Source organism: Hydrogenophaga taeniospiralis (genome assembly GCF_020510445.1).
Lineage (GTDB): Bacteria > Pseudomonadota > Gammaproteobacteria > Burkholderiales > Burkholderiaceae_C > Hydrogenophaga.
In genome coordinates, this window is the sequence record NZ_JAHBAG010000001.1 from 4,645,074 (window position 1) to 4,871,429 (window position 226,356).

209 protein-coding genes, 4 tRNA genes and 1 riboswitch (2 of these 214 running past the window's edge) are annotated in these 226,356 nt (G+C 66.9%); of the genes, 100 read left to right on the forward strand and 113 right to left on the reverse strand.

The features are described from left to right. Together KIH07_RS22280 and KIH07_RS22285 are read right to left on the reverse strand one after the other, a co-directional pair. Positions 1-33, reverse strand: the start of a protein-coding gene (locus tag KIH07_RS22280) for an HpcH/HpaI aldolase/citrate lyase family protein (protein ID WP_226494053.1). 972 nt of this gene lie to the left of the window's left edge; 33 of the gene's 1,005 nt are visible here — the first part of the coding sequence; its start codon is at positions 31-33; its stop codon lies beyond the left edge, outside the window. Positions 34-51: 18 nt separating this feature from the next. Beyond that, positions 52-1,038, reverse strand: a complete 987-nt coding sequence (locus tag KIH07_RS22285; protein ID WP_226494054.1) for a malate dehydrogenase — start codon at positions 1,036-1,038, stop codon at positions 52-54. Between the two features lie 215 nt (positions 1,039-1,253). On the opposite strand from KIH07_RS22285, the gene KIH07_RS22290 reads away from it, so the two are divergent. The 12 genes from KIH07_RS22290 to leuB all read left to right on the forward strand — a co-directional run bounded on the left by KIH07_RS22290 (position 1,254) and on the right by leuB (position 12,071). Next, complete coding sequence (locus KIH07_RS22290) at positions 1,254-2,084, forward strand: GntR family transcriptional regulator (RefSeq protein WP_226494055.1); 831 nt, start codon at positions 1,254-1,256, stop codon at positions 2,082-2,084. 160 nt (positions 2,085-2,244) lie between these two features. Then, entirely contained in the window at positions 2,245-2,676 is a 432-nt protein-coding gene (sdhC, locus tag KIH07_RS22295; protein ID WP_068173979.1) for a succinate dehydrogenase, cytochrome b556 subunit, read from the forward strand. A gap of 22 nt (positions 2,677-2,698) precedes the next feature. Next, positions 2,699-3,064 (forward strand): succinate dehydrogenase, hydrophobic membrane anchor protein, encoded by a 366-nt coding sequence (sdhD, locus tag KIH07_RS22300; protein ID WP_068173978.1) that lies wholly within the window; start codon positions 2,699-2,701, stop codon positions 3,062-3,064. A 4-nt stretch (positions 3,065-3,068) separates the two neighbouring features. Further along, positions 3,069-4,874, forward strand: a complete 1,806-nt coding sequence (gene sdhA, locus KIH07_RS22305) for a succinate dehydrogenase flavoprotein subunit (RefSeq protein WP_226494056.1) — start codon at positions 3,069-3,071, stop codon at positions 4,872-4,874. Positions 4,875-4,902: 28 nt separating this feature from the next. Then, the gene (locus KIH07_RS22310) at positions 4,903-5,607 is read left to right on the forward strand and encodes a succinate dehydrogenase iron-sulfur subunit (RefSeq protein ID WP_068173976.1); all 705 of its coding nucleotides are present in this window, start codon (positions 4,903-4,905) and stop codon (positions 5,605-5,607) included. Between the two features lie 19 nt (positions 5,608-5,626). Continuing rightward, positions 5,627-5,917, forward strand: coding sequence for a succinate dehydrogenase assembly factor 2 (locus KIH07_RS22315; protein WP_226494057.1), 291 nt, complete (start codon positions 5,627-5,629; stop codon positions 5,915-5,917). A 21-nt stretch (positions 5,918-5,938) separates the two neighbouring features. Further along, positions 5,939-7,249, forward strand: coding sequence for a citrate synthase (locus KIH07_RS22320; protein ID WP_226494058.1), 1,311 nt, complete (start codon positions 5,939-5,941; stop codon positions 7,247-7,249). A gap of 250 nt (positions 7,250-7,499) precedes the next feature. Further along, entirely contained in the window at positions 7,500-8,450 is a 951-nt protein-coding gene (locus tag KIH07_RS22325) for a LysR substrate-binding domain-containing protein (protein WP_226494059.1), read from the forward strand. 28 nt (positions 8,451-8,478) lie between these two features. Further along, entirely contained in the window at positions 8,479-9,900 is a 1,422-nt protein-coding gene (gene leuC, locus KIH07_RS22330) for a 3-isopropylmalate dehydratase large subunit (RefSeq protein WP_226494060.1), read from the forward strand. A gap of 35 nt (positions 9,901-9,935) precedes the next feature. After that, the gene (locus KIH07_RS22335; protein ID WP_226494061.1) at positions 9,936-10,190 is read left to right on the forward strand and encodes a hypothetical protein; all 255 of its coding nucleotides are present in this window, start codon (positions 9,936-9,938) and stop codon (positions 10,188-10,190) included. Positions 10,191-10,220: 30 nt separating this feature from the next. Continuing rightward, the gene (gene leuD, locus KIH07_RS22340) at positions 10,221-10,865 is read left to right on the forward strand and encodes a 3-isopropylmalate dehydratase small subunit (protein WP_226494062.1); all 645 of its coding nucleotides are present in this window, start codon (positions 10,221-10,223) and stop codon (positions 10,863-10,865) included. A 135-nt stretch (positions 10,866-11,000) separates the two neighbouring features. Next, positions 11,001-12,071: a 3-isopropylmalate dehydrogenase gene (gene leuB, locus KIH07_RS22345; protein ID WP_226494063.1), complete on the forward strand. Its 1,071-nt coding sequence runs from the start codon at positions 11,001-11,003 to the stop codon at positions 12,069-12,071. 70 nt (positions 12,072-12,141) lie between these two features. Here the strand turns inward: leuB and KIH07_RS22350 are convergent, their stop codons facing one another. Then, a complete protein-coding gene (locus tag KIH07_RS22350) occupies positions 12,142-12,690 on the reverse strand; it encodes a DUF6623 family protein (protein WP_226494064.1) in 549 nt (182 codons plus the stop codon). A gap of 302 nt (positions 12,691-12,992) precedes the next feature. Between KIH07_RS22350 and asd the strand changes: the two genes are divergently transcribed. The 8 genes from asd to KIH07_RS22390 all read left to right on the forward strand — a co-directional run bounded on the left by asd (position 12,993) and on the right by KIH07_RS22390 (position 22,355). Continuing rightward, positions 12,993-14,123, forward strand: a complete 1,131-nt coding sequence (asd, locus tag KIH07_RS22355; protein ID WP_226494065.1) for an aspartate-semialdehyde dehydrogenase — start codon at positions 12,993-12,995, stop codon at positions 14,121-14,123. A gap of 288 nt (positions 14,124-14,411) precedes the next feature. Beyond that, entirely contained in the window at positions 14,412-17,039 is a 2,628-nt protein-coding gene (locus tag KIH07_RS22360) for a FimV/HubP family polar landmark protein (protein WP_226494066.1), read from the forward strand. Positions 17,040-17,131: 92 nt separating this feature from the next. Then, positions 17,132-17,911 carry a tRNA pseudouridine(38-40) synthase TruA gene (gene truA, locus KIH07_RS22365; RefSeq protein ID WP_413465811.1) on the forward strand — a complete coding sequence of 260 codons (780 nt, stop codon included), beginning with the start codon at positions 17,132-17,134 and terminating at the stop codon, positions 17,909-17,911. 21 nt (positions 17,912-17,932) lie between these two features. Further along, positions 17,933-18,610 carry a phosphoribosylanthranilate isomerase gene (locus KIH07_RS22370; RefSeq protein WP_226494068.1) on the forward strand — a complete coding sequence of 226 codons (678 nt, stop codon included), beginning with the start codon at positions 17,933-17,935 and terminating at the stop codon, positions 18,608-18,610. A gap of 46 nt (positions 18,611-18,656) precedes the next feature. Then, positions 18,657-19,946 (forward strand): tryptophan synthase subunit beta, encoded by a 1,290-nt coding sequence (trpB, locus tag KIH07_RS22375; RefSeq protein ID WP_226494069.1) that lies wholly within the window; start codon positions 18,657-18,659, stop codon positions 19,944-19,946. Then, positions 19,943-20,752, forward strand: coding sequence for a tryptophan synthase subunit alpha (gene trpA / locus KIH07_RS22380; RefSeq protein ID WP_226494070.1), 810 nt, complete (start codon positions 19,943-19,945; stop codon positions 20,750-20,752). Before trpB ends, trpA begins: the two co-directional genes overlap by 4 nt. A gap of 53 nt (positions 20,753-20,805) precedes the next feature. Further along, on the forward strand, positions 20,806-21,684 hold the full coding sequence (accD, locus tag KIH07_RS22385; RefSeq protein WP_068173964.1) for an acetyl-CoA carboxylase, carboxyltransferase subunit beta: 879 nt from the start codon (positions 20,806-20,808) through the stop codon (positions 21,682-21,684). Continuing rightward, positions 21,681-22,355 carry an LON peptidase substrate-binding domain-containing protein gene (locus KIH07_RS22390; RefSeq protein WP_226494071.1) on the forward strand — a complete coding sequence of 225 codons (675 nt, stop codon included), beginning with the start codon at positions 21,681-21,683 and terminating at the stop codon, positions 22,353-22,355. The genes accD and KIH07_RS22390 overlap by 4 nt, the downstream gene beginning before the upstream one ends. Before the next feature lie 16 nt (positions 22,356-22,371). Here KIH07_RS22390 and nagZ read toward each other — a convergent pair whose 3' ends face one another. From nagZ to KIH07_RS22500, 22 genes are all read right to left on the reverse strand, one after another. Continuing rightward, positions 22,372-23,463 carry a beta-N-acetylhexosaminidase gene (gene nagZ / locus KIH07_RS22395; RefSeq protein WP_226494072.1) on the reverse strand — a complete coding sequence of 364 codons (1,092 nt, stop codon included), beginning with the start codon at positions 23,461-23,463 and terminating at the stop codon, positions 22,372-22,374. Further along, positions 23,442-23,885 (reverse strand): holo-ACP synthase, encoded by a 444-nt coding sequence (acpS, locus tag KIH07_RS22400; RefSeq protein WP_226494073.1) that lies wholly within the window; start codon positions 23,883-23,885, stop codon positions 23,442-23,444. Before acpS ends, nagZ begins: the two co-directional genes overlap by 22 nt. After that, complete coding sequence (locus tag KIH07_RS22405) at positions 23,882-24,727, reverse strand: pyridoxine 5'-phosphate synthase (RefSeq protein WP_226494074.1); 846 nt, start codon at positions 24,725-24,727, stop codon at positions 23,882-23,884. The genes acpS and KIH07_RS22405 overlap by 4 nt, the downstream gene beginning before the upstream one ends. A 45-nt stretch (positions 24,728-24,772) precedes the next feature. Beyond that, the gene (gene recO / locus KIH07_RS22410; RefSeq protein WP_226494075.1) at positions 24,773-25,573 is read right to left on the reverse strand and encodes a DNA repair protein RecO; all 801 of its coding nucleotides are present in this window, start codon (positions 25,571-25,573) and stop codon (positions 24,773-24,775) included. Positions 25,574-25,688: 115 nt separating this feature from the next. Continuing rightward, positions 25,689-26,756 carry a GTPase Era gene (gene era / locus KIH07_RS22415; RefSeq protein WP_226494076.1) on the reverse strand — a complete coding sequence of 356 codons (1,068 nt, stop codon included), beginning with the start codon at positions 26,754-26,756 and terminating at the stop codon, positions 25,689-25,691. A gap of 58 nt (positions 26,757-26,814) precedes the next feature. Then, positions 26,815-27,510: a ribonuclease III gene (rnc, locus tag KIH07_RS22420; protein WP_226494077.1), complete on the reverse strand. Its 696-nt coding sequence runs from the start codon at positions 27,508-27,510 to the stop codon at positions 26,815-26,817. Positions 27,511-27,553: 43 nt separating this feature from the next. Continuing rightward, positions 27,554-27,901: a DUF4845 domain-containing protein gene (locus KIH07_RS22425; protein ID WP_413465785.1), complete on the reverse strand. Its 348-nt coding sequence runs from the start codon at positions 27,899-27,901 to the stop codon at positions 27,554-27,556. Positions 27,902-27,935: 34 nt separating this feature from the next. Further along, positions 27,936-28,904, reverse strand: coding sequence for a signal peptidase I (lepB, locus tag KIH07_RS22430; protein ID WP_226494078.1), 969 nt, complete (start codon positions 28,902-28,904; stop codon positions 27,936-27,938). An 11-nt stretch (positions 28,905-28,915) separates the two neighbouring features. Continuing rightward, the gene (gene lepA, locus KIH07_RS22435) at positions 28,916-30,724 is read right to left on the reverse strand and encodes a translation elongation factor 4 (RefSeq protein ID WP_226494079.1); all 1,809 of its coding nucleotides are present in this window, start codon (positions 30,722-30,724) and stop codon (positions 28,916-28,918) included. A 529-nt stretch (positions 30,725-31,253) separates the two neighbouring features. Beyond that, on the reverse strand, positions 31,254-32,747 hold the full coding sequence (locus KIH07_RS22440; protein ID WP_226494080.1) for a DegQ family serine endoprotease: 1,494 nt from the start codon (positions 32,745-32,747) through the stop codon (positions 31,254-31,256). A gap of 83 nt (positions 32,748-32,830) precedes the next feature. Then, positions 32,831-33,865: a MucB/RseB C-terminal domain-containing protein gene (locus KIH07_RS22445; protein WP_226494081.1), complete on the reverse strand. Its 1,035-nt coding sequence runs from the start codon at positions 33,863-33,865 to the stop codon at positions 32,831-32,833. 6 nt (positions 33,866-33,871) lie between these two features. Further along, positions 33,872-34,624 (reverse strand): sigma-E factor negative regulatory protein, encoded by a 753-nt coding sequence (locus KIH07_RS22450; protein ID WP_226494082.1) that lies wholly within the window; start codon positions 34,622-34,624, stop codon positions 33,872-33,874. A gap of 59 nt (positions 34,625-34,683) precedes the next feature. Then, a complete protein-coding gene (gene rpoE / locus KIH07_RS22455) occupies positions 34,684-35,325 on the reverse strand; it encodes an RNA polymerase sigma factor RpoE (RefSeq protein WP_226494083.1) in 642 nt (213 codons plus the stop codon). A gap of 55 nt (positions 35,326-35,380) precedes the next feature. After that, on the reverse strand, positions 35,381-35,866 hold the full coding sequence (locus KIH07_RS22460) for a hypothetical protein (RefSeq protein WP_226494084.1): 486 nt from the start codon (positions 35,864-35,866) through the stop codon (positions 35,381-35,383). Between the two features lie 28 nt (positions 35,867-35,894). After that, positions 35,895-37,139 carry a beta-ketoacyl-ACP synthase II gene (fabF, locus tag KIH07_RS22465; protein WP_226494085.1) on the reverse strand — a complete coding sequence of 415 codons (1,245 nt, stop codon included), beginning with the start codon at positions 37,137-37,139 and terminating at the stop codon, positions 35,895-35,897. A gap of 93 nt (positions 37,140-37,232) precedes the next feature. Then, complete coding sequence (acpP, locus tag KIH07_RS22470; RefSeq protein WP_068173947.1) at positions 37,233-37,472, reverse strand: acyl carrier protein; 240 nt, start codon at positions 37,470-37,472, stop codon at positions 37,233-37,235. 125 nt (positions 37,473-37,597) lie between these two features. After that, entirely contained in the window at positions 37,598-38,359 is a 762-nt protein-coding gene (fabG, locus tag KIH07_RS22475) for a 3-oxoacyl-ACP reductase FabG (RefSeq protein WP_226494086.1), read from the reverse strand. Positions 38,360-38,375: 16 nt separating this feature from the next. Further along, on the reverse strand, positions 38,376-39,326 hold the full coding sequence (fabD, locus tag KIH07_RS22480; protein ID WP_226494087.1) for an ACP S-malonyltransferase: 951 nt from the start codon (positions 39,324-39,326) through the stop codon (positions 38,376-38,378). 38 nt (positions 39,327-39,364) lie between these two features. Next, on the reverse strand, positions 39,365-40,342 hold the full coding sequence (locus KIH07_RS22485) for a beta-ketoacyl-ACP synthase III (protein ID WP_226494088.1): 978 nt from the start codon (positions 40,340-40,342) through the stop codon (positions 39,365-39,367). 18 nt (positions 40,343-40,360) lie between these two features. Beyond that, positions 40,361-41,422, reverse strand: a complete 1,062-nt coding sequence (gene plsX, locus KIH07_RS22490) for a phosphate acyltransferase PlsX (RefSeq protein WP_226494089.1) — start codon at positions 41,420-41,422, stop codon at positions 40,361-40,363. Positions 41,423-41,557: 135 nt separating this feature from the next. Then, positions 41,558-41,740 carry a 50S ribosomal protein L32 gene (gene rpmF / locus KIH07_RS22495; RefSeq protein WP_066086119.1) on the reverse strand — a complete coding sequence of 61 codons (183 nt, stop codon included), beginning with the start codon at positions 41,738-41,740 and terminating at the stop codon, positions 41,558-41,560. A 232-nt stretch (positions 41,741-41,972) separates the two neighbouring features. Next, positions 41,973-42,539, reverse strand: coding sequence for a YceD family protein (locus KIH07_RS22500; protein WP_226494090.1), 567 nt, complete (start codon positions 42,537-42,539; stop codon positions 41,973-41,975). Positions 42,540-42,575: 36 nt separating this feature from the next. On the opposite strand from KIH07_RS22500, the gene KIH07_RS22505 reads away from it, so the two are divergent. Both KIH07_RS22505 and KIH07_RS22510 read left to right on the forward strand, forming a co-directional pair. Beyond that, on the forward strand, positions 42,576-43,190 hold the full coding sequence (locus KIH07_RS22505; RefSeq protein ID WP_226494091.1) for a Maf family protein: 615 nt from the start codon (positions 42,576-42,578) through the stop codon (positions 43,188-43,190). Beyond that, positions 43,187-43,999, forward strand: coding sequence for an SAM-dependent methyltransferase (locus tag KIH07_RS22510; protein WP_413465786.1), 813 nt, complete (start codon positions 43,187-43,189; stop codon positions 43,997-43,999). Before KIH07_RS22505 ends, KIH07_RS22510 begins: the two co-directional genes overlap by 4 nt. 36 nt (positions 44,000-44,035) lie before the next feature. Here KIH07_RS22510 and galU read toward each other — a convergent pair whose 3' ends face one another. From galU to KIH07_RS22540, 6 genes are all read right to left on the reverse strand, one after another. Further along, positions 44,036-44,920, reverse strand: a complete 885-nt coding sequence (gene galU / locus KIH07_RS22515) for a UTP--glucose-1-phosphate uridylyltransferase GalU (RefSeq protein WP_226494092.1) — start codon at positions 44,918-44,920, stop codon at positions 44,036-44,038. A 186-nt stretch (positions 44,921-45,106) separates the two neighbouring features. Then, on the reverse strand, positions 45,107-46,090 hold the full coding sequence (locus KIH07_RS22520; protein WP_413465787.1) for a S49 family peptidase: 984 nt from the start codon (positions 46,088-46,090) through the stop codon (positions 45,107-45,109). Positions 46,091-46,103: 13 nt separating this feature from the next. Next, positions 46,104-46,484, reverse strand: coding sequence for a Rieske (2Fe-2S) protein (locus KIH07_RS22525; RefSeq protein ID WP_226494093.1), 381 nt, complete (start codon positions 46,482-46,484; stop codon positions 46,104-46,106). 13 nt (positions 46,485-46,497) lie between these two features. Then, a complete protein-coding gene (locus KIH07_RS22530) occupies positions 46,498-47,157 on the reverse strand; it encodes an HAD family hydrolase (protein WP_226494094.1) in 660 nt (219 codons plus the stop codon). A gap of 128 nt (positions 47,158-47,285) precedes the next feature. Next, a complete protein-coding gene (locus KIH07_RS22535; RefSeq protein ID WP_226494095.1) occupies positions 47,286-47,591 on the reverse strand; it encodes an H-NS family nucleoid-associated regulatory protein in 306 nt (101 codons plus the stop codon). Positions 47,592-47,663: 72 nt separating this feature from the next. Beyond that, positions 47,664-48,659 (reverse strand): RluA family pseudouridine synthase, encoded by a 996-nt coding sequence (locus KIH07_RS22540; protein ID WP_226494096.1) that lies wholly within the window; start codon positions 48,657-48,659, stop codon positions 47,664-47,666. Positions 48,660-49,304: 645 nt separating this feature from the next. Here KIH07_RS22540 and KIH07_RS22545 point away from each other — a divergent pair. Continuing rightward, entirely contained in the window at positions 49,305-52,280 is a 2,976-nt protein-coding gene (locus KIH07_RS22545) for an Rne/Rng family ribonuclease (protein ID WP_226494097.1), read from the forward strand. 143 nt (positions 52,281-52,423) lie between these two features. Here KIH07_RS22545 and KIH07_RS22550 read toward each other — a convergent pair whose 3' ends face one another. From KIH07_RS22550 to hemC, 4 genes are read right to left on the reverse strand one after another with little or no spacing between them, the layout of a single operon-like run. Continuing rightward, positions 52,424-53,707 (reverse strand): heme biosynthesis HemY N-terminal domain-containing protein, encoded by a 1,284-nt coding sequence (locus KIH07_RS22550; RefSeq protein WP_226494796.1) that lies wholly within the window; start codon positions 53,705-53,707, stop codon positions 52,424-52,426. A gap of 26 nt (positions 53,708-53,733) precedes the next feature. Next, positions 53,734-54,939, reverse strand: coding sequence for a uroporphyrinogen-III C-methyltransferase (locus tag KIH07_RS22555; RefSeq protein ID WP_226494098.1), 1,206 nt, complete (start codon positions 54,937-54,939; stop codon positions 53,734-53,736). Further along, positions 54,936-55,805: a uroporphyrinogen-III synthase gene (locus KIH07_RS22560; protein WP_226494099.1), complete on the reverse strand. Its 870-nt coding sequence runs from the start codon at positions 55,803-55,805 to the stop codon at positions 54,936-54,938. The genes KIH07_RS22555 and KIH07_RS22560 overlap by 4 nt, the downstream gene beginning before the upstream one ends. A 4-nt stretch (positions 55,806-55,809) precedes the next feature. Beyond that, positions 55,810-56,772: a hydroxymethylbilane synthase gene (hemC, locus tag KIH07_RS22565; protein ID WP_226494797.1), complete on the reverse strand. Its 963-nt coding sequence runs from the start codon at positions 56,770-56,772 to the stop codon at positions 55,810-55,812. Positions 56,773-56,908: 136 nt separating this feature from the next. Between hemC and ppc the strand changes: the two genes are divergently transcribed. The 7 genes from ppc (at position 56,909) to KIH07_RS22600 (ending at position 65,204) form a co-directional block, all read left to right on the forward strand. Further along, complete coding sequence (gene ppc / locus KIH07_RS22570) at positions 56,909-59,752, forward strand: phosphoenolpyruvate carboxylase (protein WP_226494100.1); 2,844 nt, start codon at positions 56,909-56,911, stop codon at positions 59,750-59,752. 156 nt (positions 59,753-59,908) lie between these two features. Continuing rightward, complete coding sequence (locus tag KIH07_RS22575) at positions 59,909-60,754, forward strand: 3',5'-nucleoside bisphosphate phosphatase (RefSeq protein WP_226494101.1); 846 nt, start codon at positions 59,909-59,911, stop codon at positions 60,752-60,754. A 38-nt stretch (positions 60,755-60,792) separates the two neighbouring features. Next, the gene (locus KIH07_RS22580; RefSeq protein WP_226494102.1) at positions 60,793-61,665 is read left to right on the forward strand and encodes a DMT family transporter; all 873 of its coding nucleotides are present in this window, start codon (positions 60,793-60,795) and stop codon (positions 61,663-61,665) included. 62 nt (positions 61,666-61,727) lie between these two features. After that, positions 61,728-62,363: an L-threonylcarbamoyladenylate synthase gene (locus tag KIH07_RS22585; RefSeq protein ID WP_226494103.1), complete on the forward strand. Its 636-nt coding sequence runs from the start codon at positions 61,728-61,730 to the stop codon at positions 62,361-62,363. Positions 62,364-62,448: 85 nt separating this feature from the next. Then, entirely contained in the window at positions 62,449-63,117 is a 669-nt protein-coding gene (locus KIH07_RS22590; RefSeq protein ID WP_226494104.1) for a site-2 protease family protein, read from the forward strand. 16 nt (positions 63,118-63,133) lie between these two features. Further along, the gene (locus KIH07_RS22595) at positions 63,134-64,429 is read left to right on the forward strand and encodes a tryptophan--tRNA ligase (protein WP_226494105.1); all 1,296 of its coding nucleotides are present in this window, start codon (positions 63,134-63,136) and stop codon (positions 64,427-64,429) included. Positions 64,430-64,610: 181 nt separating this feature from the next. Next, positions 64,611-65,204 carry a LuxR C-terminal-related transcriptional regulator gene (locus tag KIH07_RS22600; RefSeq protein WP_226494106.1) on the forward strand — a complete coding sequence of 198 codons (594 nt, stop codon included), beginning with the start codon at positions 64,611-64,613 and terminating at the stop codon, positions 65,202-65,204. 45 nt (positions 65,205-65,249) lie between these two features. Here KIH07_RS22600 and KIH07_RS22605 read toward each other — a convergent pair whose 3' ends face one another. Then, complete coding sequence (locus KIH07_RS22605) at positions 65,250-66,695, reverse strand: sensor histidine kinase (RefSeq protein ID WP_226494107.1); 1,446 nt, start codon at positions 66,693-66,695, stop codon at positions 65,250-65,252. A gap of 105 nt (positions 66,696-66,800) precedes the next feature. Between KIH07_RS22605 and KIH07_RS22610 the strand changes: the two genes are divergently transcribed. Next, positions 66,801-66,892: transfer RNA gene (locus KIH07_RS22610), tRNA-Ser, on the forward strand. A 59-nt stretch (positions 66,893-66,951) separates the two neighbouring features. On the opposite strand, the gene serS is transcribed toward KIH07_RS22610, so the two are convergent. Genes serS through KIH07_RS22625 form a run of 3 tightly spaced genes read right to left on the reverse strand, consistent with a single transcriptional unit; the run spans position 66,952 to position 69,711 of the window. Next, entirely contained in the window at positions 66,952-68,271 is a 1,320-nt protein-coding gene (serS, locus tag KIH07_RS22615; RefSeq protein WP_226494108.1) for a serine--tRNA ligase, read from the reverse strand. A 22-nt stretch (positions 68,272-68,293) separates the two neighbouring features. Next, positions 68,294-69,265, reverse strand: coding sequence for a 4-hydroxy-3-methylbut-2-enyl diphosphate reductase (gene ispH, locus KIH07_RS22620; RefSeq protein ID WP_226494109.1), 972 nt, complete (start codon positions 69,263-69,265; stop codon positions 68,294-68,296). Then, positions 69,265-69,711 (reverse strand): FKBP-type peptidyl-prolyl cis-trans isomerase, encoded by a 447-nt coding sequence (locus tag KIH07_RS22625; protein WP_226494110.1) that lies wholly within the window; start codon positions 69,709-69,711, stop codon positions 69,265-69,267. Before KIH07_RS22625 ends, ispH begins: the two co-directional genes overlap by 1 nt. Before the next feature lie 121 nt (positions 69,712-69,832). Between KIH07_RS22625 and radC the strand changes: the two genes are divergently transcribed. Beyond that, positions 69,833-70,525: a RadC family protein gene (gene radC, locus KIH07_RS22630; protein WP_226494111.1), complete on the forward strand. Its 693-nt coding sequence runs from the start codon at positions 69,833-69,835 to the stop codon at positions 70,523-70,525. Between the two features lie 181 nt (positions 70,526-70,706). Beyond that, entirely contained in the window at positions 70,707-71,342 is a 636-nt protein-coding gene (locus KIH07_RS22635) for a Smr/MutS family protein (RefSeq protein WP_226494112.1), read from the forward strand. A gap of 27 nt (positions 71,343-71,369) precedes the next feature. Here KIH07_RS22635 and KIH07_RS22640 read toward each other — a convergent pair whose 3' ends face one another. The 10 genes from KIH07_RS22640 to KIH07_RS22685 all read right to left on the reverse strand — a co-directional run bounded on the left by KIH07_RS22640 (position 71,370) and on the right by KIH07_RS22685 (position 82,276). Then, the gene (locus KIH07_RS22640) at positions 71,370-71,783 is read right to left on the reverse strand and encodes a group II truncated hemoglobin (RefSeq protein ID WP_226494113.1); all 414 of its coding nucleotides are present in this window, start codon (positions 71,781-71,783) and stop codon (positions 71,370-71,372) included. A 46-nt stretch (positions 71,784-71,829) separates the two neighbouring features. After that, a complete protein-coding gene (locus KIH07_RS22645) occupies positions 71,830-74,376 on the reverse strand; it encodes an ABC transporter permease (RefSeq protein WP_226494114.1) in 2,547 nt (848 codons plus the stop codon). Positions 74,377-74,700: 324 nt separating this feature from the next. Further along, positions 74,701-75,333, reverse strand: coding sequence for a uracil phosphoribosyltransferase (upp, locus tag KIH07_RS22650; protein ID WP_068173916.1), 633 nt, complete (start codon positions 75,331-75,333; stop codon positions 74,701-74,703). 121 nt (positions 75,334-75,454) lie between these two features. After that, positions 75,455-76,369, reverse strand: a complete 915-nt coding sequence (locus tag KIH07_RS22655; RefSeq protein ID WP_226494798.1) for a formate dehydrogenase accessory sulfurtransferase FdhD — start codon at positions 76,367-76,369, stop codon at positions 75,455-75,457. A 155-nt stretch (positions 76,370-76,524) separates the two neighbouring features. Beyond that, a complete protein-coding gene (locus KIH07_RS22660) occupies positions 76,525-76,854 on the reverse strand; it encodes a hypothetical protein (protein ID WP_226494115.1) in 330 nt (109 codons plus the stop codon). A 22-nt stretch (positions 76,855-76,876) separates the two neighbouring features. Then, positions 76,877-78,103, reverse strand: coding sequence for a formate dehydrogenase subunit gamma (locus KIH07_RS22665; protein ID WP_226494116.1), 1,227 nt, complete (start codon positions 78,101-78,103; stop codon positions 76,877-76,879). 10 nt (positions 78,104-78,113) lie between these two features. After that, entirely contained in the window at positions 78,114-78,368 is a 255-nt protein-coding gene (locus KIH07_RS22670) for a hypothetical protein (protein ID WP_413465788.1), read from the reverse strand. Then, the gene (gene fdh3B / locus KIH07_RS22675; RefSeq protein ID WP_068173913.1) at positions 78,365-78,967 is read right to left on the reverse strand and encodes a formate dehydrogenase FDH3 subunit beta; all 603 of its coding nucleotides are present in this window, start codon (positions 78,965-78,967) and stop codon (positions 78,365-78,367) included. The genes KIH07_RS22670 and fdh3B overlap by 4 nt, the downstream gene beginning before the upstream one ends. A 97-nt stretch (positions 78,968-79,064) precedes the next feature. After that, complete coding sequence (locus KIH07_RS22680; RefSeq protein ID WP_226494117.1) at positions 79,065-82,031, reverse strand: formate dehydrogenase subunit alpha; 2,967 nt, start codon at positions 82,029-82,031, stop codon at positions 79,065-79,067. A gap of 17 nt (positions 82,032-82,048) precedes the next feature. Next, entirely contained in the window at positions 82,049-82,276 is a 228-nt protein-coding gene (locus KIH07_RS22685; RefSeq protein ID WP_226494118.1) for a formate dehydrogenase, read from the reverse strand. A gap of 471 nt (positions 82,277-82,747) precedes the next feature. On the opposite strand from KIH07_RS22685, the gene KIH07_RS22690 reads away from it, so the two are divergent. Next, entirely contained in the window at positions 82,748-84,133 is a 1,386-nt protein-coding gene (locus KIH07_RS22690) for a sigma-54-dependent transcriptional regulator (protein WP_226494119.1), read from the forward strand. A gap of 142 nt (positions 84,134-84,275) precedes the next feature. Beyond that, positions 84,276-86,381: a cache domain-containing protein gene (locus KIH07_RS22695; protein WP_226494120.1), complete on the forward strand. Its 2,106-nt coding sequence runs from the start codon at positions 84,276-84,278 to the stop codon at positions 86,379-86,381. 118 nt (positions 86,382-86,499) lie between these two features. Here KIH07_RS22695 and soxR read toward each other — a convergent pair whose 3' ends face one another. After that, complete coding sequence (soxR, locus tag KIH07_RS22700) at positions 86,500-87,012, reverse strand: redox-sensitive transcriptional activator SoxR (RefSeq protein ID WP_226494121.1); 513 nt, start codon at positions 87,010-87,012, stop codon at positions 86,500-86,502. Positions 87,013-87,107: 95 nt separating this feature from the next. On the opposite strand from soxR, the gene KIH07_RS22705 reads away from it, so the two are divergent. Next, on the forward strand, positions 87,108-87,440 hold the full coding sequence (locus tag KIH07_RS22705) for an antibiotic biosynthesis monooxygenase (RefSeq protein ID WP_226494122.1): 333 nt from the start codon (positions 87,108-87,110) through the stop codon (positions 87,438-87,440). A 29-nt stretch (positions 87,441-87,469) separates the two neighbouring features. On the opposite strand, the gene KIH07_RS22710 is transcribed toward KIH07_RS22705, so the two are convergent. The 8 genes from KIH07_RS22710 to KIH07_RS22745 form a co-directional block, all read right to left on the reverse strand. Next, entirely contained in the window at positions 87,470-88,087 is a 618-nt protein-coding gene (locus tag KIH07_RS22710; protein WP_226494123.1) for a molecular chaperone, read from the reverse strand. A gap of 28 nt (positions 88,088-88,115) precedes the next feature. Further along, on the reverse strand, positions 88,116-90,191 hold the full coding sequence (locus KIH07_RS22715; protein ID WP_226494800.1) for a 4Fe-4S binding protein: 2,076 nt from the start codon (positions 90,189-90,191) through the stop codon (positions 88,116-88,118). Then, positions 90,151-90,789, reverse strand: a complete 639-nt coding sequence (locus KIH07_RS22720) for a DUF3306 domain-containing protein (protein ID WP_226494124.1) — start codon at positions 90,787-90,789, stop codon at positions 90,151-90,153. The genes KIH07_RS22715 and KIH07_RS22720 overlap by 41 nt, the downstream gene beginning before the upstream one ends. Before the next feature lie 2 nt (positions 90,790-90,791). Next, positions 90,792-91,421 carry a DUF3305 domain-containing protein gene (locus KIH07_RS22725; RefSeq protein WP_226494125.1) on the reverse strand — a complete coding sequence of 210 codons (630 nt, stop codon included), beginning with the start codon at positions 91,419-91,421 and terminating at the stop codon, positions 90,792-90,794. A gap of 118 nt (positions 91,422-91,539) precedes the next feature. Beyond that, entirely contained in the window at positions 91,540-92,865 is a 1,326-nt protein-coding gene (boxA, locus tag KIH07_RS22730; protein WP_226493423.1) for a benzoyl-CoA 2,3-epoxidase subunit BoxA, read from the reverse strand. Between the two features lie 491 nt (positions 92,866-93,356). Continuing rightward, positions 93,357-94,784, reverse strand: a complete 1,428-nt coding sequence (gene boxB / locus KIH07_RS22735; protein WP_226493424.1) for a benzoyl-CoA 2,3-epoxidase subunit BoxB — start codon at positions 94,782-94,784, stop codon at positions 93,357-93,359. Positions 94,785-94,928: 144 nt separating this feature from the next. Continuing rightward, positions 94,929-96,584, reverse strand: a complete 1,656-nt coding sequence (gene boxC, locus KIH07_RS22740) for a 2,3-epoxybenzoyl-CoA dihydrolase (RefSeq protein WP_226494126.1) — start codon at positions 96,582-96,584, stop codon at positions 94,929-94,931. 132 nt (positions 96,585-96,716) lie between these two features. Continuing rightward, a complete protein-coding gene (locus KIH07_RS22745; RefSeq protein WP_226494127.1) occupies positions 96,717-97,661 on the reverse strand; it encodes a helix-turn-helix transcriptional regulator in 945 nt (314 codons plus the stop codon). 150 nt (positions 97,662-97,811) lie between these two features. Between KIH07_RS22745 and KIH07_RS22750 the strand changes: the two genes are divergently transcribed. The 3 genes from KIH07_RS22750 (at position 97,812) to KIH07_RS22760 (ending at position 102,352) form a co-directional block, all read left to right on the forward strand. Further along, a complete protein-coding gene (locus KIH07_RS22750; RefSeq protein WP_226494128.1) occupies positions 97,812-99,395 on the forward strand; it encodes a 3,4-dehydroadipyl-CoA semialdehyde dehydrogenase in 1,584 nt (527 codons plus the stop codon). A gap of 115 nt (positions 99,396-99,510) precedes the next feature. Next, complete coding sequence (locus KIH07_RS22755) at positions 99,511-101,091, forward strand: benzoate-CoA ligase family protein (RefSeq protein ID WP_226494129.1); 1,581 nt, start codon at positions 99,511-99,513, stop codon at positions 101,089-101,091. A gap of 130 nt (positions 101,092-101,221) precedes the next feature. Continuing rightward, complete coding sequence (locus KIH07_RS22760) at positions 101,222-102,352, forward strand: ABC transporter substrate-binding protein (protein ID WP_226494130.1); 1,131 nt, start codon at positions 101,222-101,224, stop codon at positions 102,350-102,352. Here KIH07_RS22760 and KIH07_RS22765 read toward each other — a convergent pair. The 6 genes from KIH07_RS22765 to apbC all read right to left on the reverse strand — a co-directional run bounded on the left by KIH07_RS22765 (position 102,346) and on the right by apbC (position 112,414). Then, positions 102,346-105,915 (reverse strand): response regulator, encoded by a 3,570-nt coding sequence (locus KIH07_RS22765; RefSeq protein WP_226494131.1) that lies wholly within the window; start codon positions 105,913-105,915, stop codon positions 102,346-102,348. The two genes, KIH07_RS22760 and KIH07_RS22765, sit on opposite strands and share 7 nt — an antisense overlap. Next, positions 105,908-106,294: a response regulator gene (locus KIH07_RS22770; protein WP_226494132.1), complete on the reverse strand. Its 387-nt coding sequence runs from the start codon at positions 106,292-106,294 to the stop codon at positions 105,908-105,910. Before KIH07_RS22770 ends, KIH07_RS22765 begins: the two co-directional genes overlap by 8 nt. After that, positions 106,291-108,552, reverse strand: a complete 2,262-nt coding sequence (locus KIH07_RS22775) for an ATP-binding protein (RefSeq protein WP_226494133.1) — start codon at positions 108,550-108,552, stop codon at positions 106,291-106,293. The genes KIH07_RS22770 and KIH07_RS22775 overlap by 4 nt, the downstream gene beginning before the upstream one ends. Continuing rightward, positions 108,549-109,118, reverse strand: a complete 570-nt coding sequence (locus KIH07_RS22780; RefSeq protein ID WP_226494134.1) for a YfiR family protein — start codon at positions 109,116-109,118, stop codon at positions 108,549-108,551. The genes KIH07_RS22775 and KIH07_RS22780 overlap by 4 nt, the downstream gene beginning before the upstream one ends. Continuing rightward, complete coding sequence (locus tag KIH07_RS22785) at positions 109,118-111,070, reverse strand: TonB-dependent receptor plug domain-containing protein (protein WP_226494135.1); 1,953 nt, start codon at positions 111,068-111,070, stop codon at positions 109,118-109,120. Before KIH07_RS22785 ends, KIH07_RS22780 begins: the two co-directional genes overlap by 1 nt. A 252-nt stretch (positions 111,071-111,322) precedes the next feature. Next, entirely contained in the window at positions 111,323-112,414 is a 1,092-nt protein-coding gene (gene apbC / locus KIH07_RS22790; RefSeq protein WP_226494136.1) for an iron-sulfur cluster carrier protein ApbC, read from the reverse strand. A 202-nt stretch (positions 112,415-112,616) separates the two neighbouring features. On the opposite strand from apbC, the gene metG reads away from it, so the two are divergent. The 7 genes from metG to KIH07_RS22825 all read left to right on the forward strand — a co-directional run bounded on the left by metG (position 112,617) and on the right by KIH07_RS22825 (position 122,376). Continuing rightward, positions 112,617-114,671 (forward strand): methionine--tRNA ligase, encoded by a 2,055-nt coding sequence (gene metG / locus KIH07_RS22795; RefSeq protein ID WP_226494137.1) that lies wholly within the window; start codon positions 112,617-112,619, stop codon positions 114,669-114,671. Between the two features lie 406 nt (positions 114,672-115,077). After that, a complete protein-coding gene (locus tag KIH07_RS22800; RefSeq protein WP_226494138.1) occupies positions 115,078-117,084 on the forward strand; it encodes a proton-conducting transporter membrane subunit in 2,007 nt (668 codons plus the stop codon). Further along, on the forward strand, positions 117,081-118,010 hold the full coding sequence (locus KIH07_RS22805) for a respiratory chain complex I subunit 1 family protein (RefSeq protein WP_226494139.1): 930 nt from the start codon (positions 117,081-117,083) through the stop codon (positions 118,008-118,010). Before KIH07_RS22800 ends, KIH07_RS22805 begins: the two co-directional genes overlap by 4 nt. Then, complete coding sequence (locus KIH07_RS22810) at positions 118,007-118,615, forward strand: hypothetical protein (protein ID WP_226494140.1); 609 nt, start codon at positions 118,007-118,009, stop codon at positions 118,613-118,615. The genes KIH07_RS22805 and KIH07_RS22810 overlap by 4 nt, the downstream gene beginning before the upstream one ends. A gap of 50 nt (positions 118,616-118,665) precedes the next feature. After that, the gene (locus KIH07_RS22815; RefSeq protein ID WP_226494141.1) at positions 118,666-120,102 is read left to right on the forward strand and encodes a complex I subunit 5 family protein; all 1,437 of its coding nucleotides are present in this window, start codon (positions 118,666-118,668) and stop codon (positions 120,100-120,102) included. A gap of 4 nt (positions 120,103-120,106) precedes the next feature. Continuing rightward, entirely contained in the window at positions 120,107-121,618 is a 1,512-nt protein-coding gene (locus tag KIH07_RS22820) for an NADH-quinone oxidoreductase subunit C (RefSeq protein ID WP_226494142.1), read from the forward strand. 8 nt (positions 121,619-121,626) lie between these two features. Beyond that, positions 121,627-122,376, forward strand: a complete 750-nt coding sequence (locus tag KIH07_RS22825; RefSeq protein ID WP_226494143.1) for a 4Fe-4S dicluster domain-containing protein — start codon at positions 121,627-121,629, stop codon at positions 122,374-122,376. Between the two features lie 393 nt (positions 122,377-122,769). Here KIH07_RS22825 and KIH07_RS22830 read toward each other — a convergent pair whose 3' ends face one another. The 10 genes from KIH07_RS22830 to hyfB all read right to left on the reverse strand — a co-directional run bounded on the left by KIH07_RS22830 (position 122,770) and on the right by hyfB (position 134,585). After that, a complete protein-coding gene (locus tag KIH07_RS22830) occupies positions 122,770-123,234 on the reverse strand; it encodes a nucleoside 2-deoxyribosyltransferase (RefSeq protein ID WP_226494144.1) in 465 nt (154 codons plus the stop codon). Beyond that, positions 123,221-124,882: an SIR2 family protein gene (locus tag KIH07_RS22835; RefSeq protein WP_226494145.1), complete on the reverse strand. Its 1,662-nt coding sequence runs from the start codon at positions 124,880-124,882 to the stop codon at positions 123,221-123,223. Before KIH07_RS22835 ends, KIH07_RS22830 begins: the two co-directional genes overlap by 14 nt. 8 nt (positions 124,883-124,890) lie before the next feature. Then, positions 124,891-126,117 (reverse strand): DUF6884 domain-containing protein, encoded by a 1,227-nt coding sequence (locus KIH07_RS22840; protein WP_226494146.1) that lies wholly within the window; start codon positions 126,115-126,117, stop codon positions 124,891-124,893. A gap of 8 nt (positions 126,118-126,125) precedes the next feature. Beyond that, positions 126,126-126,764 (reverse strand): 7-cyano-7-deazaguanine synthase QueC, encoded by a 639-nt coding sequence (gene queC, locus KIH07_RS22845; RefSeq protein ID WP_226494147.1) that lies wholly within the window; start codon positions 126,762-126,764, stop codon positions 126,126-126,128. A 573-nt stretch (positions 126,765-127,337) separates the two neighbouring features. After that, positions 127,338-127,856, reverse strand: coding sequence for a formate hydrogenlyase (locus KIH07_RS22850; RefSeq protein ID WP_264181871.1), 519 nt, complete (start codon positions 127,854-127,856; stop codon positions 127,338-127,340). Continuing rightward, entirely contained in the window at positions 127,853-129,430 is a 1,578-nt protein-coding gene (locus KIH07_RS22855) for an NADH-quinone oxidoreductase subunit C (RefSeq protein WP_226494148.1), read from the reverse strand. The genes KIH07_RS22850 and KIH07_RS22855 overlap by 4 nt, the downstream gene beginning before the upstream one ends. Positions 129,431-129,434: 4 nt before the next feature. Then, complete coding sequence (locus tag KIH07_RS22860) at positions 129,435-130,889, reverse strand: hydrogenase 4 subunit F (protein WP_226494149.1); 1,455 nt, start codon at positions 130,887-130,889, stop codon at positions 129,435-129,437. Positions 130,890-130,957: 68 nt separating this feature from the next. After that, positions 130,958-131,617 (reverse strand): formate hydrogenlyase, encoded by a 660-nt coding sequence (locus KIH07_RS22865; RefSeq protein WP_226494150.1) that lies wholly within the window; start codon positions 131,615-131,617, stop codon positions 130,958-130,960. Further along, positions 131,614-132,564, reverse strand: a complete 951-nt coding sequence (locus KIH07_RS22870; RefSeq protein ID WP_226494151.1) for a respiratory chain complex I subunit 1 family protein — start codon at positions 132,562-132,564, stop codon at positions 131,614-131,616. Before KIH07_RS22870 ends, KIH07_RS22865 begins: the two co-directional genes overlap by 4 nt. Then, a complete protein-coding gene (gene hyfB, locus KIH07_RS22875; protein WP_226494152.1) occupies positions 132,561-134,585 on the reverse strand; it encodes a hydrogenase 4 subunit B in 2,025 nt (674 codons plus the stop codon). Before hyfB ends, KIH07_RS22870 begins: the two co-directional genes overlap by 4 nt. 197 nt (positions 134,586-134,782) lie before the next feature. On the opposite strand from hyfB, the gene KIH07_RS22880 reads away from it, so the two are divergent. The 4 genes from KIH07_RS22880 (at position 134,783) to KIH07_RS22895 (ending at position 139,880) form a co-directional block, all read left to right on the forward strand. Beyond that, the gene (locus tag KIH07_RS22880) at positions 134,783-134,995 is read left to right on the forward strand and encodes a DUF3460 family protein (protein ID WP_226494153.1); all 213 of its coding nucleotides are present in this window, start codon (positions 134,783-134,785) and stop codon (positions 134,993-134,995) included. Positions 134,996-135,020: 25 nt separating this feature from the next. Next, positions 135,021-135,872 carry a segregation and condensation protein A gene (locus KIH07_RS22885; protein ID WP_226494154.1) on the forward strand — a complete coding sequence of 284 codons (852 nt, stop codon included), beginning with the start codon at positions 135,021-135,023 and terminating at the stop codon, positions 135,870-135,872. 70 nt (positions 135,873-135,942) lie between these two features. Further along, positions 135,943-137,547 (forward strand): L-aspartate oxidase, encoded by a 1,605-nt coding sequence (gene nadB / locus KIH07_RS22890; protein WP_226494155.1) that lies wholly within the window; start codon positions 135,943-135,945, stop codon positions 137,545-137,547. Positions 137,548-137,630: 83 nt separating this feature from the next. Beyond that, positions 137,631-139,880 carry a RelA/SpoT family protein gene (locus KIH07_RS22895; protein WP_226494156.1) on the forward strand — a complete coding sequence of 750 codons (2,250 nt, stop codon included), beginning with the start codon at positions 137,631-137,633 and terminating at the stop codon, positions 139,878-139,880. Here the strand turns inward: KIH07_RS22895 and greB are convergent, their stop codons facing one another. The 4 genes from greB to hrcA form a co-directional block, all read right to left on the reverse strand. Continuing rightward, on the reverse strand, positions 139,881-140,444 hold the full coding sequence (gene greB, locus KIH07_RS22900; protein WP_226494802.1) for a transcription elongation factor GreB: 564 nt from the start codon (positions 140,442-140,444) through the stop codon (positions 139,881-139,883). 59 nt (positions 140,445-140,503) lie between these two features. Beyond that, a tRNA-Arg gene (locus KIH07_RS22905) sits at positions 140,504-140,580 on the reverse strand. Between the two features lie 29 nt (positions 140,581-140,609). After that, positions 140,610-140,686 (reverse strand) — tRNA-Ile (locus KIH07_RS22910). A 49-nt stretch (positions 140,687-140,735) separates the two neighbouring features. After that, positions 140,736-141,755 (reverse strand): heat-inducible transcriptional repressor HrcA, encoded by a 1,020-nt coding sequence (hrcA, locus tag KIH07_RS22915; RefSeq protein WP_226494157.1) that lies wholly within the window; start codon positions 141,753-141,755, stop codon positions 140,736-140,738. 136 nt (positions 141,756-141,891) lie between these two features. Here hrcA and KIH07_RS22920 point away from each other — a divergent pair, with 136 nt between their 5' ends. The 3 genes from KIH07_RS22920 to rapZ are packed head-to-tail and all read left to right on the forward strand — an operon-like array spanning position 141,892 to position 145,411. Then, a complete protein-coding gene (locus KIH07_RS22920) occupies positions 141,892-142,770 on the forward strand; it encodes an NAD kinase (RefSeq protein WP_226494803.1) in 879 nt (292 codons plus the stop codon). Between the two features lie 58 nt (positions 142,771-142,828). Beyond that, positions 142,829-144,472 (forward strand): DNA repair protein RecN, encoded by a 1,644-nt coding sequence (gene recN / locus KIH07_RS22925; RefSeq protein ID WP_226494158.1) that lies wholly within the window; start codon positions 142,829-142,831, stop codon positions 144,470-144,472. 12 nt (positions 144,473-144,484) lie between these two features. After that, positions 144,485-145,411 carry an RNase adapter RapZ gene (gene rapZ, locus KIH07_RS22930; protein ID WP_226494159.1) on the forward strand — a complete coding sequence of 309 codons (927 nt, stop codon included), beginning with the start codon at positions 144,485-144,487 and terminating at the stop codon, positions 145,409-145,411. A 44-nt stretch (positions 145,412-145,455) separates the two neighbouring features. Here the strand turns inward: rapZ and mutY are convergent, their stop codons facing one another. The 3 genes from mutY to mutM form a co-directional block, all read right to left on the reverse strand. Then, positions 145,456-146,625, reverse strand: a complete 1,170-nt coding sequence (mutY, locus tag KIH07_RS22935; RefSeq protein ID WP_226494160.1) for an A/G-specific adenine glycosylase — start codon at positions 146,623-146,625, stop codon at positions 145,456-145,458. Between the two features lie 61 nt (positions 146,626-146,686). Continuing rightward, positions 146,687-148,630, reverse strand: coding sequence for a dynamin family protein (locus tag KIH07_RS22940; RefSeq protein ID WP_226494161.1), 1,944 nt, complete (start codon positions 148,628-148,630; stop codon positions 146,687-146,689). Between the two features lie 46 nt (positions 148,631-148,676). After that, positions 148,677-149,492 carry a bifunctional DNA-formamidopyrimidine glycosylase/DNA-(apurinic or apyrimidinic site) lyase gene (mutM, locus tag KIH07_RS22945; protein ID WP_226494162.1) on the reverse strand — a complete coding sequence of 272 codons (816 nt, stop codon included), beginning with the start codon at positions 149,490-149,492 and terminating at the stop codon, positions 148,677-148,679. 172 nt (positions 149,493-149,664) lie between these two features. On the opposite strand from mutM, the gene KIH07_RS22950 reads away from it, so the two are divergent. From KIH07_RS22950 to pth, 7 genes are all read left to right on the forward strand, one after another. Then, positions 149,665-151,425: a tetratricopeptide repeat protein gene (locus KIH07_RS22950; protein WP_226494163.1), complete on the forward strand. Its 1,761-nt coding sequence runs from the start codon at positions 149,665-149,667 to the stop codon at positions 151,423-151,425. A 41-nt stretch (positions 151,426-151,466) separates the two neighbouring features. Next, positions 151,467-151,925 carry a lipoprotein insertase outer membrane protein LolB gene (locus KIH07_RS22955; protein ID WP_226494164.1) on the forward strand — a complete coding sequence of 153 codons (459 nt, stop codon included), beginning with the start codon at positions 151,467-151,469 and terminating at the stop codon, positions 151,923-151,925. Positions 151,926-151,948: 23 nt separating this feature from the next. After that, positions 151,949-152,830 (forward strand): 4-(cytidine 5'-diphospho)-2-C-methyl-D-erythritol kinase, encoded by an 882-nt coding sequence (ispE, locus tag KIH07_RS22960; RefSeq protein WP_226494804.1) that lies wholly within the window; start codon positions 151,949-151,951, stop codon positions 152,828-152,830. Between the two features lie 91 nt (positions 152,831-152,921). Continuing rightward, a tRNA-Gln gene (locus KIH07_RS22965) sits at positions 152,922-152,998 on the forward strand. 103 nt (positions 152,999-153,101) lie between these two features. Further along, a complete protein-coding gene (locus KIH07_RS22970; RefSeq protein WP_226494165.1) occupies positions 153,102-154,076 on the forward strand; it encodes a ribose-phosphate pyrophosphokinase in 975 nt (324 codons plus the stop codon). A 101-nt stretch (positions 154,077-154,177) separates the two neighbouring features. Beyond that, positions 154,178-154,801: a 50S ribosomal protein L25/general stress protein Ctc gene (locus tag KIH07_RS22975; RefSeq protein WP_226494166.1), complete on the forward strand. Its 624-nt coding sequence runs from the start codon at positions 154,178-154,180 to the stop codon at positions 154,799-154,801. 95 nt (positions 154,802-154,896) lie between these two features. Beyond that, on the forward strand, positions 154,897-155,562 hold the full coding sequence (gene pth / locus KIH07_RS22980; RefSeq protein WP_226494167.1) for an aminoacyl-tRNA hydrolase: 666 nt from the start codon (positions 154,897-154,899) through the stop codon (positions 155,560-155,562). Here pth and KIH07_RS22985 read toward each other — a convergent pair. The 5 genes from KIH07_RS22985 to KIH07_RS23005 are packed head-to-tail and all read right to left on the reverse strand — an operon-like array spanning position 155,517 to position 159,904. Continuing rightward, positions 155,517-155,810, reverse strand: a complete 294-nt coding sequence (locus KIH07_RS22985; RefSeq protein ID WP_068173604.1) for a YfhL family 4Fe-4S dicluster ferredoxin — start codon at positions 155,808-155,810, stop codon at positions 155,517-155,519. The genes pth and KIH07_RS22985 overlap by 46 nt on opposite strands. Before the next feature lie 22 nt (positions 155,811-155,832). Further along, complete coding sequence (gene coaD / locus KIH07_RS22990) at positions 155,833-156,351, reverse strand: pantetheine-phosphate adenylyltransferase (RefSeq protein ID WP_226494168.1); 519 nt, start codon at positions 156,349-156,351, stop codon at positions 155,833-155,835. A 33-nt stretch (positions 156,352-156,384) separates the two neighbouring features. Beyond that, positions 156,385-156,999, reverse strand: a complete 615-nt coding sequence (gene rsmD / locus KIH07_RS22995) for a 16S rRNA (guanine(966)-N(2))-methyltransferase RsmD (RefSeq protein WP_226494169.1) — start codon at positions 156,997-156,999, stop codon at positions 156,385-156,387. A 53-nt stretch (positions 157,000-157,052) separates the two neighbouring features. Further along, positions 157,053-158,402, reverse strand: coding sequence for a M16 family metallopeptidase (locus KIH07_RS23000; RefSeq protein WP_226494170.1), 1,350 nt, complete (start codon positions 158,400-158,402; stop codon positions 157,053-157,055). Positions 158,403-158,422: 20 nt separating this feature from the next. Next, positions 158,423-159,904 carry a M16 family metallopeptidase gene (locus tag KIH07_RS23005; RefSeq protein WP_413465789.1) on the reverse strand — a complete coding sequence of 494 codons (1,482 nt, stop codon included), beginning with the start codon at positions 159,902-159,904 and terminating at the stop codon, positions 158,423-158,425. 29 nt (positions 159,905-159,933) lie between these two features. On the opposite strand from KIH07_RS23005, the gene ftsY reads away from it, so the two are divergent. From ftsY to KIH07_RS23055, 10 genes are all read left to right on the forward strand, one after another. Next, complete coding sequence (gene ftsY, locus KIH07_RS23010; protein ID WP_226494171.1) at positions 159,934-160,977, forward strand: signal recognition particle-docking protein FtsY; 1,044 nt, start codon at positions 159,934-159,936, stop codon at positions 160,975-160,977. A 98-nt stretch (positions 160,978-161,075) separates the two neighbouring features. Then, the gene (locus tag KIH07_RS23015; RefSeq protein ID WP_226494172.1) at positions 161,076-161,363 is read left to right on the forward strand and encodes a hypothetical protein; all 288 of its coding nucleotides are present in this window, start codon (positions 161,076-161,078) and stop codon (positions 161,361-161,363) included. Positions 161,364-161,566: 203 nt separating this feature from the next. Continuing rightward, a complete protein-coding gene (locus KIH07_RS23020; RefSeq protein WP_226494173.1) occupies positions 161,567-162,172 on the forward strand; it encodes a CDP-alcohol phosphatidyltransferase family protein in 606 nt (201 codons plus the stop codon). 152 nt (positions 162,173-162,324) lie between these two features. Then, entirely contained in the window at positions 162,325-163,005 is a 681-nt protein-coding gene (locus KIH07_RS23025; RefSeq protein ID WP_226494174.1) for a methyl-accepting chemotaxis protein, read from the forward strand. A 4-nt stretch (positions 163,006-163,009) separates the two neighbouring features. After that, positions 163,010-163,507 carry a hypothetical protein gene (locus tag KIH07_RS23030; RefSeq protein WP_226494175.1) on the forward strand — a complete coding sequence of 166 codons (498 nt, stop codon included), beginning with the start codon at positions 163,010-163,012 and terminating at the stop codon, positions 163,505-163,507. A 32-nt stretch (positions 163,508-163,539) separates the two neighbouring features. Next, complete coding sequence (locus KIH07_RS23035; protein ID WP_226494176.1) at positions 163,540-165,111, forward strand: extracellular solute-binding protein; 1,572 nt, start codon at positions 163,540-163,542, stop codon at positions 165,109-165,111. A 16-nt stretch (positions 165,112-165,127) separates the two neighbouring features. Further along, positions 165,128-165,994: a hypothetical protein gene (locus KIH07_RS23040; protein WP_226494177.1), complete on the forward strand. Its 867-nt coding sequence runs from the start codon at positions 165,128-165,130 to the stop codon at positions 165,992-165,994. 47 nt (positions 165,995-166,041) lie between these two features. Next, positions 166,042-166,752 (forward strand): PspA/IM30 family protein, encoded by a 711-nt coding sequence (locus KIH07_RS23045; RefSeq protein WP_226494178.1) that lies wholly within the window; start codon positions 166,042-166,044, stop codon positions 166,750-166,752. A 12-nt stretch (positions 166,753-166,764) separates the two neighbouring features. Continuing rightward, complete coding sequence (locus KIH07_RS23050) at positions 166,765-168,609, forward strand: ATP-binding protein (protein WP_226494179.1); 1,845 nt, start codon at positions 166,765-166,767, stop codon at positions 168,607-168,609. A 26-nt stretch (positions 168,610-168,635) separates the two neighbouring features. Continuing rightward, positions 168,636-169,088 (forward strand): TerB family tellurite resistance protein, encoded by a 453-nt coding sequence (locus KIH07_RS23055; protein ID WP_226494180.1) that lies wholly within the window; start codon positions 168,636-168,638, stop codon positions 169,086-169,088. A gap of 12 nt (positions 169,089-169,100) precedes the next feature. On the opposite strand, the gene KIH07_RS23060 is transcribed toward KIH07_RS23055, so the two are convergent. Further along, on the reverse strand, positions 169,101-171,803 hold the full coding sequence (locus tag KIH07_RS23060; protein ID WP_226494181.1) for a cation-translocating P-type ATPase: 2,703 nt from the start codon (positions 171,801-171,803) through the stop codon (positions 169,101-169,103). Positions 171,804-171,879: 76 nt separating this feature from the next. Then, positions 171,880-172,617 carry a YiiX/YebB-like N1pC/P60 family cysteine hydrolase gene (locus tag KIH07_RS23065; RefSeq protein WP_226494182.1) on the reverse strand — a complete coding sequence of 246 codons (738 nt, stop codon included), beginning with the start codon at positions 172,615-172,617 and terminating at the stop codon, positions 171,880-171,882. 72 nt (positions 172,618-172,689) lie between these two features. Between KIH07_RS23065 and KIH07_RS23070 the strand changes: the two genes are divergently transcribed. Genes KIH07_RS23070 through KIH07_RS23080 form a run of 3 tightly spaced genes read left to right on the forward strand, consistent with a single transcriptional unit; the run spans position 172,690 to position 176,511 of the window. Then, positions 172,690-174,852, forward strand: a complete 2,163-nt coding sequence (locus KIH07_RS23070; RefSeq protein WP_226494183.1) for an FAD-dependent oxidoreductase — start codon at positions 172,690-172,692, stop codon at positions 174,850-174,852. 43 nt (positions 174,853-174,895) lie between these two features. Beyond that, positions 174,896-175,708 carry a DUF547 domain-containing protein gene (locus KIH07_RS23075; protein ID WP_226494184.1) on the forward strand — a complete coding sequence of 271 codons (813 nt, stop codon included), beginning with the start codon at positions 174,896-174,898 and terminating at the stop codon, positions 175,706-175,708. Positions 175,709-175,710: 2 nt separating this feature from the next. Continuing rightward, complete coding sequence (locus KIH07_RS23080) at positions 175,711-176,511, forward strand: DUF3047 domain-containing protein (protein WP_226494185.1); 801 nt, start codon at positions 175,711-175,713, stop codon at positions 176,509-176,511. 53 nt (positions 176,512-176,564) lie between these two features. Here KIH07_RS23080 and KIH07_RS23085 read toward each other — a convergent pair whose 3' ends face one another. From KIH07_RS23085 to senB, 12 genes are all read right to left on the reverse strand, one after another. Next, entirely contained in the window at positions 176,565-176,786 is a 222-nt protein-coding gene (locus KIH07_RS23085) for a hypothetical protein (RefSeq protein ID WP_068173642.1), read from the reverse strand. A gap of 201 nt (positions 176,787-176,987) precedes the next feature. Continuing rightward, complete coding sequence (locus KIH07_RS23090; RefSeq protein ID WP_226494186.1) at positions 176,988-177,710, reverse strand: hypothetical protein; 723 nt, start codon at positions 177,708-177,710, stop codon at positions 176,988-176,990. 314 nt (positions 177,711-178,024) lie between these two features. Next, the gene (locus tag KIH07_RS23095) at positions 178,025-178,786 is read right to left on the reverse strand and encodes an alpha/beta hydrolase (protein ID WP_226494187.1); all 762 of its coding nucleotides are present in this window, start codon (positions 178,784-178,786) and stop codon (positions 178,025-178,027) included. 44 nt (positions 178,787-178,830) lie between these two features. Continuing rightward, complete coding sequence (locus KIH07_RS23100) at positions 178,831-179,241, reverse strand: VOC family protein (protein ID WP_226494188.1); 411 nt, start codon at positions 179,239-179,241, stop codon at positions 178,831-178,833. A 19-nt stretch (positions 179,242-179,260) separates the two neighbouring features. Further along, the gene (locus KIH07_RS23105) at positions 179,261-179,713 is read right to left on the reverse strand and encodes a YiiD C-terminal domain-containing protein (protein ID WP_226494189.1); all 453 of its coding nucleotides are present in this window, start codon (positions 179,711-179,713) and stop codon (positions 179,261-179,263) included. After that, positions 179,710-180,312: a GrpB family protein gene (locus KIH07_RS23110; protein WP_226494190.1), complete on the reverse strand. Its 603-nt coding sequence runs from the start codon at positions 180,310-180,312 to the stop codon at positions 179,710-179,712. Before KIH07_RS23110 ends, KIH07_RS23105 begins: the two co-directional genes overlap by 4 nt. A 4-nt stretch (positions 180,313-180,316) precedes the next feature. Next, positions 180,317-180,874, reverse strand: a complete 558-nt coding sequence (locus KIH07_RS23115) for an NADPH-dependent FMN reductase (RefSeq protein ID WP_226494191.1) — start codon at positions 180,872-180,874, stop codon at positions 180,317-180,319. A 55-nt stretch (positions 180,875-180,929) separates the two neighbouring features. Continuing rightward, positions 180,930-181,472 carry an MOSC domain-containing protein gene (locus tag KIH07_RS23120; protein WP_226494192.1) on the reverse strand — a complete coding sequence of 181 codons (543 nt, stop codon included), beginning with the start codon at positions 181,470-181,472 and terminating at the stop codon, positions 180,930-180,932. A gap of 31 nt (positions 181,473-181,503) precedes the next feature. Then, on the reverse strand, positions 181,504-181,917 hold the full coding sequence (locus KIH07_RS23125; protein ID WP_226494193.1) for a DUF1801 domain-containing protein: 414 nt from the start codon (positions 181,915-181,917) through the stop codon (positions 181,504-181,506). A 130-nt stretch (positions 181,918-182,047) separates the two neighbouring features. After that, positions 182,048-182,338: a hypothetical protein gene (locus tag KIH07_RS23130; RefSeq protein WP_226494194.1), complete on the reverse strand. Its 291-nt coding sequence runs from the start codon at positions 182,336-182,338 to the stop codon at positions 182,048-182,050. 27 nt (positions 182,339-182,365) lie between these two features. Continuing rightward, a complete protein-coding gene (selD, locus tag KIH07_RS23135) occupies positions 182,366-183,445 on the reverse strand; it encodes a selenide, water dikinase SelD (protein ID WP_226494195.1) in 1,080 nt (359 codons plus the stop codon). A gap of 50 nt (positions 183,446-183,495) precedes the next feature. Beyond that, a complete protein-coding gene (gene senB / locus KIH07_RS23140; RefSeq protein ID WP_226494196.1) occupies positions 183,496-184,503 on the reverse strand; it encodes a selenoneine biosynthesis selenosugar synthase SenB in 1,008 nt (335 codons plus the stop codon). Between the two features lie 24 nt (positions 184,504-184,527). On the opposite strand from senB, the gene senA reads away from it, so the two are divergent. Next, a complete protein-coding gene (senA, locus tag KIH07_RS23145; protein WP_226494197.1) occupies positions 184,528-185,793 on the forward strand; it encodes a selenoneine synthase SenA in 1,266 nt (421 codons plus the stop codon). Positions 185,794-185,889: 96 nt separating this feature from the next. On the opposite strand, the gene egtD is transcribed toward senA, so the two are convergent. The 7 genes from egtD to KIH07_RS23180 all read right to left on the reverse strand — a co-directional run bounded on the left by egtD (position 185,890) and on the right by KIH07_RS23180 (position 192,353). Next, positions 185,890-186,891 carry an L-histidine N(alpha)-methyltransferase gene (gene egtD / locus KIH07_RS23150; RefSeq protein WP_226494198.1) on the reverse strand — a complete coding sequence of 334 codons (1,002 nt, stop codon included), beginning with the start codon at positions 186,889-186,891 and terminating at the stop codon, positions 185,890-185,892. An 82-nt stretch (positions 186,892-186,973) separates the two neighbouring features. After that, positions 186,974-188,323, reverse strand: a complete 1,350-nt coding sequence (gene egtB / locus KIH07_RS23155) for an ergothioneine biosynthesis protein EgtB (RefSeq protein WP_226494199.1) — start codon at positions 188,321-188,323, stop codon at positions 186,974-186,976. A gap of 10 nt (positions 188,324-188,333) precedes the next feature. After that, entirely contained in the window at positions 188,334-189,482 is a 1,149-nt protein-coding gene (locus KIH07_RS23160; RefSeq protein ID WP_226494200.1) for a PQQ-dependent sugar dehydrogenase, read from the reverse strand. Between the two features lie 71 nt (positions 189,483-189,553). Then, positions 189,554-190,150: an NnrU family protein gene (locus KIH07_RS23165; RefSeq protein ID WP_226494201.1), complete on the reverse strand. Its 597-nt coding sequence runs from the start codon at positions 190,148-190,150 to the stop codon at positions 189,554-189,556. A gap of 254 nt (positions 190,151-190,404) precedes the next feature. Beyond that, positions 190,405-190,944, reverse strand: coding sequence for a ferritin-like domain-containing protein (locus tag KIH07_RS23170; protein ID WP_226494202.1), 540 nt, complete (start codon positions 190,942-190,944; stop codon positions 190,405-190,407). 43 nt (positions 190,945-190,987) lie between these two features. After that, positions 190,988-191,566, reverse strand: coding sequence for a BON domain-containing protein (locus KIH07_RS23175; protein ID WP_226494203.1), 579 nt, complete (start codon positions 191,564-191,566; stop codon positions 190,988-190,990). 37 nt (positions 191,567-191,603) lie between these two features. Then, entirely contained in the window at positions 191,604-192,353 is a 750-nt protein-coding gene (locus KIH07_RS23180) for an SDR family NAD(P)-dependent oxidoreductase (RefSeq protein ID WP_226494204.1), read from the reverse strand. A gap of 355 nt (positions 192,354-192,708) precedes the next feature. Here KIH07_RS23180 and KIH07_RS23185 point away from each other — a divergent pair, with 355 nt between their 5' ends. After that, positions 192,709-192,921, forward strand: coding sequence for a hypothetical protein (locus tag KIH07_RS23185; protein WP_226494205.1), 213 nt, complete (start codon positions 192,709-192,711; stop codon positions 192,919-192,921). An 89-nt stretch (positions 192,922-193,010) separates the two neighbouring features. Here KIH07_RS23185 and KIH07_RS23190 read toward each other — a convergent pair whose 3' ends face one another. Then, positions 193,011-194,486 carry an aldehyde dehydrogenase (NADP(+)) gene (locus KIH07_RS23190; RefSeq protein ID WP_226494806.1) on the reverse strand — a complete coding sequence of 492 codons (1,476 nt, stop codon included), beginning with the start codon at positions 194,484-194,486 and terminating at the stop codon, positions 193,011-193,013. Positions 194,487-194,598: 112 nt separating this feature from the next. Further along, positions 194,599-195,375 (reverse strand): FadR/GntR family transcriptional regulator, encoded by a 777-nt coding sequence (locus KIH07_RS23195; RefSeq protein ID WP_413465790.1) that lies wholly within the window; start codon positions 195,373-195,375, stop codon positions 194,599-194,601. Between the two features lie 155 nt (positions 195,376-195,530). Here KIH07_RS23195 and KIH07_RS23200 point away from each other — a divergent pair, with 155 nt between their 5' ends. The 16 genes from KIH07_RS23200 (at position 195,531) to KIH07_RS23275 (ending at position 213,194) form a co-directional block, all read left to right on the forward strand. Next, entirely contained in the window at positions 195,531-196,319 is a 789-nt protein-coding gene (locus KIH07_RS23200; protein WP_226494206.1) for an NAD-dependent epimerase/dehydratase family protein, read from the forward strand. Positions 196,320-196,440: 121 nt separating this feature from the next. Next, positions 196,441-197,349 carry an SMP-30/gluconolactonase/LRE family protein gene (locus KIH07_RS23205; RefSeq protein WP_226494207.1) on the forward strand — a complete coding sequence of 303 codons (909 nt, stop codon included), beginning with the start codon at positions 196,441-196,443 and terminating at the stop codon, positions 197,347-197,349. 50 nt (positions 197,350-197,399) lie between these two features. Further along, the gene (locus tag KIH07_RS23210) at positions 197,400-198,374 is read left to right on the forward strand and encodes a TRAP transporter substrate-binding protein (protein WP_226494208.1); all 975 of its coding nucleotides are present in this window, start codon (positions 197,400-197,402) and stop codon (positions 198,372-198,374) included. A 145-nt stretch (positions 198,375-198,519) separates the two neighbouring features. Then, a complete protein-coding gene (locus KIH07_RS23215) occupies positions 198,520-199,074 on the forward strand; it encodes a TRAP transporter small permease (protein ID WP_226494209.1) in 555 nt (184 codons plus the stop codon). Then, positions 199,074-200,360, forward strand: a complete 1,287-nt coding sequence (locus tag KIH07_RS23220; RefSeq protein WP_226494210.1) for a TRAP transporter large permease — start codon at positions 199,074-199,076, stop codon at positions 200,358-200,360. Before KIH07_RS23215 ends, KIH07_RS23220 begins: the two co-directional genes overlap by 1 nt. Then, positions 200,357-201,652 carry a glucarate dehydratase family protein gene (locus KIH07_RS23225; RefSeq protein ID WP_226494211.1) on the forward strand — a complete coding sequence of 432 codons (1,296 nt, stop codon included), beginning with the start codon at positions 200,357-200,359 and terminating at the stop codon, positions 201,650-201,652. The genes KIH07_RS23220 and KIH07_RS23225 overlap by 4 nt, the downstream gene beginning before the upstream one ends. Before the next feature lie 31 nt (positions 201,653-201,683). Continuing rightward, positions 201,684-202,601, forward strand: coding sequence for a 5-dehydro-4-deoxyglucarate dehydratase (kdgD, locus tag KIH07_RS23230; RefSeq protein WP_226494212.1), 918 nt, complete (start codon positions 201,684-201,686; stop codon positions 202,599-202,601). A gap of 104 nt (positions 202,602-202,705) precedes the next feature. After that, a complete protein-coding gene (locus tag KIH07_RS23235; RefSeq protein ID WP_226494213.1) occupies positions 202,706-203,683 on the forward strand; it encodes a Bug family tripartite tricarboxylate transporter substrate binding protein in 978 nt (325 codons plus the stop codon). A gap of 58 nt (positions 203,684-203,741) precedes the next feature. Next, positions 203,742-204,698 carry a Bug family tripartite tricarboxylate transporter substrate binding protein gene (locus KIH07_RS23240; RefSeq protein WP_226494214.1) on the forward strand — a complete coding sequence of 319 codons (957 nt, stop codon included), beginning with the start codon at positions 203,742-203,744 and terminating at the stop codon, positions 204,696-204,698. Positions 204,699-204,705: 7 nt separating this feature from the next. Beyond that, positions 204,706-206,031 carry a glucarate dehydratase gene (gene gudD / locus KIH07_RS23245; protein ID WP_226494215.1) on the forward strand — a complete coding sequence of 442 codons (1,326 nt, stop codon included), beginning with the start codon at positions 204,706-204,708 and terminating at the stop codon, positions 206,029-206,031. Positions 206,032-206,206: 175 nt separating this feature from the next. Continuing rightward, positions 206,207-207,319, forward strand: a complete 1,113-nt coding sequence (locus KIH07_RS23250) for an SMP-30/gluconolactonase/LRE family protein (RefSeq protein WP_226494216.1) — start codon at positions 206,207-206,209, stop codon at positions 207,317-207,319. 30 nt (positions 207,320-207,349) lie between these two features. Next, complete coding sequence (locus tag KIH07_RS23255) at positions 207,350-208,309, forward strand: 2-hydroxyacid dehydrogenase (protein ID WP_226494217.1); 960 nt, start codon at positions 207,350-207,352, stop codon at positions 208,307-208,309. Positions 208,310-208,340: 31 nt separating this feature from the next. Further along, positions 208,341-209,888 (forward strand): galactarate dehydratase, encoded by a 1,548-nt coding sequence (gene garD / locus KIH07_RS23260; protein WP_226494218.1) that lies wholly within the window; start codon positions 208,341-208,343, stop codon positions 209,886-209,888. A gap of 148 nt (positions 209,889-210,036) precedes the next feature. Then, on the forward strand, positions 210,037-211,005 hold the full coding sequence (locus tag KIH07_RS23265; protein WP_226494219.1) for a Bug family tripartite tricarboxylate transporter substrate binding protein: 969 nt from the start codon (positions 210,037-210,039) through the stop codon (positions 211,003-211,005). 19 nt (positions 211,006-211,024) lie between these two features. Further along, a complete protein-coding gene (locus KIH07_RS23270; protein WP_226494220.1) occupies positions 211,025-212,158 on the forward strand; it encodes an L-talarate/galactarate dehydratase in 1,134 nt (377 codons plus the stop codon). Positions 212,159-212,162: 4 nt separating this feature from the next. Further along, entirely contained in the window at positions 212,163-213,194 is a 1,032-nt protein-coding gene (locus KIH07_RS23275; protein ID WP_226494221.1) for an aldose epimerase family protein, read from the forward strand. A 28-nt stretch (positions 213,195-213,222) separates the two neighbouring features. Here the strand turns inward: KIH07_RS23275 and KIH07_RS23280 are convergent, their stop codons facing one another. Genes KIH07_RS23280 through KIH07_RS23290 form a run of 3 tightly spaced genes read right to left on the reverse strand, consistent with a single transcriptional unit; the run spans position 213,223 to position 215,593 of the window. After that, positions 213,223-214,119 carry an NUDIX hydrolase gene (locus KIH07_RS23280; RefSeq protein WP_226494222.1) on the reverse strand — a complete coding sequence of 299 codons (897 nt, stop codon included), beginning with the start codon at positions 214,117-214,119 and terminating at the stop codon, positions 213,223-213,225. Positions 214,120-214,158: 39 nt separating this feature from the next. Next, positions 214,159-215,322, reverse strand: a complete 1,164-nt coding sequence (locus KIH07_RS23285; RefSeq protein WP_226494223.1) for a mechanosensitive ion channel family protein — start codon at positions 215,320-215,322, stop codon at positions 214,159-214,161. 28 nt (positions 215,323-215,350) lie between these two features. Continuing rightward, a complete protein-coding gene (locus KIH07_RS23290; protein WP_226494224.1) occupies positions 215,351-215,593 on the reverse strand; it encodes a hypothetical protein in 243 nt (80 codons plus the stop codon). Positions 215,594-215,912: 319 nt separating this feature from the next. Between KIH07_RS23290 and KIH07_RS23295 the strand changes: the two genes are divergently transcribed. The 8 genes from KIH07_RS23295 (at position 215,913) to KIH07_RS23330 (ending at position 223,774) form a co-directional block, all read left to right on the forward strand. Beyond that, positions 215,913-217,211, forward strand: a complete 1,299-nt coding sequence (locus tag KIH07_RS23295) for an NAD(P)/FAD-dependent oxidoreductase (RefSeq protein ID WP_226494225.1) — start codon at positions 215,913-215,915, stop codon at positions 217,209-217,211. 203 nt (positions 217,212-217,414) lie between these two features. Continuing rightward, positions 217,415-217,516: riboswitch (guanidine-I (ykkC/yxkD leader) on the forward strand. 52 nt (positions 217,517-217,568) lie between these two features. Next, positions 217,569-218,597, forward strand: a complete 1,029-nt coding sequence (locus KIH07_RS23300; protein ID WP_226494226.1) for an ABC transporter substrate-binding protein — start codon at positions 217,569-217,571, stop codon at positions 218,595-218,597. 89 nt (positions 218,598-218,686) lie between these two features. Next, positions 218,687-219,700 carry a fatty acid desaturase family protein gene (locus tag KIH07_RS23305; protein ID WP_226494227.1) on the forward strand — a complete coding sequence of 338 codons (1,014 nt, stop codon included), beginning with the start codon at positions 218,687-218,689 and terminating at the stop codon, positions 219,698-219,700. Then, a complete protein-coding gene (locus KIH07_RS23310) occupies positions 219,700-220,464 on the forward strand; it encodes an SDR family NAD(P)-dependent oxidoreductase (protein WP_226494228.1) in 765 nt (254 codons plus the stop codon). Before KIH07_RS23305 ends, KIH07_RS23310 begins: the two co-directional genes overlap by 1 nt. 121 nt (positions 220,465-220,585) lie before the next feature. Continuing rightward, entirely contained in the window at positions 220,586-221,524 is a 939-nt protein-coding gene (locus KIH07_RS23315; protein WP_226494229.1) for a DMT family transporter, read from the forward strand. Between the two features lie 14 nt (positions 221,525-221,538). Beyond that, positions 221,539-222,330 carry a creatininase gene (locus KIH07_RS23320; protein ID WP_226494230.1) on the forward strand — a complete coding sequence of 264 codons (792 nt, stop codon included), beginning with the start codon at positions 221,539-221,541 and terminating at the stop codon, positions 222,328-222,330. Beyond that, the gene (locus tag KIH07_RS23325) at positions 222,327-222,998 is read left to right on the forward strand and encodes a cysteine hydrolase family protein (protein WP_226494231.1); all 672 of its coding nucleotides are present in this window, start codon (positions 222,327-222,329) and stop codon (positions 222,996-222,998) included. The genes KIH07_RS23320 and KIH07_RS23325 overlap by 4 nt, the downstream gene beginning before the upstream one ends. Further along, entirely contained in the window at positions 222,995-223,774 is a 780-nt protein-coding gene (locus tag KIH07_RS23330) for a hypothetical protein (protein ID WP_226494232.1), read from the forward strand. The genes KIH07_RS23325 and KIH07_RS23330 overlap by 4 nt, the downstream gene beginning before the upstream one ends. A 39-nt stretch (positions 223,775-223,813) precedes the next feature. On the opposite strand, the gene KIH07_RS23335 is transcribed toward KIH07_RS23330, so the two are convergent. After that, entirely contained in the window at positions 223,814-226,102 is a 2,289-nt protein-coding gene (locus KIH07_RS23335) for a hypothetical protein (protein WP_226494233.1), read from the reverse strand. A gap of 247 nt (positions 226,103-226,349) precedes the next feature. Between KIH07_RS23335 and KIH07_RS23340 the strand changes: the two genes are divergently transcribed. Further along, positions 226,350-226,356 carry the beginning of an MBL fold metallo-hydrolase gene (locus KIH07_RS23340; RefSeq protein WP_226494234.1) on the forward strand. Its footprint extends 806 nt past the window's final position, so 7 of the gene's 813 nt are visible here — the first part of the coding sequence; it begins with the start codon at positions 226,350-226,352; its stop codon lies beyond the right edge, outside the window.

The window sequence follows — 226,356 nt, forward strand, 5'->3', positions numbered from 1 at the left end:
GGCACCCAGAAGAATGTCGCGCGGATGGATCACGCCGTGGTTACCAACGGGTTACAGCAGGTGCTTGACGCCGTCCTGCTCGCCCTGCAGTTCGGCCAGGGTCTTGTTGATGCATTCCTGCGAGAAGGCGTCGATCTCCAGGCCTTCAACCACCTTGTATTCGCCGTTGGCGCAGGTGACGGGGAAGCCGAACATCACGTCCTTGGGAATGCCGTACCAGCCTTGCGACGGGATGCCCATCGTGACCCATTCGCCGTTGGTGCCCAGGGCCCAGTCGCGCATGTGGTCGATGGCGGCATTGGCGGCCGAAGCGGCGGAAGACAGGCCACGCGCTTCAATGATGGCGGCGCCGCGCTTGCCCACGGTGGGCAGGAACACGTCCTTGTTCCAGGCCTGGTCGTTGATCATGTCCTTGACCGAAGCGCCGTCGATGGTGGCGAAGCGGTAGTCGGCGTACATGGTGGGCGAGTGGTTGCCCCACACGGCCAGCTTCTTGATGCTGGACACAGCCTTGCCGGTCTTGGCGGCCAGCTGGCTGGCGGCGCGGTTGTGGTCCAGGCGCAGCATGGCGGTGAAGTTGCCCGGCTTCAGATCGGGGGCTGCCTTCATCGCGATGTAGGCATTGGTGTTGGCCGGGTTGCCGACCACCAGCACCTTGACGTCGCGGCTGGCCACGGCGTTCAGGGCCTTGCCCTGGGCGGTGAAGATGGCGCCGTTGATGCTCAGCAGCTCGGCGCGCTCCATGCCGGGGCCGCGCGGACGCGAGCCCACCAGCAGCGCGTAGTCGGTGTCCTTGAAGGCGGTCATCGGGTCGCTGTGGGCTTCCATGCCGGCCAGCAGCGGGAAGGCGCAGTCTTCCAGTTCCATCATCACGCCCTTGAGCGCCTTCTGGGCCTTCTCGTCGGGGATTTCCAGCAGTTGCAGGATCACGGGCTGGTCCTTGCCCAGCATTTCGCCCGAAGCGATGCGGAACAGCAGGGCGTAACCGATTTGACCAGCGGCGCCGGTGACGGCAACACGAACGGGCTTCTTGCTCATGGTGAAAACTCCAGAAAAGGACGGTGGATAGGTGAAAGAAATCGGCGGGGAGAACCCCGGGGCACAAGCCACAGAGACGCGGGCAAACCCGTGAGAGATGGTTCAGACGCAGCCCGTGAGTGTACCCGTGCAAACCCTGTGAAGTCAATTTGTCTTATGTCTTATATAAGATATGATTGGACCAACCGGGCGGCACCGCCGGGTCCCGAGAAACCATGGCCATCAATCCCGCATTCCCGCCCGAACCGTCGCCCGCCGACGGGCCGGACACCGCTGCCCAGGGCTCTGGCGACGCGAGTGGGAGTGGCTTGGCGCCAACCGCCCCCGCGTTCAGCCCGCTCTACCAGCAGATCAAGACACTGATCCTGCGCAGCCTGCAGGCGGGCGAATGGAAACCGGGCGACATGATCCCCAGCGAGTTCGATCTGGCCGCGCGCTTTCGCGTGAGCCAGGGAACGGTGCGCAAGGCCATTGACGAGCTCGCCACCGACAACCTGCTGGTGCGCCGCCAGGGCAAGGGCACTTTCGTCGCCACCCATGCCGAGCAGCACATCCAGTACCGCTTCCTGCGGCTGCTGCCCGACACCGGTGATCTGGCGCAACAGGGTCCGGCCGAGCGCCGCATCATCGAATGCCGCCGCCTGCGGGCCAGCGCCGATGTCGCGCGCCAGCTCGCACTGCGCACCGGCGACCCCATCCTGCAGGTCAAGCGCGTGCTGGCCTTCGCGGGCAGCCCCGCCATCCTGGAAGACCTGTGGCTGCCCGGCGGCCCGTTCAAAGGCCTGACGGTGGAAACCCTGTCCGACGACAAGGGACCGATGTACGCCCTGTTTGAAACCCAGTTCGGGGTGCGCATGGTGCGGGCGGTGGAGAAGATCAAGGCGGTCGCGGCCGATGCCGACGCGGCCCGGCTGCTCGGCGTGCCCGAAGGCCACCCGCTGCTCAGCGTGGAGCGTCTGGCCTACACGTACAACGACGTGCCCATGGAGTTGCGCCGCGGCCTGTACCGCACCGAGTCGCGCCACTACCGCAACGAACTGAGTTGAAAGCGGGACCCCATGCCGCCATGAAAGTCCGAGCGATCCGTGCCGCGTCAGCGACCCGTATGCTGCGTTGCAATAGAATTTACGGGCCCGTGGTCCGAGTTACCAACGAGTTACATCCCCCTTCCAATCCCCTGTCCGCCCCCCGGAAGAAAGCCCCACCATGACCGAGTTGACCAAGAAGCGGCCCGAGTTCCGCAACATCAACGCCTTCAAGGATCTGACCACCTACCGCCTGCCCCTGGCCGGCTGGGTCTCGATCCTGCACCGCGCCAGCGGTGGCCTGATGTTTGTGCTGCTGCCGCTGATCGTCTGGCTGTTCGACACCTCGGTGTCGTCCGAAATTTCCTTCGATCGTTTCAGCTCGGCCTTCTCGGCCGGCCTGGGCTTTGTGCCGGGCTGGTTCTTCAAGCTGGTGGTGCTGGCCCTCATCTGGGCCTACCTGCACCACCTGATCGCGGGTGTGCGCCACCTGTACATGGACGTGGCCCATGCGGTCAGCAAAGAGTTCGGCAAATCGTCGGCCATCGTCACCCTGGCCCTGAGCATCGGCCTGACGCTGGTGCTCGGCGCCAAACTGTTCGGCCTGTACTGAGCGCCATCGAGAGGAATACAACATGTCTGTCAACTACGGTTCCAAGCGCGTCGTCACCGGCGCCCACTATGGCCTGCGCGACTGGCTCGCCCAGCGCGTCTCCGCCGCCCTCATGGCGCTGTTCACCCTGATCGTGTTGCTGCAGGTGCTGTTCACCAGCGGCCCCATCGGCTACGAGTCCTGGGCCGGCATCTTCGCTGCCCAGTGGATGAAGGCGCTGACCTTCGTCGTGTTCGTGGCCCTGGCCTACCACGCATGGATCGGCATGCGCGACATCTGGATGGACTACGTCAAGCCCGCCGGCATCCGCCTCGTGCTGCACATCGTCACCATCGTCTGGCTCGTGGCCTGCCTGGGCTGGGCTGTTCAAGTTCTCTGGAGTCTCTGAAGCCATGACCGCAACTGCAAATCTCCCCAAGCGCCAATTTGACGTCGTGATCGTCGGCGCTGGCGGCTCCGGCATGCGTGCCTCGCTGCAACTCGCCCGCGCCGGCCTGAAGGTGGCCGTGCTCTCCAAGGTGTTCCCGACCCGCTCGCACACCGTGGCCGCTCAAGGCGGCGTGTCCGCCTCGCTCGGCAACATGAGCGAAGACAACTGGCACTACCACTTCTACGACACCATCAAGGGCTCCGACTGGCTGGGTGACCAGGACGCCATTGAGTTCATGTGCCGTGAAGCACCCAAGGTCGTCTACGAGCTCGAACACTTCGGCATGCCGTTCGACCGCAACCCCGACGGCACGATCTACCAGCGCCCGTTTGGCGGCCACACCGCCAACTACGGCGAGAAGCCGGTGCAGCGCGCCTGCGCCGCGGCCGACCGCACCGGCCACGCCATGCTGCACACGCTGTACCAGCAGAACGTGCAGGCCCGCACCACGTTCTTCGTCGAATGGATGGCGCTGGACCTGATCCGCGACGCCGACGGCGACGTGGTGGGTGTGACCGCGCTGGAAATGGAAACCGGCGAAACCTACATCCTCGAAGCCAAGCAGACCCTGCTGGCCACGGGTGGCGCGGGCCGCATCTTTGCCGCCTCCACCAACGCCTTCATCAACACCGGCGACGGCCTGGGCATGGCGGCGCGCGCTGGCATCCCGCTGCAGGACATGGAGTTCTGGCAGTTCCACCCCACCGGCGTGGCCGGCGCGGGCGTGCTGCTGACCGAAGGCTGCCGCGGTGAAGGCGCGATCCTGCTCAACAGCAACGGCGAGCGCTTCATGGAGCGCTACGCGCCCACGCTGAAGGACCTGGCGCCGCGCGACTTCGTCTCCCGCTGCATGGACCAGGAGATCAAGGAAGGCCGAGGATGCGGTCCCAACAAGGACTACGTGCTGCTCAAGCTCGACCACCTGGGCGCCGAGACCATCCACAAGCGCCTGCCCTCGGTGTACGAGATCGGCGTGAACTTCGCCAACGTGGACATTACGCGCGAGCCGATTCCGGTGGTGCCCACCATCCACTACCAGATGGGCGGCATCCCGACCAACATCAACGGCCAGGTCGTCACGCCCGACGGCAACGGCGCGCAGAAGGTCGTCAATGGCCTGTACGCGGTGGGCGAATGCGCCTGCGTCAGTGTGCACGGCGCCAACCGCCTGGGCACCAACTCGCTGCTCGACCTGCTGGTATTCGGCCGCGCGGCCGGCAACCACATCGTCGAGACCAACGACAAGAACCAGAACCACAAACCCCTGCCGGCCGACGCCGCCGACAAGACCCTGGCCCGCCTGGCCCGCCTGGACAACTCCACCAGCGGCGAATACGCGCAGGACGTGGCCGGCGACATGCGCGCCATCATGCAGCAGCACGCTGGCGTGTTCCGCACCCAGGCCAGCATGGACGAAGGCGTCACCAAGATCAACGCACTGCGCGAGCGCGTGGCCAACATCACGCTGAAAGACAAGTCCAAGGTGTTCAACACCGCGCGCATCGAAGCGCTGGAGGTCGACAACCTGATGGAAGTCGCCCAGGCCACCATGACCTCGGCCGCCGCGCGCCACGAATGCCGCGGCGCCCATACGGTCAACGACTACGAGCGCCCGGCCGACGACGCCCAGTTCCCGCTGGGCCGCAACGACGCCGAGTGGATGAAGCACACGCTGTGGGACAGCGCCACCAACACCCTGTCGTACAAGCCCGTCAACTTGAAGCCGCTGACCGTGGAATCCGTTCCGCCCAAAGTCAGAACGTTCTGAGTACCCACGTCGCACGGAGAAAAACACCATGGCACTTCGCACATTCAAGATCTACCGCTACGACCCGGAAAAGGACGCCAAGCCTTACATGCAGACCATCGAGGTCGAACTCGACGGCCACGAGCGCATGCTGCTCGACGCCCTGATGAAGCTCAAGGCGGTGGACCCCTCGATTTCCTTCCGCCGCTCCTGCCGCGAAGGCGTCTGCGGTTCGGACGCGATGAACATCAACGGGAAGAACGGTCTGGCCTGCCTGACCAACATGAACACCCTGCCCGGCGTGATCACCTTGAAGCCCCTGCCCGGCCTTCCGGTGGTGCGCGACCTGATCGTGGACATGACGCTGTTCTTCAAGCAGTACAACAGCATCAAGCCCTACCTGATCAACGACACGCCGCCGCCCCAGACCGAGCGCCTGCAAAGCCCGGAAGAGCGCGAAGAGCTCAACGGCCTGTACGAATGCATCCTGTGCGCGAGCTGTTCGACCAGCTGCCCCAGCTTCTGGTGGAACCCGGACAAGTTCGTCGGCCCAGCCGGCCTGCTGCAGGCCTACCGCTTCATCGCCGACAGCCGCGACGAAGCCACCAGCGAGCGCTTGGACAACCTGGAAGACCCGTACCGCCTGTTCCGCTGCCACACCATCATGAACTGCGTGGACGTGTGCCCGAAGAACCTGAACCCGACCAAAGCGATCGGCAAGATCAAGGAAATGATGGTGATGCGCTCGATCTGAGCACGCCATCCGACCCATCATGGAAGCCAGCACCACCGACGCCCTGCTCGATCCACGCGCCTTGAGCAAGCTGCGCTGGCGCTGCCGCCGTGGACTGCTCGAGAACGACCTGTTCATCGACAGTTTTTTTGCCAGACACGCGTCTGGCCTGACCGTCAGCCAGGCTCAAGCCCTGGGGGTTCTAATGGAACTGTCTGACAACGATCTGCTCGATCTGTTGCTTGGAAGAAAACCTCCCCAGGGCGAGCTGGCCCGTGATGACGTCGCGCACGTACTGGGCCTGCTGCGTGCAGCCCGGCAACCCATTTAAGCCCCCTTAAAAGGAACCCGCATGAAACTCGTAGACAACAAAGCCACCCTGTCGTTCTCCAACGGCAGCCCCAGCGTCGACCTGCCGGTGTACGCCGGCAGCATCGGCCCGGACGTGATCGACATCCGCAAGCTGTACGCGCAGACCGGTATGTTCACCTACGACCCCGGCTTCCTGTCCACCGCCTCCTGCCAGTCGGCCATCACCTACATCGATGGCGACAAGGGTGAGTTGCTGTACCGCGGCTACCCCATCGAGCAGCTCGCCACCAACTGCGACTACCTCGACACCTGTTACCTGCTTCTCAATGGCGAGCTGCCCGATGAGAAAGAGCGCGGCGACTTCCACAAGCTCGTGATCAACCACACCATGGTCAACGAGCAGATGCAGTTCTTCCTGCGTGGCTTCCGTCGTGACGCCCACCCCATGGCCGTGCTGACCGGTCTGGTGGGCGCGCTGTCGGCCTTCTATCACGACAGCACCGACATCAACAATCCGGAGCACCGCAAGGTCGCGGCCATCCGCCTGATCGCCAAGATGCCCACACTGGTCGCCATGGCCTACAAGTACGGCATCGGCCAGCCCTACATGTATCCGCGCAACGACCTGAGCTATTCGGGCAACTTCCTGCGCATGATGTTCGGCACCCCTTGCGAAGAGTACAAAGTCAACCCCGTGCTGGAGAAGGCGCTCGATCGCATCTTCATCCTGCACGCCGACCACGAGCAGAACGCCTCCACCTCCACCGTGCGCCTGTGCGGTTCGTCGGGCACCAACCCGTTCGCCGCCATCGCGGCCGGCGTGGCCTGCCTCTGGGGTCCGGCCCACGGCGGCGCCAACGAGGCCTGCCTGAACATGCTGGAAGACATCCAGCGCCAGGGCGGCGTGTCCAAGGTCGGCGAGTTCATGGAGAAGGTCAAGGACAAGAACTCCGGCGTCAAACTCATGGGCTTCGGCCACCGGGTCTACAAGAACTACGACCCGCGCGCCAAGCTGATGCAGGAAACCTGCAACGAAGTCCTGCAGGAACTTGGCCTGGAAAACGATCCGCTGTTCAAGCTCGCCAAGGAACTGGAAAAGATCGCCCTGGAAGACGAGTACTTCGTGTCGCGCAAGCTGTACCCGAACGTGGACTTCTACTCCGGCATCGTGCAGCGCGCCATCGGCATTCCGGTCAACCTGTTCACCGGCATCTTCGCGCTGGCCCGCACGGTCGGCTGGATCGCTCAGCTGAACGAAATGATCAGCGATCCCGAGTACAAGATCGGCCGCCCGCGCCAGTTGTTCACCGGTGCCGACCGCCGCGACGTCAAGCCCCTGGCATCGAGGTAAAAGGATCACCCCCCGCGCCGCCTGCGGCGTCACCCCTCAAGGGGGCGGCACTGGCGGCCCGGCGGAGCCGGTTCCGCGGTGCCCTGCGTGGACTGCCCCCTCAAAAGACCCGAGCCGGCTTCCCCACGCCCACAAAACCCGCCCTCGGCGGGTTTTGTTTTGGCGGGGACACCCATCGTCAAATGCGACGACAAAATACCACCCAAGGTGAGAAAATAAATGACTCATCGTCATTCACGACGAGTCACCCATGAACACCCCGGACCGCAGCTTCACCCGCCGCCTCGACCTCACCTCGCTCCAGCTCTTTGTGGCGGTGTGTGAGCGCGGCAGCATCGGCAAGGCGGCCGAGCAGGAATTCATGGCCCCCTCGGCCGTGAGCAAGCGCCTCTCCGATCTTGAAAGCGCCGTGGGCACCACGCTGCTCTACCGCCATGCCCGAGGTGCCAGCCCCACGCCCGCCGGCCAGAGCCTGCTCCACCATGCGCGCTCGGTGCTGTTCAGTCTGGACAAGATGCAGGGCGAGTTGTCCGAATACGCCGACGGTGTGCGTGGCCACGTGCGGGTGCATGCCAACATCTCGGCCATCGTTCAATTCCTGCCCGAGGACCTGGGCAGCTTCATCCGCCTGCACGATCAGGTCAAGATCGATCTGGAAGAGCACCTGTCCACCGAGGTGGTGCGGGCCGTGCAGGAAGGTGCGGCCGATCTGGGCATCTGCCACACGGGGGTGAGCGGCCCCCCGCCCGACCTGCAGACCCGCCCCTACCGGCAAGACCAGCTGGTGCTGATCGTTCCGCGTGACCACCCCTTGGCGGACCGCGAACAGCTGGCTTTTGCCGACAGCCTCGACTGGGACCACGTGGGGCTGCACGCCAACAGCTCCATCTATCTCGCCATGCACCAGGCCGCCACCAGCGCCGGCCGCGGCATCCGGCTGCGCATCCGTGTGACCGGGCTGGACGCCATGTGCCGCATGATCCACAACGGCCTGGGCGTCGGCCTGATGCCCAGGCGAGCCTTCGAGCTGATGCACGGCGTGGGCGAGCTCACCTGTGTGGCGCTCACCGATGACTGGGCCACCCGGCAGATCGACCTGGTGGCCCGCGATTTTTCGACCCTGCCGGTCACGGCCCGGCTGCTGGTCGCGCACCTGGGCGAGCAGTCCGGACAACACACCGTTACAGACCCCGAAGCATAAAATTCCAACAGCAAAGGAACCCCACCCCATGGCACGCACGCTCTACGACAAGATCTGGGACGAACACGTCGTCCATACCGAGGAGGATGGCACCTCCGTCCTCTACATCGACCGCCACCTCGTGCACGAAGTGACCAGCCCACAGGCGTTTGAAGGGCTGCGTCAGGCGGGCCGCAAGGTCTGGCGTGTGAGCTCGATCGTGGCCACCGCCGACCACAACACCCCCACCACCGGCTGGGAACAGGGTTACGACGGCATCACCGACCCGATCAGCAAGGAACAGATCACCACGCTGAACGACAACATCGCCGAATTCGGCGCGGCGGCCTTCTTCCCCTTCATGTCCCAGCGCCAGGGCATCGTGCACGTGATCGGTCCGGAAAACGGCGCCACCCTGCCCGGCATGACGGTGGTCTGTGGCGACAGCCACACCAGCACCCACGGCGCGTTTGGCGCACTCGCGCACGGCATCGGCACCAGCGAGGTCGAGCACGTCATGGCCACGCAGACCCTGCTGGCCAAGAAGGCCAAGAACATGCTGGTGCGCGTGGACGGGCAGTGCCCCAAGGGCGTGACCGCCAAGGACATCGTGCTGGCCATCATCGGCAAGATCGGCACGGCCGGCGGCACCGGCTACACCATCGAGTTCGGTGGCAGTGCGATCCGCGCGCTGTCCATGGAAGGCCGCATGACGGTCTGCAACATGGCCATCGAAGGCGGCGCGCGCGCCGGCCTGGTGGCGGTGGATGAAAAAACCATCGAATACATCAAGGGTCGTCCGCTCTCCCCCACCGGCGTGGAATGGGACCAGGCCGTGGCCTACTGGAAGACCCTGCACTCGGACGCCGACGCGGTGTTCGACACCGTGGTGACGCTGGACGCCAGCACCATCGTGCCGCAGGTCACCTGGGGCACCTCGCCCGAGATGGTACTGGGCGTGGACGCCCGCGTGCCCGACCCCGAGAAGGAAAAGGACCCGAACAAGCGCGGCGCCATTGAGCGTGCGCTCACCTACATGGCGCTGGAGCCGGGCAAGGCCCTGAACGACATCTTCGTGGACAAGGTGTTCATCGGCTCCTGCACCAACAGCCGCATCGAAGACATGCGAGAAGCCGCTGCGGTGGTGAAGAAGCTGGGCCAGAAGGTGGCCAGAAACATCAAGCTGGCGATGGTCGTTCCCGGCTCGGGCCTGGTCAAGGAACAGGCCGAGCGCGAAGGCCTGCACGAGATCTTCAAGGCCGCTGGCTTCGAGTGGCGCGAACCGGGCTGCTCGATGTGTCTGGCCATGAACGCCGACCGCCTGGAACCCGGCGAACGCTGCGCCTCCACCAGCAACCGCAACTTCGAAGGCCGCCAGGGCGCCGGTGGCCGTACCCACCTGGTGTCCCCCGCCATGGCCGCCGCCGCCGCGATCCACGGCCATTTCATTGACGTGCGCACCATCGCCTGACCTGCCGTCCCGAACCCTCTTCAAGGAGTCCCATCATGTCCTCTATCAAACCCCTGTTCATCCTGCTGGCCGCCGCAGCCCTGATGCCTCTGGCCGCCTGCAACACCGTGCAAGGCGTCAAACAGGACGCGTCCGTGGTCAAAGACAAGGCCATCGAAGTCAAGGACGCGGTCGTGGACAAGGCCATCGAAGTCAAGGACAAGACCGTCGAAGGCGGCAAGGCCGTCGGCCAGTCGGTCGGTTCCGGGCTGGAGAAGGCTGGCGACGCCGTCAAGGACGCGGCCCACTGAGGCCAGCTCCGCAATACCCCTCACACCATCATGCAGAAATTCACCATTCACCAGGGCCTCGTGGCCCCCATGGACCGTGAGAACGTCGACACCGACGCCATCATCCCCAAGCAGTTCCTCAAGTCAATTCGCAAGACCGGCTTTGGCCCCAACCTGTTCGACGAGTGGCGCTACCTGGACAAGGGCGAGCCCGGCCAGGACCCCGCCACGCGCAAACCCAACCCGGACTTCGTTCTCAACCAGGCGCGCTACGCGGGCGCCTCGGTGCTGCTGACACGCAAGAATTTCGGCTGCGGCTCCAGCCGTGAACACGCGCCCTGGGCCATCGACCAGTACGGCTTTCGCGCCATCATCGCGCCCAGCTACGCCGACATCTTCTTCAACAACTGCTTCAAGAACGGTCTGCTGCCCATCGTGCTGCCCGAGGCCACGGTGGCCCAGCTGTTCGACGAGGTATACGCCTTCCCGGGCTACCCGCTGACGATCGACCTGGAACGCCAGGTGATCGTGAAACCGCAAGGTGAAGAAATACCGTTCGAGGTGCAGGCTTTCCGCAAGTACTGCCTGCTCAATGGCCTCGATGACATCGGCCTGACCCTGCGCCACAAGGACAAGATCGAGGCGTTTGAGAAAGAGCGTCTGGCCACCAAACCGTGGCTCGCGCACACGATGTAAGTGACCACCCCCGCGCCGCCTGCGGCGTCACCCCCTTCCAGGGGGCGTTGCCAGTGGCCCGGCAGAGCCGGTTCCACGGCAACCTGACCACAGACACTTCGCGCCGAAACCTTATCCTTTAACTTCTCCCAAATCATGAAAATCGCAGTTCTCCCGGGTGACGGCATCGGCACCGAAATCGTGGCCGAGGCGGTCAAGGTCCTCAACGCCCTCGACCTCAGCTTCGAAATGGAATCCGCCCTGGTGGGCGGCGCCGCCTACGAGGCGCACGGCCACCCGTTGCCCGAGTCCACGCTCAACCTGGCCAAGTCGGCCGACGCCGTGCTGTTCGGTGCCGTCGGTGATTGGAAATACGACAAGCTGGACCGTCCGCTGCGCCCCGAGCAGGCCATCCTGGGCCTGCGCAAGAACCTGGGCCTGTTCGCCAACTTCCGCCCGGCCATCTGCTACGAACAGCTGGTGGGGGCATCCAGCCTCAAACCCGAGCTGATCGCGGGTCTGGACATTCTCATCATCCGCGAGCTCACCGGCGACATCTACTTCGGCCAGCCGCGCGGCCGCCGCGTGGCCACCGACGGCCACTTCCCCGGCGCCGAAGAAGCGTTCGACACCATGCGCTACAGCAAGCCCGAGATCGAGCGCATCGCCCACGTCGCCTTCCAGGCCGCGCGCAAGCGCAACAAGAAGGTCACCAGCGTGGACAAGGCCAACGTGCTGGAAACCTTCCAGTTCTGGAAAGACGTGGTCACCGAAGTGCACGCCCAGTACCCCGACGTGGAACTGCAGCACATGTACGTGGACAACGCCGCGATGCAGCTGGTCAAGGCGCCCAAGGCGTTTGACGTGGTCGTCACCGGCAACATGTTCGGCGACATCCTGTCCGACGAGGCGTCCATGCTGACGGGCTCCATCGGCATGCTGCCCTCGGCCTCGCTGAACGCGAAGAACCAGGGCCTGTACGAACCCAGCCACGGCAGCGCACCCGACATCGCTGGCAAGGGCGTGGCCAACCCGCTGGCCACCATCCTGAGCGCGGCCATGATGCTGCGCTTCAGCCTGAACCAGGAAGCCGCCGCGCAACGCATTGAGGCCGCCGTGCAGAAGGTGCTGGCGCAGGGGCTGCGCACCCCCGACATCTGGAGCGAGGGCACGACCAAGGTGGGCACTTCGCAGATGGGCGACGCGGTGGTCAAGGCCCTGGTCTGAGCGGCGCGGCGTCGGCACAAAAAAAGCAGCCTGCGGGCTGCTTTTTTTGTGTCGACGGCCTGGATCCGGATCAGAAGAAATCCGCCCCGGCCGTGGTGATCAGCAAGGTGCCTTCGGGGTCGACCTGAGGCAAAGAGGTGTTCACCGCGACCGGCCGGAACGTGAAGGCGATCGACAGGCCAAACGCGAGCTCGTGGGGCGTGGGCAAGGTGAAGGTGTTTTGCGCGTCGATGGAGCGGGAGTGGTCCCCGCTGCGGCGCGCGGACATGTTGCTGCCCGGAACGATATCCCAGCCGTGGACCTTGTTGGGTCCGTCAAAGACATGCAGGTTGTCGATCGCGGCGTGCTGCCCGGTCTTGAACAGCAGAAACAGCGTCTGCACTTTCAGCCGGCTGTCGTTGAGGATGACGGGTGTCGGAATCGGTAGGTGGCACCAGGTGCCTACGGGTGACTCGCCCGGGCCAAAAATAAATTGAAGCTCGGTGCCCCAGGCCCAATGCCGCTTGAGGATGCCCTGGGGCAATTCTTCCACCAGTGCATTGCCGTGCACCCACGACGCGTACTTGAGCATGTTCAATGCCTCCTGAAAAATGACCACCATTGCAAAGCTGCGCCCCATTCTCCACCGGGCTCGGGCCTTGCAACAAGCCCGCGGTGAAGCCTTGATCCGAGCAGCAAGCGGCCGTAAGCAGCGCCCAAGCTCGCATCCGCTACAATCTCGCCCATGTTTGCCCACCGCCCGTTCAAGCTGAACAACGCCTCCGCCGCCATGGCCGGGGTCGCAGTGCGCGCAAACACCACCAAAACCACGACCATTAAGGGCTGAACAGCTCTGGTTCGTCGTGCGCCCTCCCCGGCCAGACGAGCCGGGGCAAACAGTCTGGTCTGGACCTGTTTCTTTAATCTGAAAGGGCGTTTGAAATGAGCAAGTTGGTTGGTTTGGTCGGCTGGCGCGGCATGGTCGGCTCGGTGTTGATGGATCGCATGGTCGAGGAAAAAGACTTCGACCTGATCGAGCCCCTGTTCTTCTCCACCTCCAACGCTGGCGGCAAGGCCCCGGCCATGGCGAAGAACGAGACCACCTTGCAGGATGCGCACGACATCGCCGCCCTCAAGCGCTGCGACATCGTCATCACCGCCCAGGGTGGCGACTACACCAGCGAAGTGTTCCCCAAACTGCGTGCCGCGGGCTGGAACGGCCACTGGATCGACGCCGCCTCCACGCTGCGCATGGAAAAAGACGCCGTCATCATCCTGGACCCGGTGAACATGCCGGTGATCAAGGACGCACTGGCCAATGGCGGCAAGAACTGGATCGGCGGCAACTGCACCGTGAGCTGCATGCTCATGGGCGTGGGCGCGCTGTACAAGGCCGGACTGGTGGAGTGGATGAGCACCCAGACCTACCAGGCGGCGTCGGGCGGCGGCGCCCAGCACATGCGCGAACTGCTGACGCAGTACGGCACGCTCAACGCCGAAGTGAAGTCCCTGCTGGACGACCCCAAAAGCGCCATCCTGGAAATCGACCGCAAGGTGATCGCCAAGCAGCGCGCGCTGAGCGGCGCCGAAACGGCCAACTTCGGTGTGCCGCTGGGCGGCTCGCTGATCCCCTGGATCGACAAGGACCTGGGCAACGGCATGTCCAAGGAAGAGTGGAAGGGCATGGCCGAGACCAACAAGATCCTGGGGCTGGGTGAAGGCTTCGGCTCCGCCGCCATTCCTGTGGACGGCTTCTGCGTGCGCGTGGGCGCCATGCGCTGCCACAGCCAGGCATTGACCTTCAAACTGCGCAAGGACGTCCCAGTCGCCGATCTGGAAGCCATGATTGCCGCCGACAACGACTGGGTCAAAGTCGTACCCAACAACCGTGAAGCGACCGTCAGGGATCTGACGCCGGTGGCCGTGACCGGCACCATGACCATCCCCGTCGGCCGCATCCGCAAGCTGGCCATGGGACCGGAATACGTGGGCGCGTTCACCATTGGTGACCAGTTGCTGTGGGGCGCAGCCGAACCGCTGCGCCGTATGCTGCGCATCCTGTTGAGTGCATGAAACTGTGACAAGAGACAACCCCGACGGGACCGCGGATCGGCGCGATCCCGTTGTGTGGTTGCAACGCGTGTACGATCTCACGGTTCGTCGAACGGTGCCTCAGAAACTCAAGCGAATTCTCAGCTTGTCACCGTAATGCGTTGATGTTATGGTCAATTCTCGGTTTTTTACGTCGAGGTTCATGTGCCTATTCACACCCGCCACACTCCCCTACAACCCACGCCCGCCCACCCCCGACACACCAGCGAGCGCGGCCTTGCGCGGTTACATGCGGTTGCAGCGGCGGCGGTGTTGTGCATCGGCCTGACGCAACATGGCGACGCCCAGGCCTTGGCTCTGGGTCGCATCGTGGTGCAGTCGGCCCTCGGGGAACCTCTGCGGGCCGAAATCGACGTCCCTGAAATCTCCGCCGAAGAGGCGTCCAGCCTGCGTGTCGGCCTGGCCCCGGGCGATGCTTTTCGTGCCGCGGGCATGGAGTTCAATCCCGCCTTGAGCGATCTGCGGGTCAGCCTGGAACGGCGGCCAGACGGTCGCGCCTTCTTGCGGCTGTCCAGCGGCCGGCCGGTGAACGAACCGTTCATGGACATGATTCTGGAGGCCAACTGGGCTTCCGGTCGCGTCGTTCGCGACTACACCCTGCTGTTTGACCCGCCCAACCTGCGCCCGGCTGCTGCGGCGCCGCTCGCTCCGGGCGTTTCTGCCCAACCGCGGCCATCGCCGGTGCCTCCCCCATCCGCACGGCCCGTGGTGCCGCCCGCAGCCGTCGGCGCTTCACCGGCGGTGCAGCCCCCGGCCGCCCCGACCCCACCCGTTCAGGCCGCGCGCCCGGCGCCTGCGGCCGCCACCCCAAGCCCGGAACCGGGTTCGACACCGGCACCTGAAGCCAGTGGCGAAGCTCAGGTTCGCGTCCAGGCGGGCGACACGGCCGGGCGGCTGGCCGCCGACCATCGCCCAGCCAATGTGTCGCTGGATCAGATGCTGGTGGCCATGCTGCGCGCCAACCCCAAGGCCTTCATCGGGAACAACATCAACCGGATCAAGGCCGGCGCCGTGCTGGACATGCCCGCCGAAACGGCCGCCAGTGCAGTGCCTGCCAACGAAGCGCGCCAGATCATCGCGGCTCAAAGTCGCGACTTCAACGAGTTCCGCCGTCGCCTGGCGGGTGCCGCGCCCGAGGCCGATGTGGGCACCGCGGATCGACAGGACACCGGTCGCGTACAGGCCGAGGTGGAAGACAAGAAGCCCGTTGCACCGGCCCAGGACAAGTTGACCCTGTCCAAAGGTGCCACGCCTGCGCAAACCGCCAAAGAAGATGCGATCGCGCAGGATCGTCAAGCCAAGGAGGCCTCGACCCGCGTGGCCGAGCTCTCCCGCAACATCGAAGAGTTGGGGAAACTGAACCCCGCTGCACCCACTGTCCCAGCGACACCTGCCGCTGCGGCCAGCCCGCCCGCAGCGCCCGCCCAGGCGACGCCGGATGCCGCCGCCATCAAGGCCCCCAGCCCCGTGGCGGCCGAACCTTCGCCGCCGCCGGCACCGGAAGCCACGACCGAACCGGCTCCTCCGGCCCCGGCGCCTGCACCCGCGCCCGCCGTGAGCAAGCCGCCTCCTCCGCCCGCTCCCGCGGTTGAAGAACCCTCGTTCGTCGATCAGTTGCTTGACAACCCCTTCGTTCTGCCGGGTGCTGGTGCGCTGCTGGCCCTGCTGGCCGGTCTGGGCTTCTACCGCATTCGGCAACGCAAAAAAAGTGTTGGCGTCGACAGCTCGTTTCTAGAAAGCCGCCTTCAGCCCGACTCGTTCTTCGGCTCCAGCGGCGGCCAGCGCATTGACACCGCCGAAGCCACGGCATCGGGTTCTTCCATGGTGTATTCGCCCAGCCAGCTCGATGCGGCCGGGGACGTGGATCCGGTCGCGGAAGCCGATGTCTATCTGGCCTATGGCCGCGACCTGCAGGCCGAGGAAATCCTCAAAGAAGCCATGCGCAGCGCGCCCACCCGCGTGGCGATCCACAACAAGTTGCTCGAGATCTATGCCAAACGGCGCGACGCCAAGGCTTTTGAAGTGGTCGCCACGGAAGCCTATGGCCTCACCCAGGGCCTGGGTTCCGAATGGGAGCATGCCTGCGAACTGGGCAAGGAACTGGACCCCAACAACCCGCTGTACCAACCCGGCGGAAGCCCGGCGGTGAAGGGTGGTGGCTCTGCTGGTGGTGCGTCCAACAACACCATTCCATTCGCCAGCAGTACGCTGACACAACAAGACGGCCCCGGAGCCGACTTGAATGCCGACCTCGATCTGGACCTCGATCTCGATCTCGACGCTTCTCAAGGCGTCCCTTCGGCGCTGGCCATGCTGCAAGCCGAATCACCGGCACCCCGGGCCGGCGCTGCCATGTCCGCCCTGGACGACCTCAACGAAACCGATGCACTCACCCGATCGGTGGAGGAAAAGGCCGGTCCCTCGTCCATGTCCATGGACTTTGACCTGGACTTTCCATCGGAACCTGCCACGCTCACCCGTGCGCCAACACCCTCTGCCAACAACAGTGCGCTGATGCCGTCGAAGAACGAGGTATCCGCCTTCGGCGACAACGAAATCCTGCCCGATTTCGCTTCGGACAAGCCCGTTGCACCGGCACCGAGCACCGTGGGCGCGACCGCCTCGGCGGCGCCCGAGATGCTGTCGTTCGATCTCAACGAAATCACCCTCGATCTGGACGATTCGCCCAACACGGCGCCTTCCGAACTGGGCGCCCTGACCGAAGAAAGCCCCCTGGTGACCAAACTCTCGCTGGCCGAAGAGTTTCGTGCCATCGGTGATCTGGAGGGAGCCCGGTCGTTGGCCGAAGAAGTGCTGGCCGAAGCATCGGGGACCCTCAAGAACAAGGCCAGCACCTTCCTCGCCGATCTCACCTGACGCGCGCAGCCCTCCATCGATTGACAACCGGTTTGCCCAGCGTTCATCCGCCGTCGGACCCACCGTCTGGAACGGTGCCTGGTACTGCGCGGATCGCGTTGGGCGTCAGTTACCACGGAGAGGCCTACGATGGCTGGCAGAGCCAGCCCAGCGGTCGCACCGTTCAGGACCGTCTGGAGTTGGCGCTGACCCAGTTCACCGCCCTGGACGGCATCTCCACTTTGTGCGCCGGTCGCACCGACGCCGGTGTGCACGGCCTGATGCAGGTGGTGCATTTCGACTGTGCGCTGGATCGGCCGGAAACCGCATGGGTCCGCGGCACCAACCGTTTTCTGCCACCCGACATTGCGGTGCAGTGGGCGCGGCAGGTACCACACAGCTTCCATGCCCGCGCGAGTGCGCGCTCGCGCCGGTACGCGTATGTGCTGCTGGAGTCTCCGGTGCGCCCCAGCGTGGATGCCGGCCGGGTGGGGTGGGTGTTCCGCCCCCTGCAACTCGAGGCGATGCAACAGGCCGCCCAGGCGCTGCTCGGTGAGCACGACTTCACCTCGTTTCGGGCCTCGGCCTGCCAGGCCCACAGCCCCGTCAAGCAGATGCTGCGCGTGGACATCAGCCGGCGTGGTGCCTATTGGCGCTTCGAATTCGAGGCCTCGGCCTTCCTGCACCACATGATTCGCAACATCATGGGTTGCCTGATCATGATCGGCAGCGGCCGACGCCCCCCGGGCTGGATGGCCGAGGTGCTGGCGGCGAAGAGCCGGGAGGCCGCAGCGCCCACTTTTTCCCCTGATGGCCTGTATTTCCTCGGGCCGGTGTACGATGAATCGCTGAACCTGCCGACCCGCACACCCGCTTTCGACTGGCTACCCTAGCGAGGGCGAAAGCCACGCGCCATGCCCCTGCACCGCACCCGCATCAAAATCTGTGGATTGACCCGCGAGGCCGACGTGGACGCCGCCGTGCGGGCCGGTGCCGATGCAATCGGGTTCGTGCTGTACCCCCAGAGTCCGCGATTCGTCCCGCCCGAGCGTGCGGCTGAACTCGCAAGCCACCTGCCCCCCTTCGTCACCCCGGTGCTGCTGTTCGTCAACGCCAGCCCCGAATACATCGCTCAGGGACTTTCGGCCGTGCCCAACGCCCTGCTGCAGTTCCATGGCGACGAGACACCCGCCGACTGTGGCGCCGCCGCCAGGCCTTTTCTGCGCGCGGCGCGCATTCCCGCCGGTCCTGACGGCGCGGGCTTTGATCTTCTAAAATACACGCAGGACTTCGCCGCCGCCCAGGCCATCCTGCTCGACGCCCACGTCGAGGGTTTTGGCGGCGGAGGTCTTTCCTTCGACTGGACAGCATTCAATTGGTCACATCCGCTTCTAAACGCCAGCTCTCGCCTCGTTTTGTCTGGTGGACTCACGCCTGCAAACGTGACCGATGGCATTCGCCGCGTACGGCCTTGGGCCGTTGACGTGAGCTCCGGGGTCGAAGTCGCCAAAGGCATCAAAGACCCCGACAAGATGCTCGCCTTCGTGGCCGCCGTGCGCGCGGCCGACCTGCTGTCATCCCGCCCCAGCTGAGCCCCACCCGACGGGGCTGCTCGGGCCATCGAACCGAGAACACCCCATGGACACCTACCAGCAACCCGACGCCCGCGGCCACTTCGGCATCTACGGCGGCAGTTTCGTGAGCGAAACCCTCACGCACGCCATCAACGAACTGAAGGCCGCCTACGCGCAGTACCAACACGACCCCGAGTTCCTCGCCGAATTCAGGAGCGAGCTCGCCCACTTCGTGGGCCGCCCTTCTCCGGTCTACCACGCCGCGCGCATGAGCCGTGAGCAGGGCGGCGCCCAGATCTTCCTGAAGCGCGAAGACCTCAACCACACCGGCGCGCACAAGATCAACAACGTCATCGGTCAGGCCATGCTCGCCAGGCGCATGGGCAAGCCGCGCATCATCGCCGAGACCGGCGCCGGACAACACGGCGTGGCCACGGCCACCATCTGCGCGCGCTACGGCCTGGAGTGTGTGGTCTACATGGGCAGCGAAGACGTGAAACGCCAGAGCCCCAACGTCTACCGCATGAAGCTGCTGGGCGCCACCGTGGTGCCGGTGGAAAGCGGCAGCAAGACGCTCAAGGACGCGCTCAACGAGGCCATGCGCGACTGGGTCGCCAACGTGGACAACACCTTCTACATCATCGGCACCGTGGCCGGACCACACCCCTACCCCATGATGGTGCGCGACTTCCAGAGTGTGATCGGTGAGGAGTGCCTGGTGCAGATGCCCGAGATGCTCAAAGCCGCGGGCTGCACCAGCGAACAACCCGACGCGGTGGTGGCCTGTGTGGGCGGTGGCAGCAACGCCATGGGCATCTTCTACCCCTACATCAACCACGAGCAAACGCGCCTGATCGGCGTGGAGGCCGCCGGCGAAGGCCTGGAGAGTGGCAAGCACTCGGCCTCGCTGCAGAAAGGCAGCCCCGGCGTGCTGCACGGCAACCGCACCTATGTATTGCAGGACGACAACGGCCAGGTCACCGAGACCCACAGCGTGAGCGCCGGGCTGGACTATCCCGGCGTCGGCCCGGAGCATGCGTTCCTGAAGGACATCGGCCGCGCCGAATACGTCGGCATCACCGACGCCGAGGCACTGGAGGCCTTTCACTACCTCTGCCGCACCGAGGGCATCATTCCGGCGCTGGAGTCGAGCCACGCCGTGGCCCATGCCATGAAGCTCGCCAGGACCATGCGCCCGGACCAGTCCATCCTGGTCAACCTCTCGGGGCGTGGCGACAAAGACATCGGCACCGTGGCCGATCTGTCCAGTGCCGACTTCTATTGCCGCCCCAGCTGCCGGGGCCAGTCCGTCAAAGGCGGTGCTGAAACCGCCGTCGTGAAGGTGTCCAAATGAGCCGCATCGAAAAAACCTTCGCCGATCTCAAGGCCCAAGGCCGCAAAGCCTTGATCCCCTTCGTCACCGCCGGTTTCCCCTATGCCGACATCACGCCCGATCTGATGCACGGCATGGTCGAGGCCGGCGCCGACGTCATCGAACTCGGCGTGCCGTTTTCCGACCCTTCCGCCGACGGCCCGGTGATCCAGCGGGCTGGCGACCGCGCGCTGGCGCTGGGCATTGGCCTGACCCAGGTCATCGCGATGGTGAAAACCTTCCGCGAGCGCAACACCGCCACCCCGGTGGTGCTGATGGGATACGCCAACCCGATCGAACGCTACGACCAGAAACACGGTGCCGGCAGCTTCGTGCGCGACGCCGGGTCGGCTGGGGTGGACGGCGTGCTGGTGGTCGACTACCCGCCCGAGGAGTGCGAGGACTTCGCCGCCGCGCTGCGCGCCGCCGACATGGACCTGATCTTCCTGCTGGCTCCGACCTCCACCGACGAGCGCATGGCGCAGGTGGCGCGTGTGGCCAGCGGGTATGTGTACTACGTCTCGCTCAAGGGCGTGACCGGTGCCGGCACGCTGGACGTGGGCCAGGTCGAAGCCATGCTGCCACGCATCCGGGCGCACGTCAGCATCCCGGTGGGGGTCGGTTTTGGCATCCGCGATGCCGAAACCGCCAAGGCCATCGGAAAGAGCGCCGACGCGGTGGTGATCGGCAGCAAGATCATCCAGTTGATCGAGGACGAACCGCACGAAAAAGTGGTGGCGGTGGCGGCCCATTTCCTGCGCACCATACGAAAAGCGCTGGACGCATAATCCGCTGACCTTGCCGGGCCCGAGCGGCCCGGCCCCCTGCGTAGGAGAACCCGATGTCCTGGCTCGAAAAACTGCTGCCCCCCAAGATCACCCACACCGACCCGACCGAGCGCCGCAGCGTGCCCGAAGGCTTGTGGATCAAGTGCCCGAGCTGCGAAGCCGTGCTCTACAAAAACGATCTGGAGAAAAACCAGAACGTCTGCCCGCATTGCAGCCACCACCACCGCATCGGGGCCCGGGCACGGCTCAATGCCTTCCTGGACGCCGAAGGCCGTTACGAGATCGGGCAGGAGGTGCTGCCGGTCGATGCGCTGAAATTCAAGGACAGCCGCAAGTACCCCGAACGCCTGAAAGAGGCGCTCGAATCCACCGGCGAAACCGATGCGCTGATCGTGGTGGGCGGTGCGGTGCAGGGTGTCAGCCTGGTGGTGGCCTGTTTTGAGTTCGATTTCATGGGCGGTTCCATGGGCTCCGTGGTGGGCGAGCGCTTCGTGCGCGGCGTGGAAGAAGCCATCGCGCAGAAGGTGCCCTTCGTCTGCTTCACCGCGACCGGTGGCGCGCGCATGCAGGAGGGCCTGCTCTCGCTCATGCAGATGGCCAAAACCAACGCCTCGCTCACCCGCCTGGCGAAAAAGGGGCTGCCCTACATCAGCGTGCTCACCGATCCCACCATGGGGGGCGTGTCCGCCGGCTTCGCCTTCCTGGGCGACGTGGTGATCGCAGAACCCAAGGCCCTGATCGGCTTTGCCGGCCCGCGGGTGATTGAAAACACCGTGCGCGTGAAGTTGCCCGAGGGCTTCCAGCGCGCCGAATTCCTGCAGACCAAGGGCGCCGTGGACTTCATCTGCGACCGCCGGGAATTGCGCACCACCGTCGCCAACACGCTGGCCATGCTGCAGCGTCAGAGCGCGGACGCGGTGGTCAGCGATTGAATGCCGAACCCGCAGCGCTCACGCTCTCGCTGCTGCCCCTGTTTCCCCTGCAGACCGTCCTGTTTCCGGGCGGCTGGATGCCACTGCGCATTTTCGAGGTGCGCTATCTCGACATGATCAGCCGCTGTCACAAGGCGGGGGCACCGTTTGGTGTGGTGTGTCTGTCCGAAGGTGACGAGGTGCGCCGCATCGACCCGAATGCGGCACCCGGTGGCGCGGCGTTCGCCCGGGAAGTGTTTTACCCGGTGGGCACGCTGGCCCAGATCGAACAGCTGGAGCGGCCCCAGCCCGGCCTGCTGATGATCCACTGCCGCGGCCTGCAACGCTTCCATGTGACCCACAGCCACCAGTTGCCGCATGGCCTGTGGGTGGCCGACGTGCGGCTCGACCCGGCCGAACCGGTGATTCCGGTGCCGGAACACTTGGTGCCCACGCGCGACGCCTTGCAGCGTTTGCTGCACAACCTGCAGGAGCGCGACCCCCAGGGCATGAACGAAGTGCCCCTGCAGCCGCCCTACCATTGGAACGACTGCGGCTGGGTGGCCAACCGCTGGGCCGAACTGCTGCCGGCACCGGCCGAACTCAAGCACCGCCTGATGTCGCTGGACAACCCGCTGCTGCGCCTGGAACTGATCTCCGACCTGCTGGACAAGATCGGCGTGGAGCGGTGAGCCCCCACGCTCCGACTTACGGCAACAACGAAAGCGCCTGCATGTAGCGCTCGCTCACCATCAAGGCGTCCCACTCCAGTGCGGCCGCGCGCGGCAGCAAGGCCAGGCGCCGCTCCTCGCTCGCTGGGTTGGGTTGCCAGCGGCCTTCGATCACGGCCCGGGACAAGGCGTCGATGGCGGCGTCGATCGGCGCACCGGCCTCCACCACGCTCTGGTTGCACAACACCACCATATCGCCACCCGCGGACAAAGCGGCCAGCGCGGCCTCGGCGAAGCTGACCTCGCGGCCATCGATCTGGCGCGCTGCGGCCATGCTCAGGTCATCGCTGAAGATCGCACCGGTGAAATGGAGCTGACGGCGCAGCACCTCCTGCAGCCAGCGCGGCGAGAAACCGGCAGGCCGGCTGTCCACCTTGGGGTAGATCACATGCGCCGGCATCACCGCCTGCAGACCGCTGGAGAGCCAGCCGTAGGGCGCGGCGTCTTCCGCCAGAATGGCTTTGAGGCTGCGCCGGTCCACCGGGATCGCCAGGTGCGAATCCGCCTTCACGAAACCGTGACCGGGAAAGTGCTTGCCGCAGTTGCCCATGCCACTTTGCTGCAGGCCCAGCATCAGGGCCTGGGCCAACAGGGTCACCACGCGCGGATCGCGCGCAAAGGCGCGGTCGCCGATGACCGAGCTCTCGCCGTAGTCCAGATCCAGCACCGGTGTGAAGCTCAGGTCCACGCCGCAGGCGCGCAACTCGGCCCCCAGCACATAGCCCGTCGCTGTGGCGGCGTTGCAGGCCCGCAGTGCCGAAGAACCCTCCATGTCGCCCAGGCGCCCGGGTTGCCCCCACAGCGCGCCAAAGGCCGCCATCGGCGGCAAGTGGGTGAAGCCGTCGCTGCGAAAACGCTGCACGCGACCGCCCTCGTGGTCCACGGCGATCAGCAGATCGGGCCGCACGGTCTTGATCTGGCGGCACAGTTTCGTCAGCTGGGCGCGGTCTTGCCAGTTGCGGGAGAACAGGATCACGCCGCCCACCAGGGGATGCGCCAGGCGCCGGCGCTCGGCGGTGGTCAGGCTGTGGCCGGCGACGTCGATGATCAGGGGGGCGTGCTGGTGCATGGTGGGTTCTCGGTTGGCGCGGTATCGGGTGCATCGGTTTCGACCACCACAAAGCTGGCCGCATAGTCGCTCTCGTCGGTGACGGTCACGTGGGCACGCAGCCCCCGGGCTTCAAACCAAGTTCTGAGTTCACCATGCAACACGATCACGGGCTGTCCGCTCGCCAGGTTGGTGATCTCGCAGTGCCGCCAGGTCATGGGCATGCGCATGCCCAGGCCGATGGCCTTGGAAAACGCTTCCTTGGCGGAAAAACGCGTGGCCAGGTAGCGCAGGCCCCGCTGTGGCCAGCGCGCGCTGCGCTTTTGCCACACCAGGAACTCCGCGTCGCTCAGCACCTTGCGCGCGAAGCGCTCTCCCTGGCGCTGCCAGGTGGCTTCCACGCGCCGGATGTCGCAGATGTCGGTGCCGATGCCGAAGATCATGTGCCAGCACGTTGGTCATGGCCCTGGGGCTGGCGGTTGCCCAGTCCCGCGGATGAATCCGCGCCGCCGAACGCCTCGTCGATGCAGCGCTGGTAGTCGGCCACGGTGGCGCTGTAGCCCAGCTCCAGCGCGTCGGCGATCAGGGCATGACCGATCGAGACTTCGCTCACACCCGGCACACCGCGCAGGAAAGCCGTGAGGTTGTCGCGGTTGAGGTCGTGGCCCGCGTTGACCCCCAGGCCAGCGTCCAGCGCCGCCTGCGCGGCTGCGCGGTAGCGCTCCAGCTGGCTGGCCCGCTGCGGCGTGTGCCAGGCTGCGGCATAGGGCTCGGTGTACAGCTCCACCCGGTCGGCGCCCACGGCCCTGGCCGCGGCCATCGCGGCGGGCTCCGGGTCCATGAACAGGCTCACGCGCGCGCCCAGTGCCTGCGCTTCGGCAATGAGCGGCCGCAGGCGTTCGGCATCTTGCGGAAAGCTCCAGCCGTGGTCGCTTGTGAACTGGCCCTCGCTGTCCGGCACGAAGGTCAACTGGTGCAGCGGCAGTCCGCGAGCACACACTTCGCGTGCCACGTCCATCAGGTTGTGAAACGGATTGCCCTCAATGTTGTACTCGCGCCCGGGCCACGCTTGCAGCACCTGCGCCAGATCGAACACATCGTGCAGCCGGATGTGTCGTTCGTCGGGTCGCGGATGCACGGTGATCCCACCCGCTCCGGCCTGCAGGCACAGCGTAGCCGCCCGCGTGACGGACGGGATGCCCAGGTGCCGGGTGTTGCGCACCAGGGCCACCTTGTTGAGGTTGACCGAAAGCGCTGTGCGGCTGGAATGGAGGTGCGGGTCCATGGACATGGCGAATGGGGCGGCAATGTGGAATGAAGTGAAGGGAACTCAAGCCAGCGGGTCGGCCGCCAGCCCCGCCGCGTTCGGAGAACCGCGTGGCCGGCTCATGGCCTGCACATCCAGCATCAGTTGGCGCGTCTTGAACACCCGCACGCCGCTATGGTAGTGCAGCAGACTCCGCAGTTGCGGCTGCAAGGCTTGCTGGCAGCCGGCGCAGGCACGCAAGGTGGCCACGAAAGGCCCCGCCTCGTCCATGGCCGTCTGCAGCGCCAGCCATTGTTCACCCGAGAGCGCATGGGCATCGTCGTCGTGCGCTGCACGCAAGCCACTTTCCGGCACCAGCACATAGGGGTCTGTCGCGTTCAACCCGGCCAGGGTATTGCCCTCATGGGCCAGACCGGGCAACAGACCGATGTCGCGCAGCAGCAGCAACTCGAACGCGCGCAGGATGAGCTGCTGGGCGTCGGCGCGTTCGGCCAGCAACTGCACCGCAAAGGCGTAGTGGTCAAACAGCCCCGGATGCGGGTCATCGCGCGCCAGCAGGCGCATGAGCAATTCGTTGAGATAACACCCCGAGAGCAGCGCCTCGCCCGTGGGCATGACGTGACCACCCTGCCATTGCGCGGCCTTGAGCGTGCGCACCTCGGCCTCGCCGCCCCAACTCAGGTGCAGCGGCTGCAGTGGCAGCAGCACCGGACGGAACTGGGAGGTGGGGCGTTTGACGCCCTTGGCCACCAGCGCGATGCGGCCATGGTGGCGGGTGAAGGCTTCCAGCACCAGGCTGGATTCGCTCCAGTCGTAGCGGTGCAGGATGAAAGCGGGTTCTTCGGAAAACCGGCGCGTCGCCATCACACGTCGAACACAGGACCGGCGGCCCGGCACGCCCGCAACGGTCCACCCCGCAACACGGCCAGCCTCCTTGGGAGACAGCGACCAGCGCAGCGATGCCGCGGTGGGAGCCGCATCATTCGTAGCCGAAAGATCGGACCCGCGCGTCGTCGTCCGCCCAGCCCGAGCGCACCTTGACCCACAGCTCCAGATACACCTTGCAGTCCCAGAGCTTTTCCAGCTCCTGGCGCGCTTCGGTGCCAATGCGTTTGAGCTTCTCGCCCTTGTCGCCAATGACCATGCCCTTGTGGCCCTCGCGCTCGACCACGATGGTCGCGGCGATGCGCTTGAGTGCGCCCTCTTCCTCGAACTTGTCGATCACCACGGTGGAGGTGTAGGGCAACTCGTCCCCGGTGAGGCGGAAGAGCTTCTCGCGCACCATCTCGCTGGCCATGAAACGCTCGCTGCGGTCGGTCAGATCGTCCGGATCGTGCATCCAGGGCTGCAGGGGCAGGTATTTTTCGCAGATCGCGAACAGGCGCTGGATGTCCTTCGGATGCTTGGCCGACATCGGCACAAACTCGGCAAACGGGTGGCGTTCCTGCATGGAACGCAGCCAGGGCGCGAGATCACCGCGGCGATGCACCAGGTCGAACTTGTTGGCCACCAGCATCACGGGCACATTGGCCGGCAACAGGTCCAGCACCTTGGCGTCGGCCAGGTTGAAGTGGCCCGCTTCGACCACGAACAGAATCAGATCCACATCGCTGACCGCGCCCAGCACCGTCTTGTTCAGCGCCCGATTGAGCGCATTGCCGTGCCGGGTCTGGAACCCCGGCGTGTCCACGAACACGAACTGGGTGGGCCCCAGGGTCCGCATACCGGTGATGCGGTGGCGCGTGGTCTGCGCCTTGCGAGAGGTGATGCTGACTTTCTGGCCCACCAGTGCGTTGAGCAGGGTCGATTTGCCCACATTGGGCTTGCCCACGATGGCGACAAAGCCACAGCGCTGGGTGGCGGGATCGATGGGCTCGGGTTCGCTGGCCTCGGGGGCCGCAGACGCGTCGGGATCGGTTTGCGCCAACCCAGGTGCATCGGCCCCCGACTTGCCCAGAGCCCGCGCCAGCATGGCGTCGAGCTCGGGATTGGCAGCGGGCGCGACGGGCTGGGAAGGGACGGGCGAGGGGGCGGGTTTTCGGGACATGGATTCGTGCGGACGGATCAACGCAAAGGTGAGGGAAAGAAACGGACGCGCAACGGCATCAGGAACGGTTGCTCTGCGGACCGGCCATGAGGTACTGCAACATGGCCGCAGCGGCGGCCTGCTCACCGGCACGGCGCGAAGCGCCAATGCCACGCTCGCTGCGACCGGTTTCGGTCACGGTGCACTCCACATCAAAAGTCTGTTTGTGCGCCTCGCCCAGCGTGGCCACCACACGATAAAGCGGCAGCTTCATTTTGCGCGCCTGCAGCCACTCCTGCAATTCGGTTTTCGGGTCCTTGCCCATGGCGCTCATCTGGGCATTGAGCTCAATGCCGCTGTAGAGCCGGTGCACCAGCGCGGCGGCCACTTCAAAGCCAGCGTCGAGGTACACCGCGCCAATGATGGCTTCGAGCGCGTCGGCCAGGATCGACGGGCGCTTGTGCCCCCCCGAACGCTTTTCGCCATCCCCCAGCCGCAAACCGGTCGCCAATCCCAAACCGACGGCGATCTGGAACAGGGTGTCTTGTTTGACCAGATTCGCCCGCACGCGGGAAAGATCGCCTTCGGGCAGCTGGCTGAGCTTCTCGAACAGCAGGCCCGAGATGGCCAGATTGAGCACCGAGTCCCCCAGAAACTCCAACCGTTCGTTGTGGTCGGACGTGAAGCTGCGGTGGGTCAGCGCGCGCTCCAGCAGGCGCGGGTTGGAAAAATGGTGGTTCAGGCGTTGCTGCAGCGCCTGAAGCTCCGGATTCAAGGCCACTGGCAGCCTGTTGGTCGCCCCGCTTGCTGCACGACAATCACTTCGAACGGCCTTCGTACTTCATGACCAAATAGGCCGGCCCTGTCAGATGAATGTCGCGGTTGTAGGCGAAAGAAACCACGACCTGGCTACCCTCTTTGCTCACCACAAGGTCCTTGCCGGTGATCGACGTGATGTCGTCGATCTGGGCCGCCTTGTCGAAAATGGTACGCACTTCGGCCACGGTCTCGCCCTCAACAGACTTCTGCACCGCCTTCTGCACGGCGAGGAATTCGATGTAGGTCGGCACCACCTGGGCCAGGACCACGCCGGCGAAGGCCAGCAAAATACCGACCACAATCAGACCGAAAAAGGTCAAACCGCGTTGTTGTTGTTTCAGTTTCACGTGTGTCATCCTCCAGCAGAGCTTGATAAACGGGTCACTCGAACGAACCGATGCGTCCCAGATCACCGAAGTTCATCCAGACAAAAAAGGCTTTGCCCACGATGTTCGCTTCCGGCACGAACCCCCAGTACCGAGAGTCCTGCGAATTGTCCCGATTGTCACCCATCATGAAATAGTGGCCCTTGGGCACCTTGCACACCACACCTTCCACGGTGTAGTTGCAGTTTTCCCTGAAGGGGAAGTCCGTGGTGCCCTGCACAAAGGCCGGACGATCATCGTCGTTGAGGGTGTTGTACTGGCGCTCCCCCAGGGTTTCACGAAACTGGTGCGCGTAGCGCATGGCGTCGGAATCGAAGAACTCGGGTTCAACACTGCGCGGAACCGGCTTGCCGTTGACGGTCAGCTGCTTGTTGACATAGGCCACCTCGTCACCGGGCACCCCGATCACACGCTTGATGTAGTCCAGACTCGGCTGGGGCGGATAGCGGAACACCATCACGTCGCCGCGCTGCGGATCGTTGTTGGAAAACAGCTTGGTGTTGAAGACCGGCAGGCGCACACCGTAGTGAAACTTGTTGACCAGGATCAGGTCACCCACCCGCAGCGTGGGGATCATGGAACCGGATGGAATCTTGAACGGTTCGAACAGAAACGATCGCAACACGAACACGGCCAGGATCACGGGAAACAGACCCGCCGTCCAGTCCAGCCACCAGGGCTGCATCAGCAGTTTCTGGCGTGTCGGTTCGATGTCGGCGGCCTCGCCCTGATGGAAGCCCTGCTGATGCAAAGCCGCCGTGCGTGCATTGTGTTCGTCGAGCACCCGCTGCGCGGTGCGCTTGCGCTGGGGCAGAAACACCAGCTTCTCGGCAACCCAGTAGACGCCGGTGACCAGCGTGGCCAGCATCAACAACAGTGCGAAATTGCCTTCGACCATGCCCGTGTACCAGGCCCCCGTGTAGGCCGCGAAAGCCGTCAGGATCACCGCGGTGATCGCACTCATGGCGGCCTGCATCAGTCCTGCACCTGCAAAATAGCGAGAAAAGCCTCCTGGGGCACCTCGACCGAGCCGATCTGTTTCATGCGCTTCTTGCCTGCTTTCTGTTTTTCGAGGAGTTTGCGTTTGCGGGTGATGTCACCACCGTAGCATTTTGCCAGCACGTTCTTGCGCAGCGCCTTGATGGTCTCGCGCGCGATCACGTTGCCACCGATGGCCGCCTGGATCGCCACATCAAACATCTGCCGGCTGATGATCTCGCGCATCTTGGCGGCCACCGCGCGACCCCGGTACTGCGACTGACTCCGGTGCACGATGATGGACAAGGCGTCCACCTTCTCGCCGTTGAGCAGGATGTCGACTTTCACCACGTCCGAAGCCCGGTATTCCTTGAACTCGTAGTCCATGGACGCGTACCCACGGCTCACCGATTTGAGCTTGTCGAAGAAGTCCAGCACGATCTCGCCCAGCGGCATGTCGTAGGTCAGCATGACCTGCTTACCGTGGTAAGCCATGTTGAGCTGCATCCCGCGTTTCTGGTTGGCCAAGGTCATCACCGCGCCCACGTATTCCTGCGGCATGTAGAGGTGCACCGTCACGATGGGTTCGCGGATTTCCTCGATGCGCCCCTGGTCGGGCATCTTCGACGGGTTCTCGACCATGATGACCTCGCCATCGGGCTTGACCACCTGGTAGACCACGCTGGGCGCGGTGGTGATCAGGTCCTGATCAAACTCCCGCTCCAGCCGCTCCTGCACGATCTCCATGTGCAGCAGACCCAGAAAGCCGCAACGAAACCCAAAACCCAGTGCCTGCGAGACCTCGGGTTCGTACTGGAGCGAGGCATCGTTGAGCTTGAGCTTTTCGAGCGCGTCGCGCAGCGCGTCGTACTGATTGGCCTCGGTCGGGTACAAACCCGCAAACACCTGGGGCTGCACTTCCTTGAAGCCTGGCAGGGCCTCGGTGGCAGGCCCCGCGTTGTTGGGCAGCTTTTTCTCCAGCGTGATGGTGTCGCCCACCTTGGCCGCCTGCAGTTCCTTGATGCCCGCGATGATGTAGCCCACCTCGCCCGCTTCCAGCGATTCGCGCGGCTCGTTGGCCGGCGTGAACACACCCAGGCTGTCGGCGTTGTAGACCGTGTTGGTCGCCATCATCTTGAAGCGCTCGCCCTTGAGCAGGTGGCCATCGACCACGCGCACCAGCATCACCACGCCCACATAGGCGTCGTACCAGCTGTCCACGATCATGGCGCGCAACGGGGCATCCGGCTTGCCCTTGGGCGGGGGGATGCGCGCCACCACCGCTTCCAGGATGTCTTCCACGCCCACGCCGGTCTTGGCCGAGCACGGAATGGCATCGGTGGCATCGATGCCGATCACGTCCTCGATCTCCGCTTTCGCATTGTCCGGGTCCGCGTTGGGCAGGTCCATTTTGTTGAGCACCGGCACCACTTCCACACCAAGGTCGAGCGCGGTGTAGCAGTTGGCCACGGTCTGCGCTTCCACGCCCTGGCTGGCATCCACCACCAGGAGCGCACCTTCGCAGGCCGAGAGCGAGCGGCTCACTTCATACGAGAAGTCCACGTGCCCGGGCGTGTCGATCAGGTTCAGGTTGTAAACCTGTCCGTCGCGCGCCTTGTACTTGAGCGCCGCGGTCTGCGCCTTGATGGTGATGCCCCGCTCCTTCTCGATGTCCATGGAGTCCAGCACCTGCTCGCTCATCTCGCGGTCGGACAGGCCACCGCAGAGGGAAATGATGCGGTCGGCCAGCGTGGACTTGCCATGATCGATGTGCGCGATGATCGAAAAATTGCGGATGTGATTCATCAAGAAGACAGCTCAAACACGGAGAAAGACGCCCGTGCACACGGCAGCGGGCGACCATAAAAAAGGGCGCGTCAGCTGTTGACGCGCCCGTAACCAACAATCAATGGCAACTGCGATAGTTGGGGTTTCATTGTAGGCAAAAAGCCTGGAAAGCAAACCGCCAAACGCCGCGAAACCGATTGTTGCAACGCAGCAACGTCAAACTTATCCACAGCTTTGTCACAGGAAAATTGCACAACGTGTGAGGCAGCTGTGGACGACCTAGGAACATCCTGTGCGGTTCCCACATCGTGAAGCGATGGGGTTCGACGGCACGGGAATCCATCCCGAACAGGTCCGATTTTATCGAATTCGGTCAACAGAAACACGATATTTGTCAGTAATCACTAACATTTCAACACGTTCCACCGTTTGGCGGGCCGAAAGATCGTGTGTGGCGAATCGACCACCGGAGCCTCAAGCCCCCAAATCCCAGTAGGGACAGGGGGTTATTTGACACTGCTGGGGTGGTTTCGAGGATGTGCGGGGTTCAGCGCTGCGGGCGGATCACAGCGTACTGCGCCCACTCACCGCGCCGGAACAGCACATTGACCGGACGGGATTTGTCGAGCCGGGCCACCGCCGCTTCAAGCTCTTTTGCACTGGCGACTTCGGTGTTGGCGATGGCCACAATCACGTCCCCCTCACGCAGGCCCGCCTTCGCAGCGGGCCCCTCCGCAGCCTCGACGCGCACCCCGCCCTTGACGTTCAACTCCTTCTTTTGCGCAGGGGTGAGTTCGGCCAAGGTCAGGCCCAGCGATTGCGCGGCCCCCAGAACAGGAGGCTTGGGTGCGTCGGGCGCAGCGGCACGGCGCTGTGGCTGGTCGGGTTCAAGCTCGGCCACCGTGATGGCGAGTTCGCGCTGGGCGCCCCGGCGGAACACGGTCATGCTGCTCTTGTTGCCGGGCTTGGTGTTGCCCACCAGGCGCGGCAGGTCGACCGACTTGTCGATCTCCTTGCCGTCGAATTTCAGCACGATGTCACCCGGCTCAACGCCGGCCTTGGCCGCGGGCGAATTGGGCTCCACGCCGCGCACCAGCGCGCCACGGGGCTGTCCCAGCCCGATGGACTCGGCCACCTCTTTGCTCACTTGGTCGATCTGCACGCCAATGCGCCCTCGCGTCACCCGGCCGCTGGTGCGAAGCTGGTCAGACACCCGCACCGCCTCGTCGATGGGAATGGCAAACGAAATGCCCTGAAAACCACCCGAGCGTGAATAGATCTGGCTGTTGATGCCGACCACCTCGCCACGCATGTTGATCAATGGCCCCCCGGAATTGCCGGGGTTGATTGCCACGTCGGTCTGAATGAAAGGAAGGAAATCACCGGTGTCGCGCTTCTTCGCACTGACGATGCCCGCGGTGACTGTGTTTTCAAGACCAAACGGCGATCCAATGGCCATCACCCACTCACCCACGCGCAGGCGGTTGATGTCGCCGATCTTCACCGCGTTCAGCCCCGTGGCTTCGATCTTGACCACCGCCACGTCGGTGCGTTTGTCGGCTCCGACCAGCTTGGCCTTGAACTCACGCTTGTCTGTCAAGGTGACGATCAGCTCGTCGGCACCATCGACCACATGCGCATTGGTCATGATCAGCCCGTCCGAACTCAGGATGAAGCCCGAGCCCACGCCGCGCGGCTGCACCTCGTCGGACGGCCCCCGCTCCTGACGGGGTCCGCGTGGCGTCATGCCTGGGGGGATGGGAATGCCAAAACGCTTGAAAAACTCCAGCATCTGCTCGTCGGCGCTCGAACCCGTGTCCGCGCTGGCGCGCTCCAGCGTGCGGATGTTGACCACCGACGGCCCCACCAGGTCCACCAGATCGGTGAAGTCGGGCAAGCCCCGCACGCTGGGTGCGACCGACGGGAGCGTCTGCGCCGAGACGGACTGGGGCGACAACAGGGTTGCCGAACCTCCAGCAACGAATGCGGCGGTGGCCAGGAAGGCCAACACAGGCGTGCGGGCCAACATCGGAAGCGTCATGGTGATCCTCTACACAAAGGCGGATAGACAACAAAGTCTGTCGAAGTGAATCGCGGCAGAACCCGGTTAGGGCGAGTCCGGCTTTACCGCGTTCGCTCCAGAGACCGGGCGAAAAGACGAAGTGTCGCGGGCGGAACCTCTCCCAGCGCCGTGAGCCAGTGGTCGCCGATGCGGCGTGTGACCGAATGCGTGGCCCCGGAAACGGACGATTTCTCCTGGCCATGACGCTGCGCGTCGAAAGCCTCGACAAACAACGAGACCGAAGCCAAGCCGTCGGAGAACACCCACTGCATCGGTGCAGCATTTTCACCCTGCGCTTCGCCCCCGTCCCGGATGTAGCAACTCATGGAAAGGAAACCGGGCACCGGTTCCTTGAGGCGCCACCCCTCGGCTTCGGGAGTCGTCTTCTTGAGCACCGGCGCGTGCACATCGTAGCCCCGGGTGTCGTTCATCAGGCGGTTGAGTTTGTCCATGCGCACGGGCGCATCCAACTGGAGTTCGGAAAACGCCACCTGTTCCAGCACGGCACCCTGCTCGCCCAGCGTCTGCAGCCTCACCACCAGGCCCGTCTTTTTCTCGGACCAGATGCGGTAGCCAAACCGCAGATGGTCCTTGGGCACGATTTCCACCACATCCGCCAAATGCCCCGCCACACGCTCGACACCGGTCTCACGCACACCATAGTGCTCAGGGATCGCGTTGCTCGGCGTGCGCAACAGTTCTGGAAACAAGCCCAGCGATTCGCGTTTTTCCACCCAGGCGGTCCTGGATTCGGGCACAAAGGTGATGACGTCGTTGTTGCGGCGAATGGTGGTACGGGGAGCGCCGGTCAGCGTCTCAACGCGTTCCATCTGCTGAGCACCGTCGCACACATGCCAGATGCGGGACACCGACATGACCGATCCCGCCGACACCACGAGCGTGCCCATGTAGGCACGCTGGCGCGACGCTTCATGCATGCGGGTGAGCCATTCGTTGATATTGCGTGTCGCCGTGGCCGCCTGGGGCGTGGTCTGCGCCTGCAAGGGCGTCAAGAACCCCGAAGCCAATGCGACGAGGGCCGCGGCACTCCAGCGCCGCCAATCCATGGGTGAGCACGAGCTCGAGGCAAAGATCATGGTGATTCAGCGTCCCGGCTCGTCGTAAGTGGCATTGCGCAGGAATCCTGCGGGCATTTGCAGGGCCGACATGCCGCCGTTCTGCCGGTGCTCGGCCATCAGTGCCTCCAATTGGGCATCGCGGATCACCGGACCCTGTGTCGTGTTCACGACCACGGCCGCACCGCTCGCAGGCGTGGTTGCTGCCACGGCTTGGGTGGACGGTGCGATCTCGCGGGAAGACTCGGGTGCTGTCAACGCCAGCTGGGCCCCGTCACTGCCGCCACCTCCCGCACCCGCGGCTGCGTTTCCCAGGACCGTCCAGCTCACGGCCATGACCGCCGCCAACGAAGCAAACCCTGCCACCAGCTTCCAGCGAAAGACGGCATCGTTGGCCGCCGACACCTGCGGATGGCCCGTGGGCGAAATCCGGGCGAGGTGTTTGGACACCGTGGATAACTCCGTTCTCTGCGCTCCGGTTTCGGTCTGCAGCTTCGCGTGGATGCCCGCCAGAAAAGCTTGCGGGGCCTGACTGGAGACGGCCATCCCGGAAGATCGCAGCACGTCGCCAATCACCTGGTAGGCGTGCCAGCTCGCGCGAACATCGCTCTGCTCAGCGAATCCCGCCAGCACCCGGTCGAGCTCGGCCTCGCCGATCTCGCCGTCAACCAGTGCCGACAGGCCACACTCGTCGACATCCAGCGCCTGCGGCTGGCTCGGCGCCTCCACAGCCCGTACCGACGATGCGGGCGACTTCGGGACTTCTCTTGCGGCATTCATTGTTGACTTCCTGACTTCTGGAACTGCGGGTCGTGACATCCATGCAATCGGCCAAGGCGCTACCAGCGTTTGCCCGTCTGGCGCTCCAGCATCGGCTTGATGCGATTCGAAATCGCTTCTCGCGCCCGGAAAATCCGCGAGCGCACCGTGCCAATGGGGCAATCAAGCGCCTGGGCAATCTCTTCATAGCTCAGACCCTCGATTTCCCGCAGAGTGATCGCCATGCGCAATTCCTCGGGCAACGCATCCATGGCGGCATTGACCGCCTGCGCGATCTCCTTGCTGGCCAGCACCGCTTCGGGCGTCTCGGTATCGGCCACACTGGAATTTAGTTCGCGTTCCGACGAGGAAGTTTCATCGTCTTCGGCCGATTTCATCTGCGACTGGAAAACCAGCGGGTCGCGCTTGAGCTCCATGAGCTGCTTCTTGGCCGTGTTGACCGCGATCCGGTAAAGCCAGGTGTAGAACTGAGCATCCCCCCGGAACTGGGCCAGGGCACGATACGCCCGGATGAAGGTCTCCTGAGCGATGTCCTGCACCAGATCGGTGTCGCGCACCATGCGACCGATCAGCCGCTCTACCCGGCGCTGGTACTTGATGACCAGCATGTCGAACGCTCGCTGCTCGCCGGCCAAGGTGCGCTGCACAAGCATGACATCGCTGTCGGGCGGCGGCGGAGCGGTGTGGTCTTCGAGAGTCATGCGCGCGGAAATATAACCCAATCGTCTGCAGAGCCCCACCCTGCGACACGCCGCATCACGACTGAGCCGCCATCAGCGCCCGACGAAAATCCCCCCAGCGAGGCGGATCGCTCGCACGCTCCACCCACACCCAGCTGCCGGCTGCATCGGGATTGCGAAGCCGCAGCAGCACACGGTCCTGCAAGTCCAGCGCCAGCTCCAGCCGCCGCAGAGGCGCTCCTTCGCGATAGGCGTCGCTGCGCCAGCGCCAGAGCCCCTTGCATGGAGGCTCCTCGTCCAGGCTGGCCTGCGCGTCCCAATGCAGATGCCCGACTGGTGAGCGCTGCCAGCTGCGCCAGGCGAGTCCCACCCAACCCACCCACAACCCCAGCCCCGTCAGCGCCGTCCACTGGCGACCGCTCATCCCTGACGCAGGTGGCGCCTCGACCCCGTACCACCACGCGACCAATACCAACAGACCCAGAATGCCCAGCAGCACAAGCAACAGGCCATGAAAAAGACAACGCCCCACCGGATAGACCACCGATGGGGCGTTGCGCATGGCTTGGAGAAAGATGTGCCAGAACGGATCAGACGCGGCGGAAAACCAGGGTCCCGTTGGTGCCACCAAATCCGAAGTTGTTCTTCACGGCCACATCAATCTTCATGTCACGCGCCGTATTGGCGCAGTAATCCAGGTCGCACTCGGGATCCTGGTTGAAGATGTTGATGGTCGGAGGACTCTTTTGGTGGTGCACGGCGAGCACGCTGAACACACTCTCGATCCCCCCCGCCCCACCCAACAGGTGACCGGTCATGGACTTGGTCGAGTTGATCACCGTCTTTTTGGCATGCTCGCCAAGCGCGGCCTTGATCGCCTTCGTCTCGTTCACGTCGCCCAGCGGAGTGGAGGTACCGTGCGCATTCAGATAATCCACCTGATCGGCGTTGATCCCGGCGTTGCGCAATGCATTGACCATGGCGCGGCGCGGACCGTCCATGCTCGGCGCCGTCATGTGACCCGCGTCAGCACTCATGCCGTAACCAATCACTTCGGCATAGATCTTTGCGCCCCGGGCTTTGGCGTGCTCATATTCTTCAAGCACCATCACACCAGCGCCTTCACCCAGCACAAACCCATCACGGTCCTTGTCCCAGGGACGAGACGCCGTTTTCGGATCGTCGTTGCGGGTGGACAAAGCACGCATGGCAGCGAAACCACCCACCCCAAGCGGTGAAACCGTCGCCTCAGATCCACCAGCCACGATCACGTCGGCGTCGCCGTACTCGATCTTGCGAGCCGCCTCGCCAATGCAATGCAGACCGGTGGTGCAAGCCGTCACCACAGCGAGATTCGGCCCCTTGAAACCGAACCGCATCGACACATGTCCAGCGATCATGTTGATGATGGACGCCGGCACGAAAAACGGGGAAATCCGGCGCGCACCGCGATTCGCATACTCGGCATGGGTCGCCTCGATCATTGGCAAACCACCAATGCCCGAGCCGATGATGCAACCGATGCGGTTGGCAAATTCCTCGTCCAGTGCATCGCCCACGGGCAAACCCGCATCTTCCACCGCCTGCTGGGCCGCGGCGATGCCGAAATGGATGAAGGTGTCCATCGCGCGCGCATCCTTGGCGCTGATGTAGGACTCCAGATCGAAGTTCTTGACCTCGCCCGCGATCTTGCAGGCGAAGCTTGATGCATCAAACTTTGTGATGAGGTCGATGCCGGATTTTCCGGCGAGAAGATTGGCCCAGGCGTCAGCCACTGTGTTACCCACAGGACTGATGCAACCCAGACCGGTCACGACAACGCGACGTCGGATCATTGACTACCCCCACGCCTTTCACGGCGTGCAATGCATTGCCCCCCCAGGGAGCTGAAACCCCTTGGGGCGACCTTGCGGTGGCTCATGGATGGCTCAGGCCTTCTGGTGGGCCATCGCGTAATCGATGGCGTTCTGCACGGTGGTGATCTTTTCCGCGTCTTCGTCCGGAATCTCGATACCGAATTCGTCCTCAAGTGCCATCACCAACTCCACCGTGTCCAGCGAGTCGGCACCGAGATCCGCAACGAAAGCTTTTTCGTTGGTGACCTGACCTTCTTCGACACCGAGTTGTTCGGCAATGATTTTCTTCACACGTGCTTCGATATCGCTCATAAGTCCCTCTGAGGGTGGTTGAAATACAGACCGTCATTTTAGCCGGGCTAGGGAGGCATCCCTAGGTGGCCCGCCGGACGGCTTTCGCGGCGTTTCAGATCTATGGGGCTGCGGCCAGACCGGAATCAGGACATGAACATGCCGCCATTGACGTGCAATTCCTGCCCGGTCACATACGCGGCCTGCGGGCTGGCCAGATACGCCACCGCGTGCGCGATGTCGGCGGGCTTGCCCAGATGACCCAGCGGTATCTGGCCCAGCAGCGCCTTTTGCTGCTCCTCGGGCAGCGCAGCGGTCATGTCGGTTTCGATGAAACCAGGCGCCACACAGTTGACCGTGATGTTGCGACTGCCAAGCTCGCGCGCCAGAGCACGCGTCATGCCCGCAACGCCGGCCTTGGCCGCGGCGTAGTTGGCCTGCCCTGGATTGCCCGACGCACCAACGACACTGGTGATGCTGATGATGCGGCCGTAACGCTGCTTCATCATCGGGCGGATCACGGTACGGCTCATGCGAAACACGGCCTTGAGGTTGGTGTCGAGCACCGCATCCCAGTCGTCGTCCTTCAGACGCATGGCCAGCATGTCACGGGTGATGCCAGCATTGTTCACCAGCACCTGAACGCCGCCATGGGCCTTGACGATCTCATCGACCAGCGCCTCGCCAGCAGCGGCATTGTTCACATCCAGTGTCGCACCCCGGCACCCCGCCGCCGAGCCGGCCACGCCGGACAGCGCCGCGGTGATCTTGGCCGCCCCCTGGTCGCTGGTGGCGGTCCCGATCACGATCAGACCACGCGCAGCGAGCTCATGGGCAATCGCCGCACCGATACCGCGCGAAGCACCTGTCACCAGGGCCACCTGGCCCGCAAAGTTCACTTCAGACATGGTTTCGCTCCGTGGTTCAGGCCAAAAGGGTTCGCACATCGGCCAGCGTGGCCGGATCGTAGAGAGAGACACCGCTCAACTCGGCGTCGATGCGCTTGACCATACCGGCCAACACCTTGCCCGGCCCGCACTCCACCAGAGTCGTGATGCCTTGATCCTTGATGGCGCGCACGCACTCCACCCAACGCACCGGGCCAAAGGCCTGGCGATACAAGGCGTCGCGAATCGCTTCGACGTGGGTCACCACCGACACATCGATGTTGTTGATCACCGGTATCTGCGGTGCAGCCATCGACGTGGCGGCGAGCTTTTCTCGCAACTTCTCTGCCGCCGGCTTCATCAGACTGGAATGGAACGGAGCCGAAACCGGCAACAGCAAGGCACGCTTGGCACCGTGGGCCTTGAGCACCTCGCAGGCTTTGTCGACCGCTGCCTTACTGCCTGCGATCACGGTTTGCGCCGGATCGTTGAAGTTGACCGCCTCGACCACTTCGACACTGCCCGCACCGAACGTCGCCTGAGCCTCGGCACAACCGGTGATGACTTTTGCGGAATCCAACCCCAGGATGGCGGCCATGGCTCCCGTGCCGACCGGCACGGCTTCCTGCATGGCTGCGGCGCGAAACCGCACCAGCGGCGCAGCCTGCGCCAGCGTCAGCACACCGGAGGCCACCAGCGCCGAGTACTCACCCAGCGAATGCCCCGCCATCACAGAAGGCAATGCCCCGCCCTCGGCACGCCAGACGCGCCATGCCGCCACACCCGCCACCAGCATCACCGGCTGGGTATTGGTGGTCAGGGCCAGCGCGTCCTTCGGCCCTTCCTTGATCAAACGGGCGACATCTTCACCCAAGGCATCGGACGCCTCCCGCAACGTCTCCAGCATCGCCGGATGTTCGCCCCAAGCGTCCATCATGCCAACGGACTGCGAACCCTGACCCGGAAAAACAAAAGCAAACTTCTTCATGGAATATGGAATCACTCGTTGGCAAAAATGGTCGTGGCTCAAAGGTCCAGCAAGACCGCACCCCAGGTGAACCCGCCGCCCACGCCCTCGAGCAGGAGGGTGTCGCCCTTTTTCACCTGTCCGCCGCGCACCGCGTGGTCCAACGCCAGCGGAATGGAGGCCGCCGAGGTGTTGCCATGCTCGTCAACCGTGACCACCACCTTGTCCATCGACAACTTCAGTTTTCTCGCCGTGCTCTGCATGATGCGGATGTTGGCTTGGTGGGGAACCAGCCAGTCGATATCGGCAGCGGTCTTGCCGGCTTTGTCTAGAACCGCGCGAGCGGTGTCTTCAAGCACGCCAACAGCCAGCTTGAAAACCGCCTGACCATCCATCTTGAGCAAAGGGTCGCCGAGCACACTGCCACCCGACACATGACCCGGGACGCACAGAATGCCGGTGTGTTTGCCATCGGCATGGATGTCGGTGGACAGGATGCCCGGCGTCTCGCTGGCTTCCAGCACCACCGCCCCGGCACCATCACCAAACAGCACGCATGTGGTGCGGTCGTTGAAATCCAGAATGCGGCTGAACACCTCGGCGCCCACAACCAGCGCTTTGTGGGCGCTCCCGGTCCGGATCAAGGCATCCGCAACCGTCAGGGCATAGATGAAACCGCTGCACACCGCCTGCACGTCAAACACCGGGCAACCGGCAATGCCCAGCTTGTGCTGCAAGATGGCCGCCGTGGACGGGAACACCATGTCAGGCGTGGACGTCGCCACGATGATCAGGTCAATATCCCCGGAGGCAACACCAGCCGCTGACATGGCCCGACGGCACGCGTCGGCTGCGAGATCGCTGGCAAAGACACCTTCGGCAGCAAAATGGCGCGCCCGGATGCCGGTGCGCTCCACGATCCATTGGTCGCTGGTCTCGACCCCGCGCCGTGCCAACAACTCAACCATATCGGCATTGCTCAGGCGCTGTGGTGGCAGGCTGCTGCCGGTGCCGGTGATGCGGGCGAAGCGTGTCATGCAGAAGTGAGGACTGTATTAGAGGGTGGAAATGCTTTTGAACTCGCCGGACGCCGACCCCGCCGCGATCAGAGGGGCAGCATGGGCGATGCGCTCGCGCACGTTGTCGAGCAAATTGTTGTGGGCCGCATCATAAGCCCGGCACAGAGCCTGCTCAAACGCGAAGGCGTCGGCCGAGCCATGGCTCTTGAACACCAACCCCCGCAACCCCAACAGGGCAGCCCCGTTGTAGCGGCGATAGTCAGCACGTTTTTTAAAGGCTGATAACACCGGATAAGCACAGATAGCCGCCAATTTCGTCAACCAACTGCGAGAGAACTCGTCTTTGATGAAGCCTGCGAGCATGGTGGCCACGCCTTCGCTGGCCTTGAGAGCCACGTTGCCAACAAAACCGTCGCACACCACGATATCGGTCGTGCCCTTGAAGATATCGTTTCCCTCGACATTTCCAAAGAAGTTCAAATCACCCATGCTGGCCGCATTACGCAGCAGAACGCCGGTCTTTTTGATGATTTCACTGCCTTTGATGATTTCTCCGCCCACATTGAGCAGCCCCACGGTGGGCTCCGGCCGCCCGGTGATCGCCACCACCAGGGCCGAGCCCATCACCGCGAACTGCAACAGGTGCTCAGGGGTGCAGTCAACGTTGGCGCCGAGATCGAGCACGGTGGTGGCCCCGCCACGGGCATTGGGCAACTGGGAGGCAATGGCCGGGCGATCAATGCCATCCAATGTCTTGAGCACATAACGGGCGATCGCCATGAGCGCCCCCGTATTGCCGGCCGACACGACCGCCTGAGCCGCACCATCCTTCACCTGCTGGATCGCCACCCGCATGGAAGAGTCTTTTTTGCGGCGCAGCGCCACCTCCACCGGATCGTCCATGGCCACCACCTCGCTGGCGGCAATCACGCGACAGCGCGCATCACCCAACACCTGCGGCCACGGTGCAAAGTCGTCGGGCTTTCCCACCAACAGCAACCGTGCCTGCGGATGACTCGCCAAAAAAGCTGCACAGGCTGGCAGGGTGGCCGCCGGACCAACATCCCCACCCATGCAATCCACAGCAACGGTGATCATGACAACATCCTGGTGGTGGCACTCACGGCACCACAACAATGAAAAAAGCCCGCATGGAGCATGCGGGCCTGCGCCTGGATAGGCTTCCAACCCCCGATCGCGACACCGCGGCGAGGGCTGGAGCAGCCCGTCACATCAGGCTTCGGACTTGTTCTTCAGCACCTGGCGGCCACGGTAAAACCCGTTGGGGCTGATGTGGTGGCGCAGATGAACTTCACCGGTGGTGGGTTCCACGGCAATGCCGGGCACGTTCAGCGCATTGTGCGAACGGTGCATGCCACGCTTGGAAGGGGATTTTTTGTTTTGCTGAACGGCCATGGTGGGCTCCTGAAATCGGTTGGGGTCAAACGGGGTGGCAAATGGGGTGGCCAACATGCCAAAACACCCAATCAACCAGCTGAGACAGCTATCGTGCGCCTGACCCGAGTACACAAACGTACAAATGGATGTGAGCGCAAAGCCAAGCATTATAGCCCGAAGGCGGCCAGGGGTCAAAGGCCCTTGATCTTGGCGCGGCTTCCGGTCGAGGCGGCGACACCCCGGGTGCACATCACTTTTTCAGCCGAGCCAGCTCGGCAAAGGGATTTTTCCGCTCCGGCTCCTCATCGGTCGCAGCAACCGCCGGGTCCGCCACTTGCATGACCACAGGCACCGGACAGGTTTCGTGCATGGGCACCAAGGGCAGCTCCATCAGCAATTCGTCTTCCAGCAGCTCGTACAGACTCGGGCGAGGCTCCAGGGCAAGCACGTCTTCATCGCAATCGTCGTCTTCGGCACTGGCGGTGGCTTCATCCACCACAAAACGAAACCAGCGGTCAACGGTCAATGGCACATCCACGGGTCCCAGGCAACGTTGACAGGTTAGCGACACCGCTGCATCGGCTTGCAGATGCAGCCAGACAGCCGGCGCACCACCCGTGGCATGGGGGCGAAGCTCACCTTGCGCCCGCCACCGAACCCGCTGGGCCGGCACCTGATCTGCCATTCCATGTTGCTCGTCACTCAGGCGCTCGAACCGGGTCAGCGGATCATCGATCTGGAGATGGGCGCCCGCCTGGGCAAAGGCACGCACGTCCAGCCGATCGGCATTCCATGCCATTTTGGGATTCGCTTTCATCCCGGCAGTGTAAAAGAATGCAGGGAGAATACCGGCATGTCCTCGCATCGCCCCATCCCTCCTGCCCAAGCCTCCCGCCCCCTCGTCCTCGGCTCCACATCCCGCTACCGGCGCGAGTTGCTCGCGCGCCTCGGGTTGCCTTTCGATGTCGCCAGTCCCCTGGTCGACGAAACGCCCCTGCCCGGCGAAAAGCCCGCCGATCTGGCGATGCGACTGGCGCTGGCCAAGGCCCGCGAGGTGGCGCGGCGTCATCCCCACGCGGTGGTCATTGGCTGCGATCAGGTGGCCGACCTGCACGGCGAGCCGCTGGGCAAACCCGGCACCCACGAGCGCGCCGTGACCCAATTGCAGCGCATGCGCGGCGAAACGGTCATTTTTCAGACCGCGTTGGCCGTGGTCTGCCAGGACTCCGGTTTTGAGCAGAGCGACATCGCGGCCGTGCGCGTGGTGTTCCGCCAGCTCGATGACGACGAGATCGAACACTACCTGCGTGTGGAGCAGCCCTACGACTGCGCCGGTAGCGCCAAGAGCGAAGGACTGGGCATAGCCTTGCTGGAACGCATCGACAACGACGACCCCACCGCACTGGTGGGTCTGCCGCTCATCCGCACCTGTCGCATGATCCGCGCTGCCGGGGTGCAGGTCCTGTGAAAACCGGCACCACCCCACCGGGCACGCTGTACCTCGTGCCCACGCCGCTGGACTTTGGAACGACGCCCCCCGACCCCGGACCAGCAACCACGACCTCGCCCAGCCAGTGGTTGCCAACACAGACCCTGGCCGTCGCCAGCCGACTCACCCACTGGATCACCGAAAACGCCAAAAGCACTCGAGCCTTTCTCAAACGCGTGGATACCGTCGTTGGGCTCGGGGCACCGTTACAGGCACAGCAGATCACCGAACTGCCACGCGTGGCGCATAAAAAGGGGGACCATGCGCCACAGGCCGACGGCGAGGCCCAGGCCCGTGCGCTGCTGGCCCCGGCCCTGAGCGGCCACGACATCGGTCTGGTCAGCGAAGCCGGCATGCCAGCCATCGCCGACCCGGGCAGTTCCATCGTGCGCGCGGCGCATGCCATGGGCATGAGGGTGGTGCCGCTGACTGGCCCGGTCTCTCTCGTGCTTGCGCTGGCCAGCAGCGGCCTGAACGGGCAGAGTTTCGCGTTTGTGGGTTACGTTCCGCAGGAAGCGAGCGAGCGCGCCAGGCGCTTGCGCGAACTGGAGGCCTTGGCGCTCAAGACCGGACAAACGCAGATCTTCATCGAGACCCCCTACCGCAACACCGCTCTGCTCCAAACCGTCTTGCAAACTTTGCACCCGCACACCCGATTGGCCGTGTGCTGCGGGCTCACGCTGCCGCAGGAGGTGACCCGCAGCGCACTGGTGGGTGACTGGAAAAAACGGGCCCTTGGCGACGGACTGCCGCTGGAGACCCCTGCGGTATTTCTGATCGGTCGCTGAATCAGCGGCGGTGAGGAATGCCGGCTGCGAACCGGTTCAGGCCAGGGCCTTCTGCATGTGCGCGCGCACCGCCGTGCTCAACTCACTGTTGGCCAGCGCCAGGTCGATCGTGGCCTCCAGGAAACCTTCCTTGCTACCGCAGTCGTAACGCGTACCGTCATAGCGGAACGCAAAGACCTTTTCGGTTCCGATCAGGGCGGCAATGCCATCGGTCAACTGGATTTCGCCACCCGCACCCCGTGGCTGGCGGCGAATGCTGTCAAACACCGCCGGCGTGAGGATGTAGCGTCCGGCCACCGCCAGTGTCGACGGTGCGACTTCTGGCAATGGCTTTTCAACCATGCCAAAAACTTCCGCCACATTTCCGCTGGCGCCCCTCACATCCACCACGCCGTAGCGGCGGGTCTCCGAGCGAGGTACGTCCTGCACCGCCAGCACCGTGCCCGGGTCGCGGTCGTAGGCCTGCACCATCTGCTGCAACACGGTCGGCCCGCCCCTGGCCTGGTCCCTGCCCATCATCAAATCGTCCGCCAGCAACACGGCAAACGGCTCGTCGCCAACCAGCCGCTCCGCGCACAACACCGCATGGCCCAGACCCAAAGCGCGCGGTTGACGCACGTACACGCAGTCCATGTCGTCGGGTTTGATGGCATGCACCAGTTCCAGCAGCGCACGCTTGTTACCCGCCTCGAGCTCGGCCTCCAGCTCGTAGGCGGTGTCAAAGTGGTCTTCGATCGCTCGCTTGTGGCGCCCCGTCACGAAGATCATTTCCCGGATACCCGCCGCATACGCTTCTTCCACCGCGTACTGGATCAGCGGTTTGTCGACCACGGGCAGCATCTCTTTGGGAATGGCTTTGGTGGCGGGCAAAAAACGGGTACCCATGCCCCCAACGGGAAAAACAGCTTTTTGAATCTTCATTGACGTTTCCAGACTTTGTTGTGTTCAACCATGCCCACCGTAGCGGACGCGAAACCGGCTCAGTCCCTTGAAAAATGGAGCAACCCATCCAGGCAAAGAGCCTTCCTGTCGGCATCCGATCTTGCGAAGCCCTGACCAGCGCAATGGACTCCACGAACCGTGCGCAGTTCCGCGCGAGAGATTTGGTTACTTGAGTTGCACCCCGGCGGAACGCGCCGCCATGAAGATGCCCTGGCCCATGCTGGCGCCGAGCTGCCTGGCCAGACGCAGACCGACATTTTCGCGCTGCGTGTAGTCCACGATGTCTTCCGCCTTGACAATCTCGCGCGCCACGGAATCCAGACTGCCCAGCCCATCGGCCAGGCCCAGGGCCACCGCCTGCTGACCACTCCAGACCAGACCACTGAAGGTGTCGGGCGACTCCTTGAGGCGATCCCCCCGGCCGCTTTTCACCACGGCAATGAACTGTGCGTGAATCTCGGCCAGCATGCCCTGGATATAGGCACGCTGTGCTTCGTCCTGTGGGCTGAACGGGTCCAGCATGGCCTTGTTGGTGCCAGCCGTCATCAGGCGGCGCTCGATGCCGAGCTTCTCCATCAAGCCAGTGAAGCCAAAGCCGTCCATGAGAACGCCAATGCTGCCAACCAGACTGGCCTTGTCCACATAGATGCCGTCGGCGGCGGCCGCGATGTAGTACGCGGCCGAGGCACAAGTCTCTTCCACAACGGCATAGACCTTTTTCTGGTGCAAGGCCTTGAGACGTGTGATTTCGTCGTTGACGATGCCGGCCTGCACCGGACTGCCACCGGGGGAATCGATCAGCAAGACCACCGCCTGTGCGCCCTGGTCTTCGAAGGCGGAGCGCAAGGACGCGATCACGTTTTCCGCACTGGCTTCGGCGTCCGATGCAATCTCGCCCCGGATCTCGATCACCGCCGTGTGGGGCGTGCTCACGGACGCACCAACGCTGTTCGCGCTGTAAACCATCCAGGCGATGAAGCCAAAGAACGCCAGCCACAGCAGGCGCGAGAACAGCCTCCAGCGCCGCGCGGCCTGCTGCTCCCGGATGGTGGCGAAAACCAGCTTTTCGAGGGTCGCACGCTCCCAGGCCACACCCTTGCCCTGGTCCACACTGGAGCCCGTGGGCAGACCCATGTCGTCGTCGTTCATGTTCAAGAGGCTCTCAGAATTCAACAGGTTTGAGGTTGTATTGTGACCGCCAATGCACGACGCCATCGCGCTCGACCAGCGCGATCTTGATCAGGCCACCCCGACACGGCCCACCTTGACACTCACCGGTATCGGGCTGGTAGATGGCACCATGCGTCGCGCAAAGCAGCCAGCGACCACTGTCATCGAAGAAGCGCTCTGGCTGCCAGTCCATTTCCATGGCCACGTGGGCACAGCGGTTGAGGTAGGCATGGACCTGCCCCTTGAAGCGGATGGCAAACGCGCGACAGGTCTGCCCCGCATACACGACGTCAAAGGAAACCGCCCGGCCTCCGTCGACGAGATCGCCGCTGCCACAGAGCGGGAAAACCGGATCGCTGTCCAAAGATGGCATGCCGTCGCCAGACTCAGGCGTTGGCACTGAGCCAGTCGTGCAGCTCGCGCACCGAATGCGCGACATGCAACGGGGCCAGCGCGCCAAACGCTTCGGACCCGTGAGCCCCATAGCTCACACCAATGCTCGCACACCCCGCATTGAGCGCCATCTGCAGATCGTGAGTGGTGTCGCCAATCATCAAAGTGCGTTCGGGTGCGACGTCAAACTCGCGCATGAGTTCGTGCAACATGACCGGACTGGGCTTGCCTGCGGTTTCATCGGCCGTGCGCGAACCATCAAACAGCCCCTGCAGCTCCACGGCTCGCAAGGCCTCGTTGAGTCCGCTTCGGCTCTTTCCCGTGGCCACCGTCAACCAGTGGTGCCGGCTCTTGAGTTCGGACAGCAGAGGCAACACACCTTCAAAGAGACTGATGTCGTGTTGACGCGCCAGGTAGTGGTGGCGGTAACGCTCCCCAAGCTGCGCGTATTTCTCGCGTGGCACATCGGGCGCCGCATGGGCCAGCGCCTGCATGAGCCCCATGCCGATAACGTAGCTGGCGGCCTGATCACTGGGCACGGTTCCACCGACGTCGCGCACAGCCGCCTGAATGCAGCGCGTGATGATGGCGGTGGAGTCAAAAAGGGTGCCATCCCAGTCAAAGGCAATGAGATCAAATTGGCGCGGGCGCATGGTTTCGGGGTGAACGGTGGATGCCCTGCATTATCAGCGCCACCCCCCAAACCCCTCGGGCGACAACGGCTCAGCCACAAGACAAAGGGCACCCGAAGGTGCCCTTGGCGGGGACGGCGGTGGTTCCGTCAGATACGAAAATCTTCGATGCTCTTGCCCGAAGCCAGCACGGCGCGCACCCATTCGGGTTTGCGCCCCGGGCCACCGGCCCACAGTTCGCCATTGGGACCGCGGTACTTGGCCGGGGCACTGGACTTGGACTTGCCTGCCTTCTTGCCACCCGTGGCGCCGCCCAGGTCGGCCACCGTGATGCCAAATTGTTTCATTTTGGCCTTGATGTCGGCAATGACAGCGGACAGTTCATCCTTGCGTGCCTGTTCGGCTTGCGCCATCAGGGATTGAGCCTGCGCCATGAGTTCGGAATAGCTTGCCATTGAGTTTCCTTGTTTGTGTTAACCGTTATTTGCAGTTCAGCATCCCAACGATGCTATGCACCATTGTAATGCCTATTTTTCAACCTGCATCCATTTTTCAAGCTCCGGGGGCAATTCAATTTGTAACTCCAATGGCGCCCCGGAGACCGGATGCGACAGCCGGAGCCGCCAGGCGTGGAGAAACATGCGCTTGAGCCCCGATCTGCTCAATAGTCGATTGAGTTCGAAATCACCGTACTTGTCATCGCCTGCAATCGGATATCCCGCCGTGGCCAGGTGCACCCGGATCTGGTGCGTGCGTCCCGTCTTGATGGTGACTTCCAGGAGACTGAACCCATCGGGCGATGCGGCTTCAAGACCCGCAGGTGCTGGGATATGCCGAGCCACCTTGACCAAGGTGAGCGATCGCATGCCATCCGGATCGTCCTTGCCCACCACTTTGACGCGCCGCTCGCCATCGGCCAGCAGGTATTTGTGCAGGGGCTGGTCCAGCACCTTGAGGTTGGCGGGCCAGTTGCCTTTGACGAGCGCCAGATAGGTTTTGCCGGTTTCGCGTTCACGAAACTGATCCTGCAATGCCTTGAGCGCGCTTTTCTTTTTGGCGATCAACAGGATGCCACTGGTTTCCCGGTCCAACCGGTGCACCAATTCGAGCAGACGGGCCTGCGGTCGTGCCTGCCGCATTTGTTCGATCACACCAAAGCTGACACCACTGCCACCATGCACCGCCACGCCGGCGGGTTTGTCGATGGCCATGAATGCATCGTCTTCGTACACCACGGGGAATTCGCGCGCCGGAGCGGGATTGGCGGCCTTTTCTTCAGCGCGTTCGGACAACCGAATGGGGGGAATGCGCAACACGTCGCCCGCAACCACTCTGTCGTCCGCGCCCACCCGTCCCTTGTTGCGCCGCACTTCGCCCGATCGGATGATGCGGTAGATGTGGGTCTTGGGCACCCCTTTGAGAACCCGGATGAGGAAATTGTCGAGCCGCTGACCTGCCGACTCTTCGTCGACGGTGAGGTATTGGACGGCCACGGGGGCCACAGTGGAAGACTTGAAACTCAAGGAAGTGTCGCCAGAAATTCGGGCCCCACGAACCGAAGGAGCGCACTATAATGTGCTGCGCCAGTCGTGTGCTGTAAGTGATTGATTTGCTTGAGTTTAAGGCAGTCACCGCCAGCAGGCCTCCCCGCTTTGAATACCTGGGAGCCGATTGGACAATCGTTGCCACCCGCCGCACCCGGACTTGGCTGCCGCCCCCGAAGCACTTTTTGAAGAGGCCGGGTGCCGCGCCGGTCAGGTGGAAGCTGCGGGCGAACCCGTCAGAAAACTGCGAACCCGAATACGGAATACCCCAATTGCCCAGCCCCGCTTCAGAGACGCCAAAAGGCGCTTCAAAAACCGGCTGGGTGAGGATGAAGTGAAGCCAGAGACATCACCGGCAAGATTCATGTCCCAGACAGCCATCAAGCCCTCCCTGTTCACCCAAGTCCACGCGCCTACGCCCTGACCCGGCGTTCGACGTGGTGCGCCACCGGCGTGCCCGACCTTTCGAACGCTCTGCCTGCATCCCTGGTGAAGCCAGGTGGCAGCGGGTCATTGGCTCTCCGGCAATTCCTCCCCGTTTGCGCTTTTCCGCTGGTTCACGGCAGGTCGGTGCCTGGGTCTGTCCCGGTGCCATGTCAGTGTCAGTGAAAAGGAAAACGCATCATGAAACGGATGTTGATCAACGCCACGCAGGCCGAAGAGCGCCGCCTGGCGATCGTGGACGGGCAAAAACTGCTCGACTACGAAATCGAAATCGAAGGGCGCGAACAGCGCAAGGGCAACATCTACAAGGCGGTGGTGACGCGCGTCGAACCCTCGCTGGAAGCCTGCTTCGTCGACTACGGCGAAGAGCGCCACGGTTTCCTGCCATTCAAGGAAATTTCGCGCCAGTATTTCGCCGCCGGTGTGCCCGTCAACCAGGCGCGCATCAACGACGTGATCAAGGAAGGCCAGGAACTGCTGGTCCAGGTGGAAAAGGAAGAGCGCGGCAACAAGGGCGCGGCACTGACCACCTTCGTCAGCCTGGCCGGCCGCTATGTGGTGCTGATGCCCAACAACCCGCGCGGGGGCGGTGTGAGCCGTCGCATCGAAGGCGAAGACCGCCAGGATCTCAAGGCCGCGCTCGACCAGCTGGAATACCCCAACGGCATGAGCATCATCGCGCGCACCGCCGGTATCGGCCGTGAAGCGCCCGAGCTGCAGTGGGACCTGAACTACCTGCTCAAGCTGTGGAACGCCATCGACGGCGCCGCCAAGGGCGGCAAGGGCGCCTACCTGATCTACCAGGAATCGAGCCTGGTGATCCGTGCCATCCGCGACTACTTCAACAGCGACATCGGCGAGATCCTGATCGACACCGACGACATCTTCGAGCAGGCGCACCAGTTCATGAGCCACGTGATGCCCGAGCATGGGCACCGTGTGAAGCGTTACCGCGACGACGCACCGCTGTTCTCGCGCTTCCAGATCGAACACCAGATCGAGACCGCCTACAGCCGCACGGTGAATCTGCCTTCGGGTGGCGCCATCGTGATCGACCAGACCGAAGCGCTGGTGGCGGTGGACGTGAACTCGGCGCGCGCCATCAAGGGCGGCGACATCGAAGAGACCGCCACCCGCACCAACCTCGAAGCCGCCGACGAAGTGGCGCGCCAGGCCCGCCTGCGCGACCTTGGCGGCCTGATCGTGATCGACTTCATCGACATGGAAGAGTCGAAGAACCGCCGCGAAGTGGAAAACCGCCTGCGCGACGCGCTGCGCCAGGACCGTGCCCGTGTGCAGTTCGGTGCCATCAGCAAGTTCGGCCTGCTTGAAATGAGCCGCCAGCGTCTGAAGCCCATGCTCAGCGAAGGCTCGTCCATCCCCTGCCCGCGCTGCGGTGGCTCGGGCCACATCCGCGACACCGAGAGCTCGGCGCTGCAGATCCTGCGCATCATCCAGGAAGAATCGCTCAAGGACAGCACGGCCGCCGTGCTGGTGCAGGTGCCGGTTGAAGTGGCCAGCTTCCTGCTCAACGAGAAGCGCACCGAGATCACCAAGATCGAACTCAAGCAGCGCATCAACGTGCTGCTGGTGCCCAACAAGTCGCTGGACACCCCCAACTACAAGCTCGAACGCCTCAAGCACGACGACCCGCGTCTGGACAACCTGGATGCCAGTTACAAGCTGGCCGACGAGGTGGACGACGTGGCCAGCTTCACGCGCCGCAGCCAGGAACGCACCAACAAGCAGGAGCCGGTGATCAAGGGCGTGCTGCCCGACGGTCCCGCTCCCGTAGCAGCCCCCAAGCCGGAAGTGCCTGTGGCTGCAGCCCCCGTGGCCCCAGCGCCTGTAGCACCCGCGGCCAAGGCCCCGGCACCGGCCGAAAAGGGTTTCTTTGGCTGGCTCAAGAGCCTGTTTGGTGGCGCCTCGGAACCGACTCCAGCGGTTACCGAGAAGCCCGCCGTGGCACCGGCCGCCAAGGCCGGAGACCGCGAACAGCGCCCCGATGGTCGCCGTGATGGCGGCCGCGACGGCCGCGGCCGTGGAGGTCGCAACGGTGCCGAGGGCCGCACCCCGCGCGAAGGCCGCGAAGGTGGCCGTGGTGGACGCGGTGGCGAAGGCCGCGGCGTGGAAGGCCGCCCGGAAAGCCGTGAGGGCCGCGAAGGTGGCCGCAACGGCGAACGCCGTGGCGAGGGCCGGGTAGAGGGTCGCGGCGAAGGCCGTGGTGAAGCACGCGGTGAATCCCGTGGCGAGGGCCGCAACGGTGGCCGCCGGGACAACCGCCGCGAGGCCGCGCCGGTCGACGCCGTGCAAGGCGCTGAACAGCTGCTGAACGCCGCACCGACCGCGGGCACCGAAACGCCTGAAGCAGCCGAAGCCCAGCGGCGCGAACGCCGCCCACGCAACGACAACCGCCGCCGCCCACAGGAGGGCACCGATGCGGCGCCGCAAGGTCTGAACGAAGCCGCCGCCCAGCGCGTGGAACAGGACGCTCAGGCCAATGCCGAAGCTTCGGCACCCACTGCCGAAGGCGGTGATGCCGACAACGGTGGCCAGCGCGTGCCCCGTGAACGCCGCAGCCGCGACCGCTATGGCCGTGACCGCCGCGAACGTGCTCCGCGCGATGCCGCCGCGCCGGAAGGCGACGACGGCACCACTTCGAGCGCCCCGGTGAACCCGAGCGAGGACGCCGTGTCCGAGGCTCCGGTGCGCAGCAGCTACTTCAGCCTGCCGGTGGAGCCCAACCCCGCCCAGGCCGTCGTGGCACCGGTGGTGGAGGTGGTTGAACCCGTGGTCGAACCGGTTCCCGTGCTGGCCGCCGCGCCGGCGCCCCGCCCGGTGCCCGCCCCCGTGGCACGCAGCAGCGCTGCTCCCGCTCCTGCGGCGGCTCCCGTGGCCCGTGGCCTGCCCAAGGTGCAGCCGTTCACGGTGTCGATCGACGAGCTGAACCAGGTGGCTCATGCCAGCGGTCTGGAGTGGATCAACTCCAACGCCGACAAGGTGGCCCAGGTGCAGGCGGCCATTGCCGCCGAACCCAAGCCGATCCATGTGCCGCGCGAGATCAAGCCGGTGGTACTGCCCGACGACGGTCCGCTGGTGTTGGTGGAGACGCGCAAGGACCTGCGCAACATGCCACTGCCGTTCGAAACCCAGTGAGTCCCCGCCCTGCTGCGGCAGGGCGCCCCGCTCTCAACAAAAAAACGCCGGTCGAATCGACCGGCGTTTTTTTGTGCCCCATGAAAACCCGGCGCGGATGCCCGGACCGTGCTCAGCACCGGGCGTGCGCCCAGTGCGATCGATCAGTTCAGCAAAGCGGCCTTTTTCCAGGCCCCCTGCGCGGTGGCCTCGTCGCCCCGTTCTTCGGCCAGCAGGGCCAAGGCACACCAGGTGCGGCGCAGCAGGGTGGGCTCAAGCAGGCTGTGGCTCGCCTGACCCAGCAACTGGGCGGCCTTGCCCCAGAGCTGGCGCTGCATGCAGGCCTGCCCGGCGAGGTATTGCAGGTAGGCGTTGTTGGGCAACTGGCGCTGGGCCTGCTCCAGGCGTGCCAACCAGGTGGCGTCGAGCTGGGGGAGGCCCGGTTCCAGTGCCAGCACCAGCTGGCGCTGCTGTCCTGCATCCAGGGCCTCGAACCCCTGCCACACCGGATCCAGCCAGGTCCGGGCCAGGTCCGCGGCCTGCACACGGTCGGACTCGCCGACCAACGGATCGGTCACCAGTTGGTTGGCGCGTTGCGCAGCCGCCAGCGCCAGTTCGGGCACAGCGTGCTCGCTGGCGTCCAGCCCGTTCCAGACCTCCTGCAACTGCGGCAGGTCGTGCGCCTCGTGCAAGGCATCGAGCACCAGCCCTCGCACGATGCTGCGCGAAGCCTCGGGCGAAAACGCACGGTGCTTGGCCAACAGGCGCGCTGTTTCCAGCGCTTCGGCGGTGGCCCCACCGAGCCGCGCGACACGCAGCTTCAGGCGCAGCGCCTGGGTACGACGCGCCGCGCCCTGCGGCAGTTCGGCCAGGCGGCTGCGCGCGGCATCGTAGTCGCGGTCTTCCACCGCCCAGCGCACGGCGCGCAACAGCGCGCCTTCGACGGCCTCGGGCGCACTGCGAGTCAGTCTGGGGTGCAGTGCGGCCTGCAGGTTGGTATCGCGCCGTTCGCGGTTCTGCAGCGACTGCGCACTCTCGGCCAACAGCAGATGCGCCAGCAATTGCAACTGATCACGCCGGGGCCAGGAGGTCGATGGGGAGGATTTCAGCTGGTCCAGCGCCTGCTGGGCCGACGCCTGGGCTCGCACGAACCGGCCCGACAGCTGGAGCGACAAGGCGTCCATCACGGCGCCCACCACCGCCCGCTCGATCTGCTGGCTGCGCCAGCGCTGCGCCTTCGCGGGCAAGTCGCGCAGGGCTCCGAAGGCCCGCAGGGCCAGGTGCAACAGCACAAAGCCCGCGACCAGGGCAAACAACACGAAGTTGAAGGAAACGTCAAAGCGGTAGGGCGGCCAGAAGAGCGTGAGCGTGGCCGCGTTGTGTCCGACCAGCAGGGCCAGCGCCACGGCCAGCGTGGCCAGCCCGAGCAGCCAGAACACACTGCGCATGGCCCCGCCCTGTCGTCTGCCGGTCATCAGCGTCCTCCAGCGGCGGCGGCCAGCGCGGCCAAGGTTTCGTCGGGACGCGGCAGCTCGTTGTCCACCAGATCCTTGCGCAGTTGCGCGAGCGCGCTCCGCGCGCCCCCCACCAGCGGCGAGGTGGTTTCGAAATAGCGCGCCAGGGCCGCCTCCACCGCCTTGACATCGGCCTGACTCGACGTGAGGTGCCGGGCCAGCAAGCCCAGGCGGGCGTTGAGCAATTTGAGCTTGAGGTTTTCGCGCAGGAAAAACGCCTGTTCGGGCGCCATCAGGGCGGCTTCCGGGCGGTCGATGCGACTGACGCGCACCAGTTCGCGCCCACTGCGCGTGACGTCGGCCCAGATGCGGGCCCAGAGGGACTGCCAGGCCAGCGACACCCGGTCCCAGCCCTGGCTCGGCGCATCGCCATCGGAGGACGGCAAGGCCTCGGTCGATGCGGTCGCGGTGGCATCGCTGCCCGCCATGCTTGCCGCGGGAGCCGCTGGCTTCTCTGGCGCCGCTTTGCCCGCCTTGGGCGCGGCGCTTTTGGCTGCCCCCGCCACACGGGCGCGAGGCCCCACCTCGTTGAGGACGGGCCATTCATCCACCTGGCGCGCCAGTTCGTCCAGCCGCAGAACCAAGCCAGGAATGTCGGCCAGCGGGGCCTTCTGGATGCGGTCGATGTCCCGCGCAATGGCGCGCTGCACCGGGTTCAGACGGGGTTGGGCTGCGCGAGCGATGCGCTGGTCGGCCGCCTGCAGCGCGGAGATCAGCGGCTGGGCCGTGCCGGTGAGCTGGGCCTGCTGCTGCGCCAAGCGCAGCGCCGACTCCAGGTCCTGGACCAGGTTGTCGTCGCGCGAACGCGAGAGCGTGAGCATCAGCTCTTCGAGCTGGCTGCGCTGTAGGCTCACCTCGGACAGCCGCACCTCGGCCACCGCCAGCCGGGCCTGCAGCTCCTGCGTCAGGGCCTCGGCCTGCGCGGCCAATCGGCGCGCGTCCGCGGCCTGCGTTGCGCTGTCCTGGCTGCGCCGCGCAAGTTCCTGCTGGGTGGACCCGAGCTTTTCCCACAACAGGCCACTCATGATCAATGCCAGGGTCGCCAGCACCATGGCCAGCACCGCCGCCCAGCGACCGGAGCGCGGTGCCGCGGTGGGCATCACCGAGGCCGCGCCGCCTGCGGCGGAAGGCGCGGAAAGAGGGGTATCGGGTTGGGTCTGGCTCATGGGCGGCTCCAGTTCGATTCTAGAGTGCGCAGCACGTCGAGCAGGGCCGGGCGGGTTTCCATCACCCGGCCAAAGCCGATCGCGCGCGCGGTGGCCGCGATGCGGGGGTGCGTGGCCAGCGCTGCCGCGCTTGACCAGTCCTGTTCGGGTGCGGCGGCGTGCAGGTGCTCCAGCGCCTCCGAACTGCTGAACAGCCAGACGCTGCCGGCGGCGCTGGCGGCGTCGACCTGTGCACGTTGGACACTGTCCCACAGCGGCGCATGGCGCTCGTAAGCCACGCAGGCGTCCACCCGGGCGCCCGCAGCTTCACAGCGGCGGATCAGCCAGTCACGGCCGTTGCCGGCCAGCGCACCAGCGCCCGGCTCGGCTGGCGCATCCGGGGACGCGCCACGCACGATCAACACCAGGGCGCCGCCACGCAGCTGCGGCGCGACCACCGGCCACAGGGCCTCGGAATCGAACTGCGCCGCATCGGCCGGCGGGGCGTCGATCTGCGTAACCCCCAGGCCCAGCGGCGCCAGCGCCTGGGCGAGCACGCGCGCGGTACCGGGCCCCGGGGCCCAGAACCGGGTGTGCATTGCGTCGGGCGCTCGCGCGGGCATGGCCGGCGACCAGAAGTGGCCGACCGCGGCGGCGCTGACGAACATGATGGCGTCGGCCTCAAACCAATGGGCCCGCCAGTGCGCCAGCGTGGCCAGCTGCGCCGGGTCGTGGGGATCGGTGATCTCGATCAGCGGCAGGGCCTGCGCCGGCCAGCCCTGGGCCCCCAGGGCCTCCACCCAGACAGCGGCCTCCGACGCAGGCCGCGTGACGATGAGCCGCTCCAGCGGGCTCGCCTCGGGCCGCTGGACGGGTGCCGCGGTCAAGGCTTCAAACCTCCACGGCGGGAGGCTGGGCACCGGCCGCGCGCAGGGCCTCGGCCACACGCTGGCCCAGAGCCTCGGCCTGCGCCAGATCGCGCACCGGAGCCTGCTCGCTCACCCGCACCACACCTTGCAGGCCGTCGGGGTCGCCCCAGGCGGCGTCGAGCCGCAGCTGGCCCGACCCGGCCGCTTCCCACTGGGCATAGGCCGCCAGCGGCATGGAGCAACTGCCGCCCATGGCACGCGACACCGTGCGCTCGGCCGCCACGCGGTACCAGGTGGGCAGGTGCACCAGCGGCGCCAGTGCCTCGATGAGATCGGGCCGGTCGGCCCGCACCTCGATGCCCAGCGCGCCCTGCCCGGCGGCGGGCAAGGAATCGGCGGGTTCAAAAACGTGGCGGATGCGCCCGGACAAGCCCAGGCGCTTGAGGCCGGCGGCGGCCAGCACGATGGCGTGGTACTGGCCTTCGTCGAGCTTGCGCAGGCGGGTGTCCAGATTGCCGCGCAGCGGCTCGATGCGCACGTCGGCACGGCCAAGCGCGTCGAGCGCTTCACGCAACAGCACCAGACGGCGCAGGCTGGAGGTGCCCACCACCGCGCCCTGGGGCAGCTCGGCCAGCGAAGCGCACGCCGAAGACACCCAGGCGTCGCGCGGGTCCTCGCGCTCCATCACGCAGGCCAGCACGAAACCCTCGGGCAGGTCCATCGGGACGTCCTTGAGCGAATGCACGGCCATGTCGGCACGCCCCTCTTCAAGAGCCACCTCCAGCTCTTTCACGAAGAGCCCCTTGCCACCCACCTTGGACAGGCTGCGGTCCAGGATCTGGTCGCCCTTGGTGGTCATGCCCAGCAGGTTCACCCGGTGCCCCCGTTGCTCCAGCAGCGCCTTGACGTGCTCGGCCTGCCACAAGGCGAGACGGCTTTCCCGGGTGGCGATGGTGATGGACAGCGCGGGGGGGGTGTTTGAAATCGACACGGCGAAGGATCACAAAAGATCATGCCCGTAGGGGGCGTTTCCGTACCCGCTTGGTAACGGGAAGGGCAACTTTGGATGCTAGCATGGCCGCTGCCAAAAATATCAGCAACCCCCACCCGACACGCCCGCCATGAGCCGATCGCCTGCCCGTCCCGTCGCCGCACTCCCCGTCACCCGTCCCACCGCCACACGGAGTGCATCGCGCGCCGACAAGGACCAGCCGCTGATCGACGACATCCGCCTGCTCGGGCGCATTCTGGGCGACGTGATCCGCGAACAGGAAGGACAGGCCGCCTTCGATCTGATTGAACAGATCCGCCAGCTCTCGGTGGCGTTCCGGCGCCACGCCGACCAGTCGGCCGACAAGTCGCTCAAGAAGCTGCTCAAAGGCCTCAGCGGCGACCAGACCGTGAGCGTAATCCGCGCCTTCACCTACTTCAGCCACCTGGCCAACCTGGCCGAGGACCGGCACCACATCCGGCGCCGCGCCGTGCACGAGCGGGCCGGCGATCTGCAAGAAGGCAGCCTGGCCATGACGCTGCAGCGGTTGAAAAAGGCCGGCATCGCGCCGGACCAGATCGTCCAGACGCTCGCGCAGGCCCACATTTCGCCGGTGCTCACCGCCCACCCCACCGAAGTGCAGCGCAAGAGCATCCTGGATGCCGAGCGCGCCATCGCCCATCTGCTGGCCGAACGCGAACACCTGCTGCCGCGCGACCAGGCCGACTTCGACGCCCAGCTGCGCGCCCACGTGACCCAGCTCTGGCAAACCCGTCTGCTGCGCTTCACCAAGCTGACCGTGGCCGACGAGATCGAAAACGCGCTGAGCTATTACCAGGCCACCTTTCTGACGCAGATCCCCCGCATCTACCGCGACCTGGAAGAGGGCCTGGGCGACAGCGTGGCACCGTTTCTTCGCATGGGCCAGTGGATCGGCGGCGACCGCGACGGCAACCCCAACGTCACGGCCCAGACGCTGGAGCTCGCCCTGCACAGCCAGGCCGACCTGGTGCTGCGCCACCACCTGACCCAGGTGCACCTCCTGGGCGCCGAGCTGTCCGTGTCGGCCATGCTGGCGCGGGTCAGCCCCGAGATGCAGGCGCTGGCCGAACGATCGCCCGACACCAACGCGCACCGCCAGGACGAACCCTACCGCCGCGCCCTCACCGGCATGTACGCCCGCCTGGCCGCCACGCTGCAACAGCTGACCGGCGGCGAGGCCGCACGCCACGCCGTGGCACCGCAGCAGCCCTACGGCAACGCCGGTGAGTTCCTGGCCGACCTGCGCACCATCGAAGCCTCGCTGGAGGCGAACCACGGCGCGGCCCTGGCACGCGCGCGCCTGCACCCCCTGATCCGCACCGTCGAGGTGTTCGGCTTTCATCTGGCCACCATCGACCTGCGCCAGAGCTCGGACCAGCACGAGGCGGTGGTGGCCGAGCTGCTGGCCACGGCGCGCATCGAGCCGCACTATGGGCAGCTGGACGAAGTCGGCAAACGCGCCCTGCTGCTGCGCCAGCTCAACGACGCGCGACCGCTGCGCGTGCCGGGCGCGGCCTACTCGGCCCACACCCTGGGCGAGCTGGCGATCTTCGAGAACGCCCGCAGCGGGCGCGAGCGCTTTGGCGCGCAGGCCATCCGCCACTGCATCATCAGCCACACCGAAACCGTGAGCGATCTGCTGGAGGTGCTGGTGCTGCAGAAAGAAGCCGGCCTGATGCGCGGCCTGCTGCAGGAAGACGCGCGCTGCGACCTGATCGTGGTGCCGCTGTTCGAGACCATCGAAGACCTGCGCAACGCCGCGCCCATCATGCGCGACTACTACGCCCTGCCGGGCGTGCGCGCCATGGTGCAGCGGGGCGCGACCGACGGATACAGCGAGCAAGACATCATGCTTGGCTACTCCGACAGCAACAAGGACGGCGGCATCTTCACCAGCAACTGGGAGCTCTACCGCGCCGAGACCGATCTGGTCGAACTGTTCGATGCGCTGAACCTGGACGCACCACAGAAAATCGGCCTGCGCATGTTCCACGGACGTGGCGGCACCGTGGGGCGCGGCGGTGGCCCGAGCTACCAGGCCATCCTGGCCCAGCCCCCCGGCACGGTGCGTGGCCAGATCCGGCTGACCGAACAGGGCGAGGTGATCGGCTCCAAATACGCCAACCCGGAGATCGGCCGGCGCAACCTGGAAACCCTGGTGGCCGCCACCCTCGAAGCCACGCTGCTGCAACCCACGCGCAACGCCCCCAAGGCCTTTCTGGACGCCGCGGCCGAACTCTCGACCGCCAGCATGTCGGCCTACCGCGCGCTGGTGTACGACACCCCGCGTTTCGCCGAGTATTTCTTCGCCGCCACGCCGATCCGAGAGATCGCCGAGCTCAACATTGGCTCGCGCCCGGCCTCGCGCAAAGCCACACAGAAGATCGAAGACCTGCGCGCCATTCCCTGGGGGTTCAGCTGGGGCCAGTGTCGCCTGACGCTGCCCGGCTGGTACGGCTTTGGTTCGGCCGTGCAGACCTTTCTGCACCGCGACGGCCCCCAGGGCGTGGCGAAACAGAAGGCCCTGCTGCAGAAGATGGTGAAACAGTGGCCTTTCTTCAGCACCCTGCTCTCCAACATGGACATGGTGCTGGCCAAGAGCGACCTGGCCCTGGCCTCGCGCTACGCCGAACTGGTGCCCGACAAACGCCTGCGCACCAAGGTCTTCACCGCCATCGAAGCCGAATGGCACCGCACCGCCGACGCGCTTTCGCTGATCACGGGCGAGAAACACCGGCTGGTGAACAACGCGGCGCTGCAGCGCTCCATGCGCCACCGCTTCCCCTACATCGACCCGCTGCACCACCTGCAGGTGGAGCTGGTGCGGCGCTACCGCGCGGGGGAAAACCAGGCCGATCGCGACGAAAAGGTGCGCCGCGGCATCCACATCTCCATCAACGGCATTGCCGCGGGGCTGCGGAACACGGGGTAACCCCCCCACGCCAGCCCCCCAAAAAGGGCAACCCCCCGCGGCCGGGCGAAACCCGTTCCGCGGTGTTCCGGGTGGCAGTCACCTCATTCGTTTCAGGTTTTGCTTCTCGGGCCAGCACGGTGATCTGGTCAACCCTAAAATGGATCGGTGACCCACATGCTCAACGCCGACCTCCACTGCCATTCCATCGTCTCTGACGGCACCCTCACGCCCGAGGCGCTCGCGCAGCGCGCCCAGGCCAACGGGGTCGAGCTCTGGTCGCTGACCGACCACGACGAAATCGGCGGCCAGGCCCGCGCCCTGGCGGCCGCCCAGGCGCTGGGGCTGCGCTACATCACGGGTGCCGAAGTGTCGGTCACCTTCGCCGGCACCACGGTTCACATCGTCGGGCTGGGCATGGACCCGGACCACCCCGGTCTGGTGAACGGTCTGCGCGCCACGCGCGGTGGACGCGAGCAGCGCGCCCGCGCCATGAGCGACGACCTGGCCCGCGTGGGCATAGCCGGCGCCTACGAAGGCGCCCTGAAATACGTGGACAACCCCGAGCTCATCTCACGCACCCACTTCGCGCGCTACCTGGTGGAAGCGGGTGTGTGCCGCGACACCAACGAGGTGTTCCGCAAGTTCATCACCGAAGGCAAACCCGGCTTTGTGCCACACCGCTGGGCCTCGCTGGGTGATGCGGTGGGCTGGATCACGCAGGCCGGCGGCATGGCGGTGATTGCCCACCCGGGGCGCTACAAGCTCACCGCCAACGAAGAGTTCGCCCTCTTCACCGAATTCAAGTCGCACGGCGGCCAGGGCGTGGAGGTGGTGACCGGGGCCCACGGCCAGGCCGACTACGTGAAGTATGCCGGCTATTGCCACGAGTTCGGTCTGGCGGCCTCCCGCGGCAGCGATTTCCACAGCCCCGAAGAGAGCCACACCGATCTGGGCAAGCTGCCCGACCTGCCCGGCAGCGTCACGCCGGTGTGGGAGCTGTTGCAGTCGCGCATCCACTGATGGGCGCGCCATCGTCCCCGCGCGGGAACGCGCACGCGATGCTGGGCATCGTGTTTCTGGTCAGCGCCACCGCCTGCTTCGCCGTGCTCGACACGGCCGTCAAGTACGTCGGGGCCTTCGTCTCGGTGCTGATCGCGGTCTGGTTCCGCTACACCTTCCAGGCGGTCGCGGTCACGGCCGTCATGCTGCCGATGCGTGGGCGCTCGCTGCTGCGCACGGCACACCCGCGCTTTCAGCTGCTGCGAGGGGCCTTGTTGCTGCTGGTCAGCGTGCTGTCGTTCATCAGCGTGCAATACATGCCGGTGGGCGAGTTCACGGCCATCGTCATGATCACCCCCCTGGTGGTCACGCTGCTGGCGGCGCTGCTGCTGAAGGAGCGCGTGAGCGCCCTGCGCTGGGTGCTGGTCACCGGTGGATTCGTCGGCGCCCTGCTGGTGGTGCAGCCCGGCGGCGACGTGATCGGCTGGGCCAGCCTGCTGCCGCTGCTGATGGTGTTCACCTACGCCTGGTTCCAGATCCTCACCAGCCAGATGGCGCGCACCGAAGACCCCATGACCATGCACTTCTACACCGGCTGGGTCGGCGCGCTGTTGGCCAGCGTGGCGCTGCCCCTGGCCTGGCAGGCCCTGCCCGACGCGCGGACCTTCGCCCTGCTGTGCCTGGTCGGCCTGATGGGCACGGTGGGCCATTTCCTGCTGATCCTGGCCTTTGCGCGCACCCGTGCCTCCACACTCACGCCCTACCTGTATGCGCAGATCGGTTTCGCCATGTTCTGCGGCTGGCTGGTGTTTGACCACATCCCCGGCCGGCTCGAACTCGCCGGCATCGCCATGATCGTTTTGTGCGGCGCCAGCGCGAGCTGGCTGACTGCGCGCGACCAGCGCCTGCCGGTGGACCAGCCGGAGGCCTGAGCGCGCCTCGCCAGCCCGGCGACACCGAAGCACGACGCGGTGAGCCTCGTCACAATACGGGCATGTCCCAGTATTTCGAAGTCCATCCCGACAACCCGCAGCCGCGTCTGCTCAAGCAGGCGGTGCAGCTGCTGGAGCGCGGCGGCGTGCTCGCCGTGCCCACCGATTCGAGCTACGCCCTGGTCTGCCACCTCGATGACAAGGCCGCGGCCGACCGGCTGCGCCGCATCCGCCAGGTGGACGACAAGCACCACCTGACCCTGCTGTGCCGCGACCTGAGCGAACTCGCCAGCTATGCCAAGGTGGACAACCGCCAATACCGCCTGCTCAAGCTCGCCACGCCCGGTCCCTACACCTTCATCCTGGAGGCCAGCAAGGAAGTGCCCCGACGCCTGAGCCATCCGTCGCGCAAGACGATCGGCCTGCGCGTGCCGCGGCACCACAGCCTGCTGGCGCTGCTGGAACTGCACAACGGCGCGCTGCTCGCCACGACCCTGATCCCTCCGGGCGAAACCGCGCCGCTGAACGATGCACAAGAGATCCGCGAACGCTTCGAACACGACATCGCGGGGGTGATCGACGCAGGCGCCTGCGCGCTTGAACCGACCACCGTGATCGACCTCACCCCCATGGGCACCGGCGGCGAGCCCGAGGTGGTGCGCATCGGCCAGGGCGCCCTCGACCCCCTGGGTCTCTGAAAGCCGCCAGCCGGTCGCGCCAGCGACCCCGGCCCCAGGCCGGCCACGCCCATCTGGGACAATAGCGCTTTGCCCGCCGCCCGCCATGGATTTCGCCCAGATCGTCCAAGCCATCGCCATCAACGCGCTGCCCCTGCTGTTTGCCATCACCCTGCATGAAGCAGCGCACGGCTACGCGGCACGCCATTTCGGCGACAACACGGCCTACGTTCAGGGCCGCATCTCCCTCAATCCGCTCAAGCACATCGATCCGGTGGGCACCATCCTCATGCCGGTGCTCCTGTACTTCGCCACCTCCGGCGCCTTCATGTTCGGTTATGCCAAACCGGTCCCCGTCAACTTCGGCCAACTGCACAACCCGAAACGGGACATGGTCTGGGTTGCACTGGCAGGTCCGGGCGCCAACCTGATCCAGGCCATCGCCTGGTTTGTCCTGGGTCTGGTGCTTGCTTCCCTGGGTGTCGTCGAACCCTATTTCCACCTCGTTTGCCAGGCTGGCGTGATGTGGAACCTGGTGATGTACGCCTTCAACCTTTTTCCACTGCCACCGCTTGATGGGGGTCGCATTCTGGTGGGTCTGTTGCCCTGGAAGCAGGCCGTCGCCGTCTCGCGCATTGAGCCCTGGGGCTTCTTCATCGTGATGGCCCTGGTGATCACGGGGCTGGTGGCGACCTATTGGCTCTACCCGCTGATCAACCTCACTTATGGCGCCATCCGCCTGCTGCTCACCCCGCTGAGCCTTTTGCTGTCCTGATTGAGCTTCTCCCACCATGAGCATCCAACGCGTCCTCACCGGCATCACCACCTCGGGCACGCCCCACCTGGGCAACTACGTGGGCTCCGTGCGTCCCTCCGTGCGCATGAGCCTGCAACCCGATGTGCACAGCTACTATTTCCTGGCCGACTACCACGCCCTCATCAAGGTCGGCGACCCGGCGCGCGTGCAGCGCTCCACGCTGGAAATCGCCGCCACCTGGCTGGCCTGCGGCCTGGACCCGGAGAAGGTCACTTTCTACCGCCAGTCCGACATTCCCGAAATCCCCGAGCTCACGTGGCTGCTGACCTGCGTGACCGGCAAAGGTGTGCTCAACCGCGCCCACGCCTACAAGGCCTCGGTGGACAAGAACACCGCCGCCGGCGTCGACCCCGATGCGGGTGTGACCGCCGGCCTCTTCATGTACCCGGTGCTGATGGCGGCCGACATCCTGATGTTCAATGCCCACCAGGTGCCGGTGGGCCGCGACCAGATCCAACACATCGAGATGGCGCGCGACATGGCGGCCAGCTTCAACCACCTGTACGGCGAACACTTCACGCTGCCCGAAGCCGCCATCGAGGACCATGTGGCCACCCTGCCCGGGCTGGACGGCCGCAAGATGAGCAAGAGCTACGACAACACCATCCCGCTGTTCGTGCCGCGCGACCAGCTGCGCAAACTCATCATGGGCATCGTGACCGACTCGCGCGCGCCCGGCGAACCCAAGGACATCGAAGGCTCGGCGCTGTTCCAGCTCTACCAGGCTTTTGCCTCGACGGAAGAAACCGCCGCGCTGGCCCAGGCCTACGCCAACGGCATTGCCTGGGGCGATGCCAAACAGATGCTGTTCGAACGGCTGGACCAGGAGATCGCCCCCTTGCGCGCGGTGTACGACGAACTGATCCAGAACCCGGCACAGATTGAAAAGACCCTCAAAGCGGGTGCCGAGAAGGCCCGCACCGTGGCCACCCCATTCACGGCCCGGCTGCGCCACGCCGTGGGCCTGCGCCGGCTGGACGCCGTGCCAGCCACCGGCAAGGCATCCAAGGCCGGCAAGGTCGCTGCCCCCAGCTTCAAGCAATACCGCGAAGCGGACGGACAGTTCTACTTCAAGCTGCTGGACGCCAAAGGGCTGTTGCTGCTGCAGAGCACCGGATTTGCCTCGCCCAAAGACGCCGCGCAGACCATCGCCCGGCTGCAGCAGGGTGGCAGCGTGGTGCTGCCCGAGCTGCAGGCGTGCCTGAGCCTGCACGCCGATACCCAAGCCGTGAGCGAGGCGCTTGACCATTTCGCCCACCCCGCGGACTGAGGCTGGCGAGGTGTGGGTGGCGAATGCGCCCCCCTGCGGCGGTTGCGCCTCGGCCTAGCGCCGCCTCGGGCTCAAAAAGCCAAAAACAAGGGCAGCATCCGGACACTATTCGCTATCGCCAAACCCCTGCAATGCCGATATGCTGTCACACTGAAACCAATTATCTACAGCACACCCCGCCATGAGTATTTTTGTCATTGACGATCACCCGCTGATGCGCGAAGCCGTCGTCATGCTATTGCGCCGCCTGCGTGCATCCACCCAGGTGATCGAATTGGAACGCCTCGCCTCGGTGAGCAAGGCCATCACCGAACACGGCGAGCCCGAACTGGTGTGCCTGGACCTCAAGCTGCCCGACACCAACGGGGTTTCGGGCGTGCGTGAAATACGGCAGATGCTGCCCGACACCTCGCTCATCGTGCTGTCGGCGTCCCCCGCCTCCGATTACGAAGACCTGGCCCGTGAAGCCGGTGCCGACGCCTATGTGGAAAAATCCGCCGGCGCGGCCCAGATTGGCAAGGTGCTGCGCGAGTTCCTGGCCGACGAGGTCGAAGACGAGAACGCGCCCACCATTCCCGAAAAACTGTCCAAGCGGCAGAAACAGCTGCTGGTTATGCTCGACCGGGGCCTGAGCAACCGCGACATCGCCGAACAGCTGCAGATCAGCGAACACACCGTCAAGGTGCACCTGTGGCGCCTGTTCAGGCGCCTCAACGTCAAGAGCCGCTCGCAAGCCAGCCATCTGGCGCGTACCGCAGGCCTGCTGGACCTCTGAGACGGCGGCGGCCTGAAGAGGGCCGTGCGCCTGACCCCTGCCGGTTCAGCGCAGGTCCATGAACTCCGAGTTCAACACCACCGTCGGCACCAGTTCGTCCGGCTGACTCTTCTGGGTATAGGCCGGCAGCATCAGGCGAAACACGCTGCCCTTGTGCTCCACCGAGGTCAGCGCCAGCTGGTAGCCCATGAGGGTGGTCAGCTTGGAGACGATGGTCAATCCCAGGCCCAGGCTGTCCTCGGTGCCCTGGTGTTGCGACACCCGGAAGAACTCCTGAAAGATCGCCTGCTGGTGCTCGCGGGCGATGCCCACCCCGGTGTCCCACACCTCGAACACCAGCATGTCCTCTCGGTGGCGCAGGTCCAGCAGGACACCTCCCCGGTGGGTGTGGCGCAACGCGTTGGAGAGCAGATTGCCCAGGATGCGGCGCAACACCACCGGGTCGGCCCAGATCGTCGTGGGACGCGTGTGGGTCTTGAGCTTGAGCGACTTGCCCGCCGCGACGGGCTCGAACTGCAGGGCCAGATCGGCAAACAGCTGGCGCACGTCCACGTGCTGCAAGCGCACCTTGTAGTTCCCCGCGTCGATGCGGGTCAGGTCGAACAACGAGTCGAACAGCTCGTTGATGGCCCGGGTGGACTGCAGGATGCGCGGCGAAATCTCGCGCGCCATCTCGGGCTCGGTGGCCAGCCAGTCGGCATACAGGCTCAGCGCATGCACGGGTTGGCGCAGGTCGTGCGCGGCGGAAGCCAGAAACCGGTTCTTGGTGGCCACGGCGCGCAACGAGGCTCGGGTCTGCAGCGTCAGCGAATCAATGAGTTCCTGATTCGAGAACTGCAGCTCGAAGCTGGAGCGGTACACCTGATGCAACCGCCGGCCCGCAATCAACAGCAGCCACCAGAACACCATCAGCAGCGCCATCAACGCCAGGCCGGTCTCCAGCGCGCCAGTCTCCCCCAGCACGCGGATGGTATTGACCATCAGTCCCAACATCACGGACAGCAGCAGGGCATGCACGTAGGCCCGAAAAATGGGCAGGTACGCGCTGTAGGAGGTCAGCGCCAATAGCCCCTGACCGAGCACCATGAGCCCGTAGACAAACTGCGTCGTCGAACTGACCTGCTGGTAGGTCAGCAAAACGCCACCGCCCCACAAGAACCCCACAACGGCCCAGGACCACTGGTAGCGCCGAACGAAGTCCAGTCGCTGAGGGCCTTCGCTGCTGTCATGGCGCAGGTGGTAGATACCGATCAGACGGTAGCGGTAGACCAACATCGCCACCAGCAGACCGATCCATGCGAGCAGGACCCACAGGTCCACCTCGCCCGCCATCAGGAACACCAGCACGGGCAACGCCATGCCGGCCGCCAGCAGCGAGGGCACCATGTTGTCCATCAGGACCGAGATCAGCTGGGAATTGACCCATTGGTCGCGCACCTCGACGGTGGCGGGCACGTGCTGGTAGGTGGCAGGCTGGGTGTCGACGAGCATGGGCGGTGAGGGTGCGTGTGGCGACATTGTCGCACCCGGTGTCCTTCTGTGAACCACCGGAAAGGCGCCGTCCGAGGTCCTGCTAGAATCATGGGCTTCGACACAGGAGAGATGGCAGAGTGGTCGAATGCACCGGATTCGAAATCCGGCGTACAGGTATTCCTGTACCGAGGGTTCGAATCCCTCTCTCTCCGCCAAATGCAAAAAGCCCCGCACTGCGGGGCTTTTTCTTGGGGGCGCCGCAGGGGCCGGCGCGTCACGCCGCGGCCAGGCGCTCCATGCCGCCCATGTAGGGCCGCAGCGCCTCGGGCACGGTCACGCTGCCGTCGGCGTTCTGGTTGTTCTCCAGCACCGCCACCAGCGCACGGCCCACCGCCAGACCGGAGCCGTTGAGCGTGTGCACCAGTTCGTTTTTGCCCTGGGCGTTCTTGAAGCGGGCCTGCAGACGGCGCGCCTGGAAGGCTTCGCAATTGGAGACCGAGCTGATCTCGCGGTAGGTGCCCTGCGCCGGCACCCAGACTTCGAGGTCGTAGGTCTTGCTGGCGCCAAAGCCCATGTCGCCGGTGCACAGGCTCATCACGCGGTACGGCAGGCCCAGCTTCTGCAGGATGGCCTCGGCGTGGCCGGTCATGGCCTCCAGCGCCTCGTAGCTCTTCTCGGGGTGCACGATCTGCACCATCTCGACCTTGTCGAACTGGTGTTGGCGGATCATGCCGCGCGTGTCGCGCCCGGCGCTGCCGGCTTCGGAGCGGAAGCACGGCGTGTGCGCGGTCATCTTGATCGGCAGCTCGGCCTCGGCCAGCACGGTGTCGCGCACCACGTTGGTCAGCGTCACTTCGCTGGTGGGGATCAGGTACAGCGCCTGCGTGTCGGGCATCTCTTCGCCCTCTTGCCCGCCCTTTTTCACGGCGAACAGATCGCCTTCGAACTTGGGCAACTGACCCGTGCCGCGCAGGGTTTCGCCGTTGACGATGTAGGGCGTGTAGCACTCGGTATAACCGTGCTCCTGGGTCTGCACGTCGAGCATGAACTGGGCGAGCGCGCGGTGCAGGCGGGCGATGGGGCCGCGCATGAAGGTGAAACGCGAACCCGCCAGCTTGACGCCGGTGTCGAAGTCCAGGCCCAGCTTTTCGCCGATGTCCACATGGTCGCGGACTTCGAAGTCGAAGGCCCTGGGGGTTCCCCATCGGCGCACTTCCACGTTGCCCTCTTCGCCCGTGCCCACCGGCACGCTCTCGTGCGGCAGATTGGGCACAGCCAGCAGCAGGTTCTGCAGCTCGGCTTGAATGACCTCCAGCCGCGCGGCGGAGCTTTCCAGCTCGGCCTTCATCGCGCCCACCTGCGCCATCACCGCGTCGGCCTCGGCGTGCTGGCCCTTGCCCTTGAGCATGCCGATCTGCTTGGACAGGCTGTTGCGCTGGCTCTGCAGCTCTTCGGTGCGCGTCTGCAGCGTCTTGCGCTCCGCCTCCAGTGCGCGGAAAGCGTCCACGTTCAGGAAGGCCTGGGGTTGTTTGCGGGTCTCGAGCCGGGCGATCACGGCGTCGAGGTCTTTTCTCAGTAGGACGATGTCAAGCATGTGGAAATTGTAGTTTTGGGGTTCAGTGCAGGTGTCCGATCAGCGAGGGGCCATCGCCCTCGATCCTCAGGCCCTTGGGCAGCGGGAACTTGACCGTCTCGGTCAGGCCGTCCATGGTGCGCACGGAGATCGCGCCCAGCGCCTTGATGCGGTCGATCACCTGGCGCACCAGGATCTCGGGCGCCGAGGCGCCGGCGGTCAGCCCCACGCGGGAGCGGCCCTCGAACCACTCGGCCTGCAGTTCCTCGGCGCTGTCCACCATGTGGGCCGGCGTGCCGAGCTTGAGCGCGACCTCGCGCAGGCGGTTGCTGTTGGAACTGGTCGGGCTGCCGACCACGATCACCACGTCCACCTGCGGGCTGAGCAGCTTGACGGCGTCCTGCCGGTTTTGCGTGGCGTAGCAGATGTCCTGCTGCTTGGGTTCGCGCACACTGGGGAAGCGGGCTTTCACAGCGGCCAGGATGCCGGCGGCGTCGTCCACGCTCAGCGTGGTCTGCGTCACCACCGCGAGTTTCTCGGTCTGGGCCGGCATCACGCGGGCCACGTCGTCCGCGTCTTCGACCAGGTGGATGCCACTGTCGAGCTGGCCCATGGTTCCCTCGACCTCGGGATGGCCCTTGTGGCCGATCATGATGAATTCGAAGCCTTCCTTGTGCAGCTTGGCCACCTCCACGTGCACCTTGGTCACCAGCGGGCAGGTGGCATCAAAGATGTTGAACCCACGCGCCTGCGCTTCCTCTTGCACCGCCTTGCTCACGCCGTGGGCGGAAAACACCAGCGTGGCGCCGGGTGGCACGTCGGACAGCTCTTCGATGAAGATCGCGCCCTTGGCCTTGAGGTCGTTGACGACGTAGGTGTTGTGCACGATCTCGTGGCGCACATAGATGGGCCGACCGAACTTGGCCAGCGCGCGCTCGACGATCTCGATGGCGCGGTCCACGCCCGCGCAGAAGCCGCGCGGTTCGGCCAGGATGACTTCTTTCGGCTCGTCCATCACAGCACCCCGATCAGCTGTACTTCAAAGCGCACCGGCTGGCCCGCCAGCGGGTGGTTGAAGTCGAACAGCACCGCACCGTCTTTGCGCACCTCCACCGCCGAACCGGCGTAGCTGCCCAGGCCGTCGGGCGTGGGGAACTGCACCACGTCGCCGGCCGCGTACTGCTCGTGCGGGTCGCCCAGCTCGCTCAGCAGCTTGCGCGCCACCCATTGCACCATGTCCGGCTGGCGCTCGCCAAAAGCTTCGCCGGCTTCGAGCTCAATCACGGTACGGATACCCTCCTCCAGGCCGATCAGGCGCTGCTCGATCGCGGGCGAGAGCTGCCCGGAGCCGAGGCTCAGCGTGGCGGGCTGGCCTTCGAAGGTGTCGATGATCACCTGGCCCTGCGGCCCGGACATGCGGTAGTGCAGAGTGAGGAAGGAGCCTTCTTGAACGTGAGCCATGGGTCTTGGGGGAGGTTGGAATACGGTGAATCGCGACGGCGCGCCACGCACGGGTGGGAGCGGGTTTGTGAGCGACAACTCTGCCTATTGTAAAAAGCAGGCTGATCCAGGGAGGAAAAACATGAATGGCCTTGCCAGTACCGGGCTGAAAAGCCTGCCCAACGACGCGCGCCCGCGCGAAAAACTGCTCGCGCGCGGACCATCGGCGCTCAGCGACGCCGAACTGCTGGCCCTGCTGCTGCGCACCGGCATTCCCGGCAAACACGTGGTGCAGCTCGCACAGGAGCTGCTCGACACCTTCGGCGGCGTCGGCGGCCTGCTGCACACCGGGGCCGACGCGCTCAAGGTCATCAAGGGCCTGGGGCCGGCCAAACGGGCCGAGGTGGTGGCCGTGCTCGAACTCGCGCGCCGGGCGCTGGCGCAGGAGCTGCAGCAGAAAGCCCTGTTCGACAGCCCGAAGGCGGTGCGCGAATACCTGCAGCTGCAACTGGGCGCGCGCAACCACGAGGTGTTCGCCGTGCTGTTCCTGGACAGCCAGAACCGGCTGATCGCGCTCGAAGAGCTGTTCCGCGGCACGCTGACGCAGACCAGCGTGTACCCGCGCGAAGTGGTGCTGCGCGCCCTGCACCACCACGCCGCCGCCGTGGTGCTGGCGCACAACCACCCCAGCGGCACCGCCCAGCCCTCACGCGCCGACGAAGCGCTGACGCAATCGCTCAAGGCCGCGCTGTCTTTGGTGGATGTGCGTGTGCTGGACCATTTCATCGTGACGCGCGAGCAGGCGGCGTCGATGGCAGAGCTGGGTCTGGTTTAAGAAGCCCCCCTGCGCCGCTGCGCGTCTTCCCCCCAGAGGGGGACCACACCAGTGGCCCGGCACAGCCGGTTCCACGGTGTGTGCTGCCTCGGTCACGCGCTCCGGCTTACCCTGGGCCGCGTGCGGGACGATGGCGACCGCACGGCACTGCTTGCCTCGCGTGCGCGAAAATCGCGCCACCATGAAACTGCGCTCGCTCGCCGAACTCAAGACGCTGCAGAAGCTGATCGCCCAGCGGGCGGCTGCCGAGGCAGCGGCGCGCGAGGCCGAGCGCCTGCGGCTGCAGCGGGTGGACCGGGAAACGCGTTTGTTTGAACTGGCGGTGGGCCCGGTGCGGCCCCTGGTTTCCGCCCGGCGCGTGCACCACCCGCCGAGGCCCGTGGAACCGGCGCCCCGCCAGCGCCAGCTGGACGAAGCCTCCGTGATGCGCGAGGCGCTGTCGGACGACTTCGACGTCGAAACCCTGCTGCACACCGACGACCAGTTGAGCTTTCGCCGCCCCGGCCTGGGGCCGGATGTGACGCGCAAATTGCGCGAAGGCCGCTGGAGCATCCAGCGCCAGATCGATCTGCACGGCCTGCGCGTCGACGAGGCCCGCGAAGCGCTGGGCCGCTTCATCCGCGAAGCGCAACAGCAGGGTCTGCGCTGCGTGCGCGTGGTGCACGGCAAGGGCCTGGGCTCGCCGGGCCGCACGCCGGTGCTCAAGGGCCGGGTGCAACGCTGGCTGGTGCAGAAGAACGAGGTGCTGGCCTTCGTGCAGGCGCGGCCGGCCGAGGGTGGCGCCGGGGCGCTGGTGGTGTTGCTGCGGCCCGCCTGAACGGCGCCCTCAACCGACACCCCCCGATCAAACACTCCCGGGGCGGTTGCGCATCCAGTCGGCGGTCTTGAAGAAGCTGTCCTTCAATCGGGTGCGCAGGTCTTCGGGCACGCCCGTCTCGGCCATGGCCTGGTCCATGCAAGCCAGCCACTGGTCGCGTTCGACGACGCCGATGGAAAACGGCATGTGGCGCTGGCGCAGGCGCGGGTGGCCGAAGCGGTCTTCGTAGTGCGAGGGGCCGCCCAGCCAGCCGCAGAGAAACCAGAACAGCTTCTGGCGCGCATCGTCCAGCGTGCTGCCATGGCTCGCGCGCAGTTCGCGGTAGCCGGGCTCGATGTCCATCAGGTCGTAGAAGCGGTCCACCAGTGCGCGCACGCGGGTTTCGCCGCCGATCCATTCGAACGGGGTGGAGGGTGGTACAGCGGTCTCGGATGACGTCATGGGAAGCGAACGGAAGTGGTTTGATCAAGTGCCAGCGTGGGGCTGGTCAAACGGATGCAGCACGGCGAAGGGTCTCCACCACCGGCGTCTTGAGCACGCTGCGCAGCCCCCACCAGCCAGCCAGCAGGGCCAGCACGGCGCCGGCCAGGCTGCCGGCCAGCGGCACCCAGAGCGAGGCGGTCCAGGTGAACTCGAACACGAACCGGGCCAGCGCCCAGCCCACCACCACCGCCACCACCGAGGCCAGGAAGCCCGCGAGCAGGCCCACGCCGAGCAACTCGATGCGCTGCACCTGGCGCAGCAAGGCCGAACCGGCGCCCACCGCGCGCAGGATGGCGAACTCGCGCTCGCGCTCGCCGCGCGTAGCGGTGATGGCGGCGAGCAGCACCACCAGACCGGCCGCGAGCGTGAATGCAAACAGGAACTCCACCGCACCGATCACCTGGCCCAGCACACGCTGCACCTGGGCAATGGTCTGGCTCATGTCGACGTTGGTGATGTTGGGAAACTGGCGCACCAGCGCGTTGTCGAACTGGAGATCGGCATCGGGTGCGCGGAAGGCGCTGATGAAGCTCACCGGCGCATCGGGCACCTGGGCCACCGGAAACACCACGAAGAAGTTGACCCGCATCGAACCCCAGTCCACCTTGCGCAGACTGGTGATGCGGCCCTCGCTGACCTGCCCGGCGATGTCGAAGCCCAGCCGATCACCCAGCTTGAGCCCCAGTTCCTCGGCCAGACCTTCTTCCACGCTCAGCGCGTCGGCTTCGTTCTCCTGCCAGCGGCCCGCCACCACCGGGTTGTGTTCGGGCAAGGTAGCGGAGTGGGACAGGTTGAACTCGCGGTCCACCAGGCGCTGCGCGCGGTCGCTGGTGAAGTCGTCGGGGCTGATCGCCTTGCCGTTGATGCTGACCAGCCGGCCCCGGATCATGGGGTACCAATCGAAGCGCCGCACACCCGCTTGGCGCAGCGCCTGCTGAAAGGCCTCGCCCTGGTCGGGCTGCACGTTGATGACAAAGCGGTTCGGCGCGTCGGGCGGCGTGGCGTTGCGCCAGCTGGCGATGAGGTCGGTGCGCAGCAGCACCAGCAGCACCAGCGCCAGCAGGCCCACGGCCAGCGCGCTGATCTGCACCACCGCGTAGGCCGGGCGCGCCGAGAGCTGGCGCGTGGCCATGACCAGGGCGCGCGGCGCGGTGGCCTCGTTGACGCTGGCGCGCAGCAGGCGCACCGCCGCGTAGCTGGCCAGGGCGAACAGCAGCACGGCCCCGGCAAAGCCACCCACCGCGATCGCGCCGAGCAGCAGGTCGCGGCTGGCGGCCAGCAGCAAGGCGGCAAACCCCGCCACACCCAGACCCAGCACCGCCAGCGAAGCCGGCTTGAGCTGGCCCACATCGCGGCGGATCACGCGCAGCGGTGGCACCTTGGCCAGTTGCAGCACCGGCGGCAGGCCAAAGGCCATCATGAGCGTGAGGCCCATGCCCAGGCCCAGCAGCACCGGGGCGGGACCTGGCGCGGGCAAGGAGGCATCCACCAGCCCCGCCAAGAGCAACACGAAGCCGTGGTGCACGACATAGCCCAAGAACACCCCCAGCGCGCTGGCGAACAGGCCGACCAGCGCGAACTCTAAGGTGTAGGCGCGGGCCATGCTGCCCTGCGACAACCCCAGCACGCGCAACATGGCGCAGTCGTCCAGGTGGCGCTGGGCGAAGCCACGCGCGGCGATGGCCACCGCCACCGCGCACAGCAGCGCGGCCAGCAAGGCCACCAGGTTGAGGAATTTTTCGGCCCGCTCCAGCGTGCGCTGCATCTCGGGCCGCCCGCCTTCGAGCGACTCCAGGCGCAGACCCCGCACCCCGGGTTGCTCGATCTGGGCCTGCGCCCAATCGACAAACCGCTTCACGGCGGGGTCGCTGCCGGCCACGGCCAGGCGGTAGGTGAGCCGGCTCGCCGGCTGCACCAGGCCGGTGGCCGGCAGGTCGGCGGTGTTGATCATGACGCGCGGCGCAAAGCTCATGAAGCCCGCGCCCCGATCGGGCTCCACCACGATCACGCGGGTGACGCGCAGCTGGGCATCGCCCAGTAGCAGCGGCTGGCCCACGGAAAGATCCAGCGCCACCAGCAGCGCCGCGTCCACCCAGGCGGTGCCGGGCGCGGGGATCTCGCGGGTGGCGGCATCGGGGCCCAGCGGAGCCTCGGCCACCCGCAGGCTGCCGCGCAGCGGATAGCCCTCACCCACCGCCTTGAGCGCCACCAGGCGCGCCGCGCCACCCTCTTCGTCGCGGGCCCGGCCCATGGTGGGGAAACCCAGGGTCTGCGTGGTCTGCAGCCCAAGCGCTTTCGCCTGCTGCTGAAACGCCGGCGGCGTGGCGTTGTCGCTGCTGAGCACCGCGTCGCCACCGATCAACGCCCGCGCATCGCGCGCCAGGCCACCCTGCAGCCGGTCGGCAAAAAAACCCACCGCCGTGAGCGCGGCCACCGCCAGCGTCACGGCCAGCAGCAAGAGCCGCAACTCACCCGCGCGCCAGTCGCGCCAGAGCGAGCGCCAGCCGAGGGACCAGAAGGAGACAGAAAGGGAAGCAGGAGCGACGGCCATGCCGCGACCTTAACGCAAGCCGATCAACCGCGCAGCGTCGTGCGGTTTGGGATGGAACGCAACGAATGGCCGACCGAAGAGCTTCGCACTCCCGGCCCTCACCCCAGCCCTCTCCCAGGGGGCGGGGGAGAGGGAGTAGAGCCACGGCGCGCCGAGTGAGGCCACCGGAGCGCGATGCGCAAAACCCGGAACGAGGCAGAGCAAGTCATGTCCGGCGCGCGGGCCTGAGCCCAGAACGCGGCGGATCTGGCTTTGCCAGGCCGCTCGCGTTGCCCCTTGAGGGGCGGAGCGGCTACACGCAGTGAGCCGCGATGGGGGTGGGCGTCACTTCGTGCCGAAAATCCGGTCGCCCGCGTCGCCCAGGCCCGGCACGATGTAGCCATGCTCGTTCAGGCCGCGGTCCACCGCCGGGGTGTAGATCGGCACGTCCGGGTGGTGGTCGTGGAAGGTCTTGATGCCCTGGGGGCAGGTCACGAGGCAGACAAAACGGATGGAACGCGGGTGGGTCTGCTTGAGCCGATCCACCGCCGCCACCGCCGAGTTGCCGGTGGCCAGCATGGGGTCGAGCACGATCACGTCGCGCTCTTCCATGCCCTGCGGCATCTTGAAGTAGTACTCCACCGCCTGCAGCGTGGCCGGGTCGCGGTACAGGCCGATGTGACCCACGCGGGCGCCGGGGATGACCTGCAGCATGCCGTCGAGGAAACCGTTGCCCGCGCGCAGGATGGAGGCCAACACGACCTTCTTGCCATCGATGACGCGCGAGGTCATTTTCTCCAGCGGGGTCTCGATCTCGATCTCCTGCATGGGCATCTCGCGCGTGATCTCGTACGCCAGCAGGGCCGACAGCTCGTGCACCAGTTCGCGAAAACTCTTGGTACTGGTGTCCTTGCGGCGCATCAGCGTGAGCTTGTGCTGGACCAGGGGGTGGTCAATGACGTGGACTTCTCGGCTCATCTGCAGGCTTTCAGAAAACAGGGGGACATGGCGGGAGGCCGCCGGCCAAGGCGCGCGCGGACCCGTGAACCGGCCAAGTTTATGCCCGTTCGCGGGCACCCCGGGGGCGGGACGGCGGAGGTCAGGCCGCTGACGAGGGGCTCGCCACAGGGGCGGGCGGCGGCACGGCGTCGAGCAGCAGGCGCTGGGGGTTGGCGTAGCAGAGGAAACGCTTGTTGGTGGCGCGCCCGATGGCACACAGGCCCACGCGCTGCGCCACTTCCAGCCCCATCTGCGTGATGCCGCTGCGCGAAACCACCACCGCGACGCCCATCTGCGCCGACTTGATGACCATCTCGCTGGTGAGACGACCGGTGGTGTAGAACACCTTGTCGGCGCTGCGGGCCAGGGACGGGTCTTCGAGGGACATCCAGCCCGCGATGGTGTCCACCGCGTTGTGGCGCCCCACGTCTTCCACGAACAGCTGCAGTTCTTCACCGCGGAACAGCGCACAGGCGTGCACCGAGCCGGCCGACTTGTAGGTGCTCTCCTTGAGGCGGATCGCATTCACGATGCCGTAGAGCTGCGACTGGCGCAGCACCGCGGCCTCGGGCAGGCGGATGCTGTCGATCTCGTCCATCAGGTGGCCGAACACGCTGCCCTGGCCGCAGCCCGTGGTGACGACGCGCCGGGCGGTGCGCTCTTCGATGCGGTCGATGCCGTGCCGGGTCTTGACCGCGGCGCTGCCCACGTCCCAGTCCACCGTGATGGATTCGACTTCGTCCACCGAACGGACCAGCCGCTGGTTCAACAGATAACCGAGCACCAGCCATTCCGGCTGGGCGCCCAGCGTCATGAGCGTGACCAGTTCGCGCTTGTCAACGTAGACCGTGAGATCGCGTTCGGCCGGGATCGACACCTGGCTGCTCTGCCCGTACTCGTTGAGCACGGTCACCTCCTGCGTCAACGGCGCCCGGGCGTGGGTGAGCTGCGGCAGGCGCGCGGGACGCGGCTTCGCATCGGTGGACGCGGCGCGCAGGACTTCAGGCGGGGACATGGGGTCGAGCAGGCTCGTTGGCATGGTGGGCGGGGTTCAAAGTATGACGCCACGGGCAAAGGCCCTGGCGCAGCCGGGGCCGCCCGGGCGCACAGCACCAACAAAAAAGGCCCAACGGGCCTCTTCTGTACCGGTGGCCCCAGCGGCGTGAGGCATCAGGATTTCTGGGGCGCGGCCGCCACCGGGGCAGGCGCTGGCGCCGCACCCGCGGCCGGTACGAACGGCCCCGGATCGGTACAGGCCGGTGCCGCCTGGGCCGGTTTGACGGTCTTGCCCGCGGTGGACGCGGTCTTGAAATAGTTGGCCGCGGCGCGGTCCATGGACAGGCAGAGCTTGTAGGCGTCGACCTTGCCCGCGTGCGCGGTCTTGGCCTTGGCTTCCTCGGCCTTGGCCTTGGCCGCGTCGTCCAGCACCGGTGCGGGCAATTTGGCCATCACACTGGCCGAACCGGCGAGCAGCAGGGAGATCAGCAGGATTCGTTTCATCGCAAATGTCCTCGGATGGGGTTCAGGCCTTGGCCACCGCGTCGGCCGCGGGCGCCGGCGGCGTTGGTTGGCTGCGCTGGGCCGGGATCTTGCCGGCCTTGACGTCGTCGTACCAGAGTTCGTGGTGTTCCTTGGCCCAGGCCTCGTCCACGTAGCCGGTGCGCATGGCGCCGTACGCGCCCTTCACGCCGACCGTGCCCATGTAGATGTGGCCCATGATCAGCGCCATCATGATCAGCGCACCCACGATGTGCAGCATGTGCGCGATCTGCATGTCGCCGCGCAGGTACAGCATGCCCGGCAGCAGCTTGTCGAGGAACAGACCGGAGCCCACCACCACGATGCCCGGGATGGTCACGCCCCACCAGAACAGGCCTTTTTCACCCGCGTTGAAGCGGTGCGACGGCACTTCCTTGTCGCCCAGCATGCCGCCGGCCTTGCTCAGCCAGACGAAGTCGGCCGCGTTGGCGATGTTGTCCTTGATGAAGGTCACGACCACGATCAGCAACGACACGGCGAACAGCGGGCCCATGAAGTTGTGCGCGTTCTTCAGCGCGAACGTGAGCCAGCCAAACAGCGTGCTGCCGATCACCGGCAGGATGAAGAACTTGCCGAAGGCCATCACGATGCCGGAGATGGCCAGCACCACGAAGGCGATCGCGTTCGACCAGTGGGCGGCGCGCTCGAAGGGCGTGAAGCGCTCGATCTTGCGCCCGGTGTCCTTCAGGTGGCCGCCCAGCGGCCCCTTGGTCAGGTAGAAGATGGCCAGGGCCAGCAACACGATGAACAGCAGCGAGCCGCCATAGGGGATCAGCCAGTCGTTGCGCACCTGACGCCAGGCTTCACCGGCGGTGGTCAGGCGCGAACCCGGGTACTGCACGAAGGGCTGGATCAGGTTGCCGGCCTCGGGCGCCTGGCTCAGCGGCAGGCTGCTGTAGCCGGTGACGCCCTTGCCCACATCGCGCCACATCGGCGCGTTGTTGCCCGGCTGCACCTGGCGGCGCTGCGCGTTGGTCTGGTTCGCGTAGTCCGGGTCCTTGCTCGCGTCGGGCGCGATCTCGAAGATGTTGGCGCTCTTGATGCCGCCCACGGTCGCGGGCGCGGACTGCGCAGCGGGTGGTGCCGGATCGTCGGGCACGGGTGGGGTCTGGGCGGTTTGGGCCGCGGCCCAGCTGGTGCCGAGCGCCAGCAGAGCGGCGACGCCCCAGCCACGCCAGGTCGCGGGGTTCAGGATCGGGTGCCGGTTCATGGCTGTCCCTTCAAGGCTTGGCGCCCATGCGGGTGTAGTCGTTCTGGCCGTATTGGGCACGGGCCTTGAGCTGCTGCTCCCAGCTGTCCTTGTCGCCGGCCTTCCAGCCGGCCTGGGCGTACTGGCTGTCGCCCACGCCCTGGTAGGGCGCGTCGTCCTGCTTGACGCCGCTTGCGGTCATGTCCTGCGGTTTTTCGCCGCAGGCACCCAGTGCCAAGACACCCGACAGGGCCAGCAGACGGATCATCGTGGTGGTGTTCATCATGACTTGGTCTCCTGAGCCGTACCGTAGGCGGTGCCCCAGCCCCAGACTTCGGCGCCCTTGCCACGGCGCAGCACCCGGGTGCGGAAGATGTCGGCCACCACGTCGCCGTCGCCGGCGATCAGGGCCTTGGTCGAGCACATCTCGGCGCAGGCCGGCAGCTTGCCTTCGGCCAGGCGGTTGCGGCCGTACTTCTCGAACTCGTCCTGGCTGCCGTGCTCTTCCGGGCCACCGGCGCAGAAGGTGCATTTGTCCATCTTGCCGCGCACGCCAAACGTGCCCTGCGAGGGGAACTGCGGTGCGCCGAACGGACAGGCGTAGGAGCAGTAGCCGCAGCCGATGCAGACGTCCTTGTCGTGCAGCACCACGCCCTCGTCGGTGCGGTAGAAGCAGTTGACCGGGCAGACCGCCATGCAGGGCGCGTCGCTGCAGTGCATGCAGGCCACCGAGATCGACTTTTCGCCCGGCACGCCGTCGTTGAGGGTGACCACGCGGCGGCGGTTCACACCCCAGGGCACCTCGTGCTCGTTCTTGCAGGCCGTGACGCAGCCGTTGCACTCGATGCAACGCTCGGCGTCACAGATGAATTTCATTCTTGCCATGGTGTCTCCTTAACGGTGGTTTTCCCGCCGGGCCGCCCCAAGGGAAAACGCGCCCCCTCGGGGGGCAGCGCATTACACGAAGTGAAAAGCGTGGGGGTCATGCTTTCTCGATGTTGCAGACCGTCGTCTTGGTCTCTTGCATCATGGTGACGATGTCGTAACCGTAGGTGGTGGCGGTGTTGACCGCCTCACCACGCACCACGGGGAATGCGCCATCCGGGTAGTAGGGCTTCATGTCCTCGCCCTGCCAGCGACCGGAGAAGTGGAACGGCAGGAACACCGTGTCCGGCCCCACCCGTTCGGTCACCAGGGCCTGCACGTTGATGCGTGCGCCGGTGGGGGTGTTCACCCACACGCGCTCACCATTGCGGATACCGCGCGACGCCGCAGCCGCCGGGTTGAGTTCCACGAACATCTCCTGCTGCAGCTCGGCCAGCCAGGGATTGGAGCGGGTTTCCTCGCCACCGCCCTCGTACTCGACCAAGCGCCCGCTGGTCATGATCAGCGGGAATTTCTCGTAGACCTTGTCGTCCACGTTCTTCTGCTGCAGCGACTTGTAGAGCACCGGCAGGCGCCAGCGGTTCTTCTGGTCGTCGTGGCTGGGGTACTTGGCCACCAGATCGGGGCGCGTGCCGTAGATGGGCTCGCGGTGCTGGGGAATCCCGTCGGGGAAGTTCCACACCACGGCGCGGGCCTTGGCGTTGCCGAACGGGTGGCAGCCGTGCGCCATGGTCACGCGCTGGATGCCGCCGGACAGGTCGGTCTTCCAGTTCTTGCCCTCGGCGGCGGTCTTCTCGGCGTCGGTGAGGTCGTCCCACCAGCCCAGCTTCTTGAGCAGCACGTGGTCGAACTCAGGGTAGCCGGTGGTGATCTCGGCGCCCAGCGAGTGGGAACCGTCTTCGGCCAGCAGGCTCACGCCCTCGCGTTCCACACCGAAGTTGGCGCGGAAGTTGCCGCCGCCTTCCATCACGTGTTTGGAGGTGTCGTACAGGTTGGGCGAGCCCGGGTGCTTGATGGCGGCGCTGCCATAACACGGCCAGGGCAGACCGAAGTAGTCCCCGCTCATGTCGTAGCCGGTTTCCTTGTCCACCACCTTGCCCTTGCACTTGAGCGACTTCACATCGAAGGCGCCCATGTTGCGCATGTGCGCCTTCAGGCGCTCCGGGCTCTGGCCGGTGTAGCCGATGGTCCAGACCGAAGCGTTGATCTCACGCAGGATGTCTTCGGGCACGGGCTCGTCCAGCCCCTTGATCTTCTGCATCTTGTAGTTCTTGGACAGCTCGGCGCCAAAGCCCAGCTTTTCGGCGAACTGGTGCATGATCATGTGATCGCTGCGGCTCTCCCACAGCGGGTCGATGACCTTCTCGCGCCACTGCAGCGAGCGGTTCGACGCGGTGCACGAGCCGCTGGTTTCGAACTGCGTGGCCGCCGGCAGCAGGTACACCGCGCGGTTGGGGTTGAGGTCTTCGGGCTTGCCGGGCATGGCCGCCATCGACGCGGTGGCCGAAGGGTATGGGTCCACCACCACCAGCAGGTCGAGCTTGTCCATCGCGCGCTTCATCTCCAGGCCCCGCGTCTGCGAGTTGGGCGCATGGCCCCAGAAGAAGATGCCGCGCAGGTTCGGGCCCTGGTCGATCAGCTCGTTGTTTTCCATCACGCCGTCGATCCAGCGCGAGACCGTGATGCCGGGCTTTTCCATCATGCCTTCGGCGTACTTGGCCTTGATCCAGTCGTACTCCACGCCCCAGACCTTGGCGAAGTGTTTCCACGAGCCGGCAGCGAGACCGTAGTAGCCCGGCAGCGAATCGGGGTTGGGGCCGACGTCGGTCGCGCCCTGCACGTTGTCGTGGCCGCGGAAGATGTTGGTGCCGCCACCGCTCTTGCCCACGTTGCCCAGCGCCAGCTGCAGGATGCACGAGGCGCGCACCATGGCGTTGCCGATGGTGTGCTGGGTCTGGCCCATGCACCAGACGATGGTGGCGGGCTTGGCCTCGGCCAGCATCTTCGCCACCTTGGCCATCTGCGCTTCCGGCACGCCGCAGGCCTCTTCGACCTTGTCCGGCGTCCACTTGGCCAGCACGTCTTCACGCACCTTATCCATGCCGTAGACACGGTCGTTGATGTACTTTTTATCTTCCCAGCCGTTCTTGAAGATGTGGTGCAGCAGACCGAACAGGAAGGGAATGTCGGTGCCCGAGCGGATGCGCACGTACTCGTCGGCCTTGGCCGCCGTGCGGGTGAAGCGCGGGTCCACCACGATCATCTTGCAGCCGTTTTCCTTGGCGTGCAGCATGTGCAACATGGACACCGGGTGCGCCTCGGCGGCGTTTGAGCCGATGTACAACGCGCACTTGCTGTTCTGCATGTCGTTGTACGAGTTGGTCATCGCACCGTAACCCCAGGTGTTCGCGACGCCGGCCACCGTGGTGGAGTGGCAGATGCGCGCCTGGTGGTCGCAGTTGTTGGTGCCCCAGAAGCTCACGAACTTGCGCAGCAGGTAAGCCTGCTCGTTGTTGTGCTTGGAGGAACCGACGAAGTACACCGAGTCGGGGCCGCTGGCCTCGCGCAGTTCCTTCATCTTGGCGGTGATTTCCTCCAGCGCGGTGTCCCAGCTGATGCGCTGGTACTTGCCGTTGACCAGCTTCATCGGGTAGCGCAGGCGGTACTCGCCGTGGCCGTGTTCGCGCAGGGCGGCCCCCTTGGCGCAGTGAGCGCCGAGGTTGATGGGGGAGTCGAACACCGGCTCCTGGCGCACCCAGACGCCGTTTTCCACGATGGCGTCGGTCGCGCAGCCCACCGAGCAGTGGGTGCAGACGGTGCGCTTGACCTCGATCTTGCCCGAGCCGTCGGTGGAGCCACCTTCGGCGGCCTTGGCCTTCTTCACCAGCGTGAGCTGCGTGGCGGCCAGGCCCACACCGACCCCAAGGCCGGAGCGGCGCAGGAAACCGCGGCGGTCCATGGTGGGCAGCGCGGCCGACAGGCCCCGCTGCAGGCTGTGGACGAAGGCGCTGTGCGCACGGCCGCCCTGGGCGCCGGTGGTGGGTGTTTTTTTGGTCAGCAACATGGGGTTCTCCTGCTGGCTCAGATCTGGGTGGTCTTGTAGTACTGCTTGACGTGGTCCGACAAGCTGTAGCCGCCACCCTTTTCGGGCGCCGGGCGGGGCTCGGCGGGGGTCACAGCGGTGGGCTGGGCACGCGGGATCAGGGTGGCCGCAGCGGCCAGGGCCCCGGCGGTGGAGGCACCCGCAAACAAGGTGCGGCGGTTCAGGCCGGGGCGGCCCTCGCGAGGGTCGGAAAGGGGCTTGCTCATGCATGTCTCCTGGTTGAACAAAAGCCCCTCAAACGCCACACGGCATCACTTGCGGACTTTTTGCATACGTGGAATTTACCCCCCGTTACAGGGGTGTGCAAGAAAGACTTTCCATTGGCGACATGGATTTGCAACGGACCGGGGCTCTCGCCCTCTTGCCACGTTGCAGCACGAGGTGCCGCTTCCGTTTTGATAGCCAAAAGCGTGCCATAAGTACTCACTTATTTTCCAACACAGGGACAGCGGGTCGCATCCTTCTGCGTGCCCGGGCTTCGGCACCACAGCCGCACGGGATAACCCTGATGCCCCCGAACGCCACCGCATCGCCGCCTGCGTCAGGCTGTCATGCACAGGCGCGACAACTTGTCGCAACCTGGGTTGAGCGGAGCTTCTGCGGTCACCCCGCGGGAGCGTCGGAATCGCGTGAATACCCAACTGATCTTGTAGGCTTCATCCGTAGAATGCCGCCGGGTGGAACCCAACTTCTTTCCGTCAACGCCCGAGAAAAGCCTCGAGGGCTGGCCCGACTGGTCGATCCTGATCGTCGACGACGAACAGGGCATGCTCAACTTCCTGGTCAAGACGCTGGCGCCACGCTGCCACTTCGTGATGAGCGCCGGCAGCGCCGAAGAAGGCGCCGAGTGGCTGCGCGGCCACCACGTGGACCTGATCATTCTCGACATCTCCCTGCCCGGCAAAAGCGGTGTGGCCTGGCTCAAGGAACTGCGCGAATCGGGCTTCAACGGCGAGGTGATCCTGATCACCGCTTTCGCCGATCTGGACACCGCCATCGAGGCGCTGCGCGCCGGTGCGTCCGACTTCATCCTCAAGCCGTTTCGTGTGCCGCAGATCCTCAACGCGGTGAAACACTGCGTCGAGCGCTCGCGCCTGCGCCGCGAGAACTTCGTGCTGCGCCGCGCCGTCGCCAGCGCACCGGGGCTGGGCCACGCCCTGATCGGCCAGTCGCCCGCCATGCAGGGGTTGCGCGCATCCATCGGCCGGGTCGCGCCGTTCAACAGCACCGTGCTGCTGCAGGGCGAGTCGGGCACCGGCAAGGAGCTGGTGGCGCGCGAGTTGCACGCCCGCAGCCCACGCGCCAGCGGCCCCTTCGTGCCGCTGAACTGCGCCGCCGTCTCGCCCGAGCTGATCGAGAGCGAGCTGTTCGGCCACGCGCGCGGCGCCTTCAGCGGCGCCACCCGCGCGCGCGACGGTCTGTTCCACTACGCGCAGGGCGGCACCCTGTTTCTGGACGAGATCGCCGACCTGCCGCTGCCCATCCAGGCCACGCTGCTGCGCGCCATCGAAGACCTGAAGATCCGCCCGGTGGGCAGCGAGCAGTTGATGCCGGTGAACCTGCGCATCATGGCCGCCACCAACCGCCGCCTGGCCGACGAAGTGGCCGCCGGCCGCTTCCGCAAAGACCTGTATTTCCGCCTGCAGGTGGTGGACCTCACCCTGCCCCCGCTGCGCGAACACAAGGAAGACATCGCCGCGCTGATCGCCCACTTCATGGACCAGCTCGCACCCTCGCTGGGCGTGGCGCCGCTGCGCATCAGCGACGCGGAAATGGACTTCCTGCGGCAGTACGACTGGCCCGGCAACGTGCGCGAGCTGCGCAACCTGATCGAGCGCTCCCTGATCCTGGGCACGCTCAACGTGTCGGCGCTCTACCCGGGCGAGGCCCCGCGGCAGAACGCGTCCACCGACCCCAGGCCCACCGACCTGCACACGCTGGAGAAGCAGCACATTCTCTCGGTGCTCGACTCGGTGCAAGGCGACAAGACGCGCGCGGCCCGGCTGCTGGGCGTGTCGCGCCGCACGCTGGAACGCCGCGTGGCCGAATGGAATCACTTGTGAAGGCACCCCCGCCGCGCTTCGCACGACCCCCTCAAGGGGGCAACGCGGTGCGGCCCGGCAAAGCCGGTTCCGCCGCGTTCCCGGTTAGGGCACTTCGCGCCGGAGATGGCCCTGCCCCGCCGCGCTGTGCGCGCCCAGCAGCATGACGCTCTGGCGCACGCCCCGCTGGCTCGCCACCTCGGTGCGCAACAAGCTGCTGGCCATGGCGTTGCTGCCGCTGCTGGTGGCGTTCCCGCTGCTGGTGCTGGCACTCGCGCTCTGGGGCAACGTGGCCTACGACCGCCTGCTCATCACCAAGGTGCGCAGCGATCTGGCGGTGGCGCGCGGTTATTTCGACCAGGTGCTGATCGAGGTCGGATCGGGCACGCAGGGCGTGGCCAGCTCGCAGGCCCTCTTCGCCGCCCTGCAGGCGCCCGCGCCCGACGGGCCGAGCGCCCTCCCCGCCCAACTGAACCAGGCCCGCGAACGCCTGGGCCTGGACTTTCTGGTGCTCTACCAGCCACAGGGCCAGCCGCTCGCGCGCGCCCTGCCCGCCGGCCTGAGCGCGAGCGACGCCGCCGCGCCCTTGGCGTCCATGCCCGCCGCCCTGCGCGACTCGCTGCAGGACAACCAGCAACGCGCCCAGGCCCGGCTGCTGCTGCTCGACCCGCAAGCGCTGGAAGCATTGGCGCCCCACCTGCTGGCGCGCGTGCGGCTGCCGGTGGTGCCCACACGCAACGCCGCACCGAGCACGCGCACGGTCGAAGACCGCGCCATGGTGGTGCTGTCCACCCTGCCGGTGCGCGACGCCGCAGGCCGCACCATCGCACTGCTGACCGGGGGACTGCTGCTCAACCAGAACCTCGGCTTCATCGACCACATCAACCGCATCGTCTACCCCGAAGGCTCGCTGCCCTTCGACAGCCAGGGCACGGCCACGCTGTTTCTCGACGACGTGCGCATCACCACCAACGTGCGCCTGTTCCAGGACCAGCGCGCCATCGGCACACGGGTCTCGCAGACCGTGCGCGAGGCCGTGCTGGGCCAGGGCACGACCTGGCTGGACCGCGCCTTCGTGGTCAACGACTGGTACGTCTCGGCCTACGAGCCGTTGCAGGACGTGCGCGGGCAGCGCATCGGCATGCTCTACGTGGGCTACCTCGAGGCCCCGTTCCGGCTGGTGCGCTATGCCATGCTCGGTGCCATCGGCCTGATCTTCCTGCTGGTGATGGCGCTCTCGGCGCTGTTCTCCGTGCGCTGGGCGCGCAGCATTTTTCGGCCCGTCCAGCGCATGAACCGCACCATGCAGCGGGTGCAAGCCGGCCAGGCCAGCGCGCGCGTGGGCCCGCTGCGCGCGCGCGACGAGCTCGGCGCGCTCGCCGGCCACCTGGACCAGTTGCTCGACGTGATCGACGACAAGACGCGCGCGCTGCAGCGCTGGGGCGAAGAGCTCGACGGCAAGGTGGCCGAGCGCACGCGCGAGCTCGAAGCGAGCAACGCCTCGCTGCAACTGGCGCAGCAGCAACTCGTCAAGAGCGAAAAGCTGGCGGCCATCGGCCAGCTCACGGCCAGCATCGCGCACGAGATCAACAACCCCATCGCCGTGATGCAGGGCAACCTGGACCTGATGCGCGAGACCCTGGGCGAGGCCAGCCTGCCGGTGCGCGGCGAACTCAGGCTGCTCGACGAGCAGGTCGAGCGCATGCGCATCATCGTCACGCAGCTGCTGCAGTACGCGCGCCCCACCGAATACGCGGGCTACGTGGAAAACCTGGACCTCAACCGCACGGTGGACGACTGCCTGGTGCTGGTGGCGCACCTGCTGGCGCAGACCCGCATCGAGGTGGTGCGCGAACCACAGGCCACGCAGCGCGTGGGCTTCAACCGCCAGGAGCTGCAGCAGGTCATCATCAACCTGCTGATCAACGCCATCCAGGCCATGCCCGAGGGCGGTGTGCTGCGGCTGCGCACACAAGACTGGACCGACGAACACGGCGCTGGCGGCGCCGTGCTGCGCGTGGAAGACTCGGGAACGGGCCTGGCGCCAGGCGTGGCCGAGCGCCTGTTCCGCCCCTTCTTCACCACCCGGAACGACGGCAACGGCCTGGGCCTGTGGATCAGCCTGGGGCTGGTGGAGCGCTACGGCGGCAGCATCACCGCCGCCAACCGCGAAGACGGCCAGCGCGGCGCGGTGTTCAGCGTGCGCCTGCTGACGGAGCCGCAAGCGCCGGAGGCGGTGAACACGCGGGATGGGCGGCCTGGGGGGTGAAGGGTTTGGTGCCGGGTGGTGAGTTTCGCCCCCTGAGCGGTACATCGCACTTGCGATCAACGCGGCACAAAGCGGACACTCACGCGTGGTATCCACCGCCCGCCGCACAGCCCACTCTTCACGATCTCGGGATGGCCTTCGCCGCGGGGGTGCTTTCTGCGGAGCGCCGCACAAGCAGGCGCCGCGGGCCGGAACCCTCGGCCACGAGCCGATCTGCGGGATTGCGCAATCGGCAGCGGTCAATCGACAAACAACCGCAGCCGATGCAGTCGTCCAGCGTATCGCGGAGGCGAGTCAGCTGTTCAATGCGTTCGTTCAACTGATCGCGCCAGACAGCCGACAGGCGCGACCAGTCGGCCCGTGAGGGTGCTGCGTCCTCGGGCAGCGACGCCAGCGCGGCCGCCACATCGGCCAACGAGATGCCCACGGCCTGCGCGACACGGATCAGCGCCACGCGGCGTAACACGTCGCGCGCGTAGCGGCGCTGATTGCCATCGGTGCGCCAGCCCGAGATCAATCCCTGTGCCTCATAGAAATGGAGCGTCGACACCGGCACGCCACTGCGGCGCGCGACCTCGCCGACGCTCAGCTCGGCTGGCAGTCCGGATGGATGGAGTGGTTTGGTTTTCATGGTCGCCACACAAGGCACTTGACCTCAAGTTTAGTTGAGGTTTCAGACTATGCCCTTTGGTGCAGATTCCGCGCACTTTCACCTGGAGCCAACCCATGACGACGACCCCAACCACCGCCCACACCGCCTTTCGCGTCGACCGCTTCGACGTGCCGCCCACCGCCCTTGAGCCCTTCATGGCGCGGCTGCGCACCACTCAGCGCCTGCTCGGCGAACTCGAAGGCTGCCGACAGAATCTGGTGCTGCAAGGCACGGAGCGGGGCGACTCGATAGCCATCGTCACCATTGTCGAGTGGTCCAGCGAACACGCGATGGCTGCCGCCAAAACCGCAATGCAGGCGCATTACGCCCACGAGGGCTTCGAGCCCGCCGCCTTCATGCGTGAGCTGCGCGTCCGCCCTGACATGGATGTCTACCGCCCAGTCTGAATACCAGCCTGCAACCGCTTCACACCCCTTCACCCCATCAAATCAAACCCCTGCGTCTCCACACTGACGAACGCCGCCGTGAACCCCGCCAGCGCGCCGTAAAAGCGCGCCTTGGGGTGCGCAGCGATGGCGTCGCACAGGGCCGGGGCCCAGCTCTGCACGTGGGCGCTGAAGAACTTCTGCTGCTGGGTGAGGTTGGCCACTTCCACGTCATCACCGGCGATCAGGTAGCGCATGACTTCGCAGACGCAGGCGAAGTGGTCTTCGGTTTCGTTCATGGTCTCGTCGCGCGTCAGGCCCAGGGCGGCCAGATCGCCGCGCAGCGCGGCCAGGGGCTTTTCGTTGAGGAAGCCGCTGAGGTAGTACGAGCCGAACAGGTAGACCTCGGGCTTGCCGACGCCGCCGAACAGCGCGTCGTACTCGTCGGCCACCTGCTGGTCGCTCAGTTCGCGCGCGCTGCCCACGAACTGGCGCCAGGGTTCTTCCAGAAAGCCGCCGGGCGCGGGCGCTTCGGTCACGGCCACGCGCAGCTGGGCCAGCAGCTCGGGCGTGGGCGGCGCGTAGAACAGCGCGGCCAGCAGGCCGTACACCTCGGCGCGGGCGGTTTCTTCGTCGAGGGCGGAGGAGACGGGAATGGAATCGTTCATGGCAGCTTCGGGCAATCGCTAAAGGGCTTCAAAGATCGGTGATCTTGGTCTCGCCCGGGTTCGAATAGATGTCCACCACGCGGCAGTCGCCGCACATTTTCAGGCGCTCCAGCGCCTGGCCCTGGAACATGGCGTGGCCCGAGAGCTTGGTGAGCATGACTTCGATGCCCTTCAGGGTGCCGAAGGGTTTGCCGCAGCGGATGCACTGGTAGGGCTGCGCCTCGTTGAGCACGCGCAGCTGTTTGCGCTGCTCGGTGAGCAGCAGGCGCGGCTGCAGGGTGATGGCGTTTTCCGGGCAGGTCTTTTCGCACAGGCCGCACTGCACGCAGTTCTTTTCGATGAAGCGCAGCTGCGGGCGCTCGGCGTTGTCTTGCAGCGCGCTGGCCGGGCAAGCGCTCACGCAGCTCAGGCACAGCGTGCAGCTGTCCTTGTTGACGGTGATGCTGCCCAGCAGCGAGGCCGCTGGCAGTTCGATGACGTCGGCGGTGCGCGCACGCGTGCTGCTGTCCTGCACCAGGTGGTCGAGCGCCAGTTCCACCGTGGCGCGCTTCTCGGCCTGCACCGCGAAGCTGGCGCGACGCGTCACGCCCTGGGCCGGTGCCACGCCGAGTTCGGCGTCCAGCGCCATCAGGTCGCGCGCGTCGCGGGCCTCGATCAGCTTGAAGTGTTGTCCCGTGTAGCCCAAGCCGCTGACGATGGCCTGCGCCACCGCCATCTGCTCGCGCACGGCGTCGCGGTACTGCGGCGCTTCTTCGCCCGTCATCAGCACCCAGACCTGGGAGGCGCCGTAGGCCAAGGCGGTGAGCCAGACGTCCAGCCCCATGGACGCGGTGTGCCACAGCGGCAGCGGGATCACGCGCGCGGGCACGCCGCGCACGGTCTTGTCCAGCGCGGCGGCGCGGCCCAGGTCGCCGATCAGCGCCGCGCCGGCTTCCTGGCTGTGCAGCAGCAGGGCGGCGTCCTTTCCGCCGGCTTTGGCGTAGGTGGCCAGCAGGGTGCGCAGTTTCACGCCCTGCTCGCTGGCGCGCGGGTAGGCGTAGCTCAGCGCGCCGGTGGGGCAAACGGTGGTGCAGGTGCCGCAGCCCACGCAGAGGTTGGGGTTGACAACGATCTGGTTTCTTTTCAGGTCGCTGCTGATGGCCGAGGCCGAGCAGATGTCGACGCAGGCGTTGCAGCCCACTTGCTCGTTGCGGCCGTGCGCGCAGAGCTTCTGTTTGTAGGTGAAGAACTTCGGTTTCTCGAACTCGCCCACCAGGTCGCGCAGGCGAATCAGCGCCTGCAGGGCCGCGGCATCGTTCAGACCACCGGGCAGGTGCGTGTAGCCCTGCGGCAGGGCGTGCTGCGTGAAGGCCGGCGCTTTGCGCAGGTCCAGCACCAGGTCGAAGTTTTCGCTGCGGCTCTGCGGTTCGCGCTGGAAGTTGATGGCGCCCGCGGCCTCACAGGCCTTCACGCAGGCGCGGTGCGAGCGGCAGCGGTCCATGTCGATCTGGTAGTCCAGGCCGATCGCGTCTTCCGGGCAGGCCGCGATGCAGGCGTTGCAGCGCGTGCACAGGTCCAGGTCGATCGGGTTGCTGGTGCGCCACTGCACTTCAAAGGCGCCGAGCCAGCCGCGCACCTGCGGCAGCTCGCCCGCGATCACCGGGTAGCGGCGTGCCTGCATGCCGGCGCCGCCGGTGGCCATGATGGTCACGTCCAGCGCGTCGGCCACCAGGTCCGCGGCGCGTTCGGCGTCTTCCAGCGCGCCGATCACCAGCAGCCGCCCTTCGCTGCGGTAGGTCACCGTGGGCACGGGCTCGGCGTCGGGCAGGCGAGCCGCGGTGAGCAGCGCCGCCATCTTCGGCGTGGACTGCGCGGCCTCGCGGCCCCAGCCGCCGGTTTCGCGGATGTTCACGAACCGGATCGGCCGCACGTCGAGCGACACGGCGCCTTCGGTCTGCTCCGAGAGTTCGGTGAACAGCCGGCTTTCCTGCGTGCAGGCCACCACCAGATCTTCGCCGCTGCGGCAGGCCTTCTGGAAGGCGGGCGCGTCGCGGCGGCAGAGCGTGGTGTGCAGTGTCAGGTCTTCATCCAGCGCCTCGCCCAGGGCCTTGGGGTTCAGCGGCATGGTCTGGTTGCAGTTGCAGATCAGCGTGGTCATCGTGGGGTTCTGGTTGGTCCGGCCGAGCGACCTGTTCGGGCGCATCGGCCTGGGGAGCCTGGGCCTCTTCGGGCGCTGCGGCGTGTTCTTCGGCGGCGGCAACGGGAGCAGACGCCGCCGGGGTTTTCACTTCGTTGGGGTCGTCGACCAGTTTCAGGAATTGCGCGCCGACCATCTTGGCCATTTCGGCGGCGGACAGCGGGCTGGGTTTCGAATAGTCGTCGATGTAGATGTCGAGCCCGTCCATCACGTTGTAACGCGGATCGGTGAAGAGCTTTTTCACCGCGGCGTTGCGCACCTCGGCCGGTACGCCGCGCGCCACGAAGGGCTTGAAGTCACCGTCCAGCGACAGGCGGGCCACGTCTTCCAGCGTGGGTGCGGGCGGGGGTTCGGCGGGCGCATCTTCGGGTGCCGGCGCGGCCGGAACCACGGGCGCCGCAGCCACCACAGCCACCGGGGCCACGGGCTGCGCCGGTGGCTCGGGCGGCAAGGGAATGCCGCTGCGCACCTGCACCTTGCGGCGCGACCAGCGCGAGAAGAAGTTGCTGTCGTCTTCGGCGGCCATGCTCACTGCCCGGAGTGCCCGCCGCCACGGAGCTTCTCGGTGCTGATGCGCACCGGCTGGCCGAAGCGGTCCGTCAGGGGCTGGAAACTTTGCGGCCGCTGGCGGCGCTTGGGCTCGGGCTGGTAGGTCGCGTCCACGAAGCCGCGCAGCCAGTCGGTCACGTCGTCCGAGGCCGCCACCTGCTCCACCCGCTCCTGTGCGTCGAGCCAGCGCCCGGCGTCGTGGTAGCTCAGCGTGACGGTCTGCGGCACGGCCATGGGTTCGCCGTCCAGCAGGCGTTCGTCGTCGGGGCGCCAGACCACCCAGAAACAGGGACTGGGGCTGTTCAGGTTCAGGAAATAGCCTTCGGCATCGTCACGGAACAGCTCCACACGAAAGCGCGGGAACAGCCAGTGCGTGCCGGGGTGCTCCGCCGCGCCCTCGACCGGCTCCACCGCCTGCGGCTCGTGCGACGCGGCGGGCGTGCTCGCGGCGGCTTCTTCGGGGCTGCTGCGCAGCAGCACGTCGGCCAGCACCCAGCGCCAGGCTTGCCAGCGGCGCATGGGACCACTGACCGGTTCGCGGCGCATGACCACGTCCACCTCGATGGCGGGGCGCTGCGCAGCGGCGGACAAGGTATGTTCAATTGTCATACGTAGTCCGCAATGTAAGCCATCCCCCGCCGCTCCAGAGGGCCAACAGGGTTCACCCCACCCCCGGGCGTGTTTTGCAAGGGAAAACCCGAGGCCCGGTGCCGCGTCGCTCAGTCTTTCAATAGGTTTCCAGGTGCAGCCGCCCCTCGCGCCTGAGCGCCGCGCCGATCTGCTCCCAGCTCAACCCGGCCTGGGTCGCCACATCGCGCAGCGCCAGCACCACACCCTCTTCCATGCTCTTCAAGCCACACACGTAGAAATACGTGTTCGGGTCCTGCAGCAGCACGGCCAGGTCGGCCGCGCGCTCGCGCATCGCGTCCTGCACGTAGCGTTTGGGTTTGTTCTTCTCGCGCGAGAAGGCGAAGTGGGTGTCGATGAAGTCCTTGGGCAGGTTCTGCAAGGGGCCGAAGTACGGCAGTTCTTCTTTCGTGCGCGCACCGAAGAACAGCATCAATTTCCCGCCCTCGAACTTGCCGCTTTGCCGCAGGCGCCGGCGCCACTCCGTCATCGCCCGCATGGGCGCGCTGCCCGTGCCGGTGCAGATCATCACGATGTTGGATTTGGGGTGATTGGGCATCAGGAAGCTGGTGCCGAAGGGCCCGATCACCTCGACCGTGTCCCCCACCTGCAGGTCGCACATGAAGTTGCTGGCCACACCGCGCACGGGCTGGCCCTGGTGGTCTTCGAGCACGCGCTTGATGGTGAGCGACAGGTTGTTGTAGCCCGGGCGCTCGCCGTTGCGCGGGCTGGCGATGGAGTATTGGCGCGGGTGGTGCGGCCTGCCCTGGGCGTCGGTGCCGGGCGGCACGATGCCGATGGATTGGCCTTCGAGCACGGGGAAGGGCATGGCGCCGAAGTCGAGCACGATGTGGTGGGTGTCGTAGTCGTGGCCGGCCTGTTTGCCCACTTCGGTCACGCGCACATTGCCGGTGACGGTGGCGGTGACGGTCTTCTGCGCGGCCTTGGGGCCGTAGAGGTTGGTGTAGGCGTGAGCGGCGCTCCAGGGCGGGATGATCGATCCGTAGGCGGCGGACTTGAAGCTTTCCTGGCCGCTGGGGTCGGTGGCGGGTGTTTCGGCGGCGGTTTCGGTCTCGGCTTCGGTCTCGGTGGTTGCGGGTTCGGCCACATCGGCCACTGCATCCCCCACGAGTGCGGCGCGCTCGGCCGCCGTGAGTTCGGCCGGCAGGTTGTCCCAGCTCAGCTGTTCGGCCAGTGAGTAGGCCTTGATGCGCGGCATGGTGCGGTAGTTGTCGATGGAGCCGGTGGGGCACGGCGAGATGCAGTCGTTGCACCAGTTGCATTTGTCGGCATCGACCACGTAGTTGCGCGAGTCGTGCGTGATGGCCTGCACCGGGCAGATGGATTCGCAGGTGTTGCAGCGGATGCAGATCTCGGGGTCGATCAGGTGCTGCTTGATCACAGCCGATGCGGCGGGCGCGTTCATGGGGGGTCTCCGTGGGGGTGTTTTGGGCAGTGTATTTCTGGGTGCTTGGCTTGTTTCGGGGTGCTACTTTTGCCTGGTTGCTGCGCTGGTCTTTTTCGGGCTTCTGGGTTGGCTTTGGGTCTTTCTCTGGCCTCTGCTTTTGCGTTGGCCTGGCGCCGCGCGACGCGGTGCGGCCGACTCCGTTCGTGTCCCCCGCCGGCCTGCGGCCAGCTCCTCCTTGACCTCACTGCGCCAGCCACACCGCGTCGCGCTGGTGGGCGCTCGCGCAGAGAGAAGAGACAGCTCCCCCTTCTGCGCCAAGGCCGCCCCTCCGGAGCGCATGCCCTAACCGGGAATGCCGCAGAACCGGCTTTGCCAAGCTGCGTCTCCGGAGCGCGGGCCTTAACCCAGGATGCCGCGGAACTGGCTTTGCCAGGCCGCAGGCATCGTCCCCCCTTCAAGCGCCGAAGGCGCGCCAGAAAGGGGGGAAGCCGCGAAGCGGCGCAGGGGGGTTATCCGAATCTCACATACTCGAAGTCCACCGGCTGCCGGTTGATGCCCATCACCGGCGGCGCAATCCAGTTGGCGAACTTGCCCGGGTCGACCACGCGGCCCATCAGGCTGGCGACAAAGGCGCGGTCGCCCTCGCTGGGCAGCCAGTGGTCGCGGTTGGCGGCCCATTCCGACTCGGACACCACGCGGCCGTCGGGTGCGACCTTCACGCCCTTCAAGAGGCCGATGTTGCGGTGGAAGGCCTTGTGCGGCACGGTCAGGCGGAACGGGATGCCGGCCTTCTCGATCACCTTGTTCCAGCGCTCCACGCCGCCGATGCTGTCCTTGATGTAGTCGTCGCGCAGCACCTCGTTGAGCGCGTTGAGCATGGGCACTTCTTTTTCGACGAGTTGGCCGTTCTGCACGTTGAGCACTTTGTAGAACTGGCCTTTGAGCACGTGGTCGTCGGTGCGTTTGCCTTCTTCGTAGCGGCCTTTCAAGCCGGTGGAGTAGAAGGTGGCGGCGTTGCTGGATTCGTCGGCGCCGAAGAGGTCGATGGTGACGCTGAAGTGGAAGTTCAGGTAGCGCTGGATGGTGGGCAGGTCGATCACGCCGGCGGCGCGCAGCTTGGCCGGGTCGTCGGTCTTGAGCTCGTTCATCACCTGGCAGGTGCGGTTGATGACGCGGCTCACACCGCTCTCGCCCACGAACATGTGGTGGGCTTCTTCGGTCAGCATGAACTTGGTGGTGCGCGCCAGCGGGTCGAAACTGCTCTCGGCCAGGGCGCAGAGCTGGAACTTGCCGTCGCGGTCGGTGAAGTAGGTGAACATGAAGAAGCTCAGCCAGTCGGGCGTCTCTTCGTTGAAGGCTTCGAGGATGCGTGGGTTGTCGGCGTTGCCGCTGTTGCGCTCCAGCAGGGCCTCGCCTTCTTCGCGGCCGTCCTTGCCAAAGTACTTGTGCAGCAGGTAGACCATGGCCCAGAGGTGGCGGCCTTCTTCGACGTTGACCTGGAACAGGTTGCGCAGGTCGTACTGGCTGGGGCAGGTCAGGCCCAGGTGGCGCTGCTGCTCGACCGAGGCCGGCTCGGTGTCGCCTTGCGTCACGATGATGCGGCGCAGGTTGGCGCGGTATTCGCCGGGGATGTCCTGCCAGGCGGCTTCGCCCTTGTGGTCGCCGAAGTGGATCTTGCGGTCGGCCTCGGCGGGGTTGAGGAAGATGCCCCAGCGGTAGTCGGGCATCTTGACGTGGCCGAACTGGGCCCAGCCCTGCGGGTCCACGCTGATGGCCGTGCGCAGGTAGACGTCGAAGTTCTGCGAGCCGTCCGGGCCCATATCGTCCCACCATTTGAGGTAGTTGGGCTGCCACTGTTCCAGCGCGCGCTGCAGCGTGCGGTCTTCGCTCAGGTTGACGTTGTTGGGGATCTTGTCGCTGTAGTCGATGGTGGACATGGGGGTCTCCTGCGGGTGGGTGAGCTGTAGCGGATGGCGGTCGAGAGAGGTGGCGCAAATGCGGGGATGCGGTGGAACCGGCTTCGCCGGGCCACTCGCATCGCCCCCTGGGGGGTGACGCGCGCAGCGCGGCGCGGGGGGTACTTAAACCCTGTTGAAATCGAAGGCCGCTTTGTCGCCCTTGCCGTAGACCTTCAGGGCGCCTTTTTCTCCCACGGCGTTGGGGCGCTGGAAGATCCAGTTCTGCCAGGCGGTCAGGCGCCCGAAGACGCGGGTGGCCATGTTTTCTTTCTGGGCGAAGCGCAGGTTGGCCTCCAGGCCGGTCAGGGCGTCGGGCGACATGGCGGCGCGCTCTTCCAGCGCCAGGCGCACCTCGTCGGCCCAGTCGATGTCGTCGGGCGCGGCGGTCACCAGCCCCAGGGCGAAGGCGGCGTCGGCGTCCAGGGCCTGGCCGATGGCGCCGCGCGCGGCTTGCATGGGGCCGGCTTCTTCGTAGAAGCGGCGCTGCAGGCGCGACTGGTCGTTCACCATGGGCAACGAACCAAAATTTTCATCGGACAAGGTCAGTCGCGGCGCTTTTTCAGGCTGATCTGGCAATGCCAGCATGTAGGTACGGTCGGCGCAAAAGGCCAGCTCAGCCAGCGTCCCGGCAAAACACGAACCCTCATCGATCAAAGCGAACAGGCTGCGAGAAGACACGTCCAGACGCGCGAAGGTGCGGCGCAGAAGCCCTTGGACCTCGCGAACCAACCAGTGATCGGCAAAGCGCTCGCGAAGCTGGTCGCACGCCAGCACAGCGGCGGCATCGCCCTCGGTTTTCAGGATCCAGGTGCCGATGTCGAGTTCGTTGGTGCGCAGGTTGAGGATGGCGTCGTCCAGTTCGCGGGCCATCTGCAGCGGGTACCAGGCGGCACCGGCGGCTTCGATGCCTGCGATGTCGGTGGGCTGGGCGCCGCTCGGGGCTTTGATGGTGAGGGTGGCGTTGCGTTTGGCGCGGTCGATGGCCACATTCACATAGGTGTAGGCCATGCCATCTTCGCTGTCGCTGCGTTCGATGCGAGGCAGGTTCACGCCTTTGGCGCCGGCCGGGCGGTCGCTCTGGGTGGCCAGTTTGGCGGCGCGTTCGCTCACGGCGGCGGCGAACTGCTGGGGCTTGGCCACGGCGTCGACCAGGCGCCAGTCCACGGCCTTTTGGCCGCGCACGCCTTCGCTGGTGGTACAGAAGATGTCGGCCAGGTCGTGGCGCACGTGGCGTTTGTCGGTCACGCGGGTCAGGCCCCCGGTGCCGGGCAAGACGCCGAGCAACGGCACTTCGGGCAGGCTGACCGCGCTGGAGCGGTCGTCGACCAAGAGGATTTCATCGCAGGCCAGGGCCAGTTCGTAGCCGCCGCCGGCGCAGGCGCCGTTCAAGGCGGCGAGGAATTTGAGGCCGGAGTGTTTGCTGCTGTCTTCGATGCCGTTGCGGGTTTCGTTGGTGAACTTGCAGAAGTTCACTTTCCAGGCGTGGCTGGAGACGCCGAGCATGAAGATGTTGGCGCCGGAGCAGAACACGCGGTCTTTGCCGCTGGTGACGACCACGGTGCGCACTTCGGGGTGTTCGAAGCGGATGCGGTTCAGGGCGTCGTGCAGTTCGATGTCCACGCCCAGGTCGTAGCTGTTGAGCTTGAGTTTGTAGCCCGGGCGGATGCCGCCGTCTTCGTCGATGTCGATCGCCAGGGTGGCAACCGCGCCATCGAAGGCGAGTTTCCAATGGCGGTATTCGCTGGGGGCGGTTCGGTAATCGACGGCATTCGGGTTCATGGCGGTCTCCTGTTGGTATGGCTGCGGGCTGCAGCGTGAAGGGCGCCGACCGTCGTTCACATCACCGGCGGGCACCGCATGACATGAATAATATTGCACATACCCGGGAACGTCAATGCATTTTTATGCACTTTACGTCACACCCAGCACCTCCCGCACCTGGGTGCGCAGCGCGTCAAAGGCATCGTCCACGCTGCGGCCACTGGTATTGAAATGCAGATCGGCCTTGGAATAGAAGGCCGAGCGCCCGGCCAGGATGCGCTTCAAGTCTTCCATGGCTTCGCGGCTCGCGGCCATGGGCCGCATGTCGCCCTGGGCCGCCACGCGGCCCATGTGGTCGGCCGCATCGGCCTGCAGCCAGACGGTGGTGCAGTGCGTGAGCAGCAGGTTGAAGTTGGCGGCGTCCGACACCAGGCCGCCGGGGGTGGCGATCACCACCTCGGGGTAGATCTGGATCGCTTCTTCCAGCGCGCGGCGCTCGTAGCGGCGGTAGGCCGGCGTGCCGTAGAGCGCGTGGATTTCGTTGATGCTGCAGCCGGCGAACTTTTCGATCTCGCGGCTGAGCTCGATGAAGGCGTAGCCCAGGTCGTCGGCCAGGCGCTGGCCCAGGGTGGATTTGCCCGCGCCGCGCAGGCCGATGAGCGCGATGCGGGCCTGGCGCCCGGCGTCGTTCACCGGTGCGGCATGCCCGTCCAGCAGGCCACCGATGGCCATGCGCACGCGCTTCAGGTCGGCCTCGTTGCGCTTCTCCAGCAGCTCGCGGATCAGCAGCCATTCGGGCGACGAGGTGGTCACGTCGCCCAGCAGCTCGGTGAGCGAACACTGCAGCGCCTGCGCCACCTGCAGCAGCACCAGGATGGAGGCGTTGCCGGTGCCGTATTCGAGGTTGGCCAGGTGGCGCTCGGACACATCCGCCGCCACCGCCACGGCCTTGCGCGTCATGCCGCGGCGCGAGCGCAGGGTGCGCACCCGCTCGCCCAGCGACACCAGGAACGGGTGGCGTGGACTGTCGTCGGGGGCCGTTTCGCCCGTGGCGGGCGTGCCGGGGGCCGCTTCCAAGGTTGCCAGGTCTTTCATGGGATATCGGTGCTTAAGGGTTAACCCTGATGGGACTTGCTTTCCAAAGAAACATGCACTTTAATGCATGAACCCAGAGACGCAAGATAGTGCATTTATAGCGGCAATCCTGCCCGGCGAACAGCCCTGTTGATCAACCTTCCTCCCGACATGAACGCCACACCCCTGCTCCCCAACTTCCTCGCCGGCCGCTGGCAAGACGGCACCGGCCACGGCGCCACCCTGCTCGACCCGGTACTGGGCACGCCGCTGGTGCGCGTGAGCAGCGCCGGGCTGGATCTGGCCGAAGGTTTTGCCTTTGCCCGCGAACAGGGTGGCACCGCCCTGCGGGCACTCACTTACCGACAACGCGCCGCGCTGCTGGGCGAGATCGTGAAGGTCTTGCAGGCCAACCGCGACGCCTACTACGAGATCGCCACCGCCAACTGCGGCACCACCACCAAGGATTCGGCGGTGGACATTGACGGCGGCATCTTCACCCTGGGCTACTACGCCAAGCAGGGTGAGGCCCTGGGCGACGCCAAGCTGCTGCTCGACGGCGAGCGCATCCGCATGGCCAAGGACCCGGTGTTCCAGACCCAGCACATCATGAGCCCCACGCGCGGCGTGGCGCTGTTCATCAACGCCTTCAACTTCCCGAGCTGGGGCCTGTGGGAAAAGGCCGCGCCGGCCCTGCTCTCGGGCGTGCCGGTGATCGTCAAACCCGCCACCGCTACCGCCTGGCTGACCCAGCGCATGGTGAAGGACGTGGTGGACGCCGGCATCCTGCCCGCGGGCGCGCTCTCGGTGGTCTGCGGCTCGTCCGCCGGTCTCATGGACCAGCTCGGCCCCTTCGACGTGGTGAGCTTCACCGGCTCGGCCGAAACGGCGCGCATCATCCGCAGCCACCCGGCCGTGGCCCAGCGCTCGGTGCGCTGCAACATCGAGGCCGACAGCCTGAACAGCGCCCTGCTCGACCCGGCCGCTGCCGCGGGCGACGAAGCCTTCAACCTGCTGGTGAACGAGGTGGTGCGCGAGATGACGGTCAAGAGCGGCCAGAAGTGCACCGCCATCCGGCGCATCTTCGTGCCGCGCGCGCTGTTCGACGCCACCGCCCAGGCCATCGCCGCCAAGCTCGCCAAGACCACCGTGGGCAACCCGCGCAACGAAGCCACGCGCATGGGTGCGCTGGTGAGCCGCGAGCAGTACGACAGCGTACTGGCCGGCATCGCCCACCTGAAGACCGAAGCCGAAGTCTTGTTCGACGGCAGCGCCGCCGCGTTGGTGGATGCCGACCCGGCGGTGGCCGCCTGCGTGGCACCGGTGCTGCTCGGCCACCGCCAGCCGGCGCAAGCCAAGGTGTTGCACGAGGTCGAGGTGTTCGGCCCGGTCGCCACCCTCATGGCCTACGACAGCCTGGAACAGGCGCTGGAGCTGATCCGCCGCGGCGAAGGTTCGCTGGTGGCTTCGGTCTACAGCGCCGACCCGGCCTTCATCGCCCACGCCGCCGGCGAGCTGGGCTCCAGCCACGGCCGCGTGCACGCCATTTCGCCCGACGTGGCCGCCGTGCAGAGCGGCCACGGCAACGTGATGCCCATGAGCCTGCACGGCGGCCCGGGCCGCGCCGGTGGCGGCGAAGAGCTGGGCGGCCTGCGCGCGCTGGGCTTTTACCACCGCAGATCTGCCGTGCAGGGCAGCACGGCGGCATTGGACATACTGTGCTCCCCCCGCGCCGCCTTCGGCGTCACCCCCTAGGGGGCGATGCGAGTGGCCCGGCGAAGCCGGTTCCACCGCATCCTGGGCTCGGACCCTTCTCGCCGGAAAGTCCCCGAGCCCGCCAATGATCCATCGACAAGACAGGAGACAAACCATGAGCCACACCGAAACCCCCACCCCACCCGAGCGCTTCAATTTCGCGCGCCACCTCATCGCGCTCAACGCCGGCCGCGCCGGCAAGATCGCGCTGATCGACGACGCGGGCGCGCTCAGTTACGGCCAGCTCGCCGAGCAGGTGCAGCGCTTCTCGGCCGCGCTGCAGGCGCTGGGCCTCAAGCGCGAGGAGCGCGCGCTGCTGCTGATGCACGACAGCAGCGACTGGGTGGTGGCCTTCCTCGGCGCGCTGCACGCGGGCGTGGTGCCGGTCTGCGTGAACACGTTGCTGACCGCCAAGGACTACGCCTACATGCTGGCCGACAGCCGTGCGCAGGCGGCCCTGGTCTCGGCCGCGCTGCTGCCCACGCTGCAGACCGCGCTGGACGCCGGGGGCAACGAGGTGAAGCAGCTGATAGTCTCGCGCGCCAAAGACCCGCTGCCCGCGGGCGCGCACGACTTCGCGGCGCTGGTCGCGGCCCATGCCCCGGGCAGCGCCGCCGACACGCACGGCGACGAACCGGCGTTCTGGCTCTATTCCTCGGGCTCCACCGGCGCGCCCAAGGGCACGGTGCACAGCCAGGCCAACCTCTACTGGACGGCCGAGCTCTACGGCAAGGCGGTGCTGGGTCTGCGGGAAAACGACACGGTGTTCTCCGCCGCCAAGCTGTTCTTCGCCTATGGCCTGGGCAACGGCCTGTCGTTTCCCTTGAGCGTGGGCGCCAGCGTGGTGCTGATGGCCGAGCGGCCGACACCGCAGGCGGTGTTCAAGCGCATGACCGAGCACCGACCCACCGTGTTCTACGGCGCGCCCACCGGCTACAGCGGCATGCTCGCCAGCCCCGAGTTGCCCACGCGCGAGCAGGTGGCGCTGCGCCTGTGTTCGTCGGCCGGTGAGGCCTTGCCGCGCGACATCGGCGAGCGCTGGAGCGCCCGCTTCGGTTGCGAAATCATCGACGGCATCGGCTCCACCGAGATGCTGCACATCTTCCTCTCCAACCGCCCGGGCGACGTGCGCTACGGCACCACCGGCAAGCCCGTGCCGGGCTACGAAGTGCAGCTGCGCGACGAGGACGGCAGCGTCATCACCGGCCACAACATGATCGGCGACCTCTACATCCAGGGGCCGAGCAGCGCCCTGCTGTACTGGAACAACCGCGCCAAGTCGCGCGACACCTTCCAGGGCACGTGGACCAAGAGCGGCGACAAGTACACCCGCGACCCCGACGGCTACTACACCTACGCCGGCCGCAACGACGACATGCTGAAAGTCAGCGGCATCTACGTGAGCCCGTTCGAGGTAGAGGCCACGCTGGTGCAGCACCCGGCCGTGCTCGAAGCCGCGGTGATCGGCAAGACCGACGACGACGGCCTGGTCAAGACCAAGGCCTATGTGGTGCTCAAGGCCGGCGCCCAGGCCACCGAAGCGGAGCTGCAGGCCTTCGTGAAGGAAAAGCTCGCGCCCTACAAGTATCCGCGCTTCATCGAATTCATGGACGAACTGCCCAAGACCGCGACCGGCAAGATCCAGCGCTTCAAGCTGCGCGAACTGGAGAACCAGCGCCTGTTCGTGCACCGCTGAGCCCGGCAGACCACCCGCCTGTCAGGGCAAGCCGAAAGGCCCGGGAATACCCCGACCCGGGCCGCCTTGTTTTGATTACCAAACATAACCATACTGACCGACCGGAGACAACAAGCAAGAGGAAGACACCATGGTTCGATCGGCATGGCTGGCCTGTGGCTGGCTGTTGGCAGCGTGTGCCCACGCGAATGACGCGGGCATCACCCCCACCGAAATCCGGCTCGGCGCCTCGGCCGTGCTCTCGGGCCCGCTGGGCCCGCAGACCGTGCAGTATGGCGAGGGCTCGCGCCTGCTGTTCGATGCGGTCAACGCCAGTGGCGGCATCCACGGCCGCAAGATCAGCTACGTCACGATGGACGACGGGTTCGACCCCAAACGGGCGGTCGACAACACGCAGAAGCTGCTCAAGGACCACAAGGTCTTCATGATCTTCAACAACACGGGCACCGCCCAGACGGCGGCTGTGTTGCCGCTGCTCAAGGAGTCACGGACCATCCTGTTCGGCCCGGTCACGGGCGCTTCGGCCTTCCGCGACAACTTCAACCCCCTGGTCTTCCACGTGCGGGCCAGCTACGGCCAGGAGGCCCGGCGCATCCTGTCCCAGCTCAAGCAGAGCGGCATCGGCCGCGTGGCCGTGTTCTACCAGGACGACGGGTTCGGCAAGGCCCTGCTGGCGGAGCTGAAGAAGGCCTCCGAGGCCGAACAGCTCCCCTTCGTGGCCGAAATCCAGGTGGACCCCAAGCAACCCGACTTCACCGCGGCCGCCGCCGCCACGGCCCAGGCGCAACCCCAGGCGGTGGTCATGGGCACCGCCGGCAGCACCTTCACGAGCTATATCAAGGCGGTGCAGCTGACCCCGGTCAAGCCCGGCTTCTACGGTTTCTCGGTCGCCAGCCTGGACGTGATCAACCGCGAGCTCAAGGAGAAGGCGCGCGGCACCATCCTTGCGCAGATCATGCCGTCGTTGCGCAACACCACCGTTCCGGTGGTGGCGGAATACCTCAAGCTGCTGCGCGAAAAATCGCCCGACGCCACACCCTCGGCGTCGCAGTTCGAGGGCTTCGTGCACGCGCGCCTGCTGGTCGAGGGCCTCAAGCGCACCGGCCGGGAGCTCAGCACGGACGCCTTCATCAGGACCATGGAGGGCGCCGGCGAGATCGCTTTCGGCCGCTTCACCGCGCGCTACGCGCCCAACTCCCACAACGGATCGAGCTACGTGGAGCTGGCCATCGTCGACGCCGACGGGCAACTGCGCTACTGACCCGCTGACCCGGCGCCGCCGGCCGGCGCGGGCGCCAGCAGCAGTTTCAGTTCCCGGATCAACTGGGCCTCGGTGAAGGGTTTGTCCAGGCGCCTCATCACCCCCAGGCGCCGGAACTCGTCCGCCATCGCCTCGTCCATGCGACCGCTGGCCACCACCACCGCGATCTCGGGCAGCATGCGCCGCAGCGCGCGCACGAAGGCCAGGCCGTCCATGCCGGGCATGTGCAGATCCGTCACGATGGCCCGCAGATCGGCCCCGTGCTGCGCCACCTGCAGCAGGCCGTCGGCGCCATCGGTGGCGGTGACCACCTGGAAGTTCAAACGCTGCAGAACCGCCCGCCCCACCTCGCGCACGGCGGCTTCGTCATCGACGAACAGCACCGTTTCACCCTGCCCGCGGAATTCGCTGGTCGCCACCGGAACGGCGGCCTCACCCGAACGAACGTCTTCGGCCGGCAGATAGACCGCGAACGTCGCGCCCTGGCCGGGCTGGGAATAGACCTGCACGAAGCCCGCATGGCTCTTGACGATGCCGAGCACGGTGGACAGTCCCAGTCCGGTGCCCTTGTCCGGGCTCTTGGTGGTGAAGAAGGGGTCGAAGATCCGGTCGAGCAATTCGGGGGGGATGCCCTCGCCCGTGTCGCGCACGCGCAGGGCCACATAGCGGCCAGGCCGCGCGTCGACGATGGAGCGGGCATAGGCGGCGTCGAGCTCCACGGGCGAGGCCGTGAGGGTGAGGGTGCCGCCCTCGGGCATGGCATCGCGGGCGTTGACGCACAGGTTCAACAGCACCTGGTGCAGTTGCGTGGCGTCGGCCGACACCGTCGGCAACTCGGGCGCGCACTCGACCACCAGATGAATGTTCTTGGGGAAGCTGCCGTTCATCAGGCTCTCCAGCTCCCGGAGCATGCGCTCGGGCGGCAGCGGGGCCCGGTCCCCCTCCGCGCCCTTGGCGAAGGTGAGCAACTGGCGCACCATGTTGGCGCCGCGCTGGGCGCTGCCCTGGATCATCTCGAACAGCCGGGCCTCCTCGGGGTACTGTTCCTTCAGCATGCCCATGCCCATGAGCACGGGCGCGAGGGCGTTGTTCAGGTCGTGCGCCACACCGCCGGCCAGCGTGCCCAGGCTTTCGAGCCGCTGCGAGCGCAGGTGCTGGCGCTCGATGAGCTTCATCTGCGTGATGTTCTCGTGCGAGACCACCACGCGCACCTCGCCCTCGCCGGGAAAGCGTTCCACGCGGCACAGGAACCAGTGCGGGTCGGCCTCGTGCCGCACGCTGTATTCATGCAGGAACTCCTTCTGCTCGCCCCGGATGACCGCGCGAATGCCGGTGGCGACGGGGCGGCTGTCACCGTTCAGCGTGCCGCAGGCGTGGTCGCACGAGGCGAGGTAGTCCGCCCCCTCGCGGACCAGCGCGGGGTCGCCGAACTCGGTCCATGCGCGGTTGGCGGCCAGGACCACGCCCCGCCCGTCGAGGATCACCACGCGCGCGCTCAGGGCGTCGAGCGTGGCGCGGGCAAAACGCTCGCTCTCGATCACGGTCTGGGTCTGCCGGGCCACGCGCTGCTCCAGCTCCTGGTTCAGGAGCGACAGCTCATGCTCGATGTTCTTGCGCTCGGTGATGTCAAGCCAGTAACCGATGATCTCGATCGGCCTGCCCGTGGCGTCGCGCACCAGCCGGCGCTGGTCGTGCACCCAGCGGTAGCTGCCGTCGCCACGGCGCAGGCGGTATTCGCTGAGATGCGAGCCCTGCTCGACCACCCAGGGCAGTTCGGCGGCGACCCGCGCCCGGTCATCGGGGTGCACCTGGCTCGCGCCCAGTTGGCCGTCGCCGATCAGGTCCTCGGGCTGCAGGCCCATCAATTGCGTCACGTTCGGACTCACGTACACGGCCGCGTAGGGCGCCGTGGCCTCGCGGGTGTAGATCGCCACCGGGCTGGACGACACCAGGAAGTTCAGGCGCGACTCGCTGGCGCGCAGCACCGCCTCGGCCGCCTTCATGTGGCTGATGTCGGTCTGGATCACGATGTACTGGTACGGAACACCCTCGGCGTTCAGGAACGGGGTGATCGTGGTCTTCACCCAGTAGGGGCTTCCGCCCTTGCGCCGGCAGCAGATCTCGCCGTGCCACACCCGCCCCGAGGTGACCTGGCGCCAGATGCCGCGCGCAAAGCCGCCGGGCTGCTGGTGCGAGCGCAGGATGCGGCAATGTTGCCCCAGCAGTTCCTCGCGGTTGTAGCCGCTGACCTGGCAGAACAGGTCGTTGGCGTAGATCAGCGTTCCCCTGCGGTCGGCGATGCTGACGATGGCGTGCTGGTCCAGCGCCAGGTGTTCGCGCTCGCGTTCGTAGAGCGTGGTCTGCAGCCGTTCGCGCAGGGCGCTGTTCTGCCGCGCGCGCCGCGCGCGCGCGCTCACCGCGGCCACCAGGTGGTCGGGCCGCACCGGCTTGACGAGGAAGTCGTCGCCCCCCAGATTGAGCGCCAGCAGCTGCTGGGTCGGGTCGGTCTCGGCCGAGAGAAACAGCACCGGCAGGTGCAGATAGGCGTCGCGTTCGCGCAGCGCCGCGGCCAGCTCGGGCCCGCTGGCCTCGGGCATGTACACGTCGAGCAGCAACACGTCGGGCTGGAACCGGTCGAGCTCGTGCAGGGTCTGCAAGGGCTGCGACAGGGAATGCACCTCCATGCCGGCCGCGCGCAACACACTGGCTTGCGCCTGCAGCAGCAGGGGATCGTCGTCCACCAGCAGCACACGGTAGGGCTGCATCGGCTGGCGCCCGGTGAGCGCGTCCAGCAGGTTCACCAGCCGGCCGGCCTCCAGGGGCTGGGTCAGCGTGCGGCTGATGCCGGCGCGCGAGGCCGCCAGGCGCACCGGCAGCTCGTCGTCCTCGAGCGCGAGCACCACGGGAATGCGGCCGTGCAGGCCCAGGCCCAACTCCTTGACCAGCGCGGCGCCCACCGGATCGGCTTCCGGGAACGCCGTGTCCAGCACCACCGCCGCCGGAGGCACCGCGCCGGCGGCCGCCAAGGCCTCGCGAAGGCCGGCCACGTCGGTCAACACGCGGACCCGGTAGCCCGCATCCGACAGGCCCTGGCGCAATCGGCCCGCCTGTGCCGTGTCGGTTTCGACCAGAAAGATCCAGGGCCGGGCATCGGGGCGCAGGGGCTCCACCACCGGCGGGGCGCTTGGCGCCACCTGCTCCAGCAGCGTGCGGGCCAGGGCAACCAGCCGCCGCAGCCCTTCGCCCACGTTCCGCCAAGCGCTCTCGCTGGGCGCGCCACCCGCACCCGGGCCACGGACCAGCGCGGTCAGCGGTTGTTCCGCCTGACGCGCCGCGTCGGACAACGCCGGCATGCCAAAAACGCCCGCCGTCCCGGTCAGGCTGTGCACCACGCGGTGCAGTGCCTCGGCCTCGGCCAGGTCCCAGCGCTGGGGTGAGAGCCGCCTGAACAGGGTTTCGATGCTGCCCAGTCGGGTGGGCAGCTGCTCGGCGAATCGCCGGTTCAATTCGTCCAGCGCCGCGGCGGCCGCGTCGTGCCGGTCCTGGGTGCCTGCATCACTCATGGTGGTCCCCCCACACGCTGCGCACCTGCGCCGCCAGCGTCATCGGGTCAAACGGTTTGGGAATCACGGCCAGCGCGCCCAGCGCCGTGTAGTGCTGCACTTCCTGCGGTTGCACCTTGGCGGTCATGAAGATCACCGGCACGCGGGCCAGCGCAGGCAGCGCGCGCAGGGCCTTGAAGGTGCCCGGGCCGTCCATGCCCGGCATCATCACGTCGAGCAGCACCAGGTCGGGGGCAAAGGCCTGGGCCTCGCGCACGGCCTGCTCGCCGGACGAGCACACCAGCACCTGGAAGCCACCCACCATCTCCAGAGCAATGCGGGCCACGGCCTGGATGTCGGGTTCGTCTTCGACGTACAGAATGCGTTGCAGTGTGCTCATGGCGTGTGTCCTTCCCGCGCGCCGCGGGTGTCGGGGGGCGTGATGGCATCGAGCAGCTGGCGCGGCGAGACGCTGGATTTGCGCAGCACCGCGTCCACCCACTGCCCGTCGCCCGGCACTTCGTCGCCCCCGGTCAGCACCACCACGCGCGCGCCGGGCTGCTGCTCATGGATCGCGGGCAACAGGCTCCAGCCCGATTCGTTCGGCAGGGTGAGGTCGAGAATCACCGCATCGAAGCGCTCCAGCGCCACCCGGGCGCGGGCCTCGCGCAGGTTGGTGGCGTGTTCGAGGTCGAAGCGGTCGCCCGCCATGGCGCGCACCATCTGGTGCGTGTCGGCGTCGTCTTCCACGTGCAGCACCCGGGGTGTCGATGGCCTGGCCACCGATACCCGCTGTTCGAGCAGGCCCAGCAGGCGGGACTGGTCCAGGGGTTTGGCGAGCCATTCGACCTCCGGGAATTCGGCGCCGATGGCCTGCTGGCCCTCCTGCATCCGGGCCGAGATCACGATGATGGGCAGCCGCGCCGTGGCCGGCCGCGCGCGCAGCTCGCGAATGATCTGCTGGCCATCGGTATCGGGCAACAGCAGGTCCAGGGTCACGGCCGCATAACGGTTTTGCAGGGCCAGCCCCATCGCCTGGGCACCGCTGGCGGCCGAATCCACCGCGTACCCGGCACGCCGGAGCATCTGGCTCAGCAGGCGGCCCACATCGGGATCGTCTTCCACGACCAGGATGCGCGGCGCGCCGGGCCGTGCGGCCGTCGGGGCCACCGGCCCGGCCTCTGGCGGCTGCGCGCGCCACACCGGGAGCTCGAAGAAGAAACAGGTGCCCTGGCCCTCCTGCGACTCAAACCCGATGCTGCCGCCCATGCGTTCAATCAATTCGCGGGAAATCGCCAGGCCCAGCCCGGTGCCGCCCTTTTTCCGTGTGTCCGACGCGTCGGCTTGCGAAAACTTCTGGAAGATGCGGCCCTGGAAACTGGCGGGGATGCCGGGGCCGTGGTCCCGCACCTCCACCCGCACCACCTCACCGCGGCGCCGCACGGCCACCTCCACCGGTGAGCCCTCGGGCGAGAATTTCGCGGCATTGGACAGCAGGTTGGCCAACACCTGCTGCAGCCGCTGGGCGTCCGCCCAGACCCGCAGGCCATCGACCCGTTGGCTGAGCGCGTAGCGCACCTTGTACTGTTCTCCGTAGGCCAGGTTCTCCGCCAGGGATTGCTCCAGCAAGGGCATCAGCTCCAGCGCGCGCATGTCGAAGTGCAGCTTGCCCGCCATGAGCCCTTCCATGTCCAGCAGGTCGTTGATCAGGTAGGACAGCCGCTGGCTGTTCTTCTTGGCGATGCCCACCATCTCCTGGGCATGCGGCGGCAGCGGGCCCACGGCCCCGCCAGCGATCAGACCCAGTGCCCCGCTGATGGCCGTCAAGGGCGTGCGCAGCTCGTGGCTCACGGTGCTGATGAACTCCGACTTCACCCGGCTGGCGCGCTCGGCTTCGTCTCTGGCCAGTTGCATGTCCATCGTGCGCTGCTCCAGGAACAGGCGCTCGCGCCGCAAGGCGTTGTCGCGCGCCTGGATTTCGGCGAGCATGTGGTTGAAATGGTCCACCAGGGTGCCAATTTCGTCGTTGTGGGCCTTGGTCGCGCGGATCGAATAGTCCTGCTCGCGGGACACCCGGTGGGTGACCTGGGCCAGCGCGAGGATCGGGGCGGTGACGATGCGGCGCAGGCGCATGCCGAAATACACCGCCAGCGCCGCGAGCAAGGCCCCCAGCAGCACCATCGCCGCCTGCCCCGCCAGGATGTCGAGCCAGATGGGCAGCAGATGCGCGGAAAGCTCGATCTGCCCCACGGTCTGCCCGCCATCGGTCATCACCTGATGGACCGCCAGCGTGGCGGGCAGCACGGCCAGCACCAGGCGTTCAAGCAGGCCCCCGCCGTGGTCCGGCCGGGGGAACTGGACCTGCGCGAACAGCGCGCCTTGCGCGTCGAGCAGGCGCACGGTGTCGATTTCTTTCTTGGCCGACAGCGCCGACAAGGTCAGCCGCGCGCTCTCGGGATCGTCGAAAGCGAGCGCGGCCCGGCTGTTTTCACCCACCACCGCGGCCAGCGCGAGCAGTTGCGCCTGGGTGTCGTGGTAGCGCGAGTAGGCGCTGCCGATGGTGAACACCAGGGCAATCGCCAGCACGGCGACCAGGGTGTTGAACGCCAGCAGCAAGCCCAGCTTGCGCACGATGGAGAGGTCGCGCCACGTCATCATTGCAACACCTTGCCCGCGAGTTTGAGCATCTGGCTGTTGAGCACCAGGCCGGAGCGCTGGGCCGCCGCCAGATTGACATCGAAGCGCACCCGGTTGGCCTCGATCCGCAGGCCGATCATGCCCCCGGCCTGCACGAACCCGGGCAGGTCGCCCACGGTGAGCACCGGCGCATTGCCCAGGCCGCGCAGCAGCGCGTCCAGGCGGTCCGCGTCGCCCTCGCCGATGAACAGCACGTCGCACTGCCGGACCTTGGCCGCAACGGCGCCGGGCACGACCTCCAGCGCCCGGCCACCCATCGCCCGCCCCTGCAGCTGCGCGAGCTGGCCCTGCAGCGCCTCGGCCCCCGTGCTGCACAGCCTGAGCGGCGCGCTGACGGCCTCGTCACCCGCAGGCCACTGCGTGAACTTGATGAAGTTGAAGACGAAGCCCGCCTTGACCGCGTGCTCGCTGGCCGGCTGCGCCAGGCCCCCGGCGGCAGCCCCCAGGAGCAGCAGCGCGCACAGCATCCGCCGGGCGCCGCGCGTGCATGCGGCCACCACGGGACGCGTCCATGGGGCACTGTCCATCAAAAGCGCAGCTCCATCTTGAGACGGACGCTACGGCCATCCTGTGGCAACTCCGTGATCCAGCCGCTGGCCGAGATCGGTTGCCGGTAGGCCTTGTCGAACAGGTTGTAGATGCCCAGGGAAACCGACAATCCCGGCGCCCAACGGTCGGCCGTGAGGTGCAGGTTGGACAGGCCCTGTCCCGGCAGGCGCGCACCGCTGGCGGCACGCCGGGCGCTTTCCAGCTGCCACTCGTAGCCCAGGCGCAGCCCGGCTGCGGGCAATGGGGCTGAAAAATGCAGCTTGCCGAGCCAGTGCGGGGAATTGGCCAGGCCTTCGCCACGGGCGAACCGCGCCTGCTGGCGCGAGAGGCTGGCCCGCAACCGCCCGCCCCAGCCCCAGGTCCTGTCGGCCGAGAGTTCCAGCCCGGTGGCCTTCACGCGCAGCCCGGAAGCGAACCGCCACGCCTCATCGTCCCAGACGATCAGATCCTTCAACGACCACTGGTACAGCGCCCCACGAACGCTCAGATCGGGCGCCACGCGGTGGTCCACCACGAGCTCCCGGGTATCGATGACTTCGCTGTCGACGGCGGGCAGCAGCGTCGGGGACTCGCCTGCACGGAAGTCCCAGTCGCGTTCCGACGTGTTGGGCGCCCGGTGAGCCCGACCGGCCATCAGCTTGAGCGCGGAAGCCGGCGCGGCCTGCCAGATCAGCGCCGCCCGTGGGCTCGACCGGGTTCCGTTGACGCTGTTGCGATCGGTGCGCAGTCCCAGGGTCGCCACCAGCGTCTCCGACAGGCGCCATTCGTCCTGGGCGTACACCCCCGCACGCCAACCCGAGTTCGGGTATTCCTTGTCCAGCTCCTGGCGCGGGTTGTCCTGCAGCTCCAGCCCCACCATCAGCTTGTGCGCCGGCCGTGCGGTGGACAACAGGCGCAACTCACCACCGCGGGAGGAACTCGCGCCTGCGTAGGAATACCACCAGTCGTCGTACTTGGCATCGCTGTCGAACCGGTACTCTTCCAGGAACAACCGCGCGAGCAGCTGCAGTGAGGCATCCGCCAGCGGGCCCTGGTACTGCACTTGTGTGAGCAGGTAGCGGTCCCGGATGAACTGGTTCGGCTCCAGCGGCCGGCTGCCACCCGCGGCCGTGGGGTCGTCTTTGCGGCGGTCGCTGTGGATCAGCTCGAACGACCAGGGACCCTTGGCCATGCGCGTGAAGAACGCCTCGTCGCGTTCACCGTCCATGTCGGTGGCCACGCCCGCAATGCCTTCGCCATAGTCGTAGAAGCGGTTTTCTCCCCGGGCGCGCAGGCCGGAAGCGGACACCAGAAAATCCAGTCCACTGTCGAGCCGCCGCCCCACACTGACCCGGCCCTGCCGCAGGCGCTGCGGGTCTTGCACCGCCGCCGCCAGCTCCGCCCCGTCGATGCCCGCGCCGTCGCGCGTGACCACATTGACCACGCCAAAGAGGGCGTTCTGGCCATACACCGCGCCGCCCGGGCCCGGGACGTACTCAATGCGTTCGATCAGGTCCAGATCCAGCGGAAACTCGTGCCCCAGGGTGGCGCTGTCGTACGTGGCCTCGTTGACGCGGTTGCCGTTGATGGTGACGAGCACCCGCACGTTGAGGTCACCCGGCTGGCTCAGCCCCCGGGTGCCCAGATAGGTGTACTGCCGGTCGTAGGTGCTGTGCACGCCGGGCAGGCTGGTCAGGGCCTCGGCCAGGGTGCGCCAGCCAAAGGTCCGGATGTCCTCGCGGGTGATGACGCTGACCGCGGCCGCCACCTCGCTCTGTTTTTGCTGGTACTTGGAGGCACCGACCACGGTGATCTCCATCAGTTGCTCCAGGCTCAGTGCCGCCATGTCGGTGGCGGCCCGGGCCGGAAAGGTCGCCGCCAGGACCAGGGCCAAGGCCAGCAGCCGGGAGGGCATGGCGCTGGGCGCCCATCCGCCGGATCGCCGGGTCATCAACAGGCCGCCGGTGGGTGGTGCAGAAACGGGGTGCATGGCTGGGAAGCGGACAACCGCAGTGTTGGAAGTGCTGGTGCAATCGATTTCTCAGATTATCGGACGCCATCCGATTTTCTTGAGTTGACGGCCCAGGCGTGTGACATTGCTCACACGCGGCGCCAAATACCCGCCGTTCAACCGCCCATGTGCTGCGGCTTTGCAACGCTGCGAGCCCCCCCGGGGCGGCGGCCCTTGCCCGCGCTCTGCCGCTCAGGTGTCCTTGGAAATCTTGATGCTCGGGAACTTCGAGGAAAAGTCCTTGGCCTTGGCCGCGATCTTGATCGCCACCTGGCGCGCCACCGTCTTGTAGAGCGTGGCGATCTCGCCATCGGGCTCCGCCACCACCGTGGGTTTTCCGCTGTCGGCCTGCACGCGGATCGACATGTTCAGCGGCAGGGCGCCCAGGTAGTCCATGCCGTACTCGGCGGCCATGTTCTTGCCACCGTCGGCGCCAAAGATGTGCTCGACGTGACCGCAGGCGGGGCAGCAGTACACCGCCATGTTTTCCACGATACCCAGGATGGGCACCCCCACCTTCTCGAACATCTTGATGCCCTTGCGCGCGTCCAGCAGAGCGATGTCCTGCGGGGTGGTGACGATCACCGCGCCGGTGAGCGGCACGCGCTGGGAGAGGGTGAGCTGGATGTCGCCGGTGCCGGGTGGCATGTCGACGATGAGGTAGTCCAGTTCTTTCCAGTTGGTCTGGCGCAGCAGCTGCTCCAGCGCCTGGGTGGCCATGGGGCCGCGCCAGATCATGGCCTCGTCACGGTCGATCAGGAAGCCGATCGAGATCACCTGCACGCCGTAGTTCTCCAGCGGCTCCATGGTCTGGCCATCAACGCTCTCGGGCCGGCCTTCCAGCCCCATCATCATGGGCTGGCTCGGACCGTAGATGTCGGCGTCCAGGATGCCGACCTGCGCGCCTTCGGCGGCCAGCGCCAGCGCCAGGTTCACCGCGGTGGTGCTCTTGCCCACGCCGCCTTTGCCCGAGGCCACGGCGATGATGTTCTTCACATTGGGCAGCAGCTGCACCCCGCGCTGCACGGCGTGCGCGGTGATCTTCATGCCCATGTTGACCGAAACGTTCTCCACGCCGGGCACTTCCTTGGCCGCGACGATCAGCGCACGGCGCAGCGCCGGCATCTGGCTCCTGGCCGGGTAGGCCAGCTCGACGTCGAACGAAACGTCGCCGTACTGCTCATTCAGATTCTTCAGCGCCTTGGTGGACACGAAGTCCTTGCCGGTGTTCGGGTCGGTCACGGCCTGCAGGGCCGCCAGCAGCGCTTGTTGGTCAACAGCCATTCGAAAAATCTCCTGTGAGGAACGGTTTTGTGGGGTGCGGATGCGTGCCGGCAAGTCTACCCGCCCACCCGACCGGGGCCGATACACCCAGGGGCCATGAGGGCTTGCGCCAGCGCCCTTCGCGCCGCGTGTGGCGCCCAGCAACCCGGGGCGGCGGGCAGGCGGCCTAAAATCACGGGTTCCCCGACAGAAAGTACCTCCCATGAGCCAGCGACGCCTGTTCGTCACCACCGCCCTGCCCTACGCCAACGGCCATTTCCACATCGGCCATATCATGGAATACATCCAGGCGGACATCTGGGTGCGGTACCAGCGCATGCAGGGCCACGAGGTGCATTTCGTCTGCGCCGACGACGCGCACGGCGCGCCCATCATGATCGCGGCCGACAAGGCGGGCAAGACGCCGCAGCAGTTCGTGGCCGACATCGCCGCCGGCCGCAAACCCTACCTGGACGGTTTCCACATCGGTTTCGACAACTGGCACAGCACCGACGCGCCCGAGAACCACGCACTGGCCCAGGACATCTACCGCGCCCTCAAGGCCAACGGCCTGATCGACACCCGCACCATCGAACAGTTTTTCGACCCCGAGAAAAACATGTTCCTGCCCGACCGCTTCATCAAGGGCGAGTGCCCGAAATGCGGCACCAAGGACCAGTACGGCGACAACTGCGAAAACTGCGGTGCCGTCTACGCGCCCACCGAACTCAAGAACCCGTATTCGGCCCTGTCCGGCGCCACACCGGTGCTGAAGAACTCGGAACACTTCTTCTTCAAGCTGTCCGACCCGCGTTGCCTGGCCTTCCTGGACCAGTGGACGCAGAGCGGTGCGGTGCAACCCGAGGTGTTGAACAAGATCGCCGAGTGGATCGAGCCCGGCGAAGACGGCAAGCCCAAGATGGGCGACTGGGACATCAGCCGCGACGCGCCCTACTTCGGCATCGAAATCCCGGACGCGCCGGGCAAATACTTCTACGTCTGGCTGGACGCGCCGATCGGCTACCTGGCCTCGCTGAAGAACTACTTCGGCAAGACCGGCCGCGATTACGACGCCTTCATGGCCGACCCGTCCACCGAGCAGTACCACTTCATCGGCAAGGACATCATCACCTTCCACACCCTGTTCTGGCCGGCGATGCTCAAGTTCAGCGGCCGCAAGGTGCCCAACGCGGTGTTCGTGCACGGCTTCCTCACCATCAACAACGGCGAAAAGATGAGCAAGAGCCGGGGCACTGGCCTGAACCCGCTCAAATACCTGGAACTCGGCATGAACCCCGAGTGGCTGCGCTACTACCTCGCGGCCAAGCTCAGCGGCAAGAACGAAGACGTGGACTTCAATCCCGAAGACTTCATGGCCCGGGTCAACAGCGACCTGATCGGCAAATACATCAACATCGCCTCGCGGGCGGCCGGCTTCATCGCCAAACGCTTCGGCGGCCAGCTCGGCGTGGTCTCGGCCGACGGCGACAGCCTGCTCGACCACCTGCAGACCGCGGCTCCGTCCATCACCGAGCTCTACGCCGAGCGCGAATACGGCAAGGCGCTGCGCGAGATCATGCTGCTGGCCGACCGGGTCAACGCCTACGTGGACCAGAACAAGCCCTGGGAACTGGCCAAGAAGGAAGGCATGGAAGGCCGGTTGCACGATGTCTGCACCACCTGCATCGAAGCCTTCCGCCTGCTCACGCTCTACCTCAAGCCGGTGCTGCCGGCGCTGGCCGCCAACGTGGAGGCCTTCCTGAACACCACGCCCCTGGGCTTCGGCGACGCACGGCGCCTGCTGGGCGCGGGCCATGCCATCGGTATCTACCAGCACCTGATGCAGCGCGTGGACGTGAAGCAGCTCGACGCACTCTTTGAACCGCCGCCCGCACCGGCCGCCCCGGCCGTGGTGCCCGGCGGTGAACCGATCGCCGACACCATCTCCATCGACGACTTCGCCAAAATCGACCTGCGCATCGCGCAGATCGTGAACTGCGAAGCGGTGGAAGGCTCCACCAAACTGCTGCGCCTCACGCTCGACGTGGGCGAGGGCAAGACGCGCAACGTCTTCAGCGGCATCGCCAGCGCCTACCGCCCCGAAGACCTGGTGGGCAAGCTCACCGTGATGGTGGCCAACCTGGCGCCGCGCAAGATGAAGTTCGGCGTCAGCGAAGGCATGGTGCTGGCCGCCAGCCACGCCGACGAAAACGCCGAACCCGGTATCCATATCCTCAACCCCTGGCCGGGCGCCACGCCGGGCATGCGGGTGCGCTGAGCCCTCCGCGCCAGAACACACCCATCCCACCCAGCTCGCGCATGCACAGACCGCACAGCATCAAGCCCACCCACGGCGCGCCTTCGCGCCGCAAGCGGTTCGGCATGCGCCTGCACCACTGCGGCCCACCCACGGGTCGCTGAAGGACGCCGTCGCCCCTCCACGGCCCGCGGCCCGAACTCCCCCTGCCTCCTACGGTGCTGCGCTCGACGCAGCGCGACAACACCGGGTTGCTGTCCGCAGCGAACACGGGTGGACGGCTCCTCGGCCCGGCAGTTGCCGGCAACCAAGGGTCCGACATCCTGCCGTTTGCCGGCCCCAACCCCTGGTACGCTGCCCGGGCATGTGGCGTATCTGAACCGTTCGGCCCCCTCTCCTTTCCTGTTCAACGACCAAAGGTCCCGTCATGAACCACCTGATCGCAGCGGTACTGACACTGATGCTGGGGGGTGCGCTGTGTCTGCTGCCCGCGAGCAATCGGCTGCGCGCGGGCCTGGGCCTGGGGTCGCAGCTGATCGCCACCGTGCTGGTGCTGATGACGGTGGTACCGATTCTGCTGGGCGGCCCCCCGATCACCACGGAGATGCCCTGGAGCTACCCGCTGGGCTCCCTGCACTTCCGGCTCAACGCGCTGGGCGCCTTCTTTCTCAGCTGGTCCCTGCCCATGACGCTGCTGGGCAGCGTCTACGCCGTCGGCTACCTGCGCCAGTATGTCGACAGCCCGCGCCACATGGGGGTGCACTTCGGCCTGCTGAACATGATTTCGCTCTCGTTCATCCTGGTCTACACGGGCGAACACGCGGTCACGTTCCTGATGGGCTGGGAGATCGCCGCGCTGTCGGCCTGGTTGCTGGTGATCTGGGACCACGGCAACCAGAAGGTGCGCTTCGCCGGCTTCAATTACCTGGTCTCCACCCACATCGGGCTGATCTTCCTGGTGGCCGCGGTGATGATCCTCTACACCCACACCCACTCCTGGTTTCTCGACGACTACGGTCGCTGGATGAGCGAGAACCCTGGCGCCGTGCGCAACCTGGTGTTCGTCCTGCTCGTCATCAGCTTCGGCCTGAAGTCGGCCTTTTTCCCGTTCCACTCCTGGCTGCCGCGCGCACACGCGGCGGCGCCCGCCCATGTGTCCGCGCTGATGTCCGGTGTGATCCACAAAGCCGGCCTGTACGCGCTGGTGCACTTTCTGATGATCTCGGGCAAACCCGATGAGTGGATGGGCTGGTTCCTGATCGCCTTCTCCGCCACCTCGGCCGTCATCGGCGGGCTGTACACCGTGGGGCAACGGGACCTCAAGCGCCTGCTGGGCTATTCGTCCACCGAAAACGTGGGCATTGCCGGCATTGGCTTCGGCCTGGGTTGCCTCGGGCTGAGCTGGGACCAGCCGATGCTGGTGGCGCTGGGTTTTGGCGGCGGCCTGCTGCATGTGCTCAACCATGCGTTCTTCAAGTGCCAGCTGTTCTACGCCGCGGGCTGCGTCTACCAGATCAAGCACGTGGTGGACATCGAGCGGCTCGGGGGTCTGTTTCGCCTGATGCCGATCACCGCGCTGTGTTTCCTGGTGGGCGGCATCGCCATCTCGGCGTTGCCCCCGTTCAACGGATTCGTCAGCGAGTTCGCCATCTACTCGGGCCTGTTCACCCACACCGACGTGTCGCTGTGGGCCAAGCTGGCCCTGGCGCTGGTGGCCGCCGCGCTGGCCTTCGTGGGCGCCGTCTCCGCGCTGAGCATCACGCGTGCGTTCGGCGTCACCTTCCTGGGCCAGGCGCGCGACGACAGCCTGCCCCCGGCGCACGAGCCCAGCGCCTGGATGCTCGCGCCCATGGGCCTGCACGCGGTCGGCACGGTGTTGCTCGGGCTGGTGCCGGCCTGGGGTTTTGCCATGGTGGCCGCGCCCACGGCCCTGTTCCTGAACGCCCTGCCCACAGCCGAGGCCGAACAGGCGCTGCGGGATGTGGCGCACACGCTTGACCGGGTAGGCCTGGTCTCCGTGGCCCTGCTCGGCGCGATCCTGCTGGTGCTGGCCCTGCGCTGGCTGCTGCTGCGCCCTGGCCCGCGCCTGGGCAGCACCTGGGGCTGCGGCTACAGGGCGCCCAACACCCGCATGCAATACACCGGCAGCGCTTTTTCGACCGACTTTGCCCAGCCGTTCCACAGCGTCATGCTGCTGCTCAAGCGGCAGAAGCCCCCCGATACCTACTTTCCCACCGACAGCTATGTCATCACCAACTGCGTGGACGCGGTGGAGCACCGCCTCTACAACGTGATCGGCCACGGCGACGAGTCGGCGTCCGAGATGTCCCGCCTGATGCACGAAGACGACCCGCGGCTGGCGTTCGCGGCCGCGCTGGTCGCGCTGCTGGTCATCGCCTCGCTGGTGGTGCTGGCCGATGGAGCCTTGCCATGAATCCAACCCACCTGACACTGGTCCACGCCGTGCTGGCGCTGACACTGCCGATAGCGCTGGTGGGCGTGGTCAACCGCACCAAGTCGTGGTGGGCGGGCCGCAAGGGACCGCGCCTGCTGCAGTCCGCCCACGACCTGCGGCGGTTGCTGGGCAAGCGCCCGGTGGTCAGTACCGTGGCCAGCCCGCTGTTCCGGGTCGGGCCCTATGTGGTGCTGGTGTGCAGCCTGCTGGCCATGAGCATGGTGCCCTTGCTCGGATCGTTCGCGCCGCTGCAGTTTTCCCACGACTTCGTGGCGCTGGCCTATACGCTGGGGCTGGCGCGCATCGCCCTGATGGTGTCGGCCATGGACGTGGGCAGTTCCTTCGAAGGCATGGGGGCGGCGCGCGAGGCCTCGTTCTCGACGCTGGCCGAGCCCGCGCTGTTCCTGCTGATCGGCAGCGTCGGCGCGGCCACCGGCATGAGCAGCTTCGCCGACCTGATGGGCCACCTGCATACCACCCCACACTACCTGTGGATGGTCCTGCCCCTGGTGGTGGCGTTGCTGATCCTGCTGCAGCTGGAGGCGGCCCGGGTGCCGGTGGACGACCCACTGACCCACCTGGAGCTGACCATGATCCACGAGGTGATGGTGCTGGACCACAGCGGCCCCGACCTGGCCGCCATGCAGTACGCCGCGGCGCTCAAGATGACGCTGTACGCCGGCCTGATCGCCGCCCTGCTCAACCCCTTCAACCCGCTGACGGAGCCCGCGCTGGCGATCGCGGTGGCCGTGCTGCTGATGCTGGCGGTGGCGGTGGTGGTGGGGTGTTTTGAATCGCTGATGGCCCGCCTGCCGATGCGCGCGGTGCCGCGCTACGCCCTGCTGGCCTCGGGCGCGGCGCTGCTGAGCATGCTGGCCGTGGGCCTGGGAGGGCTTCAGCCATGAACCTGCCGCTGATGCTGTGTCTGGTGGCGACCGTGGTTCCGGTCTTCTTTGGCAAAGTGGGCGCGGCCCCCCTGTGGCTGAGCCTGCAGGCCCTGGCGCTGGGCTGGATCACCCTGACCCAGCACCACGAGCTGTCGGCCCACACGCTGGCCGTGGGCCTGGAGATCCTGCTGGTGCGCGCCTGGCTGGTACCGACCCTGCTGCGCCGCGCCTTGACGGACCCGCGGGCCGCACAAAGCGACGTCATGCCATCCAACCTCTTCACCTGGGGCGTGGGCATCACCCTGGTCATCCTGGCGTTCAAGTTCGGCGACGGCGCGCGGGTCGATCTGCGCGCCATGACGCTGGGCACAGCGGCCGCCACCGCCATGATGGCCTTTCTGGTACTGGGCACCAACCGCGAACCGGCCGCGCAGCTGGTGGCCCTGCTGTTCATGGAAAACGCCATGGCGCTGTTCGAGTCGCTGATGGCCGAACCCTGGCCCCTGACGGTGCACCTGGCCGTCAGCGGCCTGTATGTGCTCACGGTGGCGGTGGGCAGCTGGCTGGTGCGCGGCCAGGCCAGCACCACGGCGCCGCCCGCGACGGACAAGGAGATTGCATGAACACTGCACCAAGCCGTTCCCAAGCCAGCTCGCCAGGCGAAGGAACGCCGATGACTACCCCCACGCTGCCCCAGAGCCCCGACCACGCCGCCCCCGACGCGCGCGCCCGCACACGCTGGGTGGCCCCGGCCCTGGTGCTGGTGGCCGCGCTGATGTGGCTCGCCAGCGTGGGCGTGTTCATCGCCGTTCCGCTGGCCGAGCTGCCGCTGTACCTGGTCGAGCGCCATTTCGTGCTCGACCCGACCTCGATGCTGTTCGTGCTGGTGATCAACACCGTGTTCCTGGGCATCGGCGTCTACCTGTACTCGCGCGAGCGCACCACCCCCGCCCTGCAGCGCGACATCCGCTCCCGTGCGGGGCTGATGCTGCTGTTCGTGGTGGTGGTCAACCTGGGGGTGTTGTCCAACCACCTGGTGCTGATGTGGACCCTGATCGAGGTCAGCACCCTGTGCGCGGCACCGCTGGTGGCCCGGGGCGATGCGCCGTCGCCCAAAGGCGTGGCGTGGCGCTACCTGCTGTACTCGGCCATGACGCTGTCCATCACCTTCGTCGGCTTCATGTGCCTGGCGCAGTCGGCGCACCTGCGCGGCGTGGACATCAGCTTTGCCGTGGACCAACTCAGCCTGTCGCTCACGCACCAGCCCGACGGCTGGCAGCGCCTCGGCCTGGCCCTGATGCTGTTTGGTCTGGGTGGCAAGCTCGGGCTGGCGCCTTTGTACAGCTGGCTGCCGGAAACCTACGAGGGCGCCCCCACCAGCACCAGCGCCCTGCTCGCGGCGGTGCAGTTCAACGTGAGCGTGGTGGCCGTGTTCCGGATCCTGCAGATCTTTCAGGGCTTCGAGTCCGGCTTCGTTTCGCAGGAGCTGCTGGTGATGGGTTATCTGTCGCTGATCGTGGCGGCCATCCAGGTCATGGCTGCGCGCAACTACAAACGCCTGATCGCCTACGCCTGCGTGAGCTCCTCGGGCGTGATCGCGCTCGGGCTGTCGGTGGGCAAGGCGGCTGCCTACGGCGTGGTGCTGTACGTGGTCAGCAATGCGTTCGTGAAGTGCCTGCTGTTCCTGACCGCCGGGCGCCTGCGCTCGGTGTACGGCACCAACGACGTGGCCCCCCTGAGCGGCGTGATCCGTGTCATGCCGTTCTCCGGCGCGCTGTTCGGCGTGGGCATTTTCGTGCTGCTGGGCTTCCCGCCTTTCGCCAGCTTCCTGGCCGAGATGCTGATCCTCTCGGGCATCGTGCAGGCCGGCAACCTGATGGCGTTTTCCCTGATGTGCGTGATGTTGACCATCATCTTCGTGGCCACCGGCCGCGCCGTGTTTCCCATGCTGTGGGGTGCCTCCCACGGCGAGCGGCCGAGCGTTCAGGAGTCGTGGATCACCGCCTTGCCCAAGATCGGCTTCGTGACCGTGCTGATCATGCTGGGCACCTACACCCCCGACGTGTTCACGGAGCTGCTCCAGGCGGTGGCTCAATCGATTGAAGGCTGAGACCGTGTCCCTCACCATTCCCAAACCCTCGCCCTGCGCGCTGTTCTCCGGCCAGGCGCTGCAGCCCCTGCCGCTGAACGATTTCGCTGCCCTCTGCCTGCAGCGCCTGCAACAAGGCGAGCGCCTGCTGAGCCTGTTCGGCCGTGCGGCGACCCCGGCCGATGCGGGCGACTGGGTGCTCACCGCCGTGTTCCTGCCCCCCGAAGGCGCGCTGTACGTGGTGCGCGGCCAGGCCCGCCGGGGCGAGCACTACCCCAGCCTGAGCGCCAGCCACCCGGCCGCGCAGATCCACGAGCGCGAGCTGTGGGAACAGACCGGCGTGGTGCCCGAGGGCCACCCCTGGCTCAAGCCGGTGCGCTTCGAGGGCGAACGCCAGCAGCACATGGCCGACTACCCCTTCTTCACCGTGCGCGGCAACGAGGTCCATGAGGTGGGCGTCGGCCCCATCCACGCCAGCGTGATCGAACCCGGGCACTTTCGCTTCATGTGCCATGGCGAACGTGTGATCCACCTCGAAATCCAGCTCGGCTACCAGCACCGCGGCGCCCAGGCCCTGCTGCTGCGCCGCCCGGCCTGGAGCCTGACCCCCATCATCGAGTCGATCGCCGGCGACTCCGCGGTGGCCTACGCCTGGGCCCACTGCCAGGCCATGGAAGCCCTGTCGGGCCGGCCGGTGAGCGCCGACACCGCGCAGTCGCGCGCGGTCGGGCTCGAAATGGAACGCATCGCCATGCACGTCGCTACACTCAACGGGCTGGCGACCGACATCGCCTACCTGCAGGCCGCGGCCACCTACGGCCGCCTGCGCACCGCCATCATCAACGCCAGCCAGCGCGTCTGCGGCAACCGCTTCGGGCGCGGCTGGCTGCGCCCCGGCTGGGCCCGCTCGCTGCCCACCGAACTGCGCGACGACCTGCGCAAGACCTTGCAAGGCTTCGCCCGCGACATCCACGAAGTCAATGGGCTGATGCGCAGCGCACGCAGCGTCAAAGCCCGCTTTGTCGGAACCGGCGTGCTCAGCCCGCAGGCAGCGCTGGACATGGGCCTCGCCGGCGTGGTGGCGCGCGCCAGCGGCGTGGCGCTGGACCTGCGCAAGCGGCTGCCGGGCGCCTACGAACACGCCCCCATCGCGACCGTGACCGCCCCCACGGGCGACTGCTGGGCGCGCATGGACCTGCGCATGCGGGAAATCGATGCGTCGGTGACCTGGCTGCTGGAGGCACTGGCCCGCGCTCCGGGCGAACAAGCCGCCGCGCGCGCGCCCGCAGCGCCCGAAGGGGAGAACGCCGCGCTGGCCGCCCGGACCCTGTGCGTGAGCCTGGTCGAAGGCACCCGCGGCCCGGTACTGCAGGCCATTGAAACCTCGGACTCCGGCGGTCTGCTGCACCACCAGGTGCAAGACCCGTCCCTGGCCAACTGGTTTGGCCTGGCGCTGGCCGTGCGCGACAACGGCATCTCGGACTTCCCCATCTGCAACAAGAGCTTTGACCTCTCGTACTGCGGCAACGATCTGTGAGCCCCACCATGCTGAAAACCATCGCCGTGCGCCGCTCCCAGGGCACGCAGTACATCGCCGACCTGCGCGGCGCCGTGCCGGCCGGATTCCGCGGCAAACCCCTGATTGCCGACACCGCCTGCGCCGACAGCTGCCAGGCCTGCCTGAGCATCTGCCCCAGCCACGCCATCGAGCTCGCGCCCCTGCGCATCGACCTGGGCCGCTGCGTGCTGTGCGGCGACTGCGAACCCGCCTGCCCCAGCGGCAAGCTGAGCTTCAGCAACGACGTGAAACTCGCCAGCACCCGGCGCGAGGGCCTGGTGGTCACGGCGGCGCGCGCCCACATCGACCCGGTGCAGGTGTCGGCAGCGCTGCACCAGCGTTTCGGCCGCTCGCTCAAGCTGCGCTCGGTGTCCGCCGGCGGCTGCAATGGCTGCGAGATGGAGCTCAATGCCACCGGCAACGTGAACTTTGACCTGGGCCGCTACGGCATCGACATCGTGGCCTCGCCGCGCCATGCCGACGGCCTCGTGCTCACAGGCCCCATCACCCGCAACATGGCGCAGGCGCTGGATATCTGCTGGGACGCGATCCCCGAGCCGAAACTGGTGATCGCCATGGGTGCCTGCGCGATCTCGGGCGGCGTGTTCGCCGACAGCGACGCACTGGACCGCAGCTTCCTGGAAAAAGTGACCCCCTCGCTCTACCTGCCAGGCTGCCCGACGCATCCACTGACCTTTATCTCTGGCATTCTGGATTTGCTGGGGATTGCGGGATAGCGTTTATTCGGGTCGGGGGGACTTCAGGCGACGGGGTCAAGTTCGGTTTAGAGGTATTGCAGTCGGTCACGCGGTGCGTGCACAAGTCAAGTAGGCAGCGCGAGGAGTCAGTCCCTTGCAACGGGTAGCCTCACTGTATGAGCCGTCAAGCAGACGTCCGAATCGGCGGTTCGGTATCGACCTGGGCGGCAGCCATTCGAGGAACTGCTGACCTTGGGGTCGCGCCTGCTGTTCGCCACCTCAGCAGCCGGTTTCGCTACCAGCGTTGGATTCAAGTCCACCCCGCTGCGGAAATCACATCATCGCTCCATTGATCTTCAAGAAAGCTAGCTTTGCGCCGTTAGCGTAGCTTCAGGAATGGAGCACACCCATGCGATTCCAAAATTGGAGGCGTTAGAGCTCTATCTGAGATTGAGCGAACGAGTCGGCCCACTCGCCAGCATTCTCAATACTGCGGAAGACCTTCTGCAGCGGCATTTCGATCATCGGATTGTTTCCTGCCGGCAGCAGACGTCGCGGATCAGTTTGGAGTCCGAAGCACAGCTTCGAATGGGCATAGGCGTACCCAAGCTCGAAGGCTGCCCCCTCGTCGATCGCACGTCCATCTAGCACGATGATCAGAGCGCAGGCGGCCTCGAGTGCTCGCAAATCGCGGTCAAAAATCGATTTGTAGGCTGCATGTTGCTCCACCCCGCACGCGAGCAGATCAACGAGCTTGCCGCCATCCCTTTGGGGCAAGTAGACATCCAAGCTTGCCTCAATGCGTTTCGTCAATGCGCGATTGAAGTCGAGTTCGGCTTCTGAAAAGAGGGGGGCCGCTAGGTACACGAGCGGCCGATTGTGATCAAACCGGTCCACTGCTTGCTCCAATGTAACTCTTCAGTTTCGCCGTCAAATCCGCTGGCACATATTTCTGACGGTGGATGACTTCGGCGACTCGCTTCGTTAGCTCCGCTATCCCCATGAATTGGGTATCGATCGTAATCGTACCAGGCATGGATCCATACAGCGCCATCATGTCGGTTTGCATTTTATCCAACTTCTTCGCCGTATATTTTTGTCTGCCCGTGGCGCGCACTCGGGCAGACAGCTCTTTAGGGTCACCCAACAATAAGATGACGACCCCCTTTTCGACGCCATAGTCGCCGTGCCCATCATCAGGACAGAGGTGTTCCGCCAGAAACTTCGCCTTGGCGGACCTCTTATTTTTAGGCGTAAAAACCAGTGGATCAAGCGGTGGACGGTCAACGACACTGATCATGGCATTTCCTCCGTGCCTAAGCGTATAGTTTTTTTCCGCAAATTGATCCGCGATCCATTCGTCTACGAACTCTCTTTCGTCGTCTGTCAATTTGTCCCAGGGGATACTTAACACCTCGGGTCGAGGTACAAGCCACTCATCCAAGACGTTCAAATTCCGGAGATGGCTAGTGGTCGTACTCTTACCAACCCCTATGGAGCCAGTCATATAAAAAGTGTACTTCAGCGGAATGGCGCTGCGTTTTGCAAAATCCTCAAGCTTGCCGTCTGGAATCGCGCTTTCGTTAATTAACTTCAGCAGCAACCTAATTTCTTCAGATGTAAGAAAAAGGGTTATCAAGTTGTAGACTCTGAAATTCGTCTCCGAAATTAGCCTCTGTTCGACTTCGGAAAGTGCGCCCTTATCCTTAACCCAGTGGCAATAGTAGTGGAAGTTGCCTGGATTTGTCTCGGCGCCACGCATTAAAACATTTCTAAGCTCAGCTTCTAGCGAGCAGCCGACTAGCAAACAGGTGTTTCTGGCAAAGTGGGCCAGAAGAAAAGACGAGTCATGGCCGCGCGCGCCGACATATTGCTTTGAATATGCAGCCTCTGAAAAAACGAATCTATCAACCGCCTTCTCCATAAGACCTGCCGGAACATATCCGTGCAGATGATAAATCACACAATCTTCCCGACGAAATTGGGGCCATGGATCAGTGACCACCTCGAAGCCGCGGTTACCTCTGTCTTTTTCGCGCTTCCTTGCGGCGAGCGCCTGCTCAAGATAGTTATCGAAGTTGAAATTGACTGTCAGTGCGCTGTTTTGAATAAGTGGAATTAGCGCATCCATATACGGATGTTTCAGCAGCTCATCAGCTATATCGATCGGCGGGGATTTGTATAAATATTTTTGACAAATTGTGAGCCATGCTGCCGTCATAGAGCTCTGCAGCTCCGCAGGAGATAAACAAGAGAATCTAGTCGAATATTTTGCTCGAAACTTTTGATAGAGCATCTCGGTTTGGTAGGGAGCGGCCATGGCTTTGAATGCGGCTCCGTCTGCTACATTCTTTGCACTCACGTCCGGATCAGAAGCAATGTTATTGATTAACTTATCCCATAACGGAGCACCAAAATCATAGCTGATACCTGCTCCAAGTATCGTGCCGAAGCGCCGCTTGCGGACCTGAGAGCGTAAATGCACGATGGCACGAGAGTATCGTCTCAGCAGATCGCAAAAAGCCCTATCTTTATCCTTGGTCATGCTTTCCCCTAAAGCAACTCAATTTGACCGCTGGCGTTTTCGCGGTCCTTGATACGCAGGCGCCATCCGCTCGGGGCCAATGACTGCTCTGTTCTCGTTCGTCGCCCCTCAGCGCCTTCAATGTGTTGTTCGAATATATCTAGGGACGTTGCATCAAATGTCTCGTAGACGTGATTGACGTTCCAAAGCCCTGAGCTTGTAACAGCTTCGCGGGTGCTCCAACGACCGAGCCAATTCCCACTTGGCAGATCCAGCGGCCCTGTTGGGCCTGCCAGGAGGGCGATGAAGTTCCTCTCCAGGTAGCTGCGATCACTATCTGCCGACGATGCGTCAGGCACCTCCAGCCACGCTGCTTGCATGTTCCCAATGTGCTCGGAGACTGCGAGTTCAATCTCTTCCTCTGCTGAGCGAATCTCGGTAGATGCAGACTGCCCCTTGCCCCACGTCGGAAAAATTGGCTCGAGCTCTGCACGCCGTATGAGGGATTCGCCAACGTGAAGACGAAAGATCGATCCACGGTGATTGCCGAGTCCGTCGCCTCCCCCACGGTGCGTGCGGAGCCGGTTCCAAAGGGTGGCCTTTGAGCCCTCACTGACCGCATGGGTGCCGATTCGAACAACTCGGTGCTGGAATGGTGCAGTCATGCGCATCTCGCCGTCTTCAAAGAAGAAGTAGATGCCGCGCTTGTGTCTAACAGACGCGGCAGTCTGCTGAGAAAGCTTTCGGCTCAAACCAGTGTTCAAGGCGGCAACACGTGCCAGAAGCGCGTAGAAGCGATCGATGTGCGATAAGCGTGCGTGTTCTCTTTCGACCTTCTGCAGCCAAGCTACCTGACTACCAATCCCCAGCGCTGACATCGGCGCTGCAGTTTCACGCCCTTCTGACTCAAGTGCAGGGGCAAGATATGAACGATACGCAGATCCGGCTAGAAAGATGACGCGACCGCCGGCGGGCACGCACGCATTGAAGGCGCTATGGACACCTGCGGCCCACGCCTGTCGTTGCGCCTCGCTTTGATTCAGGAGCGACTCGTTGTATGGGGCGATTACGTCTTTGGGTGACAGCAGCCCGTGCTTTGCGGAAAGGATGAACCATTGATCGGCGCGCCGTTCGGCGTAGCTGCGCGCAGCCGAGAAGAGCGGCGATCGATAGATAAATTCGGCTGTTGCCGGCTGGTCGCCCTTTCTGCTGGTACAGGCGACTAGACAAACCGTATTCACGCGGGCTTTCTCCACGGACTCCGTCACTTCAGGCCCTGCCACGCGAACTCGTGGAGCTTGCACGCGTCGCACGCGCCGCACGGAACGAACCCAGCCTCCGCAATCTTTGGCCTGTAGCAGCTCCAAGTGTCATGGCGCTGCAAACCCAGACGCTGGGCGAGCTTGGCAATCTGAGGTTTCGACTTCTTTTGCAGCGGCGCGAAGAGCTTTGGCCCCTTGGGAATAGCGTACGAGAGCATGTCTCTGAAACTTGCGATGAACTCGGGGCGGCAGTCGGGATAGCCGGAGAAATCAACCGAGTTGATTCCCGTCCACACCTCGTCGGCGCCAATTCCAGCAGCTTCGGCCGAAGCCAACATGAGGAAAATCCCGTTGCGGCCAGGAAGGAAGGCACTCGAAACGCCCCTTTTGATTTCGGCCACCGAGCGATCTTTCGGTATCTCGCGTGCGGGCTTGCTCCAAGCAACCGACACAATCTTCCGCTCTACACCGAAGCGAGCGCACTGTGCCGCTGCGTAGTCCAGTTCGACGTGGTGATGCTGGTTGTAGCTGACGCCGAGGCTAACGACTTCGTGACCGCGCGACTGTGCAAGTAGCAAACAGACGGTGGAGTCCAGCCCTCCGCTATGCAGCACGACAACCTTTCGCTTTTCCTTTTTCATTTCGCGCTCCGTTTCTGCCGATTTCCACAGTGCTACTTTCTCGCCCCAAAGGCTCGCAGTGCACGCTACAAGCCCAGCTCCAGGCTGGCCTGGCCCGCTGCTATCGTACAGCGCCCAGCGACCAAAGCGTCACCTAGCAGTACCGCTGCCGAACTGGTCGCGGCTGGTGGCTTTTTGAGTACAGCTGGCGCAAGGGTGTTGCGACCACCAACGTCAGGTTTCTGAGTCAGCAGCCTTTCGGCCGTCATGCATGGCTGACCGCTCCCAGCCTATTGTGTTGAAAAACTCCCCTGAGTAAGTGTTCATCACATTTTCGGGGGTGCTTTACCCCTTGCCTTAAGTGAGATCGTTGATCCTGGGCCCTTCTATGGGGTCGATTTTCCAGTTACGACGACCCCGAGGGCGGCGCTCGAGTTTTTCAACACAATAAGCCAGCAAGAGTCATCCGCAGCGTCAAATCCGATGACTGCTACCTCCCCAAATTCGTTGCTGGAACAACCCACTGAATGAATATCTGTTGCTTTGCTCGGATCCAGATTGCGCATGCCAGCAGGGGATGGGTTGGCGCGACAACTATGCCACCCGCCGCCGCACGGCTGTGAGGATGCCGCGCAGGATGTCCACCGGCGGCGGTGGACAACCGGGCACCACCACATCCACCGGGATCACGTTGGCCACCCGTCCGCAGCTGGCGTAGCTTTCGCCGAAGATGCCGCCGTCGCAGGCGCAGTCCCCCACCGCCACCACCAGCTTGGGCTCGGGCGTGGCGTCGTAGGTGCGCCGCAGCGCGGTTTCCATGTTGCGCGACACCGGGCCGGTGACCAGCAGCAGGTCGGCATGGCGCGGGCTGGCGACGAAGCGGATGCCCAGCCCCTCCAGGTTGTAGTAGGGGTTGGTCAAGGCGTTGATCTCCAGCTCGCAGCCGTTGCACGAGCCGGCATCCACCTCCCGGATCGCCAACGCCTGCCCCAAGATGCCCAACAGCTCGGCCTGGATCCGGGACGCCTCGGCCTGCGCCGCCTCGCCAATGTCGGGCGCGGGCTCGCTGCGGATGCCCGTCTTCACGATCTGCCACGCGACTTTCCAGATCATAGGTCGTGCCCCGAATAGCTGAGGTTGAACGACTTGTTGATCAGGGGGAAGTCGGCCACGATGTCGCCCATGATGGCGTGCTCCAGCACCGGCCAGTTCTGCCACGACGGGTCGTGCAAGTGGCAGCGCGCGATGCGCGCACCCGCCCCGCCCCCCACGAGCTCCAGCGCCACGAACACCTCGCCGCGCCAGCCCTCCACCCAGCCCGCGCCCCGGCAGGGCAGATCGGGCAGCGCCAGCTCGCAACGCACCGGCCCTTGCGGGAGTCCGCGCAACAGGTCGCGCACCAGGCGGATGGACTCGAACACCTCGTCAAAGCGCAGCGCCACGCGCGCGGCCACATCGCCCCCCCGGTGGGTCGCCATCGCCACCTCCAGCTGGTCGTAGGGCGCCCATGGGTGGTCGCAGCGCAGGTCCCGGGCCTGGCCGCTGGCGCGGCCGGCCAGCCCGGTCAAGCCCAACTGGGCGGCCAGCGCTGGCGGCACCGAACCGCAGTTCATCAGCCGGTCCTGCAGCCCCGCATGCGACTCAAAAATCGCGAACAAGCGGCGCACGTCGTTCTCCAGCAGCTCGCAGGTCTGCAGCATCCGGTCGATCTGCTCGTCTGCCACGTCGCCCTGGACGCCGCCGGGCTGGACGCAGTCCATCATCAGCCGGTGGCCAAACGCCGCGTGGGAGTCGCGCAGCCAGTCTTCGCGCAGGCGCGAGAACTGGGCCAGTGCGAACGCGAACGCGGCATCGTTGCCCAGCGCGCCGAGGTCGCCCAGGTGGTTGGCGATGCGCTCCCTCTCCAGCAGCAGCGCGCGCAGCCAGGCGGCACGCGGGGGCACCACAGTCCGCGTGGCCGACTCCAGCGCCATGCAGTACGCCCACGCAAAGGCCACGGTGCTGTCGCCCGACACCCGGCCCGCCAGCCGGTGCGCCTGCAGCGGCGCGAGCTGGGTCATGCGCTGCTCCACGCCCTTGTGGGTGTAGCCCAGGCGTTGCTCCAGCCGCAGCACTTTTTCGCCCACCACGGAAAACCGGAAATGGCCGGGCTCGATGATGCCGGCGTGCACCGGACCCACCGCGATCTCGTGCACGCCGTCGCCGGCCACCTGCACGAACGGGTAGTCGGTCAAGGGCCCCGGTGCGGGTTCGGGCAAGGCCAGCGGGTTCTGCAACAGGGGCGGGTGCTCCCTGGCCCAGGCGCCATGGTTCAGCCACGCGCGCTGGTCCTGCGCGCCTTCGGCGTGCACGCCCGAGAGATCGGCGGCCGCGCGCTGCATCCGGCCCGCGGCCGGGAACACCGTGGCGAGGTCCGGGTACGGCGTGAAGCCGTTCCCCGCCACCAAGGGCAGGGTGAGCCAGAAAAGGCCTTCGGGCGTGGCGTAGGCGGCGCACACCGCTTCGGCGCGCAGCGGCCCTTCTGCCACCGGCACCGCCTGGCCCGCCCAGAGCGCCAGCAACCGCCCGCCGGCCTCGCGCACCGCTGCGGCGGCGGCCAGCCATTGCATGTCGGTGACCTGCCCGTGCGCCATCGGCACCGGGGCCGGCAGCGGCATGAACGCCAGGTCGAGGCCGGGTATCTTCATCGGTTCAGCCTCCCAGCAAACGCGCCGCCTGCACGTACCAGTCGTTCAGGTAGGGCGGGATGTACAGGCCCAGCACCAGGCCCAACGTCAGGTGCAGAAACACGGGGATCAGGGCCGGCGGGTGCGCCAGGGCCTTGAGCGTCGTGTCGCCAAACACCATGGGCAAAACGCGGACCAGCATGGAAGCGAACGCGACCCCGAGCGCCAGGAACAGGAACGGCGTGGCCCATGGCTGGTCGCGCATGGCGGTGGTCAGGATCAGGAACTCGCTGGCGAACACGCCAAAGGGGGGCATGCCCAGAATCGCCATCACGCCCAGGATCAGGCCCCAGCCCACCGTGGGGTTGACCTTGATGAGGCCGCGGATCTCGCTCATGACCTGGGTGCCCGCCTTCTGCGTGGCGTGGCCCACGGTGAAGAAGATGGCGGACTTGACCAGCGAATGCACCGTCATGTGCAGCAGGCCGGCAAAGTTGGCCACCGGCCCGCCCATGCCGAAGGCGAAGGTGATCAGGCCCATGTGTTCGATGGACGAGTAGGAAAACATGCGCTTCACGTCTTTCTGGCGCGACAGGAAGAACGCGGCCACCACCACCGAGACCAGGCCGAAGCCCATCATGAGTTGCCCGGCCATGTTGGAGTCCAGTGCGCCGTCGGTCAGCACCTTGAAGCGCAGCACGGCGTACATCGCCACGTTGAGCAGCAGCCCCGAGAGCACCGCGGACACCGGCGTGGGGCCTTCGGCGTGGGCGTCGGGCAGCCAGCTGTGCAGCGGCACCAGACCGATCTTGGTGCCGTACCCCACCAGCAGGAAGACGAAGGCCAGCGTCATGATGGCCGGGTCGAGCTGGTGCTTGATGCCGTTGAGATCGCTCCACAGCAGCGAGGCGTGGTCCAGCCCCATCGCCTTGTCGGCCGCCATGTAGACCAGGATGGTGCCGAACAGGGCCTGCGCAATCCCCACGCCACACAGGATGAAGTACTTCCAGGCCGCTTCCAGGCTGGCCGAGGTGCGGTACACGCTGACCAGCAGCACGGTGGTGAGCGTGGCGGCTTCCATGGCCACCCAGATGATGCCCAGGTTGTTGGTGGTGAAACCCAGCAGCATGGTGAAGCTGAACAACTGGTACATGCTGTGGTAGAGCTGCATGCGCCGTGGCGTCATCTTGCCGTGGTCCTGCTCGATGCGCATGTAGGGCCTGGAAAAGATGGCCGTGGTCATCCCCACGAACGCCGTGAGCGTGACCAGGAAAACGTTCAGCGGGTCGATGAAGAACTGCCGGTCCCAGACATACTGCGGCCCGTCGTTGATGACCTGTGCCGTCAGAAAACACGCCGCCACGAAGGTCCCCAGGCTGAAGACCACGTTCACGTCGCGCGCACGCGACCAGTGCCCGATGAAGGCCAGCGCCAGGCCCCCCATCAGCGGCAAACCCAACACCAAGTAGAGGGCGCTCATTTGGCAACCTCCGTGCTGCGCACTGCGGTGCGAGCTGGCTTGGAGCGGTCCGGCGCTGCACTCATGGCTCAGTCTTCCTTGAGTGACTCAAGGTTGTGGATGTCCAGGCTGTCGAACTTTTCCCGGATCTGGAACATGAACACGCCCAGGATCAACACCCCCACCAGCACGTCCAGCGCAATGCCGAACTCCACGATCATCGGCATGCCGTTGGTCACGGTCGTGGCCGCGAAAATCAGTCCGTTCTCCATCGACAGGAATCCGATCACCTGGGGAATGGCCTTGGAGCGGATGATCATCATCATGAACGACAGCAGCACGCAGGCCAGCGCGATGCCCAGCGCATCGCTCGCGATGGAGTTCGACAGGCGCGACACCGGCAGCGCCAGGCTGAAGGAGAAGATCACCAGCGCGATGCCCACGAGCATGGTCGTCGGGATGTTCAGCAGCGTCTCTACGTCCCAGCGCACATTGAGGCGCCGGATCAGCCGGTGCAACATCCAGGGAATGAACAGCACCTTCAGCACGAAGGTGATCGCGCCAGACACGTACAGGTCCGGCTGCCGCGTGACATAGCCCAGCAGGAACGACGCCGCCACCAGCGCGGCGCCCTGGATCATGAACAGATGGATCAGCGACCCGACACGCCGCTGGGAGATCATGGCGAACGAGAGCAGCAGGATCAGGGTGGCAAACAGATTGATCAGTTGCGGCGCGAATTGGATCATCCCACCCCCAGCAGCACGTTCACCAACAGGCCGATCACCGCAAGCAAAAAGGCGGTGCCCAGGAATTCCGGCACGCGGAAGATCCGCATCTTGGCGCTCGCCGTCTCGACCACCGCCAGTGCGATGCCGCCCAGCGCCAGCTTGAACACCAGCATGGGCAGGGCCAGCAACAAGGCCATGGGTGCATGGGCCTGCGCCACGCCCCAGGGGAAAAACAGCGCCAGGCCGGCACAGGAGTAAGCAAACAGTTTCAGGCTGGCGGCCCACTCCATCAGCGCGAGGTGGCGGGCGGAGTATTCGAGCACCAGCGCCTCGTGGATCATGGTGAGCTCCAGGTGGGTGTCGGGGTTGTCCACCGGCACGCGCGCGTTCTCCGCGAGCGACACCATGGTGAAGGCCACGCCCGCGAGCAACAGGCTGGGATAGATCGTCAGTTCGCGGTGGGCGAGCGTCTCCACGATGGCGGTCAACGAGGTCGAGCCGGTGATCATCGAGGCGCAGAACAGCACCATCAGCAAGGCGGGCTCGGCCAGAAAGCCCACCAGCATTTCGCGCCGGGCACCGAGCGTGCCGAAGGCCGTTCCCACGTCCATCGCCGCCAGCGAAATGAACACGCGGGCCAGGGCGAACAGCCCCACCAGCGCAATCGCGTCGGCCGCGGGCGAGAGCGGCAGGTCGGTCGACAGGGTGGGAATGATGGCGCTGGCCAGCAGCATGCAGCCGAACACCACGTAGGGCGCGATCCGGTACAGGCGCGAGGCGTGTTCGGCCATGACGGACTCTTTGTGAAACAGCTTGTGCAGCATGCGGTAGGGCTGCAGCAAACCCGGCGCCGATTTGTTCTGCAACCAGTGACGCCACTGATTGACCCAGCCCGTGAGCAGGGGCGCCAGCAGCAAGGCCGTCACCAGCGCCAGCAATTGTGAAAAGACGCCCAGGGCACTCATCGCTTCACCAGCAGCAGCAACACGATCAGCGTCGCGAAGCTGTACATCAGGTACACCGCGATCCGACCCTTCTGGAGCATCCCGACAACCCTGGACGCTTTGTCGACCAGCCGCGCCACCGGCAGGTACAGCCAGTGCCACAGCGGGTCTTCCACCTTGACCGCGTAGACCGGCCGTTCGTCAAACGCCGTGGGCAGTTGCCGTTGCAGGCGGAAAAAAGGCTCAAAGATCTGGCGGATCGGTTGCCCGAAGCCTTCGGCCGTGTCCTGCATGCGGGCGGTCTGCCAGGGGTGGCCGCAATCCCACGGAGGCGCCCGGCGCAGGCGGCCGTGGTAGAGCTTGCGCACCATCACGAACGCCAGGCCCATGCTGACCAGCACGCCCAACAGGAAGATCACGGGGGCATAGCTGGCCCGTTCCACGCCCACCGGAACCAGCAGCCAGCCGCTGGCCGCGGCGCTCTGGGACAGCCCCGCCTGCACCAGCCGCTGCGTGACGGGGCTGATCAGCGCAATCACCTGGTTCGGCAGCAGCCCCAGCCCCACGCAACCGCCCACCAACCACAACATCCCCCCCCGCTCCCAGGGCCCGGCATCGTGGGCGCCGCTCAGCTTTTCCTCGCGCGGCTGGCCCAGAAAGATCACCCCGAAGTACTTGACCATGGTGTAGGCCGAGAGCGCGGCGATCAGCGCGACCAGCGCCGCCATGACCGGCAACAACATGTCGAGCGACGGACTGGGCAGCCCCGTGGTGAACAAAAAGCTCTGGAGCAACAACCACTCGGCCACGAAACCCCCGAAGGGCGGCAGACCGGCACAGGCCAGCACCCCGACCAGCGTGGGCCAGGCCACCCAGGGCATGGTGCGCATCAGGCCGCCGAGCTTGCCCAGGTTGCGCTCACCGGTGGCGTGCATCACCGCGCCGGTGCTGCAGAACAGCAGGCTCTTGAAAAAAGCGTGACCGATCATGTGGTACATCGCCGCCGTCAGGGCCAGGGCCGACAAGGCCTGCATGCCGTAGGCGGAGAACAGCAGCGACAAGCCAAAACCCGTGCAGATCAGCCCGATGTTCTCGATCGACGAATAGGCCAGCAAACGCTTCATCTCCACCTGCACGGTGGAAAACACCACCCCGAACAACGCACTGGCCAGGCCCACAGCCATCAGCAGCACACCCCACCACCAGATGCGGGTCTGGAGCAGATCGAAGGACACCCGCAGGATGCCGTACAGCGCAATCTTCAGCATCACCCCGCTCATCAGCGCTGAAAACGGTGACGGGGCGGCGGGGTGTGCCTCGGGCAGCCAGGCGTGCAAGGGAAGCACGCCAGCCTTCGCGCCGAATCCGAACAGCGCCAGCACGAAGGCGGCCGACCCCCAGAACGGCGACAGCTGCTGGGCGCGCATGTTGGCAAAGGTGTAGTCCCCGGTACCGGCCTGCAGCACCCCGAAACACAGCAGGATGCCCAGCGCACCGATGTGCGCCACCAGCACATAGAGGTAAGCGGCCTGGCGAATCTCCGGCATGCGGTGGTTGGCCAGCACGAGAAAGAACGACGAGAACGCCATGGTTTCCCACATCACCATGAACACATAGGCGTCGTCGGCCATCACCAGCATGGCGATACTGGCCAGAAAGACGTGGTATTCGAGACAGATGAGCCCCGGAGGCGTGCCTTCGCCACGGCGGAAGTAGCCCGCCGCAAACATGGACACACCCGCCGATACGCCACCGATCAGGATCAGGAAGAAAGCGGACAGGCTGTCGAGCCGCAAATGGAACGGCAACTGAGGCAGGCCCAGCGGCAGCACCGCCACCTCCGGCGTGGCGAACGCGGCGCTGATGCCCACCGCCATCAGGACCACCGAAAAAAGAGCGCCCACCGGGAACAGCACCACCGCCACGAACCGGAACCGGCGCAGCGCCGCAACGCCTGCAACGCCAACCAGCAACCACGCCACGACGACCACCAGAACCCAGTCCAGATGGAGCCATGAGGCAGGTTGAGGAAAACTGTTCATGGACCTTTCGCGCGTGTTGCGGACGCCCAAATGGTACGCCCGAAGCGGACGGGCTCCCGTCGGCAAGCCGCTGGCTGGCCCAGGCCTGATGCCGAAAGGACACAGACCGGCGCCGCCGCGCAGCCCCGGATCGGGCCGGCAGGCCCGCCCGGTAAAATCGGCGTTTTCCCCATCTTGCGCCGCCCGCGCCACCGACCATGTCTTTCTTCGCCCGCCCGCACTACACGTCTGACGCGACGCAGTTCATCGACAAGCTCAAGGCCGACAAGCCCACGCTGGAGCAGGAACAGCGCCAGGGACGCGCCCTGCTGTGGGACAAGCAGATCGACCGCGACTTCCAGGCCAAGGCCGCAGCGACCACCGTGCCCCAGCAGCCCTACGTGTACCAGACCCAGGCCGACCCGCACTGATTCCGCCCCCGCCCGGGCGCATGCCATGAGCCACGAATCGCCGGCACTCGACGAAGCCCCGCAGGGGCTGGACGATGTGCTGCCCACCGTGGTCGACCACGTCGCCCTGGCGCGGCTGTATGGCGAGCCGCTGTTCACCATGCCGCGGGATCTGTACATCCCGCCCGATGCGCTGCAGATCTTCCTGGAGGCCTTTGAAGGGCCGCTGGACCTGCTGCTCTACCTGATCCGCAAGCAGAACTTCAACATCCTCGACATCCCGATGGCGGCGGTGACGCGCCAGTACCTGAGCTACGTGGACGAGATCCGCGCCAGCAACCTGGAACTGGCGGCCGAGTACCTGCTGATGGCGGCGATGCTGATCGAGATCAAGTCGCGCATGCTGCTGCCGCCCAAGAAGGTGGCCGAAGGCGAAGAAGCCGAAGACCCGCGCGCCGAGCTGGTGCGCCGCCTGCTCGAATACGAGCAGATGAAGCTGGCTGGCCAGCGTCTGGCCGAGATGCCGCAGTACGGCCGCGATTTCCTGCGCGCGCAGGTCTACGTGGAACAGGCCCTGGTGCCGCGCTTTCCCGACGTGCACGTGCTCGACCTGCAGGGCGCCTGGCGCGACATCCTCAAGCGCGCCAAGCTGGTCCAGCACCACAAGATCAGCCGCGAGGAACTCTCGGTGCGCGAACACATGAGCATCGTGCTGCGCAAGCTGCAGGGCCAGCGCTTCGTGGAATTCGGCGACCTGTTCGACCCCACCCGGGGTTCGCAGGTGCTGGTGGTGACCTTCATCGCCATGCTGGAGCTGGCCAAGGAAACGCTGATCGAACTCACGCAGGCCGAGGCCTTTGCCCCCATCTACGTGCGGCTGGCCTACTCACCCAACTGAACCGAACTGGCCACCGCGCCCCGCTGTACGGGCGCGCACCCAGCACCACACCCCTTCACATCAGAGAGCCATGAGCGCCCACCATTCCTTTGACGTTCTCATCATCGGCAGCGGCCTGGCCGGTCTCACGGCCGCGTTGAAACTCGCGCCCACCCACCGTGTGGCGGTGGTGACCAAACGCGGCATCTCCGACGGCTCCAGCAACTGGGCCCAGGGCGGCATTGCCGCCGTGCTGGCCGAGGGCGACAGCTACGCCTCGCACGTGGACGACACGCTGGTCGCCGGCGCCGGGCTGTGCGATCTGGAGGCCACGCAGTTCACGGTGGAGAACGCGCCCGCGGCCATCGCCTGGTTGCAGGAACTGGGCGTTCCCTTCTCCACCGAAAACGGCGAACTGCACCTCACGCGCGAAGGCGGCCATTCCCACCGGCGCATCGTGCACGCCACCGACGCCACCGGGGCGGCCGTGCAGGCGACCCTGAGCCAGCTGGCCCGTGTCACGCCCGGCATCACCTTCTTCGAGAACCACATGCTGGTCGATCTGGTCACCGAGCGCCAGTTGCCCGACCACAAGCCCGGCGTGGGGTCCACCCGTTGTTATGGCGCCTATGTGCTGGATGTGGACCGCGACGAGGTCGAGACCTTCAGCGCGCAGCACACCATCCTGGCCACCGGCGGGGCCGGCAAGGTCTACCTCTACACCACCAACCCCGACACCGCCACCGGCGACGGCATCGCCGCCGGCTGGCGCGCGGGTTGCCGCGTCGGCAACATGGAATTCATCCAGTTCCACCCGACCTGCCTGTACCACCCCAACGTCAAGAACTTCCTCATCACCGAGGCCGTGCGGGGCGAAGGCGGGCAATTGAAGCTGCCACCGCACCTGGGCAGCCACCGCTTCATGCCCGACCACGATCCACGCGCCGAACTCGCACCGCGTGACATCGTGGCCCGCGCCATCGACTATGAGATGAAGCGCCACGGACTGGATTGCGTGCACCTGGACATCTCGCACCAGAGCCCCGAGTTCCTGAACGAGCATTTCCCCAACATCCTCGCGCGCTGCGCCGAGTTGGGCATCGACATCACCAAAGAGCCCATCCCCGTGGTGCCCGCCGCGCACTACACCTGCGGGGGGCTGGTGACCGACCTGGAAGGCCACACCGACATCGACGGTCTGTACGCCGTGGGCGAAACCACCTGCACCGGCCTGCACGGCGCCAACCGCCTGGCCAGCAACTCGCTGGTCGAATGCATGGTGTTCGCCCAGGCCGCGGTGAAGGCCATCGGCACCGCGGCATTGACCCCGCGCCCGGACATCCCGCTGTGGGACGACAGCCGCGTGACCGACGCCGACGAGCAGGTGGTGATCTCGCACAACTGGGACGAACTGCGCCGCTTCATGTGGGATTACGTGGGCATCGTGCGCACCAACAAGCGCCTGGAGCGCGCCGCCCACCGCATCACCCTGCTGCAGCGCGAAATCCAGGAGTTCTATTCGCAGTTCCACGTCACACGCGATCTGCTGGAACTGCGCAACCTGGTGCAGGTGGCCGACTTGATCGTGATGTCGGCCATGATGCGGCATGAGAGCCGGGGTCTGCACTACAGCCGCGACTACCCCGACCTGCTGCCCGAGGCCAAGCCGACGATTCTGGTGCCGCCCTTGCGCTGACCAGACCAGCGCCAAGCACGCTCCGGGGCCCGCCGCCGGGGGCTGCCCCTGCATGCCCACCCGTCTCAGGCTAAAGTACAGGGATGACCACCGTGGCTGAAACCGGCAAAAAGAGATCCTCCGCTGCCCAGGCGCACCCGGCGGCGAGTGCCGCCGCGGCCAGCTTTGCGGCACTGGTGGGCAAGCTGGACTATCTGAGCCCGGCCGAGATCGAAAGCGTGCGCCAGGCCTACCGCTTTGCCGACGAAGCCCACCTGGGTCAGTTGCGCAAGAACGGCGACCCCTACATCACCCACCCCATCGCGGTGGCGGCCCAATGCGCCGAATGGAAACTCGACGCCCAGGCCCTGATGGCGGCGCTCATGCACGACGCCATCGAAGACTGCGGCGTCACCAAGGAAGAGCTGGTCCAGCGCTTTGGCGCGCCGGTGGCCGACCTCGTGGACGGGCTCACCAAGCTGGAACGGCTGGAGTTCGACACCCGGGAACAGAACCAGGCAGAGTCGTTCCGCAAGATGCTGCTGGCCATGGCCAAGGATGTGCGGGTCATCCTGATCAAGCTGGCCGACCGCACCCACAACATGCGCACCATGGGCGACATGCCGCGCAGCAAGTGGCAGCGCATCAGCAGCGAGACCCTGGAGATCTACGCCCCCATCGCGCACCGCCTGGGGCTGAACTTCACCTACCGCGAACTGCAGGATCTCGCCTTCCGCTTTCTCCACCCCTGGCGTTACGAGGTGCTGTCCAAGGCCTTGAACAAGTCGCGCACCCGGCGCCACGACCTCATTGCCCGGGTCCAGCGGGAGGTCGAGGCCGCGTTTGCGCGCCAGGGCATGGGGGTGCGCATCCTGGGCCGCGAAAAGACGCTGAATTCGGTCTACCGCAAGATGGACAGCAAGCACCTGTCGTTCTCCCAGGTGACCGACATCTACGGTTTTCGCATCGTCGTGCCCGAACTGACCGACTGCTACACCGCCATGGGCATCCTGCACCAGCTCTACAAGCCGGTGCCGGGCAAGTTCCGCGACTACGTGGCCATTCCCAAGGTCAATGGCTACCAGTCGCTGCACACCACCCTGATCGGCCCGTTTGGCACCAACATCGAGTTCCAGCTGCGCACCCACGCCATGGACGTGGTGGCCGAGTCGGGCGTGGCCGCGCACTGGCTCTACAAAGCCAGCGAACCGGGCAGCGACACCTCGCAGCGCCTGGGCACGCAGTGGCTGCAGTCCCTGCTGGACATTCAGCAGGAAACCCACGACGCCGGCGAGTTCTGGGACCACGTCAAGATCGACCTGTTCCCCGATGCGGTCTATGTGTTCACGCCCAAGAGCAAGATCCTCGCGCTGCCACGCGGCGCCACCGTGATGGATTTCGCCTACGCCATCCACAGCGGCGTGGGCAACCGGGCGGTGGCCGCCAGGATCAATGGCGAGCAAAGGCCGCTGCGCACCGAGCTGGCCAATGGCGACGTGGTGGAAATCGTCACCGGCGACACCGCCGAACCCAATCCGGCCTGGCTGTCGTTCGTGAAGACCGGGCGTGCCCGCTCCAAGATCCGCCACCACCTCAAGACCCTGGCGCAGGAAAAAGCCAACGAACTGGGCGAGCGCATGCTCACCCAGGCCCTGCGCTCCGAGGGCATCGCGACCCTGCCAGACGAGGAAGGCGACCACAAGAGCACCTGGGAAAAGCTGCTGCGCTTCACCGGCAACAAGTCTCGACACGAACTGATGACCGACATCGGGATGGGCAAGCGCATCGCCAGCATGGTGGGCAAAAAACTCGCTGTGCTGCTGTCGGAAACCGGTCTCAAGCCCGACGCGCTGCTCATCAGCACCGAGCGCTACGCCAGCGGCCAGGACGAGACGGTTTCGCAAGGCGTGGTCAGCCTGGACGGCAGTGAGGGCCTGTCGGTGCAGTACGCCCCGTGCTGCCAACCGATCCCGGGCGACCGCATCGTAGGCTATCTGGGTCGCGGGGAGGGCCTGGTGGTGCACGCCGAAGACTGCCCCACGGGCAAACGCCTGTTGCTGCGCGACAGCGAGCGCTTCCTGCAGGTGGAGTGGGCCGACGAGCCCGTGCGTCCGTTCGACACCACGGTGGTGGTCACGGTGGCCAACGGCAAGGGGGTGCTGGCCCGCGTGGCCTCGGCCATCGCCTCGGCCGAGGCCGACATCACCCACGTGGACATGGGCGACGAACCGGCACAGACGGCCACCGACATCCGCTTCTCGGTTTCGGTGCGCGACCGCCAGCACCTGGCCGACGTTTTGCGCAGCCTCAAGCGCACGACCTCGGTCATCAAGGCCCAGCGCTTCAAGCCCTGATCAGGTCTTCGCGGCGGGCGCCGGATACGTCACCGACACGATGTCCAGTTCCTGCACACCACCGGGCACCACCAGCCGCACCACCTCGCCCACACGGGCCTTGAGCAGCGCGCGCGCCACGGGTGACACCCAGCTGATCTGTCCCTGCGCGCTGTCGGCCTCGTCCACGCCGAGGATGGTCACCGTGGTTTCCAGCCCCGACTCGTCGGCGTAGGTCACGGTGGCGCCGAAAAACACCTGGTCGCCTCCGTGGTGCATGGAAGCATCCACCACCTCGGCGATCTCCAGCCGCTGGGTCAGGAAGCGGATGCGGCGGTCGATCTCGCGCAACCGCTTTTTGCCGTACAGGTAGTCCCCGTTCTCCGAGCGGTCGCCGTTGCTGGCCGCCCAGTGGACGATTTCCACCATCTTCGGACGCTCCTCGTCCATCAGCGTGAACAACTCGGCGCGCAGCCGGTCGTAGCCAGCGCGCGTGATGTAGTTCTTGCCGCTGGGCACGGGCGCGGCGACGGGCAGTTCGTCGTCGGCGTCCTGATCGGACTCGCGGGTGAAGGCCTTGCTCATGGGTACGGTGTACAGCAGAAATGAAAAAGCCTGCAGCTTTTGGCTGCAGGCTTTCATTTTGGTGCGGCTGGCAGGAATCGAACCCACGACCCCTTGGTTCGTAGCCAAGTACTCTATCCAGCTGAGCTACAGCCGCGTAAGCCACGCATTGTAGCACGACTTTTTTGGTAGGCCGTGTTGGACTTGAACCAACGACCAAAGGATTATGAGTCCTCTGCTCTAACCAACTGAGCTAACGGCCCGCGAAGGGGTGGATTGTAGAGGCCGCCGACGAGCGCCAGCCGGGGCCGGCTATTTGCTGTGGCTCAGCGCGTTGCTCACCAGCTTGGCCGTGACGTCAACGATCTGGATCATGCGTTCGTAGGACATGCGCTGGGGCCCGATGACGCCCAGCGTGCCCACCACCTGCCCGTCGACTTCGTACGGGGCCGTCACGACCGACAGGTCTTCGAAGGGCACCACCTGGCTTTCGCCACCGATGTAGATGCGCACGCCATCGGCCTGGGCCGACACGTCGAGCAGGCGAATCAGCTGCGTCTTCTGCTCGAACAGATCGAACAGGCGACGCAGGTTGCCCATGTCGCTGGAGAACTCGCTGACCGAGAGCAGGTTGCGCTCGCCAGAGACCACCACCGCCTCCTGCCCCGCGTTGTCGTCGGCGCCGATCTCCACCGCGGCCTGCATCAGGGTCGCGATCTCGCCACGCAGCACATCGACCTCGGTCTTCAGCCGTGAGCGCACCTCTTCCATGGTCAGCCCCGAGTAATGGGCGTTGAGGAAATTGGCCGCCTCCAGCAACTGCGACTGGGTGAAATGCACCTGGGTGTGGATGATGCGGTTCTGCACATCGCCATCGGGCGACACCAGGATCACCAGCACCCGCCGCTCGGACAGGCTGAGAAATTCAATGTGGCGAAACACCGAAGCTCGGCGCGGCGCCATCACCACGCCCACGAAGTGCGAGAGGCTGGAGAGCATTTGCGCGGCGTGGCTGATGACGCGCTGGGGCTGGCCCGCCTCGATGCCCGGTGCGCCCATCTCGCCCACCCCCGGCAGTCCGTCGCGCCGCACCGTGAGCATGGTGTCGACGAACAGGCGGTAGCCACGCGCGGTGGGAATCCGACCGGCCGAGGTGTGGGGGCTCGCGATCAGACCCAGCTCTTCAAGGTCGCTCATCACGTTGCGGATGGTCGCGGGCGAGAGATCCAGACCGGCGGCTTTGGCCAGCGTGCGGGAACCCACGGGCTGCCCGTCGGCGATATATCGCTCGACGAGGGCCTTGAGCAGCAACTTGGCGCGGTCATCCAACATGGTTTCATTTTACGGAGGTATGCGCCCCGCGGGAGCCCGCGGGCGACAAGGGTTTTCCGGGTCGGGCGGGCCGCGCGGGCTATGTTGTAATTTGTGCATGAGCCTGCCTCCCGAACCCTCGCCGACAGCCCGAAAAATGGGCAAGCCGCTGCGCTTCGCGCACGTCGCCATCATCGGCAAATACCAGGCGCCGGGCTCGCGCGACGCGGTGGAGGAAGTGGCCCATTTCCTGCACGATGTGGGCTGTGAGGTGTCGCTGGAGCAGGACACCGCGCTCAACACCGGCCTGCTGCAGTACCCCGCGCTGGACGTGCCCGCCATGGGCAGTGCCTGCGACCTGGCGCTGGTGGTGGGGGGTGACGGCACCATGCTGGGCATCGGTCGCCAGCTCGCGCGCTACGGTGTGCCACTGGCCGGCATCAACCAGGGCCGGCTGGGCTTCATCACCGACATTCCCTTCGACAGCTACCGTGAAAAGCTGCGACCCATGCTGTACGGCGAGTTCGAGGAAGACCCGCGTGCACTCATGGCCGCCAGTGTGTGGCGCGACGGCCGATGTGTGTTCGAGGCCACCGCGCTCAACGATGTGGTGGTCAACCGGGGTGGCGTGGCCAGCATGATCGAGCTGCGTGTGGAGGTGGACGGCCATTTCGTGGCCAACCAGCGCGCCGACGGTCTGATCATCGCCTCGTCCACCGGCTCCACCGCGTATTCGCTCTCGGCCGGCGGCCCGCTGCTGCACCCGGCCATTGATGGCTGGGTGATGGTGCCGATCGCGCCCCACACCCTGTCCAACCGCCCCATCGTATTGCCCGCTCACTGCGAGATCGCGGTTGAGATCGTCTCGGGCCGCGACGCCAGCGCCAACTTCGACATGCAGTCCCTCACCAGCCTGCTGCACGGCGACCGGATCGTGGTGCGGCGCTCCGAGCACACCCTGCGTCTGCTGCACCCGGTCGGCTGGAGCTATTTCGACACCCTGCGCAAAAAGCTGCACTGGAACGAAGGCGGTTGAAAACCCGGTCAAAATACGACCGGTCTGCCCTTCACACGTTCCACTTCACCCCACGTTCATGAGCCTCCGACGCATTGTTTTGCGCGACTTTGTCATCGTGCAGTCGCTGGACCTGGAGCTGGACCAGGGCTTTTGCGTGCTCACCGGCGAAACCGGCGCCGGCAAGTCCATCCTGATCGACGCGCTGCAACTCGCCCTGGGCGCACGCTCCGACAGCGGCGTGGTGCGCGAGGGTGCGTCGCGCTGCGAAATCGCCGCCGAGTTCGATGCCCCGCCCCACCTGGCCAACTGGCTGGAAGAGCAGGGTTTCCCGCTGGATGACAGCCTGCTGCTGCGCCGCACGGTCGACACCGAAGGCCGCAGCCGGGCCTGGATCAACGGCAGCGCGGCCACCGTGGCCCAACTCAAGGTGCTGGCCAACGAGCTGGTGGACATTCACGGCCAACACGCCTGGCAAAGCCTCACCCGTGCCGACGCCGTGCGTGCCCTGCTGGACGGTTATGCCGGCATCGACACCTCCGCCGCGGCGCAGGGCTGGGCGCAGTGGCGCCAGTGCCGCAAGGCGCTGGAGACAGCGACCGAGCGCCAGAACAGCCTGCAACAGGAAAGCGAACGGCTGGCCTGGCAGATCGGCGAGCTGGACAAGCTCGCGCCGCAACCCGGCGAGTGGGACGAGCTCAACGGCCAGCACGGCCGCCTGGCCAACGCCCAGGGGCTGCAGGACGCGGCCCAGGCCGCCGTGGCGGCGCTGGACGCCACCGAACCGAGCGCGGGCGACCTGATCCACCGCGCGCTGGCGGCCCTGCAGGCCCAGGCCCACATCGAGCCCGCCTTCGCCGACCCCGTGGAAGCGCTGGAAGCGGCACTGGCCCAGGTGCAGGACAGCGTGCACAGCCTGCACCAGTACGCCCGCCACGCCGAACAGGACCCGTCCCGCCTTGAGGCGCTCGACCAGCGGCTTTCGCTGTGGCTGTCGCTCGCGCGGCGCTACCGCCGCCCGCCCGAAGAGCTGGCCGAACTGCATGCGCAGTGGAAGGCCGAACTGGCCCAGGTGGACCAGGCGCTGGATCTGGCCGCCCTGCAGCAGGCCGAGCGCCAGGCCTGGAAAACCGTTGACAGCGCCTTGCTGGCCTTGACGAAAAAGCGCCAGCAGGCCGCCCCCCGTCTGTCCCAGGCGGTCACCGAAACCATGCAGACCCTGGGACTGCAGGGGGGGCGATTCGAAGTGGCGCTGCAGCGCCTCGAAGAGCCCCAGGCCCATGGCCGCGAGCAGGTCGAGTTCCTGGTGGCCGGCCACGCCGGCGTCACGCCACGCCCGGTCGGCAAGGTCGCCTCCGGCGGTGAACTCTCGCGCATCGCGCTGGCGATCTCGGTCGTCACCAGCCGGCTCGGCCAGGCCCCCACGCTGATTTTTGACGAGGTGGATTCGGGCATCGGCGGTGCCGTGGCCCACACGGTGGGGCGCCTGCTGCGCCAGCTGGGCCAGGACCGGCAAGTGCTGTCGGTGACCCACTTGGCGCAGGTGGCCGCCTGTGCCGACCACCACCTGCTGGTGAGCAAACAGCAATCCGGCCAGCAGACTGTGAGCACGGTCGAGGCGATCGCACACGAGCAGCGCATCCGCGAACTCGCCCGCATGCTGGGCGGCAACGAACAGTCCGAGGTGTCGCTGGCCCATGCCCGCGAGTTGCTCGCCGCCTGACACGCAGCCCCCATGTCAGACACCCTGCCCCGCCCCATCGAACTGGTGCTGATCACCGGCATGTCCGGCTCGGGCAAGTCGGTGGCCCTGACCGCGCTGGAAGACCTCGGTTTCTACTGCGTGGACAACCTGCCACCCGAACTGCTTGAGTCCTTCATCGCACTCGAACAAAGCCACCAGGCCCATCGGGTCGCCATCGCCATGGATGTGCGCAGCGCCGCTTCGCTGCCGGGCCTGCCCCGCCGGCTGGAACGGCTGCAGGCCCAGGCCGACCGGCCGGTGCACCTCACCACCGTGTTCCTGGACGCCACCACCGACACCCTGGTGCGCCGGTTTTCCGAAACGCGCCGGCTGCACCCGCTCTCGCTCAAACAGGCCAACGATCAGCACAGGGCGCTGACCGACGCCATCGAACACGAACGCGAATTGCTGGCCGAATTGCGCGAGCAGGCGCTGGTGCTCGACACCAGCCTGATCCGCCCGGCGCAATTGCGCAGCCACATCAAAGAGCTGCTGGGCACGGTCCAGGCACCGCTGACGCTGGTGTTTGAGTCGTTTGCCTTCAAGCGCGGCATCCCGATGGACGCGGATTTCGTGTTCGACGTGCGCATGCTGCCCAACCCGCACTACGAACCCGAACTCAAGCCCCTGACCGGACGCGATGCGCCGGTGGCGGCCTACCTCGCCGCCCAGCCCGAGGTGGACCAGATGCGGCAGCAGATCGATGATTTCCTGCGGCACTGGCTGCCGCAGATGCTGCGCGACCATCGCAGCTACGTGACCGTGGCCATTGGCTGCACCGGGGGGCAGCACCGCTCGGTGTACCTGGCCGAACAGCTGGCGCAGGCCTTCGCCACCGAGTGGGCGACCCAGGTGCGGCACCGCGAGGTCGATGGTTGGCCCGCCTCCGCGGCCCGTCCAGCCACCTCGGGTTCCTGACGACGTGCTCCTGACGACGTGCCTGCGGTCTCCCTGAGGTTGAATCAGGGCGGGTCGTTGGAGAGCAGCAGGCGCACCGGGGCCGGCAGCCCGTATTGCACCAGCGCCGCTTCCTCCACCCATTGGCCGCTCAGACCGGTCGCGAATTCCACGGGCTGCGAGGTTTCGAGCAGCCATGGGTGCAGACGCAGCTCGCGGTGCGTCAGACTGTGGGACACCGGCTCCAGCGCACGCGCGGCACCGCGCAAGCCCGGTGGCAAAGCCGCCAACAGGGAGGCCTCGCTGTCGAACACCGGCAGGCAATACAAGTCGGCCCAGATGCCCCGGGCCGGCCGGCGCTCGAGCCACACCCGACCCGGCGCACCCACGTCCTGGCCGCGCAGCCACAGCAGCCACCAGGACTCGTGCCGCCGCTTGAGCGACCGGGTCTTGACCGGGTAATTCTGCGGAACCCCCTTGGCATGGGCCACGCAGAGGTCCTGCACCGGGCAGCGCCCACACAGCGGCCGGCTTCGCAGGCACACCGTGGCACCCAGATCCATCAGGCCCTGCGTATAGGCCGTCATGTCCCCGTTCGAAGGGGTTTCTGGCAGCAGCGCCTGCGCCCGCTGCCAGAGTTCGCGCTGGGCCGGTAGCTGGGCCATGTCCGCGTCAAAGGCCAGCAGGCGCGTGAGCACGCGCCGGACATTGCCGTCCAGAATCGAGATGCGTTCGCCGTGGCAAAACGCGGCGATCGCCGCAGCGGTGGAAGCACCAATGCCAGGCAGTGCCTCCAGGCCCAGCGCCGAATCCGGAAACACCCCCCCATGCTGCGCCACCACCACCTGGGCGCAACGGTGGAGGTTGCGCGCCCGGCTGTAGTAGCCCAGGCCACTCCACATCGCCATCACGTCGTCGGCCGGCGCCTCGGCCAGGGCGAACACGTCGGGAAACTGGGCCAGAAAGCGCGGGTAATAGCCCAGCACGGTGCTCACCTGGGTCTGCTGCAGCATGACCTCGGACAACCAGACCCGGTACGGGTCGCGGGTGCCCTGCCAGGGCAGGCCGCTGCGCCCCGACTGGCGCTGCCAGTCGATGAGGCGCCGGGCAAAAGTGAGTGGCAGGTCCGGCGCCCGGGCCGCCTCGGCCGCAGCCGTGCGGGGGCCTATGGGAGTACCTTCCCCCTGTGGGCTGCGGTGCGAGTTGGCTTGGGAACGGCCCAGCGCTGCGCTCATGGAACATCCCTCCGTGCTGCGCACTGCGGGGCTGAGCGCCTTCGGAACGGCCGGGCGGCGCTCATGCCGCGACAGCTTCGGCGGCGTCTTCTTCGGGAACGGACAGCAGGTGGTCGGTCAGCTCCGCCAGCTTGGCGTCCAGCAGATTGAGCTCGGCCTGCTGCGATTGCAGCTCGCGAATGCGTCCGTCCAGGCCACCCGCGGCCTGCTGGATGCGCGAGACCGCTTCAATGCGGCGGATGAAATTGCGCCGACGTTCGCGCAGTTGGGTGTCGAGCTGGGCCGAAGCCGATTTGTTCCACAGCTCCACTTCGTTCACGGCCGTGTCGTACACCACGCGCAGGCGACTCATGAGTGCCCGTGTCAGCCGTTCGGCAAACTCCGGCTGGGCCAACCGCAGCGCATTGCCCAGGCTCAGGTACTGCAGGTGGCTCTTTTCAATCGCCGACAGGTCCCGGGCGTAGTGGCCCAACTGGGGCGGGGAAGGCGGCTGGAGCGAAAAACCGTATTCGGCATTCAGCCCCTTGAAACTGCCTTCCAGCATCGACTGGATTTCGGCGGCCAAGGTATCGGCGCGCGCCAGATCGGCGCGCAGACGGTCAAAGGTATGGCCATAGGCGCGCCGCACGCCGAGCTTGATCCCGGGCTGTTTCAGCGCGCGCGACAGCTCAGACACCTCGGCCTTCAGGTGGGTACGCCCGAGCAGCGCGAAGAGGTTCTTGAGCAGGCGCAGGTGCACCGACCGCACGGCGTGGATCTTGGCGCCACTGGCGTCAAAATCGGCCTGCTCCTGTTCGATGCGCAGGCGCATCTGCTTGATGACCCCGGCGTTCTTGCCGCGCAGCCCATCGAGCTCCTGGACCTGCTCCACCAGATCACGTGCCCGGATGTGGACAAGGCGCCCGGTTTCCTGCCGCAGCGCCTGAATACCCGCCGCCACGGCCCCGCTCAGAATCTTGCGGCGCTGACCGAGCAGGTCCACACCCAGCGCCGACTCCAGCTCCATCAGGTTGCTGGCTTCGAGCAGCTTGTCGTCGCCACTGACTTTGGCCAGCAAGCCCTTCTGGGCCGACACCGCCAGCACCTGCTTGGACGACAGCCCCAGGATATCGGCCGAATCGGTGCGTTGCGCCGCGATCTGCAGCTGCACCTGTTCGGGCGAACTGAGGGCATCCCACATGGTGTCGATCTTATTGAGCACCACCAGGCGCGACTCCCGGCCTTCACCCCGCACCGCCAGGTGCTGGCGCCAGATCGTCAGGTCGGATTTGGTCACACCGGTGTCGGCCGCCAGGATGAACACCACCGCATGGGCCTGCGGCAGCAAACTGACCGTGAGTTCGGGCTCGGCGCCGATGGCGTTGAGCCCCGGGGTGTCCAGGATCACGAGACCCTGCTTGAGCAGCGGGTGCGCCATGTTGATCAGCGCATGGCGCCATTTCGGCACCTCGATCAAGCCGTCCGGCCCGACCAGCGGGTTGTCGTCCGGCAACTCTTCATTCCAGAAACCCAGCGCAGCCGCTTCGGACTTGCTGACGCGGCGCACCTCGGCCACTTTCTGGATCGCACGCGCGAGCTGCTGGGGATCGTTGACGTCCAGGTCAACGCGCTCCCACTTGTTCGGGGCATTGCGCCAGTCCAGCAAGGACTTGGGCTGCAGCCGCGTCTCGATGGGCAGCAGCCGCAGGCAGGGGGGCACTTCCGCGTCGTACCCCAGCTCGGTCGGGCACATCGTGGTGCGCCCGGCGCTCGCGGGCATGATGCGCCGGCCATAACCGGCAAAAAACACCGCATTGATCAGCTCGGACTTGCCGCGCGAGAACTCGGCCACGAAGGCCACCATGATCTTGTCGTTCTTGACCTGGGCATGCAACTGGTCGAGCCGTTCGCTCACGCCGGCTTCCATCAAATCGTGGTCGGTCAGCCATTCAGACAACAACTTGAGCCGCAAAGCAAACTGCCTGCGCCATGCGCCGTGGTCGTCAAATTCCTGATTGAAGCTCATGTGCCGTGTTCTCTGGAGTGAGGGCAATATAGCATCGGAGCGGTCTTCAGGGCTTCTGGCAGAACGGGCAGTAATACGTGGACCGCTGCCCCTGCCGGATCGCCCGGATGGGGGTGGCGCAGACCCGGCACGGCAGCCCCTCGCGGCCGTACACCATGGCATCGAGCTGAAAGTAACCGTTCTGGCCTTGCGCACTGGAGAAGTCGCGCAAGGTGCTCCCACCCAGGGCCACGGCGCGTTGCAGCACCGCCACAATGGCCCCGTGCAGGCGCGCCGCCCGGGGTTTGCTCAGTCGATCGGCCCGCAGCGTGGGGCGGATGCCCGCCATGAACAGCGCCTCGGACGCATAGATGTTCCCCACACCCACCACGATATCCCCCGCCAGCAGCACCTGTTTGATGCTGGAGCGGCGCTGGCCCAAGGCCTGGTGAAAAGCCAGAGGCTCAAAACCCACCTCCAGCGGCTCCTGCCCCAGTCCCGCCAGCAACTTGTGCGCACGCGGATCGTCCAGCGACGCCACGTACACCACAGCACCAAACCGGCGGGGGTCGTGCAGGCGCAAACACCCCCGGCTGGTGTCCAGTTCGAAATGGTCGTGCACCCCGGGCGGCGGCAGGCGGGGTGCAAACAGCAGGCTGCCCGACATGCCCAGATGCAACAGCAGCACACCACGGTCCAGGTGCACCAACAGGTATTTGCCGCGCCGCGCCACATGCAGCACCGTGCGCCCCTGCAACTCGGACGGCTCGCAACCCAACGGCCAGCGCAGGGGTTTGCCCAGATGCAGGCCGCGCACCTGCGCCCCCGCGATGCGGTCGGCAAAACTGCGGCGTGTCACTTCAACTTCGGGAAGTTCGGGCATGGGCAGGCGCTTTTTCAGTGGGGACCGGAACACCGGCGGGTTACAGGAATCACACGCAATGCGCCCTGAACCCTTCCATTATCATGACCCAATGAATACCCTGCACCACAGCGCCAACAAGGCTCCCGGGCACATGGAACCAGCACACCCGCTGCGCCCCCAGGCCAGACCCATGCGGTTGTTGTTGGTGGCCGCCCTCCTCGGTTCAAGCCTGGGCACATGGGCACAGACCCCCCCGCCACCTCTCGCGCCAGTGACCGGCGCTGGCGAGCCGGCCGAGCCGGTGGTCAATTCCACGTTGAACGCGCCGCAGTTCTACCAATTGCTGCTGGGAGAACTCAATATTCTCTCGGGGGAGCCCGGCGCGGGCTATTCCTTGATACTGGATGCGGCGCGCCAGCAGCGCAACGCCCAGCTCTATCGCCGTGCGGTGGAAGTGGCCCTGCAGGCCCGCTCCGGCGAGGCCGCCTTGACGGCAGCCCGCGCTTGGGCCAAAGACCTGCCAAAGGACGTCGAAGCCAACCGGTTTGTATGGCAGATCCTGCTCGCGCTCAATCAGGTCAATGAAACCGGACCGGTGTTGCGCGACATCCTGGAACAGAGCAGTCCGACCGAGCGCAACGACGCCATCAACGCGATTCCCCAGGCCTATGCGAGGGTCGCCGACAAGTCCCAGGCGCTGGCCGTGGTGCGTGAAGCGCTGGGCCCGTCGCTCAAACAGCGGGCACACGCCGCCGCCGCGTGGACCACATTGGGGCGCATGGAGCTTGCGCTGGACCAGCAATCCCAGGCCCTTGCGTCGGCCCGGAAAGGACACGCGGCCGACCCGGCATCACCCTTTCCCGCCCTGCTGGCGCTGGAACTGCTCGAACAGGGACAACCGGAGGCTGAGGCCCTGATACAGGACCACCTGCGGGTGGCGGCACCGGCCGACCCCAACGGACCCGTGGTTTCGCTGACCTACGCGCGCCTCCTGCTGGACCTCCAGCGCAACGCCGAGGCGCGTGACCAGCTGAACCTGCTCACCAGTCGCCAGCCCGAACTGCCAGAACCCTGGCTGCTGCTGGCCACCCTGCAAATACAGGACGACGCGCTGCCGCAGGCCACCGCCTCGCTGCAAAAGTACATGGGACTGGCACGCCAGGTGAACGATGAGCGTTCGGCCCGCGGCCTCACCCAGGCCTATCTGCTGATGGCCCAGATCGCCGAAAAACAGAACGACATCGCCGCCGCCAACGCCTGGCTGGACCGCATCGAAAACGCGGACGACATCATGGCCGCCCAGATGCGCCGGGCCTCGCTGCTGGCCCGCCAGGGACAACTCGCCCAGGCCCGGGCGCTGCTGCGCAATCAGCCCGAGCGACGACCGGAAGACGCCCGCCTCAAGCTGGTGGCCGAAGGCCAACTGCTGCGCGACTTCAAGGCCTGGGAGCAGGCCTACGAGGTGTACGGAGAAGCGGTGAAGCGTTTTCCCCAGGACGTGGAACTGCTGTACGACCAGGCCATGGTGGCCGAAAAGGCGGGCAAACCCGAGACCATGGAGCAATTGCTGCGTGAGTTGATTGCGGCCAAACCGGACTACCACCACGCCTACAACGCCCTGGGGTATTCGCTGGCCGACCGCAAGCTGCGCCTGCCCGAAGCCAAGCAACTGATCGAAAAAGCGGTCGAACTCGCGCCCACCGACGCCTATATCCAGGACAGCCTGGGTTGGGTCGAATTCCGGCTGGGCAATTTCCAGCGCTCGCTGCAGATCCTGCAGGCCGCGTACGGCAAACGCCCCGACGCGGAAATCGCGGCCCATCTGGGCGAGGTGCTCTGGGCCCAGGGCCAGCGCGAACAGGCGCTGAAAATCTGGCGCGAGGGCCTGCTGCTGGCCAGAGACAACGAAACCCTGCGGGAAACCCTCAAACGGCTGCGCGTCAACCCATGAGGCGCGCAGCGCATCCGGCGATGGCGCTCGCAGGGCGGTGGATGGTCCTGCTGTGCGCCGCATGGCTGACCGCCTGCGCCACACCCCGACCAGTGGCGCCCGGCGAGGCGGCCTGGAATGGCCGGCTGGCCCTGCGGGTTGACAACGATCCGCCACAGTCCTTCTCGGCAGGGTTCGACTTGCGGGGTTCGGCGCAAACCGGAGAGCTCCAGCTCACGTCGCCCCTGGGCACCACACTGGCCACGGTGATCTGGTCCCCCCAGGGGGCCGAGTTGCGCCAGGGTGGACAGATCACCCAGCGCAGCAGCCTGGACGAACTCACCACCGAACTCGGCGGCACCGCACTGCCGGTGGGCGCCCTGTTCGAGTGGCTGCAAGGCCAGGCCGGCAGCGCCAGTGGCTGGCAGGTCGATCTGGCTCGCCATGCCGAAGGCCGCGTCACCGCGTGGCGCACCAGCCCGCCGCCCACCGCCGAACTGCGCATCGTTTTCGAACCATGAGCGCCTCCTTGTCCCGAACGCCGCTGCTGCGGCTGTACGACGTTCCCGCCCCCGCCAAACTCAACCTGTTCCTGCACGTCACCGGACGGCGGCCCGACGGCTACCACCTGCTGCAGTCGGTCTTCATGCTGATCGACTGGTGCGATCGCCTGCACTTCGAGTGGCGGCACGACGCAGGCATCAGCCGCGAAGACCTGACGCCTGGCCCATCATTGCCCGCCGAAGACCTCTGCGTGCGCGCCGCTCGCGCTCTGCAGCAGGCCACCGGCTGCACGCAGGGTGTGCACATTGCACTGGAGAAACACCTGCCGGCCGAGGCCGGCCTGGGTGGCGGCTCCTCCGATGCCGCCACCTGCCTGCTGGCCCTCAACAGGCTTTGGGGGCTGGGCCTGAACCGCGCCCAGCTCGCCGCCATTGGCGTGCAGCTTGGTGCCGACGTGCCCTTTTTCCTGGGCGGACGCAACGCCTGGGTCGAAGGCGTGGGTGAACAGTTGACCCCGCTGGCTTTGCCCGCCGCCCGGTTTGTGGTGGTCAAACCACCGGGAGGCGCATCCACGCAGCGCATTTTCAGTTCGCCAGATTTGAAACGGGACACAAAGACTGCTACAATCCAAGGCTTTGCTGCAAACGATTCGTGTGAGCGGTTGACGTGTGAAATCCAGAGCCTTCTGGATTTTGGTCACAACGACCTGCAACCCGTGGCGCAGGCGTTGTGTTCCGATGTGGGGCACGGCATTCAATGGCTTCAAAGCCATGGACTGCAAGGACGCATGACCGGCTCGGGCACCGCTGTCTTTGCGCAAATGCTGCAGTCGCAAGATCTGTCGGACGCCCCCAGCGGCTGGACGGTTAGAGAATGCAGCAACATGGATGCACATCCATTGCTCGACTGGTGCACCGATTAGAATCGGCCGGCACACAGCCCAGGCAGTTGATGCGCAGCCTGCGACATATCGGTCGCCTGTCCGGCCCCAAGGTCAAACAGGTGTCCTGCGTAGGGGAGTCGCCAAGTTGGTTAAGGCACTGGATTTTGATTCCAGCATGCGAAGGTTCGAATCCTTCCTCCCCTGCCACCGTTTTTCTGCAACACACCACACAGCGGCTTGATGCCGCATGGCCAAGCACCCGGCCATGTGCCGCCCGACCCCGATGACCGCCGATCCAGCTGGGAACACCATGCAAGTTCAACCCCCGGATTTCATGATTTTCACCGGCAACGCCAATCCGGTATTGGCGTCCGAGATCGCCCAGCATCTGGGCACGCAGCTCGGCGCGGCCAACGTGGGCCGCTTCTCGGACGGTGAAGTCACGGTGGAAATCACCCAGAACGTGCGCGCCCGCCACGTGTTCGTGATCCAGTCCACCTGTGCCCCGACCAACGAAAACCTGATGGAACTCATCATCATGGTTGACGCGCTCAAGCGCGCGTCGGCCGTGAGCATTTCGGCCGTCATTCCCTACTTCGGCTATGCCCGCCAGGACCGCCGTCCGCGTTCGAGCCGCGTGCCCATCAGTGCCAAGGTGGTGGCCAACATGCTGCAGGCCGTGGGCGTGAACCGCGTGCTGACCATGGACCTGCACGCCGACCAGATCCAGGGCTTTTTCGATATCCCGGTGGACAACATCTACGCCTCGCCGGTGCTGCTGGGCGATCTGCGTCAGAAGAATTATTCCGACCTGCTGGTGGTTTCGCCCGACGTGGGTGGCGTGGTGCGGGCCCGTGCCCTGGCCAAGCAGCTCAACTGCGACATGGCCATCATCGACAAGCGCCGGCCCAAGGCCAACGTGTCGGAAGTCATGCACGTGATCGGTGACATCGACGGGCGCAACTGCGTGATCATGGACGACATGATCGATACCGCCGGCACGCTGGTCAAAGCCGCCGAAGTGCTCAAGGAGCGCGGCGCCAAGCACGTCTATTCGTACTGCACCCACCCGATCTTCTCGGGCCCGGCCATCGAGCGCATCGCCAAGGGTACCGCCCTGGACGAGGTGGTGGTGACCAACACCATTCCGCTGTCGCAGGCCGCCCAGGCCTGCTCCAAGATCCGCCAGCTCTCCGTGGCGCCGCTGATGGCCGAAACCATCGCGCGCATCGCCTCGGGTGAGTCGGTCATGAGTTTGTTTGCCGATCAGGACAACCTCTTCTAAGAGGCACTGAAGGCAACAAAAAGTGGGCGACCTCCATGGTGGGGGTGGCTCTTTTGAAACAGAGGCGTTCTGGTCGCGGAACCCCTCCATTGGAGAACGTTATGCAATTTGTCGCTTTTGAGCGCGCCAAGCAGGGTACGGGTGCGAGCCGCCGTCTGCGCAACACCGGTCGCGCGCCCGGTATCGTTTTTGGCGGTGAAGCCCCTGCCGCCACGATCGAACTCGATCACAACGCCCTGTGGCATGCCTTGAAGAAGGAAGCGTTCCACGCCTCCATTCTCGACATGGAACTCGGTGGCCAGGTGCAAAAAGTGCTGCTGCGCGATGTGCAGTACCACCCCTACAAGCCCCAGGTGCTGCACGTGGACTTCCAGCGCGTGGACGACAAGACCCGCCTGCGCAAGAAGGTGCCGCTGCACTTCATCAACGAAGAGAACAGCCCCGCGGTCAAGACCGACAAGTGCGTGGTCAACCACGTGCTGACCGAGATCGAAATCGAATGCCTGGCCACGCAACTGCCGGAGCACATCACCGTTGATCTGGGCGAATGCACCAAGGGCGCTACCGTGCACACCGGCGACATCAAGCTGGGCAAGGGCGTGAAGCTCGTGATGCACGGCCGCAAAGACCTGACCTTGGCCACCATGGTTGAACCCGTCGAAGAAGTGGTGGCCGCTCCCGTGGTCGCCGCCGCCGACGACAAGAAGGGCAAGAAGAAGAAATAAGTCCCCACAGGACCTTTCTCTTCTGCCTGAAACGGCCCGCTCTGGCGGGCCGTTTCGCTTTCCGTGCTTTCACCAAACTGCCGATAATCCTGCGCATGATCCGACTCATTGCCGGGCTGGGCAATCCCGGCCCCGAATACGAACACACGCGCCACAACGCCGGTTTCTGGTGGGTGGACGAAGCGGCGCGGCTGCTCAAGGTCCCGCTGCAGATGGAGCGTGGGCATTTTGGCCTGGTGGCGCGCGCCAGCGTGGCGGGTCAGAGCGTCTGGCTGGTGGAACCCCAGACCTTCATGAACCTCTCGGGCAAGTCCGTGGGTTCACTGGCGCGTTTTTTCAAGATCGCGCCTGAAGAAGTGCTGGTGGTGCACGACGAACTCGACCTGCCGCCGGGCGAGATCAAGCTGAAAAAAGGGGGCGGTCACGCGGGCCACAACGGACTGCGCGACATCCATGCCCAGCTCGGGAGCGCCGACTACTGGCGCCTGCGCGTGGGCATCGGCCACCCGGGCAACAAGAACGAGGTGGCGAACTGGGTGTTGAAGAAGCCGTCGCCGGACGACCGCATCGCGATTGCCCAGGCGCTGGACCGCAGCCTCAAGGCCCTGCCCCAATTGATCGCCGGCGACATGGACAAGGCCACGGCGCTGATCCACACCAGCAAACCGCCACGCCCCAAGCCGCCGCGTCCGCCGGCGGCCGACGCACCCAAGGCTCAGGTGCCCGAAGCGGGCGGGTTGCCGGCCGCCGACAAGGGCTGACCCGCCTTCTGCAGGCGCTGGTATTTCTGCCACAGCGTCTCGCGGCTTTCCACGTGCTGCGGATTCACCGGGATACAGCTCACCGGACAGACCTGCACACACTGCGGCTCGTCGAAATGGCCCACGCACTCGGTGCACCGGGACGGATCGATCTCGTAGATCTCCGGGCCAAGATAAATGGCCTCGTTCGGGCACTCCGGCTCGCAGACATCGCAGTTGATGCACTCGTCGGTGATCATCAAAGCCATGGCTGGTCTCCGGTATGGAGGTTCATGCCTGCAATGGCTGCGGCTTCAGACGCTGCGCCACCGGCCCACTCACCATCTGCGACACGTCGCCACCCAGATAGGAAATCTCGCGCACCAGGGTGCTGGAAATGCACTGCAGCTCGGCCTGGGGCAGCAGGAACACGGTTTCCACGGCGGGGTTGAGCTTGCGGTTCATGGCCGCCATCTGCGCTTCGTAGTCGAAGTCCGTCAGGTTGCGGACGCCACGCACCACGGCGCAGGCTCCCTGTTGGCGGCAGAAGTCCATCATCAACCCGTCGAACGGCAGCACCCGCACCCGCCCGGGCATGCGCGACGCCGCCTCGCTGGCCATGTCCAGCCGCTCGCGCAGGCTGAAACGGGTTTTTTTGTGGTGCGCCATGGCAACCGCAACGATCACTTCGTCGAACAGCTGCGCGGCACGGCGCGTCACGTCTTCGTGGCCCAGCGTCAGCGGATCGAAAGTGCCGCTGTAGACCGCGATGCGGGGTGCGCTCGCGGGCGTGGAAAGGGAAACGTTCATGGCCGGGATTATGCGCGAGCGCCCCGGGCGGCATCACTGCGCCGGCAATAGCCGCAACAGGTGAAAGGCGACCGCGCCGGCCTTGCCCTGGCGATGCAGCTGCAGCCCCAGCCTGGCCAGTTCGTCGTCGCTCCAGGCGCGGGGGGCTTCGAGGTAGATCAGGCCATCGTCGCGCAGCGTCTGGCGCGCCGCCTGCAAGGCAGCGAGGTACAGCGGCTCGTTGCCGTCGTCCCCGAAGGGGGGGTCCAGAAACACCACATCCAGCCCCTGGCCGCTGCGCTGGCGCAGCGCGGCCACACCGTCACCACGCTCCACCCGCACCGCATCGGCCTTCAGGCGGGTCCTGGTGGCGTTGAGCTGGTGGACCAGGCCCGGGTCCTGCTCGACCAGCACCACCTCGAGCGCGCCGCGCGATGCCGCTTCCAGTCCCAGCGCGCCGGTGCCGGCGAAGGCGTCCAGACAACGCAGCCCGGAGAGGTCCTGCCCCAGCCAGTTGAACAGGGTTTCACGCACCCGGGCGGGGGTGGGACGCAGGCCGGGCCGGTCGCTCACGGGCAGTTTGCTGCGCTTCCACTGACCGCCGATGATGCGGACTTCCTGGGGTGCGTTCACCGTCGGGCGACGGGTGGATCCGGGTTGCTTTTTCATGACGCTAGCTTAAAGGCTGCCGGGCTGCCCCGCCCTGCATCGGACCCAGGCACTCAAGGTTTGGCGCCCACCGTCACCGTCACCATGCGGTCGGGCTGCAGCACGCGGGCGAAGGCGCGGCGGATGTCGGCCACGCCGACCCGCTGCACCTGTTCGGTCCAGGTGTCCAGGTAGTCCAGCGGCAGGCCGTGCCAGGCGATGTTGGACACGTTGTCGAGCAGCTTGCGGTTGTTGTCGATGCGCAGGGCGAAGCCGTTGACGAGGTAATCCTTGGCGGCCTGCAGTTCGGCCTCGGTCGGGCCTTGCTCCACGAAGGCGCGCACCACCTCGCGCGCCACGCCGATGGCCTGATCGGCCTGGTCCGGGCGGGTGGTCAGGCCCAGCTGGAACGCCCCGGCGTGCAGGCCGGGCGCGAAATAGCTGTAGACGCTGTAGCTCAGGCCGCGCTTTTCGCGCACTTCGGTGGTCAGGCGCGAGACGAAGCCGCCGCCCCCCAGGATGTAATTGCCCACGAACAGCGGGAAGAAGTCGGGGTCGTTGCGCGCCACGCCGGGCTGGCCGATCAAGACCTGCGCCTGCGCGGCGTCGAACGGCAGGCGCTGCTCGACCGCGGCGGTCAGCGGCGCCACCTCGGCCACCGTCGGCAGCGCCTCGCAGCCGTGCGGCGCCACCGCGGCCATGAACTGGCCCACGATGCGGTCGGCGCGCGCGCGGTCGATGGCCCCCACCAGACTCACCTGGGCGCGGCAGGCCACCACATGGCGGCGGTAGAAACGGCGCATGTCGGCCACCTCGATGGCGTTCAGGGTCTCGGCCTTTGCCTCCTGTCCGTAGGGGTGACTCCCATACACCGCGCGCGAAAACGCACGACCCGCATGGGTGCCGGGCCGGGTCTCGGCCTCGCGCAGGGCGGCAAGCGAGCGCTCGCGATCGCGCCGCCACACGCTGGACGTCCACGCCGGCGCGGCGAGCTGGCGCGCGGCCAGCGCCACAGCGCGCTCCAGCAACTCGGGCTCGGTGAGGCTGCGCAACGACACGCTGAAGCGGTCGCCGCCGGCCTGGGCACCGAACTGTGCCCCGAGATCGACCCAGGCTTCGCTGAGCTGGTTCTCGTCGAGCGCGGGCTGGCCGGCGTGGGCCAGCACTCCTGCGGACAACATCCCGGCGGTGGCACTGGCCAGACCGGCCTGCCCGGCGGGGTCGCGGCGGCTGCCGCCGTCGAAATTGAGCTGCACGTCCAGCATGGGGATGGATGGGCTGGGCACCAGGTAGACCCGCGCGCCGCTGGCGTGCGTCCAGTGCTCGATGGGGATGGCCGCGTGCGCTGGCAGCAGCGCGTTGAGCACCAGCAGGCCAGTGGCGATCAGGCCCGGGCGGATGAAGGGGGAGCGCAAATGGGGCATCGGTGGTTTCCGGTGGCGGCTCAATGGCGCGTCAGCGCCGGGCGCGGACCGGCCGGCCTGGGCGCCGCAGGCTCGCGACGGCCCGGGTCGGGCACCAGCACGGCGGTGGTGAGTTGTTCGTCACTGAAATAACGCTGGGCGACCGAGCGCACCTGCTGCGCCGTGACGCCGCGCAACTGGTTCATGAGGCGTGCGCTGGCGTTCACGTCCATGCCGTTGATCCAGTAGCTGCCCAGCTCCTGCGCCTGGTTGAACACCGAGTCGAGCTTGTAGATTTCGCCCGCGGTCCATTGCGTCTTGACGCGCTGCAGCTCGGCCTGGGTGACGCCCTCGCGGGCGATGCGCGTCACCTCGTTCCGTAGCGCGGCGGCGGCCCGTTCGGCGGACACGCCCTTGGCGGGCACGGCGCTGAGTGTGAACAGCTGCGGGCCGCGGCCCATGAGGCCGTAGGAAGCGCCGGCGCTGTCGGCGATGCGCCGGCCGCCAGTGCCCAAGCCCTGCACCAGGGCGCGTTCCAGCCGGGCGCCGCTGTAGCCGTCGAGCACGGCGGCCAACACGGTCAGCGCCAGCGCGTCCTGGTTGGCCGCATCGTCGCCCCCGGTCCAGCGTGGCGTCTTCCAGGCCTGCACCACCATGGCCTGCTCGGTGCCGGCGCGGTATTCGAGCCGGCGCGGCCCGGCCTGGGGCGGCTCCTCGCGTGGTTTGCGCGGTGGCACGGCGCTCGCGGGCAGGCTGCCGTAGAGGGTTTCGGCCAGTGCCCGCACCTGCGCCACGTCCACGTCGCCCGCGATCACCACCGCCGCGTTGGCCGGGCTGTACCAGCGCTGGTAGAAGTCGCGCGCGTCCTGCGGTGTCATGGCCTCGATGTCGCTCATCCAGCCGATGATGGGCCGCCGGTAGGGGCTGGCCTGAAAAACCATGGCGCTGAGGGCTTCGAACATGCGCGCACGCGGCGCTTCCTCAATGCGCTGGCGACGCTCTTCCTTGATGACTTCGATCTCGCGCTGGAACTCCTCGTCGCTCCAGCGTGCGTGCGCGAAGCGGTCGGCCTCCAGCCGCATCACGGCCTCCAGCTGGCTCGCGGGCACTTGCTGGTGGTAGGCCGTCGCATCGCGGCTGGTGAACGCGTTTTCGCGCCCGCCCAAGGCGGCCACGCGGCGCGAGAACTCCCCGGCCTGCAGGTCGGGCGTGCCCTTGAACATCAGGTGTTCGAGCGCATGCGCCACGCCCGAGGTGCCATCCACCTCGTCCATGGCGCCCACGCGCACCCACAGCATGTGGGCCACGGTGGGGGCGCGGCGGTCGGGTCGCACGATCAGGGTCATGCCATTGGACAGCGTGAAGGTCTGCGCCTGGGTGGGCGCGGCCGGTGTGGCGGTGGCCGGCGATGGCGGCGCTTCGGCGGGCGTCTGGGCCAGTGACGGCCCGGCCATCAGCGCGCCGATCAGGGCCGGGAAAAGCGCACCGCGGACGGTGTCAAACAAGGGCGGGGTGCGTTTCATAGAATGCAATGGATTCTAGAGATTGAAAAATGTTCTCGTTCTTCCGCAAAAAAGCCCCCACCCCACCCTCGCCACCGGCAGCGCCGGACCGTGCAGCCGCGCCAGCGATGCCCCCCGCCGCCGCGCCCGCGGCTCAGATCGCCACACCCGTCCCGGCGGCGCGCGAAGCGGCGCCACGCCAAGGCTGGCTCGACAAGCTCAAGGCCGGGCTGCGCAAGACCGGCTCCAGCATCGCCACGGTGTTCACCGGCACGCAGATCGACGACGCGCTCTACGAAGAGCTGGAAACCGCGCTGCTGATGGCCGACACCGGCGTCAAGGCCACCGAGCACCTGTTGGCCGATCTGAAAAAACGCGTCAAGGACAGCAAGACCACCGACCCGGCCGCCGTCAAGGGCCTGCTGGCCGACGCCATCGCCGACCTGCTGGCGCCGCTGCAGAAGCCGCTGGTGATTGGTGAGCACAAACCCACGGTGATCATGGTCGCGGGTGTCAACGGCGCGGGCAAGACCACCTCCATCGGCAAGCTCACACGGCACCTGGCCAACGAAGGCGCCACCGTGCTGCTGGCCGCGGCCGACACCTTCCGCGCCGCCGCGCGCGAGCAGCTCGCCATCTGGGCCGACCGCAACACTGTGGAGATCATCACCCAGCAGGGCGGCGACCCGGCGGCCGTGAGCTTCGACGCCGTCACCGCCGGCAAAGCGCGCGGTCGCGACGTGGTGCTGGTGGACACCGCCGGGCGCCTGCCCACGCAGCTGCACCTGATGGAAGAGCTGCGCAAGATCAAGCGCGTGGTGCAGAAGGCCGATGCCACGGCGCCGCACGAGGTGCTGCTCGTCATCGACGGCAACACCGGCCAGAACGCGCTCACGCAGGTGAAGGCGTTTGACGACGCGCTGCAGCTCACCGGCCTGATCATCACCAAGCTCGACGGCACGGCCAAGGGGGGCGTGATCTGCGCCATCGCGCGGGAAAAGCCGGTGCCGATCTATTTCATCGGCGTGGGCGAAAAGCTCGAAGACCTGGAAACCTTCGACGCCCGCGAATTCGCGCAAGCGCTGCTGGCCTGAACGGCTGGGGGCGCCATCACCCCTGGCCGGCGTCGCCTTCGTGGGGCCCGCTGGCCTCGTCGGCCGCGTAATGGCACCACGGCTGCATGGCGTTGCGCATGGTGAGCAGCTGCCTTTCGAACCGCGGACAGACCGGCTGCGCGGTCTGCCGCGACAAGGTGCACGAGCTGCGCACCAACCTCAGCGGCTGGCAGACCCAGCGGCGCCTGCTGGACGGCGGTGATCTGCCGCAAGCACCCGACGCGGCCTGCGCCTGCGCCGCCACTGGCGAAGCCTTCGATGTCTCCACCGGGTTGACCGCCGCCGTGACGGACGGCCTGGTCACCGGCATGCACCGCCTCACGGCCGCCGACCCCAACGACCCCACCCAGGCGGCGCGTGCATGAGAATTAAGCGCCCCGCCCACACGCCCGCCAGGAGCCGCCCTTGCCAACCGCCCCTCTTCGCCCGCATCGCCGCAACCACCCGTCGAGGTGCGTCGCCGGCCCGGCCGCCGCGCGGTGGGCCTCCCTGGGCGTGACGCCGGAGCCGATGAAGACCCGCGACGCGGCCGACCGGGCCTATCCGTCGCGGTGGGTGGAGCCGGCCCATGCTGGATAAAGCCGTCCAGCGCGCCCTGCGCCCGACCATGACGCGGGCCGCGCGTGCCCTGGTGCGGCTGGGCGTGGGCGCCGACGCCCTCACCCTCGCCGGCTTCGCCATCGGAATGGCGGCGGCCGCCGCCATTGCTTTCGAGGAGTTCCTGCCGGGCCTGGCGCTGCTGCTGCTCTCGCGCCTGATGGACGGTCTGGACGGCGCGGTCGCCCGTGCCACCCACCCGACCGACCGCGGTGGCTTTCTGGACATCACGCTCGACTTCCTGTTCTACGCCGCCATTCCACTGGCCTTCGCCCTCGCCGACCCGGTGGCCAATGCCCTGCCCGCCGCCGTGCTGCTCGCCGCGTTCATCGGCACCGGCAGCAGCTTCCTGGCCTTTGCCGCCGTGGCCGAAAAGCGCCGGCTGCAGTCGCTGGCGTTTCCGGAGAAGAGCTTCTACTTTCTGGGTGGCCTGACCGAAGCCACCGAAACCATCACCGCTTTTGCCGCCATGTGCCTGTGGCCGCAGTGGTTCGCGCCCATCGCCTACGGCTTCGCCGCGCTGTGCGGCATCACGATCGCGCTGCGCATCGGCTGGGGGTGGCAGCGGTTCCGTTGAAGGGGTGTGTTGGCGCTGGCCCGCGCCACGCTTGGCATTAAACTCCCGCGAGGGTGCTTCCCCGTTCCGTTCGCCCTGGACAGCGATCGGTCCGGCCACAGGTCATCCGGTGCGGGAGTACCGTGTATCAACACCATGCTGGAGAACAAGACATGAAGGGAATGCTGGGCTTCCTGGAAAAGGCCGGGCTGGTCAAGATGGACACGCCCGTGGAGCCGCCGCCCATGGAACCGCTGGCCGAGGCGGTCCCCAGCCAGGCCAACGCGGCGCCCGCGCAGGAAGCCGCCGAACCGGCGGCCCCGCCCAGCGCCGCAGCGGCCCCGCTCGACCTCGATGCCGTCTACGCCCAGGCGGGCGTGGCACCGGCTCTCTACCCCGCGGAGCGGCTGCTCCGGCTGCTGGACGGGCTCAGCGCCATGGACGAGGCCACGCGGCGCATGGCCATCAAGGCGATGGACGCCGCCGACGAATCCTGGACGATCGAAGACCCGCTCGCCGACGCCGCCGCCAAGGTCCAGGCCCTGGCGATGCACGCCGAACTGCTGCAGCTGAATCTGCAGGCGCTGGAACGCGACACGCGGGCCCGCATGGAAGCGGTGGCGGCGCGCCGCGAAAAAGTGGTGGGCGACATCCGCCAGCAGATGTCCGAGCTCGACGCGCTGGCGACCCGCGAGACCACCCGGGCCGCCCAGGAGCTGGCCACCCAGGAAGCCCAGCTCAAAGCGGCGCAGGACCGCACCGCCGCCGAGCTGGCCAGCCTGTCCCAGCTCAGTCGGCAGTTCCAGGGCCTGTCCACCCAATTCGGCGCCCCCGCCGCCCCCACCCAAGAATGACACCATGGCCAGCTTGACCCCCCTCTCCAAAGGACTGATCGGCCTGGCCGTGGTCGGCGCCATGGCGTCGGCCGTGTGGCATCTGGCGCTGAAGGAACGCTTCGGCTCCGCCCCACAGACCACCCCGGAAGCGACAACGCCCGCCACCGTGGCCACCCCACCCGCGCAAGACCCCTATTCGCCGCCCGCCGTCGCGGCCGAGCCCCCCGTCCCGGCCCCGCCGCCGAACGAGGCCAGCAGCGCGGCCGCCACCGCCGACGGCGCCCTGTCGCCGGCCGAACACGCCGAGCGCGGACGCCAGTTGATGGAGCGCGGCGAATTTGCCCAGGCGCGCGGCCATCTGGAGCAGGCGGTGCAGGGCGGCAACGGCGGGGCGGCCTGCCACCTGGGCGAGATGACCCTGAAAGGCCAGGGCGGCATTCCCGCGAACCAGGACGCCGCCGCGCGCCTGTTCCAGTTGGCCCAGTCGCGCAATACCATCTGTTTCGCCGCGGGCCAGTGAAGGCTCGGTGCTTCCTGTTGAAAAGGTTTCCCATGAAATTTCACACCCTTGCCCTGACCGCGACCCTGGTGGGCAGCGTCTGGATCGCCGGTGCCGCGCAAGCCCAGGGCTTCGTGTTCGGCACGGCCGAGCCCAAGGCCGCACCCAACGCCGCGGCCGGCGCGCGCAATCCGAAGGTGGAGTCCGCGCAGCGCCTGCTGGCCCGCATGGGCCTGCTGCGCGAGGCCCCCACCGGCACGCTCACGCCCGCCACGCAGGAAGCCATCCGCAGCTTTGCCGCCCGCGCCGGCCTGGCGCCCACCAGCGAAGTCAACGACGCGCTGCTCAACGCCATCCGCCGCCACATCTGGCAAAGCCAGAACTGGTCCGCCGGCAACTACAAGGGCAAGGAAAAGCTCGTGGACGCCCAGGGCCTGCGTGAAGCGCAGATCCTGCTCGGCAAACTCGGCTTCAACGCCGGCCCGCTGGACGGCACCTTCGGCCCGCAGACCCAGGTCGCCACCGAAGCCTTCCAGGAGTCCCAGGCCGTGAGCGTGGACGGCCTGATCACGTCCACCGTGCTGATGAACCTGCGCCGCGCCGTCAACGGCGCGGGCGCCAGCGCCAAGGAAACGGTGCGGGTGCTCAACTGGCCCGACTACATCGAACCCAGCGTGCTGCAGGACTTCGAGAAGGAATACAACATCCGCGTGGTCTACGACATCTTTGCCGGCAACGACGACCTGCAGGCCAAGCTGAGCGCGGGCGGTGTGCCCTACGACGTGGTGTTCCCCACCGCCAACGCGGTGCCGGGCATGGCCAGCCAAGGCCTGCTGAGCAAGCTCGACAAGACCAGCCTGAAGAACCTGAACAACATCGACCCGCGCGTGGATGCGACGCTGCGGGCCTGGGACAAGGACGGCAGCTTCAGCCTGCCCTACATGTGGTACACGGTGGGCATCGCCTGGAACCCCAAGCTCACCGCCAAGGCCTACCCCGGTTACGCCATGGACGCGCTGGGCTCGGTGTTCGACCCAGCCATCGCGCGCCGCTTCCAGTCCTGCGGTGTCGGCGTGGTCGACTCGGCCTCCGACGTGGTGCCCCTGGCCGCCATGGCCGGCGGGCAGGGCAAGTGGGACAGCAAGAACTCCATCGCCGCGGCCGACAAAGTGCTGCAGCGCCTGGCGGGCACCGTCAAGGTGATCCCCACCGACCAGTTCATCGACGCCCTGGCCACCGGCAAGATCTGCGTGGCCATCGGCTTCTCGGGCGACGCCGTGCAGGCGCAGGGCAAGTCGCGCAACGCGGTGGAATACCGCGTGCCGGCCGACGGCGGCCTGCTCGCCATCGACGCCATGGCCGTGCCCGCGAACGCCAAGAACAAACGCGCCGCCCACCTGTTCATCGACTACCTGATGCGGCCGCAGGTGATCGCGAAGATCTCCAACACCGTGGGCTACGCCAACGCCAACCTCAAGGCCGGCGAGTTCATGAGCGACAGCGTCAAGTCCAACCCGGCCGTGGTGCCCAGCACCACCGCGCTCAGCCGCTCCTCGCCCATCCCCATCCTCACCGAGCGGGACCAGCAGGAGATCGCGCGCGTCTGGGCCCGATTCGCCAAGTGACACGGACCCCTCGCCATTGAGCCCACAACCTTCCTATCTGGGCGCTTTCCTGAAGCACCCGCACAACCGGGTCGCCCTGCTGGCGGCCGGTGTGGTGGCCATTTTTGCGTCCATTCCCATGGGCTGGGCCGGCCTGGCCCTGGTGGGCACGGTGGCGCTGGGGACCGAGATCCTCGCCGCCCTGACCATCCCGAGCCTGCCCGTGTTCCGCGCCTGGGTGGACCGGGAGCAGCAGCACCAGGCGCTGACCCAGCGGCGCCAGCAGCTGATCGCCGAACTGCGCGACCGCGGTGAAACCAGCGCCCTGTCCACCTACCAGCACATGTGGGAACGCGTGCAGGCGCTCTACCAGACCGCCAGCGACCGGCGCACCTCGCTCACCCGGCAGGACGTGGAAAAGCTCGACGCCCTCACGGTGGACTACCTCGGCCTGTGCACGGTCAACGCCTCGCTGCGCCAGCGCAAGGACCGCGCCAGCGAAGACCAGGTGGTCAAACGCATCGCCAGCGTCGAGGCCCAGCTGAAAAACCCCGCCCTGTCGGACGAAGAGGCGCGGCAGTTGCGCGCCACCCTGGGCGAATACAACGAGGTCATGAACCGCTCGCGCCGCCTCGCGGTGCGCCGCAGCGCGCTGGAGGCCGCCCTGATCGCCATGCCCGACAAGATGGAAGAGGTGTACCAGCTGGTGATCACCTCGCCCTACGCCACCGACATGGGCGGCAAGCTCGAAGAATCGCTCTCGCGCCTGCGCATCGCCGAAGAGGTGGCGGCCGAATTCGGCCCGGCCGACCTGTTCGATGTGGACAAACCCCAGGCCGCCCGCGCGGCATCCACCGCGGCGAACCCCGCGGCGCGGCAGGCGGCGCAACGCCTCAAAACCTAAGGCCCCACAGGCCCCAAAACCCCCAACGCATTCAACCAGGAGAACCCATGGCCAACAACGCAATCTTCGCCCGCCTCGCCAACCTCTGGAGCGGTTTCATCTCCCTGTGGGTCTCGGACATCGAGAAAGAGCACCCCGAGATCGCCTACCAGAACGCGATCGCCTCGATGATCCAGAAATACACCCAGCTCAAGGCCGCCACCGGCGCCATCATCGCGCGGCGGCTGGAAATCACCTCGCGGCTGGAGACGCATGAGCGCGAACTCGCCAGCGTCAGCACCGATCTGGAAGCGGCGCTCGCCACCAACCAGGACGATCTGGCCGTGGTGCTGATCCAGAAGAAGAACTCGCTGGATGCCGCCATTGCCGAGCTGCGCGCCGACGCCACCCAGGCCACCGCCGACGCCGACAACGCCAAGGATTCGCTGATCCAGGTGAAGACCGAGATCGACAAGCTCAAGGCCGAGAAGGAACGCATGCTGGCGCAGATGCACAGCGCCCAGGCGCGGCTCAAGATCCAGGGCCAGCTTGACGGTCTGTCGGTGGACGCCGAGGTGCAGGCACTGGGCGCGGTGCGCGACCACATCAAGAGCCAGGTGGCGCAGGCCAGCCTGGGCGCCGAACTGCAGAACTCCGATCTGGACGTGCGGCTGAACAAACTGCGCCAGAGCAGCGGCAGCGTGACCGCCAAGGCCCAGCTCGAAGCCATGAAGCAGGCCCGCGCCGCCGCGCAGGCCGCCCCGACCAAGACCCTCTGAACGGCCCCACGCATGAACGCACCCGCACCCCCCCGCCACGAGCTGCCCCGCTGGGCGGAGGTCCTGCGGCAGAAGTACCTGGCGGGCGAAGCGTCCACCTTCGTGCTGTACCGCAACGTGTTCGACAACTACCTGGTCGGCGACACGCTGCACAACCTGGACTCGTTCCTGGTGCAGGCGCTGTTCAAGGACACCAAGAAGCACGTCTGCGAGATCAGCCTGGAGCGCGGTATCCGGGTGCTGTCCGGGGCCACCACCGAAGACAAGCGCAAGGCGCTGGAACAGGAGCTCGAAGCGGGGAGCGAGCCCGACCTGCTGGCCTCGCTGCACGCCCTGGAAAAGCGCATGCGCGCGCAGCAGTCCACCGCCGTGATCGTGCCGTATGCCGACGCCCTGCTGCCCGCGGGCGACCCGAGTTTCATGGCGCAGCCCGACCGCCAGACCTACCTGGTGTTCCACCGCTGGTCGCTGGACCAGAGCCTGACCAACGGCGACAACATCATCGTCCTGATCACCGAGTCGCTCAACGCGATCAACCCGGGCCTGTTGTCCAACCCCAAGGTCGCGGCCATCGAGATCCCCATGCCCGACCTGCCGCTGCGCAAGCGGGTGATCGGCTTTTTCGCGCCCAAGCTCAGCGAACACCAGCAGACCCTGTTCTCCGAACGCACCAGCGGGCTGCGCACCGTGCAGCTGGCCAACATCCTGGCCAGCTCCCAGGGCCACGGCCTGAGCGAACCCGAGCGACGCCAGCTGATCCAGACCCTGCTGCAGGGCACGCCCGATGCCGAGGCGCGGGCCAACACGCTGGCCACCATCACCGCCGGCATGACCCCGGCCGAGATCACGCGCCTCATCGAACCCGGCAAGACCCTGCCCACCGGCGACGCCGACCAGGAAGTGCTCCAGGTCATCCACGCGCGCAAGCGCGAGATGATCGAAAAAGAATGCGCGGGCCTGATCGAGTTCATCGAGCCCAAACACGGCCTCTCGTCGGTCGGTGGGCACGAACACATCAAGCACGAGCTGATGGCGATCGCGCAGAACCTCAAGGCCGGCGAAACCACCCTGACCCCGATGGGCCTGCTCGCGGTGGGCCCCATGGGCTCGGGCAAGACCTTCGTCATCAAGGCCTTCCTGAAAGAGGCGGGCCTGTCGGCTGTGGCGCTGAAGAACTTCCGCTCCAAGTGGGTGGGTTCCACCGAGGCCAACCTGGAGCGCGTGCTGGCGACGGTCAAGGCCATGGGGCCGATCGCCGTGATCATCGACGAGGGCGACCGCAGCTTTGGCAACGGCGGCGGCGAAGACAGCGACGGCGGCACCAGCTCGCGCGTGATCGCGCGGCTCAAAGAGTTCATGGCCGAGCCGGAAAACCGGGGCCAGGTGCTGTTCGTGATGATGACCAACCGCCCCGACAAGCTCGACACCGACATCAAGCGCCCCGGCCGGCTGGACCGCAAGATCCCGTTCTTCTACTGCGACACGGCCGCCGAGCGCGTCCAGGTGCTGCAGGCGGTGCTCTCGCGCTACGAAGAGCCCTGCGTGGCGAGCATGGAAGAGCTGCTGACCCTGTGCGACACGCTGACCGGCTACTCCAATGCCGACCTCGAAGCGCTGGCCCTGCTGTCGGTGGAGCTGGCCCGCAACCGGGCCACGCCGCTGAACGCCGATGCGCTCACCGCCGCCGCGGCCGATTTCATGCCCCCGCAGGAGCGCGACATGATCGAGTTCATGGAGCTGCTCGCGGTATCCGAAACCTCGCGCCGCTCCATGCTGCCCCAGCGTTTCCGCGACATGGCCATCGCCGACATCCAGAGCAACCTGGTCGCCGCCAAACGGCGCGCCCTGACCCGCTGACCCACCACCCGATGAGGAGCCTTTCCATGAACCCCATGCAAGACCAGAACCTGAGCACCACCCAGGTCATCCAGCTGACGCAAGCCATGCTCGCAGTGGCCCAGGTGGACGGCATCCACCCCGCCGAAGCGGCCCTGATCGGCCAGTTCTACGAAAGCTCGCGCACGCCGGAAATGCCGACCACCGCCTCGGTGCTGTCGGGCAGCCACGCCTTTGACGCCCAGGCCATGGCCGGTTGCCCGGCCGACGTGGCCGACACCGTGGTGCTGATGTGCCTCATGACCGGCCATGCCGACGGCCACCTGAGCGCCGAAGAGCGCGCCATGGTCAAGTCGTTCGCGACCGCCCTGGGCGTGGACGCCGCCCGCTTTGAAACCCTGCTGGGCCAGGTGCGCGACGAACTCATCGGCGCCATCTCGCACCTGCCAGACGCCGGATCGGTCGCGAACGTGGTGCACGAACTCACGACCGGCGGCTGAGGCGACCCCGCCTCACATGCGCCGCACGCCCAGCCGGCGCAGCACCGCCTTCTCGATTTCCACCACCACGAACTTCGCGCTCGCCAGCGCGGTGATCAGCAGCCACGACCAGGCGTCCAGTGGAGCGGTGCCGAACAGCGCCTGCATCGGTGGCGCGTAGGTGAACAGTGCCTGCAGCCCCAGCGTGATGGCGCAGGCCCAGAGCGCGATGCGATTGCCCGCCAGGGTCTCCCAGCGGAAGGCGCTGGCGGTGAAGTGGCGCACGTTGAAGAGGTAGAAAATCTCGCTCATCACCAGCATGTTGACCACCGCGGTGCGCGCCACTTCGATGGAGCTGCCGCGCGAGAGCTCCCAGCCGTAGACCACGAAGGTGGCCGCCACCATCAGCACCGTGATGTAGGCGATGCGCAGGAACAGCAGCCGCGTGATCAGCGGTTCGCTGGCCGGGCGCGGCGGGCGGCGCATCACGCCGTCTTCGGCGGGCTCGAAGGCCAGCGCCATGTCCAGCGTGATGCTGGTGACCATGTTGACCCAGAGGATCTGCCCGGCCGTGACCGGCAGCGCCAGCCCCGCGAACACCGCGATCAGGATCAGGCCGGCCTCGCCGCCGTTGGTGGGCAGGATGAACAGCAACGACTTCTTGATGTTGTCGAACACGCGGCGGCCTTCGCGCACCGCGTGGGCGATGGTGGCGAAGTTGTCGTCGGTGAGCACCAGGTCGGCCGCCTCGCGCGCCGCGTCCGTCCCGCGCTGGCCCATGGCCACGCCGATGTCGGCGGCCTTGAGCGCGGGCGCGTCGTTCACGCCGTCGCCCGTCATCGCCACCAGCTGGCCCTGGCCCTGGCTCTGCAGCGCGGCCACCAGGCGCAGCTTGTGTTCGGGGCTGGCGCGCGCGACCACGTCGGTCTGGCCCAGGCGGGTGCTCAGGGCCGCGTCGTCCAGGGTGTCGATTTCGCTGCCGGTGATCGGGTCGCCGTCGCGCAGGCCCAGGCTGGCGCCGATGGCGGCGGCCGTGGTGGCGTGGTCGCCGGTGATCATGAGCACGCGCACGCCGGCGCGCAGGCACTCGGCCACCGCGTCCACCGCCTCGGGGCGCGGCGGGTCCATCAGCCCCACCAGGCCGAGCAGGGTGAAGCGCGGCGTGATGTGCTCCAGCGTCAGCCCGGTCGTGCCAGCGGGCAGCTCGCATTCGGCCAGCGCCAGCACGCGTTGGCCCTGGCGCGCGGCCCCGTCCATGCGCGCCTGCCAGGCCGCTGTGTCCAGCGGCTGGCCCGCCGCGTCGCGCACGCACAGGCCCAACACGCGCTCGGGCGCGCCCTTGAGCAGGGCCAGCACGCGGCCGCGGTGGTCGTGGTGCAGCGTGGCCATGTAGCGGTTTTCCGACTCGAAGGGCAGGCAGTCGATGCGCGGCATGCGCGCGGCCTCCTCGGCCAGGTCCAGCCCGGCCTTGAGCGCCAGCGTGAGCAGCGCGCCTTCGGTCGGGTCGCCGGCCAGCGTCCAGCCGCCTTGTGCGTCGCGGTGCAACCGCGCGTCGTTGCACAGCAGGGCGCAGCGCGCCAGGCGCATCACACCATCGTGGCGCTCGGGCGCGATGGTCTGGCCATCCACATGAAAACCGCCCTCGGGCGCGTAGCCGGCACCGCTCACGTCCACGCCGTCGGCCACCACCAGCACGCGCACCGCGGTCATTTCGTTCTTGGTCAGCGTGCCGGTCTTGTCGGTGCAGATCACGCCCACCGAGCCCAGCGTCTCCACCGCCGGCAGGCGCCGCACGATGGCGCGCTGCCCGGCCATGGCGGCGGTGCCGATGGCCAGCGTGATGGTGACGATGGCGGGCAGGCCCTCGGGGATCGCGGCCACGGCCAGGCCCACCACGGCCAGGAAGATGTCCAGCGGCGGCAGGCCACCCACCCGGCTGCCCCACAGGAAGGTGGCCACGCTCACCAGCAGGATGAAGAAGGTGATCTGGCGCGCGAACTGGTCGAGCCGGCGCGTGAGCGGTGTGGCCAGGGTCTGAACCTCCGAGACCATGCGGCCGATGCGGCCGATCTCGGTCTGCGCCGCGGTGGCGACCACCAGGCCGGTGCCCTGCCCCACCGCCACCACGGTGCCGGCGTAGGCCATGCCCGAACGCTCGGCCAGCGGCGCCAGCGCGGCCACCGGCGCGCTGTCCTTGTCCACCGGCAGCGACTCGCCGGTGAGCGCGGCCTCGTCGATGCGCAGGTTCCTGGCGGTCAGCAGGCGCAGGTCGGCCGGCACACGCGTGCCCGACTCGACCAGCACCACGTCGCCCGGCACCAGTTGCGCGGCGTCGACCTCGTGGCGCTCACCGTCGCGCAGCACCATGGCGTGGCTGGCCAGCATGGCGTGCACGGCTTCGAGCGCGCGTTCGGCCTTGCCTTCCTGGACGAAGCCGATCACGGCGTTGATGAGCACCACGCCGAAGATCACAGCGGCGTCGATGAGGTCGTCCAACCAGAGCGTGGTCAAGCCCGCGGCCAGCAACACATAGATCAGCAGGTTGTGGAACTGCGCCGCGAAGCGCCGCAACCATCCCGGGCGCTCGGCGGCGGCGAGCCGGTTGGGGCCGTACCGCGCCAGGCGCTCACGCGCTTCGCGGCTGGACAGGCCGGTCTCGCTGGCGGCCAGGTGCTGCAGCACCTCGGCGGCCGCCTGCGCGTGCCAGGTTTCGGGGGGGATGGCGTCGCGGTTCATGGAAGGACCATAACCGAGACCCGAGACGCGAGCCACCGACCGGATCAAGCAGCGCGCGCAGCGCGGCGGGGGGCCCTCATGCCCAGACCAGCCGGTGGTGGTCGAAGCCCGCCTCCAGCGTCGGTTTGACCACCTGGAAATACGGCGAAACGTCGAAATCGCGCGGCGTGTACAGGCTGTGGTGGCGCACGTGCAGGATCTGGCGCACACAGTCCTGGCAGTGCGGATCGTTCAGTTGGGCCACCTCGATGATGGGCAGGATGGGGTAGTTGACCGACGCGAAGGCCTGCGCGATCAACGTCGAACAGATGGCACGCGTGGGGTCGCCACTGCCCAGCGCGAGCAGGTGGCGGCGCCAGCGTGTGGGCACGGGTGGCGTGGGAAACAGGTAACGCGCCAGATCGACGATGTTCTTCAGGTCGTAGTGGTGGCCCAGGCGCTGCAGGGTGAACCGGCACACGGCCTGCGCTTCGTCGGCGCGCAGGCTGGCCGGCCGGCAAATGCGGCAGTGCCGCCCGGCGAACGCCGTGAGTGGCACCGCACGCACACCGGCGTTGATGTCGGCCTCGACCACGTTGAGCGCGTCGCTCCCGCCACCGGCGATCGGCCCCACGTAGAGCGCCGCGTGCGACCAGGTGGACTGGGTCAGGTACTTGATGGCCGTGCTCACGCGCGAGTTGCCCTCCACCAGGATCACGTCGCCCGGGCGCACACAGGCGGCCAGCAACACCATGTCGGTGGGAAAACCGATGCTCGCGGTGTGCCCCGGCGCGCCCAGGTAGCGCGCCAGCGCACTGCCTATCCATTGCCTCATGCCTTGTCCCTTCCGGTGTAAGAATGGCGAACCCTGCGCGACTCACCAGGAAACCCACCCGAGAACCGTGCCGTGAACTTCCGCAAACTCCTGCTGCTGGTGGCCGTGCTGATGGCCATCGTCGCTTTTTTCACCTTCGATCTCAACCGGTATTTCAGCCTCGACTTCCTGCAGCAGAGCCAGGCCCGTTTCGCCGAGCTGCGGGCGCAGCAGCCCCTGGCGCTCGCGCTGGGGTATTTCGCGGTCTACGTCGCCGTCACCGCGCTCTCGCTGCCCGGCGCCACCATCGTCACGCTCGCGGGTGGCGCCATCTTCGGCCTGGGTTGGGGTCTGCTCATCGTGTCGTTCGCCTCCAGCATCGGCGCCACGCTGGCGTTTCTGACCTCGCGTTTCCTGTTGCGCGACAGCGTGCAGACGCGCTTTGGCCAGCGCCTGGCCGAGGTGGACAAAGGCATCCAGAAGGAAGGTGCGTTCTACCTGTTCACGCTGCGGCTGATTCCGGTGGTGCCGTTTTTCCTGATCAACCTGCTGATGGGCCTGACGAAGATGAAGGCCTGGACGTTTTACTGGGTCAGCCAGCTCGGCATGCTGGCCGGCACGGCGGTGTACGTGAACGCGGGCACGCAACTGGGCCAGCTGACGTCGCTGCAAGGCATCCTGAGCCCGGCGCTGCTGGGCTCCTTTGTGCTACTCGGCCTGTTCCCACTGATCGCGCGGCGCGTCGTGGAGGTGGTGCAAAAGCGCAAGGTGTACGCACGCTGGGCCAGCGTTCGGCCGGCGAAGTTTGACCGCAACCTGATCGTGATCGGCGCGGGCGCGGGCGGCCTGGTGTCGGCCTACATCGCCGCCGCCGTGAAGGCCAAGGTGACGCTGATCGAGGCCCACAAGATGGGCGGCGACTGCCTGAACTACGGCTGCGTGCCGAGCAAGGCGCTGATCAAAAGCGCCACACTGGCGCACCAGATGCGCCACGCATCGAACTACGGCCTGAGCGATGCAAGCCCGGCTTTCAGCTTCAGGGCCGTGATGCAGCGCATCCACGACGTGATCAAAGCCATCGAGCCGCACGACAGCGTGGAGCGCTACACCGGTCTGGGCGTGGAGGTGCTGCAGGGTTACGCCAGGTTGCTGAACCCGTGGACGGTGGAGATCGCGCAGAGCAGCGGTGGCACACAGACCCTCTCCGCGCGCAGCATCGTGATCGCGGCCGGTGCCCGCCCCTTTGTGCCGCCGCTGCCCGGTCTGGACGAGGTGGGCTATGTCACCAGCGACACGCTGTGGGACGCCTTCGCGAAGCTCGACGAGGTTCCGCAACGCCTGGTGGTGCTGGGTGGTGGCCCCATCGGCTGCGAACTCGCCCAAGCCTTCGGCCGGCTGGGCGCGCAGGTGACGCAGGTGGAGATGGCGCCGCGCATCATGATCCGCGAAGACGAGGAGGTGAGCGCGCTCGCGAAAGCCGCGCTGGAAGCGGACGGCGTGGCGGTGCTCACCGGACACAAGGCGCTGCGCTGCGAGGCCGTGGGCGGCGAGAAGATGCTGATCGTCGAGCACGAAGGCACGGAAAAACGCATCCCCTTCGACCAGCTCATCTGTGCCGTGGGCCGCGTGGCGCGGCTGCAGGGCTACGGGCTGGAAGAGCTGGGCATCCCGACGAACAAGACCATCGAGACCAACGAGTACCTGCAGACCCTCTACCCCAACATCTACGCCGCCGGCGACGTGGCCGGTCCCTACCAGTTCACCCACGTGGCCGCACACCAGGCCTGGTACGCGGCGGTCAACGCCCTCTTTGGCGACTTCAAGAAGTTCAAGGCCGACTATTCGGTGATCCCCTGGGCCACCTTCATCGCCCCCGAGGTGGCGCGCGTGGGCCTGAACGAACAGGAAGCGAAGGAAAAGAACATCCCCTACGAGGTCACGAAGTACGGCATTGACGACCTGGACCGCGCGATCGCCGACAGCGAGGCCCACGGCTTCGTGAAGGTGCTCACCGTGCCGGGCAAGGACACCATCCTCGGCGTCACCCTCGTCGGCACGCACGCCGGCGATCTGCTGGCCGAATACGTGCTGGCCATGAAACACGGCCTGGGTCTGAACAAGATCCTGGGCACCATCCACACCTACCCCACACTGGCCGAGGCCAACAAGTACGCCGCGGGCGAATGGAAGCGCGCGCACGCGCCGCAGCGGCTGCTGGCCTGGGTGGCGAAGTACCACGCCTGGAAGCGCGGATGACGATGCCGGTGGAACCCACCGGCCGTGAAAGAATCGACACACCATGATCCACCGCCGCCAGACCCTGGCCCTGCTCGCCGCCAGCGCGTTTTTTCCGCTCGCCGCGCGGGCCCAGCCCACGTTCGACCACGGCTACGCCGCCTGGGACGCGCTGCTGAAAAAACACGTGCGCTGGCTGGCCGACGGCAAGCAGTCGCGCGTCGGCTACGCCGGGTTTCTGGCCGACCGCGCCGCGCTGGCAACCGTGCTCGAGGCCTTGAGCGCCGTGCCCCAGGCCACGTTCGACGGCTGGAGCCGGCCGCAGCAGATGGCCTTTCTGATCAACGCCTACAACGCCTTCACGGTGGAACTCATCCTCACGAAATACCCGGATCTGAAGTCCATCAAGGACCTGGGCTCGTTCATCCAGGCGCCCTGGAAAAAGAAGTTCTTCCGGCTGCTCGGCCAGGAGCGCCACCTCGACTGGATCGAACACGAGCAGCTGCGTCCGCGCTACCAGGAGCCGCGCGTGCACGCCGCGGTGAACTGCGCCAGCATCGGCTGCCCGGCGCTGCGCGACGAGGCCTTCACCGCCGCGAAGCTCGAGGCCCAGCTCGAAGACGGCATGCGCCGCTTCCTGGGCGACCGCACGCGCAACCGCGTGGTCGGGGGCCGGCTGGAAGTCAGCAGCATCTTCAAGTGGTTCCGCGAAGACTTCGAGGCCGGCCACCAGGGGTTCACGCGGGTGGAAGACGTGTTTGCCCGCTACGCCGAACAGCTGAGCGATCAACCCGCCGAGCAGGCCCGCCTGCGCGCGCGCAGCCTGCCCGTGAGCCACCTGGACTACGACTGGTCGCTCAACGACGCCGGCCGCTGACCATGCGCGCCACCCACTGCCGCCGCACCACCCTGGCCGGCACCCTGCTCGCGCTGGCGCTGGTGGGCAGCGCCCCGGCTCAGACCCAGACCGGCGCCGCCTTGCCCCCGCTGCTGCAGGACGACGGCGCGCTGCACCCGGCTTGGCGCTTTGTCGGCTTTCCCCAGCAACACACCGAACTGCCGCCGACCCGCTTCGAGGCCGGCACGGTGGACGGCGAACGCGCGCTCAAGGTGTCCACCGCGTCGTCCTACGGTACGCTGGTGCACGGCTGGAGCGGCCCTGTACCTGCCGCGCGGCTGCAATGGCGCTGGCGGCTGGACCAGCCGCTCGTGGGCGCCCGGGTGCCGGTCGACATCCTCAGCAAGGCCGGCGACGACGCCGCGCTCAAGGTCTGCGTGATGTTCGACCACCCGATGGAACGCGTGCCATTCTGGGAACGCACCGTGCTGCGCCTGGCGCGCGGCGTGAGCGGCGAGGCGCTGCCTGCGGCCACGCTGTGCTATCTGTGGGACAGCTCGCACCCGGCGCTCACCGAAGGCGCCAACCCCTACAGCCGCCGCGTGCGCTTCATCAGCCTGCAAGGCCGCGGTGCGCCGTTGGCGCGCTGGGTGAACGAATCTCGCGACGTGGCGCAAGATTTCGCCCGGCTCTTCGCCGACGAGCTGCCGCAGGGCGCCCAGACACCGCGCGAAGCCCTGCCCCGCATCTCCACCGTGCTGATCGGCGCCGACAGCGACAACACCGCGAGCCACAGCACCGGCTGGGTGGCCGGGCTGCGCTGGGCAGACCAAGCACCCTGAAGCACCCCGCTGGCCGCGCACAAAGGCGGGCCACCGGGCGCCGTGCGGACCGGTCAGCCCTTCTTGCCGCCCACAGCCAGCAGCACCGCGCCCACGACGATGGCGCCAATGCCCGCCCACACGGGCACATTGACCGTTTCCTTCTCCTCCACCTTGAGCTCGATCGGCCCGAGCTTGAGCGCGGTGGTGTCCTTGGTGTAGCTGAAGCTGCCGTAAACCAGGCCCAGCGCGCCCCCGACGATGAAAAGAATGGCCACGATTCGGGTGATGTTCAAGGGTGTATCTCCAGTATGCGACACCCGCCCCCGGTGCTGACGGCACCGAGACGGGTGACAAAAAAACATTGAAACACACTTCGGTCGGCGCGCCCGACCTTCCTCGGGCACCGGCCGCGCGCAACGGGAAACCGCTCCCGCTGATGGCCGCGGGATGCACGCCCCAGCGGTCACCGCCGGGGCGGGCCGATGGCCCTGGCCTTATTTGCTGGCCGCCACCGGAGCGGCCTGCGCCGCCGCCGTCGGCTGCATGCCACCCTCCCACCAGCGCTGCACCGCCGCACGGTCGAACGGCGGGAGCGGCGCATTTTCGATGGTGGCCGTTGTGAGCACGGGGAAGTTGGAGCGGAACAGCGCAAGGTCCTTCTCCGACAGGTCTTCCGTGGTCACATCCCAGGTGCCGCCGGACAAGCCCGTCACCGACTGGTCAATCAAGGGAATCACCGGTCCGGCACGGAACTCTTCCCCCTGCCGGGGTCGAAGCTTGGCCGTGAGCCGACCCACATAGGTGATCGAGTTCGGCTTCACATTCAGGTCCATCAACAGGGGAACCACGAAGCTCCCGACAAACGGGAACCCAATGGCCGAGCCCGTCACTTCGCCCATCTTGTACTGGCCTGGTTTCAGGGCCATGCGCGTCAGGTAGACGGTGCGGTCCCCTTCCTTGACGACGTCTGAGAGCGCACTGAGCGCGAAGTTCTGCCGCTCTTCCTTGCTTTGGGCGTTCGGCTGCTCGAGCTTCACCAGCACCGGCATCGGGACGTAGCGGCTGTCGTCGGATCGAGACACCTCGAGGGCCATCAGCACGACGGACTTCTCGCTGGTGTCGATGGTCTTGGCTTCTTTGTCAAAGGCCATTCGATTGACGGTTGCGCACCCGGCGAGGGCAACACAGATGGACATGGCGCCCAGAAATCGTTTCACTTTTTTCCTCCGATGATGGGGTGGGGTTGTGACAGAAAACGCCGGAGTTGTTCGACAAACCCCGGGAATTACCGCTTCACAGCGGTCCCCGCAGTCGCGGGAGCCGACACGCTATCACGGAAAAAGCGCCGCTTCGCCGAAGCACCTCGGGTTGTCCAAGCGCAGTGGATCAAAAGTCGTTGTTTCCACCGAAAGGGCGCCAACCTTTGGCGCGCATGCAACACACCAAGGCGTCACCCCATCGCGACCCAGACCACCTCACCAGAGCGCCCCCCGGAAGCCCGCCACCAAGCGACCCCTCTCGCGCTCCCTGCTCACAACGCGGCGCGCAGTGCCTCCAGGTACTGCGGGCTGTTCGAGATCGTATTGTGGTCGGTGCCCGGTACCACGGAGAACGAGGCCACGCCTGAGGCAAAGCGTGTGCGCAGGCGGTCGGTGCTCCAGCGCGGGATCACGTTGTCGAACTCGGCCGCCAGCAGCAGCGTGGGCACCCGGATCGAGGGCGCGTAGCGCCACGACTCGAACTTGTCGGTCAGCAGCCACCGCACCGGAAACGCCGGGAACTGCCGCGCCGCGAGCTCCACGATGCTGTCGTACGGCGTCACGAGCACGAGGCGCGACACCGGCCGCTGGCTCGCGAGGTGCACGGCCACACCGCTGCCCAGGCTGCGCCCCACCACGGCCACGTCCGGGTGGTCGGCATGCACCGAGTCAAACAGGGCCTGTGCATCGCTCTTGAGCAGCGCTTCGGTGGGTGCCCCGGTGCTGGCGCCGTAGCCGCGGTACTGCAGCAGGTAGATGGCGTGGTCCGGAAACACGCGGGCAAACCAGGGCAGTTGCTGCGACACGTCCTCGGCGTTGCCGCCGAAATAGATCAGGGCCTTCGGGCCGCTGTGCGGCCGGACCGACACCGCCAGTTCGGCCCCTGGCACCACCAGCTTGCGCGTGGTGTCCGGCCCCGCCAGGGCGCTGGGTTGGGGAAAGTACAGGAACGAGCGTTGAAACGCGTACAGGGCCACGCAGGCACCGCCGTACACGAGGGCAACGAACGCAAGAAGCCAGAGGGTGATGCGCATGGGTCTGCCTTCGTTGAGCGAACGGTCCACCGTACGCCCGGGTGTTACGCCGCGGTGGCGATTTCGTCGTAGCCTCGGCCCACGAACTGGAGCAGGCAGAAACCGTGGCCAAACGGATCGGCCATAGGCGCGATCTTGCCCCAGTTGCTGGACCGGACCTCGGCTTCGAGCGTCGCGCCCGCACTCAGCGCCCGCTGCACCGAGGCATCGATGTCCGTCACCACCAGGTCCAGGTGCACCGGCGTCCAGTGCCGCCCGTAGTCGCGCACCTGGCTGGAGGCCTGGGTCGCCGGGCTGCCGGCGGGCTTCACCAGGAGATAGATCGCGGAGGAAGCGCCCAGCAGTTCAACCCCATCCGCGCCAAAGCGCCGCCCTACCTGCAGATCGAACGCGCTCGTGTAGAAACGCAGCGCCTTGTCCAGGTCATCCACATCGATGTTCACGAGCAGTTCCATGGCAGCACTCCTTGACCGACTACGCGCCCGTGGTGCCCAGCGCGACGAATTCGCCTTCGAAATGGCCCGCTTCAGCGCCGTCGTACCAGAGCGTTGACGAGACGGTGATTCTGGCCCGGCCCTTGCGCTCCAGCATGCGGGTGAACGCCTGCCATGCCTCGGGTGTCGGGCTTGGCGCGCGGGCCGTGAAGTGGCCCACGATCGCCTGCTCGTAGCTCATGGTGTTGCGCTGGATGACCAGCCGGGTCTTGTAGCCCGCCGCTGTCAGCTTGGTGTGCAACAGCGACCAGGCCGACAGGATGGCCAGCGCGGAAGCGCTGCCACCGAACACGGTGTCGCGGTGGTTGATGTTGGGACGCAGCGGGGCGCCCAGCACCACCTGCGCGGGCGACGCCTCTTCCACGGAAACCTGCATTGCCAGCGACAGGGGAATGTGCTCGTGCAGGTACTGTTCCAGTTCAGCGGGTGTCATGGCTTTTTCTCCTCGGATGTCTGGTGTTTGAGCGGCAAGGGCAGGTCTTCATGATGCAACGGCCGCGCGGCGTCGGACACGCTGCGAACGAAACCGGCTTTGGCATCGGTGTACGCCTCCCGGTCGCTCGCGTGTTGCTCGGCGGCGCTGGCTTTGAGCCCGGCGTAGCGGGCGGCGAGCGCAGGGTCGGCGCGCAGCGCATCGCGAAAGCGCAGCCGCTCGTGCCAGGCCTGGCCCTGGTGAACCACCACGTGCAGGTGGTGGGTGCGGTGGCCATCGGCCCAGCGCATGAACCATTTGCGGTCGCGCAGGGTGGCGTTGAATTCGGCCGAGGTGGTGTAGCCGCACGCGCACAGTGGCGCCGCCAAGGACTCGGCCACCGCCATGGACGCGACACCGGCCATGATGTCAATGATGGGCTTGGCCGCCAGGCCTGGCACCGCCGTGCTGCCGATGTGCTGCAGATCGAGAAACACGCCGGGAATCACCCGCAGCAGGCGTTCCCGCTCGGTGGCGTACGCCGCAGGCCACGAGGAGTCGTAGGCCTGCAGCCTCACCGCTTCGTGGATGGCCGCCGCCAGCGACTGCTGCTCGTTCATGGCGCTATGCCACCGGAAACGAGGGGCCCTGCTCGGTCTGCCCCTGAAGCACGGCCGCGTGCAGCGCGGCCAGGGAGCGCCGGACGGTGGCACTGACCAGCGGGTCTTCGACCATGCCGTCTTCGCCCAGATGGGCCCCGAGCAGCGGGACACTGAGCGAAGCCGGTTCGACGATCTCGGCCGACATGGTCTTGAGCGTTTCGCGCAGCGCCGCGTCGGCATGGTGCGCACGCGGCGAAGCGTTCAGGACCGCGACACGCTTGCCCACGAAGGGCTCAAAGCTGACCAGCCAGTCCAGCGTGTTCTTGATCGCGCCGGTAACGCCATGGGCATATTCGGGGCTCGCAATCAACAGCGCGTCCGACGCGGCAACCGCGGCGTGCAACGCGCGGACCGGCGAAGGCAGCTGCACCTCCAGATCGGGGTTGAAGAGCGGCAGATCGCCCACGCCAGCAAACACCGTGAGTTGGACCTCTGGCGGCGCCAGCCGCACCGCCGCACGCAGGAGCGCGGCATTGATGGATGCGGCCCGCAGGCTGCCCGACAGGCACAGGATTTTCATGGTGTCCACGTGTGAGGAAAGAAGAGAGCAGCGCGGCGCGGCCTGGCGGCCCTGGTCAAACGCGATCCAGCATGCGGTGGGGCCCTGCCGGCAGCCGCACGGAAATGGCATCACCCGGTCGCACGACCCCGCCGGCCACCACGACCCCCATGACACCGGCTTTGCGAACCAGCGCCCCCTCGGGCGTGCGGCCGAGCACCGCGGCCATCAGACCCGACTGAAATCGGTTCAGTTGTTCGCAGGGGTTGCGCAGACCGGTGAGTCTGACGATGGCCGAAGGGCCGATGTGCAACTCGGAATCCACCGGCAGCGCCAGCAGCTTGAGATGGCGTGTGGTGATGTTCTCGCCGATCTGGCCGGGTGCCACCTCGAACCCCTGCGCGGCCAGTTCCTCGAACAGCTCGGCATGGATGAGGTGAACCTGGCGCAGGTTCGGCTGCGTTGGGTCTTGCGCCACCCGCGAGCGGTGCTGCACGGTGACCCCGCAATGCGCGTCCCCCTCCACACCCAGGCCCGCCAGCAAGCGGATCTGCGAGGCAACGCCCTTGGTGAAAGCGTGGGCCGGGCTGGAACTGACGGCAACGACCTGAGGGCTCATGTGCGTGGCGAGCGTTCTGCGCTTCGGTGGCCTACTTCGCTCGCCTGGGCTTTGCTTTTGCGGCGGTATTGAGGGCGATGGCGGCACGGATGAGCGCTTTGAACTCAGCCGCGTCAACCACCTCGCCCTCACGAATGTCCATCGCGCGCCTGGTGTTGCCGTCAAGGCTCGAATTGAACAGTCTGGCCGGGTCGTCCAGCGAAGCCCCCTTGGCGAAGGTCAGTTTCACGACCGACTTGTAGGACTCGCCGGTGCAGAGGATCCCGTCGTGCGACCACACAGGCGTGCCCATCCACTTCCACTCCTCGACGACCTCCGGGTCGGCCTCCTGGATGAGCTTGCGCATCCGGCCCAAGGTCTGCCCGCGCCAGTCCGCGAGATCGGCGATGCGTTGGTCAATCAGCGCAGAGGCCAACAGGCCCTCGGTCGAATCGGGTTTTTTCATGGGTGCCTCCTGAAGCTTCTGGACTCTAAAGCACTATGAAAATCTGTTGTTGCATGGTGTTTTAGAAGGCCGAAGGCGCGCCCGGCACCATCATCCAGGAAGCGGCGGTTAACAGCACTCAGGACCCCCTTCAAACCCGAATGACCTCGACTTCGTGTGGCCTCTCGGTGGAAAAGCTTCGGGCGAACTCGATGACCTCGGCCTCTGATTCGCCAGGATGCGAGGTGGTGGTGATGAATGTGGCCTCCGAGCCGTCGGCTCCCATGCACATCCAGTCCAGCGCATCCTCCCATTTTTCGGCGTCGACACCCAGGGCGCAGAACAGCTCAATCTGGCTCTCGATCAGTTCCCGCAACAACGGATCATCCCGGCTCGCGACGTAGCCGGAGGTAGAAACCAGAACGATCTTCCCGCTGTGCATGGCAACCGCCTGAGCCCTAGCCCCGTCTCAAACCACCTGCAGCCGCACCCCGCCAGCCACAGGCGCCACGATCTCGCCCACTTCGGCGGCGGCGGCGAAACCGTGGCGCTCGAAGATGGCCAGCACCTCGGCCACCGCGTCGGGCGCGCAGGCCACGAGCAGGCCGCCGCTGGTCTGGGGGTCGCTCAGCAGGGCCTGGTCCACCGGTTGCAGGTGGTCGCCCAGGCGCACTTCGTGGCCATAGGCGGCCCAGTTGCGGCCGGAGGCGCCGGTCACCATGCCCTGGGCGGCCAGGGCGCGCACGCCTTCGATCAGCGGCACGCGGTCCATGCTGAGGCGCACGGTGGTGTGGGCACCGCGCGCCATCTCCAGGGTGTGGCCGGCCAGGCCAAAGCCGGTGATGTCGGTGAGCGCGTGCACACCGTCGAGCGCCGCCAGGTCGGGGCCGGGGGTGTTGAGCTGGGTGGTGGTGGCGATCATGCGGGCGTAGCCCTCGGCGCTGAGCGCGTCCTTCTTGAGCGCGGCCGAGAGCACGCCCACGCCGATGGGTTTGCCCAGGATCAGGCGGTCGCCCACTTGTGCGTCGGCGTTGCGCTTGACGCGCCGGGGGTGCACCAGCCCCAGGGCCACCAGGCCGTAGATGGGCTCAACGGAGTCGATGGTGTGGCCGCCCGCGATGGGGATGCCGGCGGCGCGGCAGACGCTCTGGCCACCTTCGAGGATTCGGCCGATGGTCCCGGTGCTGAGCACGCCGATGGGCATGCCCACCAGGGCCAGCGCCATGATGGGCGTGCCGCCCATGGCGTAGACGTCGCTGATGGCGTTGGTGGCGGCGATGCGGCCGAAGTCGAACGGGTCGTCGACGATGGGCATGAAGAAGTCGGTGGTGGCGATCAGGGCCTGTTCGTCGTTGAGCCGGTACACAGCGGCGTCGTCGGCGGTTTCGATGCCCACCAGCAACTCGGGCGGCATGGGCATGGCAGCCGTGCCTTTGAGGATGTCGCTGAGCACGCCGGGGGCGATCTTGCAGCCGCAGCCACCACCGTGCGAGAGGCTGGTGAGGCGGGGTTCTTTGGTGGCGGCGGGTTGGGGCATGGGTGCGTTCATCGGCGGGTTCGGGTTCGGTGCGGCGGAAGGTTGGGATGCGGCGGCGCGGCTCAGGGAGGTTGCCGCCCGGTGGGGTGTCGCAGTTCGCCCAGCAGGCTCAGCAAGGCGGCCCGCTCGGCGGCCGGTTCAAACCGGGTGGCTCTGATCGCGCATTGTGCTTGCAGCGCGGCGAGCCAGGCGCCGCCGCTGGCGAGGTCCTGGCGGCCCTGGCGCAGCAGCGCGGCCAACGCGGCGGCGTCGCCCGCGGAGAAGTAGCCGCCGTAGTCGGCACCGAGCATGCCCACGTTGCCCGCGATGCGCGAGGCCAGCACGGGCGTGCCACTGAGCGCGGCTTCCATGATGACGTGGGCGCCCCCTTCCATGTGGCTGGGGTGCACCAGCAGGTGCGCGCGCTGGATGCGCTCTCGCGTGCGGGCGTGTGGCTGGCCGCCGAGCCAGCGGTAGTGCGGGCAGTCGCGCATGCACTGGCGCGCGGCCTCGCCCAGCGCGGTGTCGAGCGCATCGCCGATGTGGTCGATCTGGATGCCTTCGTCGGGCCGCAACAGGCGCGCCGCGGCCCACAGCGTCTGGGGCGACTTCTCCTCGCGCAGGTGCCCCACCATGAGCACGCGCAGCCACGCCGTGGTCTTGGCCAGGGTCCGACGCGGGGTGCTGGACTGGAAGACCACCCGGGCCTTGCCGCGCAGGGCCTCGGGCAAGGCCAGCGGGCCCTGGTCCTGCAGCACGATCAGCCGCTGCGCCAGGGCCAGCGAGCGCTGCGCGCTGGCGTCGGTGGCGATGTCGCGGTACAGGTCGGTGCCGGTGAGCGCGAGCACCAGCGGCCGCCCGGGGTGCGCCTGCTGCGCCCACGCGGCCACGGAGGCGGCCGAACGCCGCGCGTGCAGGGCGAGCAGGATGTCGGTGCCGTCGGCGGCGGCGTCGCCATCGGGCCACCGCTGGGCCAGGCGAACCCGATAATGGCCCGACAGCATCTGCGCCCAGCGGCGCGCGGTCTGCCAGTTGCCGTTGTTGGCATCGGCCAGCGCGGGAGTGACGATGCAGAGAGCGGGTTTTTTCATGGGGGTGCGTCGATGGCGGTGATTGTGTCCGAAGCCGAACAGGCCCGTTGCGCCGGCAAGGCCGCGCTGGCGCAGGCGCTGGTGGGTGCGCGCGAGCGCACGCTGCGCCTGTTCGCCGCCTACCAGGCCGCGCTGGGGCCGGCCCTGCGCGTGCCCTGCACGCCCGAGCTGAACCCGCCGCTGTGGGAGCTGGGCCACATCGGCTGGTTTGCCGACTGGTGGATCGCGCGCAACCCGCAGCGCGGGCAAGGCACGCAGGCCGACCCGCTGGCGCCGCGCGCGCCAGCGCGGCAGGCCACGCACGGCGTGAACGCAGACGCGCTGTACAACTCCAGCACCGTGCCACACGACCGGCGCTGGCAGCTGGACCTGCCGGACGCCGAGGCGGTGCGCACCGACCTGGCCCACGGCCTGGCCGACACGCTGGCGCTGCTGGCGCAGACGCCCGACGACGACGCTGGCCTGTATTTCTTTCGCCTCGCGCTGTTCCACGAAGACATGCACGCCGAGGCGGCGGTCTACATGGCGCAGACGCTGGGGTTGGACGCTCTGGACGCCACTGTGTCCACCGCCGCGCCGCCCCCAGAGCAAACCCTGCCACAAACCCTGTCCGTCGCCGCCACTCCCTGGACCCTGGGCCGCAGCGGCCCGGGCTTCGCTTTTGATAATGAGCTGGGCCCGCACGCCGTATCGGTGGCGGCTTTCGAGATCGACGCGCGCGCCGTCAGCTGGGCGCGGTTTCTGCCGTTCGTGGCGGCGGGCGGTTATGCGCAGCGGCGTTTCTGGAGCGAGGCGGGCTGGGCCTGGCTGCAGGCCGGCGCAACGGTGGAGCCCGGGCGCAGCGCTTCGGGCGCAGAGCCTTGGCGCTACCCGCGCCATCTGCGCCCGTCAACCGATGGCGGCTGGGAGCGGCAACGGGGCGGGCATTGGCAGCCGCTGGACATGGCCGCGCCGGCCTGCCACCTCACGGCGTTCGAGGCCCAGGCCTGGTGTGCCTGGGCCGGGCGGCGCCTGCCCAGCGAAGCCGAATGGGAAGTGGCCGCGGGCCACCCGGGTTTCCAGTGGGGCGAGGTGTGGGAATGGACCGCCAGCGCCTTCGCGCCCTTCCCCGGTTTTCAGCCGCACCCCTATGTGGACTACTCCCGGCCCTGGTTCGACGGCCGCCCGGTGCTCAAAGGCGCGAGCCACGCCACCGCACCGCGCATGCGCCACCCCCAGTACCGCAACTTCTTCACGCCCGAGCGCAACGACATCTTTGCCGGTTTTCGCAGCGTGGTCGGTCAGCGTTGACGGGTTCCCACCAGCACACACCGCGGAACCGGCTCCGCCGGGCCGCTGGTGTGGCCCCCTTGAGGGGGTCGCGGGCGCAGCCCGCGGCAGGGGTGGTCAAGCAGCTCCCCAGAACACACTGAACCAGTCGTGCGGGTCGCTCCAGTGGCGCACGGCGCCAAAGCCCGCGTCGTGCAGCAGGGCTTCGAAATCGGTGGGTTCCCACTTGTAGGAGTTTTCGGTGTGCAGGCGCTCGCCGGCCGCGAAATGGCGTTCACCACCGGGCCAGCGCACGGTCTGCGCGCGGGTGGGCTCCAGGTGCATCTCGATGCGCGAGGCCTCGGCGTTGAAGAACGCCACGTGCCGCCAGGCCTGGGGGGCGAAGTCGGCGCCCAGCAGGCGGTTCACGTTGAGCAGCAGGTTGCGGTTGAAGGCGGCGGTCACGCCCAGAGCATCGTCGTAGGCGGGTTCGAGCACGGCGCGTGGCTTCACGCGGTCCACGCCGATGAGCAGGCCCCCGCCCGCGCCACCGGCGGCGCACACCGCGTGCGCCTGGCACAGCAGGGCCAGGGCCTCGGTGGGCGAGAAGTTGCCGATGCTGGAGCCGGGGTAGAACACGGCGCGCGGCAGCCGCGCGGCGCCGCTCGTGGCCAGCCAGTCCGCCGCCTGCGGGCCGAGCGCGAGCCGGGCCGAGAAGTCCATGCCCAGGCCCAGCATGGGCAGCGCCGGGTGGCGCTGCTGCAGGGCGTCGAGCGCGGCGCGCAGGTAGTCCACCGAGATGTCCACCGCCACGTAGGCGGCGGGCCGCAGCGCGGGAAACAGGCGCGCGGCCTTGGCGCAGCTGCCCGCGCCCAGGTCGATCAGCACCGCGCCGGCGGGCAGGGCCTGGGCCATGTCGGGCGCGTGCTGCGCGAAGATGGCGGCCTCGGTGCGCGTGGGGTAGTACTCGGCCAGTTCGGTGATGGCGTCGAACAGGCGCGAGCCCAGCGCGTCGTACAAAAACTTGGGGGCGATGCGCGGCGGCGTGAGCGCCAGCCCGCCCGCCAGTTCGGCGCGCACGGCGTCGTCGTCGGGGCGGTGCAGCTGGACAAAGCTGGGCAGACAGGGTGTGGACGGCATGGCAGGCCCTGGGGGTTGCAGGCCCGTGGGCCCGGTGTTGAACACATCCCGGGCCGCGCTGGGGCGGGCCGGGGCGACGGGGTCAAAGACTGCGCGCCAGGCGCAGGCCGCTGAACTGCCAGCGGGCGCTGGCGGGAAAGAAGTTGCGGTAGCTCGCGCGCAGGTGCGACAGCGGCGTGGCGCAGGAGCCGCCACGCAGCACCAGCTGGTTCACCATGAACTTGCCGTTGTACTCGCCCACCGCGCCTCCGGCCGGCTGGTAGCCCGGGTAGGCGCTGTAGCTGCTGTTGGTCCATTCCCACACGTCGCCATATATCTGCAGCAGCGCGCCGGGCGCGGCGGCCGCGCGCGCGGGCATGGGGTGCAGAGCGCCGCTGTCCTGGCAGTTGCCCTGCACCGGCAGGGCCGCGGCGCTGGCTTCCCACTCGGCCTCGCTGGGCAGGCGCGCGCCGGCCCATTCGGCACGGCTGGCCGAGGCCCAGCGCGCGAAGGCGTCGGCCTCGTAGTAGCTGATGTGCGTCACCGGGGTGTGCGGGTCCAGCGGCATGTCGCCGTGCAGGGTGAACACCGTGGGCAGCGCGGCGCTGTCGGCCGGCAGTGTCCAGTAGAGCGGCGCGGCCAGGCCTTCGGCGCGCAGCCAGTCCCAGCCGGCGGCGAGCCACCAGCGCGGGTCGGTGTAGCCGCCGTCCCGCACGAAGGCCAGCCACTCGCCGTGGGTCACCGGCCGGTTCATCAGCGCATGGGGTTGCAGCCACTGGGGGTGGCGCGGGCTTTCGTTGTCGAACGCAAAGCCCGGCCCGGCGTGGCCGATCTCGACCAGCCCCCCGGGGCGCTCCACCCACTGCGCCGGCACGCTGGCCACGCTGCTGAGCGGCCAGGCGCGCCGGTACACCGGGTGCAGCGGGTTGATGGAGAGCAGGTGCTTGATGTCGGTGAGCAGCAGTTCCTGGTGCTGCTGCTCGTGCTGCACACCCAGCTCGATCAGGGCCAGGGCCTCCGGTTGGCTGGTGTGGCGCAGCAGCCGGGCCACCCGCTGGTCCACCTCGGCGCGCCAGCGCAGCACCTCGGCAAAGTCGGGGCGGGTCAGCGGGCCGCGCTGGGGCCGCGAAAAGGGTTCGCCCACGCCGTTGTAGTAGCTGTTGTAGAGCGCGCGAAAGGCCGGGTGGAAGGGCTGGAAGCAGGGCTCGAAGCGCTCCAGCACGAAGGTCTCGAAAAACCAGGTCACGTGCGCCAGGTGCCATTTGGCGGGGCTGGCGTCGGGCATGGACTGGGCCTGGCAGTCTTCGGGCGAGAGTGGCGCCACCAGCGCCAGGCTGCGCTCGCGCACCGCCTGGTAACGCCGGGCCAGGGCGGCGCGCTCCAGGTCGAGGCCGGGCGCGGGGCGCGCTGCGTGTGCGGCGGGTGCCTTGGCGGCGGCCGGTGGGGTGGGCATGGCGGTCCTTTCAGCGCGCGGGCAGCAGGCGCAGCAACTGGCCGTTGCGTTCGTCGGTCAGCAGGTAGATGAAGCCGTCCGGGCCCTGGCGCACGTCGCGCACGCGCTGGCCCAGCGTGGGCAGCAGTTTTTCCTCGCGGCGCACGCGGGTGCCGTCGAGCTCCAGCCGGGCCAGGTAGCGGAACTTGAGCGAACCCACCAGCAGGTTGCCGCGCCAGGCCTTGCCGTAACGATCGCTGTGCACGAAGGCCATGCCGGCCGGAGCGATGGACGGCACCCAGTAGTGCAGCGGCTGCTCCAGCCCGGGTTTGGCGGTGAGGCCTTCGCCGATGGGGCCGCCGCCGTAGTTTTCGCCGTAGGTGATGAGGGGCCAGCCGTAGTTCTTGCCGGCCTCGGGGCGGTTGATCTCGTCGCCGCCCTGCGGGCCGTGTTCACCGGTCCACAGGCGCCCGTCGGCCGCGAGCGCGGCGCCCTGCAGATTGCGGTGGCCCAGGCTCCAGATCTCGGGCAGCGCGCCCGCGCGGCCCACGAAGGGGTTGTCGGGCGGCACGCTGCCGTCGGGCCGGATGCGCACCACCTTGCCGAGGTGGTTGTCCAGGGTCTGTGCGTCGGCCATGCGGCTGAAGCGGTCGCCCAGCGTGAGGAACAGGTTACCGTCGCGGGCCTGCACGATGCGGCAGCCGAAATGCGCGCGGCTGCTGACCTTGGGTTTCTGGCTGAACAGGACCTTCACGTCTTCCAGCCGCGTGGCGTCCTTGGACAGGCGGGCCGAGGCCAGCGCGGTGGAGTTGCCGCCGCCGCTGGCGGCGGGCTCGGCGTAACAGAAATAGAGGGTGCGGTTACGCGCGAAGTCGCGGTCGGTGGTCACGTCGAGCAGACCGCCCTGCCCGATCACGTCCACCTGGGGCACACCGGCCAAGGGCTCGCCGAGCGTGCCATCGGGCGCCACCACGCGCATGCGCCCGGGCCGCTCGGTCACCAGCATGCGGCCCTCGCCGATGAAGGCCAGGCCCCAGGGGTTCTGCAGACCGCGCGCCACCACCTCGGTGGTGACGCCACCCGCCTGGGCCTGGGCCTGGGCCTGGGCGGCTGGCGCGGCGGCGGCGAGCGCGGCAAGGGCTGTGGTGAGCGAAAGGCTGAACAGACGGGGGATTGTCATGGTCGGCTCCCTGGCCATGGATGGAGGGTCAGACGGGGTTGGTTCGGGGTCGGGCCACAGGGTTCCCGGGCTCAGCCAAACGGCCGCACCCCGAACAGCCAGGCGTGCAGCCAGAGCACGAACACCCCATAAACCACGAGCCCGCCCACCAGCGCGATCACGTCGTTGCGCGCCCGCGCCGGCCCCAGCGGCAGGCTGCGCAGCAGACCGGCGGCGGCGCGGCGTTTGAGCGAGACGCGGTCGGCCGCGGCCCAGACCAGAAAGCCGCCGAACAGCAGCACGTCGGCCAGCGTGCCACCGGTGGCCGACTGTGCCAGCAGGTGGGCCAGGGCCCACAGCTTCACGGCCAGCAGCATGGGGTGTTTCGTCGCGCTCTTGATGCGCCCGGGCAGGTAGGCCGCGAACAGCAGCACGAACACCGGCAGCATCAGCAGCGCGGCCAGGTGCCGAAAACCGCTGGGCAGGGCGTAGAGCAGCACCGGCGCTTCGCGCGCCAGCCCGTAGCCCCAGACGATGAGCCCCAGGCCCACGAACGCGACCAGCGCGTACAGGCCCTTGAAGGTGTGCTCGCCCATGCGCTGCGCGAGCTGGTTGCGCCCGGTGGGCGAGACGATGGACACGGTGTGCACACCCAGAAACAGAACCAGCCCCAGAACCAGCCACGCCATGCGAAACGCCTCCTGTGCCCACGCGGGGCTGCGGGACACCATGCCCCGCTTGGGCGAACTGTAGCGGCTTGGGCTCAAGTCCGCAGCGTGCCGGGTCTTGCTGCACGATTCGCTCATGGCGTCATATGTATGGCGCCGGAGCGTCGCGCTGGTGGGCATGAGGTGGCTCAGCCCAGGGCACGCCGGGCCGGCTTTGCCGGACGGCCAGTGCCGCCCCCCTGGGGGGGGTAGCGCGAAGCGCTGCGGGGGTTGCTTCAGCCGTTCATGCCTTCGAGCAGGTCGGCCAGCTCGTCGGCGTGTTCTTCTTCCACCGCCAGGATCTGCTTGAGCAGCACGCTGGTGGTGGGGTCCTGGTCGCCCAGGTACTGGACCATGTCGCGGTAGCTGTCGATGGCGATGCGCTCGGCCACCAGGTTCTCCTGGATCATCTGCGTCAGCGTATCGCCGGCCACGTATTCGGCGTGGCTGCGTTCGCTCAGGCTGTCGGGCGAGAAGTCGGGCTCGCCGCCGAGCTGCACGATGCGCGCGGCCAGCAGATCGGCATGGCCTTGCTCTTCCACCGAATGCGCGAGGAACTCAGCCCCCACGCTCTGGCCGTGGATGCCCCGCGCCATGAAGTGGTGGCGCCGGTAGCGCAGCACGCACACGATCTCGGTGGCCAGCGCTTCGTTGAGCAGCTTGAGCACCTGGTTGCGGTCGGCGCTGTAGCCGGCCGTCACGGCGCCGCGCTCCAGGTGTTTGCGCGCCTGGCTGCGCAGGGTGGCAACGGAGGTGAGTGGGTGGGGAGTGGTCATGGTGGGGTTCCTGGTGGGGTGGCGGGTCGTTGTGTTCACAGGTTCACTGCTTGATCAGCAACCCGTTCTTGACGCTGCTGGCGCCTTCGGTGGCAGCGGCGATCTGGACGGCCCGGTCGATCTGGGCCTGGCTGTTCACGAAGCCGGTGAGCTGCACCTCGCCCTTGTGGGTGAGCACGCTGATGTCAAAGCTCCTGATGTCGGGGTCGGCGAGCAAGGCGGTCTTGACGCGGCCGGTCACGGTGGCGTCTTCGATCTTGGTGCCCGCGGTGCTGGGCACGCCCTTCAGGCTCACGCTGTTCTCGATCTCGGTCACACCGGTCACGGTGCGCGCAAGCGCCACGGCCTGGTCGATCTGGGCCTGGCTGTCCACGAAGCCGCTGAGCTGTACCACGCCCTTGCGGGTTTCGACCTGCAGGTCAAAGCCCTTGACCCGCGGATCGGCCACCAGCGCCGACTTGACGCCCGAGGTGATGACGGCATCGTCCACCTGGGCGCCCAGCGTGATCTCCGGGGCCGGTGGTGCCACCGCTTCGGGCGGCCTGTCGCAGCCCGCCAGGGTCAAGGCGGCCAAAGTGGCCAGGGCAGTGGCGAGCTGGAAGGTGTGGGGGCGTGAGGCCATGGTGTGCGGGTCCGCAACGGTGAAGGAAAAGAGGGGCTCAGCGCGCGAGGTAACCGCCGTCCACCGGGTAGTACGCACCGGTGACGAAGGACGCGCGCTCGGACGCGAGCCAGAGCACCAGCTCGGCCACCTCGTCGGCCCGGCCCAGGCGCCCGATGGGGTGGGCCGCGACCAGCATGGCGTTGACGGCGGGGTCTTCTTCGAGACCGCTGATCATGGGCGTGTGGATGAAGCCGGGGCCGACGGCATTGATGCGCACGCCCTGGGCGCCGTATTCGAGCGCGGCCGCCTGGGTGAGCCCGACCACGCCGTGTTTGGCCGCGGTGTAGGCCGACGCGGTGGCAAAGCCGACCGCGCCCAGGATGGACGCCACGTTGACGATGGCGCCGCCCCCGTGCAACAGCATGGCGGCGATCTGCGCGCGCATGCCGTAGAACACGCCGTTGAGGTTGGTGTTGATCACCTGCGCCCAGGCGTCCAGCGGGTAGTCGGCCAGCGGCGCGGCCACGCCGCCGATGCCGGCGTTGTTGACGGCCACGTCAAGGCGACCGTAGTGCGCCATGGCCTGAGACACCAGGGCCTGGCACTCTTCGGCATGGCCCACGTCGGTCGCCACGAATATGGCCTCACCGCCCTGGGCCTGCGCCAAGGCGGTGGTTTCCAGACCGGCCTCGGCGGCAATGTCCGACAGCACCAGGCACGCGCCTTCGCGCACCGCCAAGAGCGCAACCGCCCTGCCGATGCCCGAGGCCGCACCGGTGACGAGCACCACCTTCTTTTTCAGCATGGGTTCACTCCAGTTCGTGCAGCACCGTGCCGCCGCCCGGGTGACAAAAAACCACCGCCGGGTCATCCCCCCGGCCGCATGGGCCAAAGGAATGAGGTGAACTTACCGGCCCTTCTAACGTGCGTCTGTGCGCTGACAAACAGACGCGCGCCGCGCGGTGAACCACCCTATGGCGCGGGGTGCGTGAGAACGGAAGAAAAGCCCGAATTCGACGGCGCTTTCCAGCGTTTGGCTTCGTTGGAGGATGCCGAAAATTCAGCTGTGCCTTGGCTGAGCGACTGAAGGCAAACGGGGCCCGCGGCAGTGGGTACGGACCCCGGTGAACACGGGTAGCCGCTCAGTACAGGAGACCGATATGACCTCTCCCTCGAACCCATGCGAACACCGGTTGCTCTTCGCATCGCTGTTCCATCCCGGCCGCGGCGTTTCCGTGCCGTGCGACGCCCGCGGCGAAGTGCACCTGGATGAACTTTCCGAGCGCTTGAAGAACGCTTACCTGGGCGCCCGCGCCCTCGTCGGGCGGGAGTACGCGTTGCCGATCGTGGAACCGATGCATTCCTTGCATTGAACCCTGCGGGCGCGCACGGACCGGGTTCGTGCGCCGCCCCACCAGGCTGCGCAAAAACCCCATGCCGGCCCCCTTGAACGCCTCGCCGCTCAGCAGGGAACGCCCTGCCGCGCCAGCAGCCAGGCAGGTGCGTCCTGCAGGCTGATCGGGCGCAGGAAGCGGTCGAGCGCGGCGTCGCCCACTGAGGTGGTCATGGGGGCGCTGGACGCGGGCCAGGGGCCGCCGTGCTGCTGGGCGGCGGTCACGGCCACGCCGGTGGGCACGCCGGCAAACAGCACGCGCCCGGCGATGGCGGTGGCCGCGCGCACCAGGGCGCGGTTCTCGGGGGTGTCGTCGTCCACGCCCCACAGCGTCACCGTGAGGCTGCCGCCCACCGCGGCCAGCACCTCCAGCAGCTCGGCCTGGCTGGTCGCGCGCACGATCAGGCTGGCCGGGCCGAACACCTCTTCACGCAGGGCGGTGCGTTCGAGGAAGCGCGCCGCGCTCACCTGCAGCAGGTGCGGGCCGGGCGCTGGCGCGGCGCCCTGGGCCGCCAGCAGCGCCTGCGCGCCCTGGTCCATCATCTGGCGCACACCGGCGTCGAACGCGCGCTTCATGCCCGCGGTGAGCATGGGGTGGGGTTTCTGGGTCGAAAGGGCCTGGGTCAGTTGTTCGACGAAGGCGTCCGACTCGGGACCGTCCAGCAGCACGATCAGGCCCGGGTTGGTGCAGAACTGGCCGCAACCCAGCGCGATGGAACCGGCCAGCGCGGTGGCCAGTTCGGCGCCCCGGGCGGCGAGCGCCTTGGGCAGGGCCAGCACCGGGTTGATGGAGCCGAGTTCGCCGTAGAACGGGATCGGGCGCGGGCGGGCGTTGGCCTCGGCCTGCAGCGCCGCGCCGCCGCGCGTGGAGCCGGTGAAGGCACCGGCGGCGATCAGCGGGTGGCGGATCAGTTCCACGCCCACCTCAACGCCGGCCCCCTGCACCATGCCCACCAGCCCGGCCGGCAGGCCCTGGGCCTGGAGCACCTGCTGGATCAGGCCGAACACGCGCCGCGACAGCAGCGGATGGCCCGGGTGGGCCTTCACCACCACCGGGCAGCCCGCGGCCAGCGCTGAAGCGGTGTCGCCACCAAGCACGGAGAACGCGAACGGGAAGTTGCTGGCGGCGAACATGGCCACCGGCCCCAGCGGCACGCGCTGGCGCACCATGGCCGGGTGGCCCACGGGCGGCCCGCCGGCGACGGCGGGATCGTCCAGGGTTTCGAAGGGCACGCCGCGCTCGGCCAGGTCGGCGAAACGGCGCAGCTGGAAGGTGGTGCGGTCGAGCTCGCCGCTCAGGCGCACCGGCCCCAGCGCGGTTTCCAGGTCGGCCCAGGCCACCAGGGCCTCACGATCGGCTTCGAGCGCTTCGGCCAGCGCCCGCAGCAGGGCCGCGCGTTGCGCCCCGCTGCTGCTGCCCCAGACCTCAAACGCCTGGTGCGCGGCGCCCACGCTGTCGTCGATGTCCTGGCTGGACGAGGCGGACAGGGCTTCTTGATGGGGCGCGCCGGTGCGCGCGTTGAAGGATTGCAGCAGGGTGGTCATGGGTTTGAAAGAAAAGAGAAACGCGGGATGGTAACGAAGGTTCAAGGTACAACTCAAGGCACCGCCGGGCCGCCCCCCTTGAGGGGGTCGCGCGCAGCGCGGCGGGGGTGCTTCACGCCCCTTCGGGCTGTGCGCGGCGCAGGCGCTCGCGGCTGTTGGAAAGGTGGGTGCGCATGGCCGCGCGTGCGGCGTCGGCGTCGCGCGCGCGGATCGCGTGGTAGATGGCCTCGTGTTCGTGGTGCACCCGCTGCAGGTAGGCCAGCCGGCCTTCGGGTGCGCTGTTGGCGGTGTTGACGCGGGTGCGCGGAATGATCATGGTGCCCAGGTAGGTCATGAGGTCGGCGAAGTGGCGGTTGCCGGTGGCGCGCGCCACTTCCATGTGGAACTGGAAGTCGGAGGGCACGGCGTCGGAGTCGCCGTGGATCGACAGCTCGAACGCCGCCAGCGCGGCGGCCATGTTCTGCAGGTGGGTGTCGTCGCGGCGCTGGGCGGCCAGGCTGGCGGCTTCGCTCTCCAGGCTGATGCGCAGCTCCAGCAGCGAGATCACGTCGGCCACGGTGGCGAAGTCTTCGGGCGCGATGCGGAAGTTGGCCTGCGCCTCGCTCGGCGCCATCACGAAGGTGCCGATGCCGTGGCGCGTTTCCACCAGGCCCGAAGCCTGCAGCCGCGAAATCGCCTCTCGCACCACGGTGCGGCTCACGTCGAAACGGCCCATCAGCTCGGACTCCGTGGGCAGCTTGTCGCCCGGCCGCAGGCGGCTTTCGCGGATGTCGCCGCCCAGCGCCTCGACGATCTCGGGCACCAGCCCGCGCTGGCGGCGCGGGCGCTGGACCACCGGCTCCGGGGCGGCGGGCATCAGGGCATCACCTAGGGTTTTCACGGAGAGCATTCTTTTTTCCTTGACAGGACCCACCCGGGTTCACACAATTCGCTCAGTTGTCAGACAACGTATGACAGACAACAAAACATCAGTGAACTGTAGCAAACACCCGGTCGCGTGTCCAAGCCCTTCTCGAAAAAAGCCAGATATCCATGGAAACCCCTATGAAAACCCACCACAGACTGCTGCTCACCGGGGCTGCGGGCGGCCTGGGAACGGCCCTGCGCGAGCGGCTCAAGGCGAACTGCGATGTGCTGAGGTTGTCTGACAAGTCGGCCTTTGGCGAAGCCCAGCCGGGCGAAGAGATCGTGCTGGCCGATCTGGCCAACGCCGCCGAAGTGGACGCCATGGTGGCCGGCTGCGACACCATCGTGCACCTGGGCGGCATCTCGGTGGAGGCCCCGTTTGGCGCCATTCTGCAGGCCAACATCCTGGGCGCCTACCACCTCTACGAGGCGGCGCGCCAGCACGGCGTCAAGCGCATCGTGTTCGCCAGCTCCAACCACGTGACCGGTTTCTACAAGCAGAGCGAGACCATCACCGCCGACCACCCGGCCCGCCCCGACAGCTTCTACGGCCTGAGCAAGGCCTTTGGCGAAGACCTCTCGCGCTTCTACTTCGACCGCCACGGCATCGAGACCGCCTGCGTGCGCATCGGCTCCTCGTTCCCCGAACCGCGCGACCGCCGCATGCTCGCCACCTGGCTGAGCTTTGACGACCTGCACCGCCTCATCAGCGCCTGCCTGTCCACCCCGGTGCTGGGGCACAGCATCGTGTTCGGCATGTCGGACAACGCCGTGACCTGGTGGGACAACAGCCGCGCGCGCCACATCGGCTACGTGCCGCAGGACAGCTCGGACGTGTTCCGCGAAGCGGTGTACGCCCGCACCAGCGCGCCGGATCTGAACGACCCCGCCGCCATTTATCAGGGTGGTGGTTTCGTGAAAGCATGAAACACCCCCGCGCCGCCTTCGGCGTCACCCCCTCCAGGGGGCGACACCAGCCGTCCGGCAAAGCCGGCCCGGCGGTGTCCTGGCCGAAGCCACCGCTCACGCAACCCGCACCGATCAACCCATGACCACCCACACACAAGCCGAACTGGTGCTCGACGCGCGCAACGGCGTGGGCGAAAGCCCCGTCTGGGACGGCGTGCGTGGCTGCCTGTGGTGGGTGGACATTCCGGGCCGGGCCCTGTGGTGCTGGAACGCCACCACCGGCGCGGCGCGCTCCTGGCCCACACCCGAGCAGACCGGCTGCATCGCCCTGGCCGAAGGCAGTGACGCCCTGCCCCACGGCCAATGGATCGCGGCCATGGAAAGCGGCGTGGCGCGCCTCACCCCGCAGGACGACGGTTCGGTGGACAGCGCATGGATCGCCCGCGTCACGCACCCGCAAGCCGGCATGCGCTTCAACGACGGCCGCTGCGACCGCCAGGGCCGCTTTCGCGCCGGCACCATGGTGGCCGACATGGCGCTCGCGGCTCCGGCCGGCAGCCTGTATGCGCTGGACGGCACGCCACCACGTCCGTTGGACACCGGCTTCATCACGCCCAACGGCCTGGCCTTCAGCCCCGACGGCCGCACGATGTACCTCTCGGACTCGCACCCGAACGTGCAGACCGTCTGGGCCTTCGACTACGACACGGACACCGGCACACCCCACAACCGGCGCGTCTTCATCGACTTCAAGCCCCTGCCCGGCCGGCCCGATGGCGCCGCGGTGGACGCCGAGGGCGGCTACTGGATCTGCGGCAACGACGCCGGCCTGGTGCACCGCTTCACGCCCGACGGCCGGCTCGACCGCTCGCTGGCCGTTCCGGTGAAAAAACCGGCCATGTGCGCCTTTGGCGGCACCGGCCAGGGCACCTTGTTCGTCACCTCCATCCGGCCCGGCGGCGATCTCGCCGACCAGCCGCTGGCCGGTGGCGTGTTTGCACTGCGTCCAGGCTTGAGGGGCCTGGACGAACCGCGCTGCGCCATCTGACGCAAGCGCGGCAGCTTTCACCTCGTTCATTCAAACCCAACGGAGACATCATGAAAACGCATCGCCGACTGATCCTGAGCATGGCCATGGCCGCCCTGCTGCCCCTGAGCGCCCAGGCACAGACCGTGCTGAAGTCGCACGACACCCACCCGGCCGGCTACCCCACCGTGGCCGCTGTCGAGAGCATGGGCAAGAAGCTCGACGCCGCCACCCAGGGCCGCATCAAGATCCAGACCTTCCCGGGCGCCGTGCTGGGCCAGGAGAAGGAAGCCGTGGAGCAGGTGCAGCTGGGCGCGATCCAGATGGCCCGCATCTCGCTGGGCGTGATCGGCCCGGTGGTGCCCGAGGTGGACGTGTTCAACATGCCCTTCGTGTTCCGCGACGTGGCCCACATGCGTGCGGTGATCGACGGCGCCGTGGGTGACGAGTTGCTGGCCAAGGTGACGGCCAGCCCGGCCCGCCTGGTGGCTCTGGGCTGGATGGACGGTGGCGCCCGCAGCCTCTACACCAAAAAGCCGGTGCGCACGCCCGCCGACCTCAAGGGCCAGAAGGTCCGCATGATGGGCAACCCGCTGTTCGTGGACACCATGAACGCCATGGGCGGCAACGGCATCGCCATGGCCTACGGCGAAGTCTTCACCTCGCTGCAGACCGGTGTGATCGACGGCGCGGAGAACAACCCGCCGAGCTACTTCACCGCCAACCACTACAACACCCCGGCCAAGTACTACAGCCAGACCAACCACCTGATCATTCCCGAGATCCTGGTGATGTCCAAGGTGGCCTGGGACAAGCTCACGCCCGCCGACCAGACCCTGGTGAAGAAGCTGGCGCGTGAAGCCCAGCTGGAACAGCGCCAGCTGTGGGACAAGAGCGTGGCCGAGTACACCGCCAAGCTCAAGGCCGCCGGCGTCGAATTCATCAACATCGACAACAAGCCCTTCTACGACGCCACCGCGCCGGTGCGCGCCAAGTACGGCGCCAAGCACGTGGATCTGATGAACCGCATCGCTGCTGTGAAGTAAATCCCCCCTGCGCCGCTCCGCGGCTTCCCCCCGAAGGGGGGACCACACCAGAGGCCCGGCGAAGCCGGTTCCTCGGTGTGTGCTGGACGCACGCGCTGCCTCACCTCCAGCTGGCCGCCCCCCTGTTTCACTCAAGAGCTTGTTCATGAGCCACTCATCTCACAGCGGACACCCTGTTTCGCGCCTTCTCGACTCGGTCTACCTGGCCTGCATCTGGGTCGCGGGGGCCTGCATCTTTTGCATGTCGATCTTCATTCCCTGGGGCATTTTTTCGCGCTACGTGCTGGGCACGGGTTCGCAGTGGCCCGAACCGATTTCCATTCTGCTGATGGTGGTGTTCACCTTCCTCGGCGCCTCGTGCAGCTACCGCGCCGGGGGCCACATCGCCGTCGAAATGATCACGCAGCGCCTGCCGTCGTCGGTTCAACCCCCGCTGCGTGCGGTGGTGCATGTGCTGATGCTGCTGGTCAGCCTGTTCATGCTCTGGTACGGCATCCAGCTGTGCATCGGCACCTGGGGGCAGTCCATTCCCGAACTGCCCTGGATGCCCGTGGGTTTCACCTACCTGCCCGTGCCCATCGGCGGCGCCGTGACCGCGCTGTTCGTGCTCGAGCACATCCTCCTGGGTGACCAGCGCCAGCGCGCGGTCGTCACCTTCGACCACGAAAGCGTCGCGGCCGACGCAGAAGGAGCTGCGTGATGGAAGCCTGGGTCCTGCTTGGAAGCTTTCTCGTGCTGATCCTGATCGGCACCCCCGTGGCCTACGCCATGGGCATGGCCGCACTGATCGGCGCCTGGTGGATCGAGATCCCGCTGGACGCGGTGATGATCGCGGTCGCCAACGGCGTCAACAAGTTCTCGCTGCTCGCGATTCCCTTCTTCGTGCTGGCCGGCGCCATCATGGCCGAAGGCGGCATGGCGCGGCGCCTGGTGGCCTTCGCCAACGTGCTGGTGGGCTTCATCCAAGGGGGGCTGTCGCTGGTGAACATCCTGGCCTCCACCTTCTTCGGCGCCATCTCCGGTTCGTCCATGGCCGACACCGCCTCGGTCGGCACCGTGCTGATCCCCGAAATGGAGAAGAAGGGCTACCCGCGCGATTTCGCCACCGCCGTCACCGTCAGCGGTTCGGTGCAGGCCATCCTGATCCCGCCCAGCCACAACGCGGTCATCTACTCGCTGGCCGCAGGCGGCACGGTCTCCATCGCGGCGCTGTTCATCGCCGGTGTGCTGCCGGGCCTGCTGCTGGGACTGACACTGGCCATCATGTGCCTCTACATGGCGCGCAAGCGCAACTACCCCAAGGGTGACGTGATCCCGCTGCGCCAGGCGCTGAAGATCTGCGCCGACGCGCTCTGGGGCCTGGCCACCATGATCATCATCCTGGGCGGCATCCTCAGCGGCGTGTTCACCGCCACCGAGTCGGCGTCGATCGCGGTGCTCTGGGCCTTCTTCGTGACCATGTTCATCTACCGCGACTACAAATGGAACGAGCTGCCCAAGCTGGTCCACCGCACGGTCAAGACCCTGTCCATCGTCATGATCCTGATCGCGTTCGCCGCGAGCTTCGGCTACATCATGACCCTGATGCAGATCCCGATGAAGATCACCGCGGCGCTGACATCGCTGTCGGACAACCGCTACGTGATCCTGGCGCTGATCAACGGTCTGCTGCTGGTGCTGGGCACGCTGATGGACATGGCGCCGCTGATCCTGATCCTTACGCCCATCCTTCTGCCGGTGATCACCAGCATCGGCGTCGACCCGGTGCACTTCGGCATGATCATGATGGTCAACCTGGGCATCGGCCTGCTGACCCCGCCGGTCGGTGGTGTGCTGTTCGTGGGGGCCGCCGTGGCCAAGCTGCCGATGGAGCAGGTGGTCAAGGCGCTCATGCCCTTCTTCGGCGCCCTGTTGCTGGTGCTGATCGCGGTGACCTACATCCCCGCGCTGTCGCTGTGGCTGCCGGCCGTGCTGGACGTGAAGTGATGACCTCGCACGCCATCCGCCACGTCCGGATCACGCCCATCGCGTTCCGCGACCCGCCGCTGCTCAACGCGGCGGGCATCCACGAGCCCTGGGCCCTGCGCTCGATCATCGAGATCGAGACCGACTCGGGCCTGGTCGGCATCAACGAGAGCTACGGCGACCTGCCCATGTTGCAGGCGCTGGCCAAGGCCGCGCCCGCGCTGGTCGGGCTCTCGCCCTGGGCGCTGAACGAGATGGACACCCGAGTGACCGCGCTGGTGGCGCCCAAGCAGATGTCCGAGTCGGAGTTCCTGGGCCAGCAGGTCTCGCTGGCGCCGGGCACCCACGTGTCCAAGACCGTGGCCAAGGTGATCAGCGCCTTCGAGGTCGCGATGATGGACCTGCAGGGCCAGTTGGCCAACGCGCCGGTGGTGGACCTGCTGGGCGGCGCCGCGCGCCCGGCCGTGCCCTTTTCCGCCTACCTGTTCTTCAAGTACGCCGAGCACATCGAGAAGCCCTACGCGCCCGACCCGTTTGGCGAAGGCATCGCGCCCGAACAGATGGTGGCGCAGGCGCGCCGCATGATCGACCAGTACGGCTTCAAGAGCATCAAGCTCAAGGCCGGCGCGCTGCCGCCCGAACAGGAGGTGGCCGCGATGCTGGCGCTGGCCCAGGCCTTCCCCGGCGCGCCGCTGCGCATCGACCCCAACGCCAACTGGACCGTAGCCACCAGCCTGAAGGTGGTGGAGCAGCTGCGCGGCGTGCTGGAGTACTACGAAGACCCGGCCCCAGGCCTGGACGGCATGGCCGCCGTCGCCGCGGCGTGCGACGTGCCGCTGGCCACCAACATGGTGGTGACCGATCTGAAGGAATTCCGCCGCAACGCCGAGATGGGTTGCCCGGTGAAGATCGTATTGAGCGACCACCACTACTGGGGCGGGCTGCGCGCCACGCAGCGCCTGGCGCTGATGTGCGAGACCTTCGGCCTGGGCCTGTCCATGCACTCGAACTCGCACCTGGGCATCAGCCTGATGGCCATGACCCACTTGGCGGCCTCGGTGCCGCAGCTGTCCTACGCCTGCGACACGCACTACCCCTGGCAGGACGACGAGGTGGTACAGGGCGGGCGCCTGAAATTTGAAGACGGCAGCCTGCGCGTGACCACCACCCCCGGCCTGGGCGTGGCCATCGACCGCGAGGCCCTGGCCCGCCTGCACGACAACTACCTGCGCACCCCCATCCGCAACCGCGACGACCTGGCGCAGATGCGCAAGTACGACCCCTCATTCACCGGTCATCAACCGCGCTTCTGACCTCTTCTTTGTTCACACAAGAAAGCCCACCATGCAATACACACCCCAGGACCTCAAGCAGGTCATGTCCTCCGGTCTGCTGTCGTTCCCGCTGACCGACTTCGACGCCAACGGCGACTTCAACGCCCGGGCCTACGCCGAGCGCCTGGAGTGGCTGGCGCCCTACGGCGCCACCGCGCTGTTCGCCGCCGGCGGCACGGGCGAGTTCTTCTCGCTCACCGGCGAGGAGTACCTCGGCATCATCCAGACCGCGGTGGACACCTGCCGCGGCAAGGTGCCGATCATCGCCGGCGCCGGTGGCCCCACGCGCTTCGCCATCCAGTGCGCGCAGGCGGCCGAAAAGGCCGGCGCCCACGGCATCCTGCTGCTGCCGCACTACCTGACAGAAGCCTGCCAGGAAGGTCTGATCGCGCACGTGGAAGCGGTGTGCAAGAGCGTGAAGTTCGGCGTCATCGTCTACAACCGCAACGTCTGCAAGCTCACGCCCGAGTCGCTGGCCATCCTGGCCGATCGCTGCCCCAACCTGATCGGCTTCAAGGACGGTGTGGGCGACATCGAGCTCATGTCCAGCATCCACATGAAGATGGGCGAGCGCTTCGCCTACCTGGGCGGTCTGCCCACGGCCGAGGTCTACGCCGCGGCCTACAAGGCACTGGGCACACCGGTGTATTCGTCCGCCGTCTTCAACTTCATCCCCAGGACGGCGATGGACTTCTACGAGGCCGTGCGCACCGACGACATGGCCACGCAACACAAGCTGCTCAAGCAGTTCTTCATGCCCTACCTGCAGATCCGCAACCGGGCACAGGGCTACGCCGTGAGCATCGTCAAGGCCGGCGCCACCCTGGTGGGCCACACGGCCGGGCCGGTGCGCGCACCGCTGACCGAACTCAAGCCCGCCGAGATGGAACAGCTCAAAGCGCTGATCGACGCGCTGGGGCCGCAATAAAACCCGGCGGCCCGCGGGGCCGGCGGGTTTTTCAACCGTCTCTTTTCACCAGCCCCGGCAGGGGTTGACGGAAGCGGACTTCTTTTTTTCGACAGGAGCCCGACATGCACAAACGCAGATTCGCCCTCGCCATCGCCGCCTCGCTGCTGGCGCTCACCGGCAGCCAGACCCTGGCACAGGGGGCCGGCTACCCCAGCAAACCCATCCGGATCGTGGTGCCCTTCCCGGCCGGTGGCACGTCCGACGTGCTGGCCCGTCTGCTGGGCATCAAGCTCACGGAGTCCCTGGGTCAATCGGTGCTGGTGGAAAACCGGGCCGGTGCCAGCGGCAACCTGGGCGCCGACCTGGTGGCCAAGTCGGCACCCGACGGCCACACGCTGCTGCTGATGGACGTTGGCAACCTGGTGATCAGCCCCTCGCTGTACAAGCTGCCGTTCAATGTGATGAGCGATTTCGCCCCGGTCGCGATGGTGGGTTATTCGCCGCACCTGCTCGTGGTCAGCAGCGCGCTGCCGGTGAACTCCACGCAGGAACTGGTGGCCCTGGCCAAGTCGCAGCCGGGCAAGCTGAACTTCGCCGCCGCCGCGGGCATGGGCAGCGCGACGCACCTGGCGGGCGTGCAGTTCGCGCAGCGCAACGGCATCCGCTGGAACTATGTGCCCTACAAGGGCGGCTCGCAGGCCATGAGCGACCTGATCGCCGGCCACATCGACGTCACCTTCAACGGCATGGTGGCCACCTACCCGCACGTGAAGGCGGGCAAGATCAAGCTGCTGGCGGTCTCCAGCGCCCAGCGCTTTGCCGAACTGCCGAACACGCCCGCCGTGGGTGAAACGGCGCCCGGCTTCCACACCGGCAGCTGGCAGGGCCTGCTGGCCCCCACCGGAACGCCCAAGGCGATCGTCGACAAGCTCAATGCCGAGGTGCAGCGCATCACCGCCCTGCCCGAGGTGCGCGAGAAGCTGCAGACCCTGGGCGCCGAGCCCTCCAACATGAGCCCGGCCGAGTTCGGCGCCTGGATGAAGGCCGAAATCCCGGCCATGGCCAAGATCGTGAAAGACGAAAAGATCACCCTCGAGTGATCGACCCCGCGGCGGCCCGCCCGGGCCGCTCCTTTTCTGAATCTCCGGAGACATCGACATGAAAAAGCTCTTGTGCGCGCTCACCGCGGCACTCTCCCTTTCCAGCGCCTTCGCCTGGCCCGACAAACCGGTCACGCTCGTCGTGCCCTTCCCGCCCGGCGGCTCCACCGACCTGATCGCGCGCACGCTCTCGGGCAAGCTGCCCGAGAAGCTGGGTGGCGGCGCGACGGTGGTGGTGGAAAACAAGGCCGGTGCCACCGGCACCATCGGCGCGGCGCACGTGGCGCGCGCGCCGGCCGACGGCCACACCCTGTTCGTCTCCTCGCTCGGCCCCTTCGTGATCGCGCCGCACCTGTTCAAGGTGAGCTACGACGCGCTCAAGGACTTCGACACCATCACCGTGGTGGTGCAGGCGCCCAACGTGTTGGTGGTGCCCGCGGTCTCGGCGCACAAGTCGATGGCCGACGTGATCGCCTACGTGAAGGCCAACCCAGGCAAGATGACGTTTGCGTCTTCGGGCAACGGCAGCAGCGACCATCTGACGGCCGAACTCTTCTGGCAGCAGACCGGCACCAGCGGCGTGCACGTGCCCTACAAGGGCGGCGGCCCGGTGATGAGCGACCTGCTGGGCAACCAGGTGGACTCGTCGTTCATGAACATCAACACCGCCATGCCGCAGATCAAGGCCGGCAAGCTGCGCGCCCTGGCCATCACCAGCGCCAAGCGCTCGCCGCTGCTGCCCGACGTGCCCACGCTGGAGGAAAGCGGCGTGAAGGATGCCAACGTGCAGTCCTGGCAAGCCGTGGCCGCACCCAAGGGTCTGCCGGCCGACGTGAAGAAGCGCGTGCACGAGGCCATCGTCAGCACCTTCAAGGACCCGCAGGTCAACGGCAAGCTGCTGGAGCTGGGCTTTGAACTGGTGCTCAACACCCCCGAGCAGTTCGCGGCCTTCCAGGCCAGCGAATTCGCGCGCTGGCAGAAGCTGATCACATCGCGTGGCATCAAGGCAGATTGAGTTCACCATGACCGCACCGATCGTCCAGTCGATGCGTGTGGTCCCGGTCGCCGGCCGGGACGGCATGCTGCTCAACCTCTCGGGCGCGCACGCGCCCTTCTTCACGCGCAACATCGTCATCGTCACCGACAACGCGGGCCACACCGGCCTGGGCGAGGTGCCGGGCGGCGAGAAGATCCGCCAGACGCTGGAGGACGCACGGCCGCTCGTGGAAGGCCAGACCGTCGGCAACCTGCAGGCGATCCTCAACGCCATGCGCGCAAAGTTCGCCGACCGCGACAGCGGCGGGCGCGGCCTGCAGACCTTCGACCTGCGCACCACCATCCACGCCGTCACTGCCGTGGAGTCGGCCCTGCTGGACCTGATGGGACAACACCTGGGCGTGCCCGTCGCGGCCCTGCTGGGCGAAGGCCAGCAGCGCGATGCGGTGCAGATGCTGGGCTATTTGTTCTTCGTCGGCGACCGCAACAAGACCGACCTTCCCTACGCGAGCGAACCCGACAACGCCGATGACTGGTGCCGCCTGCGCCACGAGGCGGCCATGACGCCCGAGGCCGTGGTGCGCCTGGCCGAGGCGGCGCAGAAGCGCTACGGCTTCCAGGACTTCAAGCTCAAGGGCGGCGTGCTCGCGGGCGACGCCGAGGTGGAGGCCGTGACCGCGCTGCACGAGCGCTTCCCCGAGGCCCGCGTGACGCTGGACCCGAACGGCGGCTGGCTGCTGAAAGACGCGATCCGCCTGGGCCACAAGATGCGCGGCGTGGTGGCCTACGCCGAAGACCCGTGCGGCGCCGAAGAGGGCTTCAGCGGCCGCGAGGTGATGGCCGAGTTCCGCCGCGCCACCGGCCTGCCCACCGCCACCAACATGGTCGCCACCGACTGGCGCCAGATGGCGCATTCGCTGGCGCTGCAAAGCGTGGACATCCCGCTGGCCGACCCGCATTTCTGGACCATGGCCGGCAGCGTGCGCGTGGCGCAGACCTGCCGCGACTGGGGCCTGACCTGGGGCAGCCATTCCAACAACCACTTCGACATCTCGCTCGCCATGTTCACCCACGTGGGCGCGGCGGCCCCGGGCAAGGTCACGGCCATCGACACCCACTGGATCTGGCAGGACGGCCAGCGCCTGACCAAGGACCCGCTCAAGATCGAAGGCGGCTACGTGCAGGTACCGAAGAAGCCCGGCCTGGGCATTGAGATCGACATGCCCGAGGTCGAGAAGGCCCACCAGCTCTACCTGCAGCACGGCCTGGGCGCGCGCGACGACGCGATGGCCATGCAGTACCTGATCCCGGGCTGGAAGTTCGACAACAAGAAGCCCTGCATGGTCCGATGACGCTCCCCCCGCGCCGCCTTCGGCGTCACCCCCCAGGGGGCGATGCCTGCCGACTGGCGGAGCCAGATCGGCGGCATCCCCGGTTCGGTGACTTCTCGCGAGGCAGGTGCGGCGTCGTTGAAGCAGATGGCTGAAGTGATGAACAGAACCGCCCGATGAACACGAGGAGACAGACATGAACACCCCCGCTCCCGACACCCGCCGCCAGTTCCTGAAAGCCGCCAGCGCCGCCGGCCTGGCCGCCACCGGCGCGCCCGCCTTCGCGCAGGCCTTCGCCTTCGTCCCCAACCAGCGCTACCCCGATCCGTCGGTGCAGATCCTCGACCCATCGTTCGCGAAGTACCGCATCTACAGCAGCACCGTCGAGCAGGTCGCCACCGGCATGCGCTGGGCCGAAGGTCCGGCCTACTTCCCGGGCGCGGACGGTGCGCCGGGCTATCTGCTGGTCAGCGACATCCCGAACAACCGCATCATGAAGTTCGACGAGAAGACGGGTGCCTTCAGCGTCTTCCGCGGCAAGGCCAACTGGGCCAACGGCAATACCCGCGACCGCCAGGGCCGCCTGATCACCTGCGAACACTCGGTCACGCGCCGCGTCACCCGCACCGAGACCAACGGCAAGCTCACCGTGCTGGCCGACAGCTTCGATGGCAAGCGCCTGAACGCGCCCAACGACATCGTGGTCAAGAGCGACGACTCCATCTGGTTCACCGACCCGCTGTTCGGCATCAACGGCGAGTGGGAAGGCTTCAAGGCCAAACCCGAGCAGGCCACCACCAACGTCTACCGCATCGCCGCCGACGGCAAACTGACCGCCGTCATCACCGACCTCGTCAACCCCAACGGCCTGGCCTTCAGCCCCGACGAGAAGAAGCTCTACGTGGTGGAGTGGAAGGGCACGCCCAATCGCAGCATCTGGGCTTACGACGTCAACGCCGACGGCACGGTGACCAACAAGAGCAAGCTGATCGACGCGGCCGACTTCGGCGCCCTCGACGGCTTCAAGGTGGACCGCGACGGCAACCTCTGGTGCGGCTGGGGCAGCAACGGCGCCCTGCAGGCCGAGCCCAGCGACGTGGATGGCCGCAAGGTCTACCAGCTCAAGGGCAAGCCCGAAGACCTGGACGGCGTGATGGTGTTCAGCCCCGCCGGCAAGCCGCTGGCCCACATCCGCCTGCCCGAGCGCTGCGCCAACCTCTGCTTCGGCGGCCCCAAGGGCAACCGCCTCTACATGGCCAGCTGCCATTCGCTGTACGCGCTGTACGTCGAGGCACACGGCGCCGTCTGACCCTTACCCCCTGCCTCCGCCACCCCCCGCATGACCGCGTCCACCGCCCCCGGTTCCACCGTCCTGCAGATCGGCCCGCTGATGCCGGCGCTGGAGGCCGTCCTGCGCGAACAGCACGAGGTGCTGGGTGCGCAAGCGCTGACCGCCGCCACGCCGCTGGCCGACATGGGCGATGCGGCGTGCATCACGGCGGTGGTGACCTCGGCGCCGGTGGGTGTGCCGGCGGTCTGGCTGGCGCAACTGCCCTCGCTGAAGGTGGTCTCTTCTTTCGGCGTCGGTCTCGACCAACTGCCGCTGGACGCCGCCCGTGCCCAGGGCCTGCCCGTGGGCTACACGCCCGATGTGCTCAACGACTGCGTGGCCGACCTGGCCATGGGCCTGCTGATCGACGGCGCGCGCCGCATCGCCGCGGCCGACCGCTTCGTGCGGCGCGGCGACTGGCTGCAGGGTCGCTACCCGCTGACCACCCGCGTGAGCGGCAAGCGGCTGGGCATCGTGGGCCTGGGCCGCATCGGCCAGGCGGTGGCCCGCCGCGCGGCCGGTTTCGACATGGACATCGCCTACAACAACCGCCGCCCGGTGGATGGCGTGGCCTGGCGCCATGAGCCCTCGCTGCCTGCGCTCGCACAGTGGGCCGACTTCCTCGTGCTCACCGTGGCCGGTGGCGCCGGCACGCGGCACCTGATCAACGCCGAGGTGCTGCGCGCGCTCGGCCCCAAAGGCCTGCTGGTCAACGTGGCTCGCGGCAGCGTAGTGGACCAGGCCGCGCTGATCGCCTGCCTGCACAGTGGCGAACTCGGCGGCGCAGCGCTGGACGTGTTCGACGACGAACCTCACGTGCCCGCCGCGCTGCTGGCAATGGAGAACGTGGTGCTGGCGCCGCACATGGCCAGCGGCACCCACGATACCCGCCAGGCCATGGCCGACCTGGTGCTGGCCAACCTGCACGCCGGCCTGGCGGGTGAACCCTTGCCCGCCCGCGCGGTCTGAACCCCATCGCATTCGACAAGGCCCTTTCCCGATGAACGCCCCCGACACACCCCGCACCATCCGCATCCACCCCGACGACAACGTGGCCGTGGTGGTCAACGACGGCGGCCTGCCCGCCGGCACCGCCCTGCCCGGTGGCCCCACGCTGGTGCAAACCGTGCCGCAAGGCCACAAGGTCGCGCTGAGCGACCTGCCCGCCGGCACCGCCGTGCGGCGCTACAACGTGGTGATCGGCCACACGGCGGTGGACATTCCCGCTGGCGGCTGGGTCAACGAACAACGGCTGGTGATGCCCGAGGCCCGCTCGCTGCAGGGCCTGCCGGCGCCGCAGCCGCCGGCCGATCTGCCACCGCTGGAAGGCCACACCTTCCAGGGTTATCGCAACGCCGACGGCAGCGTGGGCACGCGCAACCTGCTGGCCGTGACCACCACGGTGCAGTGCGTGGCCGGCGTGCTGGAGTTCGCTGTCGAGCGCATCAAGAAAGAGCTGCTGCCGCACTACCCCAACGTGGACGGCGTGGTGGGCCTGACGCACAGTTACGGCTGCGGCGTGGCCATCGACGCGCCCGATGCCATCATCCCAATCCGCACGGTGCGCAACCTCGCGAGCAACCCCAACTTCGGCGGCGAGGTGATGGTGCTCAGCCTGGGCTGCGAGAAGCTGCAGCCCGAGCGGCTGCTGCCGCCCGGCAGCATCCCGATTTCGGACGAGCGCCAGGGTCCGGACGTGGTCGTGCTGCAGGACGAGAAGCACGTCGGCTTCATGTCGATGATCGATTCGATCCTCACGCAGGCGAAAACCCATCTGGAACGCCTGAATCGCCGCCAGCGCGAAACCTGCCCGGTGAGCGAACTGGTGGTGGGTGTGCAGTGCGGCGGCAGCGACGCCTTCTCCGGCGTGACCGCCAACCCGGCCGTGGGCTTTGCCACCGACCTGCTGGTGCGCGCGGGCGCCACGGTGATGTTCAGCGAGAACACCGAGGTGCGCGACGCGGTGGACCAGCTCACCCGCCGCGCCGCGACGCAGGCCGTGGCCGACGCCATCGTGCGCGAACTTGGCTGGTACGACGCCTACCTCGCGCGCGGCCAGGCCGACCGCAGCGCCAACACCACGCCCGGCAACAAGAAGGGCGGCCTGTCCAACATCGCCGAAAAAGCCATGGGCTCCATCGTCAAGAGCGGCAACGGCCCCATCCACGGCGTGATCGGGCCCGGCGAGAAGGTGAACCGCAAGGGCCTGATCTTCGCCGCCACGCCCGCCAGCGACTTCATCTGCGGCACGCTGCAGCTGGCCGCCGGCATGAACCTGCACGTGTTCACCACCGGCCGCGGCACGCCCTACGGCCTGGCCGAATGCCCGGTGATCAAGGTGGCCACGCGCAACGACCTGGCGCGCCGCTGGCACGACCTGATGGACGTCAACGCTGGCCGCATCGCCAGCGGCGAGGCCAGCATCGACGAGCTGGGCTGGGAGCTGTTCCACCGCATGCTGGCCGTGGCCAGCGGCGAGAAGACCTGGGCCGAAAAGTGGGGCCTGCACAACGACCTCGTCCTCTTCAACCCCGCGCCGATTACATGAAACACCCCCTGCGCCGCTTCGCGTCACCCCCCTCAAGGGGGGCGGCACTGGCCGTCCGGCAAAGCCGGCCCGGCGGTGCCCTGGAGTCCTTCACCTCATAGCCGGCTGTTCGACCGGTCTTTCTTCCATCCACCCCGGAGACACCACCATGATCCACCGCCGACACCTGATCGCCGCGTCCGCACTCGCTGCCCTGCCCCTGGGCGCCTTCGCGCAAAGCGACTACCCCAGCAAACCGATCAAGATCATCGTCGCCTTTCCGCCCGGCGGCACCAGCGACGTGATGGCCCGCATGGTGGCCGACCCGCTGTCCAAGATCCTCGGCCAGCCGGTGGTGATCGAGAACGTGGGTGGCGCCGGTGGCGTGATCGGCACCGAGCGCGGCGCCAAGGCCCCCGCCGACGGCTACACCATCGTCCAGACCGGTGTGGGCCAGAACGCCGTGGCGCACGGCCTGGACCCCAACCTCAAGTACGACTCGGTCAAGGACTTCATCCACATCAGCCATGTGCACAGCGGTCCCAACGTGCTGGTGGTCAACGCCAGCCAGCCCTACAAGACCCTGGCCGACCTGGTGAAGGCCGCCAAGGCCAACCCCGGCAAGCTGGACTACGGCTACACCCACGCCGCTTCGGGCCACATGGCGATGGAGCTGTTCAAGCAGACCGCTGGCATCTTCATGACCGGCATCCCCTACCGCGGCGGCGGCCCCATGATGACCGCGCTGCTGGGCAACGAGATCCCGATGATGTTCATCAACCAGGACGTGGCCCTGCCCCACATCGAGGCCGGCAAGCTGCGCCCGCTGGCGGTCTCCAGCCTGCAGCGCAATAGCCTGTACCCGGACGTGCCCACGGTGGCCGAGTCCGGCTACCCGGGCTTCGAGGCGCTGAGCTGGTCGGGCATGTCGGTGCCCAAGGGCACGCCCGCGCCCATCGTGGCCAAGCTCGAAGCCGCGTTCAAGGAAGTCATGTCCATGCCCGCCATCAAACAGAAGATGGAAGGCAACGGCTTCGTGGTGCCGGTGCAGGGCTCCAAGCCCTACTCGGACTTCGTCGCCAGCGAACTGCAGCGCTGGGTCAAGGTGATCAAGACCGCGGGCATCAAGCCGCAATGACGACGGGAGCCGCCCGCCCATGAGCCAGCTTGCCGACCGCATCGCCTGGATGCGCATCTCCTCCTGTGTCCTGCCGCTGGCCACCCCGATCAGCGACGCCAAGGTGCTGACCGGGCGCCAGAAGCCCATGACCGAGATCGCGATGCTGTTCGTCGAACTGCAGACCGAGCAAGGCCACGAAGGCCTGGGCCTGAGCTACAGCAAGCGGGCGGGCGGGCCGGGGCAGTTCGCGCACGCGCAGGAGATCGCACCGAACCTCATCGGCGAAGACCCGAACGACATCGCCCGCCTGTGGGACAAGCTGTGCTGGGCGGGTGCGTCGGTGGGGCGCAGCGGCCTGTCCACCCAGGCCATCGGCGCGTTTGACGTGGCGCTGTGGGATGTGAAGGCGCGGCGCGCGAACCTGTCGCTGGCCAAGCTGCTGGGCGCGCACCGTGAGTCGGTGCGCTGCTACAACACCTCGGGCGGCTTCCTGCACACGCCCATCGACCAGCTCAAGGTGAACGCCGCCGCCTCGGTGGCGCGCGGCATCGGCGGCATCAAGCTCAAGGTGGGCCAGCCCGACGGGCGCATCGACATGCAGCGGGTGCAGGCCGTGCGCGAACACCTGGGCGACGGTGTGCCGCTGATGGTGGACGCCAACCAGCAATGGGACCGACCCACCGCGCAGCGCATGTGCCGCGCGCTCGAGGGCTTCAACCTGGTCTGGATCGAGGAGCCGCTGGACGCCTACGACCACGAGGGCCACGCCGCGCTGGCGCAGCAGTTCGACACGCCGATTGCCACCGGCGAGATGCTGACCAGCGCCGGTGAGCACTGGGACCTGATCCGCCACCGCGCGGCCGACTGGCTGATGCCCGACGGCCCGCGCGTGGGCGGCATCACACCCTTCCTGAAGATCGCTGGCCTGGCGCAGCACGCCGGCCTGATGCTGGCGCCGCACTTCGCGATGGAGCTGCACGTGCACCTGGCCGCGGCCTACCCGACCGAGCCCTGGGTCGAACACTTCGAGTGGCTGGAGCCGCTGTTCAACGAGCGCATCGAAATCGCCAACGGCCGCATGCAGGTGCCGACGCGCCCCGGCCTGGGCCTGTCGCTGAGCGAGCAGGCGCGGGCATGGACGCGCGAGCGCGCCGAGATCGGCCAGCGCTGACCCCATGCACCCCACCCCCGCCCTGGACCCGCGCCGATTCGAAGCCAGTGTGGCCGGACGGCCGGTGCGCCTGTACCGGCTGAGCAACCGCCACGGCATGGAGGTGGCCATCACCAACCTCGGTGCCAAGATCCTGCAGCTGCTGGCGCCCGACCGCCACGGCGTGCTGGGCGACGTGGTGCTGGGCTACGACAGCCTGACCGCGCTGCAAGCCGGCGCGCCGTCCATGGGCGCTTTCATTGGCCGCTACGCGGGGCGCATTTCGCAAGCGCGTTTTGACTGGGACGGTGTGCCCCATGCGCTGCAAGCCAACGCCGGGCCGCACAGCATCCACGGCGGGCCGGCCGGCCTGCGCTTTCAGGTGCTGAACGCCGAGCAGCCCGGCGCACAGACGCTGGCGCTGACGCACCGTTTTGAGCAGGCGGTGGACGGCTTCCCGGGCAACATGGACCTGCGCCTGGTCTATCGCCTTACCGACGACAACGAACTGGTCGTCGAACACGAGGCCAGCATGACCGAAGGCAGCAGCCCGGCCAGCTTCGCCTGCCACGCGTTTTTCAATCTGGACGGGCCGGGCAGCGACATCAACGGCCAGCGCCTGCAGCTGAATTCACGCGAGCTGCTGGCCACCGATGGCGACAACGTGCCGACCGGCGCGCTGCACTCCCTGCACGGCCACGCGCTGGACCTGCGCAGCCCGCAGCAGCTGGGCGCCCTGCCCGACATCGACCACGCCTATGTGCTGGCCGCGGGCGACGGCCCCGCAGCGCGGCTGGTGGCCCCGCAGAGTGGCCGCACGCTTGAGGTCTGGACCGGCGAGCCGGTGCTGCAGGTCTACGGCGCGGGCCAGCTGGGCAACGGTGAGGTGCCCGACACCGGCAAGGGCGGTGCGGTGCACCGCCCGCGCGCCGCGATCTGCCTGGAGGCCCAGCAGTACCCGAATGCGGTCAACTGCCCGGGCTTTCCACAGAACCGGGTGAGCCCGGAGCGGCCGTACCGGGCGGTCACGCGGTACCGGTTTGGTGTGGTGGCTTGATGGGTGGGTGTTGGGGTCTCACCCCAACCTACGGCGTGGGACTCAGGCTCAACAAGGCGGCCAAGCCGCCATCGGCTTCGAATCTCTGGTTGCGGTAGGCCAGGCGGGTCGGCCCAGGCCAGGCGCGCTGCGCCACGCTGTGGCGCGGGTCGCCGGGGTAGCAAATCACACGCACGCCGTCTTCGTCATCAAACGGCTCGGGCTCGATCAGCGCGGGCGGACGGCTGCGCGCGGTGGCCAGGACCTGGGCCACGTCCGCGTGGCGGCCGAGCTGGCTCAGGCTCATGATCTGCGGCGGCGCCAGGTCGATCTCGCCGGCCCAGAAGCGTTCCAGCGCGCCGCGCGGCGTCAGCCACACGGCTTCGGTGGCTTCGAAGGCGCAGTGTTGCGCGGTCTGCTCCGGCGGGGCCACGGCGACGAAGAAGCGGGTGTCGAAACGCTTGTTGGTCACCGAGGGCACACGCGGCGTGACCCAGCGCGACCACGGCAGCAGGCTCGATACCGCCAGCGGCAGGCCCAGGCGCCGCAGCGCGGTGGCGAAGCCGAGGCCGCCCGCCGTGTGTTCGCGCAGGCGGTGCAGCGCCCCGGGCTGCACCGCCAGGCCCAGCAGCAGGCCACATTCTTCAAAGGTCTCGCGCAGCGCCGCCGCGTGCAGGCCCACCGCGGTGTCCGGGTCCAGCCCGGGCTCGCCCAGCCCGCGCAGGCAGTGCGCCGCCGGCCGGTCCAGCGCGGCCGGGTCCACCTGCCGGTCCGCGGCGTCGAGCTTGCCGCCGGGGAACACGTGCACGCCGCCCAGCACGCCCGAGTTGCCGTGGCGCCGCACCATCAGCACCTGCGGCCCGGTGGGCCCGTCGCGCAGCACCATCACGGTGGCGGCGGGCACGGGCGGGGTGTGGACGGTCTCGGCGTTGATGGGGATGGCCATGGCGCGATTGTCCCCGAGGCCCGCCGGGCCACGCGTCGCTCACGTGTGGCTGCTGCGGCTCCGCGGCGTTTCCATCTGCTCGGCGCCGCCCTCCACCGGCTCGGCGGGCGCGGGCGCCTCACCCACGGGCCGCGGCGCAACCCGTGGTTCTTCGAGCACCACGTCCGAGCGCTGCCGCGGCAGGCACTGCGGGTATTCGCGCTGGATGAAGTGGATCAGCTGTTCGCGCACATGGCAGCGCAGGTCCCACGCGGCCGGGGCCGAGGCCGCGGTCACCAGACAGCGCAGCTGCATGGCGCGCTCGCCCGCTTCGGTCACCTGCAGCAGCGCGAGCCGCCGGTCCCAGTGCGGGGACGACTCGCAGGCCTGCTGCAGCGCCTCGCGCAACGGCTCCAGCGGCATGCGGTAGTCGACCCACAGGAACACGGTGCCGATGAGTTCGGAAGTGCTGCGGGTCCAGTTCTGGAACGGTTTTTCGATCCAGTGCTGCAGCGGCACGATCAGGCGGCGCTGGTCCCAGATGCGCACCACCACGTAGGTGCCTGTGATTTCCTCGATCACGCCCCATTCGTTTTCGACGATCACCACGTCGTCGATGCGGATCGGCTGACTCAGCCCGATCTGCAGGCCGGCGATGAGGTTGCCCAGCACCGGGCGCGCCGCGAAGCCCGCGATGATGCCGACCACGCCGGCCGAGGCCAGCAGGCTGGTGCCGACCTGGCGCACGGCCGGGAAGGTCATCAGCATCAGGGACACCCCGATCAGCACCACCAGGCCCTGCGACACGCGCGACAGCACCAGGGTCTGGGTCTGGATGCGGCGCGCCGCGAGGTTGTCCGCGCCGGCCAGCGGGTTGGCCTCGATCACACCCCGGGCCACACCATGGACGGCGCGGGCCAGCAGCCAGGTCACGGCGCCGATCAGCAGCAGCGCCGTCCAGCGCTCCGCGCCCGGCAGCCAGGCCACACCGGCGGGCACCCGCTGCCACACCGGGTTGAGCGCCAGCAGGTAGAGCAGCACGTGGGCGGGCGCCTGCACGGCCCGGCCCATGCTGGCGGTCACCGGTGCGGCGCGCGTGGCCCGCAGGAAGATGCGTTTACCGGCCTGGTAGACGGTCTCGGCGATCAGCGCCACCAACAGGGCCACGCCCAGGGTGGGCAACCATTCGATCAGGGAGGGGGGCAACCAGCTGAAAAATTCCATGCCGGTTTATAGCCCGGACCGAGAAGGGTCAACCAACGCCACCGCCTTCGACGGGCTCGCGGTCACGCTCGTCCGCCTTGCGGAACACGACCTCGCCCGTGGGCACGTGCACCACGCGGATTTCCCGGCCGCCCGGCACGGTGTGGCTCTTGGCGGCCACCACCACCGCCAGCTCGCCATCGTCCAGCCAGATTTCCGCCTGACCCGACTCGGGCAGCAACGGACTCACGATGGGAGATTCGCTCTCGATGCGGTAGGTCTGGCCTGACATGGTGAACTCCGTTGGGGGTAAGCGCCGAATCGTGAACCGACAAGTTTCCGATCAAACCCTGGCCGCTTCTGTGTGGCAACGCACACCAGCGCCATCCTCGCTCGCCACGGTTGCCTGGGATTCTTCGGGTCGGTCGCCACCGGGCGGGCTGTGGAGCGCGTAGTGTGGGTGTTGTGGAGGCGGTATGCAATGGCTGCCCGCGTACCCACACACGCGGTCCGGTCTGTCGCAGACGCCCAGGCCGGAAAATGGGAACCTCTGACTGCAAGGGCGCGGGCAACGGAAAACACGCCGTTACACAAGAAACAAGAAGGACAGCATGAACATTCGCATCGTGATCGTGGGCGGTGGCGCAGGCGGCCTGGAACTGGCCTGCAAGCTGGGCCGAAAGCTCGGCGTGGAGCAGGTCACCCTGGTGGACCAGCAGCTGTTCCACATCTGGAAGCCCTCGCTGCACGAGGTGGCCGCGGGCACGCTGGACATCCACCAGGAAGGCCTGTCCTACGAAATGCTGGCGCACGACAACCGCTTCAACTTCTGCCTGGGCGCCCTGACCGGGCTGGACCTGGCGCGCAAGGAGATCCAGGTGGCACCGGTGCTGGACGAACACGGCGAGGAGCTGGTGCCCGCGCGCAGCCTGCCCTTTGACCAACTGGTGCTGGCGGTGGGCAGCACGGCCAACCATTTCAACGTGCCCGGGGCGGCCGAACACACGCTGTCGCTGAACCGGCCGGCCGACGCCGAACACTTTCGCCTGCGCATGCTCAAGCTGCTCACGGCCGCCGAGCTGCGCAAGAGCGCGGGCGTGCCGGGCCAGGTTCGCGTGGTCATCATCGGCGGCGGCGCCACCGGCGTGGAGCTGGCCGCCGAGTTGCGCGAGGCCAGCGTGGTGCACTCGCGCTACGGCTTTCGCCGGCTCGACCCGCAGCGCGACGTGCAGATCACCCTGATCGAAGGCGCCGATCGCATCCTCGCGCCCCTGCCCGAGAAGGTGTCGCAGGCGGCCACGAAGCTGCTGAAGGAACGCCATGTGGCGGTCGAGACCGGTTGCCGCGTGGCACGCATCACGCCGGCCCAGGTGGAAGACGCCGGGGGACGCGTGTTCCCCGCCGACCTCGTGGTGTGGGCCGCCGGCATCAAGGCGCCCGAGATGCTGGCCACGCTGGGCCTGCCCACGAACCGCAGCGGGCAGCTGGAGGTGGAGCCGACGCTGCGGGTGAAGGGCCAGAGCGACATCTTCGCCCTGGGCGACTGCGCGGCCTGCCCCACGGCCAGTGGCGGCTGGGTGCCCCCGCGCGCGCAGGCCGCGCACCAGCAGGCCAGCCACCTCTACCAGACGCTGATGGCGCGCGCCATGGGCCGGCCCGAGCGGACCGGCGCCTACGTCTACCGCGACCACGGCTCCCTGGTGTCGGTGGGCACGCAGACCTCGGTGGGCAACCTCATGGGCAACCTGTTCCGTTCCACCTGGTATGTGCAGGGCGCGCTGGCGCGCACCATGTACGTGAGCCTGCACCTGATGCACCACCAGGCGGTGCTGGGCAGCCTGCGCACCGCCGTGCTGGCGGTGGCGCGCTTCCTCGTCAAGCGCGCCACGCCGCTGGTCAAGCTGCACTGAGAGGCTGGGCACGGCACGGGCGGGCACCAACAACGGGCGGTCGGCAGCACCACGCACCGCTCCAGCCGCACCAGCTTGGGGTTTCCGAACCGGTCGCCACGGCGCGCCAGGGGCTGTGCCCCTGCGGTGCGGGCTGGCATGGTTTCTGCTGATAGCCAACCCGCAAGAAGAGCGGTTTGGGGTCTGACCTGCAAATCCTCAGCACACAGGTGCACTAGGGTTCCGATCACGCGTGGCGTGGTGTCTGGTCCGAGAGTGTGCCGGCCTCATCGCAGGCTCCACGGAGGGACAAAAGCCCGGGAGAACGATCACCGATCGGTTCTTCTGCACGTCCCACCAACCCTTGGAGTCCCTCTGATGAAAAACACCGCCTTCACCGCCAGCAGCCTGCGTTCTTCTTCGCGACGCCACCATTTCCTCAAGCCCGCCCTGGGCCTGGCACTCACGCTGGCCACCGCTTCGGCCTTCGCGCAGACCTCGATGAAGCTGGCCACCGTGGTCTGGGTGGGTTACGGTCCGTTCTATGTGGCCGACGCGCTGGACCTCTACAAGAAGTACAAGCTCAAGGTCTCGCTGCAGGTCTTCAACGACCCGGCGCTGATTCCAGCGGCCATCGCCTCGGGCGCGGTCGACGGCGGCATGCTGACCTACGACCAGGTGGTGGGCCAGGTGGCGGCGGGCCGCGCCATGAAGGTGGTGATGCCCATCGACTACTCCAACGGCGGCGACGCCATCGTGGCCGACGGCAGCATCGGCAAAGTGGCCGACTTCAAAGGCAAGAAGATCGGCTACAACCCGCTTTCGCCGAGCGACTTCCTGCTCTCCTACGCGCTCAAGACGGTGAACCTGAGCGAGAAGGACATCAGCCCCGTGAGCATGACGCCCGAAGCGGTGCCGGCCGCGATGGCCTCGGGTGCACTGCCCATCGGCGTGACCTACGAACCCAGCCTGTCGCAGGTGCTCGGCCAAGGCGGTGGCAAGAAGTTCAAGGTGGTGTTTTCGTCGAAGGACGCGCCAGGCCTGATCGCCGACGTGCTGGTGTTCGACGACAAGGTCATCAAGGCCAAGCCCACCGAGATCACCGGCATCATGAAGGCCTACCTTGACGGCCTGGCCTACATGAAGGCCAAGCCCGATGAGGCCAACAAGATCATCGGCAAGTTCATGGGCGTGTCGGCCGCCGAGGTGAAGGAACAGCTCGGTGGGGTCTACAACATCCCCGCCGCCGAGATGCCCAAGGCCTTCATGAAGGCGAAGGAAACCACCTCGTACTACGCCAGCGGCGACATCATCGGCCAGCTGCTCCTGGCCAAGGGCCAGATCAAGACCGTCCCGGCCACCGAAGCCACCTTCGACGCCGCGCTCGTCAAGGCGCTGGCCAAGTAAACCCCGCTCAGAGATTTCCGCCGCCCGTGCCGCTGGCACGGGTGCGCGGAGCGCTGGCCACCCCGCGTTCCCCGCATGGAGTTCCCGCCATGACACAAGCCCTTTTCCGCCACGCCGACGGCGTGTGGCCCAACACCGCTGCGCTGGCGTTCACCGTGCTCGGCTGGCCACTGGGCATCGCCTTGCTGGGCCAGAGCCACTGGACGCTCAACGCGCTGGGCGTGCTGCTGGTCGCACTCACGCTCACCTGGTCGGCCTACTTCATCCACGAGTTCGCACACCACGCCATCTTCCGCACACCGCAGGCCAACGAGCGCTGGGGCCGGTTCATGAGCTGGATCAACGGCAGCGCCTACGCCAGCTTCGCCGACCTGCGCCGCAAACACATGCGCCACCACATCGAACGCGCCGACGTCATCACCTTCGACCTGCAGGGTTTCCTGCGCGCCCACCCGCTGGTGCGGCGGGTGGTGCTGGCGCTCGAATGGCTGCACGTCCCCGCGGTGGAGTTCGTCATGCGCGGCTTCGTGATCGCGCTGCCCTTCCTGGGCGAACGCAAGAAGGCGGCGCGCGGCCGCGTGATCGGTGTCGCCGTGGTGCGGCTCACGGCCTGGGCGCTGCTGGCCTGGTGGTCGCTCAAGGCCCTGGCCCTCTACGCGCTGGCCTACCTGCTGTTCGTGCACCTGCTGCGTTTTGCCGACTGCTTCCAGCACACCTACGACGCCTACCCCATCCTCGACGACAAGCCGATCCCGCAGGACAAGCTGCGCGACCGCGCCTACGAGCAGGCCAACACCTACAGCGACGTGGTGGGCCTGGACGCCAAATGGCTCAACCTGGTCTGGCTCAACTTCGGCTTCCACAACGCGCACCACGAGCGCCCGGTCGCACCCTGGTACCAGCTGCCGCGGCTGCACCGCGAGCTCTACCCCGAGGGCAATGCCCAGGTGGTCACGGTGGGAGAGCTGCTGCGCGCCTACCACCGCCACCGCGTGACCCGCGTGCTGGCGAGCGACTACGGTGCGGTGCTGCCGCCCGGCGCACCGCACCGGGCCGATGGCTTCATCGGTGCCGTGGGTGTTTCTTTTCTGACGGCGGTTTGATGACGTCGCCGCACTACGGACTGCAGGGCAAGACGGTGCTGATCACCGGGGCCGCCACCGGCATCGGCCGCGCCACTGCGCTGCTGTTCGCGCAGGCCGGCGCACGTGTGGTGGTCAACCACCTTCGGCAAGACGCCGAAGCCGCTTCGCTGGTGCAGGCCATCGCAGCCGCAGGTGGCCAGGCCACCGCGATCAGCGCCGACGTGAGCCAGGCGGCCGAGGTGCAACGCCTGGTGGACGGTGCCCTCGCGGCCTTCGGTGCGGTCGACGTGCTCGTGAACAACGCCGGCATCATCCAGGAAAAGGCCTTCCTCGACACCACCGAAGCCGAGTGGGACCAGATGCTCGGCACCGATCTCAAGTCCGTCTTCCTGGTGTGCCGCGCGGTGCTGCCCGGCATGGTGGCGCGCGGTGGCGGCGCCATCGTCAACATCGCGTCCGACCTCGGCATCCTCGGGCGCGAGCGCTACGCCCCTTACTGCGCGGCCAAGGCTGGTGTGATCGGGCTCACACGCTCACTGGCGCGCGAGTTCGCGCCGCAGCAGATCCGCGTCAACGCCATCGCGCCCGGCCCCGTGGCCACCGCCATGGTCTCGCTCGACCACATGAGCGCCGAGTGGGTGGAGAAGGAACTCGCGATCCCGCAGCACCGGCTGGGTGACCCGGCCGAGATCGCGGCCAGCGCGCTGTTCCTCGCGTCCGACCTCTCGCGCTTCTATTGCGGCCAGGTGCTCGGCCCCAACGGCGGCTCCGTCATGACATGAGGATGGAACACCCCCCGCGCCGCTTCGCGTCACCCCCCTCAAGGGGGGCGGCACCAGAGGCCCGGCGAAGCCGGTTCCTCGGTGCCCTTGGGTGTCGCTGCTCCGGCGCCATGGAGAACCGATGACATTCCTGCCCGCCCGCCCGTCCGACCGCCTCGCCACCGGCGTGCTGCTGTTCTCGGCCTCGCTCTGGGGCCTGTCGTGGATACCCCTCAAAGGGTTCATTGCGCAGGGCCTCTCGGGCCCGCTGGTGGCGTTGATCACCTACGGTTCGGTGGGCCTGCTCGCCGTGGCGCTGCTCTGGTGCGACCGCGCCGCCTGGCGCGCGCAGTGGGGGCTGGTTCTCGCGCTGCTGCTCGTGGGTGGCTGGGCCAACACCTCGTTCGTCAACGCGCTGATGGTGGGCGACGTGGTGCGGGTGATGTTCCTGTTTTACCTCTCGCCCGTGTGGTCGGTTCTGGGCGGCTGGCTGTTCCTCAAAGAGCGCATTCCGCTCACGCGCTGGCTGGCCGTGGTCGCGGCCATCGTGGGGCTCTGGATGGTGCTCGGCGGGCCGGGTCTGGGGGATTCCGCGGCGCTGGCCCTCACCTGGGTGGACGCGCTCTCGCTCTCGGCCGGCTTCGCCTTCGCCGCCAACAACGTGATCGCGCGCGCCGCGCACCGCGTGCCCCTGCGCACCAAGACCTTCTCGGTGTTCATCGGCTGCGGTCTGCTCTCGGCGCTGGCCACCGGGCTCAGCGGCCCAGGCCTGTCCGCGGTGCTGTCGGTGATGGGGCCGCTGGTGTGGCTGGCGCTGCTGGCCTACGGCTTTGGCTGGATGCTGCTGGCCACCGTGACCTGGCAATACGGCGTGAGCCACCTGGAGAGCAGCCGCGCGGGGGTGATCCTGCTGGCCGAGCTGCTGGTCTCGGTCGGCACCGCCATCGCCTTCGGCGGCGAAAGCCTCACGCCCCTGGGCTGGGCCGGTGGCGCGCTCATCGCTGCGGCGGCCCTGGTGGAGGCGCTGGGCGGAACGCCCGCCGAAGCCCCCGTCGCACCCACCACCAAAACCACCGCCTGAACCCGGAGACCCCGATGAACAACAACACCGTGTGGATGAACCAGCTGTCCTGGCTGGACTACCAGCAGCGCATCCGCGCCGACCAGCCTCCCGTGCTGCTGCCCGTGGGCGCGCTCGAACAACACGGCCCGCACCTGCCGCTGGGCACCGACGGCCTGCTCGCCAGCGCCGTGGCCGCCGACACCGCGACGCGCGTGGGCGGGCTGGTCGCGCCCACGCTGAGCTACGGCTACAAATCGCAGCCCAAGTGCGGCGGCGGCCAACACTTCTGCGGCACCACCAGCGTGGACGCCGCCACGCTGATCGGCCAGGTGCGCGACGCGGTGCGCGAGTTCGCGCGCCACGGCCTGACCAAGCTCGTGATCGTGAACGGCCGCTACGAGAACCAGTGGTTCCTGATCGAGGGCATCGACCTCGGCCTGCGCGATGCGAAGGCCACCGACCCGGCCAACGCGCTGCAGGTGATGCGGCTGGAGTACTGGGATTTCATGACGCCACAGACCCTGGGTGACGTGTTCCCCGGCGGCTTCCCAGGCTTCGCGCTGGAGCATGCCGCCGTGCTGGAGACGTCCATGATGCTGCACCACCACCCCAGCCTGGTGCGTTTGGACCTGCTGCCCGACGACGGCCCGGCCGACTTCCCGCCCTACGACATGTACCCCAGCCGCACCGACTGGGTGCCGCCCTCGGGCGTGCTCTCGTCAGCCAAAGGCTCCGACGCCGCCAAAGGCAAACTGCTCGCCGACGAGGTGGCGCGCCGCATGGCCGAAGCCATCACCACCGGATTCACCCGCCCCGCGCCATGAACGCCCTGCCCGCCTTCGACCCCGTCAGCACCGCGCTGATCGTCATCGACATGCAGCGCGACTTCTGCAGCCCCGGCGGCTATGCGCACCAGGCCGGCATCGACATCTCGCGCATGCAGGCGGTGGTGCCGCAGGTGCAGCGCCTGCTGGCCGCAGCGCGCGCCGCCGGCCTGCGGGTGGTGCACACGCGCGAAGGGCATCTGCCCGACCTCTCGGATTGCCCGCCCGCGAAGATGGCGCGCAGCGTGGCAGCCGGCGCGCCCATCGGCAGCCCCGGCCCGCTGGGGCGCCTGCTGGTGCGCGGCGAACAGGGTCACGACTTGGTGGACGCGCTGCGCCCGCTGCCCGGCGAAGCGGTGATCGACAAGCCTGGCTACGGTGCCTTCTACCTCACCGGTCTCGACAGCCTGCTGACGCGGCAGGGTGTGCGCCAGCTCATCCTCTGCGGCGTGACCACCGAAGTCTGCGTGCACTCCACCCTGCGCGAAGCGGTGGACCGTGGCTACGTCTGCACCACCGTGGGCGACGCGACCGCCGCCAGCCAGCCCGAACTGCAGGCACCCGCGCTGGCCATGATCGGCGTCGAAGGCGGCCTCTTCGGTTCGGTGCTGGGCACCGACGAATGTGTGCAGGCGCTGCAAGCGCTGCACGTGCAAGCCTCCGCATGAACACGCCCACCCGCCCCGACGTGCCCGCCGCGTACCACGGCGTGTGGGCGCGCACCCTGCTGGAATCGCCCGAGGGCCGCGACACGACCACCTGGGTGCGCTGGCTGCAGACCGGCCTGTGGCACGGCGACCTGCGTGTGCCTGCGGAGGCTGCACGCGACACGCCCGACGGCCTGGCGCTGCAGCAAGGCTTTGGCGGCACCACCGCCATCACCCGGCCCGACCCGGCCTTGCCCGAGATCTGCACCTGGCAGCGAACGATCGACTTCCAGCCCCCGCGCAGCACACCCGACGCCGGCCACATGGTGTTCGAGACGCCGGACCGCGTGATCGAGACCGGCGTCCACGGCCGCTACCTCGAAGTGTGGGAGCGCCTGCCCGCTTCGCTCGGCCGACGCATCGCGCTCGCGCGGCTCGATGCGGGCGGCCAGCCCACCGCCGAGCGCCTGCTGGTGGCCGGCGTGTACGGCTTGCACCTGCGCCCGCGCGCTGCCGCCTGGCCGGCCGATCTGGTGCCCGACGAAACCCTGGGCGATGTGCTGCAGCGCCGCCCGGCTCAGGCCGCTGCGTTGCTGGATTTCACCATCGGCTTTGGCACGCTGGCGCACGGCGTGTGGACGGTGGAGCGCGCCACCCGGCCCGCACTGGAAGGCCAGGCCCTGCCTTGCGCGCTGCACCGGGTGGACACCGAGCACGCCCGCGTGGAACGGGGTCCGCTCGCGGGCGACTGGCAGGTGTTGGAGTGGGTGGACGACGAACGGCCAGCCCACGGGTAGGTTCACCAGATGTGCCTGGAGGTGGGCGGACCCACCCGGTCAACGGCCTCGCTTGGCGGGCTTGCTCGGGGGTGGCGTGTCCTGGTCGGGATCGAAGGTGGTGAACGCCGCGCTCGCTTCGCCCTTGCTGCGGCCGTCGGTGACGACCACCCTGGCTTCGTGCCGCCCGGGCTTCGGTGCGCGGATCCACAGCTCGCGCCCGCGCCCCACCGTTTTGCCGTCCAGCTGCCACTCGAAGGCCTCGCCCTCGATGCGCTCGCCCGAGCTGCTCATCGCGTTGGCCCACAGGCGCATCGGCGTGGCGGTTTCGATGAGCGCGCCGGCACTGGGGTACATCACGGCCACGTTGGGCGCGCGCACAGCGATCTCCACCGCGTCCGAGGTGCGCACCGCCGTGTCAAAGCCGTCGTGCGCGAGCACCCGGAACTGCAGCTTGCCGCTCGGCAGCGCGTCGGCCGGGATCAGCGCCTTGCCATCGGTGATGCCGACCGCACAGCCGTTCCACGAACGCCCGCCGTCTTTGCTGAACTGCACCGAGCAGCTCACCGCACCCTCGGCGCCCGCGCCGTCGAGCTTCCAGGCCAGGGCCACACCGCGTGCGCCGGGTTTCACAGCGATCTCACCGAGCTTGACCGCCCGCCCGGCCGCCTTGCGTTCCCAGGCCACGGTGAGCGGGCGCTTCAACCGGCCCTCGGCATCGTCCAGCGCGCCGACGTGCACGATGCGCAGCACCGCGCCACGGCCCACGTTGGGGATCATGGCCTGGAAGCCGAACACCGGCGGCTCCCCGTCGCCGCAGCCGCCGCCGCACCCACAGCCACCGCTGCCATGGGCGTCGGCGGGGATGCGCATCACCGGCGCGCTCGCCAGCACATCGCCGTTGGCGCCGACCAGCTCGGCCACCATCTTCGTGGGCACGCCGGTGGCGACGGTGGACTGGGCGTCCACACGCATCACGTGCTGCATGGTGATCGAGGCGTCGCGCTCGAAGGTGCCGATCAGGGTGATGACGGGTCGCATGCGCAGGTCCTCGATGCGGTTTTTCCAGTGTTCCCAGGGCTCCGGGGCCGGGTCGGGGATGTACTCCCAGGGCCACAACCACGGATCGTAGAGCTCCGGAATGCGAAAGCGGGGGTTGGTCGTGGTCGGGGCGAAGATCGCATTGTCGATCAGCACCTGGTGCGTGAAGATCGACGTCCACCGCGGGCCGCAGTAGGACATGAAGTCTTTCTGGCTGGGCTGGTGGAGCGTGCCGTCGTTGATGTCCAGCCCGTATTCACCGATGGACGCCGTGGGGGTGCCGGCCGGGTCGTAGGGTTCGTAGGCCGGGTAGGCGGCGTTGCCCGGCGTGCCGCAGGGCGCGTGGGGCAGGCCCGCGAAATGCCCGAGTTCGTGCGCCATCGTCACGCCATTGCCGACCCCGCCCGAGGTCACACCGTTGCTCGCGCATCCGATCACCGGCCCCATGGGCACGCCGTTGGGCAGCAGGCCGTAGTACACGACGTCGGTGCGGTTGCCGTCGTTGGCCTTGGCCGCCGCGAGCTGGCCGTTGAGCGTGATCCAGCCCGCCGAGCAGCCACCCGGATTCGGCGGGGCGCCGGTGAGCGGCACCGTCAGGGTCACGGTGCCGGCGCTGGAAAACACGCCCTCGGCCTGCACGGGGAACACGGTGTGCGACCAGGCCGCGGTGGTCTGCAGCTCGCCCACCGTGGGCGCGGCGATGTTGAGCGTGCCGTTGCCGGCCGCGTTGGGGCCGTTGTAGGCCACCATCAGGCCACGCACGCGCAAGGTCTGCAGCAGGGTGACATCGGCCTCCACCGTTTCACTGTCCACGATGGCCGCGGTGGCGTCGTCGGCGCGCCAGATGTTGGCCTTGAAGGCCATCCGGCCCACCATGTCGTCCGCGGGCACGATGAAGTTGAGCGTGGCGGTCATGGTGCCGCGTTCGGTGGCGTAGTCGGGCAGCGTTTGCGCCGCCACCGTGCCGGGTGTCTGGGGTGTCAGCGTGCCCACGTCCACCCACAGGGGCAACCACCGGTTGCGCCGCGCGCTGATCTGCAGATTGCCGGTCAGGTTCACCGCCCCGCCCCAGCCCGCGCGCACATACACCCGCACCCAGGCGGTCTTGTAGGCCACCAGCCGCAGGGAATTGTTGGGGCCCCTGTCGGCGGGGTCGGTCAGGTGGCGCGATGCACGGAAGTACTGGATACATTGCGTCACTTCAATGCCCAGAATGTGCGGGCCGATGAAGTAATGCTCACGCAGCTTCAAGGCCCATGCGTCGGACAATGCGGCCTTGTCGATGGCGCTGGAAATGTCGATGCCCATGGTGAACTCCTGAAAGTGGCGACATGCCGTGGAGCAGCCATGCTAGGCAGGCGGGTGCGAGCGCACATCAACAAAGGGAGGGAACGTTTCCTCCATGCGATGGAGGTATGACCCACCGTGACGTCGCGCGCGACGCCACCCAGATGCGCCGGGCATGGCGCACAACTTGCATCGGAGAACGCATGAATTTCGACCACGCCCACCCAGGTGCACGAGACGAGAGCCCGCGCTGCGGGCTGCCGCTGTGATGCCAG

Excerpts from the sequence above, each read along its gene's own strand:
- KIH07_RS22285 (WP_226494054.1), bottom strand. The coding sequence starts at position 1,038 with ATGAGCAAGAAGCCCGTTCGTGTTGCCGTCACCGGCGCCGCTGGTCAA.
- KIH07_RS22290 (WP_226494055.1), top strand. The coding sequence starts at position 1,254 with ATGGCCATCAATCCCGCATTCCCGCCCGAACCGTCGCCCGCCGACGGG.
- sdhC (WP_068173979.1), top strand. The coding sequence starts at position 2,245 with ATGACCGAGTTGACCAAGAAGCGGCCCGAGTTCCGCAACATCAACGCC.
- sdhD (WP_068173978.1), top strand. The coding sequence starts at position 2,699 with ATGTCTGTCAACTACGGTTCCAAGCGCGTCGTCACCGGCGCCCACTAT.
- sdhA (WP_226494056.1), top strand. The coding sequence starts at position 3,069 with ATGACCGCAACTGCAAATCTCCCCAAGCGCCAATTTGACGTCGTGATC.
- KIH07_RS22310 (WP_068173976.1), top strand. The coding sequence starts at position 4,903 with ATGGCACTTCGCACATTCAAGATCTACCGCTACGACCCGGAAAAGGAC.
- KIH07_RS22315 (WP_226494057.1), top strand. The coding sequence starts at position 5,627 with ATGGAAGCCAGCACCACCGACGCCCTGCTCGATCCACGCGCCTTGAGC.
- KIH07_RS22320 (WP_226494058.1), top strand. The coding sequence starts at position 5,939 with ATGAAACTCGTAGACAACAAAGCCACCCTGTCGTTCTCCAACGGCAGC.
- KIH07_RS22325 (WP_226494059.1), top strand. The coding sequence starts at position 7,500 with ATGAACACCCCGGACCGCAGCTTCACCCGCCGCCTCGACCTCACCTCG.
- leuC (WP_226494060.1), top strand. The coding sequence starts at position 8,479 with ATGGCACGCACGCTCTACGACAAGATCTGGGACGAACACGTCGTCCAT.
- KIH07_RS22335 (WP_226494061.1), top strand. The coding sequence starts at position 9,936 with ATGTCCTCTATCAAACCCCTGTTCATCCTGCTGGCCGCCGCAGCCCTG.
- leuD (WP_226494062.1), top strand. The coding sequence starts at position 10,221 with ATGCAGAAATTCACCATTCACCAGGGCCTCGTGGCCCCCATGGACCGT.
- leuB (WP_226494063.1), top strand. The coding sequence starts at position 11,001 with ATGAAAATCGCAGTTCTCCCGGGTGACGGCATCGGCACCGAAATCGTG.
- KIH07_RS22350 (WP_226494064.1), bottom strand. The coding sequence starts at position 12,690 with ATGGGGCGCAGCTTTGCAATGGTGGTCATTTTTCAGGAGGCATTGAAC.
- asd (WP_226494065.1), top strand. The coding sequence starts at position 12,993 with ATGAGCAAGTTGGTTGGTTTGGTCGGCTGGCGCGGCATGGTCGGCTCG.
- KIH07_RS22370 (WP_226494068.1), top strand. The coding sequence starts at position 17,933 with ATGCCCCTGCACCGCACCCGCATCAAAATCTGTGGATTGACCCGCGAG.
- trpB (WP_226494069.1), top strand. The coding sequence starts at position 18,657 with ATGGACACCTACCAGCAACCCGACGCCCGCGGCCACTTCGGCATCTAC.
- trpA (WP_226494070.1), top strand. The coding sequence starts at position 19,943 with ATGAGCCGCATCGAAAAAACCTTCGCCGATCTCAAGGCCCAAGGCCGC.
- accD (WP_068173964.1), top strand. The coding sequence starts at position 20,806 with ATGTCCTGGCTCGAAAAACTGCTGCCCCCCAAGATCACCCACACCGAC.
- nagZ (WP_226494072.1), bottom strand. The coding sequence starts at position 23,463 with ATGCACCAGCACGCCCCCCTGATCATCGACGTCGCCGGCCACAGCCTG.
- acpS (WP_226494073.1), bottom strand. The coding sequence starts at position 23,885 with ATGATCTTCGGCATCGGCACCGACATCTGCGACATCCGGCGCGTGGAA.
- KIH07_RS22405 (WP_226494074.1), bottom strand. The coding sequence starts at position 24,727 with ATGGACCCGCACCTCCATTCCAGCCGCACAGCGCTTTCGGTCAACCTC.
- recO (WP_226494075.1), bottom strand. The coding sequence starts at position 25,573 with ATGGCGACGCGCCGGTTTTCCGAAGAACCCGCTTTCATCCTGCACCGC.
- era (WP_226494076.1), bottom strand. The coding sequence starts at position 26,756 with ATGTCCCGAAAACCCGCCCCCTCGCCCGTCCCTTCCCAGCCCGTCGCG.
- lepB (WP_226494078.1), bottom strand. The coding sequence starts at position 28,904 with ATGAGTGCGATCACCGCGGTGATCCTGACGGCTTTCGCGGCCTACACG.
- lepA (WP_226494079.1), bottom strand. The coding sequence starts at position 30,724 with ATGAATCACATCCGCAATTTTTCGATCATCGCGCACATCGATCATGGC.
- KIH07_RS22440 (WP_226494080.1), bottom strand. The coding sequence starts at position 32,747 with ATGACGCTTCCGATGTTGGCCCGCACGCCTGTGTTGGCCTTCCTGGCC.
- KIH07_RS22445 (WP_226494081.1), bottom strand. The coding sequence starts at position 33,865 with ATGATCTTTGCCTCGAGCTCGTGCTCACCCATGGATTGGCGGCGCTGG.
- KIH07_RS22450 (WP_226494082.1), bottom strand. The coding sequence starts at position 34,624 with ATGAATGCCGCAAGAGAAGTCCCGAAGTCGCCCGCATCGTCGGTACGG.
- rpoE (WP_226494083.1), bottom strand. The coding sequence starts at position 35,325 with ATGACTCTCGAAGACCACACCGCTCCGCCGCCGCCCGACAGCGATGTC.
- KIH07_RS22460 (WP_226494084.1), bottom strand. The coding sequence starts at position 35,866 with ATGCGCAACGCCCCATCGGTGGTCTATCCGGTGGGGCGTTGTCTTTTT.
- fabF (WP_226494085.1), bottom strand. The coding sequence starts at position 37,139 with ATGATCCGACGTCGCGTTGTCGTGACCGGTCTGGGTTGCATCAGTCCT.
- acpP (WP_068173947.1), bottom strand. The coding sequence starts at position 37,472 with ATGAGCGATATCGAAGCACGTGTGAAGAAAATCATTGCCGAACAACTC.
- fabG (WP_226494086.1), bottom strand. The coding sequence starts at position 38,359 with ATGTCTGAAGTGAACTTTGCGGGCCAGGTGGCCCTGGTGACAGGTGCT.
- fabD (WP_226494087.1), bottom strand. The coding sequence starts at position 39,326 with ATGAAGAAGTTTGCTTTTGTTTTTCCGGGTCAGGGTTCGCAGTCCGTT.
- KIH07_RS22485 (WP_226494088.1), bottom strand. The coding sequence starts at position 40,342 with ATGACACGCTTCGCCCGCATCACCGGCACCGGCAGCAGCCTGCCACCA.
- plsX (WP_226494089.1), bottom strand. The coding sequence starts at position 41,422 with ATGATCACCGTTGCTGTGGATTGCATGGGTGGGGATGTTGGTCCGGCG.
- rpmF (WP_066086119.1), bottom strand. The coding sequence starts at position 41,740 with ATGGCCGTTCAGCAAAACAAAAAATCCCCTTCCAAGCGTGGCATGCAC.
- KIH07_RS22500 (WP_226494090.1), bottom strand. The coding sequence starts at position 42,539 with ATGAAAGCGAATCCCAAAATGGCATGGAATGCCGATCGGCTGGACGTG.
- KIH07_RS22505 (WP_226494091.1), top strand. The coding sequence starts at position 42,576 with ATGTCCTCGCATCGCCCCATCCCTCCTGCCCAAGCCTCCCGCCCCCTC.
- galU (WP_226494092.1), bottom strand. The coding sequence starts at position 44,920 with ATGAAGATTCAAAAAGCTGTTTTTCCCGTTGGGGGCATGGGTACCCGT.
- KIH07_RS22520 (WP_413465787.1), bottom strand. The coding sequence starts at position 46,090 with ATGAACGACGACGACATGGGTCTGCCCACGGGCTCCAGTGTGGACCAG.
- KIH07_RS22525 (WP_226494093.1), bottom strand. The coding sequence starts at position 46,484 with ATGCCATCTTTGGACAGCGATCCGGTTTTCCCGCTCTGTGGCAGCGGC.
- KIH07_RS22530 (WP_226494094.1), bottom strand. The coding sequence starts at position 47,157 with ATGCGCCCGCGCCAATTTGATCTCATTGCCTTTGACTGGGATGGCACC.
- KIH07_RS22535 (WP_226494095.1), bottom strand. The coding sequence starts at position 47,591 with ATGGCAAGCTATTCCGAACTCATGGCGCAGGCTCAATCCCTGATGGCG.
- KIH07_RS22545 (WP_226494097.1), top strand. The coding sequence starts at position 49,305 with ATGAAACGGATGTTGATCAACGCCACGCAGGCCGAAGAGCGCCGCCTG.
- KIH07_RS22550 (WP_226494796.1), bottom strand. The coding sequence starts at position 53,707 with ATGCGCAGTGTGTTCTGGCTGCTCGGGCTGGCCACGCTGGCCGTGGCG.
- KIH07_RS22555 (WP_226494098.1), bottom strand. The coding sequence starts at position 54,939 with ATGAGCCAGACCCAACCCGATACCCCTCTTTCCGCGCCTTCCGCCGCA.
- ppc (WP_226494100.1), top strand. The coding sequence starts at position 56,909 with ATGAGCCGATCGCCTGCCCGTCCCGTCGCCGCACTCCCCGTCACCCGT.
- KIH07_RS22575 (WP_226494101.1), top strand. The coding sequence starts at position 59,909 with ATGCTCAACGCCGACCTCCACTGCCATTCCATCGTCTCTGACGGCACC.
- KIH07_RS22580 (WP_226494102.1), top strand. The coding sequence starts at position 60,793 with ATGCTGGGCATCGTGTTTCTGGTCAGCGCCACCGCCTGCTTCGCCGTG.
- KIH07_RS22585 (WP_226494103.1), top strand. The coding sequence starts at position 61,728 with ATGTCCCAGTATTTCGAAGTCCATCCCGACAACCCGCAGCCGCGTCTG.
- KIH07_RS22590 (WP_226494104.1), top strand. The coding sequence starts at position 62,449 with ATGGATTTCGCCCAGATCGTCCAAGCCATCGCCATCAACGCGCTGCCC.
- KIH07_RS22595 (WP_226494105.1), top strand. The coding sequence starts at position 63,134 with ATGAGCATCCAACGCGTCCTCACCGGCATCACCACCTCGGGCACGCCC.
- KIH07_RS22600 (WP_226494106.1), top strand. The coding sequence starts at position 64,611 with ATGAGTATTTTTGTCATTGACGATCACCCGCTGATGCGCGAAGCCGTC.
- KIH07_RS22605 (WP_226494107.1), bottom strand. The coding sequence starts at position 66,695 with ATGCTCGTCGACACCCAGCCTGCCACCTACCAGCACGTGCCCGCCACC.
- serS (WP_226494108.1), bottom strand. The coding sequence starts at position 68,271 with ATGCTTGACATCGTCCTACTGAGAAAAGACCTCGACGCCGTGATCGCC.
- ispH (WP_226494109.1), bottom strand. The coding sequence starts at position 69,265 with ATGGACGAGCCGAAAGAAGTCATCCTGGCCGAACCGCGCGGCTTCTGC.
- KIH07_RS22625 (WP_226494110.1), bottom strand. The coding sequence starts at position 69,711 with ATGGCTCACGTTCAAGAAGGCTCCTTCCTCACTCTGCACTACCGCATG.
- radC (WP_226494111.1), top strand. The coding sequence starts at position 69,833 with ATGAATGGCCTTGCCAGTACCGGGCTGAAAAGCCTGCCCAACGACGCG.
- KIH07_RS22635 (WP_226494112.1), top strand. The coding sequence starts at position 70,707 with ATGAAACTGCGCTCGCTCGCCGAACTCAAGACGCTGCAGAAGCTGATC.
- KIH07_RS22640 (WP_226494113.1), bottom strand. The coding sequence starts at position 71,783 with ATGACGTCATCCGAGACCGCTGTACCACCCTCCACCCCGTTCGAATGG.
- KIH07_RS22645 (WP_226494114.1), bottom strand. The coding sequence starts at position 74,376 with ATGGCCGTCGCTCCTGCTTCCCTTTCTGTCTCCTTCTGGTCCCTCGGC.
- upp (WP_068173916.1), bottom strand. The coding sequence starts at position 75,333 with ATGAGCCGAGAAGTCCACGTCATTGACCACCCCCTGGTCCAGCACAAG.
- KIH07_RS22655 (WP_226494798.1), bottom strand. The coding sequence starts at position 76,369 with ATGTCCCCGCCTGAAGTCCTGCGCGCCGCGTCCACCGATGCGAAGCCG.
- KIH07_RS22660 (WP_226494115.1), bottom strand. The coding sequence starts at position 76,854 with ATGAAACGAATCCTGCTGATCTCCCTGCTGCTCGCCGGTTCGGCCAGT.
- KIH07_RS22665 (WP_226494116.1), bottom strand. The coding sequence starts at position 78,103 with ATGAACCGGCACCCGATCCTGAACCCCGCGACCTGGCGTGGCTGGGGC.
- KIH07_RS22670 (WP_413465788.1), bottom strand. The coding sequence starts at position 78,368 with ATGATGAACACCACCACGATGATCCGTCTGCTGGCCCTGTCGGGTGTC.
- fdh3B (WP_068173913.1), bottom strand. The coding sequence starts at position 78,967 with ATGGCAAGAATGAAATTCATCTGTGACGCCGAGCGTTGCATCGAGTGC.
- KIH07_RS22680 (WP_226494117.1), bottom strand. The coding sequence starts at position 82,031 with ATGTTGCTGACCAAAAAAACACCCACCACCGGCGCCCAGGGCGGCCGT.
- KIH07_RS22685 (WP_226494118.1), bottom strand. The coding sequence starts at position 82,276 with ATGAGCAAGCCCCTTTCCGACCCTCGCGAGGGCCGCCCCGGCCTGAAC.
- KIH07_RS22695 (WP_226494120.1), top strand. The coding sequence starts at position 84,276 with ATGACGCTCTGGCGCACGCCCCGCTGGCTCGCCACCTCGGTGCGCAAC.
- soxR (WP_226494121.1), bottom strand. The coding sequence starts at position 87,012 with ATGAAAACCAAACCACTCCATCCATCCGGACTGCCAGCCGAGCTGAGC.
- KIH07_RS22705 (WP_226494122.1), top strand. The coding sequence starts at position 87,108 with ATGACGACGACCCCAACCACCGCCCACACCGCCTTTCGCGTCGACCGC.
- KIH07_RS22710 (WP_226494123.1), bottom strand. The coding sequence starts at position 88,087 with ATGAACGATTCCATTCCCGTCTCCTCCGCCCTCGACGAAGAAACCGCC.
- KIH07_RS22715 (WP_226494800.1), bottom strand. The coding sequence starts at position 90,191 with ATGCCGCTGAACCCCAAGGCCCTGGGCGAGGCGCTGGATGAAGACCTG.
- KIH07_RS22720 (WP_226494124.1), bottom strand. The coding sequence starts at position 90,789 with ATGGCCGCCGAAGACGACAGCAACTTCTTCTCGCGCTGGTCGCGCCGC.
- KIH07_RS22725 (WP_226494125.1), bottom strand. The coding sequence starts at position 91,421 with ATGACAATTGAACATACCTTGTCCGCCGCTGCGCAGCGCCCCGCCATC.
- boxA (WP_226493423.1), bottom strand. The coding sequence starts at position 92,865 with ATGAACGCGCCCGCCGCATCGGCTGTGATCAAGCAGCACCTGATCGAC.
- boxB (WP_226493424.1), bottom strand. The coding sequence starts at position 94,784 with ATGTCCACCATCGACTACAGCGACAAGATCCCCAACAACGTCAACCTG.
- boxC (WP_226494126.1), bottom strand. The coding sequence starts at position 96,584 with ATGAACCCGAATGCCGTCGATTACCGAACCGCCCCCAGCGAATACCGC.
- KIH07_RS22745 (WP_226494127.1), bottom strand. The coding sequence starts at position 97,661 with ATGAAAGACCTGGCAACCTTGGAAGCGGCCCCCGGCACGCCCGCCACG.
- KIH07_RS22750 (WP_226494128.1), top strand. The coding sequence starts at position 97,812 with ATGAACGCCACACCCCTGCTCCCCAACTTCCTCGCCGGCCGCTGGCAA.
- KIH07_RS22755 (WP_226494129.1), top strand. The coding sequence starts at position 99,511 with ATGAGCCACACCGAAACCCCCACCCCACCCGAGCGCTTCAATTTCGCG.
- KIH07_RS22760 (WP_226494130.1), top strand. The coding sequence starts at position 101,222 with ATGGTTCGATCGGCATGGCTGGCCTGTGGCTGGCTGTTGGCAGCGTGT.
- KIH07_RS22765 (WP_226494131.1), bottom strand. The coding sequence starts at position 105,915 with ATGAGTGATGCAGGCACCCAGGACCGGCACGACGCGGCCGCCGCGGCG.
- KIH07_RS22770 (WP_226494132.1), bottom strand. The coding sequence starts at position 106,294 with ATGAGCACACTGCAACGCATTCTGTACGTCGAAGACGAACCCGACATC.
- KIH07_RS22775 (WP_226494133.1), bottom strand. The coding sequence starts at position 108,552 with ATGATGACGTGGCGCGACCTCTCCATCGTGCGCAAGCTGGGCTTGCTG.
- KIH07_RS22780 (WP_226494134.1), bottom strand. The coding sequence starts at position 109,118 with ATGGACAGTGCCCCATGGACGCGTCCCGTGGTGGCCGCATGCACGCGC.
- KIH07_RS22785 (WP_226494135.1), bottom strand. The coding sequence starts at position 111,070 with ATGACCCGGCGATCCGGCGGATGGGCGCCCAGCGCCATGCCCTCCCGG.
- apbC (WP_226494136.1), bottom strand. The coding sequence starts at position 112,414 with ATGGCTGTTGACCAACAAGCGCTGCTGGCGGCCCTGCAGGCCGTGACC.
- metG (WP_226494137.1), top strand. The coding sequence starts at position 112,617 with ATGAGCCAGCGACGCCTGTTCGTCACCACCGCCCTGCCCTACGCCAAC.
- KIH07_RS22800 (WP_226494138.1), top strand. The coding sequence starts at position 115,078 with ATGAACCACCTGATCGCAGCGGTACTGACACTGATGCTGGGGGGTGCG.
- KIH07_RS22805 (WP_226494139.1), top strand. The coding sequence starts at position 117,081 with ATGAATCCAACCCACCTGACACTGGTCCACGCCGTGCTGGCGCTGACA.
- KIH07_RS22810 (WP_226494140.1), top strand. The coding sequence starts at position 118,007 with ATGAACCTGCCGCTGATGCTGTGTCTGGTGGCGACCGTGGTTCCGGTC.
- KIH07_RS22815 (WP_226494141.1), top strand. The coding sequence starts at position 118,666 with ATGACTACCCCCACGCTGCCCCAGAGCCCCGACCACGCCGCCCCCGAC.
- KIH07_RS22825 (WP_226494143.1), top strand. The coding sequence starts at position 121,627 with ATGCTGAAAACCATCGCCGTGCGCCGCTCCCAGGGCACGCAGTACATC.
- KIH07_RS22835 (WP_226494145.1), bottom strand. The coding sequence starts at position 124,882 with ATGACCAAGGATAAAGATAGGGCTTTTTGCGATCTGCTGAGACGATAC.
- queC (WP_226494147.1), bottom strand. The coding sequence starts at position 126,764 with ATGAAAAAGGAAAAGCGAAAGGTTGTCGTGCTGCATAGCGGAGGGCTG.
- KIH07_RS22850 (WP_264181871.1), bottom strand. The coding sequence starts at position 127,856 with ATGATCTGGAAAGTCGCGTGGCAGATCGTGAAGACGGGCATCCGCAGC.
- KIH07_RS22855 (WP_226494148.1), bottom strand. The coding sequence starts at position 129,430 with ATGAAGATACCCGGCCTCGACCTGGCGTTCATGCCGCTGCCGGCCCCG.
- KIH07_RS22860 (WP_226494149.1), bottom strand. The coding sequence starts at position 130,889 with ATGAGCGCCCTCTACTTGGTGTTGGGTTTGCCGCTGATGGGGGGCCTG.
- KIH07_RS22865 (WP_226494150.1), bottom strand. The coding sequence starts at position 131,617 with ATGATCCAATTCGCGCCGCAACTGATCAATCTGTTTGCCACCCTGATC.
- KIH07_RS22870 (WP_226494151.1), bottom strand. The coding sequence starts at position 132,564 with ATGAGTGCCCTGGGCGTCTTTTCACAATTGCTGGCGCTGGTGACGGCC.
- hyfB (WP_226494152.1), bottom strand. The coding sequence starts at position 134,585 with ATGAACAGTTTTCCTCAACCTGCCTCATGGCTCCATCTGGACTGGGTT.
- KIH07_RS22880 (WP_226494153.1), top strand. The coding sequence starts at position 134,783 with ATGTCTTTCTTCGCCCGCCCGCACTACACGTCTGACGCGACGCAGTTC.
- KIH07_RS22885 (WP_226494154.1), top strand. The coding sequence starts at position 135,021 with ATGAGCCACGAATCGCCGGCACTCGACGAAGCCCCGCAGGGGCTGGAC.
- nadB (WP_226494155.1), top strand. The coding sequence starts at position 135,943 with ATGAGCGCCCACCATTCCTTTGACGTTCTCATCATCGGCAGCGGCCTG.
- KIH07_RS22895 (WP_226494156.1), top strand. The coding sequence starts at position 137,631 with ATGACCACCGTGGCTGAAACCGGCAAAAAGAGATCCTCCGCTGCCCAG.
- greB (WP_226494802.1), bottom strand. The coding sequence starts at position 140,444 with ATGAGCAAGGCCTTCACCCGCGAGTCCGATCAGGACGCCGACGACGAA.
- hrcA (WP_226494157.1), bottom strand. The coding sequence starts at position 141,755 with ATGTTGGATGACCGCGCCAAGTTGCTGCTCAAGGCCCTCGTCGAGCGA.
- KIH07_RS22920 (WP_226494803.1), top strand. The coding sequence starts at position 141,892 with ATGGGCAAGCCGCTGCGCTTCGCGCACGTCGCCATCATCGGCAAATAC.
- recN (WP_226494158.1), top strand. The coding sequence starts at position 142,829 with ATGAGCCTCCGACGCATTGTTTTGCGCGACTTTGTCATCGTGCAGTCG.
- rapZ (WP_226494159.1), top strand. The coding sequence starts at position 144,485 with ATGTCAGACACCCTGCCCCGCCCCATCGAACTGGTGCTGATCACCGGC.
- mutY (WP_226494160.1), bottom strand. The coding sequence starts at position 146,625 with ATGAGCGCAGCGCTGGGCCGTTCCCAAGCCAACTCGCACCGCAGCCCA.
- KIH07_RS22940 (WP_226494161.1), bottom strand. The coding sequence starts at position 148,630 with ATGAGCTTCAATCAGGAATTTGACGACCACGGCGCATGGCGCAGGCAG.
- mutM (WP_226494162.1), bottom strand. The coding sequence starts at position 149,492 with ATGCCCGAACTTCCCGAAGTTGAAGTGACACGCCGCAGTTTTGCCGAC.
- KIH07_RS22950 (WP_226494163.1), top strand. The coding sequence starts at position 149,665 with ATGCGGTTGTTGTTGGTGGCCGCCCTCCTCGGTTCAAGCCTGGGCACA.
- KIH07_RS22955 (WP_226494164.1), top strand. The coding sequence starts at position 151,467 with ATGGTCCTGCTGTGCGCCGCATGGCTGACCGCCTGCGCCACACCCCGA.
- KIH07_RS22970 (WP_226494165.1), top strand. The coding sequence starts at position 153,102 with ATGCAAGTTCAACCCCCGGATTTCATGATTTTCACCGGCAACGCCAAT.
- KIH07_RS22975 (WP_226494166.1), top strand. The coding sequence starts at position 154,178 with ATGCAATTTGTCGCTTTTGAGCGCGCCAAGCAGGGTACGGGTGCGAGC.
- pth (WP_226494167.1), top strand. The coding sequence starts at position 154,897 with ATGATCCGACTCATTGCCGGGCTGGGCAATCCCGGCCCCGAATACGAA.
- KIH07_RS22985 (WP_068173604.1), bottom strand. The coding sequence starts at position 155,810 with ATGGCTTTGATGATCACCGACGAGTGCATCAACTGCGATGTCTGCGAG.
- coaD (WP_226494168.1), bottom strand. The coding sequence starts at position 156,351 with ATGAACGTTTCCCTTTCCACGCCCGCGAGCGCACCCCGCATCGCGGTC.
- rsmD (WP_226494169.1), bottom strand. The coding sequence starts at position 156,999 with ATGAAAAAGCAACCCGGATCCACCCGTCGCCCGACGGTGAACGCACCC.
- KIH07_RS23000 (WP_226494170.1), bottom strand. The coding sequence starts at position 158,402 with ATGCCCCATTTGCGCTCCCCCTTCATCCGCCCGGGCCTGATCGCCACT.
- KIH07_RS23005 (WP_413465789.1), bottom strand. The coding sequence starts at position 159,904 with ATGAAACGCACCCCGCCCTTGTTTGACACCGTCCGCGGTGCGCTTTTC.
- ftsY (WP_226494171.1), top strand. The coding sequence starts at position 159,934 with ATGTTCTCGTTCTTCCGCAAAAAAGCCCCCACCCCACCCTCGCCACCG.
- KIH07_RS23015 (WP_226494172.1), top strand. The coding sequence starts at position 161,076 with ATGGTGAGCAGCTGCCTTTCGAACCGCGGACAGACCGGCTGCGCGGTC.
- KIH07_RS23020 (WP_226494173.1), top strand. The coding sequence starts at position 161,567 with ATGCTGGATAAAGCCGTCCAGCGCGCCCTGCGCCCGACCATGACGCGG.
- KIH07_RS23025 (WP_226494174.1), top strand. The coding sequence starts at position 162,325 with ATGAAGGGAATGCTGGGCTTCCTGGAAAAGGCCGGGCTGGTCAAGATG.
- KIH07_RS23030 (WP_226494175.1), top strand. The coding sequence starts at position 163,010 with ATGGCCAGCTTGACCCCCCTCTCCAAAGGACTGATCGGCCTGGCCGTG.
- KIH07_RS23035 (WP_226494176.1), top strand. The coding sequence starts at position 163,540 with ATGAAATTTCACACCCTTGCCCTGACCGCGACCCTGGTGGGCAGCGTC.
- KIH07_RS23045 (WP_226494178.1), top strand. The coding sequence starts at position 166,042 with ATGGCCAACAACGCAATCTTCGCCCGCCTCGCCAACCTCTGGAGCGGT.
- KIH07_RS23050 (WP_226494179.1), top strand. The coding sequence starts at position 166,765 with ATGAACGCACCCGCACCCCCCCGCCACGAGCTGCCCCGCTGGGCGGAG.
- KIH07_RS23055 (WP_226494180.1), top strand. The coding sequence starts at position 168,636 with ATGAACCCCATGCAAGACCAGAACCTGAGCACCACCCAGGTCATCCAG.
- KIH07_RS23060 (WP_226494181.1), bottom strand. The coding sequence starts at position 171,803 with ATGAACCGCGACGCCATCCCCCCCGAAACCTGGCACGCGCAGGCGGCC.
- KIH07_RS23065 (WP_226494182.1), bottom strand. The coding sequence starts at position 172,617 with ATGAGGCAATGGATAGGCAGTGCGCTGGCGCGCTACCTGGGCGCGCCG.
- KIH07_RS23075 (WP_226494184.1), top strand. The coding sequence starts at position 174,896 with ATGATCCACCGCCGCCAGACCCTGGCCCTGCTCGCCGCCAGCGCGTTT.
- KIH07_RS23080 (WP_226494185.1), top strand. The coding sequence starts at position 175,711 with ATGCGCGCCACCCACTGCCGCCGCACCACCCTGGCCGGCACCCTGCTC.
- KIH07_RS23095 (WP_226494187.1), bottom strand. The coding sequence starts at position 178,786 with ATGCGCATCACCCTCTGGCTTCTTGCGTTCGTTGCCCTCGTGTACGGC.
- KIH07_RS23100 (WP_226494188.1), bottom strand. The coding sequence starts at position 179,241 with ATGGAACTGCTCGTGAACATCGATGTGGATGACCTGGACAAGGCGCTG.
- KIH07_RS23105 (WP_226494189.1), bottom strand. The coding sequence starts at position 179,713 with ATGACACCCGCTGAACTGGAACAGTACCTGCACGAGCACATTCCCCTG.
- KIH07_RS23110 (WP_226494190.1), bottom strand. The coding sequence starts at position 180,312 with ATGAACGAGCAGCAGTCGCTGGCGGCGGCCATCCACGAAGCGGTGAGG.
- KIH07_RS23115 (WP_226494191.1), bottom strand. The coding sequence starts at position 180,874 with ATGAAAATCCTGTGCCTGTCGGGCAGCCTGCGGGCCGCATCCATCAAT.
- KIH07_RS23120 (WP_226494192.1), bottom strand. The coding sequence starts at position 181,472 with ATGAGCCCTCAGGTCGTTGCCGTCAGTTCCAGCCCGGCCCACGCTTTC.
- KIH07_RS23125 (WP_226494193.1), bottom strand. The coding sequence starts at position 181,917 with ATGAAAAAACCCGATTCGACCGAGGGCCTGTTGGCCTCTGCGCTGATT.
- KIH07_RS23130 (WP_226494194.1), bottom strand. The coding sequence starts at position 182,338 with ATGCACAGCGGGAAGATCGTTCTGGTTTCTACCTCCGGCTACGTCGCG.
- selD (WP_226494195.1), bottom strand. The coding sequence starts at position 183,445 with ATGAACGCACCCATGCCCCAACCCGCCGCCACCAAAGAACCCCGCCTC.
- senB (WP_226494196.1), bottom strand. The coding sequence starts at position 184,503 with ATGAAAAAACCCGCTCTCTGCATCGTCACTCCCGCGCTGGCCGATGCC.
- egtD (WP_226494198.1), bottom strand. The coding sequence starts at position 186,891 with ATGCCGTCCACACCCTGTCTGCCCAGCTTTGTCCAGCTGCACCGCCCC.
- egtB (WP_226494199.1), bottom strand. The coding sequence starts at position 188,323 with ATGCCCACCCCACCGGCCGCCGCCAAGGCACCCGCCGCACACGCAGCG.
- KIH07_RS23160 (WP_226494200.1), bottom strand. The coding sequence starts at position 189,482 with ATGACAATCCCCCGTCTGTTCAGCCTTTCGCTCACCACAGCCCTTGCC.
- KIH07_RS23165 (WP_226494201.1), bottom strand. The coding sequence starts at position 190,150 with ATGGCGTGGCTGGTTCTGGGGCTGGTTCTGTTTCTGGGTGTGCACACC.
- KIH07_RS23170 (WP_226494202.1), bottom strand. The coding sequence starts at position 190,944 with ATGACCACTCCCCACCCACTCACCTCCGTTGCCACCCTGCGCAGCCAG.
- KIH07_RS23175 (WP_226494203.1), bottom strand. The coding sequence starts at position 191,566 with ATGGCCTCACGCCCCCACACCTTCCAGCTCGCCACTGCCCTGGCCACT.
- KIH07_RS23180 (WP_226494204.1), bottom strand. The coding sequence starts at position 192,353 with ATGCTGAAAAAGAAGGTGGTGCTCGTCACCGGTGCGGCCTCGGGCATC.
- KIH07_RS23185 (WP_226494205.1), top strand. The coding sequence starts at position 192,709 with ATGACCTCTCCCTCGAACCCATGCGAACACCGGTTGCTCTTCGCATCG.
- KIH07_RS23190 (WP_226494806.1), bottom strand. The coding sequence starts at position 194,486 with ATGACCACCCTGCTGCAATCCTTCAACGCGCGCACCGGCGCGCCCCAT.
- KIH07_RS23195 (WP_413465790.1), bottom strand. The coding sequence starts at position 195,375 with ATGCTCTCCGTGAAAACCCTAGGTGATGCCCTGATGCCCGCCGCCCCG.
- KIH07_RS23200 (WP_226494206.1), top strand. The coding sequence starts at position 195,531 with ATGAAAACCCACCACAGACTGCTGCTCACCGGGGCTGCGGGCGGCCTG.
- KIH07_RS23205 (WP_226494207.1), top strand. The coding sequence starts at position 196,441 with ATGACCACCCACACACAAGCCGAACTGGTGCTCGACGCGCGCAACGGC.
- KIH07_RS23210 (WP_226494208.1), top strand. The coding sequence starts at position 197,400 with ATGAAAACGCATCGCCGACTGATCCTGAGCATGGCCATGGCCGCCCTG.
- KIH07_RS23215 (WP_226494209.1), top strand. The coding sequence starts at position 198,520 with ATGAGCCACTCATCTCACAGCGGACACCCTGTTTCGCGCCTTCTCGAC.
- KIH07_RS23220 (WP_226494210.1), top strand. The coding sequence starts at position 199,074 with ATGGAAGCCTGGGTCCTGCTTGGAAGCTTTCTCGTGCTGATCCTGATC.
- kdgD (WP_226494212.1), top strand. The coding sequence starts at position 201,684 with ATGCAATACACACCCCAGGACCTCAAGCAGGTCATGTCCTCCGGTCTG.
- KIH07_RS23235 (WP_226494213.1), top strand. The coding sequence starts at position 202,706 with ATGCACAAACGCAGATTCGCCCTCGCCATCGCCGCCTCGCTGCTGGCG.
- KIH07_RS23240 (WP_226494214.1), top strand. The coding sequence starts at position 203,742 with ATGAAAAAGCTCTTGTGCGCGCTCACCGCGGCACTCTCCCTTTCCAGC.
- gudD (WP_226494215.1), top strand. The coding sequence starts at position 204,706 with ATGACCGCACCGATCGTCCAGTCGATGCGTGTGGTCCCGGTCGCCGGC.
- KIH07_RS23250 (WP_226494216.1), top strand. The coding sequence starts at position 206,207 with ATGAACACCCCCGCTCCCGACACCCGCCGCCAGTTCCTGAAAGCCGCC.
- KIH07_RS23255 (WP_226494217.1), top strand. The coding sequence starts at position 207,350 with ATGACCGCGTCCACCGCCCCCGGTTCCACCGTCCTGCAGATCGGCCCG.
- garD (WP_226494218.1), top strand. The coding sequence starts at position 208,341 with ATGAACGCCCCCGACACACCCCGCACCATCCGCATCCACCCCGACGAC.
- KIH07_RS23265 (WP_226494219.1), top strand. The coding sequence starts at position 210,037 with ATGATCCACCGCCGACACCTGATCGCCGCGTCCGCACTCGCTGCCCTG.
- KIH07_RS23270 (WP_226494220.1), top strand. The coding sequence starts at position 211,025 with ATGAGCCAGCTTGCCGACCGCATCGCCTGGATGCGCATCTCCTCCTGT.
- KIH07_RS23275 (WP_226494221.1), top strand. The coding sequence starts at position 212,163 with ATGCACCCCACCCCCGCCCTGGACCCGCGCCGATTCGAAGCCAGTGTG.
- KIH07_RS23280 (WP_226494222.1), bottom strand. The coding sequence starts at position 214,119 with ATGGCCATCCCCATCAACGCCGAGACCGTCCACACCCCGCCCGTGCCC.
- KIH07_RS23285 (WP_226494223.1), bottom strand. The coding sequence starts at position 215,322 with ATGGAATTTTTCAGCTGGTTGCCCCCCTCCCTGATCGAATGGTTGCCC.
- KIH07_RS23290 (WP_226494224.1), bottom strand. The coding sequence starts at position 215,593 with ATGTCAGGCCAGACCTACCGCATCGAGAGCGAATCTCCCATCGTGAGT.
- KIH07_RS23295 (WP_226494225.1), top strand. The coding sequence starts at position 215,913 with ATGAACATTCGCATCGTGATCGTGGGCGGTGGCGCAGGCGGCCTGGAA.
- KIH07_RS23300 (WP_226494226.1), top strand. The coding sequence starts at position 217,569 with ATGAAAAACACCGCCTTCACCGCCAGCAGCCTGCGTTCTTCTTCGCGA.
- KIH07_RS23305 (WP_226494227.1), top strand. The coding sequence starts at position 218,687 with ATGACACAAGCCCTTTTCCGCCACGCCGACGGCGTGTGGCCCAACACC.
- KIH07_RS23310 (WP_226494228.1), top strand. The coding sequence starts at position 219,700 with ATGACGTCGCCGCACTACGGACTGCAGGGCAAGACGGTGCTGATCACC.
- KIH07_RS23315 (WP_226494229.1), top strand. The coding sequence starts at position 220,586 with ATGACATTCCTGCCCGCCCGCCCGTCCGACCGCCTCGCCACCGGCGTG.
- KIH07_RS23320 (WP_226494230.1), top strand. The coding sequence starts at position 221,539 with ATGAACAACAACACCGTGTGGATGAACCAGCTGTCCTGGCTGGACTAC.
- KIH07_RS23325 (WP_226494231.1), top strand. The coding sequence starts at position 222,327 with ATGAACGCCCTGCCCGCCTTCGACCCCGTCAGCACCGCGCTGATCGTC.
- KIH07_RS23330 (WP_226494232.1), top strand. The coding sequence starts at position 222,995 with ATGAACACGCCCACCCGCCCCGACGTGCCCGCCGCGTACCACGGCGTG.
- KIH07_RS23335 (WP_226494233.1), bottom strand. The coding sequence starts at position 226,102 with ATGGGCATCGACATTTCCAGCGCCATCGACAAGGCCGCATTGTCCGAC.